General features: G+C 49.9%; 234 protein-coding genes, 1 pseudogene and 2 riboswitches (2 of these 237 cut by a window edge). Of the genes and pseudogenes, 136 read left to right on the top strand and 99 right to left on the bottom strand.

Annotation, left to right across the window (positions count from 1 at the left end; translation table 11 throughout):
- Together HA050_RS04925 and HA050_RS04920 are read right to left on the bottom strand one after the other, a co-directional pair.
- On the bottom strand, positions 1-264 hold the 5' portion of the coding sequence (locus HA050_RS04925) for a glycosyltransferase family 2 protein (RefSeq protein WP_166822818.1). Its footprint begins 717 nt before the window's first position; only the first 264 of its 981 coding nucleotides appear in the window; its start codon is at positions 262-264; the stop codon falls past the left edge of the window.
- Entirely contained in the window at positions 261-737 is a 477-nt protein-coding gene (locus HA050_RS04920; protein ID WP_205836296.1) for a MarR family winged helix-turn-helix transcriptional regulator, read from the bottom strand. The genes HA050_RS04925 and HA050_RS04920 overlap by 4 nt, the downstream gene beginning before the upstream one ends.
- Before the next feature lie 79 nt (positions 738-816).
- On the opposite strand from HA050_RS04920, the gene HA050_RS04915 reads away from it, so the two are divergent.
- The 9 genes and pseudogenes from HA050_RS04915 (at position 817) to HA050_RS22065 (ending at position 10615) form a co-directional block, all read left to right on the top strand.
- Entirely contained in the window at positions 817-1950 is a 1134-nt protein-coding gene (locus tag HA050_RS04915; protein ID WP_166822815.1) for an aminotransferase-like domain-containing protein, read from the top strand.
- Positions 1951-2090: 140 nt separating this feature from the next.
- A complete protein-coding gene (locus HA050_RS04910; protein WP_166822812.1) occupies positions 2091-2579 on the top strand; it encodes a putative pterin-binding protein in 489 nt (162 codons plus the stop codon).
- 9 nt (positions 2580-2588) lie between these two features.
- Positions 2589-5774, top strand: a complete 3186-nt coding sequence (locus HA050_RS04905) for a response regulator (RefSeq protein ID WP_166822809.1) — start codon at positions 2589-2591, stop codon at positions 5772-5774.
- A gap of 79 nt (positions 5775-5853) precedes the next feature.
- Positions 5854-5949, top strand: a riboswitch (TPP riboswitch).
- 26 nt (positions 5950-5975) lie between these two features.
- Positions 5976-6797: a hydroxyethylthiazole kinase gene (thiM, locus tag HA050_RS04900; protein WP_166822806.1), complete on the top strand. Its 822-nt coding sequence runs from the start codon at positions 5976-5978 to the stop codon at positions 6795-6797.
- On the top strand, positions 6794-7429 hold the full coding sequence (thiE, locus tag HA050_RS04895) for a thiamine phosphate synthase (protein ID WP_166822803.1): 636 nt from the start codon (positions 6794-6796) through the stop codon (positions 7427-7429). Before thiM ends, thiE begins: the two co-directional genes overlap by 4 nt.
- A gap of 358 nt (positions 7430-7787) precedes the next feature.
- The gene (gene thiD, locus HA050_RS04890) at positions 7788-8585 is read left to right on the top strand and encodes a bifunctional hydroxymethylpyrimidine kinase/phosphomethylpyrimidine kinase (protein WP_166822800.1); all 798 of its coding nucleotides are present in this window, start codon (positions 7788-7790) and stop codon (positions 8583-8585) included.
- Between the two features lie 283 nt (positions 8586-8868).
- Positions 8869-9849: an ABC transporter substrate-binding protein gene (locus HA050_RS04885; RefSeq protein ID WP_166822797.1), complete on the top strand. Its 981-nt coding sequence runs from the start codon at positions 8869-8871 to the stop codon at positions 9847-9849.
- 172 nt (positions 9850-10021) lie between these two features.
- Positions 10022-10132 (top strand): annotated as a pseudogene (locus tag HA050_RS22575) (thioredoxin domain-containing protein); the annotation flags it as partial.
- Positions 10133-10255: 123 nt separating this feature from the next.
- Complete coding sequence (locus HA050_RS22065) at positions 10256-10615, top strand: glutathione binding-like protein (protein WP_240928981.1); 360 nt, start codon at positions 10256-10258, stop codon at positions 10613-10615.
- Here the strand turns inward: HA050_RS22065 and HA050_RS04875 are convergent.
- From HA050_RS04875 to HA050_RS04855, 5 genes are all read right to left on the bottom strand, one after another.
- Positions 10595-11095: a DUF2938 domain-containing protein gene (locus HA050_RS04875; protein ID WP_166822794.1), complete on the bottom strand. Its 501-nt coding sequence runs from the start codon at positions 11093-11095 to the stop codon at positions 10595-10597. The genes HA050_RS22065 and HA050_RS04875 overlap by 21 nt on opposite strands.
- Positions 11096-11420: 325 nt before the next feature.
- A complete protein-coding gene (locus tag HA050_RS04870) occupies positions 11421-12680 on the bottom strand; it encodes an ABC transporter permease (protein WP_166822791.1) in 1260 nt (419 codons plus the stop codon).
- A complete protein-coding gene (locus HA050_RS04865) occupies positions 12673-13353 on the bottom strand; it encodes an ABC transporter ATP-binding protein (RefSeq protein WP_166822788.1) in 681 nt (226 codons plus the stop codon). Before HA050_RS04865 ends, HA050_RS04870 begins: the two co-directional genes overlap by 8 nt.
- A gap of 134 nt (positions 13354-13487) precedes the next feature.
- Positions 13488-13976 carry a DUF2796 domain-containing protein gene (locus HA050_RS04860; protein ID WP_166822785.1) on the bottom strand — a complete coding sequence of 163 codons (489 nt, stop codon included), beginning with the start codon at positions 13974-13976 and terminating at the stop codon, positions 13488-13490.
- Between the two features lie 16 nt (positions 13977-13992).
- Positions 13993-14646, bottom strand: a complete 654-nt coding sequence (locus tag HA050_RS04855; protein WP_166822782.1) for a DUF3299 domain-containing protein — start codon at positions 14644-14646, stop codon at positions 13993-13995.
- Positions 14647-14789: 143 nt separating this feature from the next.
- Here HA050_RS04855 and HA050_RS04850 point away from each other — a divergent pair, with 143 nt between their 5' ends.
- The 11 genes from HA050_RS04850 to HA050_RS04800 all read left to right on the top strand — a co-directional run bounded on the left by HA050_RS04850 (position 14790) and on the right by HA050_RS04800 (position 24761).
- Complete coding sequence (locus HA050_RS04850; RefSeq protein ID WP_240928980.1) at positions 14790-15269, top strand: low molecular weight protein-tyrosine-phosphatase; 480 nt, start codon at positions 14790-14792, stop codon at positions 15267-15269.
- Positions 15270-15355: 86 nt separating this feature from the next.
- Positions 15356-15485: riboswitch (yybP-ykoY riboswitch) on the top strand.
- 85 nt (positions 15486-15570) lie between these two features.
- Positions 15571-16140 (top strand): TMEM165/GDT1 family protein, encoded by a 570-nt coding sequence (locus HA050_RS04845; protein ID WP_205836294.1) that lies wholly within the window; start codon positions 15571-15573, stop codon positions 16138-16140.
- Positions 16141-16233: 93 nt separating this feature from the next.
- A complete protein-coding gene (locus HA050_RS04840; RefSeq protein WP_166822779.1) occupies positions 16234-17526 on the top strand; it encodes an NCS2 family permease in 1293 nt (430 codons plus the stop codon).
- Positions 17527-17538: 12 nt separating this feature from the next.
- On the top strand, positions 17539-18099 hold the full coding sequence (locus tag HA050_RS04835; RefSeq protein WP_046353009.1) for an adenine phosphoribosyltransferase: 561 nt from the start codon (positions 17539-17541) through the stop codon (positions 18097-18099).
- Positions 18100-18178: 79 nt separating this feature from the next.
- Positions 18179-18733: a hypoxanthine-guanine phosphoribosyltransferase gene (locus HA050_RS04830; RefSeq protein ID WP_099396194.1), complete on the top strand. Its 555-nt coding sequence runs from the start codon at positions 18179-18181 to the stop codon at positions 18731-18733.
- A gap of 138 nt (positions 18734-18871) precedes the next feature.
- On the top strand, positions 18872-20551 hold the full coding sequence (locus HA050_RS04825) for a hypothetical protein (protein ID WP_166822776.1): 1680 nt from the start codon (positions 18872-18874) through the stop codon (positions 20549-20551).
- A gap of 106 nt (positions 20552-20657) precedes the next feature.
- Positions 20658-21905, top strand: coding sequence for a serine hydroxymethyltransferase (gene glyA / locus HA050_RS04820; RefSeq protein WP_166822773.1), 1248 nt, complete (start codon positions 20658-20660; stop codon positions 21903-21905).
- 178 nt (positions 21906-22083) lie between these two features.
- A complete protein-coding gene (nrdR, locus tag HA050_RS04815) occupies positions 22084-22536 on the top strand; it encodes a transcriptional regulator NrdR (RefSeq protein ID WP_099396191.1) in 453 nt (150 codons plus the stop codon).
- A 220-nt stretch (positions 22537-22756) separates the two neighbouring features.
- Positions 22757-23884, top strand: coding sequence for a bifunctional diaminohydroxyphosphoribosylaminopyrimidine deaminase/5-amino-6-(5-phosphoribosylamino)uracil reductase RibD (gene ribD, locus HA050_RS04810; protein WP_166822770.1), 1128 nt, complete (start codon positions 22757-22759; stop codon positions 23882-23884).
- Complete coding sequence (locus tag HA050_RS04805; RefSeq protein WP_205836292.1) at positions 23874-24053, top strand: YfgJ family double zinc ribbon protein; 180 nt, start codon at positions 23874-23876, stop codon at positions 24051-24053. Before ribD ends, HA050_RS04805 begins: the two co-directional genes overlap by 11 nt.
- On the top strand, positions 24054-24761 hold the full coding sequence (locus tag HA050_RS04800) for a riboflavin synthase subunit alpha (RefSeq protein WP_166822764.1): 708 nt from the start codon (positions 24054-24056) through the stop codon (positions 24759-24761).
- A gap of 107 nt (positions 24762-24868) precedes the next feature.
- Here HA050_RS04800 and HA050_RS04795 read toward each other — a convergent pair whose 3' ends face one another.
- The 20 genes from HA050_RS04795 to HA050_RS04700 all read right to left on the bottom strand — a co-directional run bounded on the left by HA050_RS04795 (position 24869) and on the right by HA050_RS04700 (position 42414).
- On the bottom strand, positions 24869-25303 hold the full coding sequence (locus tag HA050_RS04795) for an excinuclease ATPase subunit (protein WP_166822761.1): 435 nt from the start codon (positions 25301-25303) through the stop codon (positions 24869-24871).
- Positions 25304-25465: 162 nt separating this feature from the next.
- Positions 25466-26692 carry a beta-ketoacyl-ACP synthase gene (locus HA050_RS04790; RefSeq protein WP_166822758.1) on the bottom strand — a complete coding sequence of 409 codons (1227 nt, stop codon included), beginning with the start codon at positions 26690-26692 and terminating at the stop codon, positions 25466-25468.
- Complete coding sequence (gene fabG / locus HA050_RS04785; RefSeq protein WP_166822755.1) at positions 26689-27420, bottom strand: 3-oxoacyl-ACP reductase FabG; 732 nt, start codon at positions 27418-27420, stop codon at positions 26689-26691. The genes HA050_RS04790 and fabG overlap by 4 nt, the downstream gene beginning before the upstream one ends.
- A gap of 209 nt (positions 27421-27629) precedes the next feature.
- Positions 27630-28109, bottom strand: coding sequence for a hotdog family protein (locus tag HA050_RS04780; protein WP_166822752.1), 480 nt, complete (start codon positions 28107-28109; stop codon positions 27630-27632).
- The gene (locus HA050_RS04775) at positions 28096-29280 is read right to left on the bottom strand and encodes a beta-ketoacyl-ACP synthase (RefSeq protein ID WP_166822750.1); all 1185 of its coding nucleotides are present in this window, start codon (positions 29278-29280) and stop codon (positions 28096-28098) included. The genes HA050_RS04780 and HA050_RS04775 overlap by 14 nt, the downstream gene beginning before the upstream one ends.
- A gap of 162 nt (positions 29281-29442) precedes the next feature.
- On the bottom strand, positions 29443-30009 hold the full coding sequence (locus HA050_RS04770) for a DUF3261 domain-containing protein (protein ID WP_166822747.1): 567 nt from the start codon (positions 30007-30009) through the stop codon (positions 29443-29445).
- Entirely contained in the window at positions 29997-31220 is a 1224-nt protein-coding gene (locus HA050_RS04765; RefSeq protein ID WP_166822744.1) for an NAD(P)/FAD-dependent oxidoreductase, read from the bottom strand. Before HA050_RS04765 ends, HA050_RS04770 begins: the two co-directional genes overlap by 13 nt.
- Positions 31221-31286: 66 nt before the next feature.
- Positions 31287-31556, bottom strand: coding sequence for a CBU_0592 family membrane protein (locus HA050_RS04760; protein WP_205836291.1), 270 nt, complete (start codon positions 31554-31556; stop codon positions 31287-31289).
- A 2-nt stretch (positions 31557-31558) separates the two neighbouring features.
- Positions 31559-33895: an MMPL family transporter gene (locus HA050_RS04755; RefSeq protein WP_166822741.1), complete on the bottom strand. Its 2337-nt coding sequence runs from the start codon at positions 33893-33895 to the stop codon at positions 31559-31561.
- A complete protein-coding gene (locus tag HA050_RS04750) occupies positions 33888-34505 on the bottom strand; it encodes an outer membrane lipoprotein carrier protein LolA (protein ID WP_166822738.1) in 618 nt (205 codons plus the stop codon). The genes HA050_RS04755 and HA050_RS04750 overlap by 8 nt, the downstream gene beginning before the upstream one ends.
- Positions 34502-34948 (bottom strand): acyl-CoA thioesterase, encoded by a 447-nt coding sequence (locus tag HA050_RS04745; protein ID WP_166822735.1) that lies wholly within the window; start codon positions 34946-34948, stop codon positions 34502-34504. Before HA050_RS04745 ends, HA050_RS04750 begins: the two co-directional genes overlap by 4 nt.
- Positions 34938-36482, bottom strand: a complete 1545-nt coding sequence (locus HA050_RS04740; protein WP_166822732.1) for an HAL/PAL/TAL family ammonia-lyase — start codon at positions 36480-36482, stop codon at positions 34938-34940. Before HA050_RS04740 ends, HA050_RS04745 begins: the two co-directional genes overlap by 11 nt.
- Positions 36469-37428, bottom strand: coding sequence for a lysophospholipid acyltransferase family protein (locus HA050_RS04735; protein ID WP_166822729.1), 960 nt, complete (start codon positions 37426-37428; stop codon positions 36469-36471). Before HA050_RS04735 ends, HA050_RS04740 begins: the two co-directional genes overlap by 14 nt.
- Positions 37425-38162 (bottom strand): glycosyltransferase family 2 protein, encoded by a 738-nt coding sequence (locus HA050_RS04730; RefSeq protein WP_166822726.1) that lies wholly within the window; start codon positions 38160-38162, stop codon positions 37425-37427. Before HA050_RS04730 ends, HA050_RS04735 begins: the two co-directional genes overlap by 4 nt.
- Positions 38159-39856, bottom strand: a complete 1698-nt coding sequence (locus tag HA050_RS04725; RefSeq protein ID WP_166822723.1) for an ApeI family dehydratase — start codon at positions 39854-39856, stop codon at positions 38159-38161. The genes HA050_RS04730 and HA050_RS04725 overlap by 4 nt, the downstream gene beginning before the upstream one ends.
- Entirely contained in the window at positions 39849-40382 is a 534-nt protein-coding gene (locus tag HA050_RS04720; RefSeq protein WP_166822720.1) for a COG4648 family protein, read from the bottom strand. Before HA050_RS04720 ends, HA050_RS04725 begins: the two co-directional genes overlap by 8 nt.
- Position 40383: 1 nt before the next feature.
- A complete protein-coding gene (locus HA050_RS04715; protein ID WP_099396174.1) occupies positions 40384-40641 on the bottom strand; it encodes an acyl carrier protein in 258 nt (85 codons plus the stop codon).
- A 31-nt stretch (positions 40642-40672) separates the two neighbouring features.
- A complete protein-coding gene (locus tag HA050_RS04710; RefSeq protein WP_166822717.1) occupies positions 40673-40933 on the bottom strand; it encodes a phosphopantetheine-binding protein in 261 nt (86 codons plus the stop codon).
- Positions 40920-41702 (bottom strand): lysophospholipid acyltransferase family protein, encoded by a 783-nt coding sequence (locus HA050_RS04705; protein ID WP_166822714.1) that lies wholly within the window; start codon positions 41700-41702, stop codon positions 40920-40922. The genes HA050_RS04710 and HA050_RS04705 overlap by 14 nt, the downstream gene beginning before the upstream one ends.
- Positions 41695-42414 carry a beta-ketoacyl synthase chain length factor gene (locus HA050_RS04700; RefSeq protein WP_166822711.1) on the bottom strand — a complete coding sequence of 240 codons (720 nt, stop codon included), beginning with the start codon at positions 42412-42414 and terminating at the stop codon, positions 41695-41697. The genes HA050_RS04705 and HA050_RS04700 overlap by 8 nt, the downstream gene beginning before the upstream one ends.
- 356 nt (positions 42415-42770) lie before the next feature.
- On the opposite strand from HA050_RS04700, the gene ribBA reads away from it, so the two are divergent.
- The 5 genes from ribBA to HA050_RS04675 all read left to right on the top strand — a co-directional run bounded on the left by ribBA (position 42771) and on the right by HA050_RS04675 (position 46380).
- Positions 42771-43877: a bifunctional 3,4-dihydroxy-2-butanone-4-phosphate synthase/GTP cyclohydrolase II gene (gene ribBA / locus HA050_RS04695; protein ID WP_166822708.1), complete on the top strand. Its 1107-nt coding sequence runs from the start codon at positions 42771-42773 to the stop codon at positions 43875-43877.
- Positions 43877-44350, top strand: a complete 474-nt coding sequence (ribH, locus tag HA050_RS04690) for a 6,7-dimethyl-8-ribityllumazine synthase (RefSeq protein WP_166822705.1) — start codon at positions 43877-43879, stop codon at positions 44348-44350. Before ribBA ends, ribH begins: the two co-directional genes overlap by 1 nt.
- Entirely contained in the window at positions 44347-44814 is a 468-nt protein-coding gene (nusB, locus tag HA050_RS04685) for a transcription antitermination factor NusB (protein WP_099396169.1), read from the top strand. The genes ribH and nusB overlap by 4 nt, the downstream gene beginning before the upstream one ends.
- 107 nt (positions 44815-44921) lie before the next feature.
- Positions 44922-45881: a thiamine-phosphate kinase gene (gene thiL / locus HA050_RS04680; RefSeq protein ID WP_166822702.1), complete on the top strand. Its 960-nt coding sequence runs from the start codon at positions 44922-44924 to the stop codon at positions 45879-45881.
- Positions 45871-46380: a phosphatidylglycerophosphatase A family protein gene (locus HA050_RS04675; protein WP_166822699.1), complete on the top strand. Its 510-nt coding sequence runs from the start codon at positions 45871-45873 to the stop codon at positions 46378-46380. The genes thiL and HA050_RS04675 overlap by 11 nt, the downstream gene beginning before the upstream one ends.
- A gap of 50 nt (positions 46381-46430) precedes the next feature.
- On the opposite strand, the gene HA050_RS04670 is transcribed toward HA050_RS04675, so the two are convergent.
- The 6 genes from HA050_RS04670 to yjgA all read right to left on the bottom strand — a co-directional run bounded on the left by HA050_RS04670 (position 46431) and on the right by yjgA (position 50650).
- Positions 46431-46775, bottom strand: a complete 345-nt coding sequence (locus tag HA050_RS04670; protein WP_166822696.1) for a hypothetical protein — start codon at positions 46773-46775, stop codon at positions 46431-46433.
- A 387-nt stretch (positions 46776-47162) separates the two neighbouring features.
- The gene (locus tag HA050_RS04665) at positions 47163-47915 is read right to left on the bottom strand and encodes a 5'-methylthioadenosine/adenosylhomocysteine nucleosidase (protein ID WP_099396166.1); all 753 of its coding nucleotides are present in this window, start codon (positions 47913-47915) and stop codon (positions 47163-47165) included.
- A 184-nt stretch (positions 47916-48099) separates the two neighbouring features.
- Complete coding sequence (locus tag HA050_RS04660) at positions 48100-48771, bottom strand: alpha/beta hydrolase (RefSeq protein ID WP_166822694.1); 672 nt, start codon at positions 48769-48771, stop codon at positions 48100-48102.
- An 80-nt stretch (positions 48772-48851) separates the two neighbouring features.
- Positions 48852-49433: a molybdopterin adenylyltransferase gene (gene mog / locus HA050_RS04655; protein WP_166822691.1), complete on the bottom strand. Its 582-nt coding sequence runs from the start codon at positions 49431-49433 to the stop codon at positions 48852-48854.
- A complete protein-coding gene (locus tag HA050_RS04650) occupies positions 49430-50086 on the bottom strand; it encodes an HAD-IA family hydrolase (RefSeq protein WP_166822688.1) in 657 nt (218 codons plus the stop codon). Before HA050_RS04650 ends, mog begins: the two co-directional genes overlap by 4 nt.
- A complete protein-coding gene (yjgA, locus tag HA050_RS04645; RefSeq protein WP_166822685.1) occupies positions 50087-50650 on the bottom strand; it encodes a ribosome biogenesis factor YjgA in 564 nt (187 codons plus the stop codon).
- Positions 50651-50848: 198 nt separating this feature from the next.
- Between yjgA and pmbA the strand changes: the two genes are divergently transcribed.
- Together pmbA and HA050_RS04635 are read left to right on the top strand one after the other, a co-directional pair.
- A complete protein-coding gene (gene pmbA, locus HA050_RS04640) occupies positions 50849-52180 on the top strand; it encodes a metalloprotease PmbA (protein ID WP_166822682.1) in 1332 nt (443 codons plus the stop codon).
- Positions 52181-52291: 111 nt separating this feature from the next.
- Entirely contained in the window at positions 52292-52924 is a 633-nt protein-coding gene (locus HA050_RS04635; protein ID WP_166822679.1) for a DNA-3-methyladenine glycosylase family protein, read from the top strand.
- Positions 52925-53120: 196 nt separating this feature from the next.
- Here the strand turns inward: HA050_RS04635 and HA050_RS04630 are convergent, their stop codons facing one another.
- Positions 53121-53906, bottom strand: coding sequence for a ParA family protein (locus HA050_RS04630; protein ID WP_166822676.1), 786 nt, complete (start codon positions 53904-53906; stop codon positions 53121-53123).
- A gap of 445 nt (positions 53907-54351) precedes the next feature.
- On the opposite strand from HA050_RS04630, the gene pta reads away from it, so the two are divergent.
- Together pta and HA050_RS04620 are read left to right on the top strand one after the other, a co-directional pair.
- Entirely contained in the window at positions 54352-56397 is a 2046-nt protein-coding gene (gene pta / locus HA050_RS04625; RefSeq protein ID WP_099396159.1) for a phosphate acetyltransferase, read from the top strand.
- Between the two features lie 327 nt (positions 56398-56724).
- The gene (locus HA050_RS04620; protein WP_240928979.1) at positions 56725-58230 is read left to right on the top strand and encodes an AMP nucleosidase; all 1506 of its coding nucleotides are present in this window, start codon (positions 56725-56727) and stop codon (positions 58228-58230) included.
- A gap of 589 nt (positions 58231-58819) precedes the next feature.
- Here HA050_RS04620 and HA050_RS04615 read toward each other — a convergent pair.
- The 3 genes from HA050_RS04615 to HA050_RS04605 form a co-directional block, all read right to left on the bottom strand.
- The gene (locus tag HA050_RS04615) at positions 58820-59200 is read right to left on the bottom strand and encodes a hypothetical protein (protein ID WP_166822673.1); all 381 of its coding nucleotides are present in this window, start codon (positions 59198-59200) and stop codon (positions 58820-58822) included.
- 235 nt (positions 59201-59435) lie between these two features.
- Complete coding sequence (locus HA050_RS04610) at positions 59436-60845, bottom strand: PhoH family protein (protein ID WP_099396156.1); 1410 nt, start codon at positions 60843-60845, stop codon at positions 59436-59438.
- Between the two features lie 83 nt (positions 60846-60928).
- Positions 60929-61384, bottom strand: a complete 456-nt coding sequence (locus tag HA050_RS04605; protein ID WP_180273476.1) for a peroxiredoxin — start codon at positions 61382-61384, stop codon at positions 60929-60931.
- A 93-nt stretch (positions 61385-61477) separates the two neighbouring features.
- Here HA050_RS04605 and dcd point away from each other — a divergent pair, with 93 nt between their 5' ends.
- The 4 genes from dcd (at position 61478) to HA050_RS04585 (ending at position 64221) form a co-directional block, all read left to right on the top strand.
- Positions 61478-62053 (top strand): dCTP deaminase, encoded by a 576-nt coding sequence (gene dcd / locus HA050_RS04600; RefSeq protein ID WP_099396154.1) that lies wholly within the window; start codon positions 61478-61480, stop codon positions 62051-62053.
- A gap of 72 nt (positions 62054-62125) precedes the next feature.
- Complete coding sequence (locus tag HA050_RS04595; RefSeq protein ID WP_166822670.1) at positions 62126-62956, top strand: sulfurtransferase; 831 nt, start codon at positions 62126-62128, stop codon at positions 62954-62956.
- Positions 62957-63077: 121 nt separating this feature from the next.
- Positions 63078-63440, top strand: a complete 363-nt coding sequence (locus HA050_RS04590) for a carboxymuconolactone decarboxylase family protein (RefSeq protein WP_166822668.1) — start codon at positions 63078-63080, stop codon at positions 63438-63440.
- Between the two features lie 58 nt (positions 63441-63498).
- Positions 63499-64221 (top strand): hypothetical protein, encoded by a 723-nt coding sequence (locus HA050_RS04585; protein ID WP_166822665.1) that lies wholly within the window; start codon positions 63499-63501, stop codon positions 64219-64221.
- 89 nt (positions 64222-64310) lie between these two features.
- Here the strand turns inward: HA050_RS04585 and HA050_RS04580 are convergent, their stop codons facing one another.
- Complete coding sequence (locus HA050_RS04580; protein WP_166822662.1) at positions 64311-65081, bottom strand: RNA methyltransferase; 771 nt, start codon at positions 65079-65081, stop codon at positions 64311-64313.
- 189 nt (positions 65082-65270) lie between these two features.
- Between HA050_RS04580 and HA050_RS04575 the strand changes: the two genes are divergently transcribed.
- The 8 genes from HA050_RS04575 (at position 65271) to HA050_RS04540 (ending at position 75155) form a co-directional block, all read left to right on the top strand.
- The gene (locus HA050_RS04575; protein ID WP_046350063.1) at positions 65271-66053 is read left to right on the top strand and encodes an inositol monophosphatase family protein; all 783 of its coding nucleotides are present in this window, start codon (positions 65271-65273) and stop codon (positions 66051-66053) included.
- 178 nt (positions 66054-66231) lie between these two features.
- Complete coding sequence (gene mutS / locus HA050_RS04570; RefSeq protein ID WP_166822659.1) at positions 66232-68796, top strand: DNA mismatch repair protein MutS; 2565 nt, start codon at positions 66232-66234, stop codon at positions 68794-68796.
- A 336-nt stretch (positions 68797-69132) separates the two neighbouring features.
- The gene (locus HA050_RS04565; protein ID WP_166822657.1) at positions 69133-69525 is read left to right on the top strand and encodes a hypothetical protein; all 393 of its coding nucleotides are present in this window, start codon (positions 69133-69135) and stop codon (positions 69523-69525) included.
- A 215-nt stretch (positions 69526-69740) separates the two neighbouring features.
- Entirely contained in the window at positions 69741-71096 is a 1356-nt protein-coding gene (gene rluB / locus HA050_RS04560; RefSeq protein ID WP_166822654.1) for a 23S rRNA pseudouridine(2605) synthase RluB, read from the top strand.
- 10 nt (positions 71097-71106) lie between these two features.
- The gene (gene greB / locus HA050_RS04555) at positions 71107-71679 is read left to right on the top strand and encodes a transcription elongation factor GreB (RefSeq protein ID WP_115227520.1); all 573 of its coding nucleotides are present in this window, start codon (positions 71107-71109) and stop codon (positions 71677-71679) included.
- Between the two features lie 56 nt (positions 71680-71735).
- Positions 71736-73790, top strand: coding sequence for an ATP-binding response regulator (locus HA050_RS04550; RefSeq protein ID WP_166822652.1), 2055 nt, complete (start codon positions 71736-71738; stop codon positions 73788-73790).
- A gap of 46 nt (positions 73791-73836) precedes the next feature.
- Positions 73837-74658: a thymidylate synthase gene (locus HA050_RS04545; RefSeq protein WP_166822649.1), complete on the top strand. Its 822-nt coding sequence runs from the start codon at positions 73837-73839 to the stop codon at positions 74656-74658.
- Between the two features lie 11 nt (positions 74659-74669).
- On the top strand, positions 74670-75155 hold the full coding sequence (locus tag HA050_RS04540) for a dihydrofolate reductase (RefSeq protein ID WP_166822646.1): 486 nt from the start codon (positions 74670-74672) through the stop codon (positions 75153-75155).
- Between the two features lie 65 nt (positions 75156-75220).
- On the opposite strand, the gene HA050_RS04535 is transcribed toward HA050_RS04540, so the two are convergent.
- Genes HA050_RS04535 through rpe form a run of 3 tightly spaced genes read right to left on the bottom strand, consistent with a single transcriptional unit; the run spans position 75221 to position 76916 of the window.
- Positions 75221-75889, bottom strand: coding sequence for a phosphoglycolate phosphatase (locus tag HA050_RS04535; protein ID WP_166822643.1), 669 nt, complete (start codon positions 75887-75889; stop codon positions 75221-75223).
- Positions 75886-76236, bottom strand: a complete 351-nt coding sequence (arsC, locus tag HA050_RS04530) for an arsenate reductase (glutaredoxin) (protein ID WP_166822641.1) — start codon at positions 76234-76236, stop codon at positions 75886-75888. The genes HA050_RS04535 and arsC overlap by 4 nt, the downstream gene beginning before the upstream one ends.
- Positions 76233-76916: a ribulose-phosphate 3-epimerase gene (gene rpe, locus HA050_RS04525; RefSeq protein WP_166822638.1), complete on the bottom strand. Its 684-nt coding sequence runs from the start codon at positions 76914-76916 to the stop codon at positions 76233-76235. The genes arsC and rpe overlap by 4 nt, the downstream gene beginning before the upstream one ends.
- A gap of 108 nt (positions 76917-77024) precedes the next feature.
- On the opposite strand from rpe, the gene apaG reads away from it, so the two are divergent.
- Both apaG and HA050_RS04515 read left to right on the top strand, forming a co-directional pair.
- Entirely contained in the window at positions 77025-77408 is a 384-nt protein-coding gene (gene apaG / locus HA050_RS04520) for a Co2+/Mg2+ efflux facilitator ApaG/CorD (RefSeq protein ID WP_099396142.1), read from the top strand.
- 76 nt (positions 77409-77484) lie between these two features.
- A complete protein-coding gene (locus tag HA050_RS04515) occupies positions 77485-79248 on the top strand; it encodes an ABCB family ABC transporter ATP-binding protein/permease (protein ID WP_166822635.1) in 1764 nt (587 codons plus the stop codon).
- A 16-nt stretch (positions 79249-79264) separates the two neighbouring features.
- Here HA050_RS04515 and HA050_RS04510 read toward each other — a convergent pair whose 3' ends face one another.
- On the bottom strand, positions 79265-79609 hold the full coding sequence (locus HA050_RS04510; RefSeq protein ID WP_166822632.1) for a hypothetical protein: 345 nt from the start codon (positions 79607-79609) through the stop codon (positions 79265-79267).
- 666 nt (positions 79610-80275) lie between these two features.
- Positions 80276-80845 (bottom strand): phasin family protein, encoded by a 570-nt coding sequence (locus tag HA050_RS04505; RefSeq protein WP_115227511.1) that lies wholly within the window; start codon positions 80843-80845, stop codon positions 80276-80278.
- A 212-nt stretch (positions 80846-81057) separates the two neighbouring features.
- Between HA050_RS04505 and phaR the strand changes: the two genes are divergently transcribed.
- The 3 genes from phaR (at position 81058) to HA050_RS04490 (ending at position 83537) form a co-directional block, all read left to right on the top strand.
- Positions 81058-81726, top strand: coding sequence for a polyhydroxyalkanoate synthesis repressor PhaR (gene phaR, locus HA050_RS04500; protein WP_166822629.1), 669 nt, complete (start codon positions 81058-81060; stop codon positions 81724-81726).
- A gap of 115 nt (positions 81727-81841) precedes the next feature.
- Positions 81842-82651, top strand: a complete 810-nt coding sequence (gene tcdA / locus HA050_RS04495) for a tRNA cyclic N6-threonylcarbamoyladenosine(37) synthase TcdA (RefSeq protein ID WP_099396138.1) — start codon at positions 81842-81844, stop codon at positions 82649-82651.
- Between the two features lie 34 nt (positions 82652-82685).
- A complete protein-coding gene (locus HA050_RS04490; RefSeq protein ID WP_166822626.1) occupies positions 82686-83537 on the top strand; it encodes a carcinine hydrolase/isopenicillin-N N-acyltransferase family protein in 852 nt (283 codons plus the stop codon).
- On the opposite strand, the gene HA050_RS04485 is transcribed toward HA050_RS04490, so the two are convergent.
- The 15 genes from HA050_RS04485 to HA050_RS04415 all read right to left on the bottom strand — a co-directional run bounded on the left by HA050_RS04485 (position 83529) and on the right by HA050_RS04415 (position 98899).
- Complete coding sequence (locus tag HA050_RS04485) at positions 83529-83978, bottom strand: GNAT family N-acetyltransferase (protein WP_205836290.1); 450 nt, start codon at positions 83976-83978, stop codon at positions 83529-83531. The two genes, HA050_RS04490 and HA050_RS04485, sit on opposite strands and share 9 nt — an antisense overlap.
- A gap of 33 nt (positions 83979-84011) precedes the next feature.
- Positions 84012-84419, bottom strand: coding sequence for an alternative ribosome rescue aminoacyl-tRNA hydrolase ArfB (gene arfB / locus HA050_RS04480; RefSeq protein WP_166822623.1), 408 nt, complete (start codon positions 84417-84419; stop codon positions 84012-84014).
- A gap of 25 nt (positions 84420-84444) precedes the next feature.
- On the bottom strand, positions 84445-87321 hold the full coding sequence (locus HA050_RS22325; RefSeq protein WP_205836289.1) for a DNA translocase FtsK: 2877 nt from the start codon (positions 87319-87321) through the stop codon (positions 84445-84447).
- Positions 87322-87523: 202 nt separating this feature from the next.
- A complete protein-coding gene (locus HA050_RS04470; RefSeq protein WP_166822617.1) occupies positions 87524-88798 on the bottom strand; it encodes an MFS transporter in 1275 nt (424 codons plus the stop codon).
- A 78-nt stretch (positions 88799-88876) separates the two neighbouring features.
- Complete coding sequence (locus HA050_RS04465; protein ID WP_166822614.1) at positions 88877-90151, bottom strand: MFS transporter; 1275 nt, start codon at positions 90149-90151, stop codon at positions 88877-88879.
- Positions 90152-90346: 195 nt separating this feature from the next.
- Positions 90347-91390 (bottom strand): bifunctional UDP-4-keto-pentose/UDP-xylose synthase, encoded by a 1044-nt coding sequence (locus tag HA050_RS04460; RefSeq protein WP_166822611.1) that lies wholly within the window; start codon positions 91388-91390, stop codon positions 90347-90349.
- A gap of 22 nt (positions 91391-91412) precedes the next feature.
- On the bottom strand, positions 91413-92345 hold the full coding sequence (locus tag HA050_RS04455) for a formyltransferase (RefSeq protein ID WP_166822608.1): 933 nt from the start codon (positions 92343-92345) through the stop codon (positions 91413-91415).
- Positions 92342-93301 (bottom strand): glycosyltransferase, encoded by a 960-nt coding sequence (locus tag HA050_RS04450; protein WP_166822605.1) that lies wholly within the window; start codon positions 93299-93301, stop codon positions 92342-92344. The genes HA050_RS04455 and HA050_RS04450 overlap by 4 nt, the downstream gene beginning before the upstream one ends.
- 61 nt (positions 93302-93362) lie before the next feature.
- Entirely contained in the window at positions 93363-94490 is a 1128-nt protein-coding gene (locus tag HA050_RS04445) for a DegT/DnrJ/EryC1/StrS family aminotransferase (RefSeq protein ID WP_166822602.1), read from the bottom strand.
- Positions 94487-94849 carry a VanZ family protein gene (locus HA050_RS04440; RefSeq protein ID WP_166822599.1) on the bottom strand — a complete coding sequence of 121 codons (363 nt, stop codon included), beginning with the start codon at positions 94847-94849 and terminating at the stop codon, positions 94487-94489. The genes HA050_RS04445 and HA050_RS04440 overlap by 4 nt, the downstream gene beginning before the upstream one ends.
- A complete protein-coding gene (locus HA050_RS04435) occupies positions 94849-95220 on the bottom strand; it encodes an SMR family transporter (RefSeq protein WP_099396126.1) in 372 nt (123 codons plus the stop codon). The genes HA050_RS04440 and HA050_RS04435 overlap by 1 nt, the downstream gene beginning before the upstream one ends.
- Positions 95217-96854: a phospholipid carrier-dependent glycosyltransferase gene (locus tag HA050_RS04430; protein WP_166822596.1), complete on the bottom strand. Its 1638-nt coding sequence runs from the start codon at positions 96852-96854 to the stop codon at positions 95217-95219. Before HA050_RS04430 ends, HA050_RS04435 begins: the two co-directional genes overlap by 4 nt.
- A 90-nt stretch (positions 96855-96944) precedes the next feature.
- Positions 96945-97556: a Smr/MutS family protein gene (locus HA050_RS04425; RefSeq protein ID WP_166822593.1), complete on the bottom strand. Its 612-nt coding sequence runs from the start codon at positions 97554-97556 to the stop codon at positions 96945-96947.
- A gap of 56 nt (positions 97557-97612) precedes the next feature.
- The gene (trxB, locus tag HA050_RS04420) at positions 97613-98566 is read right to left on the bottom strand and encodes a thioredoxin-disulfide reductase (RefSeq protein WP_099396122.1); all 954 of its coding nucleotides are present in this window, start codon (positions 98564-98566) and stop codon (positions 97613-97615) included.
- 135 nt (positions 98567-98701) lie between these two features.
- On the bottom strand, positions 98702-98899 hold the full coding sequence (locus HA050_RS04415; protein ID WP_166822590.1) for a hypothetical protein: 198 nt from the start codon (positions 98897-98899) through the stop codon (positions 98702-98704).
- 189 nt (positions 98900-99088) lie between these two features.
- Between HA050_RS04415 and rpsB the strand changes: the two genes are divergently transcribed.
- From rpsB to HA050_RS04315, 20 genes are all read left to right on the top strand, one after another.
- Positions 99089-99811 (top strand): 30S ribosomal protein S2, encoded by a 723-nt coding sequence (gene rpsB, locus HA050_RS04410; protein WP_115227493.1) that lies wholly within the window; start codon positions 99089-99091, stop codon positions 99809-99811.
- 147 nt (positions 99812-99958) lie between these two features.
- Complete coding sequence (gene tsf / locus HA050_RS04405; RefSeq protein WP_166822587.1) at positions 99959-100834, top strand: translation elongation factor Ts; 876 nt, start codon at positions 99959-99961, stop codon at positions 100832-100834.
- A 133-nt stretch (positions 100835-100967) separates the two neighbouring features.
- Positions 100968-101687, top strand: coding sequence for a UMP kinase (gene pyrH / locus HA050_RS04400; protein WP_099396119.1), 720 nt, complete (start codon positions 100968-100970; stop codon positions 101685-101687).
- A gap of 104 nt (positions 101688-101791) precedes the next feature.
- Entirely contained in the window at positions 101792-102349 is a 558-nt protein-coding gene (frr, locus tag HA050_RS04395) for a ribosome recycling factor (protein WP_099396118.1), read from the top strand.
- 127 nt (positions 102350-102476) lie between these two features.
- Positions 102477-103160 carry a polyprenyl diphosphate synthase gene (gene uppS / locus HA050_RS04390; RefSeq protein WP_205836316.1) on the top strand — a complete coding sequence of 228 codons (684 nt, stop codon included), beginning with the start codon at positions 102477-102479 and terminating at the stop codon, positions 103158-103160.
- The gene (locus HA050_RS04385) at positions 103154-103981 is read left to right on the top strand and encodes a phosphatidate cytidylyltransferase (RefSeq protein WP_166822581.1); all 828 of its coding nucleotides are present in this window, start codon (positions 103154-103156) and stop codon (positions 103979-103981) included. The genes uppS and HA050_RS04385 overlap by 7 nt, the downstream gene beginning before the upstream one ends.
- 178 nt (positions 103982-104159) lie before the next feature.
- On the top strand, positions 104160-105374 hold the full coding sequence (ispC, locus tag HA050_RS04380; protein ID WP_166822578.1) for a 1-deoxy-D-xylulose-5-phosphate reductoisomerase: 1215 nt from the start codon (positions 104160-104162) through the stop codon (positions 105372-105374).
- Positions 105368-106717, top strand: coding sequence for an RIP metalloprotease RseP (gene rseP / locus HA050_RS04375; protein WP_166822575.1), 1350 nt, complete (start codon positions 105368-105370; stop codon positions 106715-106717). The genes ispC and rseP overlap by 7 nt, the downstream gene beginning before the upstream one ends.
- A gap of 149 nt (positions 106718-106866) precedes the next feature.
- Positions 106867-109134, top strand: a complete 2268-nt coding sequence (gene bamA / locus HA050_RS04370; RefSeq protein WP_240928978.1) for an outer membrane protein assembly factor BamA — start codon at positions 106867-106869, stop codon at positions 109132-109134.
- Between the two features lie 19 nt (positions 109135-109153).
- A complete protein-coding gene (locus HA050_RS04365; RefSeq protein ID WP_099396114.1) occupies positions 109154-109648 on the top strand; it encodes an OmpH/Skp family outer membrane protein in 495 nt (164 codons plus the stop codon).
- A 4-nt stretch (positions 109649-109652) separates the two neighbouring features.
- A complete protein-coding gene (gene lpxD, locus HA050_RS04360) occupies positions 109653-110690 on the top strand; it encodes a UDP-3-O-(3-hydroxymyristoyl)glucosamine N-acyltransferase (RefSeq protein WP_166822569.1) in 1038 nt (345 codons plus the stop codon).
- A gap of 80 nt (positions 110691-110770) precedes the next feature.
- Complete coding sequence (fabZ, locus tag HA050_RS04355) at positions 110771-111223, top strand: 3-hydroxyacyl-ACP dehydratase FabZ (RefSeq protein WP_205836288.1); 453 nt, start codon at positions 110771-110773, stop codon at positions 111221-111223.
- 17 nt (positions 111224-111240) lie between these two features.
- Positions 111241-112017 carry an acyl-ACP--UDP-N-acetylglucosamine O-acyltransferase gene (gene lpxA / locus HA050_RS04350; RefSeq protein ID WP_166822566.1) on the top strand — a complete coding sequence of 259 codons (777 nt, stop codon included), beginning with the start codon at positions 111241-111243 and terminating at the stop codon, positions 112015-112017.
- A gap of 1 nt (position 112018) precedes the next feature.
- Entirely contained in the window at positions 112019-113191 is a 1173-nt protein-coding gene (gene lpxB, locus HA050_RS04345) for a lipid-A-disaccharide synthase (protein WP_166822563.1), read from the top strand.
- Positions 113188-113769 carry a ribonuclease HII gene (gene rnhB / locus HA050_RS04340; RefSeq protein WP_166822560.1) on the top strand — a complete coding sequence of 194 codons (582 nt, stop codon included), beginning with the start codon at positions 113188-113190 and terminating at the stop codon, positions 113767-113769. Before lpxB ends, rnhB begins: the two co-directional genes overlap by 4 nt.
- Before the next feature lie 123 nt (positions 113770-113892).
- Positions 113893-114753 (top strand): flagellar motor stator protein MotA, encoded by an 861-nt coding sequence (motA, locus tag HA050_RS04335; protein WP_115227483.1) that lies wholly within the window; start codon positions 113893-113895, stop codon positions 114751-114753.
- A 28-nt stretch (positions 114754-114781) separates the two neighbouring features.
- A complete protein-coding gene (gene motB, locus HA050_RS04330) occupies positions 114782-115675 on the top strand; it encodes a flagellar motor protein MotB (RefSeq protein WP_166822557.1) in 894 nt (297 codons plus the stop codon).
- Positions 115672-116391, top strand: coding sequence for a class I SAM-dependent methyltransferase (locus HA050_RS04325; RefSeq protein WP_166822554.1), 720 nt, complete (start codon positions 115672-115674; stop codon positions 116389-116391). The genes motB and HA050_RS04325 overlap by 4 nt, the downstream gene beginning before the upstream one ends.
- The gene (locus HA050_RS04320) at positions 116379-117803 is read left to right on the top strand and encodes an HDOD domain-containing protein (protein WP_166822551.1); all 1425 of its coding nucleotides are present in this window, start codon (positions 116379-116381) and stop codon (positions 117801-117803) included. Before HA050_RS04325 ends, HA050_RS04320 begins: the two co-directional genes overlap by 13 nt.
- Before the next feature lie 16 nt (positions 117804-117819).
- The gene (locus HA050_RS04315) at positions 117820-118599 is read left to right on the top strand and encodes a TrmH family RNA methyltransferase (protein ID WP_166822548.1); all 780 of its coding nucleotides are present in this window, start codon (positions 117820-117822) and stop codon (positions 118597-118599) included.
- Between the two features lie 14 nt (positions 118600-118613).
- On the opposite strand, the gene HA050_RS04310 is transcribed toward HA050_RS04315, so the two are convergent.
- The gene (locus tag HA050_RS04310) at positions 118614-119612 is read right to left on the bottom strand and encodes a carbonic anhydrase (protein WP_166822545.1); all 999 of its coding nucleotides are present in this window, start codon (positions 119610-119612) and stop codon (positions 118614-118616) included.
- A 113-nt stretch (positions 119613-119725) separates the two neighbouring features.
- Between HA050_RS04310 and HA050_RS04305 the strand changes: the two genes are divergently transcribed.
- The 6 genes from HA050_RS04305 to HA050_RS04280 all read left to right on the top strand — a co-directional run bounded on the left by HA050_RS04305 (position 119726) and on the right by HA050_RS04280 (position 124955).
- Positions 119726-120232, top strand: coding sequence for a PilZ domain-containing protein (locus HA050_RS04305; RefSeq protein WP_166822542.1), 507 nt, complete (start codon positions 119726-119728; stop codon positions 120230-120232).
- Positions 120229-120903: a uracil-DNA glycosylase gene (gene ung / locus HA050_RS04300; protein ID WP_166822539.1), complete on the top strand. Its 675-nt coding sequence runs from the start codon at positions 120229-120231 to the stop codon at positions 120901-120903. Before HA050_RS04305 ends, ung begins: the two co-directional genes overlap by 4 nt.
- Before the next feature lie 78 nt (positions 120904-120981).
- Positions 120982-121866 carry an ROK family protein gene (locus HA050_RS04295; protein ID WP_166822536.1) on the top strand — a complete coding sequence of 295 codons (885 nt, stop codon included), beginning with the start codon at positions 120982-120984 and terminating at the stop codon, positions 121864-121866.
- Complete coding sequence (locus HA050_RS04290; RefSeq protein ID WP_166822534.1) at positions 121867-123561, top strand: glycoside hydrolase family 9 protein; 1695 nt, start codon at positions 121867-121869, stop codon at positions 123559-123561.
- A gap of 60 nt (positions 123562-123621) precedes the next feature.
- On the top strand, positions 123622-124617 hold the full coding sequence (gene rfaD / locus HA050_RS04285) for an ADP-glyceromanno-heptose 6-epimerase (protein ID WP_166822531.1): 996 nt from the start codon (positions 123622-123624) through the stop codon (positions 124615-124617).
- Between the two features lie 176 nt (positions 124618-124793).
- The gene (locus HA050_RS04280) at positions 124794-124955 is read left to right on the top strand and encodes a hypothetical protein (RefSeq protein WP_166822528.1); all 162 of its coding nucleotides are present in this window, start codon (positions 124794-124796) and stop codon (positions 124953-124955) included.
- 97 nt (positions 124956-125052) lie between these two features.
- Here the strand turns inward: HA050_RS04280 and HA050_RS22320 are convergent, their stop codons facing one another.
- Positions 125053-125175, bottom strand: a complete 123-nt coding sequence (locus HA050_RS22320) for a hypothetical protein (RefSeq protein WP_277344361.1) — start codon at positions 125173-125175, stop codon at positions 125053-125055.
- Between the two features lie 26 nt (positions 125176-125201).
- Here HA050_RS22320 and uvrC point away from each other — a divergent pair, with 26 nt between their 5' ends.
- From uvrC to rfaE1, 13 genes are all read left to right on the top strand, one after another.
- On the top strand, positions 125202-127064 hold the full coding sequence (gene uvrC / locus HA050_RS04275) for an excinuclease ABC subunit UvrC (protein WP_166822525.1): 1863 nt from the start codon (positions 125202-125204) through the stop codon (positions 127062-127064).
- Positions 127065-127216: 152 nt separating this feature from the next.
- Positions 127217-127786 (top strand): CDP-diacylglycerol--glycerol-3-phosphate 3-phosphatidyltransferase, encoded by a 570-nt coding sequence (gene pgsA / locus HA050_RS04270; RefSeq protein ID WP_166823453.1) that lies wholly within the window; start codon positions 127217-127219, stop codon positions 127784-127786.
- An 89-nt stretch (positions 127787-127875) separates the two neighbouring features.
- Positions 127876-128886, top strand: coding sequence for a 3-deoxy-7-phosphoheptulonate synthase (locus HA050_RS04265; protein ID WP_166822522.1), 1011 nt, complete (start codon positions 127876-127878; stop codon positions 128884-128886).
- A 24-nt stretch (positions 128887-128910) separates the two neighbouring features.
- Positions 128911-129561 carry an META and DUF4377 domain-containing protein gene (locus HA050_RS04260; protein WP_166822519.1) on the top strand — a complete coding sequence of 217 codons (651 nt, stop codon included), beginning with the start codon at positions 128911-128913 and terminating at the stop codon, positions 129559-129561.
- On the top strand, positions 129561-130436 hold the full coding sequence (locus HA050_RS04255; RefSeq protein ID WP_166822516.1) for a prephenate dehydrogenase: 876 nt from the start codon (positions 129561-129563) through the stop codon (positions 130434-130436). Before HA050_RS04260 ends, HA050_RS04255 begins: the two co-directional genes overlap by 1 nt.
- 70 nt (positions 130437-130506) lie before the next feature.
- On the top strand, positions 130507-131493 hold the full coding sequence (locus HA050_RS04250) for an aldo/keto reductase (protein ID WP_166822513.1): 987 nt from the start codon (positions 130507-130509) through the stop codon (positions 131491-131493).
- Between the two features lie 30 nt (positions 131494-131523).
- On the top strand, positions 131524-132189 hold the full coding sequence (gene cmk / locus HA050_RS04245; protein ID WP_166822510.1) for a (d)CMP kinase: 666 nt from the start codon (positions 131524-131526) through the stop codon (positions 132187-132189).
- Positions 132190-132437: 248 nt separating this feature from the next.
- Positions 132438-134114 carry a 30S ribosomal protein S1 gene (gene rpsA / locus HA050_RS04240; RefSeq protein ID WP_082752899.1) on the top strand — a complete coding sequence of 559 codons (1677 nt, stop codon included), beginning with the start codon at positions 132438-132440 and terminating at the stop codon, positions 134112-134114.
- Between the two features lie 16 nt (positions 134115-134130).
- Complete coding sequence (locus HA050_RS04235; RefSeq protein ID WP_046350225.1) at positions 134131-134415, top strand: integration host factor subunit beta; 285 nt, start codon at positions 134131-134133, stop codon at positions 134413-134415.
- A 212-nt stretch (positions 134416-134627) separates the two neighbouring features.
- The gene (locus tag HA050_RS04230; RefSeq protein WP_240928977.1) at positions 134628-134870 is read left to right on the top strand and encodes a lipopolysaccharide assembly protein LapA domain-containing protein; all 243 of its coding nucleotides are present in this window, start codon (positions 134628-134630) and stop codon (positions 134868-134870) included.
- Positions 134871-134878: 8 nt separating this feature from the next.
- On the top strand, positions 134879-136048 hold the full coding sequence (gene lapB, locus HA050_RS04225) for a lipopolysaccharide assembly protein LapB (RefSeq protein WP_166822507.1): 1170 nt from the start codon (positions 134879-134881) through the stop codon (positions 136046-136048).
- A gap of 66 nt (positions 136049-136114) precedes the next feature.
- The gene (pyrF, locus tag HA050_RS04220; protein WP_166822504.1) at positions 136115-136810 is read left to right on the top strand and encodes an orotidine-5'-phosphate decarboxylase; all 696 of its coding nucleotides are present in this window, start codon (positions 136115-136117) and stop codon (positions 136808-136810) included.
- A 26-nt stretch (positions 136811-136836) separates the two neighbouring features.
- Positions 136837-137760, top strand: a complete 924-nt coding sequence (rfaE1, locus tag HA050_RS04215; protein ID WP_240928976.1) for a D-glycero-beta-D-manno-heptose-7-phosphate kinase — start codon at positions 136837-136839, stop codon at positions 137758-137760.
- Positions 137761-137809: 49 nt separating this feature from the next.
- On the opposite strand, the gene HA050_RS04210 is transcribed toward rfaE1, so the two are convergent.
- The 4 genes from HA050_RS04210 to HA050_RS04195 all read right to left on the bottom strand — a co-directional run bounded on the left by HA050_RS04210 (position 137810) and on the right by HA050_RS04195 (position 143102).
- Positions 137810-139621 carry a sensor domain-containing diguanylate cyclase gene (locus HA050_RS04210; protein WP_166822498.1) on the bottom strand — a complete coding sequence of 604 codons (1812 nt, stop codon included), beginning with the start codon at positions 139619-139621 and terminating at the stop codon, positions 137810-137812.
- A 101-nt stretch (positions 139622-139722) separates the two neighbouring features.
- Positions 139723-140898: a DUF2863 family protein gene (locus HA050_RS04205; protein ID WP_166822495.1), complete on the bottom strand. Its 1176-nt coding sequence runs from the start codon at positions 140896-140898 to the stop codon at positions 139723-139725.
- A gap of 53 nt (positions 140899-140951) precedes the next feature.
- Entirely contained in the window at positions 140952-141407 is a 456-nt protein-coding gene (locus HA050_RS04200) for a GNAT family N-acetyltransferase (RefSeq protein WP_166822492.1), read from the bottom strand.
- Positions 141408-141581: 174 nt separating this feature from the next.
- Positions 141582-143102 (bottom strand): DEAD/DEAH box helicase, encoded by a 1521-nt coding sequence (locus HA050_RS04195; RefSeq protein ID WP_166822489.1) that lies wholly within the window; start codon positions 143100-143102, stop codon positions 141582-141584.
- Positions 143103-143490: 388 nt separating this feature from the next.
- Between HA050_RS04195 and acnB the strand changes: the two genes are divergently transcribed.
- The 3 genes from acnB to HA050_RS04180 all read left to right on the top strand — a co-directional run bounded on the left by acnB (position 143491) and on the right by HA050_RS04180 (position 148062).
- On the top strand, positions 143491-146064 hold the full coding sequence (acnB, locus tag HA050_RS04190) for a bifunctional aconitate hydratase 2/2-methylisocitrate dehydratase (protein ID WP_166822486.1): 2574 nt from the start codon (positions 143491-143493) through the stop codon (positions 146062-146064).
- A 233-nt stretch (positions 146065-146297) separates the two neighbouring features.
- Complete coding sequence (locus HA050_RS04185) at positions 146298-147407, top strand: aromatic ring-hydroxylating oxygenase subunit alpha (RefSeq protein WP_166822483.1); 1110 nt, start codon at positions 146298-146300, stop codon at positions 147405-147407.
- Between the two features lie 142 nt (positions 147408-147549).
- Complete coding sequence (locus tag HA050_RS04180; RefSeq protein WP_166822480.1) at positions 147550-148062, top strand: porin family protein; 513 nt, start codon at positions 147550-147552, stop codon at positions 148060-148062.
- Positions 148063-148176: 114 nt separating this feature from the next.
- Here the strand turns inward: HA050_RS04180 and mltA are convergent, their stop codons facing one another.
- The 4 genes from mltA to dnaE all read right to left on the bottom strand — a co-directional run bounded on the left by mltA (position 148177) and on the right by dnaE (position 155478).
- Entirely contained in the window at positions 148177-149340 is a 1164-nt protein-coding gene (gene mltA, locus HA050_RS04175) for a murein transglycosylase A (RefSeq protein ID WP_166822477.1), read from the bottom strand.
- Positions 149337-149582 (bottom strand): PhaM family polyhydroxyalkanoate granule multifunctional regulatory protein, encoded by a 246-nt coding sequence (locus HA050_RS04170; protein WP_115227456.1) that lies wholly within the window; start codon positions 149580-149582, stop codon positions 149337-149339. Before HA050_RS04170 ends, mltA begins: the two co-directional genes overlap by 4 nt.
- Positions 149583-149671: 89 nt before the next feature.
- Positions 149672-151942 carry an NADP-dependent malic enzyme gene (locus tag HA050_RS04165; RefSeq protein WP_099396080.1) on the bottom strand — a complete coding sequence of 757 codons (2271 nt, stop codon included), beginning with the start codon at positions 151940-151942 and terminating at the stop codon, positions 149672-149674.
- Between the two features lie 98 nt (positions 151943-152040).
- Positions 152041-155478, bottom strand: a complete 3438-nt coding sequence (dnaE, locus tag HA050_RS04160) for a DNA polymerase III subunit alpha (protein WP_166822474.1) — start codon at positions 155476-155478, stop codon at positions 152041-152043.
- A gap of 123 nt (positions 155479-155601) precedes the next feature.
- Here dnaE and HA050_RS04155 point away from each other — a divergent pair, with 123 nt between their 5' ends.
- Together HA050_RS04155 and HA050_RS04150 are read left to right on the top strand one after the other, a co-directional pair.
- Positions 155602-155775: a putative motility protein gene (locus HA050_RS04155; RefSeq protein ID WP_166822471.1), complete on the top strand. Its 174-nt coding sequence runs from the start codon at positions 155602-155604 to the stop codon at positions 155773-155775.
- Positions 155776-155894: 119 nt separating this feature from the next.
- On the top strand, positions 155895-156461 hold the full coding sequence (locus HA050_RS04150; RefSeq protein WP_166822468.1) for a phasin family protein: 567 nt from the start codon (positions 155895-155897) through the stop codon (positions 156459-156461).
- A gap of 62 nt (positions 156462-156523) precedes the next feature.
- Here the strand turns inward: HA050_RS04150 and HA050_RS04145 are convergent, their stop codons facing one another.
- Positions 156524-156808 carry a RepB family protein gene (locus tag HA050_RS04145; RefSeq protein ID WP_046350134.1) on the bottom strand — a complete coding sequence of 95 codons (285 nt, stop codon included), beginning with the start codon at positions 156806-156808 and terminating at the stop codon, positions 156524-156526.
- A gap of 424 nt (positions 156809-157232) precedes the next feature.
- On the bottom strand, positions 157233-157637 hold the full coding sequence (locus tag HA050_RS04140; protein WP_166822465.1) for a hypothetical protein: 405 nt from the start codon (positions 157635-157637) through the stop codon (positions 157233-157235).
- Between the two features lie 160 nt (positions 157638-157797).
- Between HA050_RS04140 and HA050_RS04135 the strand changes: the two genes are divergently transcribed.
- From HA050_RS04135 to HA050_RS04105, 8 genes are all read left to right on the top strand, one after another.
- Positions 157798-158100, top strand: a complete 303-nt coding sequence (locus HA050_RS04135) for a CTX-RstB family phage integration protein (RefSeq protein ID WP_166822463.1) — start codon at positions 157798-157800, stop codon at positions 158098-158100.
- Between the two features lie 95 nt (positions 158101-158195).
- A complete protein-coding gene (locus HA050_RS04130; protein ID WP_166822460.1) occupies positions 158196-159401 on the top strand; it encodes a phage/plasmid replication domain-containing protein in 1206 nt (401 codons plus the stop codon).
- Positions 159402-159404: 3 nt separating this feature from the next.
- Positions 159405-159554 carry a hypothetical protein gene (locus HA050_RS04125; RefSeq protein ID WP_166822457.1) on the top strand — a complete coding sequence of 50 codons (150 nt, stop codon included), beginning with the start codon at positions 159405-159407 and terminating at the stop codon, positions 159552-159554.
- Between the two features lie 95 nt (positions 159555-159649).
- A complete protein-coding gene (locus HA050_RS22315) occupies positions 159650-159772 on the top strand; it encodes a hypothetical protein (RefSeq protein WP_277344360.1) in 123 nt (40 codons plus the stop codon).
- Positions 159765-159971: a major capsid protein gene (locus HA050_RS04120; protein WP_166822455.1), complete on the top strand. Its 207-nt coding sequence runs from the start codon at positions 159765-159767 to the stop codon at positions 159969-159971. The genes HA050_RS22315 and HA050_RS04120 overlap by 8 nt, the downstream gene beginning before the upstream one ends.
- Before the next feature lie 115 nt (positions 159972-160086).
- Positions 160087-161484, top strand: a complete 1398-nt coding sequence (locus HA050_RS04115; RefSeq protein WP_166822452.1) for a hypothetical protein — start codon at positions 160087-160089, stop codon at positions 161482-161484.
- A 14-nt stretch (positions 161485-161498) separates the two neighbouring features.
- Positions 161499-161804, top strand: coding sequence for a DUF2523 family protein (locus HA050_RS04110; protein ID WP_166822449.1), 306 nt, complete (start codon positions 161499-161501; stop codon positions 161802-161804).
- The gene (locus HA050_RS04105) at positions 161801-162784 is read left to right on the top strand and encodes a zonular occludens toxin domain-containing protein (protein WP_166822447.1); all 984 of its coding nucleotides are present in this window, start codon (positions 161801-161803) and stop codon (positions 162782-162784) included. Before HA050_RS04110 ends, HA050_RS04105 begins: the two co-directional genes overlap by 4 nt.
- A gap of 281 nt (positions 162785-163065) precedes the next feature.
- On the opposite strand, the gene HA050_RS04100 is transcribed toward HA050_RS04105, so the two are convergent.
- Positions 163066-163509: a hypothetical protein gene (locus HA050_RS04100; RefSeq protein WP_166822445.1), complete on the bottom strand. Its 444-nt coding sequence runs from the start codon at positions 163507-163509 to the stop codon at positions 163066-163068.
- Between the two features lie 288 nt (positions 163510-163797).
- Here HA050_RS04100 and adhE point away from each other — a divergent pair, with 288 nt between their 5' ends.
- Positions 163798-166425, top strand: a complete 2628-nt coding sequence (gene adhE / locus HA050_RS04095) for a bifunctional acetaldehyde-CoA/alcohol dehydrogenase (protein ID WP_166822443.1) — start codon at positions 163798-163800, stop codon at positions 166423-166425.
- 51 nt (positions 166426-166476) lie between these two features.
- Here the strand turns inward: adhE and HA050_RS04090 are convergent, their stop codons facing one another.
- The 18 genes from HA050_RS04090 to HA050_RS04005 form a co-directional block, all read right to left on the bottom strand.
- The gene (locus tag HA050_RS04090; protein WP_166822442.1) at positions 166477-167193 is read right to left on the bottom strand and encodes an MgtC/SapB family protein; all 717 of its coding nucleotides are present in this window, start codon (positions 167191-167193) and stop codon (positions 166477-166479) included.
- Between the two features lie 64 nt (positions 167194-167257).
- A complete protein-coding gene (mgtA, locus tag HA050_RS04085) occupies positions 167258-170017 on the bottom strand; it encodes a magnesium-translocating P-type ATPase (protein WP_240928975.1) in 2760 nt (919 codons plus the stop codon).
- 532 nt (positions 170018-170549) lie between these two features.
- A complete protein-coding gene (locus tag HA050_RS04080; RefSeq protein WP_166822438.1) occupies positions 170550-170915 on the bottom strand; it encodes a response regulator in 366 nt (121 codons plus the stop codon).
- A gap of 57 nt (positions 170916-170972) precedes the next feature.
- Positions 170973-174173 (bottom strand): response regulator, encoded by a 3201-nt coding sequence (locus tag HA050_RS04075; RefSeq protein WP_166822436.1) that lies wholly within the window; start codon positions 174171-174173, stop codon positions 170973-170975.
- On the bottom strand, positions 174157-174999 hold the full coding sequence (locus HA050_RS22310) for a response regulator (protein ID WP_277344371.1): 843 nt from the start codon (positions 174997-174999) through the stop codon (positions 174157-174159). The genes HA050_RS04075 and HA050_RS22310 overlap by 17 nt, the downstream gene beginning before the upstream one ends.
- Before the next feature lie 2 nt (positions 175000-175001).
- Positions 175002-176441: a bifunctional diguanylate cyclase/phosphodiesterase gene (locus tag HA050_RS04065; RefSeq protein ID WP_166822432.1), complete on the bottom strand. Its 1440-nt coding sequence runs from the start codon at positions 176439-176441 to the stop codon at positions 175002-175004.
- Positions 176431-176838, bottom strand: coding sequence for a response regulator (locus HA050_RS04060; RefSeq protein WP_166822430.1), 408 nt, complete (start codon positions 176836-176838; stop codon positions 176431-176433). The genes HA050_RS04065 and HA050_RS04060 overlap by 11 nt, the downstream gene beginning before the upstream one ends.
- A gap of 523 nt (positions 176839-177361) precedes the next feature.
- A complete protein-coding gene (locus tag HA050_RS04055; RefSeq protein ID WP_166822428.1) occupies positions 177362-177745 on the bottom strand; it encodes a hypothetical protein in 384 nt (127 codons plus the stop codon).
- Between the two features lie 213 nt (positions 177746-177958).
- The gene (locus tag HA050_RS04050; RefSeq protein ID WP_166822425.1) at positions 177959-179854 is read right to left on the bottom strand and encodes an ATP-binding cassette domain-containing protein; all 1896 of its coding nucleotides are present in this window, start codon (positions 179852-179854) and stop codon (positions 177959-177961) included.
- 130 nt (positions 179855-179984) lie between these two features.
- Positions 179985-180542 (bottom strand): gamma subclass chorismate mutase AroQ, encoded by a 558-nt coding sequence (gene aroQ, locus HA050_RS04045; protein ID WP_166822422.1) that lies wholly within the window; start codon positions 180540-180542, stop codon positions 179985-179987.
- Positions 180543-180622: 80 nt separating this feature from the next.
- A complete protein-coding gene (locus HA050_RS04040; RefSeq protein ID WP_166822419.1) occupies positions 180623-181087 on the bottom strand; it encodes a GyrI-like domain-containing protein in 465 nt (154 codons plus the stop codon).
- Between the two features lie 20 nt (positions 181088-181107).
- Positions 181108-181575, bottom strand: a complete 468-nt coding sequence (locus HA050_RS04035) for an EVE domain-containing protein (protein ID WP_166822416.1) — start codon at positions 181573-181575, stop codon at positions 181108-181110.
- Between the two features lie 9 nt (positions 181576-181584).
- Positions 181585-181950 carry a VOC family protein gene (locus HA050_RS04030; protein WP_166822413.1) on the bottom strand — a complete coding sequence of 122 codons (366 nt, stop codon included), beginning with the start codon at positions 181948-181950 and terminating at the stop codon, positions 181585-181587.
- Positions 181951-182001: 51 nt separating this feature from the next.
- Positions 182002-182223 carry a hypothetical protein gene (locus tag HA050_RS04025; protein ID WP_166822410.1) on the bottom strand — a complete coding sequence of 74 codons (222 nt, stop codon included), beginning with the start codon at positions 182221-182223 and terminating at the stop codon, positions 182002-182004.
- A 5-nt stretch (positions 182224-182228) separates the two neighbouring features.
- Positions 182229-183455 carry an aminotransferase class I/II-fold pyridoxal phosphate-dependent enzyme gene (locus HA050_RS04020; protein WP_205836285.1) on the bottom strand — a complete coding sequence of 409 codons (1227 nt, stop codon included), beginning with the start codon at positions 183453-183455 and terminating at the stop codon, positions 182229-182231.
- A gap of 15 nt (positions 183456-183470) precedes the next feature.
- A complete protein-coding gene (locus HA050_RS04015) occupies positions 183471-184676 on the bottom strand; it encodes an MFS transporter (protein WP_166822404.1) in 1206 nt (401 codons plus the stop codon).
- A gap of 12 nt (positions 184677-184688) precedes the next feature.
- Positions 184689-185417, bottom strand: a complete 729-nt coding sequence (locus tag HA050_RS04010) for an iron-containing redox enzyme family protein (RefSeq protein WP_166822401.1) — start codon at positions 185415-185417, stop codon at positions 184689-184691.
- Complete coding sequence (locus HA050_RS04005; RefSeq protein WP_166822398.1) at positions 185411-185974, bottom strand: GNAT family N-acetyltransferase; 564 nt, start codon at positions 185972-185974, stop codon at positions 185411-185413. The genes HA050_RS04010 and HA050_RS04005 overlap by 7 nt, the downstream gene beginning before the upstream one ends.
- 182 nt (positions 185975-186156) lie before the next feature.
- Between HA050_RS04005 and HA050_RS04000 the strand changes: the two genes are divergently transcribed.
- On the top strand, positions 186157-187032 hold the full coding sequence (locus HA050_RS04000; protein WP_166822395.1) for a dienelactone hydrolase family protein: 876 nt from the start codon (positions 186157-186159) through the stop codon (positions 187030-187032).
- On the top strand, positions 187029-188015 hold the full coding sequence (locus HA050_RS03995) for a GlxA family transcriptional regulator (protein WP_166822392.1): 987 nt from the start codon (positions 187029-187031) through the stop codon (positions 188013-188015). Before HA050_RS04000 ends, HA050_RS03995 begins: the two co-directional genes overlap by 4 nt.
- Here HA050_RS03995 and HA050_RS03990 read toward each other — a convergent pair.
- Positions 188012-188785 (bottom strand): helix-turn-helix transcriptional regulator, encoded by a 774-nt coding sequence (locus HA050_RS03990; protein ID WP_240928974.1) that lies wholly within the window; start codon positions 188783-188785, stop codon positions 188012-188014. The genes HA050_RS03995 and HA050_RS03990 overlap by 4 nt on opposite strands.
- 484 nt (positions 188786-189269) lie before the next feature.
- Between HA050_RS03990 and HA050_RS03985 the strand changes: the two genes are divergently transcribed.
- The 4 genes from HA050_RS03985 (at position 189270) to HA050_RS03970 (ending at position 196216) form a co-directional block, all read left to right on the top strand.
- Positions 189270-194021, top strand: coding sequence for an NAD-glutamate dehydrogenase (locus HA050_RS03985; protein WP_166822389.1), 4752 nt, complete (start codon positions 189270-189272; stop codon positions 194019-194021).
- A gap of 562 nt (positions 194022-194583) precedes the next feature.
- Positions 194584-194778, top strand: a complete 195-nt coding sequence (locus tag HA050_RS03980; protein ID WP_166822386.1) for a hypothetical protein — start codon at positions 194584-194586, stop codon at positions 194776-194778.
- Positions 194779-194820: 42 nt separating this feature from the next.
- Positions 194821-195999: a reverse transcriptase family protein gene (locus HA050_RS03975; protein ID WP_166822383.1), complete on the top strand. Its 1179-nt coding sequence runs from the start codon at positions 194821-194823 to the stop codon at positions 195997-195999.
- Positions 195992-196216, top strand: a complete 225-nt coding sequence (locus HA050_RS03970; protein ID WP_166822380.1) for a cold shock domain-containing protein — start codon at positions 195992-195994, stop codon at positions 196214-196216. Before HA050_RS03975 ends, HA050_RS03970 begins: the two co-directional genes overlap by 8 nt.
- 170 nt (positions 196217-196386) lie before the next feature.
- On the opposite strand, the gene HA050_RS03965 is transcribed toward HA050_RS03970, so the two are convergent.
- Entirely contained in the window at positions 196387-198024 is a 1638-nt protein-coding gene (locus HA050_RS03965) for a methyl-accepting chemotaxis protein (RefSeq protein WP_166822377.1), read from the bottom strand.
- A gap of 260 nt (positions 198025-198284) precedes the next feature.
- Here HA050_RS03965 and HA050_RS03960 point away from each other — a divergent pair, with 260 nt between their 5' ends.
- The 4 genes from HA050_RS03960 to lysS all read left to right on the top strand — a co-directional run bounded on the left by HA050_RS03960 (position 198285) and on the right by lysS (position 202278).
- Entirely contained in the window at positions 198285-199091 is an 807-nt protein-coding gene (locus HA050_RS03960; protein ID WP_166822374.1) for a hypothetical protein, read from the top strand.
- A gap of 172 nt (positions 199092-199263) precedes the next feature.
- Positions 199264-200367, top strand: a complete 1104-nt coding sequence (gene prfB / locus HA050_RS03955) for a peptide chain release factor 2 (RefSeq protein ID WP_166822371.1) — start codon at positions 199264-199266, stop codon at positions 200365-200367.
- A gap of 227 nt (positions 200368-200594) precedes the next feature.
- Entirely contained in the window at positions 200595-200717 is a 123-nt protein-coding gene (locus HA050_RS22570; protein ID WP_369698413.1) for a GxxExxY protein, read from the top strand.
- Between the two features lie 61 nt (positions 200718-200778).
- Complete coding sequence (gene lysS / locus HA050_RS03945; protein ID WP_166822368.1) at positions 200779-202278, top strand: lysine--tRNA ligase; 1500 nt, start codon at positions 200779-200781, stop codon at positions 202276-202278.
- Positions 202279-202722: 444 nt separating this feature from the next.
- On the opposite strand, the gene HA050_RS03940 is transcribed toward lysS, so the two are convergent.
- Complete coding sequence (locus HA050_RS03940) at positions 202723-203142, bottom strand: VOC family protein (protein WP_166822365.1); 420 nt, start codon at positions 203140-203142, stop codon at positions 202723-202725.
- A gap of 214 nt (positions 203143-203356) precedes the next feature.
- Between HA050_RS03940 and HA050_RS03935 the strand changes: the two genes are divergently transcribed.
- From HA050_RS03935 to HA050_RS03870, 14 genes are all read left to right on the top strand, one after another.
- The gene (locus HA050_RS03935) at positions 203357-203761 is read left to right on the top strand and encodes a DUF6869 domain-containing protein (RefSeq protein WP_166822362.1); all 405 of its coding nucleotides are present in this window, start codon (positions 203357-203359) and stop codon (positions 203759-203761) included.
- A gap of 54 nt (positions 203762-203815) precedes the next feature.
- On the top strand, positions 203816-204010 hold the full coding sequence (locus tag HA050_RS03930; protein ID WP_166822359.1) for a hypothetical protein: 195 nt from the start codon (positions 203816-203818) through the stop codon (positions 204008-204010).
- Between the two features lie 15 nt (positions 204011-204025).
- Positions 204026-204394, top strand: coding sequence for a GNAT family N-acetyltransferase (locus HA050_RS03925; protein ID WP_166822356.1), 369 nt, complete (start codon positions 204026-204028; stop codon positions 204392-204394).
- A 42-nt stretch (positions 204395-204436) separates the two neighbouring features.
- Positions 204437-204985 carry a GNAT family N-acetyltransferase gene (locus tag HA050_RS03920; protein WP_166822353.1) on the top strand — a complete coding sequence of 183 codons (549 nt, stop codon included), beginning with the start codon at positions 204437-204439 and terminating at the stop codon, positions 204983-204985.
- A gap of 109 nt (positions 204986-205094) precedes the next feature.
- Positions 205095-205460 carry a hypothetical protein gene (locus HA050_RS03915; protein ID WP_205836284.1) on the top strand — a complete coding sequence of 122 codons (366 nt, stop codon included), beginning with the start codon at positions 205095-205097 and terminating at the stop codon, positions 205458-205460.
- Between the two features lie 56 nt (positions 205461-205516).
- On the top strand, positions 205517-205993 hold the full coding sequence (locus HA050_RS03910; RefSeq protein WP_166822347.1) for a hypothetical protein: 477 nt from the start codon (positions 205517-205519) through the stop codon (positions 205991-205993).
- A gap of 47 nt (positions 205994-206040) precedes the next feature.
- The gene (locus HA050_RS03905) at positions 206041-206502 is read left to right on the top strand and encodes a hypothetical protein (protein WP_166822344.1); all 462 of its coding nucleotides are present in this window, start codon (positions 206041-206043) and stop codon (positions 206500-206502) included.
- Positions 206503-206609: 107 nt separating this feature from the next.
- Positions 206610-207038: an EamA family transporter gene (locus HA050_RS03900; RefSeq protein ID WP_166822341.1), complete on the top strand. Its 429-nt coding sequence runs from the start codon at positions 206610-206612 to the stop codon at positions 207036-207038.
- Positions 207039-207128: 90 nt separating this feature from the next.
- A complete protein-coding gene (locus HA050_RS03895; protein WP_166822338.1) occupies positions 207129-207701 on the top strand; it encodes a GNAT family N-acetyltransferase in 573 nt (190 codons plus the stop codon).
- Positions 207698-208537, top strand: a complete 840-nt coding sequence (locus HA050_RS03890; RefSeq protein WP_166822335.1) for an alpha/beta fold hydrolase — start codon at positions 207698-207700, stop codon at positions 208535-208537. Before HA050_RS03895 ends, HA050_RS03890 begins: the two co-directional genes overlap by 4 nt.
- A gap of 118 nt (positions 208538-208655) precedes the next feature.
- On the top strand, positions 208656-209396 hold the full coding sequence (gene modA, locus HA050_RS03885) for a molybdate ABC transporter substrate-binding protein (RefSeq protein WP_166822332.1): 741 nt from the start codon (positions 208656-208658) through the stop codon (positions 209394-209396).
- A gap of 71 nt (positions 209397-209467) precedes the next feature.
- Positions 209468-210145 carry a molybdate ABC transporter permease subunit gene (modB, locus tag HA050_RS03880; RefSeq protein WP_099398371.1) on the top strand — a complete coding sequence of 226 codons (678 nt, stop codon included), beginning with the start codon at positions 209468-209470 and terminating at the stop codon, positions 210143-210145.
- The gene (gene modC / locus HA050_RS03875) at positions 210142-211209 is read left to right on the top strand and encodes a molybdenum ABC transporter ATP-binding protein (protein WP_166822329.1); all 1068 of its coding nucleotides are present in this window, start codon (positions 210142-210144) and stop codon (positions 211207-211209) included. Before modB ends, modC begins: the two co-directional genes overlap by 4 nt.
- Before the next feature lie 124 nt (positions 211210-211333).
- Entirely contained in the window at positions 211334-211681 is a 348-nt protein-coding gene (locus tag HA050_RS03870) for a GFA family protein (RefSeq protein ID WP_166822326.1), read from the top strand.
- Between the two features lie 30 nt (positions 211682-211711).
- Here HA050_RS03870 and HA050_RS03865 read toward each other — a convergent pair whose 3' ends face one another.
- Positions 211712-212053, bottom strand: coding sequence for an FKBP-type peptidyl-prolyl cis-trans isomerase (locus HA050_RS03865; RefSeq protein ID WP_099398368.1), 342 nt, complete (start codon positions 212051-212053; stop codon positions 211712-211714).
- 214 nt (positions 212054-212267) lie between these two features.
- On the opposite strand from HA050_RS03865, the gene HA050_RS03860 reads away from it, so the two are divergent.
- The 13 genes from HA050_RS03860 (at position 212268) to HA050_RS03800 (ending at position 221370) form a co-directional block, all read left to right on the top strand.
- Entirely contained in the window at positions 212268-212621 is a 354-nt protein-coding gene (locus HA050_RS03860) for a DUF1801 domain-containing protein (RefSeq protein WP_166822323.1), read from the top strand.
- Positions 212622-212680: 59 nt separating this feature from the next.
- Positions 212681-213070 (top strand): membrane protein insertion efficiency factor YidD, encoded by a 390-nt coding sequence (gene yidD, locus HA050_RS22530; protein ID WP_166822320.1) that lies wholly within the window; start codon positions 212681-212683, stop codon positions 213068-213070.
- A 30-nt stretch (positions 213071-213100) separates the two neighbouring features.
- Positions 213101-214333 carry a patatin-like phospholipase family protein gene (locus HA050_RS03850; RefSeq protein WP_166822317.1) on the top strand — a complete coding sequence of 411 codons (1233 nt, stop codon included), beginning with the start codon at positions 213101-213103 and terminating at the stop codon, positions 214331-214333.
- Positions 214308-214637 (top strand): YkvA family protein, encoded by a 330-nt coding sequence (locus HA050_RS03845; protein WP_166822314.1) that lies wholly within the window; start codon positions 214308-214310, stop codon positions 214635-214637. The genes HA050_RS03850 and HA050_RS03845 overlap by 26 nt, the downstream gene beginning before the upstream one ends.
- A 46-nt stretch (positions 214638-214683) precedes the next feature.
- The gene (locus HA050_RS03840) at positions 214684-215157 is read left to right on the top strand and encodes a GyrI-like domain-containing protein (protein ID WP_205836283.1); all 474 of its coding nucleotides are present in this window, start codon (positions 214684-214686) and stop codon (positions 215155-215157) included.
- Between the two features lie 76 nt (positions 215158-215233).
- Positions 215234-215524, top strand: coding sequence for a hypothetical protein (locus tag HA050_RS03835; protein WP_166822311.1), 291 nt, complete (start codon positions 215234-215236; stop codon positions 215522-215524).
- Positions 215525-215689: 165 nt separating this feature from the next.
- Entirely contained in the window at positions 215690-216085 is a 396-nt protein-coding gene (locus tag HA050_RS03830; protein WP_166822308.1) for a VOC family protein, read from the top strand.
- A gap of 18 nt (positions 216086-216103) precedes the next feature.
- The gene (locus HA050_RS03825) at positions 216104-216760 is read left to right on the top strand and encodes an HAD-IA family hydrolase (RefSeq protein WP_166822306.1); all 657 of its coding nucleotides are present in this window, start codon (positions 216104-216106) and stop codon (positions 216758-216760) included.
- Positions 216761-216804: 44 nt separating this feature from the next.
- Complete coding sequence (locus tag HA050_RS03820) at positions 216805-217563, top strand: pyridoxine 5'-phosphate synthase (protein ID WP_166822304.1); 759 nt, start codon at positions 216805-216807, stop codon at positions 217561-217563.
- 161 nt (positions 217564-217724) lie between these two features.
- The gene (locus HA050_RS03815) at positions 217725-217898 is read left to right on the top strand and encodes a hypothetical protein (protein ID WP_166822301.1); all 174 of its coding nucleotides are present in this window, start codon (positions 217725-217727) and stop codon (positions 217896-217898) included.
- 78 nt (positions 217899-217976) lie between these two features.
- Complete coding sequence (locus HA050_RS03810) at positions 217977-219212, top strand: MFS transporter (RefSeq protein WP_166822298.1); 1236 nt, start codon at positions 217977-217979, stop codon at positions 219210-219212.
- Positions 219212-220924 (top strand): FAD-dependent 5-carboxymethylaminomethyl-2-thiouridine(34) oxidoreductase MnmC1, encoded by a 1713-nt coding sequence (gene mnmC1, locus HA050_RS03805; protein ID WP_166822295.1) that lies wholly within the window; start codon positions 219212-219214, stop codon positions 220922-220924. Before HA050_RS03810 ends, mnmC1 begins: the two co-directional genes overlap by 1 nt.
- A 158-nt stretch (positions 220925-221082) precedes the next feature.
- Positions 221083-221370, top strand: a complete 288-nt coding sequence (locus tag HA050_RS03800) for a hypothetical protein (protein ID WP_166822292.1) — start codon at positions 221083-221085, stop codon at positions 221368-221370.
- Here HA050_RS03800 and HA050_RS03795 read toward each other — a convergent pair.
- The 6 genes from HA050_RS03795 to HA050_RS03770 form a co-directional block, all read right to left on the bottom strand.
- Entirely contained in the window at positions 221362-222819 is a 1458-nt protein-coding gene (locus HA050_RS03795; RefSeq protein WP_166822289.1) for an aminotransferase-like domain-containing protein, read from the bottom strand. The genes HA050_RS03800 and HA050_RS03795 overlap by 9 nt on opposite strands.
- A gap of 87 nt (positions 222820-222906) precedes the next feature.
- Positions 222907-223224 (bottom strand): cell division protein FtsB, encoded by a 318-nt coding sequence (gene ftsB / locus HA050_RS03790; RefSeq protein ID WP_166822286.1) that lies wholly within the window; start codon positions 223222-223224, stop codon positions 222907-222909.
- Positions 223225-223294: 70 nt separating this feature from the next.
- On the bottom strand, positions 223295-224590 hold the full coding sequence (gene eno / locus HA050_RS03785) for a phosphopyruvate hydratase (protein WP_166822282.1): 1296 nt from the start codon (positions 224588-224590) through the stop codon (positions 223295-223297).
- Between the two features lie 356 nt (positions 224591-224946).
- Positions 224947-225786, bottom strand: coding sequence for a 3-deoxy-8-phosphooctulonate synthase (gene kdsA, locus HA050_RS03780; protein ID WP_166822277.1), 840 nt, complete (start codon positions 225784-225786; stop codon positions 224947-224949).
- Positions 225787-225868: 82 nt separating this feature from the next.
- Positions 225869-227521 (bottom strand): CTP synthase, encoded by a 1653-nt coding sequence (pyrG, locus tag HA050_RS03775; RefSeq protein ID WP_166822274.1) that lies wholly within the window; start codon positions 227519-227521, stop codon positions 225869-225871.
- 221 nt (positions 227522-227742) lie between these two features.
- Positions 227743-228466, bottom strand: the 3' portion of a protein-coding gene (locus HA050_RS03770) for an SDR family NAD(P)-dependent oxidoreductase (protein ID WP_205836282.1). It continues 149 nt past the right edge of the window; the window shows 724 of its 873 coding nt (coding positions 150-873); its start codon lies off the right edge, out of view; it ends in the stop codon at positions 227743-227745.

Below are 228466 nucleotides of genomic sequence, written 5' to 3'. Positions count from 1 at the left end.
CCCCCGCGCTGCGGCCATGCCCAGATTGCGGGCACAGGATACGCCGTGATTAAGCGCTAATGTGATGATGTGAATGCGTAACCATGGGGCTGCCTTGGCAAACAGGCTGATTTCTTCCTGATAATCATGCTGGCTGCCATCGTTAATTAAGATCACTTCACTATCAGCAAAGCATGAAAAATCAGCCGCCACAATCCCATTCAGCATGTCAGAAAAATGCTGTGTATTTGGATTCATAAACGGGATAACAATGCTCAGTTTCATGCCGGGGGCCTGAATGCGCGCTGATTGCTGGCAAGGATAGACATGATTTTTCTCCAGCCCGCTTCAGATTCCGGGCTTTGGGCGAAGGCCTGCTGCAATAAGTCGCGCTGGCTGCTGGAAAGCTGCTCTTCTAATACCTGGCCCGACTCACTCAGGGCAAGGCTCTTTACCCGGGCGTCATGGCGGGCCGTACTGGCAATGACCAGACCTTTGGTTTGCAATTCTCTGAGTGGCCGGTTCAGTGCCTGCTTGGAAATGCCCAGCCGTGCCAGCAGTGTATTCACCGACAGCCCCTGATCTCTGGCCACAAAATATAAAATTCGGTGGTGCACTCTTGCCAGCTGCAAAGGGGCGAGCATTTCGTCCGGCAGGGATGTAAAGGTGCGGTAGCCGTAAAACAGGCTTTCCAAATCAGCATTGAGTGTGTCGGCTTGGTCCATGATGGTGTGTCGTAAAAAAGAGTTTGTTGTCATTTGCACCACTTTTTATTGACAGGGTGGCGGTGCATGCGGCATAAATAGGTCATGTCTATTGACCTGTTTGGTGAGTTATATGTTTGCTGCGCGTATTGACCGTCTTACTTCTTCTCTGGTCAGAGACATTTTAGCTGCCGCATCACGGCCAGGTGTGATTTCTTTTGCGGGGGGCTTACCTGCCAGCGAAGTTTTATTCAGGGCTTCACCTCAGGTGCTGGGGCAATTGCCTGACGATATCTGGCAGTACGGGCAAACAGAGGGCGAGCCTGCACTTCGGGAGCAAGTGGCGATCCGGGCCAGAGCGTTGGGCATAGACTGTAAGGCCGGGCAGGTTTTGATTGTCAATGGCTCGCAACAGGGTATCGATTTAGTCAGTAAATTAATGGTGGAGGAAGGCACTCGCGTGCTGACCGAATCGCCGACTTATCTGGCAGCGCTGCAGGTTTTCCGGCTGATGGGCGCTCATTTTGTGACCGCAGCGCAAGACGAAGAAGGGCTGCTGCCGCAGTCTGTGGCCGAGGCGGATGCACGTCTGGCATACCTTGTGCCTACTTTTCAGAACCCAACCGGCTTGTGTTATTCGCAGGCAAGGCGCAAGGCGCTGGCTGGGGCCTTTGATGCGCAATCTATGGTGGTCTTTGAAGATGATCCTTACCGTGATCTTTCTTTTGATGGCCCTGCACCTTCACCTATTATTTCTCATTTAAAACAGGCACGCTGGATTTATCAGGGGTCTTTTTCTAAGACGCTGGCACCAGGTTTACGCCTTGGGTATCTGATTGTGCATCCTGATTTGATTCAGGCGATGACCCGTTTAAAACAAGCGGCAGATTTACACAGTAATCGTTTAAGCCAGGCGATTGTGACGCAGCTGCTGCAGGATGGTTCGCTGGATCAGCATGTGGCAAATATTCTGCCGCTCTACCGCGAAAAAAGAGATGTGATGCAGGCCGCGCTGCTGCAGCATTTGAGCGATAAAGCCAGCTGGGGGCTGCCATCAGGCGGGTTGTTTTTTTGGCTGACGCTCAAAAACGAGCAGGATGTAATGCAACTGATGCAAGAGGCTCTGACTGCTGGCCTTGCCATTATGCCTGGCTCAGCTTTTGATCCTGTTCCCCATCCATCAAGCACAATCAGGCTGAACTTCAGCCATTCAAGCTTTGAGCAGATTCAGCAAGGTATTGCATTGCTTGGTTCGTTGATTAAGTAGGTTTCCAGTAAGCAGGCTAAGTGCTTTTTAGTGAGGTGGTCGGCAGGATTGTGCTGCACAGGAAGCAAGAAACGGCATTCAATACTAGTGTGTAATGGGATGAATGTTTTTTTGCATAAACGTCTGTGGAGTAAATCAGCATGAAACTGGCTTTCTTTCTGGTTCTTAGCTTGTTTTCTTTGTCCTGCTTTGCTCTGGATGCACCGAAGGGCAAGGTTGTGCTTGCTGTTTCTGGCGCATTGAGTCAGCAAAATAGTGGTAAAAATGCAGAATTTAGTATGGATATGCTGACAAAGCTTCCACAGCATAGTTTTGTCAGCAAAACACCATGGTATGAAAAGCCGGTTAAATTTACCGGGCCACTTTTAAGGGATGTACTGGCGGCGGCCGGAGCCAAAGGGGTGCAGATTTCAGCGCTTGCCCTTGATGATTACCGCGTTGAAATTCCTTTTGAGGATGCCATTAAATATCCCATTATTATTGCCCGGCTTTTAGATGATAAACCGATGGCGGTGCGGGATAAGGGGCCATTGTTTATTGTTTATCCTTTTGATCAGTATAAAGAATTGCATCAGGATGTTTATTACACCCGGTCGGTTTGGCAGCTTTCTAAAATCATCGTCCAGTAAGGGGCCGGCATGAAGCGGAGCAAACGGCTGCTTTTTTTTATTGTAAGCAGCTTGATTGCGGTTTATGCGGCGATTGCTGCTGTTCAGTTTGCGCAGTTTCAAAGTTTAAATAATTCAATTGGCCGGGCAAATGACAACGCAATGTGGGCGTTGATTCAATTAAATGTGGATTATCAGCGCCTTTATTCTGCATTTGATATTCATCTGATGAACGAAGAGAAAGTCAGTATTGATGATCTGGCATTTCGCTATGAATTATTTGTAAGCCGTATTATCAGCTGCCAGGCGGGCCAGTCCAAAGTATTGATGAATAAACAGCCTGTTTATATCAATACGATGAAGGCTTTAAATGCATTTACCGCAGAGGCGGATCATTACCTCGGCGCTGCGCCGGATCGTGTTTTAGATGCGGGTAGTAAGCAGATTCTGTATAAAAAGTTATTTGCTCTGGAGTGGCAGATCAGAGAGCTGGGTGTTAAGGCCTCTATTGCCGCAGCAGAGCTGGCCGATGCGCGCCGCTCTGAAGTCACACATCAGGTGCTGGTAGCCAGTGCGCTGACTGGGTTTCAGTGCTTGTTGACGCTGCTTCTGGCTTTGGCCATGCTCAGGCAGGACAAACAGCGTGCTGCGGCGCAGGCAGAAGCTTTAAGCAGCCAGAAAGAGCTGGTTGAGGTGTTAAAGCGAAATGAAGAAGTCTTAGAGGGCCGTGTATCAGAGCGCACTCAGGCGCTGGCGCTGCTGAATCATTCTTTGCAGGTGCAAAAAATAGAGCTGGAAAAAGCGCGGATTCAATCGGATCAGGCTTCCCGGATGAAATCAGATTTTTTAGCCAATATGAGCCATGAAATCCGCACGCCAATGAATGCCGTGATTGGTATGTCTTATCTGGTGCTTAAATCAAATCTGACTTTTAAGCAAAGAGATTATATTGAAAAAATCCAAAAATCAGGCCAGCATCTTTTAGGGATTATCAATGACATTCTGGATTTTTCTAAAATTGAATCAGGGCATTTAAAAATTGAAATGCTTGATTTTAATATCGATAAATTGCTTGAAGATCTGGCGGATTTATTACTTGAAAAGGTAAATGCAAAGGGGCTGGAGCTGGTGTTTGATATTTCCAGCGATGTACCGCGCACCCTCTGTGGCGATGCATTAAGACTGGAGCAAATATTAATTAATTATGCCAATAACGCCATTAAATTCACCGACGAAGGTGTGATTAAATTAGTTTGCAGGGTACAAGAGCAGGATGAAGCCGGAGTACTGTTGTATTGGGAAGTGAGCGATACAGGGATTGGCATCTCTGCAGAGCAGCTGGCGCGTTTATTTCAATCATTTCAGCAGGCCGATACCTCCACAACCCGGCGTTACGGCGGCACGGGCCTTGGCTTGGCCATTTCTAAACAGCTGGCTCAGCTGATGGGGGGTGAAGTGGGGGTGCAGAGCGTTGTAGGGCAGGGCAGTACGTTCTGGTTTACTTCCAGGGTGGCCATCAGCCAGCAGGCTCAGAGAGAGCTGCTGCCCAGCCTTGATCTGCGCCATCAGGCGGTGCTGGTGGTGGATGATAATTCTGATTCGGCCCGGGTGCTGGCGGATCTGCTGGTCTCGATGACTTTTCGCCCCGTGGTGACCTTATCAGGCATGGCGGCGATTGCGGCTCTGGCGCAGGCATCGGCTGCAGGCGATCCCTTTAAAGTGGTTTTCCTGGATTGGCGCATGCCGCAGATGGGGGGTAAGGAAACGGCGCTGGCGATTCAGGAAATGGCCTTGCCTGTGATGCCGCGGCTGATTGTGGTGACAGCGTATGGGCGGGAAGAAGTTTTAAGTGAAGTCAACCCTGCGGCTGTAGATGAGATTCTGATCAAGCCCGTGAATGCCTCGCAATTATTTGATACCACCATGCGTGTTTTGGATGCAAAAGAGGTGCATGAATTAGTACGCGAATACCATGAGGTGGATTTGTCGGGTATTTTGGGGGCCAGGATTTTATTGGTTGAAGATAATGATTTAAACCAGCAGGTTGGGATGGATTTATTGCAGGATGCAGGTTTTATTGTTGATCTGGCTGAAAACGGCCAGCAGGCACTTAATAAGGTGCAACAGGTTTCTTATGATCTGGTGCTGATGGATATGCAAATGCCTGTGATGGATGGCATCGCTGCAACGCAAAAAATCAGGGAATGGCCGGATTTTGCGTCTCTGCCCATTGTGGCGATGACAGCCAATGCCATGCAGGCCGATCAGGAGCGATGTGCGGCAGCAGGGATGAACGGGCATGTAGCTAAACCCATAGAGCCGCATGATTTATGGATGGCGCTGCTGCGCTGGATTCCGCCCCGGCCCTTTAATCTTCAGGGCGGTGTTTTGCCTTTGCCGGGTAAAAGCAGTGATCTGGTATTGAAAAGTAAACTGGAGGCCTTGGATGTTGCGGGGCTGGATGTGGCTGCTGGCTTACGGCGGGTGCTGGGTAAAGAAGCGCTTTATTTGGAAATGCTCAGAAAATTTATTCACGGGCAATCCGCTGTCATTACAGAAATTAATGTGGCGCTGGAAGAAAAAGATGTGCTGACTGCAGAGCGTTTGCTGCACAGCAGTAAATCGGTTGCGGCAAGTATTGGTGCGGTTGATCTGGCTGATTTGGCGGCTGAGCTTGAGTCATTGGTTAGACATCATCCTGGCGATGCAATGTTAAAACCGATGCTGGAGGCTTTCTCAAGTAATTTGCTGGGGTTTTTAGTTGATTTGATTGTGGCGCTTGATGGGATGAACCATGTGGCGGATGCCAGCGAGCCCGCAGTGCCGGCCCAAGCGCCGGATATAACCATTCTGGCTGTGGATGATACACCCATGAATTTATTGTTGATTGAGCGAATGCTGGGTAAGGAGTTCAATATCCGCGTTGCGCATCATGGTGCACAAGCGCTGGAGATGCTGGTGCAAGATCCTTTGCCCCGTTTGATTTTGCTGGATATTCTGATGCCGGAAATGGATGGCTATGAAGTATGCCGCCGATTAAAAGCTGATGAGCGAATGGCGAATATCCCCGTGATTTTTATGTCGGCCAGGTCTGATGCGGATGATGAAATGCGCGGAATGGAGCTGGGAGCCGCCGACTATATGGCAAAGCCGCTTTGTCTGCCTTTATTGCTCAGCCGGGTAAAGGCACAGCTGGCTTTGCATGCGCCAGGGTGAAATTCATGTTTTTTGCGTTTTTTATGCGCAAAATTTGATCTTTTACGCTTGTCTGCCCGGCTGATTGTCCGCAAAATGTCTGCCTGACTCGGGGTGCCGCTGATAACCAGCGGCTGAGATATACCCGTGACCTGATCTGGATCATGCCAGCGTAGGGAAGTCGGCGCTCCTTGGCGCAGGCTTTCTGCTCAAGGAACTCAAATGTCTGATTTACACACCATTGCGCTTATTCCTCAGTTTCCTTTGCATCGCGCGGGCGAAGAATTAGCCCGCCTGCGTGCTGCTGCGCCTCTTGTTCATTGCCTGAGTAATGAAGTTGTGCAGTCGGTGACTGCCAACGTATTGCTGGCGCTGGGTGCATCCCCCGCCATGATTGTGGCCGAAGAAGAAGTCGCCGAGTTTGCCGCCATGGCCGATGCACTGCTGATTAATGTAGGTACGCTCTATCCGGCCCGCCTTGCCGCGATGAAAAAAGCAGTTGCCGCGGCCAATGCTGCGGGCACGCCATGGGCGCTTGATCCTGTGGCGGCGGGGGTATTGTCTTACCGCACTGATGCTTTACATGATTTGCTTAAGCAAAGGCCAGCCGTGATTCGTGGCAATGCTTCAGAAATCATGTGCCTGGCCGGAGAAGATGCAAGTGGCAAGGGGGTAGACAGCACGGCGCATTCTGCATTGGCCATTGCCGCTGCCCAGCGGCTTGCCCGGCAAACCGGAGCCATTGTGGCGGTAACGGGCGAGGTAGATTATGTCAGCGATGGTGAGGTGACATGGGCTGTGCCATGGGGCCATGCACTCATGACACGCGTTGTTGGTACGGGTTGTGCCTTGTCGGCGGTAACGGCTGCATTTGTAGCAGGGGCTACAGATCGCCTGGCGGCAGTGGCAGCGGCATGTGCGGTGATGTCCATTGCCGGTGAGCGCGCCGAATCTGCCTGCGACGGCCCTGGTACTTTTTTGCCTGCCTTTTTAGACGCACTTTATATTATGCAGCCTGCCATGCTTAAGGCGGTGGATGAATGAAACCGTCTTTTAATCTTTCACTTTATTTAGTGCTTGACCCTGATCTCTGTGGCGGTGAAGAGGGTATTGTGGCCACTGCCCTGGCTGCGGTGGCTGGGGGCGTAACCATTGTGCAATTACGCGCGCCAAAATGGAAAAAACGCCAGTGGGTTTCTGCTGCTTTTGCCCTGAAAGCCGCGCTAGATCCGCTCAATATTCCCTTAATCATTAATGATCATATCGATGTGGCGCTGCTGGCGGATGCGGCGGGCGTGCATGTGGGCCAGCAGGATATTGCCCCGGAAATGGCCCGCCAGCTGATTGGCCCGAATAAAATTTTAGGTTTATCAACATCCAATGCCGGGCAAATGGCCGCCGTGCCGCTGGATATTGTCGATTACATCGGCGTGGGGCCGGTCTTTGCGACAGGCACCAAGCTGGATGCTTCCCCTGTGATTGGCTTAGAAGAATTTGCGAACTTGATGCAGGCTAAGACGATTCCTGCCGTAGCGATTGGCGGAATTGGCCTTGGCCGCGTGGCCGCCTTACGCGCGGCAGGGGCCGACGGCGTGGCGGTAGTCTCCGCTGTTTGCGGGCAGGCTGATCCGCAGCAAGCGGCGCAGGCATTAAGGTTAGAAGTCGCTGATGTTTAACCTTAGAGCGCGTAAAACTCCATGCGTGTACAGCACATCTTTTCTTATGAGCAAACAGCGAAAAGCTTAACAACCACGCTCTTTGCATGAGGCTTTTAAAAATACCCTTTAAACACGCCGGAGCGAGGAATCGCTTGGGTGCGATGAACGAGCCCATCCCGCCCGCCGCCGACTGTCCGCAGCGGAGGGGCCTTCGTGTTTCGTGCGGCGGCCTTCTTTGGCGTTGTTTCTTGGCCGTTCAAGAAAGGAAGGCCCCTGCGGTGGCAACCGCTCCAAAATCAATGTGCCGAAGGCACTATCTTTTTGACTTTGCTTAACGCGTATGTGATGAAACCCCTCCGCGTACTTCTATGGATTCATGATGATTAATGCACTCACAATCGCAGGCTCGGATTCTGGCGGTGGCGCTGGTATTCAGGCTGATTTAAAAACTTTTTCGGCGCTGGGTGCTTATGGCATGAGCGTGATTACCGCGCTTACCGCCCAAAATACACAGGGGGTTCATGCTGTTCACCCTGTGCCGCCTGATTTTGTACTGGCACAGCTGAACGCTGTGCTGGCTGATATTCGTGTTGATAGCGTCAAAATCGGCATGCTGGCCAATGCCGGAATCATCAGCGCCGTGGCTCAGGGCTTACGCCAGCACCAACCTGCTTGTGTGGTGCTGGATACCGTGATGATTGCCAAAGGCGGCCATCCGCTGCTGTTGCCCGAAGCGATTGCAGGAATTCGCGATCAGCTTCTGCCGCTGGCCGATTTAATTACTCCAAACCTGCCCGAAGCTGCTGCTTTGCTGGGTGTGGCAGAAGCGCGCAATGAAGAGGAAATGCAAGCGCAGGGGCATGCGCTGTTGGAAATGGGGGCTAAGGCGGTGCTGATGAAAGGCGGGCATTTGGGAGGGGAAGAAAGCCCGGACTGGCTGATTACGCCAGCCTGCGCCACCCGCTTTGCTGCTGCACGAATCGCTACAAAGCACACCCACGGCACAGGTTGTACCTTGTCATCTGCATTGGCCGCTTTACGTCCCCGGCACTCCGATTGGGTGAGTACGGTACAGGCGGCAAAGCATTATTTGCTGGCTGCAATTGCGGCAGCTGATCAATTGGAAGTCGGCCATGGGATAGGGCCCGTTCATCATTTCCAGGCATGGTGGTAGCTCTGGATTGTAGGTAATGTTTTGTGCCCGGCTTGTATTTCATTTTGCTGATCGTTTTTTATAATATGGGCTGAATGTATTGAATAGGTCTTTGATATGAATAAGCAGGCTGGGCCAGTCAATAAGTAAGGTCTTTCATGGTTGAAATTCGCAGTTATTTTGTAAGTTGATTCAACTCCCTGCTGAATATCTGATAAAAATGATTTCCAATGCTTCTGCTATGATGAAACAGACGCTGTTTATGCCCGTCAGCTGAAAGTTTCTGTGAGCAAGGAGCTTTGCTTTGAAAGTTTTCTTTATTTTTATACTGCTGTCTTTTTCTAACGTGTTTGCGGCCGGCAAGCAAATTGTTGTCGTAGAAAGCTATCACAAAGAATATAAATGGGATGCAGAATACAGAAAAAAAATTATTGATAAATTGGGGCAAAAATATCAATTAACATTTTTTGAGATGAATACAAAAAGGCTGCAGCCGGAAAATGTGGCAGGGATGGCTGAAAAAGCACTGAAGCTGATTGATGAAGTTAAACCTGCTTTAGTCATCCTGGGGGATGATGCTGCGCTGGAGTTTTTGGGAGAGAAAATAGAAGAAAGGGCCATCCCTGCTGTATATTTAGGGATCAATAAAAATCCCCGCTCTTATTTTAAAAAAGACCCCAAGTATGTTAGCGGGATACTGGAACGCCCTCTGTTTCAGCGTTCTTCCTATTTTATTAAAGCGCTTCTGCCAAAGGCAAAAAAGGTACTGATTCTTTTTGATGGCGACCGGACATCAAATATTGTTTTTAATGATTCATTTATGGGGCGTCCTTCGCTGGTCCTAAATAATGTTATATTTGATGTGAAACTTTGCAAAACACTGGAAGAATGGAAGACGGAAATTGAAGGGGCTGAAAGTAATCATTATGATGCAGTAGTGATTGGTCTTTATCAAAGTCTGAAAAATGAAAAAGGGCTGAATGCCGATGCGGAAGAAGTGCTTGCATGGACTAATAGTCATGCGGATAAGCCCTTGTTTGCATTCTGGGATTTTGCTGTAGGCAAAGGTAAGTCAGTAGGGGGCTTTGTGCTGCAGGGGGCGACACAGGGTAAAGCCGCTGCAGATATGGCTGAAAAAATATTACAAAACCCGGATCGTTTACCTGGTTCATACTGGCCTGTGTTTTTGCAGGAAGGCGCTTTTGTTTTTAGCCGCCATGAGCTGGCGCGCTGGAAAATTCAGCTGCCTGCAGATATGCGTCAAAATGCTGTTTTTGTTGAATAACCTGCCGCGCTTATATGGCTTGGAAATGTGCTGAATTAATCGGCGTATTTATATTTATTTACAGATTATGCGTGAAATAAAAAATTTACAGAAACGGGGATTTTCAGGGGTGTATAAACTTTATTATTATCCTCGGAATGCCAGCTGAGTTCCCCATCTTCTTCTTGAAGAAATGGGTATGGATTACGAGCTGGTGCTGGTTGATCGAAAATCTGAGGCGCAAAAATCAGCGGAATATATGCGCTTAAATCCTGCCGGGCGTATTCCGGTTTTAGTGCATAAAGACGTTGTGGTTTTTGAAAGCGCGGCCATTTGCCTTTATTTATGCGAGCAAAACCCGCAGGCTGGTTTAATTCCTGCTGTGACAGACCCGCAGCGAGCCAGGTTTTATCAGTGGCTTTTTTATTTGAATGCAAGCCTGCAGCCAGAGTTAATGCTTTATTTTTACCCAGCCCAACACACAACGGCGCAGAACAGCACTGCAGCTATTGCTGAGGCTCAGGAAAACCGTATTACTGAAATGTTTAGTCTTTTAAATACGGAATTAGAGGGCAAGACGTTTTTAGTGGGTGAGCATATTACGGTGTGTGATTATTATTTATTTATGTTGTCGCACTGGGCGGGTGATTTTAAAAAACCGCCCTTAACATTTTCAAACTTAGGTCCTTACCTTTGCCAATTAGCTAAGCGCCAGTCACTGATTAATGTGTGCAAAGCAGAAGGTACGAGTTTGGAGATGTATCAGTCAGGCCCGCAAAAAACTTAAACCCAAGGCCGCTCCATACAAGCCCACGCCAAAAACGGTATGGGTTATCAGGCTGCGCAGTCGGGCTTGCTTAGGGTTTGGGGTTTTAGAGGCCGCCAGCCCTGCACCCATACCGGGTTGCATCATAAAAAATGGAAATACCACGGTTGCTATGCCGAATAGAATAGTAGTCAGCGCTACAGGCTGAGTCAGCCATTCTGGCCCGGCGATGGTAGTGAGCAAAGCCGCAAAGAAAACACCGGTTGCGTAGTGGGCCAGCCAGCCAATCTGTAATTCCCACTTAATGGGCGAAGCCTTGGCAATGCTGTCATGTCTAAAGTGCCCGCTCCGCATATGGCCGATCCAGCGGCCCGCCATTGCCCAATCCAGCGATTGAATATTTAAAAAACGCTTTAATAGCAAGGCCCACAGGTCCATGAGCAAGGTGGCACCAAGGCCGGTAAGGATGATTTTTAGGATAATCGCTGATTCGGTACTCATGACATGTTCCATTGGTGGTTGTTTATGATGGGGGCATCTGTTTTGGTATGGCGACGGAATCATTGCCCGTGTTTGAATCAGCTTAGGGCGGACAAAACCCGCCGAGCTTTGCTGAAACATAAAAAACGGCCGGGTTTACCCAATCCTGTTCAATTAAACAAGCAGCGGGAAATAATGTTTTTTCAGGTTGGGTTAGCAGGTTTATTGGCGGATAAAGCGGCTTACCCAACTTACGAATTCACCTTATGCCGATAGGATTGGGCTTTACCCGCCCTGCGAAAGAAAGGCGGCATACCGATGCATGCCGCCTTTAGCCCCGTGGCAGTTAGCTTTGCTGGCTTAATCCATCACTTAAAGACATTCTGTAAGCCCGCCATGCAGGAATGGCGCCAATCAGCGCGCCTGCCGCTAAGGTGGCCCCCAGCATTAAAAACTCAGTTTGTGTGGGGGGATTGATGGCAAGGCTCAGGCCATAAAATTCGCGCAGCAGCGGGCGGCAGGCGATGATGATCAGGTAGAGTAAGCCAACGCCTGCGGCCGTGCCGGTGCTCACCAGCAGCAGCGTTTCGCCCATCACCAGCACAAAAATCTGCCATGCTCTTGCACCTACCGAGCGCAGAATCGCCATTTCGCGGCGGCGCTCGTTCAGCCCGGTCAGTAAGGCGGTGAGCATGCCTAGTAAGCCAATCACCATCACAAAGCCTGATACCACCAATAAGGCCTGTTCGGCGATTTTCATCAGCTGCCAAAGCTCGGAAAGTGCCACACCTGGCATAATCGCCATCAGTGTTTCATCAGAAAACTGATTAACGGCGCGCTGATAGCTAAACAGCGAGGTGCGTGATTTTAGCCCGACATAAAAAGCGGTAATCGTAACCGGCGGTGCAATGCTGCGGTTTTCATTTGCGGCAAGTACGCCCATTGAAGACAGCAGCGAGGCACTGCCCGATTCCCAGCCTTCGTGAATGGCGGTTAAGCCATCCAGCGAAACATGAACGGTGTCGTCAACCGGGGTGCCAGTGGGGGCCAGAATGCCGGTGATGTTAAAGGGCTGATCGCTGTGCTCTGACATCGCGCCTTCACCGCTGCCATGGGTCAGAACGATTTTCCCGCCCGGCTGATAGCCGAGCTTTTTGGCAACATTGGCGCCAAGCACCGCATCATGTGTGTGGGAAAATATCTTGCCCTGGGTCAGTTGCAGGTGCTGATTGTCGCCAAATTGCAGGTATTTAAAGTAGTCACGGCTGGTGCCTAATACTGAAAAGCCTTTGTGGCTGTCACCCAGCGACACGGGAATGGTCCATGCCACACGCTCGTCTTTGGCGAGCTTTTGATAGCTGTCCCAGCCAATATTATTGGTGGCATTGCCAACGCGAAAAACGCTGTACAGCAAAAGCTGCACAGATCCTGTTCGCGCGCCCACAATCAGATCGGTGCCGCTTACAGTGCTGGAAAAACTATTTCTGGCCTCTGTGCGCAGCCTTTCTACACCGATCAGCAGTAATACGGATAAAGCCACGGTGAGTACAGAAAGGGCGACGGTGAGCCTGCGGCTGAGTAAGCTTTTAAATGCAATTTTAAACATCGGTGGTCTCCACCCTATTGATGGCGGGCAGGCTGACACTGCGGTCAAAATGCATGGCAAGCTGTGGGTCGTGGCTGACCAGCAGGATGGCGGTCTGATGCACTTTGGCGCATTCAAATAAAAGCTCGATAAATGCGCCGCGCCGTTCGGCATCCAGAGCTGAAGTCGGCTCGTCTGCAATCAGAATTTCGGGCGCGCCTATCAGTGCACGGGCCAGGGCCACGCGTTGCTGCTGGCCAACCGACAACGCACTGACTGACTGGTGTAAATGTGTATGTAAATCAAGTCGCTCAAGCAAATGCAGAGCCTGTGCTTTGGCGTCGCCTGCACGCTGCAGGCGCAGTTTGGAAAACTGGCAGGGCAGCAGCACATTGTCGAGCACCGATAAATATGGCAGTAAGTTGAACTGCTGGAACACATAGCCCAAATGATCCGCTCTGAAGCGATCCCGCTCTGGCCCGGACAGCCTGGATAAATCTTGCCCCAGTATGTTGATCTGGCCGCTTTGTGGCAAATGAATGCCCGTGAGCAAAGAAAGCAGGGTGCTTTTGCCGCTGCCGCTGGGGCCGTGCAAAAACAGATGCTCTGCTTTAGAAAGCTTAAACTCCGGGATGCTGAGCGTCGGGCGTGCGCTGCCCGGCCAGGTGAACTGCAGGTTTTCGATCTGAATCACGGCTTACCTTTATTACGTGCATTGCCCATTGTTTTACAGGCCGCAGGGGCTTAATGATGTACCAGTCTTATTTACGGGGAGTGCTGCAGAAGCGGCTAAGGCTGCTCCTGCAAGCATCTCTTGCCGCCGCTTACTTACTTCAAATTCAGCAGCTGGCCTGATTTAAGCGTGATTTGCTTTTGCCCGTTGGCATTGGCCAGGTTGGCTGTGATTTTCTTAAAACCCGGGAAGTTTTTCCAAAGTGGGAGCGCGATGGTGCCTGGTGTGGTGGCGCATTCAAAGTGATATTCGGCTTCAATATCGCTGTGCCCGCCCTTGGCAAAGTCGGGCATTTTTACGCTGGGTGCCGCGGCTTTACACTGCGCGGATGCGTCTATTGCAAACAGACTGCCCGCATTTTGTAATTGTTCGGTTACCGCTTTAAGCTTGGCTTTTTCGGTGTCATTCTTAGGTTTGTGTTCAAAGCCAAGCAAATTGTCGGCAGGGCTTTCAAGCGTGATCACTAATTTGTTGCCTTCGATGGCCACATCCATTTCTGCAACACCATGCACATGTGCACCATGTGCAGAGGCCAGCCCACTGAAAGATAAAGTAAGTAATGCGCTGATAAGGATTTTGTTCATGATTTTGTCCTGGTGATTATTTAGGGGCTTGGTATTCACGTACTTCACTGGCGGTCATGGCATAACCCACATCCACTTTGCTGCTGCCGTCAGCAAGCGCTAAATCAGATTTGGATGATTTAATCTGCAGCTTGCCGCTTACGGTAATGGGGGCGAATAAGTTGCCAGCGGGAAAGCCTTTGGGGTACTGCACAACCACCATTTGATTTGGGGGCGGGGCAGGTACATGAATACAAGCGCCAATAACGGGAACCAGAATGAATTCGGTTACTTTTTTATTGTTCTGTTTCAGAGGGAGTAAATAACCATCGAGCTTAACCGTTTGATTGTTGAGCGCGGTTTGCATTTCGCTGGTGCGTCTTTTCTCATAAGCGCTGATTTTTTCGACTAAAGGCTCCATATCATTAAAGTCTTCATTCAGCAGCGCATTGACATCCGCGCTGAGGTCGGAAGGTTTAAATTTGCCTGCGGCCACAATGGCTTTTTGCTGGCGCTGCTGAAAAGCACGCGTAAGTCTTGTTTTTTGTTCCGGGCTTAAATTGCCCACTGCTGCACGTAAGCTGGCCGAATCGGGCTGAAGATCGCTCCATTTGATCGGGCGGGCATCGGCGGCAAAGAGTGAATGGCTGATAAGCGTAGTCAGTAAAATAGCGAGCAGGCGATGGATCACGTCAGGTCCTCGTTGGTGAAATTTTTTTCAATTGTAACTGTGTTGCATTTGAAAGTGTTGCACGTCGTAAATATTTAATAAAAACCGTGTCGCAATCGTCTATGGCCGTGTCATGGATGGCGGCCGCAAATTGATAAAGGTAAATGATGAAAAAATTCAAAGTGCTTTTTGTATGCACAGGCAATATTTGCAGAAGCCCAAGCGCTGATGGCGTGATGCGCCGGATGCTGGCTGATGAGAGACTGGAGCACGCTGTTGAGGCCGATTCGGCAGGTACGCAGAGTTATCACATTGGCGAAGCGCCGGATGGCAGGGCGCAAAAGCATGCAAAAAAGCGGGGCTATGATTTATCTTTTTTACGCGCCAGAGTGGTAAATCAAAGTGATTTTGCAGAGTTTGATTTGATTTTGGCAATGGACAAGGGGCATTTAAGGGCTTTGCAGTCGCTTTGTCCGCCTGAATTGATGTCCCGTGTAAAATTATTTTTATCTGTTTTGCCAGAAGGCGCAGAAACAGAAGTATCAGATCCTTACTATGGCGGTGCTGCTGGGTTTGAGACCGTTCTGGATCAGTGTGAGGCAGGCTGTGCAGCCCTGCTGAAACAGATCAAAACGCAGATTTAGGGTTGGTAAATAGTATCGTGCAGGTACGGTTTTTGTAATCTGGGATTGCAGCATGCATAAGGGGTGGTTAAAATCCGCGCTTTGGTCTTCGGGGGAGTAGTCGCCTGTAGTGGCTTTTTGAAGCTTTTACGGGGAATACGTCAACATACTTGAATCCACAGATTCATGGCGTATTCGGTTGGAGCGGTGTTCTGTAAGCAGAGCAGAGGCCAACTTGACAAGACCTGAGGTTCGTTCAGCATTTCCCGGGGTGGGCAATGCTGCGCGACCTCTATCCTGCCCGCCCCGGAAACACGACTCGATGATTGATACCTTTCTCATTTCTACCGGCGTTGTCGCCGTTGCCGAAATCGGCGATAAAACGCAATTACTTGCGCTAATTCTTGCCGCACGTTTTCGACGTCCTCTGCCCATTATCCTGGGCATCTTTGTTGCGACTGTACTCAATCACTTTGCCGCCGGCTGGATTGGCCAGCAGGTAGCAGGCATGATTTCCCCCCTTATTTTGCGCTGGATTATTGGCCTGGGCTTTTTGGCCATCGCAGCCTGGGCGCTGGTGCCCGATGAAATGGGCGAAGAAGAAGCACAAATCAAGCCTTACGGGGCCTTTTTAGCGACCGCCGTCGCCTTCTTTCTGGCCGAAATCGGCGATAAAACTCAGGTTGTTACCGTGGCGCTGGCGCTGAAATATCAGCCGCTGTGGGCGGTTATCGCGGGCACCACACTGGGCATGATGATTGCTGATGTGCCTGCTGTGTTTGTCGGTAAGTGGATTGCAGCCCGCATGCATATTTTGCGCTATGTTCGTTTTGTAGCTGCAGCTGTATTTGCCTTATTAGGTGTATTGGCTTTATTGGGTGTTGGTGGTTAATTTTTTTAACGTGTAAAAGTCGGCGTTTGTTGTTTTCTATCAGATGACAACAGGCTCCGGCTTATTTGTTTTTTCTAACGGGGAAATGGGCTCATGCTCGAAGCATTGTTCAAACTAAAAGAACACGGTACCAGCGTTAAAACCGAAGTGATTGCAGGTTTTACTACGTTTTTAACCATGGCCTATATTATTTTTGTCAATCCGGCCATTCTGGCGCAAACCGGCATGGACTTTAATGCCGTATTTGTGGCGACGTGTCTGGCCGCAGCATTTGGTACAGCGGTGATGGCGCTGCTGGCTAATTACCCGATTGCGCTTGCGCCAGGTATGGGTTTGAATGCCTATTTTACCTTTGCAGTCGTTAAGGGTATGGGCGTGCCATGGCAAACTGCATTGGGTGCGGTGTTTGTTTCTGGCGTGATTTTTGTGCTGGTTTCCTCGTTTAAATTGCGTGAAGTGCTGGTGAATGCGATTCCGCATTCATTAAAACTGGCTATTTCTGCTGGTGTGGGTCTGTTTCTGGCCATTATTGGTTTGAAAAGTGCTGGCCTGATTACCGCTTCGCCAGTGACCATGGTGCAATTGGGTGATATTCATGCGCCAAGCACATTATTGGCTGTATTTGGCTTCTTTTTAATTGTGGCGCTTGAATACCGCAAGGTAAAAGGTGCAATCATTATTGGCGTATTGGGTGTCACGCTGCTATCGATTTTATTCGGTTTAACCGAATTCAAAGGCGTGTTTTCACCGCCACCATCGATTGCACCAACCTTTATGCAAATGGATATTAAAGGCGCGCTGAATGCGGGCCTCTTGGGTGTCGTGTTTATTTTCTTCTTTGTGGATTTGTTTGATACCACAGGTACTTTAGTCGGCGTATCCCATCGTTCGGGTTTGCTGGATAAAGATGGCAAATTGCCACGCTTAAAGAAAGCGCTGTTCGCCGATTCTTCTGCCATTATGGTAGGGGCGGCCTTGGGTACTTCAAGTGTTACAGCCTATGTTGAATCAGCAGCGGGTGTGGCTGCAGGCGGCCGTACTGGTTTAACCAGCCTTGTGGTTGCCGCTTTGTTTCTGGCAGCGCTGTTTGTGGCACCTTTGGCAGGTACTGTGCCAGCCTATGCAACCGCGCCAGCGCTTTGCTATGTGGCCGTGCTGATGGCCCGTGGCCTGGCAGAAATCGATTGGGATGATATTACCGAAGCTGCACCTGCCGTGATTACTGCCGTTGGTATGCCATTTACCTACTCGATTGCAGATGGAATTGCCTTTGGTTTTATCAGCTATGCCGCAATTAAAGTGCTGGCCGGGCGCTATAAAGATTTAAGCCCTGCTGTATTGATTATCACCGCGCTGTGGCTGGTTAAATTTGCTGCGTTTGGTTAAGGAAGAGATTTGATGAGCTTATTGCAGGCAGAACCACCTTACGCAGATTATATCCGCGATCGCATCCGCACCGTGCCAGACTGGCCGCAGGCGGGTGTGCAGTTCCGTGATATCACGCCTTTATTGCAAGATAAAAAAACCTTCCGTGTTCTGGTTGATATTTTTGTCCATCGTTATATGGATATGGATTTAGACATGGTGGCAGGCGTGGATGCGCGTGGTTTTATTCTGGGTGCAGTGGTGGCTTATGAATTAAACCTCGGTTTTGTGCCGGTGCGTAAAAAAGGCAAATTGCCCTTTTTAACGGTGGCAGAAGAATACGAGCTGGAATACGGCTCGGCCACGGTAGAGATTCATACCGATGCCTGCAAAAAGGGCGATCGCGTATTGTTAATTGATGATCTGGTGGCAACTGGCGGCACCATGGTGGCGGCAGCTAAGCTGTTAAACCGCCTTGGCGCAACCATTGTAGAGGCTGCTGCCATTGTTGATTTACCAGAGCTGGGCGGATCAAAAATCGTGCGTGAGCAGGGTATTCCTCTGTTTACCGTGTGCGATTACGCCGGGCATTAAAGATGTGTAGTGGAGGCCGCTGCCAGCGTAGTGGCCCCCTCGTTTTTATTTGAATGACTTGAAGAAAAGGTACGCTATCGTGACCCTAGAACTCCCTGAAGCCCAAACCATTATTGATAACTCGGATTGTCTGCACAGCGAGGCAGAAGTACTGGCTGCGCTGGATCGCATGGCTGTGGCGATGACGGCTGATTTGCAATATGCCAATCCGATTGTTTACACCGTTATGAATGGTGGCTTGATTGTGTCAGGGCACTTATTGCCACGCTTACGCTTTCCGCTCGAAGTGTCCTATATGCACGCCACGCGTTATCGTAAAGAAACCAGCGGTGGTGTGCTGGATTGGAAAGTAAAGCCGCAAGAAAGCATGAAGGGCCGCGTTGTCGTTATCGTGGATGACATCCTGGATGAAGGCCATACACTGGCTGCCATCCTGGAATACTGTCGTGAGCAGGGCGCAAAAGAAGTGCGCGTTGCCGTGCTGATTGATAAAAAACATGATCGTAAGGCGGTGGGTGTCACTGCTGATTATGTTGGTCTGCAAGTAGAAGATCGCTTCCTGTTTGGCTGTGGTATGGATTACCAGGGCTACTGGCGCAATACGCTGGCGATTTACGCTGTTCATGGTATGTAGAATGTAATTCTGGTGAGATTTATACCAAAGCCCTTGCTTACTTGATGTAAACAAGGGCTTTTTTTTACTTACACTTTTGCGGCTCATTATTTTCTGGCTTTGATCTATTCTGACGTAATGAAGAATAAGGAGGTCAAGATGGCGGATGCTGCAGAAACCATGGTTCGTCATTTCAGGCAAATTCTGATCTGGCCCTTGCAGTTAATGCCATTGGAGCAGCCTGTGGGCAGTGGCGCAGTCATGGGGCGGCATTGGGAGCTGATGAAAGAGCTGGTGGCAGAAAATTCGCCATGGCAGATGCGGCCTTCTGTGTTTGATATGGATCCGCTGGCATTTCAGGAGCGCCATTACCGCGAATTTGTCACCTTTCTGCCTTATGTGCAGCGTTTCTTATATGGTGAAGGAGCGGCAGAGGCGGGGGACGGCGCAGATGGCTATGGCGGCTCACCGCTGCATGTGTTCAGGCGGCACGATATCTGCACGGTGCGTATGCATTACAAAGATGGCACACGCCAGGATTTTAAAGTAGCGCATATCGATCTGTATTTTTTTTACGATATCGATATTGTTATTCTGGCGTTTGAAATCCTTGCCGATAATGTGCCCTTGCAACGGGCTCAGGACACCTTGTTTCGTTTTGGCCGCGCTTTTCCTGCGCAATGGGACGAAGACAAAACCGCGGCCAGCTGCCTGCAGCAGGTGAAATGGCTGGATGTGAAGGGCGGTGTGATTGCGGCGTCTGATTACGACCATAAATCCAAATTTTTATCCCATGTTGGCGAGTTCAGGGCCGCACCGATGGCCAACCACTGGGATGCGCTGTTGCGCCCTTTGGTTTTGCACCATTCCACTGAATTGGGCGAGCTGCGCTACCGGCAAATTGAATATCACCGTATGCCTTTAATGGCCTATCTGGCTTTTGATGATCCGTTTGATTTAAGGGATGAAGATTTTTACCGCCTTGGCATGGTGATACGGCCTTCTCAAGGAGGCGATTTACCTTACACGCCCAAGGTGTTTCAGGAATTTGAAGCGAGCTGTTGTTATGACCGCTTCTGGGTGCCAGAGCGCCGCCACGATGCATCGTCTACCCGCATGATGTGCGATGGTCATGCTTTTGTGCTGGTGGGTAAATACGGGCATGGTTTTTTTAGTGATCCCTATACAGGCGCATTAGGGCAGTTCAGGCATCAGTATTTCTTGCTGATGATGATTGCGCATTTTCATAAAGCTGCGCTGCTGATTTTTTCTGACCGGCTGGCGGTAGCGCTGTCGCGGCTGCAAATTGGCGATGTCAGCTCGGCACGGCGGTTTAAGCGCGGGATACGCGTTTTGCAGGAGGTTTTTTTACGCTTTACCCAGCGTTACTGGTTTTGCGAGATATCTAATCAGGTAGTGGCCGATCAGATTTTTCATATGGCACGCCGCCATTTGGGTACAGATACTCTGTTTGCAGAAGTAAGGGAGTCTATCCACAGTATGAGCCAATATCTGGAAAACGACGATTTGCGCCGTCAGGCTGATACCGTGGTGCGCCTGACGGTGGTGACCATTCTGGGGCTGGTTGGCACGACCGTGACGGGGTTTTTAGGGATGAATCTGTTTGATTTATCGCACGATGCAACGTGGCTGAGGCTGCTTTATTTTTTCGCCACATTTATCCCTATTTCAGCGCTGACGATGTATTCACTGATGAAGTCAAGAATGCTTTCGGAGTTTTTAGATTTTATGTCAGATGACCGCATGGGTTTGTCTGATAAATTCAAAACGATTAAAGCGAGCTGGCGTAAAAAAAGGCAAGCCAGGAATAAGCTATGAAAGTGGATCATGATTAATCACGAATTCCTCAATTGGAAAAGGCCTCGTCCGTGGTAGAATCCTGCGCATTCCCTATTCCCAACCGACTTACGGAAGCGCCAACTCTATGTTCTCCAAGTCCGCCACTATCGCCCAATACGATCCTGATTTAGCCGCTGCCATTGCAGGTGAAGTTGTTCGCCAGCATGAGCATATCGAGCTGATCGCGTCAGAAAACTACACCAGCCCAGCGGTGATGGAAGCTCAGGGCTCGCAACTGACCAATAAATACGCCGAAGGTTATCCTGGCAAGCGTTTTTATGGCGGCTGTGAATTTGTTGATACCGTTGAACAGTTGGCGATTGATCGCGTGAAAGCACTGTTTGGCGCAGAGTATGCCAATGTGCAGCCGCATTCCGGCTCGCAAGCTAACCAGGCCGTGTATTTCTCCATCCTGAAGCCGGGCGATACCGTAATGGGTATGAATCTGGGTCACGGTGGTCACCTGACACATGGCTCGCCTGCTAATCTTTCCGGTAAGCTTTTCAATATCGTGGCTTACGGCCTGAATGAAAACGAAGAAATTGATTACGATGATATGGAACGCGTTGCGCTTGAAACCAAGCCTAAGCTTCTGATCGGTGGTGCTTCAGCCTATGCGCTGCGCTTTGACTGGGCACGTATGCGTGAAATCGCCGACAAGGTTGGCGCTTACTTTATGGTGGATATGGCGCATTACGCCGGCCTGATCGCCGCAGGTGTGTATCCAAACCCAGTGCCGCATGCTCACTTCGTAACATCCACAACGCATAAAACACTGCGCGGCCCGCGTGGTGGTCTGATTCTGGCTAAGGCCGAATTCGAAAAATCGATCAATTCGAATGTGTTCCCAACGCTGCAAGGCGGCCCTTTAATGCACGTGATTGCAGCTAAGGCTGTGGCATTTAAAGAAGCAGCAACACCAAAATTCAAAACTTACCAGGAGCAAGTGCTGAAAAACGCACAAGCCATGGCTGCTGCCCTGATCGAACGTGGTCTGCGTGTGATCTCCGGCCGTACCGAATCGCATGTATTCCTGGTGGATCTGCGCTCTAAAGGCTTAACCGGTAAGGCTGCAGATGCACTGCTTGGTCTTGCGCACATCACTGTTAACAAAAACGCCATTCCAAATGATCCGGAAAGCCCGTTTGTGACTTCCGGTATCCGTATCGGCTCCCCAGCGATCACGACCCGTGGTTTCAAAGAAGCAGAAGCGGTGCAGGTTGCTCATCTGATTGCAGATGTGCTGGATAATCCGCATGACGAAGCCAACATTGCAGCTGTTGCAGTAAAAGTAAAAGAACTGACAGCACGCTTCCCGGTTTACGGCGCTTAATAAGCCGATGAAATAAAAGCTCTGCAGGCACAGAGCACTCAGAGTAAATGAAGCACACAGAGAAATCCTTTTTTATGTTTTTCTCCGTGTGCTTTGTGTTCTTTTTACTCTTTGTGCCTGCAGATCTTTTTAAGGTTAACGTTTTTTTAGAATTCATCTTGTTCTTTGCGGGGTTGTGATGAAGTGCCCCTTCTGTGGTTCTCCTGATACGCTGGTTGCTGACTCGCGTGTATCTGATGATGGCGATCTGGTTCGCCGTCGCCGTCGTTGTCCTGTTTGTGATAAACGCTTTACCACATTTGAAACGGCCGAAGTTCGCTTGCCGCAGGTCGTGAAACAAAATGGTCAGCGTGCTGGTTTTGATCGGGAAAAAATCCGTACCAGCTTTGAGCGCGCTCTGCATAAACGTCCGGTGCCTACGCCCCTGGTGGACGACGCTATTCTTCGAATTATTCAAAAAGCCTTATCGCTGGGCGACAGAGAAATCATGAGCCGCCAGATCGGCGAAATGGTGATGTCTGAGCTCGCCAAGCTTGATAAAGTGGCCTATATCCGCTTTGCCTCCGTATACCGCTCCTTCCAGGATGTCGACGATTTTCGCGATGTGATTCGGGAAGTGAGTAAGGAGTAGCCCGATATTTTAAAAGGTCTGCTGATACAGGGACGATGAGAACACAGTGCACACAGAGAAAAGAAAACATACCTGTTCAGGTTAAATATGCTTTAGGGTAATTAGCCCCGCCTTGGCCTGAGCATCAAAACCTTCAGTTTTTCTCTGTGTTCTCTGAGTCCTTATTTAGTCTTGTGTCTGCAGATCTTTGGTTTTTCCCCGCCATATTTCAGGTAAACCCATGAACGCGATCGATCATCAATTTATGCAGCTGGCTTTGCGTCAGGCGGCTTTAGGGCAGAACAGTGCAGCGCCTAATCCTTCGGTGGGCTGTGTGTTGGTGAAAAACGGGCATGTGGTGGGAGCAGGGTTTAGCCAGCCTGCGGGCGGCGGTGTGGTAAAAGGCGCGCCTGGTGCCCATGCCGAGGTGATGGCCCTGAGTGTGGCAGGTGATCTGGCCCGCGGCGCGACCGCTTACGTGACGCTGGAGCCTTGCAGCCACCATGGCCGTACACCGCCTTGTGCCGATGCCCTGCTGAAAGCGGGTGTAGTGCGCGTTGTCGCGGCACTGACTGATCCAAATCCGCTGGTCGCGGGGCAAGGGTTGGCGCGCTTGGCTGCGGCAGGACTTGAAGTGAGTTCGGGTCTGTTGCACGCAGTAGCGCTTGAGCATCACAAAGGCTTTATCAGCCGTATGGTGCGAGCCCGCCCTTGGCTGACGGTAAAAATGGGGGCCAGTCTGGATGGCCGTACGGCGCTGGCTAACGGGCAATCGCAGTGGATTACCGGCCCTGCGGCAAGGTCTGATGTACAAAAACTACGCGCCCGATCCTGCGCCATGCTCACTGGCGTGGGCACCGTGCTGGCGGATGATCCGCAACTGACAGTACGCGAATTCGCGGTCGAGCGTCAGCCACTGCGCGTGGTGGTAGACAGCCTGCTGAGAACCCCTCCCGGTGCAAAGTTATTTAATCAGGCGGGGGTGTTGATTGTGGGCGCTCAGGAAAACGCAGCAAAGCGTCAGGCTTTAGAATCCGCAGGGGCAGAAGTGTTGATTCTGGCCGATGCGCATGGGCGGGTAGATTTAGCCGCCTTACTGAATGAATTAGGCCGCAGGGGCTGCAATCAAGTTACGGCAGAGGCGGGCGGAGTTTTGGTTGGCGCTCTGTTTGAAGCGGCTTTGGTGGATGAAATGCTGCTTTATCAGGCCCCGGTGATTATTGGCGATATGGCCAAAGGCATGGCCATGCTTGATTTAAATGACCTGAACCACAAGCTACAAGCTAAGGTAGTAGAGCGCCGCCTTGTTGGAGACGATTTGCGTCTTACACTGCGCTTTACTGATGCGGGAGAATTCTATGTCGGATGAACTGTCGGGCGAACAAAAATCGCTTCCAATTTGCCCAGATTGCAAGCGGCCGCTGGATGTGGTCGCGGCCTGTGGCTCAATTAGTTATTTTTGTGATCACTGCAATTTACTTAAGTCTTCGAAGCGCGTGCGCGAAGCAAATCCAGAACTCTTTAAGGAAGCTGAATAAATGTTTACGGGGATTGTGCAAGGCGTTGCAAAGATTGAAGCGATTGATGACAGGAAAGGCATGCGTACATTTCGCATCGCTTTTCCGGCTGGCTTTTGTAAAGATATTCAGCTGGGTGCCAGTGTGGCAATCGATGGTGTTTGCCTGACGGTGACCGAGATTTTTGCCAATGACCAAGCCAGTTTTGATGTCATGCTGCAAAGCTTGCGCATCACCTCGCTGGGGCAGCTGCAGCCGGGCAGCCAGGTGAATGCCGAGCGCGCCGCCAAAGATGGTGCCGAAATCGGCGGCCATCCGCTCTCAGGTCATGTGGATTTTACAGCAACGCTTTTAGAAATTCGTAAAGATCAGGAAAACTGCTGCTTTAGAATTGGCGTGCCTAAAGAGGGGATGAAATATATTTTTGCCAAAGGCTATATCGCCCTGGATGGTGCCAGCCTGACCGTATCCGAAACCAATAAAGCCGAATGCTGGTTTGAAGTATGGCTGATCCCTGAAACCCGCCGCATGACCATTTTCGAAGGGAAGCGTGTGGGCAGCGTATTCAATGTAGAAATCGAGCGCGCCACACAGGTGGTCGTCGATACAGTACGCGATGCCTTAGAAGAAAAACTTGGCGCACTCATGCCCGCACTGGAAGCCCTGCTGGCCCAGCAGGGTGTGGATGTTTACGCGCTGGCCGAACCTGTGGCTTTGAAAAAGCCTTAAGCAGGCAGCAGATATTTTTGAATTAAACAGAGTGGGCAAGCTCGAACGCCCACTCGTTTGCGATTGGCATGCGCGGGCACAATATAGCGGTGCCCACGCCTTGCATATTACTGAGCCACTTTGGCATAGCTGCCTTTTAAGGCCACGCCAATCACAAATCCACCTGCATGGCATTCGATGGTGGTGTCATTTTTTGTTTCATTTCTTTTGTAATAGCTCACCAAATCGACCACGGCATTTGCACCATTCTTTTTGGCGGAATTTTGAAAGGCAATTAAGGCTGATAGTGCGGCCCATTTGCAGCCAAATTCATCGCTTTTGCCCACGCCATTGGTTTTTTGATTTGAAACATCTTCAGATAATTTCTCGCTAATGGCGGGTGTTTTCTGGCCTGCTAAATAAAATTTAACCGAACCATCTAATTTACCCTGCGCTTCCGGCATGGCCAGGACATCAGCCAGTGGGATGTGCAATACGGTATCGCGGGCAAAGGCTGAAGTGGATAAAAGTCCGGCGATTAATAATGCAGCTAATTTTTTCATTTTTATTCCTTGGTATGCATTGATCATGTATTGAATTAAAGATGTTGCTGTTGGGGATGCGGTATTTGTACAGTATCCCCGATAAAAATTCTTTAAGGTTGTTTCTGTGTACTTATTGAGCTCTGTGTCTGCAGAACTTTCAAAGTTTCCGCTTTAAGTACTTTAACTCCAGCGCTTAAAAATCAGCGATGTATTAATTCCGCCAAAAGCAAAGTTATTGCTCATGACAATATCGCATTCAATGGCCCGCCCTGAGCCGGTAATGTAATCCAGGGGGGCGCAGCGTTCATCTGGCTCAGTCAGATTGATGGTAGGGGCAAACCAGCCGCTGTTCATCATTTCAATGCTGATCCACGCTTCTAATGCACCACAAGCGCCAAGGGTGTGGCCCATATAGCTTTTGAGCGAGCTAATGGGCGTGTGTGCACCAAACACCGCCAGCGTAGCGTGGGATTCGGCGATATCGCCATGGTCGGTGGCGGTGCCGTGGGCATTGATATAGCCAATATCTCCGGGCTGCAGCGCGGCGTCTTCAAGACTCAGGCGGATGGCCTGGGCCATAGTGGCCGCGTTAGGATGTGTCACATGCGTGCCATCGCTGTTGCTGCCAAAACCAATGATTTCTGCATAGATATGCGCGCCGCGCGCCAGTGCGTGTTCCAGCTCTTCCAGCACCAGCGTACCCGCGCCTTCGCCAATCACAAGGCCGTCGCGTTTGGCATCAAAAGGGCGTGGGGTGGCTTCGGGCGTAGCGTTTTGTACGCTGGTGGCAAACAGGGTGTCAAAAACAGCGGCTTCGGTGGCATCCAGCTCTTCAGCGCCACCGGCCAGCATGGCAATTTGTTTGCCAAATTTGATGGCCTCATAGGCATAACCTATACCCTGGCTGCCGGAGGTACAGGCACTGGAGGTGGTGATGATGCGGCCGCTAATGCCAAAAAATACGCCGATATTCACGGCCGCGGTGTGCGACATCATTTTGATATAGGTGGTGGCGTTAATGCCTTCAGTGGATTTTTCCGCCATCATGCGGCCAAAGTCACCAATGGCTTTGGGCGTGCCAGCGGACGAGCCATAAGAGATGCCCATCTGGCCGCTTGTGACCAGAGGATCATTCAGAAGACCTGCGTCGATCAGCGCCAATTCACTGGCACGCGTCGCCATGAGTGCGACGCGGCCCATGCTGCGGGTACTTTTCCGGTTGTAATGCGCGGGCAGATCAAAGGGCGCTGCGGGTGCACCAAGCTGGGTATTCAGCCCTTCAAAAACCTGCCACTCAGGCATGACCTGAATGGCATTTTTACCTGCCTTAAGTGCCGGTTCTACGGTTTTCCAGTCGTGGCCAAGCGGGCTGATGGCACCGATGCCGGTAATGACAACGCGTTTCATCCTACCAAGCCTCCATTCACTGAAATCACCTGACGTGTGATATAGGCGGCATCTTCTGACATTAAAAAGCTGACGGCTGCGGCGACTTCTTCAGGTTTTCCCATGCGCCTGGCCGGAATGATTTTCAGCGCTTCTTCTAATACGCGCTCATCCACCATTTCGGTGTCGATCAGGCCGGGCGCCACGCAGTTTACGGTGATGGCACGGCTGGCCAGCTCCACCGCCAGTGCTTTGCTTGCGCCAATAATGCCTGCTTTGGCCGCGCTGTAATTCACCTGGCCGCGATTGCCAATGAGGCCGGAAACGGAAGATAAAGTGACAATGCGGCCTGGCTTACGTTGTCTGACCATCGGCATGGTGAGTGGGTGCAGCACATTGTAAAAGCTGTCTAAATTGGTATGAATGACCGCATCCCAGTCTTCAGCAGGCATGGCGGGGAAGGCGTTGTCCAGCGCAATGCCCGCATTGCAGACTACGCCGTAGTAGCAGCCGTGCGCTTCGATATCGGCGAGTAAAACTTCTGCGGCCTGGGCGCGATTGGATACATCAAATTGCAAAATACGGCTGTTTTGGCCCAGAGTGGTGATTTCGGCTGCGATGGCTTCGGCGGCATCGATGCGGCTTTTGCAATGCAGCACGATATCAAAGCCATCTTTTGCCAGCCGCATGGCAATAGCGCGCCCAATACCCCGGCTGGAGCCTGTGACCAGAATTGTTTTGTTACTCATTGCTTGCGTCTCATTGTGTATTTTTAATTATTTGGGTCTGCACAAGGTGCTGAACCTTGAACCACAGAGTAAAACGGGGACACAGATAACACAGAGAAATCGGTTTATCTTTGTGATTTTCTCTGTGAAACTGCACGGTCTCTGTGCCATCTTGGGTTCAAAATTTAGCGCTCTTATACTTGCCATTTTTCTTGCTTAAAACGATTTTCTCATATTGTTGTTCCACTTTGATTTTCCGCATGCTCCGCTAAAAACGCTGCGGCATCCAGTGGCTCAAATACAGTGAGCGGGGCCTGAGCAATTTCCTGCTGCTCAATCATAATCTGGCAATCAAACTGCCCCAGGCCATTATCGGCCTGAAAGGCTCTGCTGATCCTGATGCTGAGCACCTGGCCCAGGGTAAATTCGCTCACACTGCAGCTATAGCGCCGGCTGCCCAGTAAAAAGCCGATTTTAGGCACTTGCCCTGCTAATCTTGCTTGCCAGCCAGCCCATGCAGCAACGGTTTGTGCCATGAATTCAATCCCTGTCCATGCACCCACGCCTGTGCCGGTAAAAAACAGATTGTCTGCGGCGATGGTCACTTCGCATTCAAAATGCGTTTCGTCTCCGGCGATGGCGCGATCGAGCAAAAGCATCCTGCCTGAGTGCGGCACGATCTCGCTGATGGGGTATTCAATCGGCTGCATGGTTTTTTCCAAAAATAAGGACAGCATTACTGCCGCCAAATGCAAAGGAATTACTTAATGCATATTGCAGTGGCGTGTCTGTGCATTGCCCGGGTTTAACCAGCGCCAGAGGGGTAATTGCCGGGTCGCTTGCGCCATCCCACCAGTGAGGGGGAAGTTGCCCTGTGGGATTGCCGCTGAGGGTAAGCCAGCAGATGGCCGCTTCAATGGCTCCTGCCGCGCCCAGCGTATGGCCGGTTAAAGGTTTGGTCGAGCTGCATGGCGTTTGGCTGCCAAACAGCTGGCCAACGGCGAGGCTTTCCATCGCATCATTTTGCGATGTGGCCGTGCCGTGCAGATTAATATAGCCAATGTCTGCCGGTTGCAGAGCGGCCCGCTGCAGCGCTTCCTGCATGGCGGTACTGGCCCCTTTGCCGTCTGGTGCGGGTGCTGAAATATGATGCGCGTCCGAACTTTCTCCCCAGCCTAATAATGCGACGGGGCCAGGCTCTTTACTCATTAAGAATAAGGCCGCGCCTTCGCCAATATTAATGCCGCTGCGATGAATGCTCATGGGCAGGCAGCGCTCAGCACTGACCGATTCCAGCGCCGAAAAACCAGCAACAGTGAAATCGCACAGCGAATCCACACCGCCGCAAATCACCACATCGCACATTCCTGCATTGAGCAGCTTTGCTGCACTCGCCATCGCTTTGGCGCTGGAAGAACATGCGGTGGAGATCACCATCACCGGGCCTGCAAGACCCAGAAGGGTGCTGAGTGCGGCTGCGGGGGAGCCTAACTCTTGCTGCGCCATGTGAAAGCCAGCTGCAAGCTGGCCTGTGGCCTGATACCCGGCAATGGCTGCTTGCGCTTCGCCAATGCCGGAGGTGCTGGTGCCTAAAACCAAGCCAATCCGCTCCGTACCAAAGCGGGCAATGGCCGCGTCCACCGCAGGGCGAATTTGTTCCAGCGCGGTTAGCAGCAATGCGTTATTGCGGCTGTGTAACTTAGCTGGCAATGCGTCTTGCGAGGCAAGCCCGCTGTTCACCGCGCCCAGATACAGGGTTTTACCCAGGCATGCCGCAGGCGCAACACCGCCTGGCGCATCTGCAAATAACGCCTGGCGCACGTCAGCAACGCCATTACCCAGCGCGCAAATAATGCCCAGTTGATTTAAATAAATACTCATTGTGTTTGGCTATGAAGTAAAAATGCTTATTCCTGTCAGAAACCTCAGGTCTGCAGACACAGAGAGTACAGCGTTTGAAAACAGCTCACGGAGAAAACCTTTTTTTGGGGGCTCTGTGTGCTTTGTGTTCTCACCTTTTTCTGTATCTGCAGATCATCGGGGTCATTGTGTTTCTTTTGAATCAATCACCAGCCGGTAGTGCTCAAGGGTGTTTTCTAATTCAGTTTGCCCTGCCCAGCGAGGCTCGGCGTGGTAGCGGATGGTGATGATGGTGTGTGGTCCTTGCGTCAGTGTTCTGACGCCGCTTTCTTCACTGAGCGCCCAGCCCGCAGGTAAAGCCGCCTGAATGGTGGCGAGCGGCCAGTACACCAGCTGCACATCACGCAATACGCGCTGCTCATCTACCTCTTTGGGCAGCAGGGCGTGGCGGCTGCTTGTCAGCGATTGCCCGTCCCAGCCTACCGTTAAAATACGCTGCCCCAGTGCAAAGCCTGCCAGCTGTACCTGATCAGGATTGATTTCCAGTAAGGCATCCAGGTTTTTGGCTGGCGAATTTGTTTCACCCCGGCTGGCTGGCAGGGGGGTTACCGTCAGCCTCTGGCTCAGGCTAAGCGGCATCGCTGTAGCAAAAGCAGCAGGAGCAAGGCGCAGCAGGGGCAGGCTGATTGCAGGCTCCTGGCTTGTACAGGCGCTGAGCAGTGCGAGCATCAAAACCATTAAGCCACGCACAATTGCTCCAGCGTTTTTAAGCGCTTAGGCTGCGCCACATAGGGATTGTTTAAATCCCATGCGTAGCCCGCCAGAATAGCGGAGATCATCCGGCGCACGTCCGCAGACTGATCCTTGTGGAAAATCACATCCTGAAAGCCACCTTCATACCAGCTGCTCACAAAGGCTCTGAATGCATCGACGCCAGCTTTGAGCGGATCTGCATAATCGCTCTGCCAGTTCACTGCTTCACCCGCAAACTCGCGCTCAATCGCGGCGGCGGCAAGGGCTGCAGATTTCACCGCGATGGTTACGCCACTGGAGAATACCGGGTCCAGAAACTCGCCCGCATTGCCCAGCAGGGCATAGCCTTTGCCGTGTAAGCTGCTGACATTGGCAGAATAACCAATCAGCTGGCGGGCCGGTGTATCCCAAACGGCGTTTTTAAGTACGGCTGACAGGGTAGGCACTTCGGCAATAATGGCCTGTAAACGCTCGGTTTCGCTGCCCTGATATTGTTCTAAAAATTCCGGCCTGGCGACCACACCTTGTGAGCAGCGGCCATTGGAAAAAGGAATCGTCCAGAACCATACATCGTGATGATCCGGGTGCACGCTGACCAGAATCTTATTGCGATCAAAGCCTTCTTTTGAAATGCGATCTTCAATATGGGTAAAGTAAGCGCCGCGCACAGGGAAATCAGATGGCGTTTCCAGCTTGAGTAAGCGAGGCAGAATCCGGCCAAAGCCACTGGCATCCAGTAAAAAGCGAGCGCTGATTTGATAGGTTTCTGTGGCCGACTGCACGGTAATTAAAGGCTGATCGCCATCCATGCCGATGGCGGTGACTTGCTCCTGGTAGCGAATCACCGCGCCTGCTTTTTCTGCACCCTTTGCCAGCACATGGTCAAAGTGACCGCGCTGCACTTGGTATGTCGTGCCCCAGCCGCTTGAAAATTTATCTCTGAAATCAAAAGCGGTGGTTTGCTCCCCACGCACAAATGCCGCACCGTTTTTATACTGAAAACCTGCCTCAATCACATCCTGTAAAAAACCTGCCGCTTCAATGTATTCCATACTTTGCGGCAAGAGGCTTTCGCCAATCGAAAAACGTGGGAAGACTTCTTTCTCAATAATCAGCACCTGACGCCCTTGCTTACGCAATAAGCCTGCCGCCACAGAGCCGGAAGGGCCTGCGCCGATAATCAGTATTTCTGTGTGTTCAATACGCATTTCATTTCTCTTCTGTATTTTCGGTTTTGTTGTTCTGCTCTGCGGCCCAGGGGGCGGCCGGGCTAATCAATGAATAAACTGCCCTGCTCTTAAAATGCCGATCAGGCCAACAATAATCCAAAAGCCATTCAATAGTGTGTAAGCGGAGTCGCGTTTTAACGCCGAGCACCAGGCCAGCATAATGGCGTCGATGGTGTTCAGGCTCCAGACAAACATAAACGGGCTGGCCGGGCCCAGCCAGCTGACAAGGCTGAAGCTGAAGATACGCATCAGCACCCCGATCATCTCTATGGTACGCAGGTGTTTGAAAATAAATTGATTGCTGATTGAAATCATTGTTATGACTTGGTTGGTGGCATAAATGCCGGGGTTAAGAACCAGGATAATCCGATGCCCAGCAGCATGGTCAGACCAAAAGCGTGCAGGGCGGGGGTTGCAGACAGGGCCAGCAGGCCAAAGGCCAGCAGGGTGGATGCAGCCGCCAGTGTCACTGATAAAAAAGGCCTTGTTGCATGGCGTTCGGGGTTTTCCAGCAGGAAAATCCCATAATCCACGCCCATGCCTAAAATCAGCAGCAGCGCCAGAATATTAAATAACTGCAGGGGCTGGCCCAGCAGCGCCAGAATGGCCAGGGCCAGACCACTGGCGAGCAGGGTGGGCAGCAGCGCCCGCCATGCCTGCTTGCCAAAGCGGTAGCTGAGCGCGGCAAAAACCAGCAGATAGCTGAGTGCAATCACCCAAGCCATCAGCACACGGTAGCGGCCCATAACGGCGGAGACTTCAGCTACTTTATCTACCCAGCGCACACCGGCCACGCTGGGGGCAATGGCCGCCAGCTCTGCAAGCTGCGCTGGTTTGCTTACGCCACGCAGCAGTATCACGCTGGCGTAGCCGTTTTCAAACTTCCCCAGCCACTGATGGCGCAGCGGTTCTGAAACGGGCGCTGCCAGCCAGTCTGCAATTATAAGCGGCGCGGCGGGTTTGAAAGCTGGCGTCAGCGTTTCGCCCAGCGCCAGGCTGGCTCTGGCCAGCACACCTTGCCCGCCAAATACCACGCGTTCGATCAGTGTCTGGTTTGCTGCCTGCTGTGCTAAGGAGGGAACCCAATCGCTGATGGCCTGATAGCCGCTGATACTGCCCCTGGCAATCAGAGGCGCAAGCCGGGTTTTGAGCGCTTCTTCCTGCTGCAGTACTGCCTCGGTGCTTGCACCGCGAATCAAATAAAATTGCGCCGGGCTGGGTAAATCAAGCAGCTTACTGACTTTAATTTGCTGGGTAATCAGTGCGGGAGGCGAGCTTTGCAAGAGCCGCACATCGTCATTGCCTGTGATGGATAAGCCGCCCCAAAGCAAGGTGATTGCCACGATTAAGCTAAATATCAGCGTTAAACGATTGTGCCCCAGGCCTGGCCAGAGTGCACGGCGTGAGCCTATCCAGAGTGACAATCGGGTGTGTTTCATCTCCCCTTTATCAAACAGCGGGAACCACCACAGCACAGTTACAAAAGCGGCCAAGAGGCCTGTGGCTGAGAAAACGGCAATTTGCCGCAAACCAGGAAATGGGGTGAGTGCCAGCAGTAAATAACCAATGGCGGTGGTGAGCATCGCCAGCCACATCACTGGCGACTGAGCTTTGAGCATGGCCCAGCGCTCCGCTGCGGGGCGGCCCTGGCGGCTGCTGAAATAATTGCTGCCGTAGTTTTCGGCCACACCGACTAAGCTGGCCCCAAATACCAGCGTGATTAAATGCAGGCGGCCAAAGATTAAGGTGCAGACCGAAATTGCAGCAAGCAGGCCAATGGCAATCGAGAGGGTGACCAAAATACGCGGGCGGATGGCACTGAAGGCAAACACAGTGAGCAGCACAATGCCGATCATTGATCCGATCCCTATGGTGTGGACTTCGCGCTCTGCCTGGCTGGCCGCAGCAGCTGCGTGCAAGGGCACGCCAACGCTGAATACTTCTGCTTCAGGCTGAGTTTTGAGTGCAGCTGCTTTGGCCGCATCCAGTACCGGAATCAGTGCTTGCTGCGCCCTGATTGAAAACGCTGAATCTTGTTGCTCCAGCGTCAGCAAAATATAGAAAGCCTCGCCGGATGCGGACGAAGAGATCAGCGATAAGCGCCCGTCACGGATACGGACTTTGCTTTCGGCAGCCCGCTCCCCCAGCCATTCGCCAAGTAAGTTCAGCGGGTCATCCTGCCATTCGCCAAGGCGGGGCATGCCGATGCCGGGCTGATACAGCGCGGCAATGGCGCGCCGGGCCAGCTCATCGCTGCTGCTGTTTTCCAGTTGCTGGCGTTGTGTGGCACTCAGCAGCTGATTGCGATGAGGGACGAAAAAGCTGAGCCATGCACTTTCATCGTCCATTTTGTAACGTAAATTGAGGGGCAGTCCGCTGTTTTCCAGGCTGGCAGCATAAGCGTCAGCAGCCATGCGCGTCCTTTCCCAATCCTGGCCGCCAATCAGGATAACAACCCGTTTAGCCGCCGCATCGCTGAGTTGCCGCGTGGCGTTTTGCACTGTCGGGTCGCGCTCATCCTGCGGCAGCATGGCGAGAATATCGGTATCCAGCTGCAAATGGCCGGACCACAGATAAATATTGTGGGCGGTAAAGGTGAGCACGATCAGCAGCCAGATTTTAGCCAGCAGCCGGATGGTTGCCTGATTACTCAAAACGAGTGTGCTCCTCGCTGCTGAGTTTGGCAGGCTCGGTGTTTTGTGCGCTCAGGTGTATCGCGGTTTGGTCACCATTGGCTTCATCCAGCAAAATACGGCGCACAAATTGGTCCCCGGAGAGCTCAATCTTGCGCATGATCTTGCCCAGAGCCGCTTGTCTGGGGGTCAGTGTAAGCTGCCATGCCTTGCCGTTGACGCCGCCTTCAATCTTAAACAGCTCGCCCAGACTGCTGACATCGCCATTCATTAAAGAAAACAGCAGGCCGTTAATCATCCGTACCGAGGGCTCTTTGCTGGCGCTCAGGCGAAAAGCCACGGCACCATCCTGTGTGGCAACTATTTCATCACGGCTTAGCTTAAGGGTGCTGGCAAAAGGCGTTTTGGTGCGCCAAAGCACACCCAAATCCCGCGCAACTAAAAAATCGCCACGTGATACCAGCGGTTTTTTAAAACCGCTCACCTGTTTGTTTTGCTCAAAATCGCCGCGCAGCACGCCAGGCTGAGCCAGGCGCTCTTTCACGCTGGCGGTTAAATCTGCGGCATGGCTGCTGAAGGTGAAGAGGCTGAGCAAAACGATGGCAAGTGAGTGCTTGAAATTGATTTTCACTGCGGCTCCTCCACGCCTAGCCGCTCCCAAAGAATGGCCGGGCAAACATATTGCATCTCACCCGTACTCATATCGACAGCCACCTGAATGGTATGGGCCTGATTGATTTTTTGGCCACTGACTGCATCTTTAATCAGGTAATTAATTTTTAAGCGGCTTTCCCACTCCACAATTTCGGCGCGCACGATCAGCTTTTGCTCAAAACGGGCCGGTTTAACATATTTCAGCCGCATATCCACAATCGGCCATGCATAGCCGGATGCTTTCATTTGCGGATAATCGTAATTAAACTGGCTGAGCAGGGCGCAGCGGGCAATTTCCAGGTATTTGGGATAATTGCCGTGCCAGACGATATCCATTGGATCAAGATCGTGAAAAGCCGGGCTGAGTGCAATCTCGATACTGAGGCGGGGATGGGCCGGATGGTTTTGATTAATCGGCATAGAGCATCCAGGTTTCTGCACGAATATCCAAAATCAAAGCTTGCAGTTCTTTATCTAAAGCGCGGTCTTCTACCAAGAGCGGAATGCGGTCTTCCAGATCCGCCTGCATGGCAGCAAGTGCATCCGGCAGCTGCAGTGTCGGATCAATACGGCGGCGCAGCGCAATACCCTGGCGCGCTGCGATCAGCATGGCAGCGACTACTTGCTCGGTTAGCTCCAGCACGCGTAAGGCATCGCGTGCTGCAATCGTGCCCATGCTGACTTTATCCTGATTGTGGCATTCGGTAGAGCGGCTGAAGACCGATGCCGGCATGGTTTGCTTCAGTGCTTCGGCGGTCCAGGCAGATACACTGATTTGCAGTGCTTTTAAGCCATGATTAATTGCCGCACGCGGGCCGGTGCAGCCAGACAGATTAGATGGCAGGCCGTGGTTAAAACGGGTATCAACGAGCAGCGCCAGCTGGCGGTCGAGTAAATCAGCCAGATTTGCCACGGTGTTTTTCAGGCTGTCCATGGCAAAAGCAATATGGCCGCCATAGAAGTGGCCGCCGTGTAAAACGCGCTCGTTTTCGGCATCGATAATCGGGTTATCGTTGGCGCTGTTCAGCTCGTTTTCGATCAGGGTTCTGAAAAATGGCAGTGCGTCTTCCAGCACGCCAATCACATGCGGGGCGCAGCGCAGCGAGTAGCGATCCTGCAGCCGCTCGTCATTACGGCTGGGCCGCGGGCTGGCCAGATCATTGCGGATGCGGGCCGCCACGGCTTGCTGGCCGGCGTGGGGTTTAACGGCAAACAGCGTTTCATCAAAGTGATTGGCATTGCCCGCGCTGGCCACTACATTCATGGCGGTGAGTCTGGCCGTAAGCTTGCACAGGTAATCAGCACGCTGCCAGGCAAGGCAGGCCAGTGCCGTCATCACCGCAGTGCCATTCATCATGGCAAGCCCTTCTTTGGGGCGTAGTCGCAGCGGCTGGATATTCAGCTCTGCCAGTACATCACGGGCATTGCGGCGTTCATTGCGATACATCACTTCCCGCTCGCCGCAGAGTACGGCTGCCACATAAGACAGGGGGGTTAAATCGCCACTGGCCCCGACCGAGCCTTCGGCCGGAATCAGCGGCAGGATATCGTGTTTAAGCAGGGTTTCCAGCTGATCAAGCAGGGCAATGCTGACGCCCGACATTCCTTGCGATAAAGAAGCCAGCCGCGTAGCCAGTACGGCACGGGTTTCTTCCTGCGTTAAAAAGCGCCCGGCACCGCAGCCGTGATAGGTGTAAAGATGATGCGGCAGCTCGCTGATCAGCTCGGGTGGAATCGTTACGGTGCAAGAATCGCCATAACCGGTGGTAACACCATAAATAACACCGTCTTCACGCAGCAGGCGGTCTAAAAAATCAGCGCCTTTTTGAATCCGCTGGCGAAATTCCGGCTCGCCCGACAGTGCCGCAGATGATTTTTTCAGGGAGATCGCAACAATGTCTTCGATGCTTAATCGTGTGCCATCAATAGTGATGGCAGGCTTAGTGTTTGTCATGTGTCTGATCCCAAAAGGAAAAAAAGTTAAACCAGTCGTAGGGCGAACGTTTGAGCAGCGCGGTGATGGCTTGTGCATATTGTGTGGCATAGCCCGCTATTGCTTCATTGCGCTGTCCACGTGGCAAAATCACCCGGCTTGCCAGTGTTTCAAAATGAATGCGATAGCCACGCCCTTCGTGGATGCAGCCCAGTAAATAAAGCGGGCATTTTAAGAGGCTGGCTAAGACGTAAGGGCCTGCCGGAAAAGGCGCGCTGTGGCCTAAAAAATCAGCTTGGACAGTTTGGCTGGCAAAGACGGGAATCCGGTCACCAGCAATGACAATATATTCACCGGCAGCTATTTTTTCGGCCAGCAAGACGGCGGTTGCAGGGCCGACTTCCGATACTTCGATCAGTTGCAAGTCGTTAGCAGGATTAAGCCGCTTTAAGAGCTGGTTAAATTGCTTTGCGTGATGTGTGTGTACCAGGATATTGAGGCGAATTTTGCCTGTGTCTTCGGCCATGGCGCGACAAATCTCAAGGCATCCCAGGTGGGCGGTGATAATGACGCCACCCGATCCCTGCTCTGCAGTGGCGTAAAACGCTTCACGGCCTTCTGTCCTGACATTGCTGAACTGATAGCGGCCAGAAACGGCCAGCAGCTTATCCAGCATGGTTTCAGCAAAAAGCGCGAGATGTTTCAGGCTGTCCCGCCAGTTTGCAGCATGGCCCAGCGCGTCTGTAGTGGCCTCCAGACGTTGCAAATATTGCATCGATGCGTGGCGCAGGGCCGGGCGGCTTAACCATTGCAGGGTAATGACCGGATAAAGACACAGCCGGAAAGGCCAGCGGCCCAGGAGTTTATGCACCCAAAAAAGCAGCCAGATGCCTGCGATAAAGGTGTTCTCACTGATATCTGCCCAGTGCTGCTGGGGTTTTTCCTTGTTTTGTGGGGATGAGCTCACGTGGACAGCTTTCTCCAGATGAGCAACGGAGAGCGCAGCAACATGCCTGCAAACAGCCGTGCGTGCATGCGTGAGATCAGTACATTATCCAGCAGGGCTTTAAAGTGAGATACACCGTCACTGGGGTAGGTCACTTTTGTAGGCAGGTTAATGACCGGCATGCCGCGCCAGTACAAACGCACCGCAATATCAATATCAAAATCCATGCGTTTACCGATATTGCGGCTGTTAAACAGCGCAATAGTGGGCGCAAGCGGGTAGATGCGAAAGCCGCACATTGAGTCTTTAATCGCCAGCGACAGGGTGTTAATCCACACCCAGATATGGGTGGCATAACGGCCATACAGGCGTACTTTGGGCACGCTTTCATCGTAAACCGGGCAGCCGCAAATCAGGGCACGGGTGTTTTGTTTTGCCAGAGCAATAAAAGCGGGAATATCGGCGGTATCGTGCTGGCCATCCGCATCAATTTGTAAGGCATGGCTGTAGCCCAGATCAAGCGCGCAGCGCAGGCCCGCCACCATCGCGCCGCCCTTACCCTGGTTTTTCGCCAGCCGCACGAGGGTTACATTTTGCGCCAGCTCTTTATCCAGCTGATCTAATACGGCCGCGCAACGGGCATGGCTGCCATCATCGACCAGTATGCAGTGCAGATCATGGCTGCGTACGGCATGTACAACCGCACTGATGGCTTCGCCATGGTTATAAACAGGAATCACGGCGCATATTTTCATGCTGGATTTCCTAAAACAATCCGGCCGCTGGCGTGTGTGCCTGCTGCAGAAACAAATTTAAATGTCAGCATGGTTTCAGAGTCTTTGCTGAGTGTTTTCAGCTCCAGCTGAATCTGGCTGCGGGGGCGGATTACCTGTTGAAACTTCAGTACTTCCATGCGCAAAAACGCAGCGGGCAGCTCAAACAGCTCACGTGCAAGGCAAAGCGCCCACTCTACCTGTGCCACGCCCGGCAAAATGGGGGCAGTAGTAAAGTGGCCGTCAAAAAAGGGCGAGCCGGCGTTTACATCAATCTCCAGCAATGCGGCGTCTTTGCTGCGTTCAATCAGGCGGGCTTCGGGGCGGCGCGGATCGAACAGCGCGAGCAGTGCAGCGTGGGTGGTTTTGCTCTGGGTATTGCTGGGTAAAGCCCATGTATAGCGAAAGCGGCGCGGCAGGGCACTGGCTTCGCTTGAATCTGCCAGCGCATGGCGTAAGGCCTGATTCAGCGCCTTTTTACCTTGCTTATCAATTAAGCACCAGCCCGCTTCATTGGGGCAGGCGATTAAACCCAGAGAAAGCCGCGGGCCGGGCAGGGTAATCAGGCGTACGTCGTCCAGCAGCTCTGTGGCCAGCAGAGCCTGCTCCATTGCGCTGAGCGAAATGCGTTTTTCTTCGATCTTGATAATACGGTCGCTGCGCCCAAGCAGCTCAAAGCCATTTGGGGTAAGCGTGACGCGATCATTGCTGGCTTGCCAGTCGTTATTACTCAGATGAGGCGAGCGCAAAAAGAGCGTCTCGTTTTCTACCCGAATCGCAATGCCTGGCAGCGTTCGCCATACGGTTTGATGATCCTGCTGGCGTTGCCGCCAGGCAATACCGCCGGTTTCAGAGCTGCCGTAGATTTCAAACGGGGCGCTGCCCAGTAAATTGCGGCAGGCGGGCAGGGCTTCCGCAGGCAAAGGCCCGCCGGAAGAAAATATCGCGCGTAAGGATTGGGCCAGCCAGTCCAGCTGCTCAGGCAGGCGTTTTAAATGGGCGGGGCTGGCTACCAGAATCGTTGCTTCAGGCGAGGCATTGCTGATCGCTGCGGCAATGTCTTCAGGGTAAACCAGCCGTTCCGTATCAAAAATACGCCCGGCCGACAGCGGCCACAGAATGCGGAACAATAGCCCGTAAATATGCTGATGCGAGACGGTGGCCAGCACGGTGGCCCCGGCGCTTTGCTTGCCAAAGCAGGCTTCAAGTGCAGCAACTTCACTAACTAGTTGCGAAAGCTTTTTAGGGATGGCACAGGGCTCGCCGCTGCTGCCCGATGTAAAGACCACCAGCATGACGGAGTTTAAATCCAATACTTGCCAGTTGCTTACAGATTCATTTGCCGCAGCAATGGGCGAGAGCGCTGCCGGAACATCACCGGCAAAGCCATCCGTGCTTTCCTGCAGTTTTTGCAAAGTGGCTGGCAGGGTGTCGCTGGGCAGGTACACGCATTTACCCGCGTGCCATGCGCCTAAAAGCGCGGCGGCAAAAGTTGCGCTGTCATTGAAATACAGTGCAAAGCGGTGGCCGCTGTGCAGGCTGAATGCATGGTACCAGCGGGCAACTTCTTTAATGAAGTTGTCGTAATCCATGCTTTGCCCGGCGTTTTTTGCCACGCGGAAGGTGGATTCCCTGCCCGTAAACAGCAGGCGCTCCAGTGAAATAAAGTTAGCCATAAGCAGCCCTGACTCGCCGCCTGATGATCCATTCCCCCAGAAAGAGTGCACCTATCAGAATGTAGGCAATCAATCCGTTGTATAAGGCCCAGGCAGCATCCGACCAAAACGCGGTGATCAAGGCCGCGCAGCCGTTAAAAATAAAAAAACCACACCAAACTTGCGTTACCCGGCGTGTATACCGCACGCCACTCTCTGGCAGATCGGGCTCGCTCAGCCTTGCCAGGCGCTCTATGGCGCTGGGCGGATACGCCAGCGACAGTGCAAAAGCGGCACAAAGCACCCCATTAACCAGAACGGGGTAAAGCTTGAGAGGCAAAAGCTGGTTACTTGTAAAACTCACCATGGCCAGCAAGGCCGCGCCCGCCGCAGCAATCAGCCAGATTTTTTCTTTCGTCAGCAAGGCACGTGTCAGGGCCATGGCCACCAGCAATAGTGCCAGCCACTTTGGCTCGAAATGGCCCAAACCAAGATAAATCAGTACAGGGTAAGCGAGGGTGATGATGCCTAAAACGAGGGTACGCATTTTAAGCTGCAGATTTTTCTTGCATCAGCTCATAGAGTGCATCGACAACATCTTGTAAGGTACGCACGGCTTTAAACGCATCGGGGTGCAGGCGTTTGCCCGCAATAGGTTTAAGTTTAACGATAAGATCAACCGCATCAATGCTGTCGATATCCAGATCTTCGTAAAGGCGTGCTTCAGGGGTGATTTTGCTGGCTTCAGTATCAAAAGTTTCTTGCAAAATAGCGCTGAGGCGTTCAAACATTTCTTGCTTGGTCATGGGTATTCCTTGCTACACACGGGTGTACTTGTCAGTTACTGCGTGCTGATGCAATAAAGGTTGCTAATGCTTGCACGCTGGCAAAATGCGCGCGGGTTTCTTCTGAATCTGCTGACAGGCTGACTCCATAGGATTTCTGCAGCACCAGGCCCAGTTCCAGTGCATCAATGGAATCCAGGCCTAAGCCGTCCACAAACAGCGGGGCGCTGGAGCTTATATCTTCCGGGCTCAGGTCTTCAAGGTTGAGGGACGAGATAATGAGTTGTTTGATTTCTTGTTCAAGCGCCTGCATGGGCAGTGTTCTCCGGTAAAAAATAGTCGTGAAGATATTGAGTGAGCTGACGGGCTGCAAGGGTTGTTTCGCCGCCTGCCTGTTCTAAAAAAGGGGCAACAGCAATATCGTCCCCGATGTCTAGGGTAAAAATCATACGGCTGGCGGGCACTTTCCACCATGGTAAACCCTTGGTGAGGCTGAGTGGCTGGCAGCGTATAGTGACCGGGGTGATATCGCACTGGCCGCGCAAGGCAATATTGGCTGCACCGCGCTGAAGTTTCATTGATCCGTCTGTCGCCGTGCGCGTCCCTTCTGGGAAAATAATTAAATCATTGCCTGCTTGCACAGAAGCAATACAGTCGTCGATAAGCTGTGCGCCGGAATTATTGCAAATATAAGCCGTCCCTTTTATGGGGCCACGGGTAAAAGGATTTCGGGCTAATCCTGCTTTGACGACGCAATCTGCGTTTTTAACTAAGGAAATTAAAAAGACCACATCGATCAGTGTGGGGTGATTTGCAAGAATTAATCGTCCGGGGCGGTGCAGCTTTTCAAGGCCCCGGATGCTGTAGCGCAAAATGCCCAATACACGCATTAATTCAATAAAAAGCTTAAATGCGTAGTGAATTGTTAAGCGTGCCATGCGGGTTTTGTGTGCGCTTTGGCGCACGCATAAATGCAATAGCGGAAAAAAAGCCAGCCCCAGCACCAGACCACCCAGGCCAAAGGCAGAAAAAGCGAGCGCAGTCGCAAAAATCCGCCAGCTTCTTTCCAGTGCTTTAAACATGTCTCTGCCATACCCAGGTTCGTGTGCCAACGGTATGCTGATATTCGGGCTGATCGGAAAGTAAAAAACGCAGCACAGCGATGCTGCCCGGCAGGTCGTCATTTGCCTGGTTTTGCCCGCAGGCTTTGCTGCTCAGGCTGATGCCTTGCTCTGCTTTGACCAGCTGGAAGGCAAAGGCATGTGGAAACTCAGGCGTGTCGGCAAAAATATGATGAGGTTGCGGCAGGGGCTCTTCGTAATAAACCAGCAGCACGCTGGCCGCGCCATCGGCCAGTAGTGCCAAAGCTTCTGTGAATGCGGCTTCTGTGGTTTCCTGGCCTGCGGCTATGGCGGTATAGCTGCCCGTATCTTTTCGGGCAATAGAAAATAAGGCTGAAATAGCGTTATGCACTGACATGCTGAAAGCAGTCGGGGAAACGGCGTTGCTGAGCGCTAATTGACTGAGTTGCTCTACCGATTGCACCATGTCGCCATAACGGGAAGCAAAAATGACCGGGCATTGCGCGTCTTCTTCACTGGCCCGATAAGCCACCTGCAAGGCCATTTTACCCAAGTGGCCTACGCGGCGGCGCAGCATGGGCGGCATTTCGCTTAATGCGGGGCTTTCATCTCCGGCAGGGATATGGGGCGCAGCCAAATAAGTCAACCATGACGATTGCTCACTCAAGCCCGGAGCCCAGGCTGCCCATTTTGATATTTGAAATTGAATCATTGATTATCTGGCTGATTACTTATCTGAATAGTTTTTTGAGCGAGTGTGCGATTTAATTTTTTTATCAGCGCCCGTTCATTTTGCCAGCAAATGCTTCGAAGTTCGCGAGAATAGCAGAGGCGTCAGTTGAAAGAAAGCACTTTGCCCCGATGTCATATCCGTTTTAATGGCTCTGAGGTTGTTTTTTCAGATAAGCATGCGGGAAAAGTGGCTTGCTTATGGTCTATCGCCCGCTGATCTGGGACAATAGCCGCTTATTGCCTGCTGCAATCAGGGTTAGACGTGTGAAATGATGTTGTGGCGGGTAAGGCCGAATTTATTTGCTTTAAGTGATCTTAAAAAATAAAGGTACTGCTATGAGTGTCAATATCTCCCCAGTCCAGGAAATTATCGAAGAATTGCGTGCCGGGCGTATGGTTGTACTGGTAGACGAAGAAGACAGGGAAAACGAGGGGGATCTGGTGCTGGCGGCAGATTTTGTCACGCCAGAAGCGATTAATTTTATGGCCAAACATGGCCGTGGCCTGATTTGCCTCACGCTGAATGCCGAGCGCTGTGCTCATTTGGGCCTGGCACCTATGGTGCGTGCTAATGGATCGAGTTTTGGAACTAATTTTACGGCTTCGATTGAAGCGGCTGAAGGTGTGACTACGGGTATTTCTGCACATGATCGCGCTTTAACCATTAAAAAAGCAATTGCCTTTGATGCAAAAGCCAGCGATATCGTGCAACCTGGCCATGTGTTCCCGATTATGGCGCAGCCAGGCGGGGTATTGGTCAGAGCAGGGCATACTGAAGCGGGCTGTGATCTGGCCGCATTAGCTGGCGCAACACCAGCCAGCGTAATCTGCGAGATCATGAATGACGACGGTACTATGGCCCGTTTACCTGAACTTTTAGTATTTGCTGAACAGCATCAGCTAAAAATTGGTACTATCGCCGACCTGATTCATTATCGCAGCCGTACCGAAACGCTGGTGGAGTGCGCCGGGCGCCGCATGATTACAACGTTTGCAGGTGAATTTGAGCTGGCGGTTTACCGCGATAAGCTCACTTCAGCCAGCCATCTGGCGCTGATTAAAGGTCAGCCAAGTGCAGAGACTGAAACATTGGTACGGGTGCACGAGCCTTTGTCGGTGATCGACTGGATGGATTTAGGCCAGACCGGGCATTCATGGGATGTGAAGTCTTCCTTAGAGGCCATTGCAAAAGCCGGCTGTGGCGTGATGGTGCTTTTACATCGCGCTGAAGATGGTAACGATTTATTAGCTCGCGCCTTGCCGGAATTAGGCTTAAATGAAAACAAGAAATGGGATTTGCGCACCTATGGTATTGGTGCACAAATGCTAAAAGACTTAGGTGTGGGTAAAATGCGCCTGTTGTCGCCAGAGCGCCGCATTCCGAGTATGACGGGCTTTGGTTTGGAAATTACTGGCTTTGAACTATCTCAAGGAAAAAAATAATGAGCATCGCTGCAAATATTCCTTTTATTGCACCTAATCTGGCTGGCAATGGTTTACGTATCGGTATTGTAATGAGCCGTTTTAATACGCCGGTTTGTGAGGGTTTACGCGATGCTTGCGTTGCAGAACTTAAAGCCTTGGGCGTGGCAGAGCAGGATATGCTGATTACTACCGTGCCAGGCGCTTTGGAAATCCCGCTGGTGCTGGCTGCGATGGCCGAATCAGATCGTTTTGATGCACTGATCGCTTTGGGCGCAGTCATTCGGGGCGAAACCTATCATTTTGAGCTGGTTGCCAATGAATCAGGCGCCGGTGTAAGCCGTATTGGACTCGATTACGGTATTGTCGTGGCAAACGCCATATTAACCACTGAAAACGACGAACAGGCAGAAGTGCGTGTGCTGGAAAAAGGCACAGATGCTGCGCGTGTCGCCGTAGAAACAGCGAATTTATTAAAGGCATTACAAGCATGACCGAAGAAGTAGCAAAACCAAAATCAGCCCGCCGCCGCTCACGCGAATTTGCCGTGCAGGGTATCTATCAATGGCTGCTGGCTGGCGATAACGTTGGCAATATCGAAGCCTTCTTGCGTGAGAGCAATACCAGCTTTGCCCGTGCAGACGAAAAATTATTTCGCTCCATCCTGTTTGGTGCCATCAAGGATATGAAATCCTTGCAGGACGCGATTGCGCCTCATGTTGATCGTCCTATGGATGAAGTCAGCATGGTAGAAGCCGCTGTATTGTGCGTGGCCGCGTATGAGATTATCTCCATGCCGGAAACACCGTACCCCGTCATTATCAACGAAGCTATCGAGCTGGCCAAAACATTTGGCGGTTTGGACGGGCATAAGTTTGTTAATGGTGTGCTGGATAAACTGGCGGCGGTGGTACGCAGCGAGGAAGTGAGTGCAGGACGCGCTAAACGTCATGGTTAATGAGGTTTAGTTTGATAAAAAGACGGGCATGGCCCGTCTTTTTTTGCTTACAATTTGCATAAAACACGTGTTTGTTGCCTTTTATTCTTTGTGGATTTGAAAACGCTTTGAACGAATTCGATCTGATCGCTCATTATTTCAAGCGCCCTGCCAAAAATGCAGATTTAGGGATTGGTGATGATGCGGCATTAGTGTCTGTTGCCGCCGGGCATCAGCTGGCCATCTCTGCAGATATGCTGGTTGAAGGGCGGCATTTTTTTCCGGGAGCGGATCCGGAGCGCCTGGGGCGCAAAGTGCTGGCCGTTAATTTATCTGATCTTGCTGCCATGGGCGCAAAACCAGACTGGTTTACGCTTTCTTTGGCGCTGCCCAAAATGGATGAGCCCTGGCTGGAGGCATTCAGCCGGGGCTTGTTTGCCATGGCCGGTGAGCACGATATTTCGCTGATCGGGGGCGATACCACATGCGGCCCTTTAACGATAGCTATTCAGATTGCAGGCAGCCTGCCGCGCGGTAAGGCGCTTTTGAGAAGCGGGGCCAGGCCAGGTGACGAAGTGTGGGTGTCCGGGCCGCTGGGGGCGGCTGCAGCGGCCGTTATGCACCGCACGGGGCGGGTGGAGCTGCCTTATGATGTGGCTGAGCGCTGCGATCTGCGTCTTGATATACCCGTGCCGCGTATTGAGCTGGGTTTGCGCTTGCGGGGCATCGCCAGTGCCGCTTTGGATATTTCAGATGGCTTGCTGGCCGATCTGCGGCATATTTGTGAGCAATCGGCTTGTGGTGCAGAAGTCTGGCTGGATGCCGTTCCCTTTGCGCAAGACCTGCATGCCTTACCTGAGCTTTTACGGCAGGAGGCTTTTTTGGCTGGCGGAGATGATTATGAGCTGTGTTTTACGGCAGCACCCGATCAGCATAAGGCTATTATTGCCCTGGCCGAGGAGCTTGAATTAGGGCTTACTCTTGTGGGTAAAATTACTCAGGGCGACACCGTGCATCTTCTTGATGCCTCCCGCCAGCCCCTGCCGATTATCTTTCATGGATTTGATCACTTCGCCTATGAGTCATAAACAAGCCCCTCTGGTGCGCCCGACATGGCGCTTTCTGTTTGTTCACCCAGCCCATTTTATTGCTTTTGGTTTTGGCAGTGGCCTGGCGAAAAAAGCACCCGGCACTTTCGGTACGATCGCTGCTTTGCCCTTGTTTGCTCTTTTAATGCAATGGCTTTCTCCGCAGGCGATCGCGTGGTTTTGTCTGCCGGTGTTTGTGATTGGATGCTGGGCGAGCGAGGTGACGGGTAAAACGCTGGGGGTGCATGATTATGGCGGCATTGTGATCGATGAAATTGTCGCCATGTGGCTGGTGCTGCTTTTTGTGCCGGTAACGCTGCCGGGCTGGGCGCTGGCATTTGCCTTGTTCCGGGTGTTTGATATTTTAAAACCCTGGCCTATTTGTTGGTTTGATTTGCGGGTGCCCGGTGGGATTGGGGTGATGATCGACGATATTCTTGCTGGTGCTTACGCCGTTTTGGCTTTGCTGCTGATCCAGCATTTTTATTCTTTAGCGTAAGAGAGGGGATTTCAGAGAAAGAGCTTAAGCACTGCTTAAGCTCTTTTTGCTTATCTGTTTCTATGCAGCCCCTTGCTGATTAAGGCGATCACGCCAAGGCTGATCAGTAAATATGTTTCTGGCTCTGGAATCGTTTTATGTGGTGCGGTCATCATGGCATTGGTTTGCGCGGGTGAGGTGGAATGCCTGGCCATATCGGCAATTCTTAATTGCTTCCATTCCGGAATTGCTTTGTTTATGTCATTTGTTTTTTTTGTTGGTGCTTCAATAAAGTGATTCACTTCACCCATTGTATTTAATTCGGTGTCTGGCTTTATTTCAAGCACGCTTGCGTGAGAGTGGCTGGCGATTTGCACACTGAATGCAATATATATTCCTGCCCATAAGTACTTCATTTCTCACTCCTGAAGCAGTAATGCCTGCCTGATGAGTGTGATTTTCCGCCCTGATTAAATGTGCGATCAATTCAATTTTTTTGTCTTAAATTTATTTGGTATTAAGGTGAATTGCAGCAATTATGCGCATGGGTTTTGGGTTGGGTGTGGTGGTAAAAAGTAGCTTTTTTATTGCGGCTGATACTTGTGAATTGTTATTTTGTTGCCATGAACAGGGCTGGAGAGCTGCTTTGATATTGCTTTGTCATGCTTGTGTGCGGGGGAATTGTCTGAACTGGTATTGAATGAAAATAAAAGAGGGTGAATCGATTCACTGCGGGGATATTGGAATTGAAAGGCTGGAAGGGCGTTACAGGCGCGTGGCCTGTAACGCATTCAGAGTTCTGCTTAGTGCAGAGACTGTGTATTTTGTTTTTTATGCATGGGCTGGAACGATCCGCCCATTGCATCCAGCTCTTCTAAAAGCGCAATCACCATCAGTGCGGAATGGTGGCCCGCTTTGATGATGTATTGGTCAAAATCGACAGGTGAATCGTTATTGGCGTTATCAGATAGCGATCTGATAATCACAAAAGGCACTTCGTGCTGATAGCAAACCTGAGCAATTGCGGCCGCTTCCATTTCGCATGCGGCCATGGTTGGGAAGTTTTTGAGCATTTGCGCTGTGCGGGTGCTGTCGCAAATAAAACTGTCGCCTGTACAAATCAAGCCATCAATCGCCTGTACCTGGCCAAGGCTGGCTACGGCACGGTGCGCTGCAGCAACTAAATCTGCATCCGGCGTAAAGGCGGCGGGCTGCTGAGCCATCTGGCCGATTTCATAACCAAATGCCGTAACATCCACATCGTGGTGACGTACTTCGGATGAGATGACGATATCGCCAATCGATAAATGATCCACAAAGCCACCCGCAGAGCCGGTGTTAATAATGGCTTCAGGCTGATACTTGGCGATCAACAGCGTGGTGGCGATGCTGGCGGCGACTTTGCCAATGCCAGAGCGGGTGACGATCACTTGATGATCTGCCAGCGTGCCGCTGTAAAAATCGATCCCGGCTACAGTTTCTTTGCTGCTGTTTTCAAGCGAAGCAATAAGATGGGCCACTTCGGGCTCCATTGCACCAATAATTCCAATCTTCATTTTATTTTCTGACTTACAAAAAACGCGCGCGGCAAGGTGGCGGATAATGCCTCAGACCAAGGCTTATGCCAAATGAAATAATCACTTTTCAGCTAAAAGCAGGGTTTGCTGCCGGTGGCGTGGCGATGTGCCGGGGAATGATAAAGCAGAAAACAATTTTAAAACTGTTTTCTGCTCTTACGGATCAGGTTAAACGCTGACGAATAAACTGCCCGATTGCCTGGATTTCCGGCATGCAGACTGAATGCTGCATCGGCCATGTTTGCCAACTGATGGTAAAGCCCAGCCCGCTGAGCGTGTCTTTCGCTGCCACGCCAAGAGCGAGGCCAACCACAGGGTCGGCGCTGCCGTGTGCGGCAAAGATAGGGGTGTCCTGGTTGCTCAGCCCGGCTTGGATCAGCTCAGGCGCAGGCAGGTATGTGGATAGCGCCACAATACCGGCCAGCTTTTCCGGATGTAGTGTGCCTGCCGTATAGGCAATTGCGCCGCCTTGTGAAAAACCCGCCAGAATAATGCGCTCGCTCGGCACGCCGCGCTGATTTTCACGCGCAATCAGGGCACGGATCATTTCTACCGAAGCCTTTACGCCAGCCACATCAGCCTGACGGCTGATTTGATCAAAATGCAAAATATCGTACCAGGCCCGCATCACATAGCCGTTGTTGCAGCTGATCGGCATATAGGGGGCGTGCGGAAACACAAATCGTACGGCTAAATCAGCCGGCAGCTGCAAATCAGGCACAATGCCCGCAAAATCATTACCGTCCGCGCCAAGGCCATGCAGCCAGATCACGCTGGCGGTGGGCTGGCTGGCTGTTTCAATTTCTACACAATGCAGTAATTCAGCAGTACTCATGCTTGATTCCTTTTTGTTATCCCGCAGATGATCAGCGCGCGATGGCTAGCCGGCTGCGCTTTCATAATATGAACAGCTGTTTATTGGGCTTTAATGGCGGATTTGGGTCTGAAACTGGCAACGATGGTTGCATGGGTTTCGATATAGGGGCCATCTAACAGCTGAATGCAGTAGGGAACGGCGGCAAAGATGCCGTTGACTAAGACTTTGCCATTTTCATCTTTTACGCCTTCCAGCGTTTCTTTGATCGATTTAGGCTGGCCAGGCAGATTTAAAATCAAACACTGTTTGCGAATCACGCCCACCTGGCGGCTAAGTATGGCCGTGGGCACATAATGCAGGCTGATCTGGCGCATTTGCTCGCCAAAGCCCGGCATGACGCGATCTGCAATCGCCAGCGTAGCGTCAGGCGTCACATCGCGCAGCGCAGGGCCGGTGCCGCCAGTGGTGAGTATCAGGTGGCAACCTTCTGTATCCGCCAGGTCTTTAAGCGTGGCTTCGATCAGGTCTTGTTCGTCGGCAATTAAACGGCTGATGGTGTGATGCGGGCTGCTGAGCGCGCATCCCAGCCATTCTTCTAAGGCGGGGATGCCAAGATCCTGGTACACGCCGCTTGAGGCACGATCAGAAACAGAAACAAGGCCAATTTTTAGCGTGTTCATTGCGGGTTAAATCCTGAAATTACCATTCGGTCCCCGGCAGTAAGGGTAAGCGAGTGGTAATTGGTAATGATGTGTTCGGCGTGGCTGAGTTCCTGGGCCGTGTGCGATGAGGTAAGTGCAATCACCGGGATGCCCGCCGCTTGTGCCGATTGCACGCCGCTCAGCGCGTCTTCAAAAGCCACGCATTGCTGCGGATCTAAGCCAAATAGTGCCGCGCCTTTTAAAAAGGCCTCGGGATGCGGTTTGCCATGTGTAACATCGTCTGCCGAAATCAGCCTTGCTGGTGCAGGCAGGCCCGCATGCGCTAATTTAGCTAAGGCAATGTTGCGCGGGGCGGAGGTCACAACAGCCCATTGATCCGGGCGAAGCTGTGCCAGAAAATCCGCCGCGCCATCAATGGCCACTGTGCCATCTAAGGTACGCGCTTCTTCTTGCAATAAAACAGCCACTTCGGCTGCGGCATCAAGATGCGGTGCGACAAGGGCAATGGTTTCAATGCCGCGTCGTCCATGCACATGCTGCATGACAAAATCCGGATCTAAACGCTGGCGAACAGCCCATCGCCGCCACAACCCTTCAATACAAGGAGTTGAATCGACTAAGGTGCCGTCCATGTCGAACAGCAGTGCAGCACATTCGATTTGCCAGGTCATTTATTCCTCGTCTTCTTCTTCAGGGGCAGATACTTCAAGGCCGGGTAAGGCTGGCTCCGGAATGTACTGTTTGATTAATTTAAATAATTCGCGGAACGCTTTGGCTGGTTTTTGCAGCTCGCGCTCTTTTAAAGCATTGCGAACCAGCTGACGCAGCTGCTGAATTTCTACTGTCGGGTGTTCATTGACGAAATTTTCAACCACTTTCGGGTCAGCCAGCATGCCTTCGCGCAGGCGTTCCAGCCGGTGCAGCCATGCACTGTGGCGATCAGACAAACCGGCCAGCTTATTCAGCAGCTCATTAATCGGCTCCGGATCCACATCGCGCATCAGCTTGCCAATAAACTGCTTTTGTCTTGCCGTTGCCCCGTTAGCGGTGATTTTTTTTGCCGCTAAAATGGCGTCAAACAGGCGTTCCGGCAGCTTTAGCGTAGCCAGTTGTTTTTTATCCAGCGGAATCAGTTTTTCGCCGAGTTGTTGCAGCGCAGTCATCTCGCGCTTCATTTCTGTTTTGCTGACGTACTCGATATCGTCGTCAGGAAGGTCGTGTTTTGGTGTTGCCATGATAGGGTTACTTGCTTGCAAAACCGGTATGATACCAAAGACTGCCTCTTTCTCTGGCATAGAGTGCATAGAAAAAAGAACAGAGGCTCAGGGTTTTGATTAAAAATGAGCGCTTTGACAGTTTGTTCCGGCCGTCAAAGCGCCTTATATATCGCAAAAGTGTTTAATAACAACGAACCGCTAAACAGGAAATGAACTGTGTCCGAATTTAGTTTTGATCAGCAAGAATTATGTGATTTAGCCTCCATGGTGCTTGAGCAGGCGAAAAATCAAGGCGCAACAGCCTGCGATGTGGATGTGTCTGAAGGCTATGGGCAAAATGTATCGGTGCGCCTGGGTGAAGTAGAAACCATCGAATACAACCGCGATAAAGGGGTAGGCGTCACCGTTTATCTGGGTCAGCAAAAAGGCCATGCCAGCAGCAGTGATTTCTCAGCGGATGCCATTAAAGAAACAGTCCGGGCGGCGCTGGCCATTGCCCGCTTTACCGCCGCTGATTCATTTGCCGGCCTGCCGGATGCAGACCGGCTGGCAACGTCTTTTCCGGATTTTGATTTATACCATCCATGGGATTTATCGGTAGAAGGTGCCATTGCGCTGGCAACCGAGTGTGAAGACGCGGCGCGTGGTGTGGATGCGCGCATCAGTAATTCGGAAGGTGCATCGGTTTCCACCGGGGCAAGCCGTTTTGTGTATGCCAATTCCTTAGGTTTTATGGGGACGGAGCGCAGCTCGCGCTACAGCCTTTCTGCGGCGGTGATTGCCGAAGATGAATCGGGTATGCAGCGCGATTACTGGTATAGCTCGGCCAGATCACCAGAAGACCTGGATTCGGCTGTTGCTGTAGGAAAGCGGGCAGGCGAGCGCTCTTTACGCCGCCTTGGTGCCCGCCGCGTAAAAACGGGCGAATATCCGGTGCTGTTTGAAGCGCCGGTAGCTTCCGGCTTGATTGGTACTTTTGTGCAGGCTGTCAGTGGCAGCAGCCTTTACCGCAAATCAAGCTTTTTGCCAGACAGCCTGGGGCAGACTGTTTTTGCGCCTTGTGTCAGCATTAAAGAAGACCCCTTCCTTAAAAAAGGCATGAGCAGCGGCGCATTTGATGCTGAAGGCGTGGCTACCGTGGCGCGTGAAGTGGTCAGTCAGGGCGTGTTAAATGGCTATTTCTTATCCAGTTATTCCGCACGTAAATTAGGCATGAGCACCACCGGCAATGCGGGCGGCTCGCATAATCTGATTGTTGCGCCTACGCATACCTTTGCTCAATTGCTGGCCGGGATGGGTACGGGCTTGTTTGTGACCGAGCTGCTTGGCCACGGCACCAATATGGTGACGGGCGATTATTCCCGTGGTGCCGCGGGTTTTTGGGTAGAAAACGGTGTGATTCAATACGCGGTTGAAGAAATCACTATCGCCGGTAATTTGCGTGACATCTTTAAAAATATTGTTGGGATTGGTGATGACAGCCAGCCATGGTCCAGCCGCAAGGTGGGCTCGATTTTAGTAAGTAAAATGACGGTTGCTGGCGAGTAATTTGCTGGAACAAGGCGGAAAGGGGGGGGCAAGCTTCACCCCTTGTTCCGCCATTTTTTTGCCCGTCAGACGGGTTTTAGCTTTGCAACGCCACTGCCTCAGGGGGATCAAATGAGCGCTATTTACGGCAAGCCTGCCTATTGGGATGAGGCCACTGCGGCACTGGCTGCAGTTGACCCTGTGATGGCGGAGCTGATTGCCCGCTATCCCGGTATCAGTCTGGAAGGGCGCGGCGAAGTGTTTCATACCCTGGCCCGTGCCATTGTCGGCCAGCAAATTTCTGTTAAGGCGGCGGATTCGGTCTGGGCGCGTTTTGCGGCTCATGTGCAAAAAATTGAAGCTGCGCGTGTACTGGAAAGCAGTGTGGAGGATTTACGCGCTTGTGGCTTATCCGCCCGCAAAGTGGAATATCTTTGTGATTTAGCCAGGCATCAGCAGGCGGGCCTCCTGGATGTGGCGCTTTGGCATGATCTGGATGACGAGGCTGTGATTGGCAAGCTGGTCGATATCCGCGGCATAGGCCGCTGGACCGCCGAAATGTTTTTAATCTTTTACCTGCTCCGCCCCAATGTGCTGCCATTGGACGATATCGGCCTGCTCAAGGCGATTGCGCTGCTTTACCACAACAATGAACGACTCCCGCGAAATATTATATGTGACTTGGCGCAGAAATGGCAGCCCTGGCGCACCGTTGCTACATGGTATCTTTGGCGCAGCCTTGATCCGGTGCCGGTGGAGTATTAGTGGTGGTACTGGGGAGAAAGGTTAAAAAGCAATTTAGGCGCAGGGATCGGAGAGGACACAGGACACACAGAGGAAGTGTTGAGAAATCTAAGGTAAGACGATCATTGATCTGTATTTCTCTTAAGGTCTTTACCGTGTTCTGCTTTTAAGCGCCGTGTCTGCAGATCTTTCTTTTTTGGCGCTCATCAAAAAAGCATCACTCAAACGGTAAATCCAGTGACAGCGAGATCAGGCTGGATTCGATCAGCTCGTCCAGCAAGAAAGTAAAGTCTGCTGCTGCGCCTGAGGTGGGGGCGAAGTCGAAGATGTTTGCACCGCTGCCTACCGCCGCTGATAGCGCTTCTTGCTCTCTGATGCGGGTTTTAAGCACTTCTCCGGGGAAGTGTTTGATCAGCTGGCCAGCCACGGTTTCTGATGTGATTTGCCCCGGCGTGTAGCGGTTGATCAGAAAGCGCCTTGGTTTTCTGGCCTGAAACTTCTCAAGTCCTTTCAGTGTTTGCGCCAGCTGTACCGCGCCGTTCAGGGCCAAGTATTCGGCGGCAACGGGGGCCAGAATGATGTCGGCGGCAAACATGGCCGAAAACGACAACACACCCAGTGTTGGCGTGCAGTCAATGATAATGGGCAGGCCAAAGCCCGAAAGCATTTCTGCTGTCAGTGCCAGCTTCAGTCGCCATACATGATCTTTGTGGCGGGTAAGCTGCGCGTCTACTTTTCCCAGCTCTAAATGAGATGGCACAAAGTTAATGCCGTCATCTCTTGTAATAATTAGATCAGATAGTGTGCTTGCCCCCTGAAAGAAGCGATAAATGCTTTGGCTGCTTTTAGGTTTTATGCCGTAGAGCGAGGTGAGGTGAGCTTGCGGGTCTAAATCAATCACCAGCGGCTCTACGCCATTTTTGGCGATGGCGGCGGCCAGGTTGGCGCTGACGGTGGTTTTACCTACGCCACCTTTTTGATTGAAAACGACAATAACCGTCATAAATCTCACCGCGGTGATGAATGGAGTGGTGGGCAAGCCTGTCTGTACACAGGCAGGGGCTTGCTCAGAGTTGCTGTGCGATTCTAACTCGAAACGCTGTTTTAAAGCAGGGTGACAGGACTACTTAAGCAAATACTAAGGTTTCTGGTGCTTGAAAGCCGGCGGGCAAACGGCCCTTTTTTTGCAGGCAAGGCTGCTAAACTCATTAAAACATCCGCGCCGGGTTTGAATTTAGCCGATTTAGTGTGCGATGCAGCATTTTTTTATGACATGGAACAAAGATCGTGCTCAAGGTGTGAAAGTTGCCGACCTAAATGCGGCGCTTTGTTCTACATTGACGGCCTTCGCGGGCATCCTGTTTTTTCAGATGCATGCCCGCCAGCCTTACACCCCTTATTTGATGTGTTTTTTAGTAGCAAAGTTTGTTACGTGCTGAGGATGATATATGCAAACCTTTTTTGTGGCTCCAACCCGACAAAATGTCGGCCTTACTTCGGTTTCTTTAGGTGTGGTTCGCGCTTTGCAACACCAGGGTCTGAAAGTGGGATTTGTAAAGCCGGTTTCTCAAGAGCCGCAGGGTATTGAGCGCTCTACGCATTTTGCCTCACAAATTTGCCAGATTGAATGTCCGCAGTCTTTATCGATTGCGCAGGTTATTGCCCGCGTATCTGCAGGGCAGAATGATGAGTTATTGGAAGATATTGTCAGCCTGTGTATGGGCGCGGCGCATGGCGTGGATGTATTAGTGGTTGAAGGCATGCATTTGGATCCAAGCAATGCATTTACCGCCAGATTAAATAATGAAGTGGCCCGCAGCTTGCAGGCAGAAGTGATTTTAGTGGCCAATGCGCGCGCAACAGGGGCGGTGGCAGAATCCCGCCTTGCGGCCAGTCAGCTGAAAAATGAAGGCTGCAAAGTAGCCGGTGTGATTTTCAATAAAGCCACCGCGCAGTTTGACGCAGCTTCTGTGCAATACGAGCTGGATGGTATTCCGTTGTGGGGCTTTATTAAGTTTGATCCGGCTTTGCTTGCGCCGCGCACTTTAGATATTGCCCGTCATTTGAATGCAGAAATCCTGATTGAAGGCGATATTGCAAACCGCCGCGTGCTGGAAACCGTGGTGGCAGCCCGCTCTGTTCCTGAAGTGATTGAGCGTCTGAAAGCAGGTGCTTTAGTGGTCAGCGCCGGGGACAGAGATGATGTGATGCTGGCAACCGCTCTGGCCGCCAGCCAGGGTGTGCAGCTGGCCGGGTTGCTGCTGACGCATTCCAGCCAGCCGGACAGCCGTATTCTGGAGTTATCACGCCAGGCCTTAACCAGCGGCATTCCGGTGATGCGCACAGACAGCGACAGCTTTAATACCGCGATTCGTATTACCCAATTGCCGCCGGCGGTAGCCACCGACGACAGCGAGCGCATGAATCTGGTGCTGGATGCCGTATCCGAGCAAATCGATATGGCCATGCTGATGAATGCGGTGCAAGTGCCGCCATCGTCACGCATGTCACCACCGGCTTTCCGTTATCAGCTTATCCAGAAAGCGCGCTCAGTGCGTAAAACCGTGGTCTTGCCTGAGGGCGAAGAGCCACGCACTATTCGTGCCGCCATTATTTGTGAAGAAAAAGGCATTGCCCACTGCGTCTTGCTGGGTAAACGCGCCACCATCGAAGCCATTGCCGCTGCGCAGGGTGTGATGTTGCCAGAAAGCCTTGAGATTCTGGATCCGGATGTGATCCGCGCTGAGTATGTAGATCCGATGGTTGAGCTGCGTAAGAGCAAGGGCCTTACCCCTGGTCAGGCATTGCAACAGCTTGAAGATACCGTTGTGCTGGGCACCATGATGCTGGCTGTGAACAAGGTGGATGGCCTGGTGTCCGGCGCGATCCACACCACAGCAAGTACGGTGCGCCCTGCGTTGCAGCTGATCAAAACTGCGCCTGGCTCGTCGATTGTTTCTTCGGTGTTCTTTATGCTGATGCCGGAGCAGGTGCTGGTTTATGGCGATTGCGCGATTAATCCTAACCCGAATGCAGTGCAATTGGCCGAGATTGCGAAGCAAAGTGCTGATAGTGCCCGCGCATTTGGTGTGGACCCTAAAGTAGCCATGATCAGCTACAGCACCGGCAAATCCGGTGCGGGGGCCGATGTGGATAAAGTACGCGAAGCCACTGAGCTGGCCCGCAGCAGCTACCCTGATCTGGTGCTGGATGGCCCGCTGCAATACGACGCAGCATCGGTATCTGAAGTGGCGGCGCAAAAAGCGCCAAGCAGCGCTGTGGCAGGCAAGGCAACCGTGTTTGTATTCCCTGATCTGAATACAGGTAACACCACGTATAAGGCCGTACAACGCAGCGCCCATGTGGTGAGTGTTGGTCCAATGTTGCAAGGTTTGCGTAAGCCAGTCAATGATTTGTCACGCGGCGCATTGGTCGATGATATTGTGTTTACCATTGCCCTGACTGCCATTCAGGCGCAAAACCTGGCGGCGTAATCAATTTGCCAGAGATAAAAACCGGGCCTTGTGCCCGGTTTTTTTATGCCTGAACCTGCTGTTGCCAGGTGTGATGCTGTTTTATTTGCTGAGTGAATGTTGTTTTGAGAGTGGCTGTCTGACTGGATAGTTTTAGCTATTGCCCGTGTTTATATTGTAAAAAGTTGCGCACATATTTATCCCGATTAAATTGAACCGCTTGCACTGGCTTAAGTCTGATTCGGAATTTCAATAAAATAAGATAATCGTAATCTGTTTAAAAGTAGAATGGGTCCGGTAGAAAGATTTGTTCTGTGTAATTCCAATGAAAAAAATGGAGACGCCCCAATGAGCCGTCGACGTATGCCTTATTTGCCCGAGTTTATTGCACCAACCCGCCATGCAGATCCGCTTGAGGCCCTTGCGCAGGTGCGTTTGATTTATGAAAGCAGTGTGGCGCATTTGCGCGATGCCATGCAGCGTTTTGTGGCCGGCGAAGCCTTGCCAGGCCATGTTCGGGCTTACTATCCTTTTGTAAGAATTCAAACCGATACCGTTGCAAGGCTCACCAATGAGAGTGCGCATTTAAGCTATGGCTTTGTAGCGGGGCCGGGCAGCTTTGAAACCACTTTAACCCGCCCGGATCTTTACGACAGATATTATCTGGAGCAATTTACGCTGCTCTTGCAAAGCCATCAGAATGAATTAGAAGTTGGCGTAAGCACCCAGCCCATGCCGGTGCATTTCTCTTTTGCCGAGCACGATCATATTGAAGGCACGCTCACAGCAGAGCGCCGCCAGCTGATGCGCGATATGTTTGATCTGCCAGATTTATCTGCCATGGATGATGGCATTGCCAACGGCACTTACGAGCCTAAGCCGGGCGAGCCGGAGCCGCTGTCTTTGTTTACAGCAGCGCGGGTTGATTACTCCCTGCACCGCTTGCGTCATTACACGGGCACGGTGCCCGAGCATTTTCAGAATTTTGTACTGTTTACCAATTACCAGTTTTACATTGATGAGTTCGTGCGGCTTGGGCATGAATGCATGCAAGACCCGGATAGTGAATACATTGCCTTTGTAGAGCCGGGCAATGTGATCACCCGCCGCATTGGCCTTGATGCCGAAGCCATTGATGCGCTGGGCGCAGCACCACCGCGCCTGCCGCAAATGCCTGCTTACCATTTGATCCGTGCAGATAACACTGGGATTAGTATGGTGAATATCGGCGTTGGCCCCGCCAATGCCAAAACCATTACCGACCATATCGCCGTATTGCGCCCCCATGCGTGGGTCATGCTGGGCCATTGCGCGGGCCTGCGAAATTCGCAGCAAATGGGCGATTACGTGCTGGCGCACGGCTATGTGCGTGAAGATCATGTGCTGGATGAAGATTTGCCACTTTGGGTGCCGGTGCCTGCCCTGGCTGAAATTCAGCTGGCCTTAGAAGCGGCTGTTTCACAAATCACCGAAATGAAAGGCGCCGAGCTAAAAAGCATTATGCGTACCGGCACCGTGGCCAGCACCGATAACCGCAATTGGGAATTACTCCCCGACAACCGCCCGCAGCGCCGCTTTAGCCAAAGCCGCGCCATTGCGCTGGATATGGAAAGCGCCACCATCGCCGCCAACGGCTTCAGATTCCGCGTGCCTTACGGAACGCTGCTTTGTGTGAGCGATAAACCGCTGCACGGCGAAATCAAACTACCTGGTATGGCTAATCACTTCTACCGCGAGCGGGTTGATCAGCACTTGCGAATTGGTATTCGGGCCATGGAGCTGTTGCGCGATCAGGGCGAGGGGCAGTTGCATAGCCGTAAGCTGAGAAGTTTTGCTGAGGTGGCGTTTCAGTGAGGTTTATGTTTTTGCTGGGGTGTGCTTAAAGCGCAGTTTGGTGTGCTCTTTTGCAGAAAAAATAAGCCGGTGCGGGAGCATCGGCTTGTTTTTTTCATGTTAAATTTGAAAATTTTAAGAAAATTTCGTGTAAACATGCTTACATGCTGTCAAGTAAAAGCCTAATATTGCTGTCGTTTAATTTTTTGATTTTATTTAGTGCCTGCGGCACGTGAATTTACAGTCGCAGTCCGCGACGGGGACTCACTTTCTTTGCTTCGCCAAAGAAAGTAAGCAAAGAAAGGCGACCCGAAGCGCACCCCGCTCCGCGGTTCCCTCGCGTGGCGTGAGCCAAACGATAAACCTGTTCGTCTCCCTTCGTGCTCGGTGTGCTTAAACGGGATTTAAAGCCCCAGTTCTATGAGCGTGGCAGATAGGTGCGAAGAAAGCTCGCGGGTAGGCGCACGTACTCATGTGTATTGAGTTTGGTGTCGAAGTGAATAGGATTTTGATTTGTATTTTTGAAGGTCTAAAAAAATACTTTTACGGGAAATTGAATTTACTTAACTTACGTCAAATACAGGTCCAGGTCTCATAGGTTCCCCTTTCTTTACTGGCACTGCCGGAACTGGGAAAAGTGAATGTGCCCTCCACTTGGACGAATATCTTGCATGAAATTTGACGGTCTTGCTGAAAGCTCGAGACTTATGGAGTCTTTATCTTTGCGAATAACCAACTTGCCCAAGTTGTTACATAGATACTTCGTTGGCACAACAAGATAATGCAGTTCGTTGTTTGAGAAATCATGAGCCAAAATGTGCAGGACTTCATGACTTCCAGATGTCACTTTTTTGCGGGGAATGTCATACCACCATACAGCTTTGCTTGCATTGATATTTGCAAAGTGAGTTGCATTGGAGTCGAGGTTGACATTGGGCTGTTCACGGTAAAGTCTTGCAATAGCATCGCTCTTCGATAATTTGACGGACATGACGCGAACCTCTTTCAATGATTGATGTGCTAAGTGGCTGACGTTAAATCTTGGCGTATAACCACTGCGCAAAGAATAATGCCATGTTTTCCATCACAAGCCACAAAAGTAAATAAGAGAGGAGAGGGGACGCACGCAGTCCATTTATAGACTGCACTAAAGCGCAGCGTAGTACACGGTGCAGGTGGGAATAAAAAAAGGGCCTGCCAGATGACCCTTTTTTGCCGCTTAAAACTTACAAAGCCTCTGCCGCATAATCCGCCAACCTGGAGCGCTCGCCACGAGTGAGGGTGATGTGGCCGGAGTGCTCCCATGTTTTAAAGCGATCGACTACGTAAGTCAGCCCTGAGCTGCCCTCCGTCAGGTAGGGGGTGTCGATCTGGCTGATATTACCCAGGCACACTACCTTAGTGCCGGGGCCGGCGCGGGTGATGAGGGTTTTCATTTGTTTGGGCGTTAAGTTTTGCGCCTCGTCGATAATCAGGAATTTCTTGAGGAAGGTGCGGCCGCGCATAAAGTTGAGCGATTTCACTTTAATGCGTGAGCGGATTAAATCGCGCGTGGCTGCACGCCCCCAGTCGCCGGCTTCGGCGTCAGATTGGTTGAGCACATCGAGGTTGTCTTCCAGCGCCCCCATCCACGGCATCATTTTTTCTTCTTCGGTGCCGGGTAAAAAGCCGATGTCTTCCCCAACCGGCACGGTAACGCGGGTCATGATGATTTCGCTGTAAATCTTGGATTCCAACGTTTGCGCAAGGCTGGCCGCAAGCGTGAGCAGGGTTTTGCCTGTGCCTGCCTGGCCCAGCAGGGAGACAAAATCAACATCGGGATTCATCAGCAGATTAAGTGCGAAATTTTGCTCGCGATTGCGGGCGACAATGCCCCAGATGGCATTTTTGTTATGACTGTAGTCTTTCAGACTTTCAATCAGCGCCGTTTTGCCTTCTACGTTGATAACGCGGGCAGATAAAGGCGTGTCGCCTGCCTGATAAAGCAGCTGGTTAACGTACAGCTCGGCACAGTCCGGGCCTTTTATTTTCCAGTAGCTGCGGCCGCCTTCCTGCCAGCTTTGCAGATCTTTGCCGTTGCGCTCCCAAAATTTTTGGTTAATTTCGCGCATGCCGGTGTAAAGCAGATCGGTGTCTTCTAATACCTTATCGTTAAAGTAATCTTCTGCCGCCAAACCCATCGCCCGCGCTTTGATGCGCATATTGATGTCTTTGGAAACCAGAATCACCTGGCGCTGGGTGTGCATTTGCTGCAGATGGTGTACCACGCCCAGAATCTGGTTGTCGGCTTTGCCCATAGGGAGCTGGGCGGGCAGTACGCTGGTAATGGCTTCGGTTTGCATAAACAGCCGGCCCAGCGCCTGGCCTTTGCTGGCGGTATCAAGCAGTACGCCGTTATGCAGATCGGATTCTTTGCCGGAAATCAGCTCTTCCAGAAAACGGCTGGCTTGCCGGGCATTACGGGCGACTTCGGATGTGCCTTTTTTGTTGTTGTCGAGCTCTTCTAAAGTCATCATCGGCAGAAAGAGATCGTGCTCCTCAAAGCGGAAGAGCGAGGTGGGGTCGTGCATTAAAACATTGGTATCCAGAACGAAGAGCTTGGTGACACTCGGTGCTTTGCGCTTGCGGGTTGCCATGATGAACTCCTGGAACGGAAAAAGGTGGGCTGGGGTGAGTGGACAAAACCTGAGCCTTGTGCGGCCTCACCCTGCAATGCAACTTAAAGCGTTTTTACAAACTCCAGTACTTCTGTTACATGACCCGGCACTTTCACGCCACGCCATTCTTTAGCGATTTCTCCTTCTTTGTTGATCACAAAGGTGCTGCGCTCAATTCCCCTTACATCCTTACCATACATCTTCTTTTGCTTCATGACATCAAAAGCCAGGCAAGCTGTCTCATCCGGGTCAGAAACTAGCTCGAAAGGATATTCTTGTTTGGCTTTGAAGTTTTCGTGGCTTTTAAGGCTGTCTCTGGAAATGCCAAAAACAAGGCATTGGGCAGCGAGAAATTCGGCATGATGATCGCGAAAATCACCGCCTTCGGTGGTGCAGCCCGGGGTGCTGTCCTTGGGGTAGAAATAGAGCACAAAGGCCTGGCCTTTCAGTGCGGTGGTATCGAAGTGCAGATTGGATGTGGTGGCGAGTTTTAATTCTGGACAAAGCTTGTTGGGCATCAAGAGAATCTCCTTAGTTGTGATGATTATAGATGCGTGGCAGATGCTCCGCAGCTACAATAGCCGCAAATATGTAATGGGGATGTGACAGTAATGAGTATCAAATCAGATAAGTGGATTCGTCGTATGGCCAGCGAGCACGGCATGATCGAGCCGTTTGTGCCAGGCCAGGTGAAGGAAGTAAACGGCGAACGTATTGTTTCTTATGGTACTTCCAGCTACGGCTACGATATTCGCTGTGCCGATGAGTTTAAAGTTTTTACCAATATTAACTCGACCATTGTTGATCCAAAAAACTTTGATGAAGGCAGCTTTGTGAATGTTTCTGGTAAGGGTTATTGCATTATCCCGCCAAATTCTTTCGCGCTGGCACGTACTGTGGAATATTTCCGTATTCCGCGTAATGCCCTGACGGTGTGCCTGGGTAAGTCCACTTACGCGCGTTGCGGCATTATTGTGAATGTCACTCCGTTTGAGCCGGAGTGGGAAGGTTATGTAACGCTGGAGTTCTCTAACACCACGCCGCTGCCCGCCAAGATTTACGCCAACGAAGGCGTAGCGCAGGTCTTGTTCTTTGAGGCCGATGAAGACGATGTTTGTGAAACTTCTTACCGCGATCGCGGTGGTAAGTATCAGGGCCAAAGTGGCGTAACGCTGCCTAAGACCTGAGTTTTACCCTTCTTTCCCGCAGGCCCGTATCCGTACGGGCCTGTTTTTTGATCAATACTGCAAGGATTGCCGATGACCCCGCTGATTTCCGCTTCGCAATTACAAGAGCAACTGGCCGATGTGCTGCTGATTGATTGCCGTCATGATCTGGCTAATCCGCAGGCGGGGCGATTGGCTTATGCAGAAGGCCATTTGCCGGGTGCGCATTTCCTGCATCTGGACGACGATCTTTCCGGGATTAAAACAGGGACGAATGGCCGCCATCCTTTGCCTGATCCGCAAGTTTTGGCGGATAAGCTGGCAAGCCTTGGGGTAAGCAGCAATCGCCATGTGGTGGCTTACGACGCGCAGGGTGGAATGTACGCGGCCAGATTGTGGTGGCTGCTGCGCTGGCTGGGGCACGATCAGGTGCAGGTTTTGGACGGTGGGATGCCGGCCTGGCAGGGCGGGGTGGTTAAAGACTTGCCCGTGCCAGTCGCTGCCAAATTTGTTGCGGAACTGCGTCCTGAATTAAAGGTGGAGGTAAAAGAGGTGCTGGAAAATATCCATAGTGCCGTTTTTACCGTTGTGGACGCTCGTTCTCCTTCCCGTTTTATGGGGGAGGGCGAAACACTGGATCCGGTGGGCGGGCATATCCCTAGTGCAATCAATCGTTTTTTTCAAAATAATTTGCAGGAGGATGGCCGCTTTAAACCTGCGGGTGTGCTGAAGGCCGAGTGGCAGCTGTTGCTGGCCGGTCTGGATGCCGCTCATACCGTGCAACAATGCGGCTCGGGTGTAACGGCCTGTCATAATCTGCTGGCACTGGAAGTGGCGGGCCTGAGTGGCGCAAGGCTCTATGCAGGTTCATGGAGTGAATGGTGCGCGGACGCGGCAAGGCCCGTTGTTAGATACCTTGCGTAATCTTTGACGCAAGGTAAGTTGGCAAACAGCCCGCTTGGTAGAAAAACCAGCGGGTTTTTTCTTGCTATTTTATATATAAAAATATATTATGTGTTTAAGTATTTTAATAAAGGAAGAAAAAATGAGTCACAGCTATAAAGAAGTCGTGAGTGATATCAGTGCTCAGCTTGCCCAAATGAATAAAGCGATTCCGGCAACCATGGCAGGTTTTGGTCAAATGGCCAAAGCCACTCACAGCGATGGTGCGCTGGATAAAAAAACCAAAGAATTGATCGCAATGGCCATTGGTATTGCCGCCCGTTGCCAGGGCTGTTTAGGTTTTCACGCTAAAGCGTGTGTCAGTATGGGCGTGAGCCGTGCGGAGTTTATGGAAATGCTGCAAGTCGCCATCTATATGGGCGGCGGCCCCAGTGTGATGACGGGGGCGGAGGCTTTGCAGGCTTATGAGGAGTTTGGCGGGGAAAGGGGTGTGAGTGGCTCGTAATAATTTATTCGTAAACTAGTCTTAGCTACTAAGTTATTTTTTAGGCATGGGGCAGAGCATGGGTGAATTTACAAATCAAAATATTGAAAAATATTATTTTGAGCAGTTTCGTAAGCACTGTTCTTTGCCTGATGGTGAAGTTGTTTATAGAGATAAGCCAGACGTTATTATCATTGGTAAACAAACGCTTGGAATTGAAATTACACAATTGTATTTTGATGAGGAAGATGGGCCAAGGAGCCAGCAGGCTCAATACCGGGGAATGGCAGATGTTGTTAGTCAGGCTCAGTCAATATATTTTTCAGACTCTCGGAAAAGTATAGAGCTTCATGTGTCCTTCAATTTAAATTGCCCAATTAATGATGTTAAAGCCCTTGCTGCTTCTTTGGCTGATATAGCAAAGGTGCTTGAATATCATGAAACGGGTAGCGTGCCCCCACGATTTTTTGCTCATGTTCCTGAGTTGGATTTTATTTATTGCAACTCTAATAAGTATTCCAATGTTCAATGGCAGGTTTCCCAGCGTTTTAAAGGGAGGAACCTCTCTGTCGTAAGGGTCAAGAAAGTTGTTGCGAAGAAGGAGCAGAAACTTTCTGGGTATGAACACTGTGACAGTTATTGGTTGCTTTTGGTGGTGGACTTTATGGATCCTGCACAAGATCAAGAGCTGGTTTGGCCTAGTCATGCTGCGGCGTTGGAAACGTCGTACAGTCGGGTCATCATATATAAATCTCCACTTTATCAGTGCCTTGAAATTCCAGTAATTGAGCGGCGTACATGAGGGGAGCTATGGTGATGGTTGATATGAAAAACGGCTTTAAACTTGGATAGTTCAAAGCCGTTTTTATTTAAGGTGCCTAACTGCCAAAGCTATTTGGGTAGTTTGGGCCATCTTTCAGTAGTTGTGGTAGCGCGTAGCCAGCCACGCAAAATATCGACTTCTTCCCGCTCCAGATTGGCGCGGGTAAACATGCGGCGCATTCTGGGCATCAGGCGCTTTGGGGCGTCGGGCTTAAGAAAACCAATCGTACTCAGCGTTTTTTCCAGATGGGTAAAGAAATGCTCCATTGCATCGTGCGTGGCGCTGTCACGGCTTTCGGCAAGATAGGATACGTCGTCAGCAAGGGTGGCGAAGATTTCGTAGGCGAATACTTGCACGGCTTGTGCCAGATTCAGGCTGGAGTAATCCGGATTGGTGGGGATGGTGGCCATGCGGTTGCAAAGCAGCACTTCATCAATCGTCAGGCCAGACATTTCCGTGCCAAACACCAGCGCAATATCCTGACCTGCCTGGATGGTCTGAATAATTTCTGGCGCAAGCTGTCTTGGCGTTTGCAGCGGGTGTGCGAGTTCTCTGCGGCGTGCGGTCAGGGCAATTTGCAAAGTGGTGCCTGCCAGGGCTTCTTCCATGCTGCTGACAACGACAGCGGTATTAAGCACATCATCCGCATTGCTGGCCAGAGCGGTGGCCGTGTCCGATGGAAATTCCTTGGGGTTGATCAGGTAAAGCTTGTTGATTCCCATAGTTTTCATGGCACGGGCGGTGGAGCCGATGTTGCCGGGGTGGGAGGTGTGGGAGAGCACAACCCGGATGCGGGAGAGGCATTCGGCAGAGGTATTACTGATAGTTTCTTGAGTCATTTTAAGAACACTTGTTTATTCATTGTGAGAGCACAGGTAGAATAGCGGCCAATCTTATATCGGGTAGCCCGAAATGGGTTGGAATGCGATTTTGATCCGCACGAATATATACTGTGATTCATGCTGTGTCGCGTTTTTTAAGCTGCGCTGCCCCGTTGGTCGATCTTTTACTTTTAATCAGGAATAGCCATGCATCCAATGCTCAATACCGCTGTGCGCGCTGCGCGCCGCGCTGCTTCTATCATTCAACGTGCTTCCAGTAATCTGGATCATTTAGCCGTTGAGAAAAAAGGTCATAACGACTTTGTTTCCGAAGTAGACCGTGCCGCCGAACAAGCGATTATTGATACCATCCTCGAAGCGTATCCAACGCACGCTATTATGGCCGAAGAGTCGGGTAACCGCGGTCAGTCAGAATACACATGGATTATTGATCCATTGGATGGCACCACCAATTTCTTGCATGGCGTTCCTCAGTACGCAGTATCGATTGCACTGGAACATAAAGGCGTGATTACCCAGGCCGTTGTTTATGATCCTTGCCGCAATGATTTGTTTACCGCAACGCGTGGTGTAGGCGCTTACCTGAATGATCGTCGTATCCGCGTTTCTAAAGTGCGTGAATTAACCGATGGTTTGATCGCCACTGGTTTTCCGTACACCCGCTTTGATAATCTTGAAAACTACATCAATATTTTCCGTGATATGACACAAAAGTCGGCTGGCTTGCGTCGTCCGGGCGCTGCCGCCCTGGATCTGGCCTATGTGGCTTGCGGCCGTTACGATGGTTTCTTTGAATTTGATCTTAAAACAGTCGATATCGCTGCAGGCTCCTTGCTGGTGCAAGAGGCGGGTGGTTTGGTGACTGATTTAAATGGCGAAGAAGGCTTCTTGCAATCTGGCGATATTCTGTGTGGTACACCGCGTGTATTCGGCCAGATGTTGTCGGTAATTCGTCAGCACAATAAATAATTAATGCGTATTTCTTAGCGTTTTTAAAAAAAAGCGTCATCTCAGGTGGCGCTTTTTTTATGGTTGACGGGCTTTTTGCCGCTCACCGTTCGTGGACTTGCCGCTGCCCTGATTGGATAATGGCGGCCATATCCAGAAATGTTTTTTTGAATTGATATTTCAGCAAGGGAATACAAAAATGGCGGAAAAAAAACCAAGCGCTAGCGCCAAACCAACGCACACGCCATTTATGCAGCAATACCTGCGTTTAAAAAGTGATCACCCTGATAAATTATTGTTTTATCGCATGGGGGATTTCTACGAATTGTTTTTTGACGATGCGGTACGTGCAGCCAAATTACTTGATATCACACTGACCACCCGTGGTCAGACGGCGGGTGAGCCGATTCGCATGGCGGGTGTGCCTTATCACGCCGCCGAGCAATATCTGGCACGCCTCGTCAAGATGGGTGAGTCGGTAGCGATTTGCGAGCAGGTTGGCGAAGTTACCGGCAAGGGGCCGGTAGAGCGCAAAGTGATGCGTGTGGTCACGCCGGGTACCCTGACTGATACGGCTTTACTCGATGTAAAAACCGAAAACAGATTACTGGCGCTGAGTTTCTCGCGCGGCAAGATGGGGATGGCCTGGCTGTCGCTTGCCTCGGGTGATTTTGCCCTGATGGATACGACGGCTGATAAGCTGGCTTCTGAATTAGAACGCCTGCGCCCCGCTGAAATCCTGGTGGCCGACGATGCAGGCCTGGCTTTGTTTGAGCAGGCCACCGCCGTAGTGCGTAAATTGCCGCCCTGGCAGTTTGAAGCGGCCGCCGCTGTGCGCAATTTATCCCGCCATTTTGAAACGCACGATTTAGCCGGCTTTGGCGTGAGTGAAGGCATGCTGGCACTTGGCCCGGCAGGGGCTTTGCTGGAGTACGTTCGCAGCACGCAAGGTGGTGCATTGCCGGTATTGGCCGGGCTGCGTTGTGAATCGCAAAGCCAGTATATTGAGCTGGATGCGGCCACGCGCCGTAATCTGGAAATCACCGAAACGATTCGTGGTGAAAGCTCGCCAACTTTATTCTCTCTGCTCGATCAGTGTGCTACCGGCATGGGCTCACGTTTGCTGCGTCATTGGCTGCATCACCCGCTCAGATCCAGTGCCAAAATTATGCAGCGGCAAAATGCGATTGCGGCGCTGCTGGCAACGGCCTCGTTCGCTCCAATCCATTCGGCTTTGGATTGTGTGGCGGATGTGGAGCGGATTACCGCCCGAATTGCCTTGTCCAGCGCAAGGCCGCGTGATTTATCCAGCCTGAGGGATAGCCTCGCTGCATTGCCTGCCTTGATTTCGGTATTGCCGCAGGATGATTTCTTTGTATCTCTGGGTAAAGCCTTATCGCCCGATGCGCAGATTTTGAGCTTGCTGAGTGCCGCTATTCAGTCCGAGCCATCTGTGGTGCTGCGCGAAGGTGGTGTGATTGCCGATGGCTATAGCAGCGAGCTGGATGAGCTGCGCACTATCCAGACTCATGGCGGTGAATTCTTGTTGGAGCTGGAAGCGCGCGAGCGTGAGCGCACGGGTATTCCAACGCTGCGGGTCGAGTACAACCGCGTTGCGGGTTATTTTATTGAGATTACTAATTCCTACGCAGGGGCCGTGCCGGACGATTACCGCCGCCGTCAAACCATGAAAAACGCTGAGCGTTATATTACGCCCGAGCTGAAATTGTTTGAAGACAAGGCTTTAAGCGCGAAAGAGCGGTCATTGGTCTTGGAAAAAGCGCTTTATGATGATTTGCTGCAGCGTTTGCAGCCCTATCTGGGGGCTTTACGTTTGGCGGCACAAGCACTGGCAACAGCCGATGTACTGGCCAGCCTTGCTGATCGCGCCGAGCGTGGTAATTATATTGCGCCACAATTTGTGGAAGGCCAGCTATTGCATATCGAGGCGGGCCGTCATCCGGTCGTCGAGGCGCAGATCGATGACTTTATCCCCAATAGTGTGGATTTCTCTGTGGCGCGCAAGCTGCTCTTGATTACCGGCCCCAATATGGGCGGTAAATCGACTTATATGCGGCAAGTGGCCTTGATTGTGTTGCTGGCGCATGTGGGGAGTTTTGTGCCTGCGCAGAGTGCCACCATCGGTAAGCTCGACCGCATCTTTACCCGTATCGGGGCATCGGACGATCTGGCGGGCGGGCGATCTACCTTTATGGTGGAAATGACCGAAACGGCCAATATTCTGAATAATGCTTCAGAAAATTCTTTGGTCCTGATGGACGAAGTAGGGCGCGGCACGTCTACTTTTGATGGTTTGGCGCTGGCTTGGTCGATTGCGAAAGCGTTGATTGAGAAAAACCGTGCTTATACTTTGTTTGCAACGCATTATTTTGAGCTGACTCGTCTGGCGCAGGATTATCCTGTTGTTGCCAATGTGCATCTGGATGCCGTTGAGCATAAAGACCGCATTGTGTTTTTGCATGCGGTACAGGAAGGCCCTGCTTCGCAAAGTTATGGTGTGGCAGTGGCTCAGCTGGCAGGGGTTCCAAAAGATGTTGTGCGCCAAGCCAGGAAAAAATTGCTCGAGCTGGAGTCAAATAGTGTGCAGGGGGGAATGCAGGGCGATTTATTTGCCACGGCCAGTATTATGCAAATTGAGCCTGAGCCACATCCGCTTCAGGATGCCCTGGCTGGAATTGATCCGGATGAGCTGACCGCACGCGAGGCGCATGATCTGCTCTATCGCCTGTGTGCTTTGCTTTAGAATTGCACGAGAAGGCGTTTCGTAGCATTTGATGTTGAAATGAGAACGAGATGCAAAAAAACTTTGTTTTTTGCTATGGGTTCCTATAATCAATTTACCTTATTATATGCGCTGTATTCTGGGTGTGAGCTAATGAGCTGCCGGAGATTTATTAGAGTTTTATGTTTTTAACTAAGCATGATCCAAAAACATAGTAAGAATGTAAATTTTACCGGCTAGCATGTGATGCTGTTTGCTAATATTAATTGCTAAGCATAAATGCTTTTCCAATAGGGAGTAGCTGTGAATACGGTGTCGGAGTCTGCTGCAGTGAGTAGTGATCAACAAGGCAGTACTTTGCTTGAGATTGCTTCGTTATTATCTGATGGTTCGCCAGAAGAGGGTTTTTCTTTAACAGAATTAAACGCAAAAGCGGCTTCCGAGCTTAAGCGTTTTGGTGATGATTTACAGTCTCATCTTGCACTGATTGGGGTGACGGTTCCTCCTGCCTTGCAACTGCGGGGGGATAATAAGGGCGCAGTTTATGTGATCGGAGAACATGCTTTAAAAGCGGAAATTGAAAACTTTCTGAACAATAACACGCGTCTTTTGAAGTGGTACAAAGAAGTTGAAGTGATGCATGAAATCTTGCGAAGCACAGAATTAGACCACGGGCAAACACTGGAAGGGCAGGTGTTTAATTTAGGTTTAACCAGTTTGGGGTGCGTTGCATTTTTTTCAGTGCTGTAGATTGTAATCAGGAAGCCGGGCAGATTTTTTTGAGTAAAGCATTTTAAAATCAGCTGGTTGCTTGTTGTTAAGTCTTATATTTGTTGTGCCAGAACGATGAAGTTGAGTTAGCGGCCGCCGATAATTTTATCGGCGGTTTGCTATTGTGAGGTATGAATGCAGTGTAAGGCGCGTATTCAGGTTATAATCCTCTGTTTTTTTGGAAAGAAACGCACATGAAAACCACCCGATCACGTCGCCCCCAGCCCGCTATAGCAGAACGTAAGGCGAGCGAGCGCAGCGCGCAGGCTGCTGGTGCAGGCAAACGTACGGGTGGCAAAGCCACTGGTGAAGAATTCTCTACCCGTAATCCTGCTTATGCCAAACCCGCTGCGACGGGTGCAAATTCTCGCGGTGGCAAACCTGCTGGTGAAGCGGGTCGCAATCCTGCCTATGGTAAATCTGCTGTAACAGGTGCGAAGCCCCGTGGCCGAAATGCGGCAAGTGGTTTTGCTGAAGCAATGCCAGAGCAAAGCCGGGGTGGACGCAGTGGACGAGGCGCACCAAGCCCGGCCGCTCCGGAATCACGCATGCCCCGTGCACCACGCTCCAGGCCAAATCCTCTGGGTGGTAAGGCAGAGCGCCCGACATTTGAGGCGTATAAAGCGGTTGCTGCTGCAAGTGCCGGCATGGCGCCTGAAGGTGAAGTACGTAATAAAACCAAATACAAAACCGTAAGCCGTGCGCGTCGTATGCAACTGCGCCAGGGATCGGTACGCGAATTGCAAATGCAGAAAGAATTGCGTGAGCGCCGCGTAGCAACCACGGAAATCCCGGCCGAGCGCTTGCAAAAAGCCCTTGCCTTTACAGGGTATGGCTCACGCCGGGCAATGGAAGACGCGATTGCCGCAGGTAAGGTATCGGTTAACGGTAAGATTGCGGCCTTAGGCAGCAAGGTCAGCCTGGGTGACGAAGTTCGTTTTGATGGCAAAAAAGTCGTGCTGAAATGGCCGGACCGCCTGCCGCGTATTGTGATGTATCACAAACAAGAGGGCGAGTTGGTCAGTCGTGATGATCCGGAAGGCCGTGTGACTGTATTTGATCGTTTGCCACGCCTGAAGTCCAGTAAATGGGTGGCGGTAGGACGCTTGGATTACAACACCAGTGGCTTGCTGCTGTTCACTACATCGGGCGAGCTGGCCAATCGCATGATGCACCCAAGTTTTGAAGTTGAGCGCGAATATGCGGTGCGTGTGTTCGGCGAGCTGACTCAGGAACAAATCAACGAAATGCTTAAAGGCATTGAGCTGGAAGACGGCACGGCGCACTTTGCCCGTCTTGAAAAACGCGGTGGCGAGGGTTTTAACCATTGGTACCACGTTGTGCTGAAAGAAGGCCGTAATCGTGAAGTGCGCCGGATGTTTGAGCATTTTGGCCTGATTGTCAGCCGTCTTATCCGTGTTCGTTTTGGCTCGATGACGCTGCCGGGCCGCTTGCGCCGTGGGCAGTTCCACGAGCTGACCGAGCTGGAAATCCTGGGCATTATGCGTTGGGCAGGTCTGAAAATTAATGGTCGTCAGGCAGACGAATAGGTTGTAAGTAATGAGTAAAGCGTTTGTTCGTGAATCTGAAGCCGATGATGATGAAATTCCTGCTGAGCTGCGTGTTCCGGCAGGAAGTAAAAATTATATGACTCCGGGCGGCTGGCGGAAAATGAAGGCAGAATTCGCCCAACTGGTGCAAAAAGAGCGCCCCGAACTGACGCAACTCATTAACTGGGCGGCCTCCAATGGCGATCGCTCAGAAAATGGTGATTATATTTATGGCAAAAGACGTTTGCGCGAGATCGACCGGCGCATTCGTTTTTTGACTAAACGCCTTGAATTGGCTGAAGTAATTGATCCGGAATTACGCGAAGCCACGGATCAAATTTTCTTTAGTGCAACAGTGACTTACTTACGCGAAGATGGCCGCAGCGAAACTGTTTCTATCGTCGGTGTCGATGAAACCGATATGAAACGCCATTACATCAGCTGGACATCGCCAGTGGCCCGGGCGCTGATTAAGGCCAGAGAAGGGGACGTGGTGGTCTTGCGCACTCCTGCCGGTATAGAAGAGCTTGAAATTACTGACGTTGTTTATCAGGCTTTAGAAACCGAGCAATCCAGCTTTTAAGTAAGTCGCTGAATTGGTACTTTGCACATTCATCTGCTTGCGGTATCTTGTTTACTATGGATACCTTACGTCAATCCCGTGATAGTCTTTTTCGCCGCGTTTTTCGCAATATGGTCATGCGTATTGCCGTCGCAGGCGTGCTGCTTTCTGCATTGAGTTATTACTGGAGTTACGTTAATTTCCAGGAAGAAGCCCTCTCCAATCTTTCCCAGTACATCACTGCCCGCAGCCAGCTGGAAAGCGAACTATTTATTCAGGCCGAGGCGAACACGAAAATTGTTCGGGATGAGTTTTTGCGCCGCTATGTGTTGCTGGGCAGCGAAGATCCCCGCCCGGCTTTTCATTCGCTGATTGCTCAGGATAAGGATGGAATGTGGAGGGTTAAGGTACAAAAAGACGATTTTGAGCGCAAAGCCACGATCGCTATATTGCCTGATGCCAGGCAAACCCCTGCTTTTATGCAGCAAGTTTTATTGGCTTATGATGTTTTATCACAATATGGGCCAGCATTTAGAAATCGCTATTACGATACCTTTATTGATTTAAATGTTTCTAATGGCAGTTTAATGTATCTGCCGGATTTAAATTACGCCCGTAATGGATCAGTCGCTGATTTTTCAATTGATCTTGATACGGAGCTGGGTGCTACACCCGCAATGAATCCTGAAAGAAAAACCTTCTGGACGGGTATTTATTTTGACCGGCAGGCCCTGCGCTGGATGGTGTCCGTGGTTACGCCGCTTGATTATCTGGGGCGATATATTGGCGGAATAGGCCAGGATGTTTTATTGGATCAGTTAATTGATCGTAATAATAAAATAAATATTCCGGGTACATATAATATTACGATGACCCGCCAGGGTTTATTAATTGCCCATCCTGATAAAATGGATAAAATCCATGCCAGTAAAGGTCGTTATACTGTTCAGCAGGATCCCGTATTAAAAGGTATTTTTGAGGCTACGCTCAGTGCCAGGCAGGGGGAACGTTTTGTAGAAACACCGGATGGCCTGAACTGGCTGGGAGTGGCGCCGATTGAGGGTGCAAACTGGTTGTTTGTGACTGTTTACCCTAAAAAACTATTGCAGGAAAAAGCAGCAAAAACCACGAGTGTGGTTCTTTTTCTGGGTATGCTGGCTCTTTTACTAGAGCTGGCTTTAATGGCATGGGTATTAAAGAAAGATGTTGCTCTGCCTTTAAAGCGTTTAAAAAATGCAATTCATGCCGCTGCAGCAGGAAAATCAAGCGAGGAGCTGGATTTAGAGCGTGATGATGAATTGGGTGATCTGGCCCGCAATTTTGCAGAAATGTCGCAAACTGTCAGCCTGCACAGGCAGCATTTGGAAACACTGGTTGAAGAAAGAACGGCTGAGCTTGCAACGCGGAATCAGCAATTAGAAGTGCTGAATGATTCATTAACTCATTTAAATACAGAAAAAAATGAATTACTCGCTATTGCCGCCCATGATTTAAAAAACCCTGTAGCCAGTATTCAGGGTATGGCCCAGCTGATTGCTTTACGCTTAAATGAATGGTCCAAAGAAAAAATCCTTGACAGATTATCCGGTATTGGTTTGCTGGCTGATCGCACCCAATGTATTTTAAGTAATCTGCTTGATCATGAAGCTTTGGAAAGTGGCTCGGTTCAAGTGAATATCGAGCCGCTTTGTTTACGCCAGTTATTAACCGAATTATTGTCAAGCTGGGAAGAGCGGCTGGCAATCAAACAGCAAAATTGCGTTCTGGGCTTGGGGGAATATCCTGTGCTGGCAGACCGGCAGGCATTATGGCAGGTGCTGGATAATTTGCTTTCTAATGCCTCTAAATATGCGCCTCAGGGAAGTACCATTCATTTAAGCAGCCAGCTTGATGGTCAGTTTGTTCGTGTGCTTGTGGCCGATCAGGGCCCGGGTGTTGCGCCACATGAAATTCCAAAATTGTTTTTGAAATTCAGCCGGCTTTCTGCGCTTCCAACCGGAGGGGAGCACACAACCGGCCTTGGTTTGTCGATTGTAAAGCGCCTGGTGGAAGTGATGCATGGCCGTGTTTATTGCCAAAGCCAGTTTGGCAGCGGGGCAACCTTTGTTGTGGAACTGCCTTTGGCGCGCTGATCTGATAAACTTCGCTCCCTGTTTAAAATCATTCTGGTTCCCTCTTATGCGTCAATATCTTGATCTTCTTCAGCATGTTTTAGACCACGGAGTCAGGAAAGAAGACCGTACTGGCACGGGCACGCTCAGCGTGTTCGGGCATCAGATGCGTTTTAATCTGGCCGATGGTTTTCCTTTGGTCACTACTAAGAAAACACATCTGAAATCGATTGCTTACGAGCTGCTGTGGTTTTTGCGTGGCGAAACCAATGTGAAGTGGCTGCAGGAGCGGGGGGTTAAAATCTGGAACGAGTGGGCAGCTGCTGATGGCGAGCTGGGCCCTGTCTATGGCTCGCAATGGCGCAGCTGGCCAACGAAGGATGGCCACCATATTGATCAGATCAGCCAGGTGGTTCAGCAGTTAAAAAACAACCCTGATTCCCGGCGCATTATTGTTTCGGCATGGAATGTGGGTGAAATCGAAAATATGGCTCTGCCGCCTTGCCATGCGTTCTTTCAGTTTTATGTAGCTCCGGCAGCAGCTGGCGATGCTGATCAGCGTGGCAAGCTTTCCTGCCAGCTTTATCAGCGCAGCGCGGATATCTTCCTGGGGGTGCCTTTTAATATTGCTTCTTACGCCATGCTGGTGATGATGCTGGCTCAGGTTTGCGATTTGCAATTGGGCGATTTTGTCTGGACAGGGGGTGATTGCCACATTTACAGCAATCACCTCGATCAGGTGCACGAGCAATTATCCCGCTCGCCACGTGCTCTGCCGGTGCTAAAGCTTAATCCGCTTAAAAAAGATATTTTTGATTTTGAGTATGAAGACTTTACCCTGGAAGCGTACGACCCTTATCCGGGGATTAAAGCGCCGATTGCGGTTTAACGGGATACAAAATGGATATTGCAATTATTGCGGCCGTCGGGCAAAACGGCGTGATCGGCATAGAAAACCGCTTGCCTTGGTCTTTGCCTGAAGATTTAAAAAACTTTAAAGCCCTTACCATGGGCTCGCCCATGCTGATGGGGCGCAAAACTTTTGAATCCTTACCGGGTTTATTGCCGGGCCGCCCGCATTGGGTGATTACGCGCAATGCTGACTGGCATGCAGCAGGTGCAACAGCGTTTTTAAGTGTAGAAGCGGCATTAGATGCTGCGGCTAAGGCGGGCCTTGAAAAGTTATTTATTATTGGAGGTGGCGAAATCTACACCCGGTCGCTTCCTTTAGTGAATACGCTTTATTTAACTGAGGTAGGTTTAAGCCCGGCAGGTGACGCTTATTTCCCGGCATTTGACCGCGCTGAATGGCAGGAGGCGGCAAGAGCACCTCAGCTAAGCGCCAGCGGGATTGAATTCGCTTATGTTGAATACCGGCGGATCTGATTTTCTGCCCAATAAAAAACCCGCTGCTTAAAAAGCTGCGGGTTTTTTATTGGCTGCGAACGGGTTTAATCCTGAGCTTCCAGCCAGTTCATCAGCTCCTCAAAGCGTGCCAGTGTGACATCTGCTTCGGGGGTGCTTTCTGCTGCGCCGTAGCCATAGCTTACATGGGCCACTTTACAGCCTGCTGCGCGGGCCGCAAGAATATCGTTCTTTGAATCGCCCACCATCAGCAACTCATCCGCGCTTACGGCCAGCTTTTCCATTACATAATGCAATGGCTCAGCATTGGGTTTGCGGCTTGGCAGTGTATCGCCACTGACAATCACATCAAATACATTGCCAATACCCAGTTCTTTTAACAGTGGCAGGGTAAAGCGTTCTGGCTTATTGGTGACAATAGCCAGACGATAGCCGCAATCATGCAATTCATTCAGCGTAATGGCGACGCCATGATAAAGCTTGGTTTTAAGCGTAAGGCCTTCAAGGTAATGCTGATCAAAGCGGCCAAGCGCTTCTGTCTGTGCCGCTGTGCCGGTAAAGCTGGCGGCCATATCAGCGGCCATTGCGCGGGCAACCAGGCTTTCGGTGCCATCGCCTACAAAGCTTTCAATCAGCGCTTCTTCAAGCTGGGCAAGGCCTGCATCACGGCGGGCAGCATTGGCTGCATGGGCTAAATCAGGGATTGAATCGGCAAGGGTGCCATCTAAATCAAAAGCAAAGGCTTTGATACTCATGCGGGTGTATCCAGTAAGGTGAAAATATTTTCAAGCGGCCTGCCAATGGCGGCGCGATTTTGGTAAATCAAAATCGGACGCTCAATCAGCCTGGGGTGCGCTGTTAAAGCGGCAATGATGGCATCGTCGTCTAAAGCGGCTTGGGCAAATTGCTCCTGCCATAGTGCTTCTTTAGTGCGCACGAGCGCCAGGGGCGCAATGCCCAGCTGAGCGATCAGGGTGCGAATGGCCGCTTCATTAAGTGGTTGAGTAAGGTAATTAATGATTTCTGGCGACAGGCCTCTGGTTGTAAGCGCCGCAAGGGCTTCGCGGCTTTTAGAGCAGCGTGGGTTATGCAGCAGCTTCATGCCTTAACCCTGGTCAGCTCAAGGCGCATCTGATCAATTACTGTTTTGTAGTCTGGTTTGCCAAAAATGGCTGAGCCCGCCACAAAGGTGTCTACACCGGCCGCAGCAATTTCAGCGATATTGCCCGCGTTGACGCCACCATCAATTTCCAGCCAGATTTCACGACCTGTACGTGCTGTATAAGCATCAATACGGGTACGTGCCTCTTTGGCTTTTGCTAATACGCCGGGAATAAAACTTTGCCCGCCGTAGCCCGGGTTTACCGACATCAGCAAAATCATGTCGATTTTATCCATGACATAATCTAAATAATGTAGAGGTGTGGCAGGATTAAACACGAGGCCAGCTTTACAGCCATGCTCTTTAATCAGCCCGAGGGAGCGGTCAATATGCTCAGATGCTTCAGGGTGAAAGGTAATGATGTTGGCACCGGCCTTTGCAAAATCGGGGATGATGCGATCTACCGGCTTGACCATTAAATGCACATCAATTGGTGCGGTGGTATAAGGGCGGATGGCCTCACAAAACATCGGGCCCATGGTGAGATTGGGCACATAATGGTTATCCATTACATCAAAATGAATGATGTCTGCGCCAGCGGCAATGACGTTTTTAACTTCTTCGCCCAAACGGGCAAAGTCAGCGGCAAGAATGCTTGGTGCAATACGAAAATTTGACACAACAGCCTCCGGGGTCAGGGTTTATGACTCATTTTAACGGATACCTTACCTCTATAGCCTCTGGCTTGGTAATATTGTCTCCATCAATGACCAAAAGAACCGCAAAGAATGAGTGACTCCCCTGTTTATAGCGTGCTTGTTCACGCCGAAGCCTTTTATCTGCCAGAGCAATCTGATGAAGTAGCTGATCGCTATGCGTTTGCTTACCGTATCACCATCACCAATACCGGCACGGCAGCGGCTCAGCTTTTGAGCAGGCACTGGGTGATCCGGGATATGGAAGATCGTGTGCAGGAAGTACAAGGTGATGGTGTCGTTGGCGAGCAGCCCGTGTTAGAGCCTGGTCAGCATTTTGAATATATGAGCAGCGCCAGCATTGCAACGCCTGTTGGCTCTATGCAAGGAAACTACCGGATGCAAGCTGCTGATGGCAGCCAGTTTGATGCAGAAATTCCCTCGTTTGTTTTGGCAATGCCGCGTATCTTGCACTGATAGTCTGAATTTGCTGTAAGCGTAAAGCAGGGCGTTGATTAACGCCCTTTTTTTGTTCAATTAATTTTGGATTTTTATGAGCCAAACACGCCGCAACGACTGGCAGACGTTATCGACCCTGCTGCCTTATCTCTGGCAGTATAAAAATCGCGTGATTCTGGCCTTGTCACTGCTTATTCTGGCAAAGTTTGCCAATGTATCAGTGCCTCTAGTGTTAAAGAGCATTGTTGATGGGCTGGATCCAAAGCACGGGCCTTTAGTGCTGCCGCTGAGCCTTGTACTGGGTTATGGCGCTCTGCGCCTCTGTGCCTCGGTTTTTGGTGAAATGCGCGATGCTGTTTTCGCCAAGGTTACGCAGGGGGCGATTCGTAAAGTGGCGATGCAGGTCTTTGAGCATTTGCACCGCCTGAGTTTGCGTTTCCATCTGGAGCGGCAAACCGGGGGGATGAGCCGGGATATTGACCGTGGCACAAAGGGGATTTCATTTTTACTGAATTTTACCCTGTTTAATATTTTGCCTACTCTGGTCGAGATTTTATTGGTCGCCGGTATCTTGCTGAAAAAATACGATATTTGGTTTTCGGTGATTACTTTCGGCACTATTGTTTTATATATTGTGTTTACGCTGGGCATTACCGAATGGCGAATGAGCTTTCGCCGCACCATGAATGATATGGATTCAAAAGCTAATACCCGTGCGGTGGACAGTCTTTTAAATTATGAAACGGTTAAATATTTTAATAATGAGCGCTGGGAAGCGGAGCGTTATGATACCAGCCTTAAAATATGGGAAACGGCCGCAGTTAAAAATCAGGTGTCCCTTTCATTTTTAAATGCGGGGCAGGCCATTATTATTGCTTTTGGCGTTACTTTATTGGTCGGGCTGGCTGCTGACGGTGTTGTGAAAGGCACAATGACATTGGGAGATTTGGTTTTAGTTAATGCATTCTTATTACAGCTTTATGCACCACTGAATTTTCTGGGTTTTGTTTATCGTGAAATAAAACATTCTTTAGCTGATATGGAGAAAATGTTTACTTTGATGGGGCAGAATGCGGAAGTAACAGATATTAAAAATGCACAATTGCTGGCAACCACATCTGCTGCTATTCGTTTTGATCAGGTTGATTTTTCATACGAAGCAAACCGCAAGATATTGCATGCTGTGAGTTTTGATATTCCGGCAGGAAAAACGGTTGCCGTAGTGGGTAGCTCCGGAGCAGGTAAATCGACATTATCCCGCTTGCTGTATCGTTTTTATGATGTGAGCCAGGGGAGTATCAGTATTAATGGTGTCGATTTACGTCAATTGAATCAAGTGAGTTTACGTGCACATATCGGAATTGTGCCGCAAGACACGGTATTGTTTAACGATAGCATTTATTACAATATTGCCTATGGGCAGCCTGGTGCCAGCCGTGATGAGGTGATTCAGGCTGCAAAGTCGGCGCATATTTATGATTTTATTTTATCCCTGCCTGAAGGTTTTGATACCTTGGTTGGGGAACGCGGTCTTAAATTATCGGGCGGAGAAAAGCAGCGTGTCGCTATTGCGCGCACGATTCTTAAAAATCCACCCATTTTAATTTTTGATGAAGCAACTTCAGCGCTGGATTCACGCACAGAAAAAGCAATACAGGCTGAATTAAAAGAAATATCAGCCAATCGTACAACTTTAATTGTGGCGCATCGATTATCTACTGTGGCCGATGCAGATGAAATCCTTGTGATGGAGCAAGGCGTCATCATTGAACGGGGGCGGCACCGTGATCTTTTGGATCTGGGCGCGCATTATGCACATATGTGGCAGCTGCAGCAGGGCGATGAAGAAAATAAATAATTAAATAATGTGGCGCTTAAAATGCATTCCATGGAAATTGCTTGGTTTGTGCTTTAAGTGCCGCTTGTTCTACTACCCACTCATATAAATCATCTGCATCAAGCGAGAGCTGTACGGCCCGGCTTCTGATTTTTTCCCACACTTCGCGTCTTAGCTGCTGTCGGGCCAGCTTTTTGGCCAGTGTGGTTTCATCCGTCTGGCGCATAACATGCCAGGTTTCAGGTTCAGGTCGCACTTCATCAGGGCTGTAAAAAAGTACAGATGGGTGAGGAAGAACTTTCTTTTGATTTAAGTCTTTCAAATTACATAGTGCCTTTGATAATGCCATAACGAGAAGACCGGCTTTAGAAGCTTCGGGCAAAAGATCGTATTTAAAGCAGTTTTTTGATCTTAGGGTTTCTTGTAATGGCGAATTAAAAATATTGCAGCGGGCAAATAGCGTAATGCGCGGGCTGATTACTCAGCGAGTCTCTGAGGCGCTGCGGGTGATTCATTTATATATAAGCGCTAAGTGCTCATTTTGGAATTTTTTTTAACAAGAATTGATCAAAAAGTTGATTAAGCTTTGTGTGTGAAACTTGAGCTTCATTGGGGGCTTTTGATCTGACTCAGTATGGGCATATTGTTCTGGCTTGAACAGCAGATTCTAAACCTGAGGCTGCCATGGCTGAATCAGGCGAGATTGTATAAGGCTCTTTCATTTACTGCATCAACTCTGTGGCATTCCTGGTAAAAAAACCAAAAATACATCAGTTGCAGGGCTTGACTGAAGCAAAAAACCCACTTTCTTTGTGGTAATTGTTTTGTAATCAAAATAAATAATTAGAAAGTTTTTTGTAATTTATTACTTAAGAATCAGAAATAAGGGAATACCAGCTTTGCCGGGCTGATAAGAAAGGGCAAAATGCCCTGTAATGACTTGTGCTGATGATTCATCAGGGGGTTGTATACCCTGGTGATGAACATAAAAAAGCCACGGCAGCGCCGTGGCTTTAGGTCAGCATTTAAATGCTTAACCGCTCATTAATTAAACGGCTGCAGCACTTGCACCGTTTGTTTTCTTAGCGGCTGTTTTTACTGCATCAGCAGTTGCTGTGCCAGCGGCTTTTACAGAAGCGTCTGCAAAATCAGCAACTTGCTTAGCTGCTTTTGTCAGGCTGTCTACTGCAGCTGCAGTGGCTTGCAATGTGGATTTAACCGCAGCAACAGCAACATCAGTACCTGCTGGTGCTGATTTAACGAATTGGTCTAAACCAGATACAACGTGTTTATTGAAAGCAGTCGTGCGTTCTTCAACCAATTGCGATACTTCAGCTTGTGCTTGTGAAGCGATTTCGTACAGGCTGCGTGAATAATTAGTGGCTTGTTCAATGGATGATTCAGTTAATTTTTGACGTAATGTCAGTGCTTCTTGTGCGTCTTTTACAGCAACCAGTGCATTTGCATTTTTAGCGCTGGTTTCTAAATTGTTTTTTGCAACTTCAACTTGCAGCTTGATGATCCGTTCGGCAGAATCAATGGAAATGCGTGCGAAACGCAATGCCACTTCAACTTGCTCGGTAGCGAACGCGGAGAATTGTTGTTGTGCAGTAGTCATTTTCAAGGATCCTTTCTATTTGGTCAGTGAATTAGAGTTTTGACTTGCGAGTTGTACGCCGCTTTAATCATGATGCAGTGCACAATCAGGACTTATTCTGGAAGAGGATGAAGTACTTGTCAAATAAATTGTGCGCCGCAACATGTTGCATGAAAAGATAGTCAGGACTATCCTCATCTCACAACAATATATACACACACGAGGCAGCAGCTATGAGCGTGGAAAAACGCGTGATCAAGAAGTATCCAAACCGCCGCCTGTATGACACGGCGACCAGCTGTTATATCACTCTGGTCGATGTAAAACAGTTGGTTCTGGATAATATTGATATCCAGATTGTGGATGCTAAGGGGGGGGAAGACATCACCCGCAGCGTGCTGCTACAAGTGATCATGGAAGAAGAAGCTGGCGGAATGCCTATGTTTTCTTATGATGTGCTGACGCAAATCATTCGGTTCTATGGGAATGCCATGCAAGGTGTGATGGGGAATTACCTGGAAAAAAACATGCAACTCTTTGCAGAAATGCAAGGTCGCTTACAGACACAGGCTAAATCTGTGATCACGGGTGAAAACCCGATGCTTTCAAATGCTAATCTTTGGGGCGATTTTATGAAGTTCCAGGGCCCGGGCATGCAAAGCATGATGAATAATTATCTTGAAAGCAGCACCTCAATGTTTGTGGATATGCAGCAACAGTTGCAAGATCGCGCCCGGCATTTGTTTACCGGAATGGGGATGCCAGGCTACGGAAAAGACGGGGCGATTTTGTCAGAGGATGAATTAAAACCCACCACTCCGCCAGCATCTAAAGCTGCAGCAGATGACGTGCCTGCAGAGCCTGTTAAACCAGCTCCACGTCGCCGTGCGGCTAAAAGCTAATCTTTTTTAGCGGATAAGTCAGATTATAAAGCGCCCTTTGGGGCGTTTTTGCATTGGGCTAAGGTAAAATGGCCATCGATTTGTAAAAAGCAGAATTTTTGTAAAAGGCTGAATTTTGGAAACATCTTTTGAACGTCGTTTTGGTGGTATTGCCCGTTTATATGGTATGCCTGCATTAGCGCGCTTTCGGCAGGCTCATGTTTGTGTGGTTGGCGTGGGAGGAGTGGGCTCATGGGCGGCTGAAGCACTTGCCCGCTCTGCTGTTGGCCATATTACGCTGATTGATTTGGATGATATTTGTGTCTCAAATACAAATCGCCAATTGCCTGCTTTAGAAGGAAACTACGGAAAAATGAAAGTAGTTGCTCTGGCAGAGCGTATTAAGGCGATCAATCCTGAGTGTGTGGTTGATGTTGTTGAAGATTTTGTGAGTATTGATAATTTTGAAGAAACGCTGGGGCGGGGGTACGACGCAATTATCGATGCGATTGATTCGGTAAAAACCAAGGCGGCGATGATTGCATGGTGTAAGCGCCGCAAAATTCGCCTTGTGACAACGGGTGGCGCAGGCGGGCAGACTGATCCGACGCAAATTGCTGTGGTTGATTTATCCAAAACCATTAATGATCCGCTGGCGTCTAAAGTGCGATCCATCTTGCGCCGCGAATATGGCTTTGCTCAGCAGGGCAAAAAAATGGGTGTGGAGTGTGTTTATTCCACCGAGCAGCTGGTCTATCCCCAACCTGATGGTAGCGTGTGTGGTCAAAAGCCCGATAGCGGTGAAGCAGCGCCGGGCCTGGGGTGTGAAGGAGGTTTTGGTGCTTCTGTGGCGGTAACGGGCTGCTTTGGTTTTGTGGCGGCGGCGCAGGTACTGAAGCACTTGGCCAAACCTGCTGCAGCGCCCTCTGCTTCCAGCGCGGAGTGATCGGTTTAAATCAATTATATTTTTGAGGTGGGTAATGCGCATACGCCTGATTGCTTTGTTTTCCCTGATGCTGAGCGTGCCTGCCGGAGCCTGCACACTATGGGGAGCAGCAGGCATGGCTGCTGGCGGAGGCACGTTGCTGGCTAAAAACCGCGACTGGCGGCCAGATCATGTGCAATCAATCCGTCTGATTCACCCCAAGCGTGGCGCATCTTATGTAGGGCTCTTCGCAGATAACGGCATTGCTCCCGGCTTAAAGGCTGGGGTGAATGAATATGGCTTATCGGTGGTGAGTGCATCGGCAAGTAGTTTGGCAAGGCAGTATTGGGATTCGCCCGACGTACATGGAGCAATGTTGCTCATTCTGCGCGAGGATCACAGCATTGACGATGTTGTGGTTAAAGCCACGCAACGCTTTAGCCACAGCTCACCCATGTTTTTGCTCATTAGTGATCATCAGAAGCTTTTAGAGGTGGAAGTTGGCAAGGATGGCCGCTATACGCTGCAAAAGCAAAAAGAGGGTGTGCTGGCGCATACCAATCACTATCTGAGTGATGAATTAGCCGCTTGCAATCAAAAAATTGGGAAAAGTAGCAGGGTAAGGCTGGAAAGAATTCGAACCATGCTGGCGGGTGGTCCATACAGCCTGAGTGATTTTGCCGCATATAGTCAGGATCAACAGGCAGGGCCGGATCTCAGTTTGTGGCGCAGCGGCAAAGTACATACATTGTCCAGCTGGCAAATAGCCACGCCAGTGGCTGGTCCGGCACAATTGTCTGTTCGCATGGCGAACCCAGAGCAGGCAATTGTGCAGAAGCAATGGCTGCTGGATGACTCTTTTTGGCAAGGCCCTGCCCGGGTTTTGTTGCCGGAGTCTTCAGAGTAAAAATTGCATTGCACTGAATCCCTGGGGCAGTGCTTGCTTGCTGCTGCTGCGGCTGATGCAGCCCATAGCCTGATAAAAGGGAATTGCATTCGGGGCCGCATTAAGCCAGATCGCCTGCTTTTCACTTTTACCTTTGCATTGATCGATAGCAGCCAGCATTAAAGCCCGGCCCAAGCCCTGGCCCTGGTACCCGGGGGCGACAAACAGGCTGCATAGATTCCAGAATTTTTTGACCAGAATGACGCCAACAATGCGGCCATCAAGGGTGCACTTTAAGTGGCAGCCCTGATCAGGGTTGGTGTACCACCAGTGCAAATTGTCTGTCGTATTTTCAATGAGCTCTTGCTGCATCTCAGGCGAGAAATCCAATGCCCCGATGGTTGAAGTCATCAAAAATAAAAGGGGCTTGCTGTCATCGGCGTGGATGGTTTCAATTTTCACAGGGTTTTCCAGGCTGTTTTTTTTCAATTAAGTTTAATCGCTTACCTTGCCCCGCAAGGCCTTAATACTCCCGCGCTTATTTTTACTATCCAGCCGCCTCGTTTGTGATCCCTTCGTAGGACGGGTGGCTTTGCGCGGCGTGGCAACGGTGGCGACGCTTTCTACCAGTTCAAATAAACGTAAAATACCATCGGCGCGGTTTTGTTCCTGGCTGCGATACTGCTGCGCCTTTATCACCACCACGCCTTCTTTGTTAATTCGCTGATCGCCAAGCGCCAATAGCCGCTCTTTGAGTGGCAGAGGTAGGGAAGAGGCGGCAATATCAAAACGTAAATGCACCGCACTGGATACCTTGTTGACATTCTGTCCGCCCGCGCCCTGGGCTCGAATGGCGGAGAATTCCATTTCAGTTTCGGGGATATTAAAACGGATGGTCAGCATATGTGGCTGCTCGTAAGATGGTGCATCATGATTCCATCGCTGGCGGGGCTAATACGGTGCGGTTGCCATTACTTTCCATCTGGCTGACGATGCCAGCGTTTTCCATCTGATCGATTAACCGGGCTGCGCGGTTATAGCCGATTCTTAGTTGGCGTTGCACCGCCGAAATTGAGGCGCGGCGGCTTTTCAGCACCAAGGCCACGGCTTCGTCGTAGAGTGGATCGCTCTCGCTGCCTTCATTATTGTTATTGATATTGGAGGCACTGGCCTCGGCATCAAAGCCACCATTTAACACGCCATCAATATAGCGTGGCTCGCCAAATTGCTTGAGGTGCTCCACCACCCGGTGCACTTCATTATCGTCAACAAACGCACCATGAATACGCTGCGGATAGCCGGTACCTGGCGGCAGGAACAGCATATCGCCTTGCCCAAGCAGGGCTTCTGCTCCCATCTGGTCTAAAATAGTACGGCTGTCGATCTTGCTGGAAACCTGGAAGGCAAGGCGCGTTGGGATATTGGCTTTAATCAGGCCGGTAATCACATCCACTGATGGGCGCTGTGTGGCCAGAATCAGGTGAATCCCCGCCGCGCGGGCTTTTTGAGCCAGGCGGGCGATCAGCTCCTCAATTTTTTTGCCTGCCACCATCATCAGGTCGGCAAATTCATCGACCACCACCACAATAAAGGGCAGATGTTCCAGCGCTTCCGGATCATCCGGTGTGAGTGTGAACGGGTTGGTCAGCCGCTCGCCGCGCTGTTCGGCTTCACGTACTTTCTGGTTAAACCCGGCTAAATTACGCACGCCAAAGGTGCTCATCAGGCGGTAGCGTTTTTCCATCTCCGCCACGCACCAGTTCAAGGCATTGGCGGCCAGTTTCATATCGGTCACAACTGGTGCCAGCAGGTGCGGGATGCCGTCATAGACGGATAATTCCAGCATCTTCGGGTCCACCATAATAAAGCGCACTTCTTCAGGCGTGGCTTTATACAGCAGCGATAAAATCATCGCGTTCACACCGACTGATTTACCCGAGCCGGTGGTGCCGGCTACCAGCATATGCGGCGCTTTAGCCAGATCGGTCACGATGGGCGAGCCGGTAATATCTTTGCCCAGCGCAATGGTCAGCTTGCTCTGGTTTTGCTGGTAAACATCTGAGGACAAAATCTCAGAGAGGCGAATCATTTGTCGGGAGGGATTGGGTAATTCCAGCCCCATGCAGGTTTTGCCCGGAATGGTTTCTACGACTCGAATTGATACCAGGCCCAGAGCACGGGCCAAATCTTTCATCAGATTTACAATTTGCGCACCGCGCACGCCGATTGCGGGTTCGATTTCATAGCGGGTAATCACGGGGCCGGCGCAGGCATCCAGTACGGATGCTTTTACCCTAAACTCGGCCAGTTTTTCTTCAATTAAAATGCCGCGGTCTAATAAATCATCCTGGCTGATTGTTTCGATTTCCGGGTCTGGCGGGTGCAGCAGGCCGAGTGATGGCATAAAGTCGGCGCTATAGTGCACAGGCTCAGCATGCGGCAGTGGCGCAGGTACTGGCGGTTTAGACCAGGTCAGCACCGGCGCTTCTGGGGCGGGTTCTTCCCGATACGCTGGCGCAGCCGGGATGACGGGCGCAGATTGAGCAGGCACAGCGGGGCTGATAAAGGCAGCAGGTGGCGGCTCGCTCAGATAAGAGGCAATGGTGGCAGGAGGAAGCTCAATACGGGGATCGGGCAAGCGCGGCAAAGGCTCTGCTGCAGTCTCCGGGGTGTCTTTTTCAATGACCGCTTCCAGGGTAATGGTCTCGCAGGGCACCCAGTCAGGAATCACAATGTCTGCTGCACTTACAGCAGGTGGAATTTCTGCCGGGGGTGTACTGATGATGGGGAGATCCGCTGCGCTTAAAGTCGGCTCGATACGCGGCGCAGGATGAGGTTTGGGCTCCAGCTGAAATAAGCGGGGGCTGGCTTTAATCGGCGCGCTGGGGGTGCCCGGTGCCTTAGGGCTGCGGGCAGGAATGGGCGCAGGTTCTGGTGCTTTGCCATGAATCCGTGACAAGCGCTGATGAATTTCTTCGCTGGCAATCAGTGGCAATTCAGCGGGGGCCGCCGGGCGCGGGCGCTCAGCATGGCGCTTTACCCTGTGATCATTTTGTAAGTGCTGCCTGATCTGAGAAAGATCAATCAGCGGCAAAGTGCTGGCCGAAGGCGCAGGTGCTGCACTTTGTTGTTTTAGCTGCTGGAATAACTCATCTCTCTGAATGGCTTTGGCAGGCTCTGGCTTATCCGCAGCCTTTACCAGACTGACTGAAGGGCGGGCCGCTTCAGAATGGGGAGCCGCCGGTGCGCCGGATGCAGGGACAGGGGGCTGATAGATGCGCTGGCGTGGTGTGGCTGCGGCAGTGGCTGCCGCTATCGGAGCAGGCTCGCTCTCTTCTATGATTTCTTCTTCATGCTCTTCTTCGGCCTCTTCGGCCTCTTCGGCTTCGTCGCTATCGCTGGGATCAAATTGCGCTTTAATGCTGTCGCTGATGGCTGCGATACCAGTTTCTATGGCGATGCCTGTTTCTTCCAGGATCAGGCTCCATGGTTTGTTGCGCCAGAGCGGAACGCCAATGCCCAGCCCGACAGAGAATAACAGGGCAGATAAAATGACCGAATAGCTTAGTAAACTTTGCCCTGCAGCCAGTGTGCAAAGCGAAATAACAAATCCCAGATATTCCAGAGCGGAAAGTTTCTGCTGCTTCCATACCCGCTCTAATGCAAAAAAAGCACAAAGCCAGGCAGCCAGAGCCACATGCCGGTTAAAACCTAACAGCACGATCAAAATAAATGCAGGACAAAGCCAGGCTAAACGGGCCGTTTGCAATAAGTGATTGATTCGGGAAATGAATCGAATTGACATGTTTTTACAAATCCAGGACAGCAGAAATAGGCAGACCCGCATTATCCGCTTCCTTAGGAAGAACGCCAATCAGCAAAAAGGCTGGTGCATGTTCAATATGTACAGAGATGCGTGGCAAACCGCATCTTGTACGCTGTGCAGGCAGGCATTGGCCTCTGTAATTGCGGCCTTTTCTTACTTGTTAAGCGGAAAGCGGCTTACATTACTGACTGAATAATTCCGGATGCTGCTTGCCATACCAGCCTTTTACTTCAGTGTGATCCAGCGCCAGAAAATGCTGAATGCCAGGAACAAGAGGAAAAAGCATGGTGATCAGCAGCAGACAAAGGCCAAAGCAGGCATACACGGCACTGATATCCAGAAATCCAAGGGTCAGTCCTGCTACGGCGGGTCCTAATATGCCGGAAACCTGCATCACCATCATATTGACTGAGGAAAAACGGCCGCGAAAGTGATCGGGAACCGCCAGCTGGCGGTGTGTCTGGCCGACCAGCTGGCTGACTGACATCGAAAACCCGGCTATGGCAAACCCCAGCACCAGCAGCCAGCCTTGCGCACTTAGTGCGACACCAATAATCGTCACAGCCGAAACCATCAATGCACCCGTACAGGCTTTAAAACGCCCAAAAGCATGAATCACTTTTTTTGCGCCCCAAAGCGCGCCAATCAGCATCCCCATGCCTAAGGCGGCTTCGGTTGCACCCAGCCAGCTGGCATTCAGCCTGAGCGAATGAATTTTTAAAGGCAGCAACATCCCTACAGCGGGTGAGAAAAACATCATGCAAAAAAAGGCGTACACCGTCCAGCTGCGATCAATCGGGATATGCCACTTAGCGCGTAAGCCCGCCCGTACTTCAGTAAGCCACCCATCCTGTGCCCGGCAGGCAGGTTTGACGGGGGGAATGGCAAATGCGGACAGGGCGGCAATCATCAGCACGGCAGTGTAAATCCAGAGTGCGATGGGAATACTGCTCAAGGCAACGATGGCTCCGCCAGCGACCGGCCCGGCTAACTGGCCCACAGACTGAGCGCTTTTTTGTAAGCTCAGCGCATCTGCAAGACGCTCTGGCGGTACTAAATCGGCGGCAATGCTGGAGGCGGCAGGGCGTACGATTGCAAAAGCAATGACTTCAACAATATAGATAAGCACGATGAGCAAAATATTGTAGATGCCAAGGCTGGCCATGGTTGCCAGGCCCAGCGCTGTTGCTACTGCCGCAAGCAGGCCCCATGCCATTAAACGGGATTTGGGGTGGCGATCGCCCAGCGCAGAAAGTAAAGGCAGGGCAATCAGCATGGTTGCGGCTGACGAAATCCCAAAAATGGATAAATCGGCCGCGCCCCCATGCGTGGCTATCCACCAGCTGATGGCAACGCTGCCAGCGCTGAGCGACAGCACGGCCAGTACATCGTGTAAAAGTAAGAAAGGAAATGCAGAACCCAAACCCTGCCATTTATGAGTAAAAGGTGTGGACATTGTGATCTCGTGTAAGCGGTGTATGGGCGGTAAGGTGCATTTACCAGCTGATGCCGGTGCGCCTTGGCGTATGTCATTTTATAAAAAGAGCCTGGGGCTTTGTATGGCATACCAGTTTTTTACTTCATGATGATCTAAGGCTAAAAAAGTACGAATGTCCGGAATGCGGGAAAAGGTCATCGCCACTAGAAAAAGGCCTGAGCCAAATGCCGCATATACCGTATTAATATCAAGTATTCCAAGGGCTATGCCTGCCAGGGCGGGGCCTAAAATGCCGGATAAAGTCATGACCATAAAATTGACCGAAGAAAACCGGGCACGAAAATGGTCGGGTACAGCCAGCTGGCGGTGGGTCTGGCCAATCAGCTGGCTGACTGACAGGGCGAATCCAATCAGGGCAAAGCTAATCACCAGCATCCAGCCCTTATCGCTAAAAGCCGTAGCACAGATGCCCAGCGCCAGGGTGAGCGTTGCGTTGCGGGCTGCATTAAATCGCCCCTGCCACAGAATGACTTTGCCCGCTCCCCATAAAGCGCCGGTTAACATGCCCATACCCACAGCGGCTTCGGTGGCTCCCAGCCACTGTGCGCCCAGGTTTAAAAAGTGGATTTTAAGCGGCAGTAACATGCCAATCGCCGGGGAGAAAAATAGCATGATAAAAAAACTGAACAGGGTCCAGTTGCGATCGATGGGGATATTCCACTTTGCGTACAGACCTGCACGCACTTCGGCGCGCCAGTGGCTTTTATTTAATGCCGGGGCGGGGCGGATAACGGGGATGGCAAAGGCAGAGAGCGCGGCAATCAGCAGAATCACGGTGTACACCCATAAAGCGGCAGAAATACTGCTTAATGCAATTATTGCCCCGCCGGCAACCGGCCCGGCAAGCCTTCCAAGAGATTGCGCACTTTTTTGCAGGCTCAGTGCATCGGCAAGGTGATTTGGGCTGACCAGATCTGCCGCAATGCTGGATACAGCGGGCAAGACCATAGAAAAAGCAATCACATCGAAGGCGTAGATCAGAATAATCAGCCCGATATGATAAAAGCCCAAACTGGCCATCAGGGCCAGCCCCAGCGCGGTAATTACCGCGGTAAGCAACCCCCATGCCATGACTCTGGATTTAGCGAGCCGATCGCCCTGCGCGGAAAGCAGCGGCAAAGCAATCAGCATTGTCAGTGCTGCCGTGATGCCAAATATAGATAAATCGGCTGCACCGCCATGGGTAACAATCCACCAGCTAATTGCCACACTGCCGGTTGTTAGTGAGAGTACAGCCAGAAAATCGCATAAAAGCAGAAAAGGAAAAGCGTGGCCTAAGCCTTGCCATTTGTTGCGAATAGAAGAGGGCATGGCAGTGGCTGATCAGGGGGCGGGGAACGATATTATCAGCTTACTCGTTTATGACACAGGGATTGCCTAGCCAGTTTAAACTATTTATTTTGACTGACAGCCACATGCGGGTTTGCCGCGGATAATGACCTTACCCTGATGCAAAAAAACCACGCATGGCGTGGTTTTTTTGTGAAGCTTTGCGGCCTGGTTTAATTAATCAACCAGTTCGCGCGCTGCAGCAACCTGATCTTTATAAGCATCAAAGATGCCGCGCAGTGAGTCTTCCATAGTGGTGCTTGGTGCCCAGTTCAGATCGGCCTTGGTGTTGTCGATTTTTGGCACGCGGTTTTGCACGTCCTGGTAGCCCTTGCCATAGTACTCGCCGGAAGTGGTTTCCAGAACGGTTACTTTGGCAGCCATTTCTGCGTATTCAGGATAGGTTTTAGCCAGATCCAGCATCATGGTGGAAAGCTCACGCACCGAGTAGTTGTTCACTGGATTACCAATGTTATAAATCTGGCGTGTGGCTTTGCCGTCTTTATTGTCGATAATCTTAACCAGTGCTTCGATACCGTCGGTGATGTAAGTGAATGCACGTTTTTGCGCGCCGCCATCAACCAGCTTGATTGGCTCGCCACGAACGATATGGCCCAGGAACTGGGTAATCACACGGCTGGAGCCTTCTTTAGGTGTGTGGATATTATCCAGGCCCGCACCAATCCAGTTAAACGGACGGAACAGGGTGTAATCCAGGCCTTCTTGCTGGCCGTAAGCCGCAATCACGCGATCCATCAGTTGCTTGGAGCAGGCGTAGATCCAGCGTGGTTTGCTGATCGGGCCGTAAACCATATTGGAGTTTTCAGGATCAAAGGCTTCGTCTTCACACATGCCATAAACTTCGGATGTAGAAGGGAAAATCACGCGTTTTTTGTATTTAACACACCATTTGATAATGGGCAGATTCGCTTCAAAATCAAGTTCGAATACGCGCAGCGGTGCCTGTACATAAGTGGCCGGTGTTGCGATAGCAACTAATGGCAATACCACATCGCATTTCTTAACGTGATATTCAATCCATTCCTGGTTAATGGTGATATCGCCTTCAAAGAAGTGAAAGCGTTTGTTATCCATAAATTCAGAAACTTTATCGGTAAACATATCCATACCGAAAATTTCCCAGTCGGTATTTTCGAGGATGTATTTAGACAGGTGATGGCCAATAAAACCATTAACGCCAAGGATAAGGACTTTTTTCATTGTGTTTTCCCGAAGGTACTAATTAATGTAAATCTATTGAGGATGCGCCAAAATGGCGAATAAAATCACTGCCATTCAGTGTTTCCCCATCGAATTCTGCATGCAGTACTAAAAGTGCTGCACCATCACTGCAAAGTAAGATAATTCTATTGCCGTCAGCATACATCAGCGGGGTAATGGGTTCGATGGCTGTTGTATCTGCTGTGAATATTTGCCGTGTGCGCCAGATAATCAGGCGCTTGCCATTGATGTCACTAAATGCGCCAGGATAAGGCACGGTTACAGCGCGTACCAAATTATGGATGTCTTTAGCGCTTTTTTGCCAGTTTATCTGCCCATCTTTGGCTGTACGGCCGCCATAATAAGCGCCCTGGCTTAAGTCTTGCTGCGTAAAATCAGTTTTTCCTGCAATTAATCGCGGTAATGCCGCACTTAAGCAAAGCTCCGCTGCTACGGTGACTTTTTCAAATACTTCCTGAGCGGTGTCGTCAGGAAAAACAGGCACGGCTTGCTGAGCCACAATCGGGCCATTATCCGGCTTGATATTCATGACATGCAAGGTGGCGCCGGTTTCGGTTTCACCATTAATAATGGCCCAGTTAATCGGCACGCGGCCACGGTATTGCGGCAGCAGGGAGCCATGCATATTAAACGCTCCCTGCTTTGGCGCACTTAATAAAGGCGCTTTCAGCATATTGCGATAATAAAACGAGAATAAAAAATCCACATTCAGCGCAGCAATCTGCGCTTCAATTTCTGGTGTATTTGGGTTTTCTGGCGTAATAAACGGGATTTCGTAATCAGCAGCCAATTGAGCAACCGAGCCAAACCAGATGTTCTCATTTGGATTGTCTTCGTGCGTCACAATCAGCCTGATCTCAATGCCAGCGGCCAGCAGCGCTTTAATACATCGCACGCCTACATTATGGTAGGCAAAAACAACGGCTGATTTCACGCGCCATCCTTTTTATGTTGATCCGGGTCGGCCTGTAAAATACTGGCAATTAAATAACGCGGGCGCTGGCGTACTTCATGATAAATACGGCCGATATATTCGCCTAAGAGGCCAATACCAAATAGTGCAATGCCAATCAGGAAGAAGACGATTGCAAATAAGGTAAACAGCCCGCCGACTTCCGGCCCCATAAAGATACGGCGCAGAACCAGCAATAAGAATAAAGCGCCAGAGCCTAACGAGACAAAAATCCCCAGCATAGAAAATAATTGCAAAGGCAGAATTGAAAAACCGGTCATTAAATCAAAATTAAGACGGATCAGGCTATAGAGCGAATACTTGGATTCGCCTGCAAAACGCTCTTCATGGCCAACCACCACTTCGGTTGGATTTTGTGAAAAAGAATACGCCAGTGCCGGAATAAAGGTGTGCATTTCCTGACACTGATTAATGGTGTCGATAATGCGGCGGCTGTAGGCGCGCAGCATGCAGCCCTGATCGGTCATTTTGATTTTGGTGAGTTTTTCGCGCAGATTATTCATGCTGCGGCTGGCCACATGCCGCCACCAGCTGTCATTGCGCTGTCGGCGAATCGAGCCCACATAATCGTGACCCTTATCCATTTCAGCCAGCAATGTGCCAATGTCTTCCGGCGGGTTTTGTAAATCGGCATCAAGCGTCACAATGCGCGAGCCTTTGGAGTGCTCAAATCCTGCCAGAATGGCCCGGTGCTGGCCAAAGTTGCCGTTGAATAAAATCACCCGGGTGACATCCGGGCGCTTTTCGTACTGGGCGCTTAACAAGCCTGCCGAGCGGTCATGGCTGCCGTCATTGATAAATAAAATTTCATACGGCGTATTCAGGGCGTCAAGCGCAGGATAAAGACGGTCAAACAGGGCCTGCAGGCCGTCTTCTTCGTTATAAACCGGTACGACAACAGAAACGATGGGCTTCATTAATATCTCTTTTTAAAACCTGATACATAAGTGCTGCAAGAAGGGGGCCAGCCCCTTCTCATTATTTAAGGCTGGCGGACAGCACTTCACTTAAAGCGGTGCAAACACGCTGCACATCTGCCACTTCCATGGCAGGGAACAGCGGCAGAGTAATGGTGCTTGCGCCAATATGCTCTGCGTGCGGGTACATGCCTTCGGTGTAGCCCAGATTGCGGTAGTAGCTAAATAAATGCAGCGCGGGGTAGTGAACACCAACACCAATGCCTTTTTCTTTCATTTGCGCAATAAACTCGCCGCGGCTGATTTTCATTTTTGCCAGCGGTAAGAGCGGCTGAAACATATGCCAGTTGCTGTTTGTAAAATCAGCGGGCGGCAATTCTAAGCCTAAATCGGCATCCAGCAAATCAAAATAAGCTTGGGCAAGCGCTTTTCGCTTGCTGTTAAAGCCATCGAGCTGCTTAAGCTGCCCAAGTCCAATAGCCGCAGCCACATCGGTCATATTGAATTTACCGCCGGGTAAATCCACATCCATGCTGCCATCAGGGAAGCGGGTGACGCCTTGCAGGCGCCATTTTTCAAACAGGGCCGCTTCGGCTTCATTATTCATCACCAGGGCGCCGCCTTCGGTGGTGGTCATGTTTTTATTGGCGTGAAATGAAATCGAGCACAAATCGCCAAAACTGCCGACTTTTTTGCCGTTCCATGTTGCGCCCTGTGCCTGTGCTGCGTCTTCAATCACGCGCAGGCCGTGTTTATTGGCTATGGCATAGAGGCGATCACGATCTACCGGCAAACCCGCCAGATCAATCGGGATAATCGCTTTGGTGCGCGGCGTAATTGCAGCCTCGACTAAATCTAGATCAATATTACGGGTGACAGGATCAACATCCACCAGCACCAGCTTGCCGCCGGTATTTAAAATTACATTGGTGGTCGATACCCAGGTCATCGGCGTGGTGATGACTTCATCGCCGGGCTGCAGATCAATTAATCGCAGCGCAATTTCCTGCCCGCCGGTTGCTGAATTGACTACGCGCACAGGGCGGCCGCCAAAATAGGCAGACAGTGCGGCTTCAAAGGCTTTTACTTTAGGGCCGCTGGTAATCCAGCCCGAGCGCAATACACTGGCCACATCATTAATGGTTTCTTCGTCAATGCTTGGGCGGGTAAAGGGGAGAAAATCGCTCATGAATGATCCGTTTGTATTTTTAAAGGATGTGGCAAAAATTGAAGCAAGATTGCGGCGATGCCGGTGCCGGTCAGTGCACCAGCAGCATTTGCCAGCATGTCGTGCGTGTCAAAACTGCGGTAAGGCGTAAGTGCCTGTGCAAACTCAATTGCAACGCCCATTAAGCTGGCCAGCAGCCAGATAAGGGGCAGCTTTCTCTGGCGGGCAAGGCCAAACCAAAGTGCAAGCAAGCCATAGGCCAGAAAATGACCCATTTTATCGCTGTTTGGTATGGCTGGCATGGTGAGCGGAATCAAAGACATTACCCATATAAAAGCCACATAGACCCATGCCAGCCTTTCAAAGGCAATCCTTGCCATCAGCTCTTTGCCACCAGTAAGACGCCCAGCATAATGATGGCGATCCCCACGAGACGCATCGGTGTAACTGCTTCACCAAATAACCACCAGGCTAAGCCCGCATTCACTACATAGCCTATTGATAACATGGGGTAGGCAATGCTGACTTCTACGCGTGACAACGCCAGAATCCACACCACCACGCTGATGACATAGCAAGATAGCCCGCCAATAATATGGGGATTGCTGGCGACTTTCAGCCCGATTGGCCAGGCGTTAGCCATGGAGAAATCGAATTGCCCAATGGTGCGGGTGCCCGCTTTTAATAAAAGCTGAGCACCAGCATTGAGTAATACGCCAAATAAAATCAATCCAAATTCAAGTGCTTTCATGGTTTGGCAATCACTAATCTGCGCGCATCTTTGGCGATGGTTTTCATTTTCAGGCCGCGTGTTTGTAATTCATTGAACGTATCTGTTTGCAAAATAGCGACAGGCTGAGTATCGCTATTCCAGCGGGCAATAAAATCATCCAGTGAAATTCGTTTATCAGGTTCTGATTTCTGACCCATTTCAAATTCATCAATATATTCAACAAATTGCAGGGTTCGTTTTAAATAAAAGGGCAGAGACTGGTCGTAATAACGTACCGCATAGAGTGTGCTTTGTGGCGTGAGCTGAGGCTTGATGGCTTCAACCAAATGGTAGCTGGAGTTCGTATAAGCGTAAGACTCGTGCCCAACCATGGGCAATTGCCCGCCCACCAATCCTGCCAGCGCCATGGTGGCGATCGCCGCTTCTTTTTTGCCTTTGCCAGCCAGGATAAAGCTGGCGATGGCTCCGCCTGCTAACACCAGGCCAGCTGCCACCAGCCAGGCTGCATAGGCTGCGTTATAAATTTGTGGCGTGTGCTCGCTTGTCATGTTGCTGACATAGGGGTAAGCGCCAACCAGCACAAGGCCAGGTATGGCAATCCACGCAAAATGCCAGCGCAGGGCTTTACCACTGATATCCATCAGCGTTTGAGCCATCAGCATGGCCAGCGCAGGGAAAATCGGCAAAATATAAGAAGGTAGCTTGGAGCCTGATTTAGAAAAGAAAGCAAAAATAAACACTGACCAGATCAATAGAAAACGGTTGGTTTTAAATTGCTCATTGCTCTGCCAGTTTTTCTTTAATGCCTGCGGCAACAGGCTGGTCCAAGGCAATAAGCCTACGGCAAGAATCGGGAAGAAATACCAGAGCGGGCCTTCACGGCGATGCTCGGTGCTCAGAAAACGCTCAAAGTGCTCGTGAATAAAGAAAAACTGCGCGAATTCAGGATTGGCTTTCGATACGGTTAAAAACCAAGGCACGGTAATCAGTAAGGCCAGCGCCAGGCCTTTGAATAAATGCAGCCTGGTCCAAAGCTTAAGATCCCGGCAAATAATCGAATAGGCGACAATTGCAATGCCCGGCAGCACCAGACCGATCAGGCCTTTAGATAAAACGGCCAGGCCAATTGCACCCCAGGCCACAAGCATGCCATTGCGGTTTTCTTTGGTGCTGGCGCCGTCTCTTTGTGCCAGCAAGAAGCCACACAGACTAAAGGTGAGGAAGGCGCTTACACCCATATCCAGTGTAAGAAAGTGGCCATTGCCTATCCACCAGGCGCTGCTGGCTAAAATGCCGCTGGCAAGCCAGGCGGTGGCTTCGCCCCAGAGTTTGCGGCTGGTAAAAAATACCGCCAGCAATCCTAAAAAGCCAGTCAGCGCAGGCCATAGCCTTGCTGCAAAATCTGATTCGCCCAGTACCTCAAAGCTGGCCGCAGTGGCCCAGTATTGCAATGCAGGTTTTTCAAAGTATTTAATGCCATTCAGGCGCGGTGTATTCCAATCGCCACTGACGACCATTTCACGGGCTATTTCTGCATAGCGGCCTTCATCAGGTGTAATCAGCTTGCGATAACCCAGTGTGCCAAACCAGAGGACGGCCAAAAGGAGAAGCACCAGCCACTTGGCGGCGGGGCGGTTAATCAGACTATTCATGGATTTTCATTGGGATTGAGCAGTGTGGCATTGTACCTTAAGCCACATGAATGCGTGAAACGCTGCGGTGTATAGAATTTGTAAGCGGCCTTAATCTCTGCGGGTACGAATTAAAACCAAAACGGCACCGCCGCCACCCTCGTGTTGCGGGGCCTGGCAAAAGGCGAGCACTTCATCTCTTTGTGCCAGCCAGTTTTTAAGCTTTTGTTTAAGAATGGGCTCGCCGTTTTTAGAACCCATGCCTTTGCCATGTACAATGCGTACACAGCGCAGGCCTGCTGCATTGGCGCTTTGTAAAAAACGCGTCACGCTGATTCTGGCTTCATCACTACTTAAACCGTGCAAATCCAGATGCCCGCTGGTTGGCCACTGACCCTTCCTCAGACGCTTCAGCGTGTCGAGCTTCTGGCCTGGCTTGCTGTAGAGCAGCTCTTCGCCCGGTGCCAGCTCATCCCATGGCCAAAAATCGGTCATATCATCCAGCGGGCTGAGGTGCTCGGCGTGTTGTTTGCGCGGCCAGGGGCTGACTTCTGGCTTTGGGTGCTGATATTGGGTGTTTTTAAGCGGCTTAACGCCCTGCACCGAGCGCATAAACAGGGTGTGATCATCCAGTGTTTCTACGGGTTTACTTTTGGGTTTTGCAGCAATCTGCGGCTTGGCGCGTAAAGCTTTTCTAAGCTGGCGCAGCTTGGGGTTATCCATGTCAATCCAATGCAAAAGGGGCGCTGAGCGCCCCTTGGGTCATCTTAAATTATGAATTAACGTAGTGAATCCAAATATTTATCTGCATCCAGCGCGGCCTGGCAACCCGATGCAGCGGAAGTCACTGCCTGGCGGTAGATATGATCCTGCACATCGCCTGCGGCAAATACGCCTGGAATACTGGTGCCCGTTGCGCCACCATCACGGCCGCCCTTGGTTACGATATAGCCGGTTGCATCCATTTCCAGCTGGCCTTTAAAGATATCTGTGTTTGGCTTGTGGCCAATGGCAATAAATACCCCGGTTAACTCAAGATCACGTGTGCTGCCATCTACGGTTGATTTAAGACGGGCCCCCGTTACGCCAGTGGCATCGCCCAGAACTTCATCCAGTGTGCTGTTGATGGCCAGGGTGATTTTGCCTGCTTCTACTTTCTCCATTAAATGGTTGATCAGGATTTTTTCTGAACGGAAAGTATCGCGGCGGTGAATCAAAGTGACATGCGCAGCAATATTAGACAGATATAGCGCCTCTTCAACGGCTGTATTGCCGCCGCCCACTACGGCAACCTGCTGATTGCGGTAGAAAAAACCATCGCAGGTCGCACAAGCAGATACGCCGCGGCCGGCAAAGGTTTCTTCGCTTGGCAGGCCGATATACTGGGCCGATGCGCCCGTTGCAATAATCAGGGCATCGCAAGTGTATTCGCCGGAGTCGCCCACCAGACGGATTGGTTTTTCATTTAAATGCGTGGTGTGAATATGATCAAAGATCATTTCTGTGCCAAAACGCTCGGCATGCTTTTGAAAGCGGGCCATCAGCTCCGGGCCTTGTACGCCATCCGCATCGGCTGGCCAGTTGTCTACATCTGTTGTTGTCATCAGCTGCCCGCCCTGAGCAAGGCCCGTTACCATTACCGGATTAAGGTTGGCACGGGCAGCATAAACGGCAGCAGTGTAGCCAGCAGGGCCTGAGCCTAAAATAAGTAAACGAGCGTGTTGCGTAGCCATAAATCAGCTTCCTTTTCTGAGAGAGGGGAAAGTGTGCCGGAGCCTTATTGAAAGGCATATTGATTATTTGCTCACAGTTTACGTCTTTCAAGCCTGGCTTTCTAATCGAAAATGCCTATGGGGCTCATTAATTACCTAATTTTGAATGGTCAGCATTGCAGGTGCGGCATATTTTTTCTGACTGGTCATGCCGATGAAAATAGGTGTATCGGGCTGTGATGAGTGGGGTTTGCCATGGGCCTGTGTCAGGAATAGCGTATCAGCGGCGGGCGCGTTACGGCGGGCAATAAGCGGGTAAATATGGGAAGGTTGATGGATGTTTTCGTGTTTCATGATAATAGATGCAGTTCATGAATGCCTGATTAAGCTGGACTGGCCTTGGCGTAAAGGTCTATAATCCTGTGCTCTGTGGGCATGGTGCCTGCAGATAATTTTGGTGCTCACCCCGTTAAGGGTGCTCAAAGTCTGTGATTTTGGGTGTCGTGTGAGTGCTGGATGTAACCCTTAGCTTGGAGTTTTACTATGTCCGTTAGCATGCGCGATATGCTTGAAGCCGGTGTCCACTTCGGTCACCAAACTCGTTACTGGCACCCAAAAATGGGTCAATATATTTTTGGCGCACGTAACAAGATTCATATTATCAACCTCGAAAAAACTTTGCCATTGTTTGAAGAAGCGGTTAAATACGCTCGTCGTATTGCTGCAAACAAAGGTACTGTTCTGTTCGTAGGTACTAAGCGCCAGGCTCGTGAAATCGTTGCTGAAGAAGCAGCGCGTTGCGGCATGCCTTTCGTTGATCACCGCTGGTTAGGCGGTATGCTGACTAACTACAAAACAGTTAAGCAGTCGATCAAACGTCTGGAAGAGTTACAAGTTATCGTTGCTAATGAAAACAGCGGCTACGGTAAGAAAGAATTGCTGGACATGAATCGTGAAGTTGAAAAACTCAATCGTAGCCTGGGCGGTATCAAGGATATGAAGGGTCTGCCAGACGCGATTTTCGTGATCGACACTGGTTACCAAAAGGGTACTTTGGTTGAAGCTAAGAAACTGGGCATCCCGGTTATCGGCGTAGTTGATACCAACAACAACCCGGAAGGTATTGATTTCGTTATCCCTGGTAACGATGATTCAAGCCGCGCAATTCGTTTGTACGCTCAAGGTATGGCTGACGCCGTGCTTGAAGGTAAAAACCAATCAGCACAAGAACTTGTCGAAGCAGCTGCTGTAGCCGCTGCACAGTAATATCGTAAAGTTAATATGCGAAAAAGGGGCGTTTCGCCCCTTTTTTGTAAATAACAGATAAGTAGCTCTGCATCTGTCCGGTTTTTATTATTAAATAATCCGGATAAGCGATGCTCTACTCCTTACCCAGTTTCAGGAGAAATAATCATGGCGGAAATTACCGCGAAAATGGTTGCCCAGCTGCGCGAGCTGACTGGCCTTGGCATGATGGAATGTAAAAAAGCTTTGGTTGAAGCCGATGGCGATATCAAAAAAGCTGAAGAAGTAATGCGAATCAAATCAGGCAACAAAGCGTCCAAGCTGGCTGGCCGTACTGCTGCTGAAGGGATTATCGCTGCATTTATCTCTGAAGATAAAAAAATTGGCGCTGTACTGGAAGTGAACTGTGAAACAGACTTCTTAGCAAAAGACGAAGGCTTTATCGCGTTTGCCAAGCTGGCAGCTCAGGCTGTTGCTGATGCAAACCCGGCTGATGTTGAAGCGCTGGCGCAAGTTGTTGTTGATGGCAAAACAGTTGAAGAAATTCGTAAAGAAGCTGTTGCCAAATTAGGCGAAAACGTGACTCTGCGCCGCTTTGCGCGCTTTGAAACAACTGGCCAGGTTGCAGCTTACCTGCACGGCAACAAGCTGGGCGTTCTGCTGGATATCGTGGGTGGTGATGAGCAACTGGCTAAGCAAATTGCAATGCACATTGCGGCAACTAAGCCTAAGTCTCTCGATGCAAGTGGTGTACCTGCTGACCTGATCGAAACAGAGCGTCGTGTTGCTACTGAGCGTGCTAAAGAAGCAGGCAAGCCAGAAGCAATGCTGGAAAAAATCGTTGAAGGTACAGTACAAAAGTACCTGAAAGATGTTGTATTGCTGAGCCAGCCATTTGTAATGGATGACAAAGTAACAATTGAGCAATTGCTGAAAACCAACTCTGCAACTGTTAATGCATTCAACCTGTTTGTTGTAGGTGAAGGCATTGAAAAAGCAGTGGTTGATTACGCTGCTGAAGTGGCTGCTGCTGCAAAGATTTAATTGTTTGTATTAAACTTAGCCCGCCGGAAGAGCAATCTTCAGGCAGGCTGAGCACTGGATATTTGCTTTATGCGCCGCACGGTAACGTGCGGCGTTTCCACAATTTGCCCCTCCATGGATAAGGAAGCTTCAAATGAGCCAAGCACCCAAATATAAACGCATTTTGCTGAAACTCTCCGGCGAAGCCCTCATGGGTGAGGATAGCTATGGCATCAATCGTGTCACAATTGACCGTATTGTTGGTGAAATCAAGGCTGTATTAGATCTTGGCGTACAAGTTGGTGTTGTGATCGGTGGTGGTAATATTTTTCGGGGTGTAGCGCCTGCCGCTGCGGGAATGGATCGCGCAACAGCAGATTATATGGGTATGCTGGCAACGGTAATGAATGCGCTGGCCTTGCAGGATGCGATGAAACGCGCGGGTATTGTAAGCCGTGTTCAATCTGCGCTGACGATTCAGCAAGTGGCTGAGCCCTATGTGCGCGGCAAAGCAATCCGTTACCTTGAAGAAAATAAAGTGGTGATTTTTGGTGCAGGAACGGGTAACCCTTTCTTTACAACAGATACCGCTGCTGCTTTGCGCGGCATGGAAATGGGCGCCGACATTGTTCTTAAAGCCACCAAAGTTGATGGTGTTTACACCGATGATCCAAAGAACAATCCAGATGCTGTACGTTATCAAACCCTGACTTTCGATGAGGCCATTGGCCGTAATCTGAAAGTGATGGATGCCACTGCATTCGCGCTCTGTCGTGATCAAAATATGAATTTAAGTGTCTTTAGTATCTTCAAAGCAGGCGCATTAAAGCGCGTAGTTCTTGGGGAAGATGAAGGGACGCTGGTACACTGCTAAACTTTCTGAACAGAGGCACGGATTATTTACTCTGTGCACTGTTAGTGGGCCATAGTACAAATGAACGATTACTCATTAGAAACGAGTAAATAAGGGAATGCATTATGATTGCAGAAATTAAAAGCAATACCGTTACAAAAATGCAAAAATCAGTTGAAGCTTTGCGCGTTAATTTAGCCAAAGTACGTACTGGTCGCGCGCACGTTGGTTTGTTGGATCATATCAATGTGGATTATTACGGTGCACCAACAGCAATTAATCAGGTTGCGAATGTAACTTTGATTGATTCACGCACAATTGGTGTTCAGGCTTGGGAAAAAACAATGATTTCCAAGATTGAAAAAGCAATTCGTGATGGCGATCTGGGCTTGAATCCATCAACTAATGGTGATGTGATTCGTGTGCCAATGCCGGCACTGACCGAAGAGCGCCGTAAAGATTTAACAAAGGTTGTTCGCAACGAGGCAGATGATGCTAAGGTAGCCGTGCGTAATATTCGCCGTGATGCCAATGAGCAATTAAAACGCTTAGTTAAAGATAAAGATATTTCTGAAGATGATGAGCGTCGTGCAGCAGATGATGTTCAGAAGCTGACAGATAAATATGTAATTGAAATTGATAAGTTGTTGGCAGAAAAAGAAAAAGAATTAATGACAATGTAATTATTTACTGGCCGGTGCAATTGTACCGGCCAGTAAACGTAAGGGGTTTGGTGTGGCCATATTCAGTAGCTCAACTAAAGAAATACCGCAGGACATTGCAGCTGTTCCCCGTCACATTGCCGTGATTATGGATGGCAATGGCCGTTGGGCAAAAAAACGCATGATGCCACGTATATTTGGCCATAAGCGTGGTGTAGAGGCTTTACGTGATACGGTGCGCGCTTGTGATGCACTTGGCGTGGGTTATTTAACTGTTTTTGCTTTTAGTAATGAAAACTGGCGTCGCCCGCAAGATGAAGTCTCATTTTTAATGGGCCTCTTTCTGAAAGTGCTGAGTGGTGAAATTAACCGCATGCACGAAAAAAATATTCGTTTAAAAATTGTTGGCAATCGCGAGCATTTTGGCCCGGAGCTGGTAGAGCTGATTGATGCTGCTGAAGAAAAAACGGCAAACAATACAGGTTTAACACTTTCTATTGCTGCAGATTATGGCGGCCGTTGGGATGTCATTAATGCCACACATAAAATGCTGGCAGATCACCCGGAATTAAGCACTGCTTTCACAGAAGATGATTTATCTCCCTACCTTGCGATGGCCTATGCGCCAGAGCCTGATTTATTTATCAGGACAGGAGGGGAGCAGCGCATCAGTAATTTCCTGCTATGGCAACTTGCCTATACCGAGCTTTATTTCAGCGATATGCTTTGGCCTGATTTTGACCGTCAGGCACTGGAAACTGCGATTGACTGGTATCACAGCCGGGAACGACGTTTTGGCCGTATTAGTGAGCAACTTCAGACCCCATGCTAAAAACTCGTGTTCTAACGGCCCTCTTCTTACTGCCGCTGCTGCTTGCGGCAATCTTTTATTTACCTCAATTAGGGACAACCGGCTCCCTTGCATGGATTTCATTTTGTGGATTGATTATGGTTGCCGCGTCCTGGGAGTGGCAGCGTTTATCCGGCATGCAAGGCTTTATTGCTAAAGTTTATCCTTTATTAACCGCAGTTGTATTTGCTTTACTCAGTCAGCTTATTTATACGCCTTCAATGCTATTGGGGCTGATGTTTGGGGCGAGCGTGTTTTGGTTATTTGTTACGCCATGCTGGCTTTCTAAAAAATGGAAGCTGGCAAATGCCGCAAATTTAAATATTTTATTAGGCTGGGCCTTGCTGCTGCCTGCAGGGCTTGCATTAATTGTGCTGCGCACAGCGGGGCCATGGGCGTTACTTGCTGTATTGGCGATTGCATGGGTTGCCGATTCAGCGGCTTATTTCTTTGGTAAAGCTTTTGGTAAGCACAAGCTTGCACCATTGATTAGCCCCGGCAAAAGCTGGGAAGGTGCTGCTGGCGGTTTGCTGGGCGTATTGATTTACACGTTCTTTTTGCCTAAACACTTGTTTTTTCATGGCGAACTATTGTCGCTTGCGGCATGGCTGGCTATTGCGGTGATCTTAACGGCGGTTAGTGTAATGGGGGACTTATTAGAATCCCTGTTTAAGCGTCAGATCGGAATGAAAGACAGCAGCAATTTATTACCGGGGCACGGCGGAGTGCTCGACAGGGTTGATAGCTTATTAGCCATCCTGCCGGTAGCCTGTGCAATTTACCTCAGCTTCTTATTATTCTAAATTCAAACTGCGTAAATCATGTGCTTGTCACAAGATCTTATTGCTGAAATTAAAACACTGGCAATAAAACCAATACAGCAGATGTTTTTTCCAAAGAAAAAACGTATTGGTTTTATTGCTGTTTTAATATATGGCACAGGTCTTTTTCGGGCAGATTAAAGCGCAAGGCCATATCATCATGTCCTCTATGCAAAAAATCACCATTTTGGGTTCAACTGGCAGTATTGGCGTCAATACACTTGATGTGATTGCCCGATATCCAGAGCGCTATCAAGTGTTTGCACTCACAGGGGCCAGTCAGCTGGAAAAACTGGCTCAGCAATGCGTGCAGTTTAAGCCTCGTTTTGCTGTTGTTTTGGATGCTGTTTCGGCTCAGACATTAGCCGCGCTATTAAAAGAGCAAGGCTCTGCTACTGAAGTGCTGTGGGGCGTGTCTGCATTGAGCGATGTTGCAACGGCAGCAGACGTCGATGCCGTGATGGCGGCGATTGTAGGGGCCGCAGGAATGCAGCCCACGCTGGATGCCGCGCGTGCGGGCAAACGCATTTTGCTGGCAAATAAAGAAACGCTGGTGCTGGCCGGTTCTTTATTTATGGATGCGGTGCGCGAATCCGGTGCTGCGCTGTTGCCGATTGATAGCGAACATAACGCTATTTTTCAGGTACTGCCTGGCGCTTATCGTGAAAATCCTTATGCGGCTTGCTTGCAGGATGCAGGGGTAAAGCGCATTTTGCTGACGGCATCGGGCGGACCATTTCGCACCATGGCGCATGAAGCATTGCATCATGTTTCGCCAGAGCAGGCCTGTAAGCATCCTAACTGGTCTATGGGCCGCAAGATTTCAGTGGATTCGGCCTCATTAATGAATAAGGGGCTGGAAGTCATTGAGGCGCGCTGGTTATTCAATGCGCCGGAAAAAAACGATATTTCGGTGGTCGTGCATCCGCAAAGCGTTGTGCATTCAATGGTGGAGTATATGGATGGCTCAGTGCTGGCTCAGCTGGGCAATCCTGATATGCGCACCCCCATTGCCTACGGCATGGCTTACCCGGAGCGAATTGATGCGGGCGTGAAGTCGCTCGATTTCTTTAGCGTGGGCCGTCTGGATTTTGAAGCGCCGGATTTACAGCGCTTTCCTTGCTTGCAACTGGCTTTTGATGCCCTTGCTGCTGGCAGCGCCGCCCCCGCCATTTTAAATGCGGCCAATGAAGTGGCCGTTGAAGGCTTTTTAAATAAGGCTTTACGCTTTACAGACATTCCCCGGCTTATCGAAGCGGTGTTGGGGCAGTGTACGCATCGGGCATCGGCTGAATCATTAGAAGCCTTGCTTAGTGCGGATGAGATGGCGCGTACTGTTGCGCGTCAGTGGTTGCAGAGTCACCCCTTATGCTGACGTCACTGCTGGCGTTTATTGTTGCCATCGGCCTGCTTGTTTCGATCCACGAGTACGGGCATTACTACGTGGCAAAGCGCTGCGGGGTAAAGGTGCTGGTTTTCTCCATTGGTTTTGGTAAACCGCTCTGGCAGTGGCGCAAGGGGGAAACCCTCTGGCAAATTGGTGCGATTCCGCTTGGCGGTTATGTCAGCATGCTTGATGAACGGGAAGGTGAGCCAATTGCTGCTGCTGATTTGCCGCGTGCTTTTAATCGTCGTCCCCCTCTGGCCAAAATGGCCATTGTTGCAGCGGGGCCGCTGGCTAATTTTTTACTCGCAATTTTGCTGTACTGGGGCTTGTCACTTGCTGGGGTTGAGTCGCTGAGGCCGGTTGTTTCATTTATCAGCGCAGGTTCTGCGGCAGAAAAAGCGGGGCTTCTTCAGGGCGATGAAGTGCTTTCTGTGTCAGGCATGCCGGTTTCCAGCTGGGATGAGCTGCAGTTTGGCCTGCTGGAGCAGAGTGGTGGCGCGGTAACAGTACCCTTGCAGCTTCGGTCAAATGCTGGTTCAGAGCGCTCTGTGATGCTGGATCTCAGTCATCTCACCCGGGATGAAATCGATCAGCAGCTTCTTTCCCGTCTTGGGATGTCTCCTGTGCCCCTCAGCTTACGTATTGCTCAGCTTGCACCCCAAAGTGCTGCGGCAAAGGCTGGTATCAAAGCGGGCGATCAGCTGGTGACGATCAATGGCTCCCCATTGCATGGCTGGCGTGACGTGCAGGCTGCTGTAGCGTCTTCTGCAGCTCAGCCACTCCTTATAAGCTGGAAGCACAATGGGCAAGTCATTGAACGCACAGTTATTCCTGACGCCGTTGTAGAAAACGGGCAGAAAACAGGCAAGTTAGGTCTTGCTCCTGAAGTGGATGCAACTACCTGGCAGCAGCAGCGGTTTACCCGGGATTTTGGCCCGGTTGAGGGCTTGCAATATGCACTGAATAAAACCTGGCAGGGCAGCCGGCTGACTCTGGTGATGTTTTGGAAAATGCTCACAGGGCAGGTGTCCGTGAAGCAGGTTAGCGGCCCGATTACGATTGCAACATTCGCAGGGGAAAGTGCCCGCATGGGCTTAAATGCTTTTCTTGAGTATCTTTGTGTAATTAGTATTAGTTTGGGGGTTTTAAACCTGCTACCCTTGCCGGTGCTGGATGGCGGGCATTTGATGTATCATACGGTAGAATTTTTGACTGGGCGGCGTCTGCCGCTTGAGGCTGAAGCATTTGGTCAGCGCATTGGTATTGTGTTGTTGTTGGGCTTGATGTCTCTTGCGCTTTACAACGACATCCATCGGCTTTTTCCTGGTTAAACCACTTTGCTTGTTTAGCCGCATATTTCAAGGCCAGGGTTTACAGCAGTAATTAAGGGTTTTCGGCCGTTTTTTAACGCAGTGTGGGCAGTTTATGCCTGCTAACTCATTAGTGACTCTTCATAATAATGAAATTAAAATCGATAAACTTGTTGTTAGCAGCTGCCCTGAGCAGTGTTGCTTTTCCTACTTGGGCGGTTGAGCCATTTGTGATCCGCGATATTCGTGTTGAGGGGCTGCAACGAACTGACGCTGGAACGATTTTTAATTATTTGCCAGTAAAAGTGGGTGATCGCTTTGATGATGATCGCGCACAAGAGGCGATCAAAGCCTTGTTTGCAACTGGGTTTTTCAATGATGTGCGGGTTGAATCCAATGGGCAGGTCCTGATTGTTACGGTGGATGAGCGTCCTACCATTGCGCAAATCAATGTTAATGGCTCTAAAATGCTGGAAAAGGATCAAATTAAAAGCGCCCTGAAAAGTCAGAGCTTTGCTGAAGGGCGTATTTTTGATCAAAGCGTGCTGGATGCTGCCGTTCAGGAAATCAAACAGCAATATTATTCACGCGGCCGTTATTCCGTTGTGGTGAAATCAGAAGTCACTAAATTAGAGCGCAACCGTGTTGGCGTTCAGTTGGATATTTCTGAAGGTGAAGTGGCACGTATTCAGCAGATTAATATCATTGGAAACAAAGCGTTTTCAGAAGATGATTTGCTTGATATGCTGAGTCAAACTACGGGTGGCTGGCTCACCTGGTACACCAAAGCCGACCAATATTCCAAGCAAAAACTATCTGCCGATCTGGAAAAACTACGCTCCTGGTATATGGATCGTGGTTATATCGAATTTAATGTTGAGTCTACTCAGGTTGCTATTTCTGAAGATCGTGAAGGTATTTTCCTGACCTTGAATATCTCAGAAGGTAAGCAGTTTGAAGTGAGCGACGTCAAATTGCTGGGCGACACAATTATCGACCCTGCTATTTTAAAGAAACTGATTACTTTAAATACGGGCGAAGTGTTTTCGCGTGAAAGCCTGAACCGGTCAACAGCCGCAATTACTGAAGCTTTGGGCGAAGTGGGTTATGCTTTTGCCAATGTAAATGCTGTGCCGGAAATTGATCAGAAAAATAATAAAGTGGCATTTACTCTTTATGTTGATCCGGGCAAAAAAACCTATGTAAGACGGATTAATGTAAGCGGCAATTCCCAAACCCGTGATGTGGTTATTCGCCGTGAATTACGTCAGTTAGAATCAGCGGCCTATGATGGCGCTAAAATTAAACGCTCCAAGCAGCGCCTGGAGCAGCTCGATTACTTCGGTGAAATTGTTGTTGATACGCCTCTGGTACCTGATACAGCCGATCAGGTGGATATGAATGTCACCGTGACTGAAAAGAAATCAGGCAACTTTAATATTGGTGCCGGTTATGGGCAAAGTGAAGGCGTTGTTTTGGTCTTATCTCTTTCTCAGAATAACTTTTTGGGTAGTGGTAAGCAATTTGCGGTTGAAGTGAATTCAAGTTCATCCAACAAAGTATATTCCCTTGGTGTAACCAATCCGTATGCAACACCAGATGGTGTTTCAGTGGGTTGGAATATCTATCGCCGTGATACAGATCCTTCACGCGTAGATTTGGGTCAGTATACGACTTCATCTTATGGCTTTAACTCGAATTTCAGCCTGCCTTTAACAGAAACAAATCGGGTTGGTTTTGGTTTGGGCTATGAAAGTCTGGCTATTCAGGCCGATGCTTCTGCGCCTCAGCACGTATTAGATTTTGTAAGCACCCAAGGCTCCAGAAATAAAACATTCCCTGTTTCTGTAAATTGGGGACGTGATACGCGTAATAGTGGCTCTTACCCTACATCAGGCTGGTTACTTAGCCTGAATGGTGAGGTGACTGCCCCGTTCTCAGACATTGATTATTACAAGCTATCAACCCGCAGCCAGTACTTTATTCCATTTGGTAAAGAAATGAGCCTGATGTGGAATGTGGAAGGGGGGTATGGCCATGCTTATGGCGATAATATTTATCCTTTCTATAAAAACTTCTATGCCGGTGGTGTAGGCTCAATCCGTGGTTTCAGATCCGGATCGGTGGGGCCTGTTGACAGCCGTGGCGATGGTATGGGGGGGGATAAACGACTGATTAATAACTTTGAATTCTTCTTCCCGATTCCAGGTTTGAAAAATGACCGCTCTACACGTTTAAGTGTGTTCGCGGATTCCGGTGCGGTTTGGGGGGCAGGCGATAAGCCAAGCTTTAGCGAACTTCGTTATTCAGCGGGTGTGGCATTTACCTGGGTTTCGCCAGTAGGGCCAATTAAATTAAGCTGGGCAGCGCCATATAATGCTCAGCCAAATGACCGTGTTGAACGCGGACTCCAGTTCCAGTTGGGTCAAGTATTCTGATTTTAAGGAGCCACTATCTATGTTGAAATGGCCACGTGCTGTATTACTGGCAATGGGTGTTGTATTGACTTCCAGTGCATTTGCGGCAGATATGCGGATTGGTTTTGTGGATACCGAGCGAATCTTGCGTGAGGCATCCCCGGCAGTGAGGGCGGCCAAAAAGATAGAGCGTGAATTTGATGCCCGTAAAGCTGATTTGCAAAAGATTTCGGCTCAGGGTAAGGCTTTGCAGCAGTTGCTGGACAGAGGAACACTTGCAGAAACGGATCGCAGAATTAAAGAGCGTGAGCTCGTTAAAATGAATCAGGATTTTCAGCGTATGCAGCGTGAATTCAATGAAGATATGAATGTGCGCCGCAATGAGGAATTATCCGGTTTGCAGGAGCGGGTAAATACCGCTATTGCGCAAATAGCGACCAGCGAAAAATACGATTTAATTTTGCAGGAAGTTGCATGGCGCAGCCCTCGTATTGATATTACAGACAAAGTATTAAAGCTTTTAATGGACAAATAAACGCATGTTGCTTTCTTTCAGATTATCGGGACTTGTTGAATTACTCGGTGGCGAGCGTCATGGCGATGATGTGCTGATTACCGGGGTGTCTTCTTTAGAAAAAGCAGGGGAGGGTGAGCTGGCTTTTTTGGCAAACCCCCGCCTGCGCGCGCAATTGCAAACCAGCCGTGCTGCGGCCTTTATTGTCCGCCCCGCTGAAAGTGCCAGCTTAAAACATCCGCATATCGTAACGCGTGACCCGCAACTGTATTTTGCGCAAGTGGCGCAGCTGCTGCATCCGCGTCCGCTGGCTGTGGCGGGAATTCATCCCCGTGCAGTTGTTGACCCGCTTGCTAAAGTAGCGGCCAGTGCTCAAATTGGTCCTGGCGTTGTGATTGAAGCCGGTGCGGTAGTGGGTGAGCGCACAATCGTGAAAGCCAATGCATATCTTGGTGAGCGTGTTGAAGTGGGTGATGATTGCCTTATTCACCCCAATACCAGCGTACACAGCGGTGCATTTATCGGTGACCGGGTGATTTTACACAGCAATGCGGTGATTGCAGGTGATGGTTTTGGCAATGCATGGGCCACAGATCATTGGGAGAAAATCCCTCAGCTTGGCCGGGTTCTTATTGGCAATGATGTTGAAATTGGTTCTTGCACCACGGTAGACCGGGGCGCTTTAAACGATACCATTATTGGTAACGGCGCGAGGATTGATAACCTGATTCAGGTCGCCCATAACGTGGAAATCGGTGAACATACGGCCATGGCTGCCTGTGTGGGAATAGCCGGCTCTACAAAAATTGGCGCGCGCTGCCAGATTGGTGGCGCGGTGATGATTTCAGGTCACCTGGAAATCTGTGACGGTGTGACAGTCATGGGCGGTACTTTGGTGGCGAAAACGATTCGTGAAGCAGGCGTGTATTCAGGCTCTTATCCAATGCAAACCTATGATGACTGGCGGCATAATGCCGCTCATTTACGTCATCTGGATGAATTGGCAAAACGCATCAGGCAGCTTGAAAAAGAAATTGCTGTATTGACATTGCCTGCAGAATAGAAGGCAACGAAATTCATTTTAATTAACAGGCTTTAAGCAAGAGATCACGGCAGTCAGTCGCCGGTTGGAGAATAAGTGTAATGAGTCAGACCATGGATGTTTTAGAAATTACAAAATGCTTGCCACATCGCTATCCTTTTTTATTAATTGATCGCGTTTTAGAAATTGAGCCTGGCGTTTCAATTAAAGCAATTAAAAATGTCACCATTAATGAGCCTTTCTTCCAGGGCCATTTTCCAACCTATCCGGTCATGCCGGGTGTGTTGATTATGGAAGCGCTTGCCCAGGCTGCCGGCGTATTGTCGTACAAAAGCCTTGAAGTTGCGCCTTCGGAAGATTCTTTATATTTCTTTGCAGGTATTGATAATGCCCGGTTTAAACGCCAGGTTGTGCCGGGTGATCAGCTGACTTTATGCGTGCAGATCACTGCTAATAAGCGTGGCATCTGGAAATACAAAGCACAGGCTTTTGTCGGTACAGAATTAGCTGCCGAAGCTGATTTAATGTGCGCGCAACGCGAAGTTCAACGCTAATTCAGTCAGAGTAAAATATGTCGAAAATTCACGCTTCAGCCATTATTCATGACGGAGCCGAGCTTGCCTCTGACGTAGAGATCGGCCCTTTTTGTGTGATTGGTGAGCATGTCAGTATCGGCGCTGGTACTCGTCTTGAGGCCCATGTGGTCGTAGACGGGCATACGCAAATTGGCAAAAACAACCGTATTTATTCTTTCTCCAGCATAGGCTGTGCGCCTCAGGATAAAAAATATGCGGGGGAACCAACACGCCTTGTGATTGGCGATGGCAATACGATTTTCCAGAATGTTACGATTTCTACCGGCACGGCGCAGGACGATGGCGTCACTATGATAGGGGACGACAACTGGATTATGGCCTATGTGCATATTGCCCATGATTGCAAAATTGGCAGCCATACTATTTTTGCCAATAACACCACCCTCGCGGGCCATGTGCATATTGGTGACTGGGTGATTTTGGGTGGCTTTACCACCGTGCACCAGTTCTGCAAAATTGCCCCGCATGCCATGACCGCGTTTACTGCAGCGGTAGCTCAGGATGTGCCGCCTTTTGTTATGGCCGCGGGTAATCGGGCTGTGCCAAACGGAATTAACAGCGAAGGCTTAAAGCGCCGGGGTTTCAGCAGCGAGCAAATTACCCATATTAAGCGCGCATATAAAATGCTTTACCGTCAGGGCTTACCTTTTGCAGAGGCTAAAGCGGCTATAGAAACACAAGTCACTGATCAGCCGGAACTTCAGGCCTTCCTTGATTTCTTTGCACAATCCACTCGTGGGATTATCCGCTGATATGCAGCGCATATTAAATACTCAAGGCCGCCTGCGTATAGCAGTGGTGGCCGGTGAATCTTCGGGCGATTTATTAGGGAGCCAGCTTATTCTGGCTCTGAAGAAACGCCTGCCACATGCTGATTTTTTCGGTATTGCAGGCCCTAAAATGCAGGCCGCAGGCTGCACCTCTGTTGTGCCTATGGAAAAACTGGCTGTGCGTGGTTATCTGGAAGTGATTCGTCATTTGCCCGAATTACTGCGTATCCGCCGCCAGTTAAAACGGCAATTGCTGGCAGATAAGCCGGATTTATTTATTGGTATTGATGCCCCTGATTTTAATTTCGGATTAGAAAAAACACTTAAACAGGCGGGTGTGCCAACCATTCATTATGTTGGTCCTTCTGTTTGGGCGTGGCGCTCGGAGCGGCTTAAAAAAATTGGCCAGTGCGTGTCGCATATGCTGTTGCTGTTTCCTTTCGAAGAAAAAATATATCGGGATGCAAATATTCCTGCCAGTTATGTTGGCCACCCTTTAGCTGAGATTTTTCCTGAAGTGCCAGATCAGCTGGCTGTGCGTGAAGTGCTGGAAATCCCGCCGCAAAAAGCTGTGTTTACCTTACTGCCTGGCAGCCGCCAAAGCGAAGTTGAAATGCTGGCGGCTTTGTTTGTTGAAACCGCCAGAAAGCTGCTGGACCGATATCCCAATGCCTTATTTCTGGTGCCGTTTGTGACGCGTGAAACGCGCTTGTTGTTTGAGCAGGAAATCTGGAAGCAGGGCGCTCAGGAGCTGCCGTTTCGTCTGATGTTTGGTCATGCACACGAAGCGATGCAGGCTGCTGATGTGATTCTGCTGGCGTCAGGTACGGCAACCTTAGAAGCAATGATGTCGCGCCAGCCCATGGTGGTGACTTACCGCTTGTCTTCGCTGACTTACCGTATGGTTAAAAGAAAGCTCAGGCTGCCTTATGTCAGCCTGCCCAATGTGCTGGCGGGCAAGTTTGTAGTGCCTGAGCTTTTGCAGGACGATGCAACATCGGATAATTTGCTTCAGGCCATCAGTAATTTATACGATGACAAACGTCTTGCCACGGCTCTGAGTCACCGCTTTGCAGATCTGCACCTTAGCCTGCGCTGCGGTGCAGCAGAGCGCGCAGCAGATGCGGTTTGCTCGGTGCTAGGGGTAAAGGCGTGAGTTTAATTTGTGGTGTTGACGAGGCGGGCAGAGGCCCATTGGCCGGAGCAGTGTTTGCCGCTGCGGTTATTTTGCCTGCCCGCTATGATTTACCTGGCTTAAATGATTCAAAAAAATTAACGGCCCGCCGCCGTGATGTTTTATTTGATTTAATTAAATCCTGCGCAGTGTCCTGGTCGGTGGCCTCGGCTTCAATTGAGGAAATTGACGAGCTGAATATCCTGCATGCCACGATGCTGGCCATGCAGCGTGCTGTTGCCGGCCTTGATGTGCAGCCCGCCGAAGCATTAATTGATGGTAACCGGATTCCAAAAGGTTTAATCGTTCCTGCCAGGGCGATTGTGGGTGGTGATGCGCTTGAAAGCTGCATTTCTGCGGCCTCCATTCTGGCCAAGGTCAGCCGTGATCGTGAAGTTGACGGTTTTGATGCGCTTTATCCCGGCTATGGTTTTACGCAGCATAAGGGCTATCCGACAGCGCAGCATTTAGAAGCATTAAAGCGGCTTGGCCCTTGCCCTGTACACAGAAAAAGTTTTGGCCCTGTCATAAGAGTAAATGCGCAGGCGTCTCTCTGGTAATACATCTCAAAGCGCAATTCATTTCGCTTTAATTCTCCTTGATTGGTTGTCGTGCTGTATTCAATCTTCTAATATGCAGCCTAAGTAAGTTATTTTATTAAGTCATTACAGGGAAGCTGACGCATGTTCGTCATTATTGGCTATGTTTTTATGTGCGTTTGTATTCTGGGCGCTTACGCTGTACACGGCGGGCATTTAGGCACGTTCTGGCAGCCATCCGAACTCGTTATTATTTTCGGTGGTGCAATTGGCGGGATGATCGCTGCCCAAGGCGCGAAAGGGATGAAGCAAACGGTCGCGGCTCTTCCTCTTATGTTTAAAAGCACCCCCTATAACAAACCTTTTTTCATGGATTTATTTGCCATGATGTTTGAAATTCTTTCCAAAGTACGGAAAGAAGGTTTGATGTCGATTGAAACAGATATTGAAGACCCGCATTCCAGCCCTATTATTTCCAAATATGCCTCCGTTGCTCATGATCATCATTTAACTGAATTCCTTTGTGATTATCTGCGCCTCATGGTCGGGGGTAATTTAAATTCAATGGAAATTGAAAATCTGATGGATGTGGAATTAGAAGCGCACCATGCAGATGCCCACGTTGCGGTCGATGCAATTACCAAGCTGGCCGATGGCCTGCCTGCTTTTGGTATTGTGGCGGCGGTAATGGGCGTGGTTCACGTTATGGGTTCTTTGCATCTGCCGCCACCTGCACTGGGCGAGCTGATTGGTGCGGCGCTGGTAGGTACTTTTATGGGGATTTGGCTGGCTTATGGTTTTGTGGGGCCATTGGCAACGGTGCTGGAGAAACAGGGCGCAGCAACCAGTATTGCGTTTCAGGCTGTGAAAGTCACTTTGCTGGCCAGCCTGAATGGCTATGCGCCGCAAGTTGCTGTTGAATTTGGCCGCAAAGCATTGAGCGGCAGTGATCGCCCAAGCTTTAAAGAATTAGAAGATCATGTGAAGAGTGCTAAGGGTAAGTAAAACCACATAGTTTTTAAGGTAGCGCAAAATGAGCGATGATTCACAACGCCCCATAGTTGTAAAACGGATTAAGAAAGGCGGCCACGGGCATCACGGAGGGGCATGGAAAATTGCCTATGCCGACTTCGTTACCGCGATGATGGCTTTCTTCTTGCTGATGTGGTTGCTGGGGTCGGTATCAAAAGGGACCATGAAAGGGATTACCAGCTATTTTGCTAATCCGCTTAAAGTATCTATGTCCGGCGGGGATGGCGCAGGGGATGCCACATCCTTAATTAAGGGCGGCGGGAATGATTTAACCAAGCAGGCGGGCCAGGTTAAAAATGGCGATGTTGTTTCGGTTGCTGCCAAAGATAAAAAACGTCTTTCGGAGCTGAAGCAAAAATTTGAAGCTTTGATGGATAATAAAATCAAAGAAAATTCCAAATTAGCGCAATTTAAAAACCAGCTTAAATTAGATATGGTGGCAGAAGGCTTAAGAATTCAGATTGTGGATGAGCAAAATCGCCCCATGTTTAAATCGGGCAGCTCAGATCTTGAATCTTTCAGCCGGGATATGCTGCGTGAAATCGCTGAATTTTTAAATGAAGTCCCTAATGCGGTTTCTTTATCCGGCCATACCGATTCATCCCGTTTTGCGGGTGGCGATGAGGGCTACAGCAATTGGGAGCTGTCGGCTGATCGTGCTAATGCATCCCGCCGCGAACTGGTTGCGGGTGGCTTATCCGATAAAAAAATATTACGTGTTAACGGCTTTGGTGATGTTATTCCCCTGGATACAGGCAATATTTATAACCCGGTAAACCGCCGGATCAGCATCGTGGTATTGAATCATGAGGCCGAAGACAATATTCGCCAGCAGGCGGGGAAAAGCCAGGATGAAGCGCCGCCCCCAGCGGCTGTAAAAAAGACGGATAAATGACGCAAGCCCTGCGCTTTGTGCTTATTCAGTTTTGTGCCATGGCTGTTGCGGCGCTTGTTGCGGGCCTGATGGCATGGCCGGCAATCATCTGGGCCTTGCTTACAGCAGGCCTTTCTTTTTCAGCTGCTTTACGCTGGCATGATGGCACGTGGTGGCGATACATCCACTTGGTTTTTCCATTTGCTGTTTCGCTGGCGCTCCTGATTCCTGTTGATCCCCGCTGGTATCTGGTGGCGCTGCTGGTTAGCTGGATGGTGTTTGGTGGCGTCTTACGCAACAGAGTGCCTTTGTATTTAAGTAACACTCAGGCTTTGGAACAGCTGGCAAAGCAAGTGCCTGCAGGGGCGCGTTTACTGGATTTGGGTGCAGGCACTGGCACGGTACTGGCTTGGTTTGTCCGCCACCGGCCGGATGTGCAAGCTGATGGTATCGAGTTTTCCTGGCTTCCCTGGTTGTTTGGCCGCTTACGCTTAGCCCGGAGCAATGCAGGCTGGCATCACGGTGATGCATTCGCCGCTGATCTGACTGATTATGATGTGGTTTACGCTTATTTATCACCCGAGCCAATGAGCTTGCTCTGGGAAAAAGCGCAAAAAGAAATGCGCCCCGGCAGCTTATTAATTAGTAATAGCTTTGATATTCCCAATGCGCCTCCTGCCCGCATCTGTGATATTGGAGACTGGAAAGGCAGCAGACTTTTAGTATGGACAATCTAGCTCACCCCGCCGCCACGAGTAATGTTGCCTGGCTTGCCTACTGGGCACGCCGTGGCCTGCCTGTTTTACAATCCAGTCGTGAGCAGTTGCTTTTGGCTTTGCGCCGTGCTGATCGCGTCAGCCCCTCTGATTTAGCCGATATTGTTTTAAAAGACCCGCTGCTGACGGCTCAGGCGCTGCGTTATATTAATCAGCGGCAAAAAAGCAGTCTGGCTGCCGATATTACAACCATCAATGGCATTGTGATGCTGATGGGGGTTGCTCCTTTTATTGAGCATTTTACCCGTCTGCCTGTTTTGGAAGACGTTTTGCAAGGGCACCCCAGAACGATTGCCCGTATTCATAAATGTATTGCCGATACGCGCTTTACCGCCAAGATGGCAAGGGAGTTTGCGGGGGAGCGCTATGATGCGCATCTGGACGAGATTTTTATTTCTGCCTTACTCAGCCGGATGCCCGAGGTGCTGGAGCTGCTGGCGCATGAAAGTGACCCCACCGCGCCTCATGGCAGAGATCATGCTCATGCCTTACTGGCAGCTTGGTCTTTGCCGCAGTCATTAAGCGCATTATTGTCTCAGGAAACAGAAAATATGCTGCCAAGGCAATCCTTGCAGCACGCCACCTTACAGCTGGCTCATTTGCTGGATCGTGGCTGGTGGCAGCCTGGTGTGGCTGAGGCATTGCACGCCATGGCTGAAATCTTAAATACCTCCGTGGATGATGTCTGGCAGCGAACCAACCGTTTAATGCTGCAATACGCACGTAACGAGCCTCAGAAGCAAGGCTGGCCTGCCGCACGCTGGTTGCCTATGTTGCCGGGTGAATGGCCCGTGCCACCTGCTCCTGCTCCTGCTCCTGCTCCTGCACAGGCCGCCCCTGTGCCTGCTCCTGCTCTGATCACAAAAGACATTCTGGCTGAAAGAATGCAGGCGCTGCATCTGGCCGGCACACAGGGTGCGCCGGCTAATCAGATTATGACTCTGGCGGTACGCGCACTGGCAGAAGGGCTGGGTATGCGGCGTATTCTTTTTGCCCTGCTGGTTGCGGGTGAAAATGCGGTTAAAGCGCGCTTTGCCCATGGAATAGAGCCGTCTGATCCGGCCCGTCAACTGCATATTAAGCTGGATGAGCCCCACTTGCTGACGCGGCTGATGCTCAAGCAGCAAAGCATTTGGTTAAATTCAGGCAATGCCGAAAGCCTGGAGCCCATGCTGCCTGCGGGATTTCGTGATCAGGTGGGTAAAGAAGAATTTTGTGCCATGTCTATTTTTGTTGGGGACAAGGCTGTCGGTATTATCTATGCCGACCGGCAGGGGGGGGATCTCCTTGCCGATACGCATTATCAGCACTTTAAGCAGATAGGCTTACTGACCAGCCGTGCTTTATCTCATCATCCCGCTCAGCATCGCTGATTGTTTTAGGTTCTTTATGCTTGTTATTTCTTCCCGTCAGAATCCGTTTTTTAAATCCTTATTAAAGCTTTCAGGCAGCCGCCGTGAACGGCGCAAAGCCGGACAAACCCTGCTCGATGGCACGCATCTGCTGCTGGCGCTGGCGGATGCCGGTGGTGCTCCGGAGAAAATTGTTTTAACACCGGCTGCGCTTGAAAACACGGAAGTGCTGGCCCTTTTACAGCGTTTTACTGCAGCTCAAATCATCCTGGACGAAGCTTTGTTTGCCGAGCTCAGCGATTTACCCAGCACCACGGGCATTATGGGGCTCTACACCATTCCGACTGCCGCGCCAGCGCGTGAGCGTGGTTTTTGCCTGTTGCTGGATGGCGTGCAGGACCCCGGTAATGTGGGCACGATTTTGCGCTCAGCCGCGGCGTTTGGTGTGGATCAGGTATTGCTCGCAGATGAGTGTGCGGATGTCTGGTCGCCCAAGGTATTGCGGGCAGGGATGGGAGCTCATTTTGTCCTGGATATGCTGGAGCATATCAATTTGCCTGCCTTTGCCAGCCAGTTCTCCGGTGCAGTCGCTGTTACGGTACTTGAGCAGGCGGTGCCGCCCTATGCGGCCAATTTAGCGCACGATCTGGCTTTAGTACTGGGTTCTGAAGGATCAGGCGTTTCGCAGGCGATGCAGGATTTAGCCAGCTTGCGGCTGACTATTCCTATGCAAGGGCAGGTTGAGTCTTTAAACGTGGCCGCTGCTGCCGCGATTCTTTGTTACGAGCGGCAAAGGCAAGTCAGCGCCCTTAGTTAGCAGATATGATTTTGCTACATTCCTTCCATTACATTTCTTGCATTGATTGATTGGACAGGCCGGGCATTCATGGGGAATATCTTACGAAAACGTGCAATTTGCCGGGCTGAAATACTTAGGGGGTTTTTCATTACCAGCCAGCGCACACCTTCAGAACAAGGGGGGGTGGTGAGTGACCCCATAAATGTATAAAAAGACTGGTCCAGCGGAAGCAAGGCCGCGGGGCTGTAGGTCAGCTTATCAAAGGTTCTCGATTCATTGTGTTCGTCAGGCATTTTGTCCCAGAGCGCTTCTATCAGCGGATTATCCTGCGCGCCTTGCTGAATCAGCGCGGCCACTACCGCAAGTTTACCTTCTTCACTTTTATGGACTAAATGCGCCACCATCGGGTAGCGAATGCCGCCGATGGCTTCTTCGCTTGGGGTATGAAAGTGAAACTGCAAAAGCTGGTACTTGCTGCCTAAGGCCTCAATATAGCTGCCAGGGTCGATATTAAGCTGAATAGTGTGCCCGTTATTGACCACAATAATTCGGGTCATGCCGTAACTGAATTTGATTTTCTCCATTTCCTGCGCATAACTGGTTGTGATATTGATGGGAGATTGTTCTTTTCCTTCAGCGCAAAGCGCAAATGAGGGGCTCATGCTGCCCCAGCGGTTGGGGCCGGTACTTCCTTCTTCGTAGCCCCAGTGTCCTCCTGCGTGAGGTGCGCCATGCCCGTCGCCGTGTGCTGCAGCCGGAGCGTGAGCGGAGGGTGCTTTGTGTTTTTTTGCTGCAGCATGAGAATTATTGCTGCGGTGGCCCGGCCCTGGGCTTGGGATGCCGTATTTGCCAACCGGGGCGGAATGAGGTACTGGGATTGTTTCAGGAGGCGCATCATGACTGGCTGGTGCAGTTTCTGCGGCAGGTTTTTCGGTTTTATGGGCAGGCTCCGGGGCGGCTGCTTTATGGCCGGGTTCGGCTGCAAAAGTAAAAGCAACAGTCAGGCACATCATCAGTGCGGAGTAGCGCATAGTATGTATTCCGTTTAGGTAAGTTCTGTGTGTCTTTTTGAAAGCTTAGCTGTGATCAGCAAAAAGACAACGTTGCCGCGTTATAATTTGTAAAACAACCAAGGTTCAAACCGATGAATACACTTCCAGTTCCTGATGGCGTGCATTTCTCTGCCCATTTGCCACTTGCATGGCATGGCGTGCTGCAGCAAAGCACTTTTGAAGCGACGCGATACCTTGCCGTACTGGCAGAGTTTGAATCGATCAGTGATGAGCGCAGCCATGCGCAGGATGCTTTGCACGCCAAGCTGGATTTAATGCTGTTATGGACAGCAAAAAATGCCAGCCATACCTTGCCTGCAGCTAAAGAAGTTATGATTGGTTTGGAAACCATTGTCTGGCGTGATTCCGCGGCATTGCCCTTAGGGGCGCATGGTGCGCTGGCGCTTAGCCTTTCACACATACTCCCTTTTTCCTTGCAATTGCCTGCCGAAATTATTTCATGCGTCGTGTCGGAGCAAGGGTATGTGCTCACTGCACGCTTATTATTGCAGGAAGAAGCCTTGCGTGACTGGTTTGAACGCACAGTTTTCAGAAATCACCGCCGCCTTGTGCATGCCGGGCGCGGGGCGCAAGCATGATGACACTGCCTGCTGCATGGCAGCCTTTAGTGAGCGATGTTTTACAAAGTGCAAAATGGCAGCAACTTAACGCATTTTTAGAGGCTGAGCTTGCTGCGGGAAAACCCGTCTTTCCCCAGCCATCACAATGGTTTGCAGCGCTTGAATATATGAAACCTGAGCAGGTCAAAGTGGTGGTGCTTGGCCAGGATCCCTATCATGGCGCGGGGCAGGCGCATGGACTCAGTTTTTCTGTGCCTTTTGGTGTTAAACCACCACCTTCCTTAGTGAATATCTTTAAAGAAGTTGCGCGGGATCTGGGTCATACCCCGCCACAACATGGCAATCTTCAATCCTGGGCCGAACAGGGTGTTCTGCTTCTTAATTGTGTTTTAACGGTTGAAGCCGATAAGGCCGCATCGCACGCGAGGCAAGGTTGGGAAGTGCTGACCGATGCGTTGATTAAATCGCTGGCAGAGCAGCAAAGCCATATTGTATTTATGCTTTGGGGCGTTTATGCGCAAAAGAAGCAAGCTTTGATTGATGCCGGCCGGCATTGTATTTTGTGCTCGGCTCATCCTTCGCCACTTTCGGTTTATCGCGGTTTTATTGGTAATGGGCATTTTTCTGCAGCAAACCGTTATTTGCTTGGCCAGGGTAAAGAGGCCATTCGTTGGGAAATCAGCGAGTGAGCGCTCTTTTAGTCATTGTTTATTGCGGAGTCTGCGTGTGATTACGCTCTTTGCATTTATTAATCGTGGAGTCCGTGCGTGAGTAAGCTCTTAGCTTTTGATGTTGGTGGTACGCAAATTAAATATGGCATCGTCAGTGATACGGGTGAGGTGCTCCACGCTGAAGTTCAAAATACCTGTGCGGCAGACGGCGGGCCCGCTTTATTGAATAAATTACTGGTTTTAGCTCACCCCTTCATTACCCAATATCAGCCTGCAGGCATTGCGATTAGCAGCCTGGGCCTGATCGAACCTGTTCGCGGCACAGTGCTTGGCGCTGCCGAAGCCGTACCTGATTACCCCGGTATCGCGCTGATCCCCGCCTTTGAAAATGAATTTGACTTGCCTGTCACGGCAGAAAATGACGTGAACTGCGTGGCGTTGGCCGAAGGATGGACCGGTGCCGCCAAAGGTGTGGCCGATTATCTGGCCATTGCAATTGGCACGGGCATTGGAGGCGGCATTGTTTTGGGCGGGCGCTTACATCGTGGGCATCGCGCAGCAGCGGGTGAATGGGGCTATATGAATATTGGCGGGCAGATATGGGAGTCGCAAGCTTCGATGTCGGGCTTGGTACGCAGGGCCGAGGCAGCAACAGGAGAGGCCGGATTAAATGGCAAAGTGATTTTTGCCCGCGTTGATGCAGGTGACGCCCAAATGCAAAAAGTGGTCGCGGAGTGGCTGGATTTGCTTGCCACAGGCATCGTAAATTTAATTTACGCCTTTAATCCCGAAAAAATCGTACTGGGCGGCGGTATTGCCGGGCGGGGCGAGGTCTTTTTAAATGCCATTCGACAAACCGTCGCACAACAACTTTTACCTGATTTTAAAAAAATGACCGAACTGGCCCTCGCAACCGCAGGCAATCATGCCGGCATGCTGGGGGCTGTACGTAACTGGCTGATCACACACAGGGGCGCATAAATGAAAATATTACTGAATCACCTTGGTTTCGAACTGGCAGGACAAAAAACTGCAATTATCGATGCACCTGCTGATTTTGCAGCGCGTCGTTTTAGTGTGTATCACGCAGAGAGCCGCGAGCTGGCCTTTGCTGGTGAGATCAAACAAAGCGGTGGTGTAGATCATTGGGGCGCTGGTCAGTGGCATTACTGGACGGCTGATTTCTCTGCGCTGGATGCTGAGGGTGAGTATTTTCTGGTCGTGGATGGCATCAATCCCCCTCTGGCCTCGCATACTTTCAATATTGCGAAAAAACTATTTTCTGAGCAAATCCTGTCAGATATCGTGCACTACATTAAAGGCCAGCGTTGTACCGGCCTGTACGACCAGGCAGATCGCAGCCGCCCTAAATGGGGTAGTGAAGAGCGCCGCGATGTGCATGGTGGTTGGTACGATGCTTCGGGGGATTGCTCTAAGTATCTGAGTCATTTATCGTTTGCCAACTTTATGAACCCGCAGCAAACACCGCAAGTGGTGTGGAATTTGCTCGACGGCCTGGCGCAATTGCCAGCGCAATCCAAGTGGTTTAATGAAAGAATCGTCGACGAAGCCTTACACGGTGCAGATTATCTGTTGCGTATGCAGGATCCGGCAGGCTACTTCTATATCACGGTATTTGATCAATGGTCTAAAGATGAAAACCGCCGTGATATCTGCGCTTATGAAACGCAAAAAGGCGAGAAATTTGCCACATATCAGGCTGGCTACCGCCAGGGTGGGGGTATAGCAATAGCCGCTTTAGCGCGTGCATCGGCATTGCAGCGTGATGGCGAATTTAGCCGGGTTCAATATTTGCAAGCCGCACAGCGTGGCTTTGCTCACCTTGAGCAACATAATCTGGAATACCTGGATAATGGCGTTGAAAACATTATCGATGATTACTGCGCCTTGCTGGCGGCTTGCGAATTACTGGCAGTCTGCGGCGAGGGAATTTACGCTGATGCTGCTGCACGGCGTGTTTTAAATTTATTGGAGCGACAAACGGCAGATGGCTGGTTTAAGGCTGATGCTGTGGGCGAGCGTAGTTTTTTCCATGCAAGCGACGCAGGTTTGCCTTATATCGCACTGATGCGCTTTATCGAAGTTGTGCCCGGCTCACCTTTGGTTGGGCGGATTCGTGAAGTGCTGCGCTGTGCTTTTGAATACGAATTCAAAATTACTTTTGCCAGCGTAAATAACCCTTTTGGCTATCCGCGTCAGTTTGTAAAACAAGCAGGCGAAGCCGGGCGTGAGCAATTCTTTATTCCTCACGACAATGGTACGGGCTACTGGTGGCAGGGCGAAAATGCACGTTTAGGCTCGATTGCCGCAGCCAGCTCACGCGCTCAGGTGCTGTTCGCTGATGAATTGTCTCTAGTCACACAATTGGCAAGGTACGAGCAGGCCGCGCTGAACTGGCTGCTGGGCGCAAATCCATTTGACGCCTGCATGCTGCAAGGCTGGGGGCGCAACAACCCACGCTATGAGGTTGGTTTTTATAATGCACCAGGCGGGGTGTGCAATGGTATTACCAGCGGCTTAAATGACGAGAACGATATCGATTTTAAAAAGTCTGAAATAGCCACAATGGCCAATAGCTGGCGCTGGACAGAGCAATGGATGCCGCATGGCGCTTGGCTCTTCCTGGCGCTGAGCACCAGAATTGGTAAAAATTAATATAGGGTGGGCAGAGCGCCTGCCCGCACGTAAATAGCAAGAATTTTAAAGGAATACAAAATGGCAATAGTAGTGACCGGAGCAGCCGGCTTTATTGGCTCAAATATTATAAAGGGCCTGAATGCTCGCGGCGAAACCGATATTATTGCGGTGGATGATTTGGCCCTGCCAGATCAGTTTAAAAATTTAGTCGATTGCCAGATTAGCCATTACGCAGATAAAGAAGACTTTATTGCCGATTTAAGTGCAGGGCATTATGACGGTGAAATTACCGCCATTTTTCACGAAGGCGCGTGTTCCGATACGATGGAGCATAACGGTAAATATATGATGGATAACAACTATCAATATACGCTGGCGCTGTTTGATTGGTGCCAGGCTGAAGAAGTGCAGTTTTTATATGCATCCAGCGCGGCAACCTATGGCAATGGCGATAATGGCTTTATTGAAAGCCCGGATTGCGAAGCGCCATTAAATGTATATGGCTACTCCAAGCTTTTATTTGATCAGGTGCTGCGCCAGCGCATGAATGAAATTACCGCGCAGGTTGTGGGTTTCCGGTACTTCAATGTTTATGGCCCGCGTGAGCAGCATAAAGGCCGCATGGCTTCGGTGGCGTTCCATCATTTCAATCAATACCGGGAACACGGCAAAGTAAAATTATTTGGCGAATATGGCGGCTACGCTAATGGCGGCCATACGCGCGATTTTATTTCTGTAGAAGACGTAGTCAAAGCCAATTTATGGTTTCTGGATAATCCCGATGTATGTGGGATTTATAATCTGGGTACAGGAAAATCACAGCCATTTAATGATGTTGCGCTGGCTGTGGTAAATACCTGCCGTGAGCACGAAGGCAAAGCTGCACTGACTTTGGATGAGATGATTGCTCAGGGTGTTTTGGAATACATTGATTTCCCTGATTCGCTTAAAGGAAAATATCAAAGTTTTACCGAGGCCGATACCACTTTGCTGCGTGAATCAGGGTATGACGAAGATTTCCTGACTGTCGAAGAGGGCGTTCGCCGTTATATTCAGGCATTGCTAAGCAAGTAAAAAATAAAAGCCGGGTACGAAGCCCGGCTTTTTGACGCATCCCTTTCTTTATAGCAGGTCAGCCGGCATTTTTTGCAGCCCATGCATCACTTTTAGCAGTCTATCGCTTACACCTGTCTGCCAGACATTCGACCCATTACAGTGAACTTATCAATCGCACTGAATGGAGCTCTATCATGAAAACCACTTCTCACTTACTGGTTCTTTTCTTTGTGGCTTTTGTGCATATCACGTTGTATCTCATTATTGTGAATGCCCACGAGGAAAGCATCAAAGATGCACAGGTCTCTCTGATCGTGCCTGCAGAATCATCCCAAAACAATGGGAGATTGGCTTAAACCTGGAGTGGGGTAAATAAACCATCATTAATAGCGTCCATAAAAAATATATTTGTTGAATGTGATTGTCAGCCTGTCTCAATGCCGCTTTTTTTGCTCAAATGACTATGGCATGCGTTAAGGCAGGTTTAACTGTGCTGGCAAGCAGGAAATAAATCAGTTGATGTTGGTTGGCGTTATATTTGCCGTAATCCGGCATGGCTTCGGGGTAGAATTGCATTCTCTTTGCTGACCTTTATCTGAGCCATGCCTGAACAATCTTTGCCCGCAACACCTGTTGCATCAGCCCCGCTGAATCCGCAGGAAGCCTTATTGGCACACGTTAAGAGCTTGCCAAATCAGCCAGGGGTCTATCGTTTTATCGCGGCAGATGGCACGGTGCTGTATGTGGGCAAGGCCATTAGCCTTAAGAAACGTGTTGGTTCTTATTTTCAGAAAAATGATCACAGCCCGCGCATTCGCCTAATGCTGGCGCAAGTGCTCAGTTTAGAAACAACCGTGGTTCGCTCTGAAGGCGAGGCGCTGGTATTAGAAAATAATCTGATTAAGGCATTAAGCCCGCGCTATAACATTTTATTTCGTGATGATAAAAGCTATCCCTATGTGGTGATTACCGGCCATGCCTCCCCCAGGCTGGCTTATTACCGTGGTGCTTTAGATAAGCGCCATCAGTATTTCGGCCCTTTCCCAAATGGCTATGTGGTTAAAGAAAGTATTCAGCTTCTGCAAAAGGTATTCAAATTACGTACCTGCGAAGATACCGTATTTTCTAATCGTTCCCGCCCCTGTTTATTGCACCAAATCAAGCGCTGCTCTGCCCCTTGTGTGGATTTAATTAGCGCTGATGATTATCGCAGCGACGTGAATAATGCAGTGCGCTTTTTAAATGGCAAAGCCAGCGAAGTATTAGGCGAGCTTGAGATTCGTATGCAAACTGCATCCGATGCCTGGCTGTTTGAAGAGGCTGCAGCGCTTCGCGATCAGATCAGTGCTTTATCACGAATCCAGGATAAGCAATTTGTATCAAGCAACAGCAGCGAGGTGGATGCCGATATTGTGGTTTGTGTGATTAGCAGCGGCATGATTTGCGTAAATCTGGCCATGGTGCGTGGTGGCCGGCATGTGGGGGATAAGAATTTATTTCCATCGCATGCTGATGGCTATGATGCGCCTGCCGCCCTTGAGGCGTTTCTGGCTCAGCATTATTTAGACCGCAATGCGCCATCAGTTATTTTTTGCCAGCCAGAGCCGGAAAATGCGGCAGTACTGGCCGATTTGCTGAGTCAGCAGGCTGAACATAAGGTGGTCCTGAATAGCAATCCCAATGGCGAACGGCGGGTTTGGCTGGAGATGGCGATTAAAAATGCCGAATTGGCGATTTTGCAACGCAGCAGCCAAACCGCCACGCAACATGCTCGTCTGGGCTCTTTGACAGAAGCCATGAATTGGCCCGATACCGTTGCGCGTATCGAGTGTTTTGATATCTCGCACACCATGGGCGAGGCAACTGTTGCCTCATGTGTGGTGTATGACCGCTATGATATGCAGCCTAAAGAGTACCGCCGTTACAATATTGAAGGCATTACGCCAGGTGACGATTATGCGGCGATGCGCCAGGCTTTGATTCGCCGCTACGGTAAAATTGCTGCAGGCGAGGGCGTTGTGCCTGATGTGGTTTTAATTGACGGAGGCAAGGGGCAACTCTCGATGGCAACCGAAGCGATGGCAGAAGTTGGGATGAGCAGTCCTATATTGCTGGGCGTTGCCAAAGGCGAAACACGCAAAGCAGGCTTGGAACAATTGATTTTAAATGACAGGCCTGCCCCCATTCTGCTTAAGCGCGATCATCCCGCCTTGCATCTGATCCAGCAAATTCGTGATGAAGCGCATCGCTTTGCCATTACCGGTCACCGCGCACGGCGGGCAAAGGCTAGGGTGACTTCTTCATTGGAAGATGTGGAAGGAATCGGGCCTAAGCGCCGTCAGAAATTATTGGCCAGTTTTGGTGGTTTGCAGGGTGTAAAAGCGGCGACATTGGATGAGTTAAAGCAAGTTGAAGGAATTAATTCTGCCTTGGCAGAAAAAATCTATGCGGTTTTACATGCGTGATCCTGGCGCGCCCTGTTTTTTGCGGTTTTTTAATCCCTGTTGCAGATTCTTTACGAATGCGCGCAATAAAATACCATTGACAGCTAATATGCTGGCGCATGCTGGTAGAATGCGGTTTTCTTGCAATATTTGCCATTGGGTTCCGTATTCGCATGCCTTTTAATTTGCCGATTTTTCTGACTTGGTTGCGCGTGGCGCTGATCCCTATTTTTGTGGGTGTTTTTTACCTGCCAGCCACCGTGATGCCGGTGACAATGCAAAATATGGTAGGGGGCTCTTTATTTTTTCTGGCAGCCATTACCGATTGGTTTGATGGCTATTTAGCCCGCCGCTGGAATCAGACTTCCAGTTTTGGTGCGTTTTTAGATCCTGTTGCCGATAAATTGATGGTTGCTGCGGCGCTTATTTTATTGGTCGAGCTGGCACGCGCACCAGCATGGCTGGCGGTGATTATTATTGGCCGGGAAATTACCATTTCTGCACTGCGCGAATGGATGGCTCAGCTGGGTAAATCCAAAAACACGGCAGTGGCTTATATTGGTAAATTAAAAACCGGCGCACAAATGGTCGCTATTTTATTATTGTTGTGGTCTGGCCCTTTAATACCCGGTGTTTCTACTCAGTTTGTAGGTGAGCTGGCGTTGTATGTTGCGGGTATCTTAACGATTATTTCCATGTTTTATTATTTGAAGCTGGCTGCAAAGCAATTTAAAGAAGCATGATGGAATTGGTGCTGTGATCTTTCCATAAAAAACCTGCAGCAATCAAAACCTGCAGGTTTTTTATGGGCCTGTATATAAAAGGCAACTGTATGATTATTGTGATGAAATATGGCGCTGATGAGGCGCAGGTCGAAGCGGTCGTGCATAAAATTCATCAGTCCGGGCTAAAAGAGCATTTATCCCGCGGCGCAGAGCTCACAATCATTGGGGTCATTGGCGATGAAGAGCGGCTGGATCCTTCCCGTTTTGCGATTTTACCAGGGGTTGACCGGGTAAATCGCGTTGCCAAACAATATAAAATTGTTTCCCGCAGTACACACCCTCAGGGCACAACGATTAAAGTACGCGGCATTGAATTTGGCGGGACACAAATTCAAATCATCGCCGGGCCTTATGCCGCTGAATCCGCGCAACAAATGAATTTAACGGCCGACGCGCTGGCCGCAGCATCCTGTCGCCTGATGCGTTGTGGGGCTTTTCATGCTCAGCCCTATACCGCACCACGAAAAGAGCGCGAGGCGCTGGCCTGGCTGAAAGACGCCGCCGCCCGGCATCAATTACCTGTGATGGCCGAATTGCCCGATGTGCGTATGCTCGATGCCTTTATGGAATACGATATTGAAATGATTCAGATTGGTGAGCGCAATATGCAAAATCTGGATTTACTCAGGGAAGTGGGGCGGATTAACAAGCCGATTATTCTAAAGCGCGGCGTATCCGCAACGATAGTTGAATGGCTGATGGCGGCAGAATCGATTGCCGCTGGCGGTAACCATAATATTATTTTTTGCGAACACGGTATTCGTACTTTTGAAAATGCTTACCGCAATGTGCTGGATGTCAGTGCAATTGCAGTATTAAAGCAAGAAACCCATTTGCCGGTGATGGTTGATCCAAGTGATGCCTGCGGTAAATCATGGATGGTGCCCGCTTTAACAAAAGCTGCGATTGCTGCCGGTGCGGACGGGGTGTTGCTGGATGTGCACCCCAATCCGGCCGAAGCCCTTTACGCCGCCGATCAGGCGCTGGCTCCGCTGGATCTGGCGCAATTAATTGCGGGGCTTCAACCGCTTGCTGCAGCGCTTGGGCGTTCTTTGTAATGAGCTTGTACAGAGGTAATGAATATGCTGAAAAAAATGACACTACTGGCCGCTTTGCTTTCTTTATCTGTGTTTGCAGAGGCGCAGTCTTTGCTGGACGGAGATTATGTTCTGAATGAATGGCGACACGCAGGGGCGTCATTTCGCCCGGGTGAGAAAGCGCCAACCCTGACGATTCAGGGTGATCGTATAAGCGGATTTGCCGGGTGTAATCGTTACTCTGGTTCAATCAATACGCTGCCTAAACTTAAAGTGGGGCCGCTTGCCACAACCCGCATGGCATGCCTGGGGGATGAAGCACAGCGCAACGAATCAGCCGTGCTGGCTGTGTTCGGGGGCGCAAAGCGCTTTAAATTTAAACGGCCTGATCGTCTGGAATTCAGCGGCGCTAAGGGTGAGCGTTTAACTTTTGTCCGCCAGCCTGATGCCATTGAGCAGGTGCTCTATATTGCGCCGGAAACAAAGTCCTGCTCTGCAGGCGTGGCCCAAATGGATTGCCTGCAAACGCGTGAAACACCTTCTGCCGAATGGTCGCTTTTTTATAATCACATTGAGGGCTTTGATTTTGTGGCGGGCAAAAGCTACAAGATTAAAGTTCGTCGTGAAAAAGTGGCTAATCCGCCTGCGGATGCTTCCGCGTTTAAATATGTATTACTCGAAGTTTTGGGTGACTAATGCGCAAGCTTAAAAAGCTGGTTTTGCTGGGAACGGGCCTGATTGGAGGCTCGTTTTCTTTGGCGCTCAAGCGGGCCAGGTGTGTTGAACATGTGGTGGGCGTGGGTCGCAACCCGGATAATCTTTCACGCGCGCTTGAGCTGAAGGTCATTGATGAGGCCAGTCAGGATGCGGCTTCGGCGGTAACAGATGCTGATTTAGTCTTGCTGAGCGCACCCGTTGGTCAGATGGCTGTGCTTTTGCAGCAAATTGCACCGCAACTGCCTGCGCATTGTATTGTGAGCGATGCGGGCTCTACAAAGCAGGATGTGTGCACACTCTATCAAAAATACCTGCCGCATCATTTAAGCCGTTGCGTGCCTGGGCATCCTATTGCGGGTTCTGAATTGTCGGGTGCCGCCGCTGCACAATATGGTTTGTATGAGGGGAGACGGGTGGTGTTGACGCCACTGGCCGAAAGTGCAGCGGAATCAGTCGAATTCTTGCGAGCCTTATGGCAAGCCTGCGGCGCACAGGTCTTTGAAATGAGCGCGGCAGAGCACGATGGTGTTTTTTCGGCGGTGAGCCATGTGCCGCATTTGCTGGCGTTCAGCTATATGAATGCAGTGCTTGATCGCCATAATGCTGGGCTTTGCTTTGATTTTGCGGCCACGGGGTTTCGGGATTTTACCCGCATTGCCGCGTCTCACCCTGAAATGTGGCGGGATATTACGCTGGCCAATAAAGACGCCATTTTACTGGATTTAAAAGCCAATGCCGCACAATTGCTGGCATTGATAGACTGCATTGAAAACCACGATGCTTCTGGCTTGAATGAGCGGATTGTTCGTGCCAGTACGGCACGCAGTCAATGGGGACGTCAGTCCCGGTCGTGATCGGGTCAGTTGACTTATTTGAGTGAGTTCTCTTCTGCATATTTATTGCCTCAGCACTAAAGGGATAGAGATGAATTATTTAGCCAGTGAAACGCGTTATCAGAATATGCCTTACCGCCGTGTGGGGCGCAGTGGTTTAAAGTTGCCCGCTATTTCCTTGGGTTTGTGGCATAACTTTGGTGAAAACCGCGCTTATGATGTCAGCCGCAGCATGGTTCTCTCTGCCTTTGATGCGGGCATCACTCATTTTGATTTAGCCAATAATTATGGCCCGCCGCCGGGCGCGGCTGAATCAACTTTTGGCCGTGTTCTGGCTAAAGATCTCAAGTCTTATCGTGATGAAATGATTATCTCCAGTAAGGCAGGCTGGGAAATGTGGCCCGGCCCTTATGGCGAATGGGGTGGTCGTAAATATTTAATGGCGAGTCTTGATCAAAGTTTGCAGCGTATGGGCTTGGATTATGTAGATATTTTCTACTCGCACCGTCCTGATCCGGATACTCCGCTTGAAGAAACCATGTCGGCGCTGGATGCGATGGTGCGCCAGGGGAAGGCCCTGTATGTGGGGATTTCATCTTATTCTGCAGAGCAGACAAAGGAAGCGAGCCGTATCCTGAAAGAGCTGGGTACTCCTTGTCTGATTCACCAGCCATCCTTTTCGATGTTTGATCGCTGGATTGAGGATGGCTTGTGTGATGTATTGGCCGAAGAGGGGATTGGCTCGATTGCTTTTTGCCCTTTGGCTCAGGGCCTGCTTACATCGCGTTACTTAAATGGTATTCCGGCTGGCTCGCGTGCTGCAGCAACGGACAATCCTTTTTTGACGGCAGATAAGGTGGAATTACGTATTGCTCAGATTAAGGCGTTAAATAATATTGCACAATCCCGCGGGCAAGCCTTGGCACAAATGGCTTTGGCATGGGCGCTGCTCAGGGTGACATCGGTGATTATTGGTGCCAGCCAGGTTGCTCAAATTCAGGAAAATATTTTGGCTGTGCAAAATTTGGCCTTCGATGCGGCTGAATTGCATGCGATTGAATTAATTTTAAAAAGGTAGCGGTGCGTGTTAGCCGCCAGAAAGGAAAATATGTCGGGTATTGCTATTTTGGCCATTGATGGGCCATCTGCTTCAGGTAAAGGTTCAGTGGCGCAGCGGGTTGCAGAAGCGCTGGGCTTTGCGTATTTAGATTCAGGCGCCTTATACCGCCTGACCGCATTGGCGGCTCAGCAGACAGGTGTTGATTGGAGTGATGAGGATGGCGTGGCGAAAGTCGCGCTGTCTTTGGATGTGCGTTTTGAAAAAGGCCTCACTTTTTTGGCGGGGCAGGATGTGAGTACCTTGATCCGCAGTGAAAACATTGGGGTGGGTGCTTCGCAAGTGGCAGCGTTTGCTGACGTCAGACAAGCATTGTTGGCAAGGCAGAGAGATTTTGCGGTTGTGCCTGGTCTGGTTGCGGATGGGCGGGATATGGGGTCGGTGGTTTTTCCTGATGCGCAGTTGAAAATTTTCCTTACTGCAACGGCAGAAGTGCGGGCAGAGCGCCGTTTTCAGCAATTAATTGCGCGCGGGGAGTCCGCTGATCTGGCCGCCATTACACGCGATTTGCAGTCGAGAGATGAGCGTGATGCCGCTAGAAAAGAAGCGCCACTTCGGCAGTGGGGCGATGCTTTATTGCTTGAAACGTCGCAATTAAGCCTGGATCAGGTGGTTGAATGTGTTTTATCCTGGTGGAAAACACGCACAGAAACGTAGTAAATGTGGTTTTTCTTGTTATAAATCACACCTTTTGTCTCCAAGTGCTTGAACTATAACAGAGAAATCTTTACAATCGCCCCACTAAGCCGTGGCCATTGGTCATGGCTTTTGCCCTTCTGGGGCGTTTGTCGTGTTGGCGGGGCGCAAAGCTCTGTCACATTTGTTTAACTAACTTATTTTTGGCATTCCGCCAGAAATGCTTGGAAATTTCCATTTATATGACTACTGCTACTCTGTCCGGCTCCATGGAAAGCTTTGCCGCTCTGTTCGAAGAAAGCCTAACGCGTCAGGAAATGCGCGCTGGTGAAGTGATCACTGCTGAAGTGGTTGCTATCGACCATAACTTCGTGACTGTGAACGCCGGCCTGAAGTCCGAGTCGCTCATCCCGCTCGAAGAATTCAAAAACGACAACGGTGACCTTGATGTTAAGGTTGGCGATTTCGTTCCTGTTGCGATTGACAGCCTTGAAAACGGCTACGGCGAAACTAAACTCTCCCGCGAAAAAGCTAAACGTCTGGCTGCGTGGATTGAGCTTGAAGACTGCCTCGAAAAAGCCATGGTAATGACCGGTGTTATTTCCGGTAAGGTTAAGGGTGGTCTGACTGTTATGGTTAACGGTCTGCGCGCATTCCTGCCAGGTTCTTTGGTTGATATTCGTCCGGTTAAAGACACCACTCCATTCGAAGGCAAGCAAATCGAATTCAAGGTGATCAAGCTTGACCGTAAGCGTAACAACGTTGTTGTTTCACGCCGTGCCGTGCTTGAAGAATCCCTGGGCGAAGAGCGTCAAAAACTCCTTGAAACACTCAAGGAAGGCGCAATCATCAAGGGTATTGTTAAAAACATTACAGACTACGGCGCGTTCGTTGATCTGGGTGGTATTGACGGTCTGTTGCACATCACTGACCTGGCTTGGCGTCGTGTGAAACACCCATCCGAAGTTCTGGCTGTTGGCGATGAAGTTGAAGCTAAGGTTCTGAAGTTCGATCAAGAGAAGAACCGTGTATCTCTGGGTCTGAAGCAATTGGGCGAAGATCCTTGGGTTGGTTTGTCACGTCGTTACCCATCGGGTACACGTATGTTCGGTAAGGTTACTAACCTTACAGACTACGGCGCATTCGTTGAAATCGAACAAGGCATCGAAGGTCTGGTTCACGTTTCAGAAATGGATTGGACTAACAAGAACGTTCATCCATCCAAGGTTGTTCAGCTTGGCGATGAAGTAGAAGTAATGATTCTGGATATCGACGAAGAAAAACGTCGTATCTCACTGGGCATGAAACAGTGCATGGCTAACCCATGGGATGATTTCGCAGAAAACTTCAAGAAGGGTGACAAGATCAAGGGTGCCATCAAGTCTATTACTGACTTCGGTGTGTTCGTTGGTCTGGCTGGCGGTATCGACGGTCTGGTTCACTTGTCTGATCTTTCATGGAATGTGGCTGGCGAAGAAGCTGTTCGCAACTACAAGAAAGGCGACGAAGTTGAAGCGATGGTTCTGTCTATCGACACAGAAAAAGAACGCATCAGCCTTGGTATCAAGCAAATGGAAGGCGATCCTTTCAACAACTACGTTTCTACATTCGATAAAGGTTCCCTTGTTAAGGGTACTGTAAAATCTCTGGACGCTAAGGGCGCAATCATTGCTCTGTCTGAAGAAATCGAAGGCTATCTGCGCTCTACAGAAGTTTCACGCGATCGCGTTGAAGACATCCGTACTGTGCTGAAAGAAGGCGACGAAGTTGAAGCCATGATCATCAACGTTGATCGTAAGAACCGTTCGATCAATCTGTCGATCAAAGCGAAAGATTCCGCTGATGAAACAGAAGTAATGAGCAAACTGTCTACCGAAAGCACAGGTACTGCGGGTACAACTAGCCTTGGCGCACTGCTGAAAGCTAAGATGTCCGGCGCTGAGTAATATGGATCAAGGTGGGATGACCAAGTCCGAGCTTATTGCAAAGCTCGCCCAGCGTTATCCGCAGCTGGTTGCGAAGGATGCAGAGCTGGCTGTGAAAACCATCTTAGATGCAATGGCCAAGAGCTTGTCTCAGGGCCAGCGTATCGAGATTCGTGGATTTGGCAGTTTTGATCTGAATTATCGTCCGCCACGAGTGGGGCGTAATCCGAAATCTGGTACAAAAGTATCGGTTCCGGAAAAATTTGTTCCCCACTTTAAAGCGGGTAAAGAGCTAAGAGAAAGGGTTGATGCCCTGATTTGATGTTCTGCTTTCAGGCGACACCTTCGGGTGTCGCCTTTTTGCATAAAAATGGCCTATTCTTGATTCTTACTTAATACCAGATGATTCCTGATCGTGTAGATTGGGTTTAATCGGTTACAATGTGAGCTAGCTTATTTCTATGGTTTAGATCAATGCGCTATTTGTTCTGGCTTATCAAATTTTTTCTATTTGTCATTTTGTTTGGCTTTGCCATGCATAATGCCGAACCTGTGGTGCTTAAATTCTTTTTAGGCTATTTCTGGCAGGCTCCTCTGGCCTTATTATTATTAGTATTTTTTGTAGTTGGCGCTGTTTTTGGCTTGCTGGCTGCATTTTCTAAGATTATTCGTTTGCGTCGTGAAGTGGTCGGGCTGAAAAAAGAATTGCGTGCCCGGCAAACCGTAGCAGACTTCCCACCTGATCTTCTTGTTGAACAACCTCGTGATGCGTTGTAAATCCCTTTATGCTTGAAATTGAATATTGGTGGCTCATTGCCCTGCCGGTTTTTTTTGCGCTGGGCTGGCTGGCTGCGCGTGTAGATATTAAACATGTCTTATCTGAAACCCGCTCTTTACCTGTGGCGTATTTTAAAGGCCTGAATTACCTCTTAAACGGTGAGACTAATCGTGCAGTTGATGTTTATGTTGATATTGCACGCCACCATGCTGAAACGATTGAATTGCAATTTACGCTTGGCCATTTGTTTCGCCGCAGAGGTGAATTAGAGCGGGCTATTCGTATGCATCAAAAGCTTTTGGTACGCCGTGAATTAACAATTGCGCAAAAACAAACGGCGCAATTTGAGCTTGCGCTTGATTTTATGCAGGCCGGTTTATTTGATCGTGCAGAAAGCCTGTTAACAGAGCTGGCCGATACAGATTATGCACGCCAGGCCCGAATTGAATTGCTGGGTGTTTATCAGCAGGAGAAAGCATGGGCCAAAGCAATTGAAACCGCGCAGCAATTGCGGGATGAGCGCCATACTTATCAGCATGAAATTGCTCAGTTTTATTGTGAACTGGCATCTCAGGGTGCCTTGCGCTCCGAGCCTGCGGCAGCAAGGGTTTATTTGCAAAAAGCGCTGGCTGAACATCGCAAATGTGCACGCGCAAATATCATTCTGGCCGAGCTGGAAATGACTGCCGGCAATATTGATGCAGCCATTGAGGCGTGGCTCAGAATTGAATCGCAGGAACCGCTCTATATTGCGCTGGCCGCAAGGGGTTTGCTGGCGGCTTATGATGCTCAGGGGCGTACAGAGGAGGGTACAAAGTTGCTGCTTGGCTTGTTGCGTCAGTATCCGGAATTAGATGTACTGGATCTGGCTTATGAGCGCTTATTAACCGAGCAGGGATTGCTGGCAACACATGAGTTTGTTCGTGAGCGGCTTAAAGCTCATCCAACCATGCCAAGTTTGCGCAAGGTACTGGAAGCGCATCTATTAGTTGCCCCTGATGATCAGAAGGTAGAGCTTGAAGTCATTGTGAAACTTATCCACGACGCAACGCGTGAGCAAACAATGTACCGCTGTACTCATTGTGGCTTTAAAGCAAAGCAATATTTCTGGCACTGCCCTGCATGTACTGAATGGGAAACGTTTCCTCCAGTGCGTGGGGCGCAAAAAAACACTTAATCTGTGCGCCTTTGCCTTGCTCATAAAACATAAAAATAACTTAAAAATATAGATACAGGATCTTGTATGTCTTCTTCATCCAAAGTGATCGTTGCCCTTGACTATACCAATGCGGCCGAGGCTCTGGCGTTTGCCAGCCGGGTTAATCCGGCGCTCTGCCGTCTGAAAGTTGGAAAAGAATTATTCACCCGCTGTGGCCCTCCGTTAGTGGAGCAGCTCGTTGCACGGGGTTTTGATGTTTTCCTGGATCTGAAGTTTCACGATATCCCTAATACGGTCGCGCAAGCTTGTAAAGCTGCAGCAGAGCTGGGTGTCTGGATGGTTAATGTCCATGCAAGCGGGGGGCGCCGTATGATGGAAACCACTCGCAATGCTTTAGAGGCACTGCCGCAGCGTCCTTTGCTGATTGCTGTTACGGTGTTGACCAGTATGAATGCAGAAGATCTGGCTGAGCTGAGTTTGCCTGAGCCTGCTAAGCAGGTTGAGATGCTGGCTCGTTTAACTTATAGCAGTGGCCTTGATGGTGTGGTTTGCTCTGCGCATGAGGCGGGTTTGGTACGTGCTTTAAGCAGCCCTGAGTTTAAGCTGGTTACACCAGGTATTCGCCCTGCCAATAGTGCTGCAAATGATCAGTCTCGTATTATGACGCCGGTAGCGGCCATTGATGCGGGTGCTGATTACCTGGTCATCGGGCGGCCAATTACTCAAAGCGATGATCCTGCGGCCACGCTGGCTGAAATTAACGCCAGTTTAGCGGGGTAGTTATGTTGTCTCCTGAAGGTAAAAAAATGCTGCAACGCGCCGTTGCTAAAGCACGGGTTATGGTTGTGGGCGATGTGATGCTGGATCGTTATTGGTTTGGTGATGTGGAGCGCATTTCTCCTGAAGCGCCCGTGCCAGTGGCGCGAATTCGCCGTACCGAAGAGCGTGCAGGTGGCGCGGCCAATGTGGCCAGAAATATTGCAGCCCTGGGTGGGCAGGCATATTTACTGGCGGTTGTTGGTGACGACGAGGCAGGGCGCAGTTTAGAAAACTTGCTGCTGGCGGATAAGGTAAATATTTATTTTCATCGTGATTCAAATATTGATACAACGGTAAAGCTGCGTGTTTTAGCCAGACAGCAGCAATTGCTGCGTATTGATTTTGAAAGTGAGCCAAGCCATGAAGTGCTGGCCGCTAAGCTGGATGACTTCAGGGCACTTTTGCCCAATGTAGATGTCGTCATCTTGTCTGATTATGGTAAAGGTGGCTTGCGCCATGTACAGATGATGATTGAAATCGCCCGTGAAGCAGGCAAAACGGTACTGGTTGATCCTAAGGGTGACGAGTACGAACGTTATCGTGGTGCTACATTGCTTACTCCAAATCGCAGCGAGTTTAAGCAGGTTGCAGGGAAATGGATAAACGACAGCGAGCTTGCACAGAAAGCAGAGTCTTTGCGTGCATCGCTGGATTTGGATGCGCTCCTCGTGACGCGCAGCGAAGAAGGGATGACCTTGTTTCGTAAGCAGGGTGTTGTTCATAAGCCAACCCACGCTCATGAGGTTTTTGATGTTTCTGGTGCGGGTGACACCGTTATTGCCACTTTGGGCCTTATGCTGGCTGCCGGGCTGGAAATGCCTGAAGCGATGGATTGGTCTAATCGTGCCGCGGGAGTTGTGGTTGCAAAACTAGGGACTGCCGTTGTCCATCCGGATGAGCTATTCGCCTGAATATTCCTGACTCCAAAAAAACGCCGCTAAATTACAGCGGCGTTTTTTATTATCTCAAAGCAACTCCCGTTGGGGTTTCAGCGATTTCTACGCGATTTTTCCCTAGTTTTTTTGCCTGATACATCGCCTGATCGGCCCGTTCAATCACTTGGTCCCTGGCTTCGCCAGGCAGGACAAGTGCAACGCCTGCACTGAAGGTGATCAGCAGTTTTTCGTTGTTATTTAAAAAGAACCGCTTGGTCAGCTCTCTTTGTAAGCGCTGCACAACGCTTACCGCCTCATTAATATCAGTTTCAGGTAAAACGAGCACAAACTCTTCACCGCCGTAACGTGCAACAGAATCACTTGGGCGTAATAAATCTTTTACCACCGAGACCAGATGCACCAGCGCTGCATCACCTGCAGCATGGCCCTGGCTGTCGTTTAATTTTTTAAAATTATCAATATCCAGCAGGCCAACACTCAGAGGGCTTTCACTTCGCAACGCTCTGGCAAGCTCAACATCAAAGATTTCTTCCAGCCCTCTGCGGTTAAGTGCTCCGGTAAGCTGATCGGTGCGAACTTTCTGGCTGACATGGGTCAGCTCTTTTTCCAGCTCGATAATGCGGCGCTGAGCATCATCGGCTTGCGCCCGTGCTTCGATTAAATCATCACGTGAACGGCGTACATCCAATTGCATGCTGCGGGTATCGCCAAGCAAGGACTCTAAAACGTCTTTAATGCTGTTTAAATCATTGGCCTGCTGAATTTGCTCGGTGTAATCGCTGATTTTGCTGTGGTATTGATCTGTGCTGTCTGACATGACGCTCAGGCGATCAATAAAGGTGGCAATCATGTTCTTAAGAACAGTCTGGGTTTCTACAAGGCTATGTTTGATCTGGCCTTGCTTAAACAGGACTTCCTTGAGTCCGGCTTCTGCGTCATAGATCACCCTCATGTCCAGGGGCTGTGCCATGATGGCCTGCACCACAGCCACCTGGCCTCTGACCCATTCATCTTCAATAACGACTTCCGCCATATTATCGGTGAGCAGGCGCAGCAGGCCCATTAAGCCATCACAGAGCCGGATTTCCTGATCGTTTTGCAATTCTAAACGCAGCCAGAATTTTCTCAGCCTTGGCATTAGCTTTTGCGTGCCCGCATTATTACTTACTGAGGCCACTTCAACGGCGAGGCTGGCTGCTTCAGCCTGCAGATCTGTATTGTGCGAAAGCCTCCCTTCAATCCCCACACTCAGTGCGGATATCAGAGCGTCACGCCAATCACGCCAGTCGCCATTATCCTGGTCTGATGTGCTGTTCGTTGCGCCATTGCCCGGGCTGTTGAAATCAGTGGGGTCGGATAACACTTCCGGGCTTTCGCCACTTTCTACACTGGCCCCGGCCCATGCTTTGATCAAAGCGCCTAGTTTTTCATTGAGTGAATTGGCGTCGCTGCCAAAATTAATCAGTACTTTTTCAAGTGACTCTTGTTTGCGGCTGGGGGTGTAAACGGGGTTGCGTAATTCCCACTGACGGATTAAATCACGAATTAAATCAGCCCAGCTTCGGCTAAGCTCAGTTTGCCCGCCCTGAGTCTCTATGCTGCGGATAATGAGTGCAGGCATATTGGCCCAGTTGGACTGGCCAGCCTGCTTATAAAGCTGCTCAATATTGCGCTGTAGTTCCGGGGTTTGTCTTGGGAAACTTCCCATGCTGACAATCAAATCTTTGATCACAGGGTGAAGTTTGTCGTTGTCTGCTGTGCCCGCAATTTCATGATAAATTGACTCGTAATGATCAGGCGTCGGGGGGACCCTGCGCATAGTCAGCTGCTTAAGTGTTTCACGAGCAATATCGGTGGGATTACTGAGCTTTCGCATGGCAGGTCATTTCAGTTGGAGGCGTGGTGATTATAGTCGATTGAAATCAGTCATGTGGCTTGCGTTGCAGTGGCGGCCAGGGAGCCGCCACTGCCATGGGTTTAATGCAAGTGCGGTGATGGCGTGTCGCTGCTTTCAGGTGTTTCTATATGCAACAAATCGCCATCTAAATCAGGGAATAGCGGATTTCCGCAGTCATCGCACTGATCCATTGGAAAGGTGTGCTCATGAATCACAATATCATTGATGCCAGCCTCACGCAGAATGGATTCTATATCAGCAATGCAGTCTGTGTGTTCATCTTCGCCATCCAGTAGTGGCCAGACTACGCCATGCAGCATTGGTTCTTCATTGCGGCGGATAAAGCCAATTCTGTATTCTTCCAGACGGCGTCCGTGGCATGCCGCAATCACGCAGGTGAGCTGGCGTGCTTCAATATTGAGCAGCAGCTGCAAAAATGAAATGGTCGCCTTTAATGAGTAGCCTCTTGATGCGCGGTCTGATTCGCGCCAGGCTGCAAAATAAGAAAGCGGTGTGAGTGATTCCATAGCGCAGCCGGCAAATAAAGATTGCAGGGATTGAACACCTTGCTTTTGCCATTGGCAGAGGATGTCTTTGCGCACGCCATCTTCTTCCTGCCAGCGAAATAAAGCATGGCCAACCGGGGCGGTTACCGCGCCCAGCAGGTAGCGGGTATCGGTTAAAAAAGTGGCTGGTTCAGCGCTGCTTGCCTGCTCGCAGACCAGGGTGCCGTTTTCTGTGCTGAGCGTTGCCAGCATTTTGCTTAGTTTTGCCGTATTGCAATAACCCTGGGGCAGTTGATCCGGGCTGAATAAAAAATCTGCCAGGGAAAAAAGCGTGCCCCTGGCAAACACCTGCTCTGCTAAATGCTTGCGCAAACTTTCTATTCTTTCTGCGCCAAGTGGCCCCGAAGGGATGTTGAAACGAGACCACGCCAAAAGGGGGATGGCAAACATGACGCTCTGGCCATCTTGCTGGTCAATCATCACATGATGTGTTTCTGTGCACGCCTCAACAATATCTGCCAGCTCATTCCAGGCCTGCGGATCTGTTTTTGAAAGTGTATCAAGGGCACTGTTTAATGTGTCCTCGTCTTCATCGATCAGGATTTCTTCAACCAGCTGCGTCAGTTTGTCTTGCCAGAAACGATCTTCCGCTAAGGTGCAAGATATCGAAAGACTGCTTGCGATATGGATTAATTCATCTGCTTCAGCAGCACCACGGCTGCGGCGAACGGTGCGGGGGCGTTTAATCATTGTCTCGTCTTATTTTATGAGTTGATCATTTTATTATGCAGGGCGCAGATCAGTCAGATCATCACTTCAAGATAGTGCGTGTCTGGCCCGTAATCGGAAAGCTTATTCAGTATTTGCTCGTTAAGCGGAAAAACAGGCCTAAATCCTTGCTTTAGCCAGAATGGCGCAGCACCCGCGATGGCAATCAGTCTGATTTGTGTAAAAGCATATTGTTTTGCCCAGGAGAAAGCTGTGTCTATCAGCTGCTGAGCCAGTCCCAGTCCCCGTGCTTGCGGATGTACAGCAAGATCATGAAGGAAATAGATGGGTTGGTGGGTATTTGCGGGTGGCAGTGCGGAATTTAAATCGGGCGGGGTATCGCCACACCAAGGGTGGCTGAATAAATAAGCGACCACTTGATGCTCTTTTGTGGCAACCCAGCAGCTGGAAGGGGATTGTTGTTGTTTGCAAACTAAATGTGCAGCATCTTCCAGGAGTGCGCTTGGATAGCAGGCACTTTGAATGCTCATTATCGCCTGGATATCTGAAGGACTAAGAGGGCGGATTTGTACGCTTTGCTTAATTTTCAAGGCGGGCTCAAAAGTAAAAACAGCCCATCTGTAAGGAATGGGCTGTTGATTTAATCTAAAAGCACTGGCTTAGATGCCTCTGTAAACGGGCCAGAAGATAATCAGATTACTCAATTACCAGCTGGCGCGGCGTTGGCGTGTTTCGCCATTGCCGGCCGGACGTTCAGCGCGCGGAGCGCCGCCATCACGGCTGCCGCTGCGGAAGCTGCCCGGATTGCTGTTCGGGTTGTGCGCGCCGCCGCCGAAGCTGCCGCGGGATTCACGGGATTCACTGCCTGCACCACGTGTATCTCCACGGGAGTCGTTGCGACGTTTGTCGCCGTAGCCGCCGCCATTGCCTGCGTAGCCACCAGTGCTGGCACCAGCGTAACCACCACCGCCATGAGGGCGCTTGCCTTTATAGCCGCCGGATGGTTTACGATCGCCGTAACCACCGCCATTACCTCCCTGACCTGGCTTGAAGCGAGCTTCAAGACCTGGTAAAGAAACAGTGCCGAAATCGATGTTGTAACGACGACGAATGCGTGTCAGCAACATGAAATCGTTTTTAGTCACTAGGGAGATGGCTTTACCAGTACGACCGGCACGACCAGTACGACCTACACGGTGAATGTAATCTTCAGCAAAACGTGGCAGGTCGAAATTCAGAACCAGGCCAATACCGGCAACGTCAATACCACGTGCGGCAACATCAGTTGCTACCAGAATGTCGATCTCTGCGCGGCGTAAACGATCTAAAGTACGGCGACGATCGCGCTGAGCCAGGTCACCGTGCATTGCTGCAGCACGGAAGCCTTCCAGCTTCAGCCATTCGGCAAGGCCGTCTGCATCTGCTTTTGTTGCGGTAAATACGATCGATTGTGTTTCGCTCGCATCTTTCAGCAGGGCAGCAACCAATTTTTGTTTGTGCTCGTAACCGTCGGCGTAATGAACGGCTTGCTCGATTTGTGGCTGAGCATTAATGGTGACTTCCATTTCAACCAGACGCGGGTCACGCAACATTGGGCCGGCAAAGCGCTGAACAGTTTCTGATAATGTGGCTGAGAACAGGGCAGTCTGGCGATCTTTAGGCATTGCAGAAACAATGGCTTCAACTTCGTCAATAAAGCCCATGTCCAGCATGCGGTCAGCTTCGTCCAGCACCAGCATGTCCAGACGGCCGAAATCAATACGGCCACCGCGCATCAGGTCTGATAAACGGCCTGGTGTTGCAACCAACACTTCGTAAGGTTGTGCCAACATACGGTTCTGAACTGGGTAAGGAACGCCACCCACTACGCAAGCAACCTTGCAACGTGGGATCAGTTTGCAGTAATCTGTCGCAACTTTAGCAACTTGCTCAGCAAGTTCACGAGTTGGAGTAAGTACAAGAACGCGTGGGCCGCGTGCATTGTGCTTAGCTGGTTTAAATAATTTATGCAGCGCTGGCAGCAAGAATGCTGCAGTCTTACCTGTACCCGTTTGTGCAGAAGCCATCACATCATGGCCAGCCATCAATTGTGGAATAGCAGCGGCTTGCACTGGGGTTGGGGCAGTGATACCGAGTTTAGCTAATTCTTGCACCAGTTCGGTGGCAAGGCCCATTTCGGCAAAAGCGTTAACAGCGGTTTCAGAATGAGTATCGCGATGTGGCATGAATATTCCTTTGAATATATCCCGGCGAGCGGGAAGACGGGCGCATTCCGGAATTAAATACGGAAATCGGCCGTCAGCGTTACATCGACGCTAACCGGTCAATCCGCATCTCATACAGCACAGGCGGGGGAAGGTCAGGGTACGATGGGGATTTGTGCTAAAGCACAAAGAAGGTTGCGGATCATACCGATAGACAAACAAAATTGCAAGCTAAATCGAAGCAGCCTGCAGCATGACCCGTCAGATGGCGGCGCTCCGCCGCTCCTTATTCATTGTAGTGTGGTAAAAGTAGTTACACTTTGATTCACATCTAAAAGCCAGACAGGTAAAATGTCACTAGTCTGAGTTTTAACAGACATTCTCCCATCATCACTTGAAAGGTCCAACCGTGCTAGAAGTCTATCGTCAGCATGTTGCAGAGCGCGCAGCACAGGGTATCCCAGCGCTTCCACTGAATGTGTCGCAAACAACCGATCTCATCGAGTTGTTGAAAAACCCACCCAAAGGGGAAGAGGCCTTTCTTGTCGACCTGATTACTTACCGCGTTCCTGCCGGAGTGGATAACGCAGCAAAAGTGAAAGCATCCTATTTGGCTGCGGTTGCACACGGCACGGAAGTCTGCAGTTTAATCAGCCGTGCTCAGGCGACTGAACTGCTGGGCACGATGTTAGGCGGCTTTAATATTGCTCCGCTGGTTGATTTATTGGATGACGAAGCCGTTGCTGCGATTGCCGCTGCTGCTTTATCTAAAACATTATTGATGTTTGATGCATTCCATGATGTTAAAACCAAAGCGGATGCAGGCAACGCCTTTGCTAAGCAAGTTTTACAATCATGGGCCGATGCGGAATGGTTTACAAGCCGCCCGGCTGTGCCAGAAAAAGTAACACTGACTGTATTTAAAGTGTCTGGCGAAACCAATACCGATGATTTGTCGCCAGCACCGGATGCCTGGTCACGCCCGGATATCCCATTGCACGCGCTTGCCATGCTCAAAAACCCACGCCCGGGTATTGAAGCTGATCAGCCAGGCAGCGTTGGCCCGATCAAACAACTGGATGCGCTCAAAGCCAAAGGCCACAAAATTGCTTACGTTGGCGATGTGGTTGGAACAGGTTCTTCACGTAAATCGGCAACCAACTCAGTACTGTGGTTTACCGGCGACGACATTCCTTATGTGCCAAACAAGCGCTTTGGTGGTTTCTGCTTAGGTACAAAGATTGCCCCTATCTTCTTTAATACCATGGAAGACGCAGGTGCTTTGCCGATTGAAGTGGACGTTTCTACGCTTGAAACGGGTGATGTGATCGATGTTTACCCACTGGAAGGCAAAATCGAGAAAAACGGCGCGGTTGTTTCAACCTTCAGCCTGAAAACCGATGTACTGCTGGATGAAGTACGCGCTGGTGGCCGTATTCCATTGATTATTGGTCGTGGCTTAACGGATAAAGCACGTGAAGCCCTGGGTCTGGTGCCATCTGCTGTATTCAAACGCCCGGTTGCACCTGCAGATTCTGGTAAAGGCTTTAGCCTGGCGCAGAAGATGGTCGGCAAAGCCTGTGGCGTGACCGGCGTTCGTCCGGGCACGTATTGCGAGCCACGTATGACTTCGGTGGGCTCGCAAGACACCACTGGCCCGATGACCCGTGATGAGCTGAAAGACCTGGCTTGCCTTGGCTTCTCTGCTGATCTGGTGATGCAATCGTTCTGCCATACCGCAGCTTATCCAAAGCCTGTTGACGTTAAAATGCACCACGAATTACCAGAATTCATTTCGACCCGTGGTGGTGTATCGCTGCGTCCGGGTGATGGCGTGATTCACTCATGGCTGAACCGCCTGCTGTTACCTGATACCGTCGGCACTGGTGGCGACAGCCACACCCGCTTCCCGATTGGTATTTCCTTCCCTGCGGGATCTGGTCTTGTGGCTTTTGCTGCAGCAACAGGTGTGATGCCACTGGATATGCCTGAATCGGTGCTGGTGCGCTTTAAAGGTGAAATGCAGCCCGGCATTACCCTGCGTGACTTAGTCAATGCCATTCCGCTGTACGCTATCAAGCAAGGCATGCTCACGGTAGAGAAAAAAGGTAAGAAAAATATTTTCTCCGGCCGCATTCTGGAAATCGAAGGCCTGCCTAAGCTGAAAGTTGAGCAAGCCTTTGAATTGTCTGATGCTTCCGCTGAGCGTTCTGCGGCAGGGTGTTCGGTACAACTGGACAAAGAGCCGATCGCTGAATACCTCACCTCCAACATCACACTGATGAAGTGGATGATTGCTGAAGGCTATGCAGATGCCCGCACTCTGGCACGCCGTATTGCCGCGATGGAAGAATGGCTGGCAAATCCGGTATTGATGCAACCCGATGCAGATGCGGAATACGCGACGATTATCGAAATTGATCTGGCGGATATCAAAGAGCCTATCGTGGCTTGCCCGAACGACCCGGATGACGTGAAGTTCTTGTCTGAAGTAGCTGGCGACACCATTGATGAAGTGTTTATTGGCTCTTGCATGACCAATATCGGTCACTTCCGTGCTGCTTCCAAGCTGCTTGAAGGTAAAAGCGATATTCCGGTTCGTTTATGGATTGCCCCACCGACCAAGATGGATGCACAACAGCTGACCGAAGAAGGCCATTACGGTGTATTGGGCCGCACGGGCGCGCGCATGGAAATGCCGGGTTGTTCATTGTGCATGGGTAATCAGGCGCAAGTGCGTAAGGGCTCGACTGCGTTCTCCACCTCAACACGTAACTTCCCGAACCGCCTGGGGATTGATACCCGTGTTTATCTGGGTTCAGCTGAGCTGGCTTCGGTTTGCGCAATGCTGGGCAAGATTCCAACGCATGCAGAATACCTGGCAAACATCGGTATTCTTGAGAAAAAATCGTCTGAAGTGTACCGCTACTTAAATTTTGATCAAATCAAGAGTTATAGCGATATTGCAGCAGAAGTGAAGTAATTGTAGTGATGTAATATAAATGAAGCCGCCACTTACCATATGAAGTGGTGGCTTTTAAGATGATTTCGCAAGATAACTTGCCTAAAGTGGCTTGTTTCGGCGAAAATCACGATCCTTTGCGAGTCGGGCGCCATGCCCGGCTTTTTTATTGATGGCTTGCCCACCCATCTGATGTTCGCTGTGGATACAGCGGCAGTGGCAAGACCAACCTTCTCTTTTCGGGGGTGTGGGATATGTCTAATCTGGCAAACATTGCCGTTGTGCAAGACACAATCGATTCACAATTACCAGTAAGCGCTTATTTTGATGAGCAGCTTTATCAAGTAGAACAAGCCCTTTTATTTGCGAAAGGTCCGCGCTATATCGGCCATGAGCTGATGGTGCCCGAAGTGGGTGATTATCATGTTTTAGAAGCAGATCATGCCGCACGATATTTAAAGCGCAATCAGGATGGCGTAAGCCTTCTTTCTAATATTTGCCGCCACCGCCAGGCGCTGATGCTTGAAGGGCGTGGCAATCAGACGCATACCGTTTGCCCGATCCATCGCTGGACATACGACGCTAAGGGCGAGCTGCTTGGCGCGCCTCATTTTAAAAAAAATCCTTGCCTGCATTTGCCCAATACACCATTGCAAGCATGGAATGGCTTATTGTTTGAATCCGGCCGCGATATTGAAGGCGATTTAAAAAACTTGGGCGTTGCAAAAGATTTAGATTTTTCTAAATACGTTTTTCATAGCGTAGTGGTAGATGAATATGAAGGTAATTGGAAAACCTTTATTGAAGTTTATTTAGAAGATTATCATGTAGATCCATACCATCCGGGCTTAGGCCGCTTTGTAGAGTGCGCTGATCTGGCATGGGAATTTGGCGATTGGTATTCGGTGCAGACGGTTGGCGTTCATAATGCTTTAGCGAAACCCGGCTCTGAAGTCTATGCAGACTGGCATGCCGAGCTCATGCGCTATGGCCAGGGCAAAGCACCAAAGCACGGGGCAATTTGGCTGACTTATTATCCCAATATTATGGTGGAGTGGTATCCCCATACTTTAGTCATTTCAACAATTATCCCAACAGGGACACGCAGCTATAAAAATGTGGTGGAATTTTATTACCCTGAAGATATTGCGTGGTTTGAGCCGGAATTATTAGCGGCCGAGCAGGCGGCATATGCGGAAACGGCTGTAGAAGATCAGGACATTATTCGCAGAATGGAAGCCGGGCGAAGTGCGCTGTATGCTGCAGGGCGCAATGAAGTTGGCCCGTACCAAAGCCCGATGGAAGATGGCATGCGTCATTTTCATGCATTTTTAAGGCGGGAATTAGGGTCTGCTTTGCGCTGAAATAAATCCCCCAATAAAGTCAATTACTGCCTTTGTTGGGGTTTGAAATATTATTGAAAGCATTGCTGTTTTTTGTAATAGTTAAATGGCATAATCACCTCTCCTTCAAAAAACAATAGAAATAAAGTTATCAGGGGTGTTTATGCGTTTACTTGTTGCGCTTGGATTTATATTAATGGCCTCTTCTGCCAATGCAAAAATTAGACCGGGCTTTATGACTGATTTCTCTGTTGGCAGATCTCAATATACCGGTGAGTCTGAACTTGACGTTGCATTTTCTGCTCAGCTGGCTTATCAGATTAATGCTAATTTAGCGATTGAAGGGCAGTTTGTCGGTTTAGGTTTGGTAACGCCAATATTCGCTGGCTGGTTTGAGGAAAAAGTCAAATATACCCCTGAGAGTTATTACGGTATTTCTCTTGTTGGCAATTTGCCTTTGAATGAGCGCTTTGATTTATATGCAAAGCTGGGTGTGGGGCGGACCCTGTTTTCCAGCAGCCAAAAAAAATATGCCGATTACTCTGAGACAGATACTAATTTTGGCGCAGGCACCCGAATGAGGCTGGGGAAAAATTGGTCTATGAAGTTTGAAGGTCAGTATTTTAATAAAGCGAAAGTAACAACATGGCTGTTAGGTGTTGGTTATCACTTTTAAAGTCAGCCTGATTAATTGGATGTTTTTTATAGCGCTTGTTTTTATATTGAATTGTTCTAAACAGCAGAAATCATTTTTATTGGCTACTGCGTAACGCAGTAGCCAATTTAATTTTTAATCAGGCAATGCCAGATTTTTAGGCCAAATCAGCCACAGCTGGCCGCTTTGCTTCATTTTCCCAGCCAGCTCACCTGCCGCATCGCCCGTTCCCCAAAAGAAATCAGCCCGTATTGTGCCGCGTATGGCGCCGCCGGTATCTTGTGCGGCCACCAGCCTGTGAATACCTCCGCCATTATCCGGGCGATCCGTCGCAATAAAACTCATACTTCCCAATGGAATCACGTTTTTATCCACGGCAATGCTGAAGCCAGCAGTCAGGGGGATATTTTGTGCGCCAACGGGCCCATCATTAGAAGGGGGCAGGGTGCGAAAAAAGACATAGCTTGGGTTGCTGTCCAGCAAGTTTTCAATGCGATCGGGATGTGCATCTGCCCAGCTTCTGATGGACTGCATCGAAACATCTGCTGCTTTCAGCTCGCCTTGCTCCACCAGCCAGCGTCCCACTGGTTTATAGGGGTGACCATTTTGGTCGGCGTATCCCAGACGAAGCTCGTTACCCTCATGCAGACGAACACGCCCGGATCCTTGAATTTGCAAAAACTGTACATCCATTGGGCTTTCCAGCCATGCCAGCACAGGCGCATCAATGTTTTTCTTAACAATATCGCTGCGGCTGAAGTAGGGCAGTAATTTATTACCAGCCAGACGCCCGCGCACGCGCTTTCCTTTTAGCTCAGGATAAAGCTCTGCCAGCTCTACGGTAATCATATCTTTAGGCGGCGCATAGACAGGATAAATTGCGCGATTGGTTTTTTGAGTGCTTCCCGGATACACAGGCTCGTAGTAACCGGTGATGAGTCCGGTCTGGCTGCCATCAGGATTGGTCAGCTGATAGGGGGTAAAGTTAGATTCAATAAACTGACGCGCATCTTGCACGCCAATGTTGCTGGCTTTTCTGCATAGCGCCAGCCAAGGCTCCTGGCGCAGTTTGGCGCAGGATTTTTTCCATGTGGCAAAGCTTGAGGCCAGATCATCTCCGGGCCAGTTGGGCAGATTTTGCCAGCTACTCTGCTGATAAGGTAAAGCCGTTTGGGGGTCTGTGACCGGTGGTGTGGATGGCTTGGGTGGCAAAGGGACTGGTGCAGTAGCACAGGCAGTAAAAAGCCCCGCAGCGATGGCGGCGAGGCTGAGGGTACGGGCTGAGCGAATATAAATCATGGTTCCTTTGGATCAAGTCCTTGCTTAAAGGCAGCAATCCCTGCTTTTTGCATTTCAAGGGTTTTAATGGTCATTTGCAGCATACCAACCTGCATAGAAAGCCACTGTTCAACAGTGCGGCATTCTGCAATTTTTCGGTCTATTTCTTCAATCGTCATGGGCGGCGTAAAGGGATTGCCCGCTGCTGGCTTGAAAAATTGGGAAAATAAGCCGAATGGATCATTAGGATTGTATTCACTCATATTGTTCCCCTTGTTGAAAAATAAAAAAAGCCCAAGCCCCTGATTCAGTCAAATAATCATGAATCAGGGGGCCGGGCTTATATCGCTGCTTAGTCGCGTGCTGCTGCTTCAACAGCAGCTAATGCCGCCATATTTACAATACGGCGTACTGATGCTGTAGGCGTCAGAATATGCACAGGTGCTGCTAAACCCATTAACATCGGGCCAATGGTTACGCCGTCACCGCAAGTCATTTTCAATAAATTGAAAGAAATATTTGCGGAATCCAGGTTTGGCATAATCAACAGATTGGCTTCACCTTTCAGTGTGGATGTTGGGAATACCTGCTGACGCACGGCTGCAGATAAAGCCGCATCGCCATGCATTTCACCATCGACTTCAAGATCAGGCGCCCGCTCACGCAAAATGGCCAAGGTAGCGCGCATTTTTCGTGCAGAAGGCGTATCCATGCTGCCAAAATTAGAATGGCTGAGCAGGGCCACTTTAGGCTGAATACCAAACTTGCGTACGGTATCTGCCGCCATAATGGTGATTTCAGCCAGCTCTTCCGGGTTTGGATCCTGGTTAACGTAAGTATCAGTGATAAATACATTACCTGTAGGCAAGAGCAGTGCATTCATCGCCGCCGTTACTTTGGCATCTTTGCGTAAGCCTAATACATTGCTGACATACCAGTGATGGCGCTGGTACTGGCCGTAAGTACCACAAATCATGGCATCGGCTTCGCCACGCTTCAGCATCAAAGCACCGATCAGAGTGGTTTTGCGGCGAACTTCTGCTTTAGCCAGCTCTTCTGCCACACCACGACGCTTCATAATATCGTGGTATTCCATCCAGTATTCGCGATAGCGCGGATCGTCTTCCTGGTTGCATAACTGAAAATCAACGCCCGCTTTGATGCGTAAGCCCAGCTTTTCGATGCGTTTTTCGATAATAGCAGGGCGGCCAATGATAATAGGCTGGCAAACCCCCATATCCACGACTTCCTGCACAGCATGCAGGACGCGCTCATCTTCACCTTCGCAGAAAATAACCCGTTTATTGGCTTTTTTCGCAGCGGTAAATACCGGGCGCATAAATAAATTGGATTTGTAAACGAATTGCGTCAGCTCTTCGATATACACGCCCCAATCTTCAATCGGGCGGGTTGCTACGCCGGATTCCATTGCTGCGCGTGCAACTGCAGGTGCAATTTTAATGATCAGACGCGGATCAAATGGTTTTGGAATCAGGTAATCAGGGCCAAAGCTTAAGTTCTGGCCGCTGTAGGCATCAGCCACCACATCAGATTGCTCGGCATGTGCCAGCTCTGCAATGGCGTTAACTGCCGCATGCTTCATGGCTTCATTAATCGTGGTTGCGCCAACATCCAGCGCTCCGCGGAAAATAAAGGGGAAGCAAAGAACGTTGTTTACCTGATTTGGATAATCTGAACGGCCAGTGCAAACAATGGCATCGCTGCGTGCAGCACGCGCATCCGGCGGCGTGATTTCCGGATCCGGATTAGCCAGCGCCAGAATCAGCGGGGTAGCCGACATCAGCTGAATCATGTCGCCCGTTACCAATCCTGCGCCAGATAAGCCCAGGAAAATATCTGCCCCCACAAGCGCATCTTTCAGCGTACGGGATTCAGTATTTTGTGCGTAGCGTTGCTTGGTTTCATCCAGCGGGCCACGGCCTGTATAAATAACGCCTTTGGAGTCGCAAACGGTCACGTTTTCACGTTTTACGCCCAAAGAAACAAGCAAATCAAGGCATGCAATAGCAGCCGCACCGGCTCCGGATGCAACCAGCTTTACTTCATTAATTTTTTTGCCGATCAGGCGCAAGCCATTGATTACCGCCGCACCAACAATAATCGCCGTGCCGTGCTGGTCATCATGGAAAACCGGGATTTTCATCCGCTCACGCAGCATCTTTTCAACATAGAAACATTCTGGCGCTTTGATGTCTTCTAAGTTGATACCGCCGAAAGTAGGCTCCAGCGAAGCAATAATTTCAACGAGTTTTTCCGGGTCTTTTTCTTCGATTTCAATATCGAATACATCAATGCCGGCAAACTTTTTAAAGAGTACGCCTTTCCCTTCCATAACAGGCTTGCTCGCCAATGGGCCAATATCGCCCAAACCGAGTACTGCAGTGCCATTGGTGATGACCGCGACTAAATTGCCACGCGCTGTAAGATTACGCGCTTCGTTAGGATCTTCAACGATGGCATCGCATGCAGCCGCAACACCAGGAGAGTAGGCCAGTGCTAAATCGCGCTGGCTGGATAAAGCCTTTGTAGGCGAGACCTGAATCTTACCCGGCTTTGGAAAGCGGTGATATTCGAGGGCTTTCTTGCGAATTTCTTCGTCCATATTTGTATCCCTTGTCAAAAGCTTATGAGCTTATATAGATGCTGTGCTTTCTTTAAAGCGCTTGTAATCAGGTGTTTCAGTAGTTGTTGAAAATTTTACTAATACTTCACTGAAACACTTTCACTTCCTAACCAACTTTTTAACTCTGCCAGCAACTCGTCATGCAATGTAATTCTCCAGCTTTCGCCAAGAGAAAGGGTGCATGCGGCTTCGGTATTTTGATAATCCACCTCAACAGGGCACTCGCCGCCGCGATGGAGTGAAAGCAAGCTTTTTAGCCTTTGAGCATCCATCCCCTGGCGCATGCCCAAAGTCATACTGCGCGCAAAACGGCTGCGTGCCTCTGCAATATCATAAATAGTATCAGCAATAATACGTAAGCCCCCTGAAAACCTATCCTCAGAAACCTTACCCTCTATCACTAAGAGCGTGTCTTCTTTGATTTTGTTCCGGTTGGCTTCAAATACTTCTGAATAAACGGTGACATCCCGGCGAGATTTGCCATCATCCAGCGTGACAAAAGCCATCCGGCCACGGTCCCCGTTTTTAATGCGTAAGCCGCTCACAATACCGGTAATCATTTGCGGTGTGCGGCTTGGCTCCAGCCGTTCAAGAGAGGATTTAATAAACTGACGAATCCCTTTTGCATGGGCATCAAAAGGGTGGCCGGAGATATAAAACCCAACGGCATTTTTCTCTTCGGCCAGCTTAATGCGCTCATCCCACTCCGGCACTTCAATCATGGCAACTTGGGGCACATCAACAGCCTCAAGCATATCAAACAGGCTGGATTGATTTTTATTGGCCGCTTCGCTCTCAGCCAGCGCCATCGCCTGCTCTACATTGGCCAGAAGCCGCGCACGGTGCGGGTCCAGCTGATCAAATGCACCCGCACGAATTAAAGCTTCGAGGGTGCGCTTATTCACCTCGCGCTTTTCGGTGCGGCGGCAAAAATCGTATAAATCAGTAAAGGGGCCGTTGGCTTCCCGTTCACGAACAATCATTTGTACGGCAGATTCGCCCACACCTTTAATGGCACCCAATGCATAGCGGATTTCCTTGCGGGAAACCGGCACAAACTTGTGAAAGCTTTGATTGACATCGGGCGGCAGTAAAATAAGTTTGTTCGTTTCAACACTGTCGTCGTAGAACACTTTCAGCTGATCGGTGTTATCCAGCTCCGAGCTCATCGTGGCGGCCATAAAAGCGGCACAGTGGTGCGCTTTCAGCCATGCCGTATGATAGGAAACCACGGCATAGGCGGCCGTATGTGATTTATTAAAACCGTATTCGGCAAACTTCGCCATTAAGTCAAACAGCTGCTCGGCAAGCTTCGGGTCGTATCCTTTGAGCGCAGCACCCTGGGCAATTTTTTCCCGGTGCTCGGCCATTTCTTCCGGTTTTTTCTTACCCATAGCCCGGCGCAGCATATCCGCGCCACCCAGAGTATAGCCACCGATAATCTGGGAGATCTGCATCACCTGCTCTTGATACACGATCACGCCATAGGTAGGGTCGAGACAAGCCGTCAGGTCTGGGTGGAAGTAATCCACTTCTTCCAGTTTATTTTTACGATTAATAAAGGTGTCTACCATCCCGGAGCCCAATGGGCCAGGGCGGTAAAGCGCCAATACCGCAATAATATCTTCAAAGCGGTCTGGCTTCAGCTTGGCCAGCAAGCGCTTCATCCCGTCCGATTCCACCTGAAACACGGCCGTGGTATTGGCGTCGCGGAAAATCTTATACGCGGCCTGGTCTTCAAAGCCCAGCAGCATTAAATCAGGTGCACTGCCTTCCATATCGCGGATATAGCTGAGTGCCAGCTCGATAATGGTTAAGTTGCGTAAACCCAAAAAGTCGAACTTCACCAGACCGATTTTTTCAACGTCGTCTTTATCCAGCATGGAAACAGGCGAAGAATCCGCGCCAGAGGCCAGATAAATAGGGCAGAAGTCAGTAATTTTGCCCGGCGCAATCAAAACGCCCCCGGCATGCATACCAATATTACGTGTCAGACCTTCCAGCTTTTTGGCCAGCACCCAAAGCTCTTTAACTTCGTCTTCTGTTTCAACCCGCTGCTTTAAAATGGGCTCCATTTCCAGCGCATCATCGAGGCTGTACTGCTTGCCCGGCGCAGCAGGAATCAGCTTGGATAAGCCATCACAAAACATATAAGGCAAATCAAGCACGCGGCCCACATCCCGCACTACGGCTTTGGCGGCCATGGTACCGAAGGTAGCAATCTGGCTGACCGCTTCTACGCCATATTTTTCACGCACATACTCGATCACGCGCCAGCGGTTTTCCTGACAAAAGTCGATATCGAAGTCGGGCATGGAGACGCGTTCCGGGTTCAGAAAGCGCTCGAAGAGCAGGGCGTAAGCAGTAGGGTCAATATCGGTAATGCCAAGGCTGTACGCCACCAAAGATCCCGCACCCGAACCACGGCCTGGCCCCACAGGGCAGCCATTGTGTTTGGCCCAGATAATAAAATCGGCAACGATCAGGAAGTAGCCGGGGAAGCCCATTTGCACAATGGTATCGGTTTCAAATTTCAGCCGGTCTAAATAACGCGGGCGCTCGGCATCCCGTTTGGCTTCATCCGGATAAAGCAGCTGCAGACGGGTTTCCAGGCCCCGTTTTGCTTCAAATACCAGAAAATCATCCAGCGTCATGCCATCCGGAGTCGGAAAATCTGGCAAATAGTTTTTGCCAAGCGTCACTGATAAATTACAGCGCTCGGCAATGGCAATGCTGTTGGCAAGTGCTTCAGGCACGTCTGCAAATAATTCGGCCATTTCGCTGGCCGATTTGAAATATTGCTCTTCAGTAAACAGACGGGGGCGGCGCTTATCCGACACCATATTGCCTTCTGCAATACAGACACGGGCTTCGTGCGCCTTAAAGTCATCCCTGTCCATAAATTGCACGGGATGAGTGGCGACCACGGGCAAATCGAGATCAGAGGCCAAATCCAGATGGCCTTGCACGCTGGGCTCGCAGCCAGGAAAACCCCTGCGTTGCAACTCCAGGTAAAAGCGATCAGGAAAAGTGTCCGCCCACCAGCGGGTGGCTGCGAGGGCTGCATCGTACTGCCCGCCAATCAGAAGCTGGCCAATTTCCCCCAGACTTGCGCCTGAGAGGCAAATCAGCTCGCTATTATCCCCTTCGGCGAGCCACTCTTTTTTAATCTCGGCCCGGCCACGATACTGGTTGTTCCGAAATGCATTCGATAATAAGTCGCAAAGCCGCCCGTATCCTGCGCGACTTTTGCAAATAAGCAGAATGCGGAAGGGGACGTCCCGGTCTTCCGGGTTTTCAACCCATGCATCAATCCCAACAATGGGTTTAATCCCCGCTTCACGGCAGGCTTTGTAATGCTTCACCATTCCAAAGAGATTCATTAAATCAGAAACACCAAGCGCGGGCATACCGCCGGATTTTGCGGCTTTAACCGCATCATCCAGACGCACGATGCCGTCGGTGACTGAAAACTCGGAATGGAGGCGTAAATGGATAAAGGAGGGCGAATTCATCGCGGCATTTTATCACTCATCGCGCTTTGAGCCACGGGAAACATCGCACAGATCATTTCACACAGCATATCGCCCCTCTGAGTGCTAGAATAAGGCCACTAAATCCTTGCTGTGAGGTGTTTTATGGAAGTTTCTGCAAGCAGCGCCACAGTGCAAAATACAGCGGCACTGATGATGGCTAAAAAATCGATGGATATACAGGCGCAATCTGCCTTAAGTTTACTCAGCGCTGTACCTGAAGCGCCAAAATACAACAATCCTTCCGGGCTTGGAAGCCTTTTAGATACAAAGGCTTAGTGTATTTTTTGCAGGGCATTCCGTATATTTTGCTGCACTGCACAAAATGGTTTGACTCCGGGCGGGTAATGCCTCCATAATGAATTGCATTGTTGCACTGCACAACCGGAGAAACCACCATGTTCAAAGACCTGTTTAAAGCCCCACAATTCAACCCTAAGCAATTTGCTGATTTTGGCCAGGCTAATCTGGAAAAATCCCTGCGCCTTACAAATATCGCACTGAGCAGTGTAGAACGTTTAGTTAACCTGCAAATTGGCATTACCCGCGATTTAATCGCTGAAAATGCAGAAACCACTAAAACATTGTCTGCTGTAAAAGATGTTCAAGGTTTGGTCGCTTTCCAGCGCCAGCTTGCACAGCCTTCTGTTGAAAAAAGCCTGGCAGTTGCACGCAATGTATTTGACGCTGCAAGCGCTACACAGCAAGAATTAAACAGCCTGATCGAAGAACAAGTTTTAGAATTCAACAAAAACTTGCTGGCTACTTTAGATAAAGCTACTGAAAACGCACCAGCAGGCTCAGGTGTGGCAGTTAATGCACTGCGTAATGTTGTTGAAACAGCCAGCAATACCTATGACGCCGTTTCTAAAACAAGCCAAAAAATTGCATCCGAATTAGTCAGCGCAACTGTAAATGCAGCTGAAGCGGGCGCAAAAGTTGTTGCTACAAAAGCATCCGCATAACCAATCCGTTTTAAATAAAAAAAGACACCGCAAGGTGTCTTTTTTTATGGCTAAAAGATTGATCAGAGTTGTTCAATCAGACGATCCAGCAATTGCCCCATCGTTAAACCCTGTTCTGCAGCAACACGCTTTAGCTTTTCACGCGTTGCAATATCCACCATTGCATTAAATTGCACGGGCGTTGTTAAACTCATATTTTTTAAACCCGCCTGAAAACGGGCTTTTCTGCTTGCTCTCTGGCGCTCAGCAGCTGTCATGGCGCGCTCCCCAAGAGGAGGGCGTCCACGTCTCTTGGCCGTCGGCATGCCGGGTAACTCAGCAGTTTTAGTATCTTCGATCTGACGCATATTACTTTGTGATCATTTAAGGCGGACGCCATTTTAGTGACTGAATGTGTCAGTTGTCACGTTTTGAATGTGTGGCTTTTACCCTGGGTCATGCATTGACAACTACAAACCCCAATAGAACAAAGGCATGGCGGGGCATTTAAGTCTGAGTAATTTTTACAGCGCACTGAAAAAGGCTCAATAAAACATAAAAAACAAACGCCTGACACCCCTTATTTATAGAAAAATTCAGCATAAAAACACAGGCGAGCGAATTTAAACTAACAGCGCTTATCGATTAAAAGAGAAACAGATTGAGCTCAATATGCAGGGTTTACGCAACTGTAGTGAAAAGATTGACTTGCGCAACCATCAAAGTCTCGCCATTTAAGCCTTGTGTCTAAAGAGTTGAGGCATGGATTGACATGGAGAGTGCTGCTTGTAGTTAGGACGTATTTAACTTTACATAATATACACTATTGTGTTCAGTTTGATGTAAGTTATGCCTAGTTTTAGCTTGCACTCCTTCAGGGGAGAGCGTTGCAATCATCCCCACTATCAGGGCCGTTCCTAGTACCTTTCCAGTACGGCCCGAATTGAAATTTTCCCAAAACGCCTTGCGATCAACTGACTTTTCACGCTGAAAATTGGCGGCACTGATCACAATTAGCGGATCAATTCCAAGTATTTGTCCAATTCGGATGCAATAGTAATCATCCGGCACTTTCCCTTCTGTTCTCCACTGTGTAACCAAGCCACGACTGCCGCCTAGGTGTTTGCTTAGGTCTGAATCTGTCGTCATTCCTAGCTTTTCTTTCGCGTCATCCGCGTAGTCAATTACAAGCTTCATCATTTTTCCTATTGACAATGTTCTTTACTGAGAACAACAATTCGTTCCGTCTGTTCTCGGTTGAGAACAGGTGATTGGATGAATTCTATTTTACTGGGTATTCCACGAAATCCCGAATTGATTCCTACCACTTTCGACCAAAACCAACAGGAAATAAACCATGAAAGCATTCGTCGTCGGCATTTCTGAAATGAAAGGCATTGCAAAGAAAACGGGCAAACCATACGCGATGTGCAATATCAACACGCTTGTGCCGGTTGAAAACGTATCAAGTGACGCATTTTCCAAGCGCGGTTTTGGTTTTGAGATTGTTCAGATTGGTGCGACTGCGGATTGCATTTCTCAGTTTGCAAATATTCGGTTTCCGGCACATGTGGAACTAGTCACAGATATGACCCAGTTTGCTGGCCGGTTGGTCCCGATTGTTGTGGGTGTGTCTGAGCCGGTTTTGAAGAGCGCTTAGCGCGTCGGGTTGAGAGACGGGTTGCTAGTAATACCCGTCTTTTGTCTCAAGTTGAGACTTTTTTGCAATTTTCAGTGCTGGTTTTGAGGTGACAAATGTCTGGTGTTTTTATCGATTGGATCACACTTTCACAGTCAGATTTCTCTAAAAATGTAGAGTTTTTAGGGCCTTTTTCTGTATTGCGTGACAACGAAAATTTACCGGCCAATAGTGATTTTTCACTGCCTTATGTTGATTCTGGCTTTGTTGTGAAGTACGGCCGCGACCTTGCAACAATGAAAATTGATGATGAAGAGGAGTGGTATTCGCACTCTCGTGTTCATCATGAGGGCTCGTTCTCATCCGGCTTGATGTTGCGTTGTGATGGTAGTCGTGTTGAGTTTTCAGGCAATGTTGGCCGTTTTGATCGTCCTGACAATTTATTTAATTACAATTTTGAAGAAACAATTCGTAAGGCGAATGAGTTTTTAGCTTTATACGGTTTGCCAGCATTTCATGCTGGGGATTACGCAGTAAATCCAAACCCGTCGCAATACGATATTGATAATGGCCTATTGGATCAGTGGAGCGGTGCAACGGTTTCAATGTTGCATTTAACGAAAAATTACAATACTGGCTCGGCAGCAAATGCACAGGCGGCAATTGACTGGCTTGCAACACAATCAAAATCTCACGTGAAGCGCTCGCGCTCTGGTGAATCAACTATGTCATGGGGCAGAAAGGGCGGCCGTGTCTATTTAAAGGCATACATTAAAGCTCAAGAAATGCTTGATCACGCTCGAACTCATGGCCGCACACGCGAAGAAGTAATAAATGATCCTGTTTATCAGTATTGCTTAAAAAATGGTGTGATCCGTTTTGAGCTTGAGGCAGGGCGTTTATTACTTCGGGACTCACAACTCCGCTTTATGGGTGATATCACGATGCAAAAATTAAATGATTTATTTGATGAGCATGTAATGCCAATTCTTGGGCGTGTCCGTGACGACATTACACGAATTGATTTCGATACATTAGATATTGCATCAGGGCCAAAAATGGCGGCTCTCGCGTATTTGCGCGGTGAAGATGTCCGTACACATTTATCCAGAGCTACTTTTTTTAGATATGCCAAAGTTTTGCGCGAGTATGGAATTGATATATCTGAGCCTTTAAAAGGTTCTGAAACGTTTACTGCTGTAATTAAAGTAATTGATATACAGGCAATTAATGAGCCTCCAGCATGGTATTGGGATCATCAAACCCGCATGACTCAATTTGCGGCTAATGATGTGAAGGTTCTCAAATTGGTTAATGGGTGACATATGGCTATTGCAGATTATCGTGAACGTTTTTCGCGTTATGTCGATAGAACTGATGAAGATGGCATTGCTTTATCCGCTGGTTTTAAGCGTGAGATTGAGGATATGGAAAATGCTATTTCTGAGCTTTCTAAAGCGTTGCATTTAAAATGATTCAACAATGCGTTTCAATTCGCACCGATGGATTGTTGCAAATTGCGTCTAATGTGGCGACCAGTTGCCAATATGTAATTACGTCTGGTTCAGTAATGGATTGGACTATTGAGGATGCAAAGCCGGTTGTTGCGGCTGTTGCGCTATTGTGGGCAATTGCCTACTTTTTTCGTGTCTTGATTAAGACAGTTAACCAAAGTGGAGATTTAAATGAATAACTTTTTCAAACGTGCTTCCCGTGTTGTTTTAGTTGTTGCTGGTACTGTAGTAACAGCGCCTGCATTTGCGGCTGTTGATATTACTGCTGCCATTGCTGAATTGGGCGAAGCTCAAAAGGCCGTTGGTTTAATTGGTATTGCCGCTCTTTCTATTGCAGTGGGTATTAAAGTGTTTAAGTGGGCACAAAAAGCCTTGTAATTTTTTTGCATTAATGGGCGGCTTTTTGCCGCTCTTTTTTCGCCTAAATTTTGTATGAGCGACTGGGCGACGCTTGCGGCGCACGGGCGCTCAGACAAAATGATCAGGGGTTGATATGAATGGAAGGATTACTTTTTTTAGTCGTTTGTTTATTGGCCTTTTGGCTTATTTTCTCTGCGGATTAGCTTTTGCTGATTATCCTGCTAAAAATACTGAGCGTGCTGGACCGTTGTCATACGAAGAAATTGTACCTTTTTGCACGGCTCAAAAGCCAGGTTATAAAACTCGTTTTATTTTTGCAAGTTCAACGCCTGATATGGAATATTACGCGTGTGACTACTATCATCCTGATTATAAAGAATGGGTTTTAGTTAGGAATTATTCATTTCATTGCAATTATGCTGGAGCACCGCCTGGGCTTATTCGAAAAGAAGGACTTGTTTGTAAAACTAAATCTACTTGTGATGATAAAAGAAATCAAAGCGCGGGTATTTATAACATCCCAATTCCAGGCGTTAAAATGCCGTCAACAGGTGGGGCGGCTGTTTTATTTGATTCAGGTTCGTTTAATTCATTTTCTAAATCAGGGTTTCCGACATGTATTGAGAGTTGCGAAACTGTAGCAAATGGTCCGCCTATTAAAAATTCCGCGGGGGGTAATGTTGTTGGGGATACAGCTGGCAATGCTTATATGCGGATGCAGATGAAGTTTTCAGGCTCAGAGTGTACAGCGAAGGAGGGGGCACCCAAACCGAATGGCGCACCGTTTCCGACGGACGCACCCAAACCAAAGGAGCCTAACGGCCCTCAAGACTGTCCAGAAGGCACTTCTTTTGGAACGATATCTTGGGGTGATGGCGGCGGCGAGGTTAAACGCTGTTTAAAAACTGGAGCACCGTCCCCGCCTAATCCTGATGGATCGCCCAAGCCTGATGCGTGCATCGGCAACTGTGACAAGTGGGACCCTAAGCCAGAAGATCCTAAGGACCCTAAGCCTACTGATCCTAAAGATCCTTCTGGCCCGTCTGGAACAGGCACTGGAACTGGCACGGGCACCCGTTTGCCTGCTAGTGGTACGTCTGCATCATCAGCAAGTAGTGCCGCAAGTTTAAGTGCGTCTTGTGAGGCTTTTAAATGTGTAAATTCCGATCCTGCTACATGCGAGATTGCGCGGCTGGCGTGGCATGAGAAATGCTTGGAAGAAAAAGATCGTAAAGAATTGCTTGATAGCGCTCTCTATAAGTCGGGCGTTGCTGCAATGGATGCGTCAGGTACTGCATCTATCAGGGAGGCATTGGGCTTTTCGGGTAAGCCGGTTGATTTAGAAGATGTCATTAAAAAAACTCGGTTTTTAACGTCAGGCGGTTTGATAGATTTTAATGTTGTATTAATGGGGCATACCGTTTCTATTCCGATATCCAGATTAAACAAAATACTGGAGGCAATGGGAAATATAGCGGTTGCTTTTACGATGCTAGCTGCCGCCAGAATTATTTCTACTTCATTAGCGTAAGGGGTTAATTAATTATGTTTGCTGCTCCATGGATAGCTGCATTAATCGGTGGATTAGTTTCTGCTGCTGCTACGTTTTTTGGCCGTGCGTTAATTGCGTTTGGTGTTGGCGTTGTTTCGTATTCTGGAATTAGTAAGCTTTTAGATAATATTAAGCTTGATATTATTCAGAATCTTAAAGATATTCCGATTGAAATCGTTCAGGTAATGGGTCTGCTGAAAATTGATGTTTGTATTTCTATTTTGCTTTCTGCTTTCACTGCAAAATTAGTTATTTCTGGTTTAACCGCGTCAGGAATGAGAAAGTGGGTGGCTAAATGACAATTCATTTAATTACTGGCATGCCAGGCGCGGGGAAAACATTACGCACTTTGCAGGATGTAAAATTATTGTCTGAAAAGGACGATAGGCAAGTTTTTTATTCCGGTATTACTGATTTAAAGCTACCATGGGTTGAAATTGAGCCTGAGAAATGGCCGGAATGCCCGAAGGGTGCAATTATTGTGATTGATGAATGTCAGCGTGTATTTAGAACGCGGGCGAGTGGCTCAGCGGTGCCGAAGCATGTATCAGAGCTGGAAACGCATAGGCATAAAGGGCATGACATTTTTTTAATTACCCAGCACCCGATGCTGATTGATGGCAATGTACGGCGTTTAGTAGGGAAGCATTTCCATGTAATGCGCCCATTCGGTTTAAAAAAGGCGACTGTACATGAATTTCAGGGTGTGCGTGAAAATTGTGATAAGTCACGAAAAGACTCTATCAAGCATATGTGGGCGTATCCTAAAGAGATTTACGATTATTACAAAAGCGCAGAATTGCACACGGTTAAAAGAAGCATTCCGGCAAAGATTTTGTTTATCCCCGTTTTAATAGGTCTTCTTATTTTTTGTATTTATTATTCGTACAATATTATTGCTGGGAAAAAGAAAATCGAGGCTGCTAATGCGGCAGCTTCTGCGCCGGTTGAATATCGTTCGACTAATTCACCAGGTTTGCCAAGTACCTCTAAAGACCATTTAACGCGTGAGCAGTGGATTGAACAACAAACCCCGCGAATTCCTACATTAGCGTATACCGCGCCGGTATATGACAAATTAACCGAACCTGTTTCTGTCCCAGCTCCGCAAGTGTGTATGCAAACTGCGTCAAAAGGGTGCAAGTGTTATACCAACCAGGCTACGCCGTTGGATGTACCGCAAAGCATGTGTGAAAATATTGTAAAAAATGGCGTATTTATTCCATTTTTGCAAAATGGCAATCAGTCAAATGAAAACAGCTTAAGAAATGAAACTTAAATTTTTGTATATGTTGCTGATATTATTTCTTTCGGGGTGCGCGAATACGCCAGACCGGCGAGCGCACTTTATTGACTTTTGGAATTCAGATCGCTGGGGTCAGCGTCAAGTCACTAATTAAGGATTACTGCACATCAAATCAAGCTGCAAAATTGTTGCCACGAAGTGCTATTTGTCGTGCTGAGCGCGGCCCCGCGTGAGGCTCCCCGGGGATGCGTAAAAAGGGCCAACGAATCACCCCCTAAAGCCGGCTTTTACACCGGCAGCACGCAGCAGGGCGCTTAAGGAATGATTTGGTTGAGCATCATTCCGTATTTTGCTTCTTTCAGGCATTGGCGTTTATAAAAGTCGCGCTCAACCATCAGTTTTTCAATTGTTCTTGTGTAGCCGCTGGCTAGCGCAAGGGTTTGGCGCATATGCCAAAGATTTTTAAGCTCTTCGTACCTAATTCCTTCTTTTTTGTCATACCCCGGTAGAACGAGCCATTCACCGTCAATACGCATCCCTGAGAATTTCCCCCAGCCTTTTCCAAGTTCTTGGCCAGCGATAACCTGGGCGAATAGAAATACGATTTTAGGCACGGGGATTTGTCCGCTTAAATAGCCTAGGTGCGTTTTTAGCGATATTCCGAGCGCATCGCACATATCTGAAGCAGGGAGCGCGAGAAGGGCCGTTAAAAGAGTCTCTGTGGCCGGCTGGGGTTGAAAACCGGCGCGGGGATACATTCGCATATCAAAATCACATAAAAAAACACCAGTTTGTCAGGCTGATGTTTTTTGTTGTTTTGGCGCGACTTCTTTGACTTCGTTTTCTGTTTCGTAACTTTACATAATATACATTATGTGAACAAAAATAAAATGATCAAATGCAGTTTGATATTTATCAAGTAGTCTTGGGCTGCCCGGTATATTCTGTAGATGTTCGCTTTACCCATGTGAACCAGCAGCAAGTTCGCAGGTCCCAATTGATTAGTGATTTTAAAGCCGTTTATAAAGTTTCTCTGGAGATGAAAAATGACTGTTTCTAACATTCAAGAACTCGATGCACTGATGGCGCGGGTTAAAAAAGCGCAGCAGCTTTTTGCTACATACTCACAAGAACAAGTTGACAAGATTTTCCGTGCCGCTGCACTGGCTGCCGCAGATGCGCGTTTGCCTCTGGCCAAGCTTGCCGTTGCAGAAACTGGCATGGGCGTGCTTGAAGATAAAGTAATTAAAAATCACTTTGCTTCTGAATATATTTATAACGCGTACAAAGATGAAAAAACCTGCGGCATTTTGTCTCAGGATGACGCGTACGGCATTATCACTATCGCAGAGCCTATCGGGATCATTTGCGGGATCGTGCCAACAACCAACCCTACTTCTACCGCCATTTTTAAAGCGCTGATTGCACTTAAAACCCGTAATGGTATTGTTTTCAGCCCACACCCGCGTGCAAAAGGCTCAACCTGTGAAGCTGCACGAATTGTGCTTGATGCTGCCGTAGCAGCTGGTGCGCCACGCGATATTATCGGCTGGATTGACCAGCCAACTGTTGAGCTGTCTAACCAGCTGATGAAACACAAAGACATCAACCTTATTCTGGCCACAGGTGGCCCGGGCATGGTTCGTGCGGCCTACTCATCCGGCAAACCAGCCATTGGTGTGGGTGCTGGCAATACACCGGTTGTGATTGATGAAACTGCAGATATCAAACGTGCCGTTGCTTCTATCCTGATGTCCAAGACCTTTGATAACGGCGTTGTGTGTGCATCTGAGCAATCTGTCATTGTGGTTGACAGTGTTTATGAAGCAATGAAGGCCCGTTTTGCGCAAAGCGGCGGCCATATCTTAAGCAAGAAAGAAGCTGAAGCCGTTCGTAAAGTCATTTTGATTGATGGCAACCTGAATGCAGGTGTTGTGGGTCAGGCTGCAGTTAAGATTGCAGAAATGGCAGGCATTAAAGTGCCTAGTTACACAAAGATTCTGATTGCTGAAGTAACATCAACCGGCGAAGAAGAAGCTTTCGCGCACGAAAAACTATCACCAACTTTAGCGATGTACCGCGCTAAAGACTTTTACGAAGCCGTATCCAAGGCTGAAGCATTGGTTGCTTTGGGCGGGATTGGCCATACCTCCGCGCTTTATACCGATCAGGATCAGCAGCACGAACGCATCGCTTATTTTGGCGACAAAATGAAAACGGCCCGTATTCTGATCAACTCCCCTGCTTCGCAAGGCGGGATTGGCGACTTGTACAACTTTAAGCTGGCTCCGTCGTTAACGCTGGGTTGTGGTTCATGGGGTGGTAATTCGATCTCTGAAAACGTGGGTCCAAAACACCTGATCAACACCAAAACTGTCGCTAAACGGGCCGAAAATATGTTGTGGCACAAACTTCCTAAAAACATCTACTTCCGTCGTGGTTGTCTGCCATTTGCCCTTGCCGATCTGACTGGCAAGAAACGTGCAACTGTTGTGACCGGCCCTTACCTGTTTGCCAATGGCTACTGCGATGAAACCATCAAAGTGCTGAAGCAAATGGGCATGGAAGTTGAGGTTTTCCACGAAGTTGAAGCCGATCCGACATTAGAAGTGGTTCGTAAAGGCGTGCATTCGTTGAACATGTTTAAACCTGACGTAATTATTGCGCTGGGTGGCGGCTCGCCAATGGATGCGGCAAAAATTATGTGGGTGATGTACGAGCATCCTGAAGTTCACTTTGAAGACCTTGCCCTGCGCTTTATGGATATCACTAAGCGTATTTATAAGTTCCCTAAAATGGGCATCAAAGCTGAATTGGTTGCGATTCCAACCACCTCAGGTACTGGCTCAGAAGTGACCCCGTTTGCTGTGGTTACAGATGAAAAAACCGGCATGAAATACCCGATTGCCGATTATGAGCTTACACCGAACATGGCGATTATCGATGCCGATTTAGTGATGAATATGCCAAAAAGCCTGACCGCCTTTGGTGGGATTGATGCGGTAACACACGCTTTAGAAGCTTATGTATCCGTATTGGCCAATGAATATTCTGATCCGCAGGCACTGCAATCACTGAAACTGCTGAAAGAAAACTTACCATCGTCTTATATTAACGGCGCAAAAGATCCTAAAGCACGCGAGCTGGTGCACAATGCTTCAACAATCGCCGGTATTGCGTTTGCCAATGCGTTCCTGGGGGTTTGTCACTCCATGGCGCATAAGCTGGGTGCTGAGTTCCATCTGGCACACGGCCTGGCCAATGCCCTGCTGATTTCTAACGTGATTCGTTTCAATTCGGCAGATATTCCAACCAAGCAAACGGCATTCAGCCAGTATGATCGTCCGCAAGCGCGTTGCCGTTATGCTGATATTGCTGAACACCTTGGCCTTGGCGGCAAGAATGATGAGCAAAAAGTAGCGAACCTGATTGCTTGGGTGGAAGAGCTGAAAGCAACAATTCAAATTCCTGCTTCGATTAAAGAAGCAGGCGTACCTGAAGCGCTGTTCCTTTCTAAAGTGGATCAATTGGCTGAAGAAGCGTTTGACGATCAATGTACCGGTGCTAACCCACGTTACCCATTGATTTCAGAGCTGAAACAACTCTTGCTGGACAGCTATTATGGTAACGCTTTTGTAGAAAACCATCTGCGTGAAGAGCAAGCTGCTAAATAATAAGCACTGCGCTGATAAAAAACCCCGCTATTGCGGGGTTTTTTTTGCGCTTTATTCTGCCGCAGACAAATTCCAGAAGACTTGCTTGATATACGGGCGTTTGGTCATTTGTGCGATCAGGGTATCCAGCTTGCCCGAATCCACCGAAGTGGAAAGCAACGTTGCCGTGATTTCGACATCATCATCGCCAAATGGCTCCACATCCAGATCCCCCAGGGGGTACTGAGCCTGTTCCAGCAGAGACTCCAGCGCACTTAAAGCATGTTTTTGCCTGTCGCCATCCACAATCATACAAATCTGGTAACTCACCTCACCAGTCTGATCGTTAACCGGCGTGCGGTTAATGGCATTCACTACGGGGCGTAATAAAGTATTGGCTGCCAGCACAAATACTGCAGCCATCAGCGCGTCTGCAATCATGCCAGCCCCTGCGCAGGCGCCAACGGCTGCAGAGCCCCACAAGGTGGCGGCGGTATTCAGCCCGCGCACATTCAGCCCCTCTTTCATAATGGTACCCGCCCCCAGAAAACCAACTCCAGAAACCACGTAGGCGGCAACATGTGAGGCGCTGCCTGGCCCGTTTAAACGGTAAGCCAGCCCCACGAACACGGCAGCAGCCAGCGACACCAGAGTATTGGTGCGCAAACCGGCAGTGCGCTGCCGGTACTGCCGCTCATAGCCGATAATTGAACCCAGAATAAACGCGACACTCAGATTTAAAAAAGAATTAAACAACAGGTTGAGATCAAAACTCTGCGAAAAATGCATGCGCAGCTCCTTTTAGCGAATCAATAAGGGCAAGAATGAATCTTGCCCTTATTTCATTTAAGAATTACTGCCAGCCATAACGCCTTGCGTAAATACCCTTCATGACTTGCATGAGCGTGATATAGCCCAGCAAAATAGTAATCAAACAAGGAAAATAGGCCAAAGGTAATGCCTGCAGCCTGAAGTAATGCGCCCAAGGGCCCATAGGCAGCAAAATACCAATTGCCATAATTAGTGCAGTCATGACCAGTAAAGGCCAGGCGGCACTGCTTTGAATAAATGGCAATTTACGTGTGCGTAATAAGTGCACCACTAATGTTTGAGACAATAAGCCTTCAATAAACCAGCCCGACTGAAATAAAGACTGAGCTGATTCGGTATTGGTCTTAAAAACATACCACAGCACAGCAAAAGTCGTGATATCAAAGATCGAGCTGATGGGGCCAAAGAAAATCATAAAGCGGCCTAATTCATCCGGATTCCATTTTTGGGGCTGGATCAGCGATTCTTTATCCACATAATCAAAAGGAATAGTGGTTTGCGAGATATCGTAAAGCAAGTTTTGAATCAACAAATGCAGTGGCAGCATCGGCATAAACGGAATAAATGCCGAGGCGATCAATACCGAAAATACATTGCCAAAATTAGAGCTGGCCGTCATTTTGATATATTTCAGCATATTGGCAAAAGTTTTACGGCCTTCAATTACGCCTTCTTCCAATACCATTAAGCTTTTTTCCAGCAAAATAATATCGGCTGCTTCTTTTGCAATATCAACGGCCGAATCAACCGATATACCGATATCAGCTGCCCGCAAAGCCGGTGCATCATTGATGCCATCCCCCATAAACCCAACTACATGGCCATTGCTGCGAAGCAAACGCACAATGCGTTCTTTATGCAGTGGGGTGAGCTTTGCAAATACCGTGGTTGTTTCAGCTTTTTCGGCGAGTTGCTGATCGCTCATGGCCTCAATGTGCGAGCCAAGCAGTACGCCATCCACCTGCAGATCCACTTCTTTACAGATTTTCAGCGTCACCAGATCGTTATCGCCCGTCAGCACTTTTACAGAAACGCCATTGGCCCTGAGGGCTTTGAGTGCCGGTGCAGTGCTTTCTTTGGGCGGATCTAGAAACGCGATATAGCCCACCAGTACCAGATCGCACTCGTCGCTGACCCCATAAGCTTCGCGATCAGCCGGCATTTCTTTGCTGGCAACCGCCACCACGCGCAAACCATCCTGATTCAGTGTGGCAGTGATATTGCGAATATCCTGCAGCAGCCTGGCGCTTAATGGCTCGATCTGTGTGCCGTGGCGAACGTGGCTGCAAGCCGCCAGCACCTCTTCTAAAGCGCCTTTGCAAATCAGCTCGTGATGGTCTTCCTGCTCACTCACCACAACCGACATCCGGCGGCGGTTAAAATCAAAGGGAATTTCATCCACTTTGCGGTAGTTTTGCGTCACGCCCAGCTCGGTATTTAAATGGGCGTGTTCCAGTACGGCCACATCGAGCAGGTTTTTAAGGCCGGTTTGATAGTAGCTGTTTAAATATGCCATCGCTAAAACTTCATCGCTGCCGCAGCCAAATACATCGGTGTGGCGCTCCAGCGTGATTTTATCCTGCGTCAGCGTGCCGGTTTTATCTGTGCACAGAATATCCATCGCACCAAAGTTCTGAATGGCATCGAGGCGTTTGACCACCACTTTTTTGCGACTCAGAATCACTGCGCCTTTGGCCAGCGCGGCAGTCACAATCATAGGCAGCATTTCTGGCGTAAGGCCAACTGCAATGGATAATGCAAACAGCGCTGCTTCCGGCCAGTCTCCCTTGGTAAAGCCATTAATAAACAATACAAGGGGCGCCATCACAAACATAAAGCGGATCAACAGCCAGCTGATTTTATTTACGCCCAGCTGAAATTGCGTCAGCGTTTTGTCGCTGGCACTTACGCGCTCAGCCAAAGAGCCAAAATATGTTTGATTGCCGGTGCCAATTACCACTGCAGTTGCAGCACCACTCACCACATTTGTGCCCATAAAGCACAAATTATCACGCTCTAATGGATTGCTGACAGATGCATCTTTATGCACGGCAAATTTCTCTGCGGGCATGGATTCGCCAGTCAGTGCAGCTTGGCTGATAAATAAATCTTTAGCGGTAAAAAGCCGTAAGTCAGCCGGAATCATGTCGCCAGCGGAAAGCACCACAATATCGCCCGGCACCAGCTCCCTGATCGGCAGCTCCATTTGCTTTGCAGGCTTGGGGTGAAGCTGAACACCAAAGTATTTTTCAGCTTCAGCGGCTGCAACTTTGGCCGGATCCCGCCGTAAAACGGTTGCTGTATTACTGACCATTGCTTTGAGCCGGTCTGCTGCCGTATTCGAGCGTTTCTCTTGCACAAAGCGCAAAAAAGCAGAGATCACCACCATGGCGGAAATAATGGCTGCGGCAGTTGCATCCTCGGTAACAAAGGAAATCACCGCCAGCAGTGTGAGCAAAATATTGAAAGGATTGCGGTAACAAAGCCAAAGATGCTCTGCCCATGATATTGGTTTTTCGTGCCCGATTTCATTGGGGCCGGTCTGCAGGCGTTTGTTATCCGCCTCAGAATGGCTTAAGCCTTCTGCACAAGAACCCAGCCGGTGCAAAGCCGTGCTGATTTCCAGCCTGGACATGCTGAGTAAACGCCGGGCAAGAGATTGACTCATCTCCCGGCCATTTCTCATACCGCGAAGCTGCTCCAGGCTGGCAATACGGCGGAATTGACGGGCAGAAAGCCCTTTTTGAATGAAATTCAATAAGCGATTTTTAAACAGGCGCATATGCATTCCTTCGTCGCGAAAAAATAGCGACGTTCAGGACAAATCCATTACGCAAGCAGCAATGACGCACTGTTGATGTTGGTTTCACACCATCAAAAATCGACGTTCAGCCCGCTCCTCGCGGAGCTGGCCTGTGAGACGAGCATCAGCAGTGCATAGCATCACAGACACCCGGTGGGCGTCGTGCTAAGCGCAAAAAAATGGGAATGGCGTACGCAAGCAATCCGGATTTGGATGCATGACAGACACCGTTACCCGCCAGAGCGGCAAGGTAACGGCAGAAGAAAAGACCCCTGCAACCTTGCCGCTAGCGATCGATATAAGATCGACTACCAGAACTGTCCACGAGGGACCTCCGTAAAATATTGACGGGTGAACCATACGCCTTCGGCGCTAAAACGTCTACCCGGTGCGGGTGATGTGTAAATTTTACTAATTTCAGCGTAAGCATCTGCCCACTAAAAAACTCGTTGTTGCCGGGCGCGGCATCCTAAAACCAGGCCCTTTATCGATCCGGGCTTGCCTGTTTGTTTTACTTTTTTAGCGCATTTTCAACCGCAACTAACAGCTCTTTATAGCGGATTGGCTTGGCCAGGTAGCTGTCACAGCCTGCGTTGATGAAATACTCTTTATCACCACTCATAGCAAAAGCGGTGATTGCAATGACCGGAATACCCTGAGTAACCGGATCAGCCTTAAGCAAGCGGGTTGCCTCCAGCCCGTTCATGCCTGGTAACTGCACATCCATCAGGATGAGGTCGGGCTGTTCCTGCTGAGCAATCAGCATCCCTTCGCTTGCTGCCGGGGCCAGCAACAAGCCGTGACCTGCTTTTTCCAGTATCGCGACCAGCAGGCGCATATTAGCAGGGGTGTCTTCTACGATCAGTATCCTGGCCATTTTTGTCCCAAATAGCACCACTGCTTTTGCGTGGCCGACATCCAGTTAATGGCAATATTAGCCACCGCGTTTGCCCAGTGCGCGTTCCACCTCAAGCAACAGCTGGCTGGCATCGAATGAACTTTTTTCCATGATATCGATAACAAAGCCATTCAGCCGTTGCCGGTCCTCTGCACTGACATGCTTGGCTGTCAGGATCAGGATGGGAAGTTGTGCGGTTTGTGCTTGTGATTTTAATGCCTCAACGACAGCAAAGCCGTCGACTTCCGGCATCATCAGATCAAGAATCAATAAATCAGGCGGGCAAAGCCGCACCTTCTCAATGGCTTCCCGGCCGCCATAAGCATGTTCCAGCTGGAAATTACTGTCTTTAAAGTGTGCGCTCAGCAGTTTTACAGCCTTGGGGTCATCATCGACCAGCAAGATAGTGCATGGCTGCCCCTTATCTCCCAAGCCCAACCCATTCAAAACAGCTAACAGCTCGCCCTGCTGAATTGGCTTTTGCAATACCTGGTATGCGCCCAGTGCATAGCCTCGCTGCCGGTCGGTCACGATGGATACAATTACCACGGGAATCCCTGCCAGCTGCGGATTGGCCTTCAGCTGCTCAAGCGCATCCCAGCCACTTAAGCCCGGCAGTAATAGATCCAGTGTAATGAGTGCAGGTTGCAGCTGTGCCGCCATCACCAGCCCGCTTTCGGCATTGGACGCACGCTCAACCCTGAAACCAGCACGCTCAAGCTGCAGGCGCAGCAACATGGCGGCCTGCTCGTCGTCTTCAATGATGAGTATTGTGTGGCCGCCTGCGCGATGCGGAAGAGGCGCAGTGACAGGCACAACGGTTTGAGATGAAACAGTTTGCGCCTCAAGCCATGGCAGCCAGAAAACAAATCGCGAGCCTTGTTCCGGTGCACTGACTACGCCTGCTGTGCCACCATGCAGCGTAACCATATTACGCACAAGAGCCAGCCCAAGGCCGGTTCCTTCAAAAGTACGCGCCAGTGATGTATCCAGTTGCTGAAAAGGCTGGAATAAGCGACCCAGATCTGCTTCGGCAATACCAATGCCCGCATCGCTCACACTGACCTCAAGAAAATCATCACAATCGCCGGAGGGTAAAGGCAGTAAACGCATAATTTGCGGGCCTGTATTCTCCAGACGCACTTCATGGCGCTTCACCCGGCGGGCGGCCAGCCGCACCTCACCGCCGTCCGGGCTGAATTTAACCGCATTGGATAACAAGTTATAAATGATCTGCTTTAGTTTTCGCAGATCAGCAAGTAACTCCCCCTCAACGCCATCCATTTGCAAACTGAGGCGGATCTCGTGTCTGGCCGCACTCTCCTTAACAATGGTCAGGCAGTTGCGGAGCAAGGTACTTATATCCAGCATCTCGGGCTCGAATGTTGCCTGACCCGCCTCAATTTTTGATAAATCAAGAATATCGTTAATCAAGGACAGCAGGTGCTGCCCACTGTCGAAGATATCCATGGTGTAAGCTAATTGTTCTGCATTCAAATCCCCGGCAATGCCGTCTTTCAATACCTCAGAAAACCCAATAATGGCGTTTAAGGGCGTACGCAGCTCATGCGACATGTTCGCAAGAAACTCGGATTTTAGTTTTGAGGCGGTTTCCAGTTGTGCATTTTTACGGGCAATATCATCCAGACTGACATGCAGCTTGGCTGCCAGCGCCTTCACGTCATCAAATTGCTTCAGGTTGTGCAGTGCCACAGCCAACTGCGCACTCAGCCTGTCAATAAAGGCTTTTTCTCCCTCACTCAGCGCCCGGTCGCTGGCCAGTACCAAGACACCATGGCGGTGTTCCTGGTAGCTGACCGGGCTTAGTAACAGCTCGAAAGGGGCAAATTGCAACAACCCGGCATCAATCTGCATGCCCGGCAGTTCCGGCGGGCAGTGCTGCGATAGTCTTTCGCCGGTTTGTGCCACCAGCCCGGCCAAACCTTCCCCGGGGCTGAAGCGCTGGCTGATGCCGGCAGAGCAGCCTCTGCTGGCAAGGAGTACGAATTGCCCGCTCTGCTCATCGTGATGGTAAAAAGCGGCCAGTGGAAAGGGGTGGTTATCTGCCAGCAGCTTTAACAATCCATCCAGCAGCGGCTGGCGCGCCAATGTCGCATTAAACAAGGTGAGCGCTGCACCATGGCTGAAATCAAAGCGGGCCGTTTCTTTGAGTGCCTGTTCAACACGCTTAAGCCCGGTAATATCCTGGTTAACAGAAACCGCGCCGGTCAGCGTGCCTGTTGTATCGTTCAGCGGCGTGGCAGAGTTAAGGATGATCTTACGGCTGCCGTCGAAACACTCAATTTCGACTTCTTCCCCTACTGAGGTTTCTCTCTGGCGTATCGCCCGCGCCATTCCCCATTCTTCTGCTTTCAGCGGCTGACCATTATGCAGCCACCAGCCCTTGTACTGGTTATATTGCTCAATACCTGTCATATGAGCGCCAGCCCAGATGAGCTGACCTGCATGGTTGTGATAGCGCAGCTGTCCACTGGCATCGGCCAGCCATACGCCAACAGGCAGCACATCGAGGATCTGTTGCAGTGAAGCTTCACTTTGCTTAAGAGCCTGTTCACTCTGCAGCCGCTCCCTCATTTCGCAGCGGATACGCCAAAACAAACCGGCAAGAAAGCCCGTCAGTAAGATCAGAACAGCTGCAAAGATAAACTGACTACGGCCCCATTTGCTGTTTTCTTCCTGGAGACGCACAGCCAGCAGCCGGTTTTCTTCTTGCGCCATACTGGCCACAATATGGCGAATATCCTCTGTCAGCTGCGGCCCTTTGGGCCCGGCCGTGCTGATATATTGCTGCCGTATGCCATCATGCCCGTGGCTCAGATAGAGCCTGGTTGAAGCGTCAAATGCAGCAAGGCGCTGAGCCATACGCTGTTGCAACATGTTGGCGCGCGTTTGCTGAACTGTATTATCGGCCGTCAGCTCCCTCAGGCGTGCAATAGCCGCACCGGCTTTTTCCAGCCCTGCACGACGCTGATCCAGCATCTCAGGCTGGCCAGAAATAAAATATCCGCGCTGGCCGCTTTCGGCCTGAAACAGCCCGCCCTCAAAAGACTCCAGCGCAGTCAGCACTTTATAGGTATGCGTAACCCAGTCTGCCGTGCCCAGCGCCATGCGAGCGGTCTGGTAACTTAAACCGCCCAGCAACAACAGTACGGCCATCGTGGCAATAAAGCCCGCTAATGCCTTACGCTCAACGTGGGAGCTAATTTTGTCTGGCATTGGTGTTGCCAGGCATGCGATGGTTCAGGCTTTGCAGCAAACGCCGGTTTTCCTGCACTGTTTCATAGTGCTGCAACGCTTCGCGTACGTTTTCCCTCAGCACATCATCCTCCCATGGTTTGGTAAGTAATTTGTACAGGGCTCCGCGGTTAACGGCATCGATTACCGCAGCCAGCTCGGTATACCCTGTCAGCAGAATGCGGATGCTGTCTGGATAAAGCCCCTTTACCTGATCGAGAAAAACGGCTCCGCTCAGGCCGGGCATGCGCTGGTCCGCCAGAATAACGCCCACTTCGGTCGTCGCTAAGTGGGCAAAACCTTCTGCGGCATTGCTTGCGGTCAGCACGGTGATTCCATCCTGGCGCAGCAGGCGTTTAATAGCAGTTAAGATATTCAGCTCATCATCAACCACGAGTACGGTTGCGCTGGCAGCTGTACAACCACCGGCAGGAGGCAGACGGCGCTCTTCAAGCAGAAATAAGGCCAGCTCCTGCGCCGTCACAGCATGGCTGAACAGAAATCCCTGCATTTCATGACAGCCTTGTTTGCGCAGATAACCCAGCTGACTGGCGTCTTCCACACCTTCAGCAATGGTATCGAGGCCCAGATTATGGCCCATTCCCAAAATGGCACGAGCCAGCGCGCCCGCACTGGCCTGGGTTGCAATATCACGAACGAAGCTCTGATCAATCTTGATGCTGTCTACTGGAAAACGTCGTAAATAACTAAGGGAAGAATAACCCGTGCCAAAGTCATCCAGCGACAGCCGTACGCCCAGTTTTTTCAGGTCGTGCATTGTTTGAATAGTACGTTCGGCGTCTTCCAGAATCAGGCTTCAGTAAGCTCAAGCTCAAGCCAGCCCGGATCCATGCCGCTATCACACAGCACTTCGCGTACCAACTCCACGAGGCCCGGCTGACGAAACTGCTGGGCAGACAGATTTACAGCCATGCGCAGCGGGGGCAAACCACAATTTAACCATTCCCGTTGCTGAGCGCAGGCCTGTCGTAATACCCATTCCCCTATCAGCTCCATCAGGCCGCAATTTTCTAAAACAGGGATAAACAAGGCAGGGCCAATCAGCCCCTTGGCGGGATGTTGCCAGCGTATCAGCGCTTCCACACCGATCATCAGCCCCGTTTTCATATTCAGCTGTGGCTGGTAGTGCAGCTCAAATTCGCCACGCTCCAGCGCCCGGTGTAATTCACCCTCTAAGGCAAGCCGTCCCGCAGAGTCACGGTCTTGTCCGTCCTGATAAAAGCACACTTCATTATTGAGTACTGCGCCGATGGCCGCCAGCCGGGCCCGGGGCACCAGCTGAAGGATCTGCGTTTCAACACTTGGATAAATGGCCACACCAATGCCAGCGCCTACGAAGACTTCACCGCTGCCAGCGGGCAGGGCTTGTCTTATGGATGCAAGCACATTTTGTGCGAAGGCCTCTATGGCCGCGTGCTCATCAAGCCCAGGCAAAACCAGGGCAAACTCATCCGGAGCCAGCTGTGCCAGTACACCGCCAGTGATGCGGCCTTCTAATCGTTGCGCAAGGGTGCGTAATAAGACATCCACCACCTGGTCACCAAATACGCGGGCAATAGGCTCCAGTCTTTGCAGCTTTATATCCAGCAGCGCCAGCGGCTCGCCTGAATCGGCCAGTTGCAATAAGCGTTGCTCCAGCAAGGCGCGGTTGGGTAAGCCCGTTTGCGGATCATAGTAGGCCAGATAACGCAGCCGGGTTTCGGCCACCAGCCGCTGCTGCTCTTGTAATAAGTGCTCCAGGGCAAAGGAAATATCGTCAGCTACTTCTGTAATAAGCCCGACCACATCTTCATCAAACTGGTCAGGCCGGTCTGCGTACCACGCTAACAGCCCGATAACCTCGCCAGCTTCATGCAGAGGGATGCAGGCAAGTGAGTGCAAACCTGCTGCAAGCTCGCCTGCGTATTTTTGGGGCTGATCAGCCAGGTTGTTGCACACCACAAGATGACTTTCGTGCAGCACACCCCATGCAGGCGATGCCCGGTTGTGGCAAGTCTGCTCAATTAAGCCGCTTACTTGTCCGCAATGAGCCAGCGGGCGAAGGCGGGCGTGCACATGATCCAGCTGGCCAATCCAGACCATGGAAAACAAGCCCGATTCCACAGCAATACGGCAACTTTCCTGGTATAAGCTATCCGGGCTCTCCGCGCGTACGATGGCCTGATTGATCCGGCTCAGCACCCGGTACATATGATTAAGCCGCCGCAGCCGGCCGAGTTCAGTTGTCATGCGCACCCCCGGCCTCACCTTTGTGCAGCAAACGTTGCAGCCGTAGTGACAGCTCCCAGCGATCAACTGGTTTACCCAGAAAATCGTCGGCACCAGAGGCAAGCACACGCTGGCGAGCGGCAAGATCATCCAGTGCACTGACAATCATGACCGGGATGGCTTGAGTTGCAGGGTTATCTTTTAATTTTTGCAGAACCTGGAAGCCATCCATATCAGGCATCATCAAATCCAGCAGCAGCGCACCGGGTTGCTTTTCGATGGCCAGCGCCAACGCTTCCTGTCCATTGCTGGCATGGATTGCGACATAGCCTTCCGCAGACAGAAAAGCATCCAGCAAGCGGCGATTGCGTGGCTCATCATCCACGATCAGTATCGCCTGCAGGGATTTCTCCACCATGGTCGCAGCCTTTATGCTTTTACAAAAGTTAAAAACTTAATGATATTTTGTCAGCTTTTTGCTTACGGTTCATAGGGGCTATCCATAGAAACACCCCCTCCTCTCTATAGTTCATTTCATAGGGGGAACGATAACCTCCTGTCGGTTATATGCCCTATTTATTAGCATTAAATCGGCTTGCATGACATATTTCTTAATCGCCCGTTTATTTTTCAATCGCAAGCAGGCTGAATTCGTAAGAAAAAAACAGTAAGAAATTGAAAACAATCTTTCATGGTTAAATAAAATAATTACACACTGTAATGTACATTACAGCGTGTAATTTATCATATTCGTATATTGTATATTATGTAAAGCTAATGCATAAAACAGGAGAAAACTTACAAACTGTTTGTTGATTGATTGAGGAAACGAAAAGAGGAAGGCTGAGTGTTTTTGAGCAGGCAGCCGGCATGGGCTGTTTTAAGCACCCGTTTGTGGTCATGCCGGGCCTTTTTTGCGCCGATATATAGCACCGATCACATCAGACGCCCTGGCAATCAATCGCCTGCATTCTTTTACGATTTACCGCATAACGCTCATGCAGCCATGCGGTTGAGTTTTGCCGCTGCATCGATAAGATATGCCGTTTCTCTGACAGCAAGGCAGCGCATTCATCAGCCGTATCCTGCCTCTGACTTGTCCAAGAGCGGGTATATTCTGCTTTGCGGCGCTCATCATTGCCTTGCTCTGATAAATCAGCCAAAGCTGCTCTTTCTTTGGCTTCCCGCTTGTAGCCAGAGAAATCAGCGCTGCCAATCAGGGCATCTTTATCCGTAATCATTTTTGCTGTTTTTAAACCCGCTTCTTCGCAAGGCTTATTTTGATAGGTGTATTTGGGGCGAACGCCGTCAAAACATTTGAACATTTCAGCGGATGCTGAAAAAGAAACGAAGATGAGGCAGATAAAAATATAGGGCATTGTTTACATTCTCCTTGCGGCGAACTATACGCAAAGAGAATAAATAGTCAATATTGCAGAGATATCACCGGCAATTTACAAAGAAAAACGCATGGCAATCAGAAGGCTTGTGAAAGCCCCCCGATTGTCCATGCGTTTGTGACGGCTTATCAGCTGTGTTTAGCGCATAGCTTCCAGCTCGTCCGAGATTTCTAACCAGAGCGCTTCAAGTGGATCGATCTTATTTTTAAGCTCGGTTTCTTTTTCGCGCGCTGTTTTTAATTCTGCGGCTCTTGCAGGCAAATACAGGCTTTCTTCGGCCAGCAAAGCCACCACTTTCTGCATTTCTGCCGTTAGCACAGCCATGTCTTTTTCAACCTTGGCGAGCTTTTTCTCTACAGGCTTACGCAGTACAGCATTACGCTGGCGAGCGTCGGCTTCCAGTTTTTTCTGTGCTTTGCGATCAATGGCGCTGCTTGAATTGCGCAGCGCGCTGTTTTCTTCGCTGCGTTTCTGCTGGCTGTATTTGGTGTATTCATCCAGATCACCATCAAATGGCCGTACTGTGCCATCTTCAATCAGCCAGAAATCATCCACCGTAGCGCGCAGCAAGTGCCTGTCGTGCGAGACCACAATAATGGCCCCTTCGAAATCTTGCAGCGCCATCGTCAGCGCCTGGCGCATTTCGATATCTAAGTGATTGGTTGGCTCATCCAGCAGCAATAAATTAGGTTTTTGCCAAATCAACAGAGCCAAAGCCAGACGCGCTTTTTCGCCGCCAGAGAATGGCTCAATCTTGCTGGTAGCCATGGTGCCGTTAAAATCAAAGCCACCTAAGAAATTGCGATGCTCTTGCTCGCGTGTTTGCGGATCAATCTTTTGCATATGCCAGAGTGGCGATTCATCAAGGCGCAAATGCTCGAGCTGATGCTGGGCAAAGTAACCAATCTTCAAGCCCTTGCCTTCTTCGCGCTCACCCAATAACAATGGATTTTCGCCAGCTAAAGCCTTGATGAAAGTTGATTTACCCGCGCCATTCACACCTAACAAACCAAGACGCGCTTCGTTTTCCAGGCTCAGCGTCAGGTTTTTTAAGATGGGGCGATTAATATCGTAGCCAGCCTGGCCGTTTTCCAGTTTAACCAATGGATTAGGGCTGTTTTCAGGCTCGCGAAATGCAAAAGTAAATGGCGAATCCACGTGCGCTGCAGAAATGCGCTCCATTTTTTCCAGTGCTTTAACCCGGCTTTGCGCCTGGCGCGCCTTACTTGCTTTAGCTTTAAAGCGGTTAATAAAGGATTCTAAGTGATTGATTGTGCGCTGTTGCTTATCAAAAGCCAGCTGCTGCAGCGATAAACGCTCGGCGCGCTGGTTTTCAAAGTCTTCATAGGTACCGGTGTAAAGCGTCAGTGCGCCGCCTTCCACATGCAGAATTTGCTTGATGGTGTTGTCAAGGAAATCCCGGTCATGCGAAATCACCAGCAACATGCCCTGGTAAGTTTTGAGCCATTGCTCAAGCCAAACCACTGTTTCCAGATCCAAGTGATTGGTTGGCTCATCCAGCAGCAGCAAATCTGAGCGGCACATCAGCGCCTGGGCCAGATTCAGGCGCATACGCCAGCCGCCAGAAAAACTGGATACAGGATTAGAAAGCTCTTCGGTAGAGAACCCCAGGCCCGCCAGCAGTTTTGCCCCGCGTGATGCTGCGGTATAGCCATCAATGGCGTCAAACTCGCCCAGCAGCTCGCCATGGCGGATGCCATCATCGTGCGAAACGTTTTCTAATTCGTGTTCTAAACGGCGTAATTCGCGATCGCCATCCAGTACATAATCAAGCGCCGAGCAATCAAGTGCCGGCGTTTCCTGAGCCACATGGCTGATAGTAATACGGGGCGGCATTTCAATATCGCCGCCATCCGGGTGTAATTCGCCGCGCATCAGCGCAAAGAAGCTGGATTTACCTGCACCATTGGCCCCTACTACGCCGGTTTTGCTGCCGGGCTGTAAGAGAAGGTCTGCAGAATTAAGCAGCACCTTGGTGCCGCGTCTTAGGGTGAGGGATTTAAGTCGTATCATGGGGCAGGATTCTAACAGAGTGACTCACTTTCTTCGCCGCTGTTTGCTAAGTAATAAGCCCCCTGCCCCCTTGTTTTATCAAATCTGCGCTTTTTTAAACGCGTTTTTCAGCGGCGGCTGCGGCCAGGCTTCAGGGGCATTGCAATGTGCTGACGGCCATTTTGCTAACTTCGTCATCCGTCTGGCCAAAAGTTGCGGTTTGTAATGATTGCTTCACCCCGGTATTACATAAATCAGGCTGTATCGTTTTTAGCACCATTAGCAATTGGGGGGTAAGCTGGTCCAGCACAGGACGCACCTCTTTTGCCAGATCTGGCGCTGGGGAAAACGGTGCTTGTTTTTGCTTTTGCCATTTTTGATGAAGCTGGCTTTGGATCAGCTTACCTGCATCAAACTGAGCCTGAAAAAACGCCGCAGCAAAGCGGGGATCAAGATCAATTGTCCGTGCTTGTTTTTCCACATCAGCCAGAATCGCCTGCTCGCGGGCCGGATCATTAATCGCAGCGCCGCTATTCCATTTGCTTTGTGCCACCAAAGGCGCAACTTCGAGGCGCTGTGTCATTAAGCTGATTAAGGATTTAATTGGTGGCGTTTGCTCAGACTGTATCGCTGCCGGAACGGGCACCTGGGCGCACGCGGCAAGCATCTGGCATAAAGAAATAAAAAGAAGAACGAGCACTCTGCGCATAAGTTTTCCTGTTGGGATAAGTATCTCTGGTGTGGCCGCAATGATTATGCAGCCCCGCCAGACTTTACAGGAACAGCACTTTATTCAGCGGCTACACCGATGTAAATATGCACTTCGGCCGGGCCAATATAGGATTCAAAATCACTCTGATAGCTGCGTTTAATGTGCGGATTTTGTTCAAAATAAGCCCAGACTTGGCCCCATGCCTGTATCACAGCGCCTGGCATGGGGCCCACGCCTTCAAATACTAAATAATGCCCAGGCTCAATGGCGATATGCGTGAATTGCTCACTGCCCTGATGAACAGAGACCCCTGCCGTTAAATCATAAAAACCACTTGCATCGCTTTCAAACCCTGAGTACACGCCGTAAACAGGTGAATTTTCAAGGCGGTCCGGGATTTTATCGATTAAGTTTTCGGTAAAAAACTGCCTCCAGAGCCCGGCAATTCTGGCCGTTGCGGGGTTGAATTCATCACTGTTTTGAGTTCTGACTGAGATACCTGCAACTGTAAAGCCACTGATTTCAAGATGCTTTGGGTTCATTTTTTATGCTTTATGTGAATTTAAAATGGAAACTCAGTCTGACTGGGGCTGCGGGCCGGTTCCGGACCACCCGGGGTGGCTCCCATTGCCCGTGCAATCATCTGCATATCATGCGCACTGATTGTAAACAGGCCAAAGCGGAATGGCGCGCCCCACTGACGCACCCCTTTAGAAAACTCCAGTAGTTCTAATAAAGGCTGTATGGCAGCTTGCTGTGCGGGCCACCAATCTACATCTTTACGGTAAGGAATGAAACCGCCTCCCATATTAAAGGGGTATGGCTCCCCTGCCCTGACCACACCCATGGCGGTAAAAGACTGCAATTTATCTTTGCCGCCCATTTCCGTTGCCGGGGAGTAATACACCACCCTGTCGCCAGCCTGAATACGTTTCAGCGGGTCTGCCTTTCCATGGCAAACCTGCATAAAACCGCCCTCCAGGCCTCGCGCCACATGAGTGGCGCAGGCCACCGCAATCCAATTGTTCATACGTTTTTGCTATCCGGCATTGAGTGCGTACACCCGTAAACGATGCTGATCAGGGTCTGTGGCCACAAAGGTATAGCCAAAATCCATCTGCACAGGCTTTTGTATGATGGTCAGCACAGACCACCGGGCATAAAGATCGTCAACGGCTGCCACGTCATTTAAAGCAAAAGCCAGCTCAGCGCCGCCACCGCAGGCCAGCGCGGCAGGCTCTACCGTGTTTTTTGCCCACAGGCCAAGCTTTAAGCCAGACTCCGATTTAAAAAGTGCAAATGTGGCAGAAAGCTCAACAGGGGCAATGCCAAGGATTTTCTGATAAAACACCGCACTGGCTTCAGGGCTGTTCACATAAAGCAATACAAAGTCAGGATTAAACACGTTAAACCTCAGATGTGGTTGAAAGTGTTTTCATCCTAAGGGGATGCTGTGTCAGTTTTTGTCAGTAGTGTTTACGGAGGATTTAAACGGGATTGTGCTGCTGCACATTGCACCAAATAGTTTGGCATCCACTCTGGCAAAGCCTGCCCGGCCGGCATCGAGGCTAAGCGCCAGAATGCCAGCCAGCAAGACGCCTGGCCAGGCCCGCCGCAAAGAGGGGGACAAGGCCAGCGCCTGTAATACAAAAGCAATCAACAACAGCGCACTTAACATAGCCGCTAGACCAAAGCGCCGGATTGTTGCAAAGTGAAGGATCGCGGTAAACGCGCGCTGCGCATCTGCATTAAAGCCTGAGCAAGATCCCGGATCAGATCTTCACTTGTTTCCAGACCAATGGACAGCCGGACCAGATTTTCACTAATGCCCGATTGCTGACGCTCTTCTGCTGAAAGGCGGCCATGCGTGGTTGAAGCAGGATGCGTCACCATGCTGCGTGTATCGCCAATATTGGTGGCAATAGAAATCAGCCGCAAGGCATTAATAAAGACCCAGGCGTCGTGGCGGTCAGTGCCCGCTTTAAAGCTGAACACACCACCAAAACCGGCCTGCTGCTGGCAAGCAAGCGTATGGCAGGGGTGGCTCTCAAGGCCGGAATAATAAACAGCCTGTACATCTTGCTGATGCTCCAGCCAGGAGGCCAGTTGCAAAGCACTTTGATTAATCTGCACCATACGCAGCGATAACATTTCCAGGCTTTTTAACAACAGCCATGCATTCATCGGGCTCAAAGAAAACCCCAAGGTGCGCAGCACGCCGCGCAATGGTGTGATCAGTGGCAAAGGGCCGCAAACAACACCCGCAACGCAGCGCCCCTGTCCATCCATATATTTACCGGCTGAATGCAAAACCAGATCAGCGCCCAGTAATAAAGGCTGCTGCATAATGGGCGTGAGTAAGGTGTTATCCACGACCAGCAAGGCATTCATTGCATGGGCCATCCGTGCCAGCACAGCAATATTGACTATATCCTGCATGGGGTTGGAGGGCGTTTCAACAAAGACCAGGCGGGTTTGCTGATCAATCGCTTGCTCCCATGCCGCATAATCCATCAGGCCCACCACCCGCACTTCAACTCCAAACCGGGCAAAGTAGCTGCGTAAAGCCACCAGCGTAGTGCCAAACACATCCCGTGAGCAGACAATATTGCTGCCACTTTCGGCAAACGCCATCATCACTGCTGTCAGCGCGGCCATGCCTGATGCAAAGGCCACCGCGCCTTCTGCGGCTTCCAGTAAGGCCACGCGCTCTTCAAACACGTGTACGCTCGGATTAGTAAACCGGCTGTAAACATGGCCCGGCTCTGCGCCGCTGAAGCGGGCTGCCGCCTGCTCTGCAGATTGAAAGCGGTAGGCCGATGTCATGGCAATCGGCTCGCAAAAACTATCTGAATAATCGGCAAACTGCCCCTGGCGCAAGACTTGGCTGTCGGATTGAATATCAAACATCATGGCCTCAATTATTTACGCCGGCTCTGCTGCAGGCTGGTGTTTTGATTCGGTAAAAAAGAGAAAACATGCCAGCCCGGCTATGGCCGTGATCAGGGTCAGCACAATAATAGTTGGGCGGTAGCTATGGTAAAGATCGTAGCCATAAGCCCCCAGCTGGGCCGATGCAAAGCCCCCTGCCTGATGCAGTAAAAATAAGACCCCAAATACCTGCCCTTTTACCTGATTGCCATAGCGCTCCAGGCATATTGCCGAAGTGAGCACAACCGTCCCCAGGTAGCTGGCCCCAAAAATGGCCGCAAAAAGATAGGTCGTAACAAGGCTGTTTTGCACAAGCAGCAGCGCCATGGCGAGGCAGCGCATTAAATAAAACAAACCAAGCAGATTTTGCTGTGCATAGCGCGTAGCCAGCCAGCCAGCAGCCAGACCACTGATTAATTCAAGAATACCCAGCAAACTTAAGCTGAACCCCATGCCGGCGCGGCTGGCTCCGCCATCCTGCCAAAGCGGCACCAGGTGAATATCAATAAAGGCCATCGTGGCACCGCAGCCAATAAACCCGAGCGCTAACACATAAAAGCCCTGATCGCTCAGTACGCTGCGCCAGTTACCCTCTTGCTTATGTTCTGCAACTGGTTTTTCAGGCATGGGAATACGGCTTGCCCACCACAGCAGCAATGTGACTGGTCCAGCGAATAATGCGCCGATCACCATAAAAATCTGTTGCCAGCTAAATTGCGGCTGCAGCCATAGCCATAAAGGCGACAGCACAATAAACCCCACCGACGTGCCATTGCTGATCACGGCGTAGGCAAAGCTCTTCTTTTTTTGCTCAAACAGACGATCAACCAGCACCCCCATTGGCACATAGCTCATGGCGGCCAGTGCAAATGCAGCAACCAGGCCATACAAAGCTACAAACAACCAGTACTGACCAGAAAACCAGGCCAGCAGCACAAATGCAATTCCGCCTGTTAAGCTGCCCAGCATCACCGTTTTGATGGGCCCGGCACGGTCAGACAAAGCGCCCACCAGCGGTGAAGCCAGCCCGGACACCAGCAAAAATAAGCCCCCTGCAAAGCCAAAATCTGCGCGGCCACGCCCAAAAGACTGGGCCAGATCACTGAAGTACACTTGAAAAACCCCTTTAAGTGCACTGGATAAAAACATTGTAAAAAACCCCAGCCCAACCAGGGTCCAGGTGATTCTGGCTTTACTCATCAGGGGCTCCCGTCAGTTACTCAGGCAAGGCTCACTTTGCTGGCAATATTCTTGGTAAAGGTTCTCGTACATGCCCCAAAACAGCTCGCAGGTATGCTCTACGGCAAACAGGGCTTCCTGCTGTTTTTGCCGGGTATCACATAGTGTGCTCACCAGATTCAAGCCCTGTTGCACATGGCCAACGTCTTCTTTTTGATGCACAGAAAAAAACAGCAGATCGTGCTCGTTCAGACCATAAACCCCGCCCAGCAGCGTATGCCTGGCTTCACCCGCCTTGGTTTCCAGGTTTTGCCCTTCACTGGCAATCATGACTGCCGCTGCGCCAATATGGTATTGATCAGGATTACGTACCGCATTCAGCCGGTAATCAATCAGGCGCTGGGTGGCGGGCAGCGCCAAAGCAGCATCACGTTCCTGATCGCTGATGCCCAATGCCCGGATAAAGTTTTGCATCAGCACAACATGGTTATCGGTACGGGATAACTGGCCTGTTTCTTCCTCGTACACATTAATCAACAGCGCTTTTTTAAACTTGGGATGCGGGCAATAAAAAAAGAGATGCTCCACATAATCCAGAAAATGCTTAGTGAGCTGATAGCCCTGCAATACAACTTGTTTAAGCAATTCTTTATTGGGATTTTTCTCATCCAGTAAGTGCAAAAAAATCGGATGAGAAAGCGTTAAATGCTTATGTAAGGTTTTTTCCAGGGTGGTTTTAAATTCTGATTTTGTCATTAACATGCTGATTCCTCCTCTTTGTAAGCAATTCGTTCCGCCAGCGATTCAACCGATTGCACCATATAGTGCCCGGCATGCTTTTGGCCGTTCATTCTGGCGTAGTCTTCTAATACGCCCCATGTTTTAAAGCCAAAGTATTGCCACACCTGATGCGCCCGTGAATTGGCCCGTACATCCAGCACAAACTGCTCAATCTGCAAAGCGCGCGCCTTGCTGATCAGAGCCTTAAAAGCCGCCTGCACCAGCCCCTGCCCCCTGAAGCGCGGAGAAACCACGCCTTTCGCCAGCTCAGCGCTATGGCGGCAATTAGGCATGCCACTGAGATTCATTAAAACAAAAAAAACCGGCTCGCCATTTTCAGAGCCGTAAAGCGCGTGCGTCTCCCCCTTGGCTATTTTTTGAATCAGCGCGCTTAAAAATTGCCGGGCTTTATCTGCATCCAGCGGCTCAATAAAACCGAGCGTACCGCCATCAGCCACCGTAGCATTTATCAAATCAACAATATTTCTGCCATATTCTGCAGAAAAATCAGGATTCCAGTGCAATTCAAGTTTTGACACGCCACGCCCCTTATATGCTTATTAATTCAGGTGTTTTATCGATCTTACCTGGTTAATTCCAAATGGATAAGCGAAAAACAGGACAAATAAAGCAAAAATAAGGACATCAAATTTTTAATGCAATTTTCATGAAATTGCATTTAGAATGGGCGCAATTGCAAATTCACAGGCCGCGCACGCTCATGAAAAATTTTGCTGTTAAATGCCTCACCACCCTGCTTTGCTGCGGGCTTTTGTCTGCCGTGGTTGCCAGCGAGCCTGAAGCCACCGCGCTGAATTCCCGGCTGGTTCACTTTCCTGCTTTTGGCGGTAAAACGCCGCTGGATGTCATGGGCGTGTTTCGCACGCCACAGGGCACAGGGAAATTTCCTGTCGTGATTATTTTGCATGGCTCCGCAGGTATCGATTCTCGTGGCGCCATGCATGCTCAGAACCTGGCTAAAGCAGGCATCGCCAGCCTGGAGCTGGATATGTGGGGGGCGCGTGGCCTGAGTGGCGGCGCAAAAGGCCGCCCGGACAAAGTACACGACACCCTGCCCGATTTATGGGGCGCGGAAGTATGGCTGGCGAATCAGGAAAAAATAGACGCAAAACGCATCGGTGTGATGGGGTTTTCATGGGGAGGTGTGATGGCGATGTTGTCGGCCACCGCAGAAAACGGCCCGCCGGCGGGCGTTCCGCCTTTACAAGGAAATATTGCGCTCTACCCTGTGTGCTGGGCTTATAACAAAGTGCCCGGCTATCGCTTCCAGGCACTGAGAGCCACCAAAGTCTTGATTCTGGCAGGGGCAAAAGATCGGTACGACGATAATGAGCAAGCCTGCCCTGAGCTGGTTCAGTCGCTGGAGCCTGAATATCGCAATCAGCTAAGCGTGCAGGTCTACCCCAATGCAGAGCATGGCTTCGATATGCTGGAAAAAGAAAATCACTATCAGGACCCTTACTCGCATCGCGGCAAGGGAGGAGAAAGCATTTCAGCCCCCAATCCTGAAGCGCGTGAGGATGCACGCCGCCGGGTTGTAAGTTTTTTTAACGAACGCTTTGCCATTACGCCATGAAACGTATTTTCTTTGTACTGCTGCCCAATGTACATATCCTTGACTTGGGCGGGCCGATGCAAATTCTGGCCACGCTGCCTGAGCTGGGCCTTGCAGAACTCAGTATTCACTGTGTTGGCCCCCATGCCGAGCTCAACAGCTTTCAGGGGGTCAGCCTGATGGATATTGCACCGCTGCCCACAAAATTAACCAAGGGTGATGTGGTGGTGATGGTGGGCAGCAAAATTCAAACCGATCAGCCATACACGCCTCATCAGTTAAAAGTGGTGGACTGGCTCAGCGCCTTAAGCAAAAACATACCGGAGGGCGTCATCATTGCCAGCGTCTGCACCGGCGCGCTTTTTCTGGCCGAAGCAGGCTTACTGGACGGACGATATTGCACTACGCATCACGATTATCTGGAGCGCTTACAAAAAGCAGCTCCAGCCTCCCGCGTGCTGAGCAAACGACTGATGGTGCAGGACGGCCCCATTTATACCTCAGCGGGTGTTTCAGCCGGTATCGATCTTGCCTTGCACCTGGTGGGGCAATACTTTGGCAGTGCCATTGCGCTGCGAGTAGCGAGGGAAAACCTGGTGCAGTTCCGGCGTCTGGAGCACGACCCGGAACTGAGTGCGCCGCTTTGCTACCGCAATCATAATGACCCTGTCATCCACCTGGTACAGGACTATATGACACATCACCCTTGCGATTCAGGTACGTACGACGAGCTGGCTGAGCAGTTTTCGCTCAGCTACCGGCATCTGGCCCGCTTATTTCAACAGGCCTGCGGCATTACGCTGAAGCAATACCAGCAAAAACTGAAGCTGGATCTGGCCCGCCGCATGCTTAAAGACAGCCACCGCTCTATTGAAGGCATTATCGAGCACTGCGGATTTGCCAGCCCTCAGGCATTCAGAGCCGCATGGCGGCAGGCTGAAACGCTTTCTCCCTCAGTATGGCGCAAAGTTCAGAAACTCGACCGCGCCCATGAAGCAGCCTAAGCACCCCGGCCCCCTGCAGGAATACCCTCAGCCTCCCGCCAGGCTTTAAGCAAAGCCTGGCGCCGCTTTGGATAGCGTTCTTCCAGACTGATCACTGACTGAATACGATCCACCCGAAAATGGCGGAAAGCCTGCCTTGCTTCACACCAGGCCACAACAACCCGCACCTGATCAAAAAAAGCCAGCGCACAGGGCCAGATCAGACGGTGGGATGCCTGTTGTTTTGCATCGATGTAAAGCAAATCCAGCTTCATCTCATGGCGGATAGCGGCTCTGATCAGATAAAGCGTTTCATCCGAATCACCCGGGTGCATGCTGGGGCCAATTAATAAGGCAGCGCTGTCAAGCTCAAAGCGCAGCTCTGCAGGCAACACGGCCGCAATTTTGCTTAAAGCGTGGGTTGCGGCGTCCCCCAGCCCTGAATCTGCGCGATTAGCCACCCATTTTGCCCCCAGTGCCAGCGCTTCGATTTCTTCCACCGTAAACATCAAAGGGGGCAGCGTAAAGCCCGGCCGCAATACAAACCCCAGCCCGGCTTCTCCTTCAATTTTTGCACCCTGCGCCTGTAAGCTTGCAATATCGCGGTAAAGCGTACGCAGACTGACGCCCAGCGTTTCTGCCAGCACGGCACCGCTTACAGGATAGTGATTCAGGCGTAATTGCTGCATTAAACTCAGTAATCTTTCTGCTCTGGACAAGTGAGAAACCTCTATGGCCAAGGTGGATGCTGCAGGCTGGAAAAAGAACGAAAACTTACAAGTGTTTTCCATTTCTGCTCAAATTGGATTTTCTTGTTTATTTATCAGCCAATCAATATCAGCACTGCATGTATTGCGTAATTGTTTATTTTTCTGCAGGGCATTAGCAAACGACACCCGGCCGATTATTTTAAAACAGTCGTTTACTATTTATAAATATAAACGGTCATAAAGCGCCTATAGCATGGGCATTGCAAGCGGCTTTATTCTTAGCAAAAACCAAGAACGTAGGTGATTTCACCTACCAATATGTTCTTGATTAAATTTTAAAACAGCAGATTACTAATGTGGTGACAAATTAAAAATTCTTGAAATTTGCAATTTACCCTATTGTTAAAAATAACATGCTGTCAGGCTTATTCATTAACAACAACAACTTGGCGGCAATATCCTTACTATTGTATTCCTGCTATTAGTGAAAATCATGATGCGCCAAAGCTGGCAATGCCTGAAAGGTGGGTATAGAGTCAGGGCACACTGAACCGGAGCTTCTGTTATGACCGTTTTGTCCACACTCAAAGCACTTGGCGAACTTGCTGCAGCGAGTGACCAGCCAATCACCCAAGATTTTCTCTCTGCTTACTTCGCCCACATTTCTGAAGACGATTTAATAGAAAAAACGCCGGAAGATTGGTTTGGAGCGGTGCTTGCGCATTGGCGTATGGCTCGCACCCGGGTGGCGAATACGCGCAAAATCCGTATTTATAATCCAAGCGTGCCTGATCATGGCTGGCAAAGCAGCCACACCGTCATTGAGATTGTTCAATCGGATCGTCCTTTCCTTGTTGATACCATCGGCATGTCCGTTGCACGGCTGGGCTACGGCGTACACCAGGTTGTTCACCCCGTACTGCAAGTAAGCCGTCAGGAAAACGGCGACTGGCAAGGTATGGGCGAACAAGGCACGGCCGAATCATGGATGCATATTGAAATTGATCGCATCACAGCCAGTGAAGCCATTACCCAGCTGGAAAACGACCTGAACAACGCGCTGGACATGCTGGACGCATGCGTAACTGACTGGCCATCCATGGCAGACCGTGTAACGGCAGCACTGGAAGGCCTGCGTCATCGCCCGCCTCCGCTGGATATGGTGCTGGTACGTGAAACCAGTGCATTTTTAGAATGGATGCTGGCCGGCCACTTTATTTTCCTTGGCGTGCGTGATTATCGCTTTGCGGAAGACGGCAACCTGCATTTTGTAGGTGGCTCTGGTCATGGCCTGCTGCGCGACTCCGGCGATTCCGGCCTGTCGCACACATGGGCTGCCTTACCTGTTGATTTAAGAGAGCGCGCCTATTCAGCTGATCCGCTGATCCTAATGACTAAGGCCGATACCCGCTCCCTGATCCATCGCCCGGTTTACCTCGATATGGTCAGCCTGCGCGAAGTGGATGCCAATGGCAAAGTCATTGGTGAGCTACGTATTCTTGGTCTTTACACCGCCAGCGCGTACACCACACCGCCACGCAATATCCCACTGCTGCGTAAAAAAATTAATGCGGTCCTGCTGGCGAGCAATGCCGATGTAGGCGGCTATCGCGGCAAAGCTTTACTGAATGTGATCGACACTTATCCGCGCGATGAGCTGCTGGAAATCGGCATTGACGATTTGGCCCGTATCGCTCAGGGCGTCGTCAGTTTGCACGAGCGCAGCCGTGTGCGCACTTTCTTCCGTGAAGACCTCTACCGCCGCTACGTATCCGTGATGCTGTTTGTACCACGAGATAACTACACCACTGAAGTACGCGTGAAGGTTGAGAAAATCCTGATGGAACGCCTGGGTGGCTACGAAGCAGAATTTAATGTTCTGCTGGCCGACAGCCCATTAGCCCGCATCCACTTCCTGATTCATCTGCCGGTGGGCGAACGTATTATTTACAACGTTAAAGAAATTGAAGACGAAATCGCCCGGGCCGCCCAGCGCTGGCAGGATGATTTACGCAACCAGCTGACTCATGTGCGTGGCGAAGAAGCGGGTGCGGCGCTGTATCAGCGCTATCAGCGTGCTTTCTCCCCGGCTTATTGCTCAGATTTCTCCGGTCGTGTCGCGGTTTACGATATTGAAGCACTGGAAACCAGCTTAAAGAATGACAAAATCGCCATCACCCTTTCACCGGGCAGCGTGGTTGATCCAACGCTGTGGCGTCTGAAGCTTTACCGTGGCAAACCGATTGAATTGTCCGATTGCCTGCCGCTTCTGGAAAACCTGGGCGTGCGGGTGCTGGACGAGCGCCCTTATGCGCTGACTTTCGATCAAACCGAGCATGCATGGATTATTGATATCGGTTTGCGTCTGCCTGCCTGCACGTCGCTGGAAAACAGCATTGACCGCGAGCGCCTGATTGCCGCCTTTACCGCTATTTTTGAAGGCGCGTGCGAGAACGACAGCTTTAACCGCCTGATTCTGGGCGCTGGCCTCGCATGGCGTGAAGTACTGATTCTGCGTGCTTATTCATGCTATATGCGTCAGGTTAATCTGAAATACGGCATTGAAATCATTGCCGATTGCCTGCTGCGCCACGGCAAGCTGAGTGGCCAATTGGCAGCGCTGTTTGTAATGTCGCATGATCCGGCTACCAGTGCACCTGGCGTGGCGGATATTCTGACCGAAGAAATTCGCCTGGCTTGCGCCAATCAATCCAGCGTGGATGAAGAGCGCATCCTCTCCAGCCTGCTGGCCGCTATTCTGGCTACTGTACGTACCAACTTCTTCCAGCTGGATGCTGAGGGCAAGAGCAAATCTTATACCTCATTCAAGATTGAATCGGCGCGCATTCCGAACATGCCGCAGCCAGTGCCACTGTTTGAGATCTTTGTTTACTCTCCAGAAATGGAAGGCGTGCATTTACGCGGCGGCAAGGTTGCCCGTGGTGGCTTGCGCTGGTCTGATCGCCGCGAAGACTTCCGTACCGAAGTGCTGGGCCTTGTAAAAGCACAGATGGTGAAAAACACCGTCATTGTGCCGGTGGGCTCCAAAGGTGGCTTTGTGGTGAAAAACCCGCCAAGCGATCGCGAAACGCTGATGACCCGCGGCATTGAATGCTATAAAAACTTTATCCGTGGTCTGCTGGATTTAACCGACAACTTAGTCGCCGGTCAGGTGGTTCATCCACCGCAAGTACGCCGCCTGGATGAGGATGATCCTTACCTGGTGGTGGCTGCAGATAAGGGCACGGCTACATTCTCTGATATCGCTAACGGTATTTCACGCGATTATGGCTTCTGGCTGGATGATGCGTTTGCTTCGGGCGGCTCGGTAGGCTATGACCACAAGAAAATGGGCATTACCGCCAAGGGTGCATGGGTTTCGGTAGAGCGCCAGTTCCGTGAGTTGGGCATTAACACCCGTACTGATGAATTTACCGTCATCGGCGTGGGCGATATGTCCGGCGACGTATTTGGTAACGGCCTGCTGCGCAGCGAACACACCAAGCTTCTGGGGGCGTTCGATCACCGCCATATTTTCCTGGATCCAAATCCGGATCCTGCCGTGTCGTTTAAAGAACGCGAACGCTTGTTTAATTTGCCCCGCTCTTCATGGGCGGATTACAACGCAGAGCTGATTTCTGCAGGTGGCGGTGTCTGGCCGCGCAATGCCAAAACCATTCCGCTGTCGGCCGAAGTTAAAGCCATTCTGGATATCGAAGCTGACGAGCTGGAGCCAAGCGAGCTGATCCGCGCCATGCTGAAAGCGCCGGTTGATTTGTTCTACAACGGCGGGATTGGTACATATGGCAAGGCATCGACTCAAACACCAGCTGAAGCCAACGATCGCGGCACCGATGCGGTGCGTATCGACGGTAAAGAATTCCGCTGCAAAGTGATCGCCGAAGGCGGTAACTTAGGCTTCACCCAGCTGGGCCGCGTGGAATACGCTGCTCACGGTGGCCGCGTGCATACCGATGCAATTGATAACTCGGCCGGTGTGGATTGCTCCGATCACGAAGTGAATATCAAGATTCTGCTGGGCCGCATTATGGCCGGTGGCGATCTGACCATGAAGCAACGTAACGATCTGCTGGCCTCGATGACCGATGAAGTGGGCGAGCTGGTTCTGCGTGATAACTATCTGCAAACCGAAGCCATCAGCCTGGAATACCAGCAAACAGCATCCCTATTGCCTGTGCATCAGCGCTTTATGCAGGCACTGGAGAAAAACGGCCGCCTGTCCCGCCGCATTGAATTCTTGCCAACCGACACACAAATCGCCGTGCGTCAGCAGGAAGGCAAGGGCTTAGAGCGTCCGGAACTGGCCGTATTGCTGGCCTACGCAAAAATGGCATTGTTCCAGGACTTGCTGGCAAGTGATTTGCCAGACAGCCCGGATTGGGACAATCTGCTGGCGGCTTACTTCCCTAAACCGCTGGTGGATCGCTTTGGTGATCGCCTGGGCGAGCACCCATTGCGCCGTGAAATTGTGGCCAATGAGCTGACCAACCGCACCATCAACCGCATGGGCATCAGCTTTGTCTTCCGTCTTTCTGAGGAAACCGAGCTTTCCCCGGCCACGATTGTGCGTGCATGGTACGACGCCACCGAGCTGCTGGACAGCGAAGCCCGCTTTGTTGCCATCGAATCGCTGGACAACAGCATTCCGGCATCCATGCAATACGCTATGCTGCTGCGCGAGCGCCGTCAGCTGGAGCATGCAACACGCTGGCTGGTGCAAAATCAGGACACCCTGCCGGATTACGCAGAGCTGATCCGCGAGCTGAAAGGCACCATTCCGGCGCTGTTGCCGCAATTGCCTGAGTGGTATGCGGGCTCGGCCAAGCAAGTGGAAATCACCCAAAGCTGGCTGGCTGCAGGCGTACCTGCTGCACTGGCCAAACAAAGCGCTTGCCTTGATGGTGCAACGCAGCTGCTTAATATCGCGCTGCTCACCAAAAAACAAGCCGCTGATGTGGATGCCGTAGCCACCATTCACTTTGCCTTGGGTGACGCGCTGGAGCTGGACTGGCTGCACAGCCTGATTGAGCAATTGCCACGCACCAACCACTGGCAAACACTGGCCCGCCTGGCTTGCCGCGATGATCTGCAACGCGCCCATATCGCGCTGACCAGCGCCGCGCTGGAGCTCAGCCCTGGTGCTGCGCCTGCTGTGCGGGTTGAATCATGGTTGCAAAGCCAGGAAACAGCCATCGCCCACTGCCGCAGAATGTTTGAAGAAATGAAAACACTCGCGCCAGATCTCGCCATGATGTCTGCAGCATTACGCGAAATCCGTCATCGCCTGGCGGTATAAAGAAAGCAGAGCTCAGGCTCTCTGTGTAAAAAATGCGGCCCTGTGAGGGGCCGCATTTTTATTGCTCAAAACTCATATTGAAACTTTAAAAATTGTAGGGCACCATCAAACCTTACGCTTTCCCGCGTTTTTATTAGAGAAATATTTACGACACAAACAAATAAAAACTTAAAATTCAATACAAAAACGTAGCATTCCCGTAAGTGAAAGACTACAATCCATGAAGATCAGACGGATGTCTGAGGGTGTTCTTAGTGCATTTGCATCTTGTACTCGAAGGATCCAAGTCAATTTATCAGTTTGTGCATTGATACTTGACGATCTTAATCTCTGTTCATAGATTAGATCTTGACCGGGATCTGGGCGTATCGCTCCTAGAGTGATATGGACCAAATCTATCTGCCCTACCAGGTGTACCCTAGTTAGGCGTAAAGATGTGGAAGGGTGTTGCTAGCGCAGGTTTTTGCCTTCGATTGCTTTTTATTTAAAGTTAGGCGAGTACCATTTTGGTGCTTAGTGTCAGAGAAAACTGATGCTCAAACTACGATAAGAGGTATATCAAATGAATGAAAATTCAAAACCTGATGCAAATGTTGTTGTGAACTTGGTTGTATTTAACGTGGATGTTAAATGCAATGACAAACCCGCCAGCGCTGGCACCCCTAAAGACTGGATTTTAAGAATATTAACATCTGGTTTTTTTGCGTTAGTAGTTAAGTACGGACTTGCTTTGTTTTTTCCGGATTTAATTATCTAACGACCTTCCACTGATTTTCCATGCGCAACTGGAAATCTCCAAATGGCAAGTAAGCATAAGATTTATTATGATGGCCTACCTATCGGGTCAATTAAAACGTTAGCAAAAACCTTAAGCTGCACAGAAGCTAGACTAATTAAGATTAGCACTGATCCTAGTTTTTTTTATACAACCTTCCTGAAAACAGTAAAGAATAAAAATCGAGAACTATCCGAACCAAATCCTGAGTTGAAATTAATTCAAAAACGAATTGTTTCTAGGATTTTTAATCACATAAAATTCCCCCATTATCTTCACGGAGGGATAAAAGCACTTGATCCTCGTGATTTTCACTCCAACGCGAAGGCTCACTCAGGAGCAGAAACCGCCATAACACTAGATATCAAAAATTTTTTTCCATCAATTAAAGCGGATCAGGTGGAGAATTTATTTTTACATCTTTTTAAATTCCCCCCTAACGTTTCAAGCGTAATGTCAAAATTAACCACCCTTAATAACTGTATTCCTCAAGGCGCACCCACAAGCTCTTATATTTCAAATCTGATACTAACCGAAAAAGAATACAGAATAGCTGCCAAATTAGAGAGCCAAGGATTTATTTATACAAGACTAATTGATGACATTACCATTAGCTCAAAAAAAGAACTACCAGAGAAGAAGATAACTCAAATAATTACCAATATTGCAGGCATGCTTACACATTACAATTTTGAATTACACCCAGAAAAGGTTCACATTTACTCACGCAGCAATCCTGAAAAATTAATGGTAATCACTGGCCTTTGGTTAAATCGCGGCATGCCACGTATTGAAAAATCACGCAGACTTCAAATATCAAATGACGTTATAGCTATCGCCAAGTTAGCAACCTCGAGCACAGGGACAAGTGATGCCTCGTACCATGAGAAATTCAACGCCGCATCTGGAAAGGTTGCATTACTTCAAAGATTCAAGCACACAGAAGCAAGACGTCTTCGCGCTATTTTAAACGAAATACAACCAACCTATAACGACTATGATAAATGCAAAATAAATAAGCTAGCATTTCGCTTTCTTAACAAGAAAACATCAAAAGAAACAATTGGCTATTTAAAAAAATTTTATCAATTTCAATATCGAGCATCGATAATCAAACGAACCGATCCTGCACTAGCAAAAAGAATACAAGAAAAATTAAATTTAAATCGCCCCACCTCCACAAAAAAGGCATTTTATGAGTGAAAAAAAATACACTGGTACATTGAAGGTTTATGATGCAATAAAGGGCTTTGGCTTCATAAGCAGAGAGCAAGGACGAGATGTTTTTGTATATTACGAAGACTTTACTGATAAAAACACAGATGCCTCAGCCATGATTGGATGCATTGTCTCTTTTGAGCTTTACGACCCAATAAGCCCCAAAGGACCAAAAGCAAAAAATGTTTCTATAATTTCCTAAGAACAACCAACTCCTTTATTTTTTTATGGGTCATCCCCTTTTTTATTAAAAATAGCTTGAAAAACCTACCTCACACGCAACTAAGTAACAATGAAAGCCCAATCCCACTAATCACTCCCTGTAAAACTCCACGCCTTCCACATTTCAACATCAAGGCCCCCCCCTACAAACTAACCCAACTTAAAACTCACCAGAGATTGGTTTAACAGCCGCGAAGTGTTTTCCAGGCTGACCGCTTCGGCAGAAAGTCGGTCGGCTTCTTCGGTGTTTTGGCGCACATTGATTTCCAGCTCTTTCAGATCGGTATGCATATCGCCCACCGAATCGCTGATGGATTCACTCTGGCTGACGCTTTGGGCAAAAGCATGGCGCAACTGGCTGAGCAGGCCACGGGTTTTTTCCAGCGCGCTTTCTACCAGATCCGATGCGCCGGAAAGCCGGTCGGCCTCATCGGCATGCTGCGTAATGATGCTGGCTGTTTCATGAATGGAATGGGTGAGCGTGCCCACAAAAAGATCAGTTTCTGAAAGCGTTGCCTGCGTTTGCCCCGCCAGTTTTCTGACTTCATCCGCCACCACGGCAAAGCCGCGCCCTGCCTCACCGGCTCTGGCCGCTTCAATTGCGGCGTTAAGTGCCAGTAAATTGGTTTGCTCAGAAATACCTGAAATGCGCTGCAAAATCACGGTAATGCTTTGCACGTCGGTAGAAAGCGCTTTAAAACGCTGCGCCAGCTGACGGTTGGCGGCCACATGATCGGCCATGCCCGATGTCATTTCTTTAACCGCAGTGCCAGAGCCTGCCAGCTCCTGATCTACACCGCTTAATTGCAGCTGTACCTGGCCCAGCATTTCCCGGCTGCCCGCAGACAATTGCCCGATATGGCCGGAGCGGTGTGCGATATCGGCCAGATAGTGCTGGCCCTTACTGGCTGCATCCCGCACAAACAAAGCACTTTGCCGCACGCTTTCTGCACTTTTAACAGTATCAAGCGCATTATCAGCGACTTCTCTTAAAGTGCTGCTGAATGCCGAGCAAAGATGATTAAAGCTGCGGGCAATGGTGGCCACTTCATCCTGCCCGCGTGGCTTCAGTTCAGTAGCCAGATTATGGTCCTGAGCCTGACGGGAAATATGATTGGCAATCCCTAAAATAGAGCGCCCCAGCAAATTAGCTAAAAACCAGGAAATAATCGCGCCAACAAGCAAGGACGCCACGCCAATCAGCAGCGTTTCTTTTAGTGCATCATTACGGCTTTGCATAGCGGCCTGCAACGGCACATCCGCAGCCAGCAAAATATGCTGCCCTTTATGCTCCAGCGGGATAAACACCGAGCGAAAGGTGCCGTATTTATCAGTGTATTCGTCGTATTCAACGCTGTTGCGGCTGAACGCCCGTAAAACACCCTCGCTGGGATTGTATTTTTCCAGGTGCTGGCTGAATTTACCCGCCGCCACCTCCTGCTCCCCTGCGCCATCAGCCAGATAATAAACGCCATCATTCTTCTGCCATAAAAGGTAGAGGTATTTCACCCCCAGTGGCTTGGCGTAATGATCCAGCTTAAGCGCATTTGCGGCCATTTGCGCTTTGCTTACACTGCCCTCGGTAAACATTGAGGAAAAAAAGGCTTCGCCCAGTAAGGCTGGCACAGCGCGCGCAGCGGCATTCAGCCGACTGTCAATCAATGCCACAGCTTGTTCAGAGCTTTGAAGGTAGGTATGAATGGAAAACGACAGTACCGTGAGCAAGTTTAAGCATAAAAACAGGCACACCAATTTGGTACGCACACTAAGGCGGTGAAGAAATAACATGAGCAAGTTCCTCTGGGTAGCAGAGCACTTACTTATTATTGTTTCTCAACGAAAGATTTTCATGATTTTGTTTGTTTTTTTACTGACAAAAAATATCAAAAATATTTACAACAAATACAATTGTGGCAAGCTTGCTCCAAGCCAGCTCTATTTGCATCGCAAGCCATCAGGCATTCTTTACAAATTACATTAAAGATTGACGGTTTTTATTCGATATATAGGCACAAGACTGACTACTTGCTTTCACATCAGGGTTTTATATGAAAATTGCTGCCGACTCCATCCAAACACTCCTCCAGCCCTTAAATGCGCGTCCGCGCAGCGAAAAAAACGAAGGCAGCCAGGCGCAAGAAAGCAGCTTCTCTTTTAAAATCCCAAAATGGGATCCGGTTTCAAGCAGAAAAAGTGCAGCCAAAGCACGGCTGGATATGCTCAAACGCCAGCTGGATGGCATGTTGAAATTTGCAGGGGTGGGCAAAAGCAATGTCGCGGCAGCAGCCAGGCTGGCCAAGCAAATTGCGGCCGCTGTTGCAGAATATGCAGGCGTAAGTGGCGGCAGCGCTGTGCAAACGCCGCTCATTTCAGGAGGCAGCCCGGCTGCAGCGGCCCCGCAAACAGCACCTGCAGCTGGCAGCACAGAAAATGCCGGGGCAGCAGCGGGGCAAGCCGCAGAGCAAGCATTGCAAATTGCAGAGAAGGCAGAAAAAGCCGAAGCGACTGAAAAAACTGAAAAAGAAGAGAAAGCTGAAAAATCAAATAATGAAATGGCGTCGCCATCCAATAAGGGCATGAGTGCTGAGGATAAAGCTTTTCTGGAAGACGCAAAAAAAATCATGCAAAAAGCCAAGCTGCTTCTGGCTTTGGAAATCCAGAAAAGCAAAAGAGAATCCAAAACGGATAAATCGCTTTATCAGGATGCGATTAAAACCATGGATACCTCGCTGCAAAAAGCCACCGCCGCTTTAGAACAAGCAGCCAAAGCGGCAAACGCGCCAATGATTTACTCTGCCAGTGGCAACACCACCGCCATTCAAGTAAGCATGCCGCAATTTTCTGCGCAGGCTTAGCCCCAAAACAACGCGCTGCAGCCGGGCCGGGAAATGTACTTTTAGCAATTTTCAATCTGATACTCCCACTGATAGCCACTCTCACGGTATAATTTCGCGCTTTAGTGCTTGCAGCCTGTCTGGCATAAGACCGACAGGCTGCAAGCCGTCTTAATGGGACAAAGCCACAGGCATGGAAGCAGAACAGCTTAATCAGATCGAGAACCGGGTTGCAGACCTGGTTTCTCGCAGCGAAGAACTACGCAAATACTTAGATTATCCCGGCAAAAGCGATCGGCTTGAAGAAGTTGTGCGCCTGATGGAAGACCCGGATATCTGGAACGATCAGAAAAAAGCGCAGGAATTAGGCCGCGAACGAAAAGCGCTTGAAGGCGTGGTTGTGGTGCTGGATGAAGTTCTGGCAGGCCTTGGCGACGCCAAAGATTTATTCGACATGGGCAAGGAAGAAGGCGACTTCGACACTCTGCAAGCCGTATCGGACGATGTGGATGCCATTTCTGCCCGTGTTGAAGAGCTTGAATTCCGCCGGATGTTTAATCACCCGATGGACCCTATGCCCTGCTTTATTGATATTCAATCGGGCGCAGGCGGCACAGAGGCGCAAGACTGGGCAGGCATGTTGCTGCGTATGTACGTGCGCTACGGTGAGCGTAAAGGCTTTACCGTTGAAGTCATGGAGCAATCAGACGGCGATATCGTGGGTATCAGTCAGGCAACGATCAAACTGACCGGCGACTACGCTTACGGCTTTTTGCGCACTGAAACCGGCGTGCATCGCCTGGTTCGCTGCTCGCCATACGACTCCAACAATCGCCGCCATACCTCGTTTGCTTCAGTCTTTGTTTACCCGGAAGTGGATGATAGTTTCGAAATTGAAATTAATCCGGCTGATGTGCGTACCGATACTTACCGTGCTTCTGGCGCGGGTGGTCAGCACATTAATAAAACCGACTCTGCGGTTCGCCTGACACACATCCCGACCAATACCGTGGTGCAATGCCAGAACGATCGCTCCCAGCACAAAAACCGTGATGAAGCATGGAAAATGCTGCGCGCCAAATTGTATGAGCTGGAATTGCGTAAACGCATGGAAGCACAGCAGTCTTTAGAAGCTACCAAATCCGATATCGGCTGGGGTCATCAGATTCGCTCTTATGTGTTCGACCAAAGCCGCATCAAAGACCTGCGTACCAGCTATGAAGTTGGCAATATCAAGGGCGTAATGGACGGCGACCTGGAAGGCTTCATTGCCGCCAGCCTGAAGCACGGGGTTTGAGGGGTTCAGTCCGTACAGAGAGCTTATTTTGCTGCGGACTGAAAATTCCTGAACCACAGAGAACACTGAGGGCACTGCGCATGGGCAATGCTTGCTGCATAAATTGTCACTACGCAACTACAGGTTTATATGCCCATTTACTATAAAGGCCTGGCCGCTGAGCACGCCTTTTAGTCGATTTACTGATCGAAAACAGGTTCATTATTGAATTAAAAAGCTGTGAAAAATTGTTGCCTGTTCACCCGTCGCAGCTACTTACCTATTTAAAACTAACCGGCCTTAAAACCGGTTTATTGATTAACTTTAATACTGCATTGCTCAAGAACGGTATTCGTAGATTGGTTAGTTAAACCTCTGTGAAACTCTGTGTTCTCTGTGTTCTCTGTGGTTCAAGATTTAGGGCGCTAAAAAATGGCTGAAGAACAAATTATCCCGCAAGATGAAAACCAGATTATCGCAGAACGCCGCGCTAAGCTGACTGCCCTGCGCGCTGCCGGCGTGGCTTACCCGAATGATTTTAAACGGGAAAACATGGCTGGCGATTTGCAAGCCAAGTATGGCGAGTTTGAAAAAGCCGATATGGAAGCCGCGCAGGTCAGCGTAGCCGTTGCTGGCCGCATGATGCTTAAACGTGTAATGGGCAAGGCCAGCTTTGCCACTGTGCAAGACTCCTCCGGCCGTATTCAGTTTTTCATCAGCAAAGACAAAGTGGGCGAAGACGTTTACGACAGCTTCAAGTCATGGGATATGGGCGATATCATTGCTGCCCGTGGCCTGCTGATGAAAACCAATACTGGCGAACTTTCGATCCAAGTCACAGAATTGCGTTTACTGACTAAATCCCTGCGCCCTCTTCCGGATAAACACCATGGCCTTGCAGATCAGGAACAAATTTACCGTCAGCGCCATCTGGACTTAATCACCAATGATTTAAGCCGCGCCACGTTTGTTAAGCGCTCTAAAATCGTACAGTGCATCCGCGATTACATGGTTGGCGAAAACTACCTGGAAGTTGAAACCCCAATGATGCACGGCATCCCTGGCGGCGCAACAGCCAAACCATTTGTAACGCACCACAATGCGCTGGATATGCCACTTTACCTGCGCATCGCGCCTGAGCTTTACCTCAAACGCCTGATCGTTGGCGGCCTTGAGCGCGTATTTGAAATTAACCGCTCCTTCCGCAACGAAGGCATGAGCACACGCCACAATCCAGAATTCACCATGATCGAATTCTACGAAGCGTATGCCGATTACCAGCGCATGATGGAAATGTCCGAAGGCATTATCCGCGCTTGTGCCCTGCTGGCTACGGGCAGCACCGTTATTACCTATCAAGGCAAAGAAGTCGATTTGTCCAAGCCTTTTGCCCGTTACACCATCGCAGGCTCGATCAAAGCTTACAACCCGGAATACACCGACGAGCAACTGAACGATCAAGCCTTCCTGGCTGCAGAAGTGGTGCGTTTAGGCGGCAAACCAATGCCAAACGCAGGCGTTGGCGCATTACAACTGGCGCTGTTTGAAGAAAACACCGAAGCCAAGTTGTGGGAGCCGACCTTCATCATCGACTACCCGGCCGAAGTCTCTCCGCTGGCCCGCGCCAACGACAGCAAGCCAGGTATTACCGAACGCTTCGAGCTGTTTATGGTTGGCCGTGAACACGCCAATGGTTACTCCGAGCTGAACGACCCTGAAGATCAGGCCGAACGCTTTATGGCGCAGGTAGAGCAAAAAGACGCAGGTGACGATGAAGCCATGCATTTCGATGCAGACTACATCCGCACACTGGAATCCGGCATGCCACCAACCGGCGGCTGCGGTATTGGTATCGATCGCTTAGTAATGCTGCTGACAGACTCACCAAGTATTCGCGACGTTATCCTCTTCCCGCAAATGCGCCCTGAGTAAGCTTTAGTCATTTGCCCGAACAAACAAAACCCCGCATAAGTTAATAGCTTATGCGGGGTTTTGTTTTAGATATACACTAAACAATTGATGCAGCAAGCATTTACAATCACAGAGAATTAAATGGAAATTATTATTGCTTGGTTTATTCCTATAATTGGAATCCCCCTTAGCTGGTACTCCTTACGCAATAAGGATTTTCAATCATTTTTTGTTCTCCTGCTGGCCGCTGCTGTTATCGCATTCGGCTTAACGCTTGGGCTTATTCTTTTAGCCATGATCACTCATGCTTATTGCCTTGAATTACAGTTATGCACCCAATCCACCTTTTCAAGCACGATGAATTGCATGTACTTGTTCCCTTTATATTGCTCTTGTTGTTGGCGGCGAAGGGAGAGGCTAAATAATTACAGAAACAAATCTTATTTCAAAGATCAATACTTTTTATCAAACGACCAAGTCATCAAACTCATCAAAAACCCAGCCGTCTTCATAAATCACTTCAAACAAATGACCATCCGAATCACGGAAATAGCCTGCGATGCCCCATGCGTTTTTTGTGGCGGTTTTTGTGATTGTTGCACCCAAGCTGGCCGCTTTATCTAAAATTCTCGGCACTTCTTCCGGGCTGCGGGCGATATAGGCTAATGCTATACCTGAAAAACCACTCCCTTCTGCCGCAGCAAAGTTGGCATCTTTGGCAAATGCCTCACGGGATTGAATCGCCATCACAATGCCGCCCAAATCAAATTTCACAAATCCGGCATGGCTCGATGCTGCTTTAGGCCAGCCCAGTGCTTCGTAAAAAGCCGTGGCTTTTTCAATATCGTTTACCCCAAGCAAAATCAGGTTAAGGCGTTGGCGCATGAATAGTCCTTAAATAAATCAGAATACAACTTTTTAAAAAGTTTACATATACTTTATCAGCAACACTCATGCCAGTCTTTAGCATAAAGAATCATTAATTGCCCTCGGTTGCATTACAATGTTTTACATTATTTGCGGCAATAGCAAATCTATCAGACTACAAGCAAATCGCACTATTGCTTTATGATGAGCACCCCTTTTAAAAGTTGGCACTATGAATCAGTCCCCTGTGATTTCACCCGAATTAATTTCTGCCTGGATAAAAATACAGCATGCGGGTGCAGAATCAGAGATTGCAGATCAGTTATGGTGGGCATGGGAAGAGGTGTTTTTCTTTTCCCAGAAAAATCCAGAACACACTTTTGCTTTTATTCTCGCCACTTTAAGGGAAGACAGCAGCAATAAGATTATGGCGAATTTATCTGCGGGCCCGCTTGAGGATTTAATCGAAAATTTTGGCGAATCGATGATTGAAAAAATAGAGCAGGAAGCAAAAACAAATCCTCTATTTGCCAGTTTATTAGGAGGCGTCTGGCAAGGATCAACCCCTGATGAAATATGGTCCAGAGTCACTGCCGCGTGGGATCGCAGAGGATGGGATGGCCTTCCGGATGAATAAATAAACTATACACCACCCCGAATAGCAAGTTTATCACCAAGGCCAGATTAATATATGCCCATCACACTCACCTTACCCAACCTGGCTCTTTTGCCCGGCTATATCGCAGCGCTGGAACGAAGCTGGACCAGAGACAGCGATCAAGATCCCGAAGGTGCGTCAGCCCAACTGGCCCGCATTGCGCAAAATGCTGACAAGTTTCTGGCTTCTTTAACAGATTTGGAGGGGAGCGGCCCGCCGGTGGTTTAAAATGACGGCAGCACAGTGCCGCGGCTGCCCAGAGCCAGGTATTGGATTTCCGATGGCGAGTTTGCAGGCGATATAAGCCTGCGTTGGCAAAAAGGGACTTCAGAATTGCCTGCTTATTGCTTGGGGCACCTTGGCTATGCGGTGGTTCCGTGGAAGCGCGGAAAAAACTACGCTGCGCAAGCCATTATGCAACTTTGCCCTTTGGCACAAAACCACGGTTTGAGCTGGATAGATATCGCCATGGGTATTGATCATATCGCTTCGCGCCGCTCTGCAGAAAAAGCGGGGGCTATTCTTTTGCGGCAATTTAATGCGGGCCCGGAAGCGGGTAATCAGGAGGCATTGCTATTCAGGCTGAGCCTTTATACTGAAACATTGCTTTAAAATTCGGCTTATTACGTATTTTTTTACGAATGGAATTAAGTCATGCAGCCCATTTCAACCCCAATGCTATTACTGAGAGATTTCACGCCCGCAGACTTAAATGAATATAAAAAACTGCGTAATGATGAAAAATTTCAGCGTTTTTATAGCGAGGAAGATTCCTCAGCTGAAAAGTCCGAATTTTTGCTGGATTTATTTATTCAGCAATCAAAAGAGCAGCCAAGGCGAAAGTTTCAACTGGCTGTTGTTTCCCTCGCTGGCGAATTAATGGGCTCTTGTGGTATTCGTCTTGAAGATACCGCCAATGCCTCTGTTGGCTGCGAATTAGGAAGGCGCTGGCACGGCACAGGTGCAGCCAGACAGGCAGCGCAGGCGATCATTGAATTTGGATTCAGCGTATTAAAAGTTCAGCGTATTTATGCCGAAACAATCGCAGGCAATAAAGCCGCAGTCAATCTTTGTAAGTCACTGGGAATGCATATTGAAGCCGAGCGCATCAATGATCAGTTTTTCAAAGGAGCCTCATGGAATACTATTGTACTGGCCATAAATAAAAATGACTGGCGGAATAAAGAGCTTGCCCATGCCTGAATACTCTACAGCGGCAATGGCTGGCAAAGTAAAATATTTGAGAATATGCTTCATCGCCACCATTTTTTACTGCGTTTCTTTTTCTGCATTTGCAAACCCTTGCGAAAAAATGATACGGCCTGTTTCAGAAAAACAGAAAACCCTATTTGCCAAAGCCATTAATGTGCACCTCAACAAGCAATTGGGGCCATCACTTAATCAGACCTTAATTACAGATAGCACTGATATTTTTGAAGTGATTCATTATAAGCAATGGTACATTATTTATATCAGCACCCGCATCACCGATGAGCTCTATTTGGTTTATAACGCTGCACCTGATAAAAGCAGCGGGTACCTGACTGATTGGGCCGGATCGGCCGCCGATGGCGAAGGACCTGCCGTTGAAAAATGGCTGAAAGAAGATGCGCCGGGTATACCCCAAAAATTAGCGCGCTGCTTTGCATGGCATATTACTGATGGACGAGGGAAATAGTACGGATCTGTTCGCCATTCATAAGCCCTGTAATATTTAAAATAAAGGAAACTGCCTTGAAGATTTTGATCTGTCTTATAGCGTTTATGTTTTCATGCTCAATTTATGCTGAAACAACAAATAAAGCGCTTTTAGCTTATTCTTACACATCCCCATCGGCACAAAAACTGTTAAAAAAACACGAAATAACTGAAAAAGTACTGGAAGAATACTCAAACAGCGCGCTGAAGAAATATACCATTCAGGCAATCAACCCTGGCGCTGTGTATGAAGGCTCAGAAGATGCACTGAGAATCGATATAAGAAGTAAAAAAAGCAATGTATTGAGCATTGAGCTATCCGTAAGGCAAGGTGCATCCATCAATAATATGCTTGAGCGCTGGAGTAAAAAAACTATATTGACCATAAAAGAAGCCCAAACGCCCGCAGCCATAAAAATGGGGCTTTTTAACTCAATCGATTTTCTTCTGAATGATTTGAAAATAAACTATAACTCCACCGGGTATGCAAAAGGCAAGTTGATGATGGATTAAGCAGCGGATACTTTTACCATGGCTATTCAAGGCAGACTCAGATCATCATGGCGGTAATGCGCTGGACATATGTGACATCCTCTGCTTCAAAGCAATCTGCCGAAGGCAAATCATTTAAATGCAAAATAAACGAATCAAACCCTTTTGAGTACGCCACTCTGTTTGTTTGCCTGTACCCTATATATGCTCCGCAGTTCGTTTATAAATTACAACATCATTGTTCATTTTATAAAGGCCATGATATGCGAAAAAATATCTGTAAGATCAGTACAATTATTTTGCTTGCAACAACGGCTGGCACTGCAGTAAACAGCGCTGCCGCTCTGCCACCGAAGTATCTTGAAATTAAAGACTTTAAAAAATGCTTAAAAGATAAGGCAGTCGAAAGCTATTACATTTTGTGCATGCCCGATAAAAAACCAGCAGCTTGCCCAAGAGCCAGCTGGAAGCAGCTGAATGCTTTAACAGCCAATGATAAGATACCTGCCTGCGCGCAAAAGGCAGAATAAATTTTTAGTCCAAAAGGCATTCCCACCATAAAATTGGAATAAGCTTTCATTCATGCAGGCATGCCTTTAAATCTGTTTGTATCACCTGTTTTAAGGTGTAATCGCCAATGAGTAATCCGTGGTTTTTTTGGGCAATACTGTCGGCTATTTTTGCGGCACTGACGGCCATCTTTGCAAAAATAGGTATTAAAGGTGTCGATTCTGATTTTGCCACCCTGTTGCGAACGGTGATTATTGTCTTTGTACTCACGGGATTTATTGGATTTACAGGAAAATGGAGCAATCCATTAGCTCTGACGGCTAAAACCTGGTTATTTCTAACACTCTCTGCATTGGCCACAGGTATATCCTGGCTTTGCTATTTCAGGGCTTTACAAATTGGCGACGCATCAAAAGTGGCTCCTGTTGATAAATTCAGCCTTGTTTTAGTTGCCGTTTTTGCATTTGCATTTTTAGGCGAGCGCCCTTCCCCAAGAGAGTGGCTGGGCATCACTTTGGTTGCTGCTGGTGTGTTAGTGCTGGCAATTAAACGCTGAATTTCTGCAGCGCAGTTTATGTCCATCATTGCAAGTTGTTGGGGATATTTCGCATCTGTCAGACCTTTACCCTTTTTAAAGATTGCACAAATGACCACGTTTGAAAAAGTTAAATTGCAGACCAGCCGCTTAATATTGCGGCCACTGCAAGAAACGGATGCGGCTGCATTGCTGGCTATTTTTTCTGATGAAAAAGTAATGCAATACTGGAGCACACCCCCATGGGATTCTATTGAAATTGCAGAAGCGCTGATTGCCCGCGATTTAAAAGCCATGGCCGCGGGAGACTATATTCGTCTGGGAATTGAGCGCAAAGAAGACCGTGTTTTAATGGGTAACTGCACGCTGTTTGATCTGGATAAGCAATGCCGCCGTGCAGAAATTGGCTATGGCATGGCCCATTCAGCATGGGGTAAGGGCTATATGCATGAAGCGCTGAGTGCATTGCTTGATTTTGGCTTTACTCAGTTAAATTTAAACCGCGCAGAAGCAGATATCGACCCCAGGAATATTGCTTCAGCAAAATGCCTGGAGCGCCTTGGCTTTAGCCGCGAAGGCTATTTGCGTGAACGCTGGATTGTAGATGGCGTGGTATCCGATACGGCCTTGTATGGTCTTTTAGTCAGCGATTGGCATAACCGCCTTAAATTAGGCCCCCAATGAAAATAGCCCTCAGCCACGATGTGCAATTATTTGTAGATACCGAGGGCTTAAGCCTGGTTGCTGATGGCATGCAAATGTGCGAAAAACCAACGCTGATCCTGCTGCATGGCGGCCCCGGCTATGATCACACCGGCTTTAAGCCAGCATTCAGCCAGCTTAGCGATATTGCACAGATTATTTATTACGACCACCGCGGCCATGGACGCAGCAATCCGCGCCCGGTGGCAGAGCTGACGCTGGATCACTTTGCAGATGATTTGGTCGCGCTCTGCGCCGCACTGGGCATTAGCAAACCCATCGTGCTTGGGCAATCTTTTGGTGGCTTTGTGGCTCAGCATTATTTAGCGAGATACCCGGAGCACCCCGGTAAAGTGATTTTATCCAGCACCTCGGCCGCGCTTAATCTGGAGCGTAAACTTGCCATGTTTGCCCAATTAGGTGGCCCGGCGGCAAGAGAGGCCGCTTTGCAATTTTGGAGCAACCCTTGCAAAGCGACACTGCGGCCCTACCAGCAAATCTGCAAACCACTGTATTCCACAAAAAAAGCAACTTCAGGCCGCAGGCTTCCCAATCACGAGATTTTACTTACCTGGGCAGGCACGGAGCAGCAAACCATGAACTTATTACCAGGTCTTGCAAAAGCACAATGCCCGGTACTCGTCCTGGCCGGAGAGCTGGATCCTGTCTGCCCTCTGGAAGACGCGAAAGATATTGCCCGGGCACTGCCTGAGAAGTGGATGCAATTTACGCAATTTGCAGGCTGTGGCCACGGCGTATGGCGGGATAATCCGGAGGCAGCGTTTGCAAGAATAAGAGATTTTATTACAGAAGAGTAAGCCTTTACGCGGCCTACCCCTTTCGCACCAACACTCCCGCCGCGAAAAGCTTTAAGCTATCCGTCAGCAAGCTCAGCTTACCCCTCCGAATTGGTCAACTTATTTAATTGGAGCATCAATGACTGCCAAACACTTTATTGCAGCCGCCATGATCTGCATTTCTATCCCGGCTTGTGCCGATGAAGTTCAAGTAGCGGTTGCGGCTAATTTTGCAGGGCCAATGCAAAAAATTGCCGCGCTGTTTGAGCAAAGCAGCGGCCACAAACTGCTGCTTTCCAGCGGGGCAACGGGCAAATTTTATGCGCAGATCAAAAATGGTGCGCCTTTTGAGATTCTGCTGGCTGCTGATGATGAAACCCCAGCCAGACTGGAAAAAGAAGGCTTAGCCACGAGCCGTTTCACCTACGCCATCGGCAAATTAGTGCTGTGGAGCGAAAAAGCCAATTATGTTGACGATAAGGGCGAGGTTCTGAAAAAAGGCAGTTTTGCTCACCTCGCCATTGCCAACCCCAAGCTTGCCCCCTATGGATTAGCCGCGAGCGAAACCTTAAAAGCGCTCGGTCTGTTAGAACTTTTAACACCTAAATTGGTAACGGGCGAAAACATTGCTCAAACCCATCAGTTTATTGCTACTGGCAATGCAGAGCTGGGCTTTATTGCAATGTCACAAGCGTTTGAAGCAGGCAAGCTTAAAAGTGGATCGGCATGGATCGTGCCACCATCTTTATACTCAGAAATTCGGCAAGATGCGGTCTTACTAAACAAGGGAAAAGGCAAGCCTGCGGCTGATGCACTGCTTAAATTTTTACAATCCGCCCCGGCAAAAGCAATCATTAATGCTTCTGGATATACGATTTGATATTCAGCCTTATTCCGCCCGGCATCACCTGCCCTGCGACAACCATCCCTAAGCAGATTGAGAAAAGATGAATGCTTTTAGCTGAGAATGATTTGCAAGCCATCTGGCTGACGCTGAAGCTGGCAAGCATCGTGACCCTCATTCTGCTGATTGTTGGCACGCCCATCGCATGGTGGCTGGCGCGCAGCAAGAAATGGTGGAAAGGGCCGGTGGCTGCCGTGGTGGCGCTGCCGCTGGTTTTGCCGCCATCGGTGCTGGGCTTTTATTTGCTGCTGGCGATGGGGCCACAGGGGCCTGTCGGGCAGCTGACTCAGGCGCTGGGGCTTGGGCTGCTGCCTTTCACCTTCTGGGGGCTGGTCATTGCTTCGGTGTTTTACTCACTGCCATTTATGGTGCAGCCGCTGCAAACCGCTTTTGAAGCAGTGGGAGAGCGCCCGATGGAAGTCGCAGCGACTTTACGCGCTTCTCCGCTGGATGCTTTCTTTACCGTTGCCGTGCCCTTATCCCTGCCCGGCTTTATTACGGCATCGATCCTGACTTTTGCCCATACAGTGGGTGAGTTTGGTGTTGTACTGATGATAGGGGGCAATATCCCTGGCGTCAGCCGCGTGGTTTCGGTGCAGATTTATGATCATGTAGAAGCGATGGACTATCTGCAGGCGCACCGCCTTTCTGCCGTGATGCTGGCGTTCTCCTTTATTGTGCTGCTGGCCATGTATCTGTGGCGGCCCGGCAGGAGCACAAAATGACAGGCATTCAGGCACGCTTTCAACTGGACTGGCCCGGCTTTCAGCTTGATGTGGATTTAAACTTGCCCAGCCATGGCATCACCGCCCTGTTCGGGTCTTCCGGCTCTGGCAAAACCACACTGCTGCGCTGTATTGCAGGGCTGGAGCGCGCCAAGGGCCGGTTGATCGTAAAGGGTGAAGTCTGGCAGGATGAACACCATTTTTTAGCCACACACAAACGCGCGCTGGGTTATGTGTTTCAGGAAGCCAGCTTATTTGCGCACCTCAGCGTATCAGGCAATTTGCGCTATGGGCTAAAGCGTGCCCCTGCCAGGCAGCAGGTCAGCTTAGAGCAAGCCATTGAGCTGCTGGGTATTGCTCATCTGCTGGAGCGCAAACCCGAGCGGCTGTCTGGCGGCGAGCGCAGCCGGGTTGGCATAGCGCGCGCCCTGGCACTCAGCCCTGATATTTTGCTGATGGACGAGCCACTGGCCGCGCTTGATATAAAACGCAAGCAAGAAATCCTGCCCTATCTGGAGCGTCTGCACGAAGAATTGCGCATCCCCGTGCTGTATATCAGCCACGCCCCTGATGAGGTTGCCAGGCTTGCCGATTATTTAGTGCTGATGGAAAACGGCAGCGTACTGACAACCGGCCCGCTGGCCGATACGCTGACCCGGCTCGATCTGCCGGTTCGCCAGGGTGAAGAGGCCGGTGCCATTCTGGATGTCTGCGTGGCAGAGCTGGATGCCGAATGGCACTTAGCCAGAGTTACTTTTTCAGGCGGCAGTCTGTGGACCAGAGATCAGGGCCTGCCAATGGGCCGCAAACTGCGGGTGCGGGTACTCGCCAGAGATGTCAGCCTGGCCATTGAACCGCCGGGAAAAAGCAGTATCCAGAATGTTTTACCTGGCTGTGTTGATGCCCTTGCCGGCGACGAGCACCCCGGCCTTGTGCTGGTCAGGGTAAAAGTGGGTGATGCCATGATTCTGGCAAGACTGACCAAAAAATCAGCCGCCATGCTCAACATCTGCCCCGGCCTGCAGGTATGGGCGCAGATAAAATCCGTCGCGCTGATGGAGTAGATTTAGGCGCTTTAATAGAATTATCAGGCAGGCAATATTGCACAGATCGGCAATCTATAAAACACATGCTATTTTGAATTCATTTTCCCCAGCGTTATACCCAAAGACCTAAAGGAGAAATTTCATGGTTTATAAAGGCAGTTGTCACTGTGGCAAGATTGCGTTCAGTGCGGAAGGTGAAATTGGCAGCGCTCTTGCTTGCAATTGCTCGATCTGCTCACGCAAAGGCTCTTTATTATGGTTTGTGCCAGGCGATCAGTTCACCCTCCATACGCCCAAAGAAGCGGTCAGCACTTACACATTCAACAAGCATTTGATCAATCACCATTTTTGCCCTAACTGCGGCATCCACCCCTATGGGGAAGGCAAAGACCCGCAAGGCAATACAGTGGTGGCGGTGAATTTGCGCTGCCTGGAAGACATCGACCTTGCCGCCATTCCTGTACATCACTACGACGGCAAATCCTTATAAAACCAGCCCCGCCGCATGCGGGGCTTTGTGCTATTCATCACGCGTCAGCACTTCCAGTAATTCCAATTCAAAAATCAAATTAGAATTAGGCTTGATATGCCCGCCGATTTGCCGCTCGCCATAGGCCAGATGCGCGGGCACCCAAAGCTTACGCTTGCCGCCTACCTTCATGCCCATCAAGCCCTGATCCCAGCCCTTAATCACGCGCCCCGTGCCAATCACGCATTTAAACGGCACACCACGGTCATAAGAAGAATCAAACTGCGTGCCGTCTTCTAAAAAACCACGATATTGAGTGGTAATCAAAGCGCCTCTTACGGCTTCTTTGCCATCACCCAGCTGAATATCTTCAACGATTAGTTCATTGCTCATCATTACGCTCTTATTGGTCAGCCATCCCGGAATTATAAACGCAATCTGTCGCATCATAACAAACAGGGCCAGAAACAGCCCGATATGCTCACTTAAAAATTAATCTTGATGAAAGCAAGTTGACATGGCAACATCAGGCAGATGGCGTGGTTTTTTGTATTAAATAAAGCAAGCCACTCTGTTTATTCATTATTTTCACCTGAGGCACACCCGCATGAGCGATGAAAAAACAGAGCAATTACTGCGTGATATTTGCTTAAATAATCCGGAATTACATGCAATAGTGCAATCCATTAGGGCGCTGATTTATTCGCTGATTCCCCACGCCAGCGAGCGCGTGATGTATGGCGGATTAATTTTTGCAGACACCACTCCGTTTTGCGGCATATTTGCATATACCAGCCATATCAGCCTTGAATTTAGCCGGGGCTGTGATCTGCAAGACCCCCATCAGGTACTGGAAGGCAAAGGAAAAATCCGCCGCCATATCAAAATACAAGAAGCGGGCGATATCGAAGCAAAACATTTAAAGGCGTATCTGTCAGAGGCTTATCAAAACAGTATTTAAGAATAAACGCATTCAGGCCTTCTTAACTCATTTGTTACGCAATTAAAGGTTAATTTGCCTTGCGCAATATACTGCTGCTATTCATCCGGTTTTATAAAAAATACATTTCGCCCTACAAAGGTTTTTGCTGCGCCTATCATTTTCACACCGGCAGAGCCAGTTGCTCCACGCTGGGTTTTCGCGCCATTCGCAGGCATGGTGCATGGGCAGGAATCGTTATTCTCAGGCAGCGCATGATTCGATGCGGGCAGATTTATCACCTGCACACCCCTTTGCAGCGCCGCCCGGCCATCGCTCAAAGAGGAGATTGTGATTGCGATCTCCCAGGTGATATCAGCTTTGATGATGTGTGTGATTGCCTGAACTGCTGCAATGGCTGTGACTGGCCGAGGCGTAAACAAAAATCAGCGAATACCCTGCAAAAAAAGTCCCGCTGGCGGCGGCAATAAAAACGATAGCCATCTGGAATGGTGCGCACCATGAAATATCATATTTTATCTTTAGATGGCGGGGGCGCATGGGCGCTCATTCAGGTTAAAACACTCATCAGGCTTTATGGCGCTAATGCCCGTGGGCACGACGTTTTGAAACATTTTGATTTAGTCGCCGCCAATTCAGGCGGCAGTATTGTAGTGGCAGCACTGATTGAAAATTTCACACTGGCAGAGATTCTCGCCTTTTTTACGAGCGAGTCACAGCGGCGGGCCATATTTAGCGAATTACCCTGGTATAATAAATTCAACCCTTTGAATTTATTCTTGCCTTTGCCACGATTTTCTACAGAAAAGAAACTCCAGGCATTAATTGCTGTATTTAAACAATATGGCCCTGAATGGATGCGGGATATTCAAATCATGGGCAAAAACAATCAGCCCATTTTGTTTATGTTTGTAAGCTACGACTATGACAGGGATCGCGCAAAATTTTTTCGCTCCTGGCCAAGCCTTGCCGGTGCAGTGACCTCGCCCTATGCCGATATATCGCTGATCGATGCTGTACATGCATCCAGCAATGCGCCCATTCAGTTTTTTGATCAGCCTGCTCAAATAGCTGGCGGGCAATACTGGGATGGTGGCTTAACAGGTTATAACAACCCCGTATTAGCTGCTGCAACAGAAGCCATTGCCGCAAGCTGGAAAAAAGAGCAAATTGCCATTTTAAGCATCGGCACTGGCAGTACCATGTTACCGCTTTTAAATAACCGGACACATAATGAGCCTGGTTTTTTATTTAAAAACCAGCAAATATCCTCCATTCAGAATGATATAAAAAAAGTAGCTGCCACTATTTTGGCCGATCCGCCTGATTCACACACTTTTCTGGCGCATTTATTAATAGGCGGGCGTTTACCTTTAGCGATGGATGAATGCCCTGTTATCGACTCTGGCCTCATTCGATTAAATCCTTTAATTCAAGCCAATGGCAATAGTGAGGATGGTTGGACGCTTCCAGATGGCTTTGACGAGGAGCAATTTAAGCGCCTTATCAATCTGGATATGGCGGTTATTGTACAGGCCGACATTGATTTAATTGTGCATTTTTGCGAATTATGGATGCTGGATAAGGTCCATAATCAAGCCATACGTGCTGGCAAAGATTTTATTTGCGAAATTGGCTTTGCCCGTTTTTCAGACGCCATTGAAAAATGGCAAAGCTACACTCTTACACCACTTACAGGCCAATATCATGACCTCAGCAGGCAACTATTCTGATGACGGCTTCTGGCAAAAGCTCAAATCATTCGCCCTTAAGGCTGGCAAAGAAGTCATCGAAAAAGCACTCTGGCTTTATTACGCAGCGCAGCGTCCTGAAACCCCCGCATGGGCCAAGACCATTATTTTTGGCGCACTCGCCTATTTTATTTTGCCTCTGGACGCTATTCCTGATGTGATTCCCGTTGCGGGCTACAGCGATGATTTGGGCGCACTCGCCGCTGCAATTGGCATGGTATCGATGTATATCAGTGCCGAGGTTAAAGAGCAGGCGGCACAAAAATTACATCAGTGGTTTACATAGGCCATCGATTTACCTGCCCTGCTTATCATTTTTTCAGGATCACAAATTGAGCTCATTGCACCCCTTACGGTTTGAACAAGGCCGCCCCATGTTGCTGGGTGGCTTAAGACAGCAACATGGATTTACAGAATCCATCCAAAGCCAGCCTGCGCAGTGGCGGCAATTTCATTTGCTTCTGCCACTGCCGGGCCAGCAAGGGTCAAGTGTTTACGGCGTGATGTGTGGGCATGATCCGGCACATGGCTTTGAATATATGTGTGGAGTTGAAGTCGCATCGTTACAGGACTTACCCGCTGACATGGGCAGGATGCGGATTGCCAGCCAGCAATATGCCGTCTTTAAACACAGCGGCCCCCTTGCTCAGTTGGGCGCATTATGGGGGGCCATTTGTAATGAATGGCTGCCGCACTCTGCTTATCAATCCGCGCATAAGCCAGATTTTGAAATTTATGATGCCACGTTTGACTGGAATGCAGGTTCGGGCGAGGTTGAAATCTGGATTTCAGTTACAAACAAATAACAATCCGCAATTATTGCAACGGCATATTTCTTTTAGGTGGCGTAAGATAGCTGTATTACTATTCCCGCGAATATCCATGCCGAATCAATTTCTGTGCAGTCTGTTTTTGATTGCCCCGCTTTGTGGCTGCACGCTATTGGGTGCGGTTGCGGGCAAGCAACTGGATGACCATCGCAATACGCCGCTCTACCAAGAGCCGCTGATGCAGGCAGGGGCCGCAGTAGATGAGGAAATCATTAAAGGCTTGCTCAGCAGTAAGACTAAAAAGCCAGAAACCTGGATAGAAAGCCCGCTGCCTTGCGCAAATGAGATTCGTGTTTGTTCTGCCAAAAGTGGCGATTGCTGGTGCGAGCCACTTAAAAAATAGGCAAGCGCCCAGTTCGCTTACTTATTCTTACCTTAAAATTAACAAACAAACACGGATCAGTAGCGATTTAGCACGGCGCTCACTACACTGGATTGGGCGCTTTGGCGTCTTAATCAACAGCGCAAGGAATCTGCCACGCTGAAATCCTATTCTGAGGGTGTTGCTATGAGCCGTAAGATTTTTGTTAATTTACCAGTAAAAAACCTCGAAGCATCTTTGGGCTTTTTTCAGTCGCTGGGCTTTAGTTTTAACCCTCAGTATTCTGACAGCAGTGCCAGCTGTATGATTGTTTCAGATGATATTTTTGTCATGCTGTTAAACGAAACCAGATTTCAAACCTTTACGCCCAAGCCCCTTTGTAATGCGCACACCCACACCGAGATGCTGCTTTGCCTGTCGTGCGACAGCCACAATGAAGTCGATGACATAGTAGCCAAAGCAGTCGCAGCAGGGGGCCACACTTATAACGATCCGCAAGATCATGGATTTATGTACGCACATGGCTTTCAGGATTTAGACGGGCATATTTGGGAGCTGGTCTTTATGGCTCCCCCCCTTTAAATAACATCATGGATACGCATGGCTCAGCTTTTATTTGATTTAGACGGCACAATCAGTGATCCATTTACCGGGATTTCCCGCTCGATTAATTACGCCCTTGAATCACGAGGCTATCCACGGCAAGCCGAGCCATCGCTGGCGCAGTATATTGGCCCGCCTCTGGATGCCTCCTTTAAGCTCATTACGGGTGTAAATGATGATGCAGAGATTGCTGCACTGGTCGCCAAATACCGCGAACGCTATGCTGAGGTGGGGTATTCTGAAAACACACTCTACCCCGGCATCCCGGAAGCACTACAAACGCTGGCAACACAGAATATCCGCATGGGTATTTGCACCTCTAAACGCGCCGATTTTGCCGATAAAATTTTAAAACTATTTGGCATCAGCGATTACTTTGATTTTATCAGCGGCGGTGATATTGGCATTCATAAATGGCAGCAGATTGAATCTTTGCTCGCCAGCCAGGCGATCAGCCTGCAAAGCCTGATGATTGGCGATCGTGCTGTTGATTTGCAAGCCGCGCATATCAATGGTTTAAATGCCTGTGGTGTACTCTGGGGCTATGGCTCTTTAAGCGAGCTTGAGGCAGAATCCCCCTCTTGCATCCTTACAAAAACGAAAGAGCTTGGGCTTTTGATCCGCCATGACATGATTGTTCAGCCCTCTTTCTAACGCCATGCACCACTTGCTGTCTTATTAAAAGAAAACACACCACCATGACAACGCCAACTCACCCATGCGCCCTCTCCGTAAACGTTAATAAAGTAGCGCTGTTGCGTAATACCCGCCATTTGGGTATCCCCAGTGTCGTAAAAGCTGCGCAGATTTGTCTTGCTGCCGGTGCACAGGGCATTACCGTCCACCCCCGCCCCGATGCGCGTCATATCCGCAGCAATGATGTCAGTGATCTGGCCGCCTTACTTAAAATCTGGCCGCAGGCCGAATACAATATTGAAGGCAACCCCACCCAGAACCTGATGGATTTTATCCGTGAGTACCGCCCCCATCAGGCCACCTTTGTGCCCGACAGCGAAGAGCAATTCACCTCAAATGTGGGCTGGAATTTGCCCGCCGATATGGATCGTTTACGCCCGCTGATCGCAGAATGTAAAGCGCTGGGCGTGCGCGTCAGCCTCTTTATGGACCCAAACCCTGCAGCGATGCCCTTTGTGGCCGGGCTGGGTGCTGATCGTATCGAGCTTTATACCGAAACCTACGCCAATGCTTACGGCACAGACAAAGAAGAGCAGGTTTTGGCAGGTTTTACGGCCACTGCAAAGGCCGCACTGGGCTTAGGGCTGGGCATCAACGCCGGCCACGATTTAAATCGTGACAATTTAACCCGCTTTTTACGTGCCGTACCCGGCGTGCAGGAAGTCTCTATCGGCCACGCCTTTATTGCCGATGCGCTGGAGCTGGGATATACACAAACGGTAAGCGAATACCTGCAGTGCATTCAGAAGGCTTACGATTAACAACTGATATTACGCAAGGCAAACTCAAACCTAAAACCCCGGAGAACACGAAAGCACGCGGGGGAAGCACAGCAAAATAAGGCTTTCTCCGTAAAACTCCGTGTTCTCTTCGGCACGGGATTTGGGCTTACTTCGAAATTCCCTTACAACACAGGCCTGACATGAAATCACTTTTCATCATCCCTTTTTTCATTGCCCTGAGCGCCTGCGGGCCCAGCCCTGCGCCGCAAAAAATTGCTGAGCCGCAGCGTGAAGCCTTAGAAAAAGCCAGACAAGTTGAAGGCGTCGTACTGAAACAAGCGGCAGAACAAGCCTCAGCAGCAGAAAATAATTAAGCGGGTGGCAATCCTTCTCTATCTAAATTATGCCAAACACGACAAAATGCCTGGTTAATCATCGCCCTGCTTACATTCATGCCCGCTTCCCCAGCCCTCATTACGCAACTCACCTGGCGTACCCTGCTTTTGCCGCTGGCATTAGTATTATTTGAATTCTCTACCTATATCGCTAACGATATGATTTTGCCGGGCATGCTCGCGGTCACGCACGAATTTAACGCGGGGCCTCAGTGGATACCCACCTCAATGACCGCTTATCTGGTGGGCGGAGCCTCATTGCAATGGCTGCTGGGCCCGCTGTCCGACCGGATAGGCCGCAGGCCGGTGATGCTGACAGGGGTGATGTTTTTTATTTGTATGTGCTTACTCACCCTGCTGACCAGTACGATTGAGCAATTTATTGTATTGCGGGTTTTTCAGGGTGTAGGCATGTGTTTTATTGGTGCAGTGGGCTATGCACTGGTGCAGGAATCCTTCGACGAAAAAACCGCCATTAAAGTAACAGCGCTGATGGCCAATGTAGCAATGATCGCCCCTTTGCTTGGCCCTCTTGCGGGCGCAATCATGATTGAATTTGCGCCTTGGCGAATGATTTTTGTTTTAATTGCGGCAGTGTCTTTTGTTGCTTTTGTTGGCCTCTGGCACGCCATGCCAACGGTGACACCTGCCAAGGCCAATACACCGTTCACTTTGAATGCAGTCTGGCAGGATTACAGAAAAGTTTTTGGCAATACGCATTTTTTAACCGGCGCATTCGCGATGGGCCTATGCAGCGTTCCCCTGCTGACCTGGATTGGTATTTCGCCCGTTATCCTGATTAAAGACGCGGGCCTTTCCCCTATTGAATTTGGCTACTGGCAAATGCCTGTGTTTGGTGCGCTGATTATTGGTAATTTCACGCTGGCTAAATTAAGCAATTATTTACCCGTGCGTCGCATGATTGGCCTGGGTTTGATTCCACAGCTTTTTGGGCTGGGATTTTGCTTTGTCAGTATGATTATCGCCCCTGGTCACTATACTTCACTGGTGATTGGCATCAGCTTCTATGCTTTTGGCTGCGGGCTTGTGAACGCCGGCTTATTCAGGCTGGTGCTTTTTTCCAGTAGTGTCAGCAAGGGTACGGTCGCCGCAGCATTTGGCATGATCACCATGGGCGTTTACTCGCTGGGCATTGAAGGCATCAAGGCAGGACATTTACTGGCAGGTAACCGCTTTTTTGCCACCGCCCTGCTGATGGTAGGTGCGGTGTTTGTGGTCGCACTCAAACGTTTTATGGACAAACATCAGCGCATTGAGGCGTGTAAAGCCTGATGCATGTACCCACCCCTTTTTTAGCCCGTCATCAATTACCAGTCCGCTGGCAGAATAAAGACCGCTTTATCATGCTGCAATTTGATTTTGCAGATGGTGCTGGCTTTTTGCAGGCATGGCAGGCGTGGCGGCAAGATCCGGAGCGCAGCCAGCGCTTTTATTACTTTGCCATGATAAATGCAGCCAGCATGGCGACTTGCCCGCTGCCGGAGCTGGCGGCTTTACATGATGAATTAGCCAGTAAATGGCCCGCATTACCGCGTGGCTTTCAGCGCATTCATTTAGAAGACGGCGCGCTGATTCTTACGCTGATGTGGGGCGAGCCACTGGCCCAGCTTCGCAGCCTGAATGCCACCCTGGATGCGGCCGACATCAACACGCCTGATCTGAGTGCCGCACACTACAAAGCCCTTTGGCGCTTGTCTGGCGCGGATACACGCGTGGTCACGCATGAAAAATCCGGAGAGGCACATTTAAAAAGCGCAGGCTATCTGCTGCAGGATTGGGGCGATTTTCAAACGGGGCTGTGCACGCGCCCGCCCTTTGATAAATCACCGACGCCCCCTCATCACGCCATGATTATTGGCGCAGGTCTTGCCGGAACCAGCATTGCTGCGCGGCTGGCGGTTCGTGGCTGGAAAATCGACATCCTGGAAGCACAAGGCGAAATCGCCACACAATCATCGGGCAACCACGCGGGTTTATTTCATCCCAGTGCCAGCCGGGATGACAATATCCCCGCACGCTTAAGCCGTGCAGGCTGTGCAGAAACCCAAGAACATCTCACGCAATTAAAAAACGCAGGGCTGGATATTTTCTTTGGCATCGATGGTATTTTGCAAATTGCCAAAGACGATACGCAAGCCTTGCTGATGCAGGAAATAGCCAGTGGCTTACCTGCAGAAGTATTAAGCTGGATAACACAAGACGACGCAGCCGCCCTGCTGGGCGAGTGCCCAAATCACGGTGGCTGGTGGTTCCCCAAGGGTGGCTGGGCCAATCCTGCCAGCGTATGCCGCGCCAATCTGGCACAGTGGCCAGCGCAGATACAGCTGCGCTGCAACAGCCATGTGGAACAGCTGATACACACAACCGAAGGGTGGCAGGCTTTGGATCAGCATGGCGGCGTTCTGGCAGCGGCTCCGGTTTTGATTATCGCCAACGCCACCGAAGCCCTTAAGCTGCTTCCGGAGCTTGAATTACCGCTGAGTAAAACATTGCGCAGCACGACGCTGATTCCCGCATCTGCAACGCCCCGGCACAGTCTGACTGGCTCAGGCTACATTACTCCCGCTTTTCAGGGCTATCGCTGCATTGGCGCCGCAGAAGTTAAAAACGATGATTTAGCCACTGCAGAGCTATGCAATCTGTCTGAGCTGCAATCCTTGCTGCCTGCCTTTACATCCGGCCAGAGTGCGGGCAGCCGCGCCTGCTACCGCCCAAACAGCCTGGATCGCCTGCCGCTTGCCGGTGCCCTGCCAGATCCGCAGAGTATTCGCGGGGCCATACACCAGCTTCATCAAATCCCCAGATTAAATAGCGCATATTGCTTGTTAGGCCTCGGCTCAAGGGGGCTGAGCTGGGCGCTGATTGCGGCAGAAACACTAGCTTGTCAGCTTCATCATGACCCGGCCCCCATCGAGACAGACTTACAACAAGCCATTGATCCGGCGCGGTTTATATTACGAAAATACCGCCAGAGCAAGCAATAACAAACAAGTTGTCTGACGAAAGAAGACAAAAACACTCAAATTTTTGCCGATTGTTATCAAACATTACCGAATGTATCCGTTCGGCGGATTTAGGCCCATTCAGCCCTTACACGTCAGCTTTGCGCTCTATTCTGCAAATACAGAGTAGGAGTTTGATCATGCGCAAACATTTTTATTCAGCACTGCTTGGCTTAAGCCTTATCCACCCTTTTGCACTTGCCGATATCAACGATATTCTTGGCTTGCAACAGGCCATCAACGCTTTTTGCGGCGCAAAAATGAATGTGATTTTAGTCGATGAATCACATAGCAATCCGCCTTGCATCTTAAGCTATTCTGAGGGCTGCGAAGAAACACAGCCTGATTCCCCCCAAAGCTGCCAGGTTGTGCTCAGAGATCAGGAAGACAAAGCCACAGATGGGAAGGTGGTGAGCGTCTCATGGTAGGGCCCTGCCAATTTGCTGCTGTATCAGCTCACCCAGCCGCTCAATTGCCCGCTCATGCCGGTCACTCCAGGTTTCGTTGCAGCAAATCCTTAAGCAATGCCCGTAACTGTGGCTTGGGGAAAACAAAGAACCTGGAGTAAAGCTAATCCCCTCTTTCAGTGCCTGCTGTAAAAGCAGCAGCGTATTCACCGCAGCATTTAGCTCCACCCAAAACACATAGCCGCCTTGTGGCACGTAGAGCCGTGTATCTGCAGGAAATGAACGTTCAATGGCCGTAACCGCATGCCCCACCTGCTCATGACATGCCCTGCGCAAGCGGCGTAAATGATGATCGTAACCCCCGCTTTCTAAAAACCGGGCTATCGTTCTTTGCAGTGGCATGGCATTGGAAAAAGTATTGATAAACTTCAGCTGCTCTATTTTCTGATGGTGTTTTCCAGCCACCACCCAGCCAATTCTGAATCCTGGCGCAACTGTTTTAGTAAAAGACGAAATCAGCATGACATTGCCTTCTTTATCAAAGGCTTTTGCTGGCCGCGGGCGCTCACCTTTGTAATAGAATTCGCCGTATAAATCATCTTCAATAAGTGGGATATGCCGCTCTGCCAGCAATTCAACCAGCCGTTTTTTATTTTCATCCGGCATTAAGCTGCCTAATGGATTAGAAAAATTAGGCAGTAATACGCAAGCTTTTACTTCGCCATTGCGCGTGGCAAATTCCAGCGCTTCAATTGATATACCCGTTTGCGGATGAGTGGGTATTTCCAGCGCTTTAAGCTGAAAACTTTCTAATATTTGCAATAAACCGAAATAAGCAGGTGATTCAATGGCGACTACATCGCCTGGCTGGGTCACGGCTCTTAAACATAAATTAAGCGCTTCAATTGCGCCTTGAGTAATCAGTATTTCATCCGCCTCAAATTGCCCACCCCAATTTAAAGAGCGGCGCGCAATCTGGCGGCGCAATTCCACATCGCCTGCCGGGCGGCCGTAATCCGCAATTAAATCAGGATCTTGCCGGGTGACTTGCGCCAGCAAGCGCTGCAATTGCTGATTAGGAAATAATGCAGGGGCTAAAATGGCGAAACCAAAATCAATTTTAATATCGTGCAGGCGCGCTAAAGTGGCCGGCAGCCACATAGGATCAATCACCACATCACTTGGGGACTGAGGAGGCTGAGTCAGCTCAGGGGAAAACAAAGCGGTGGGTTTACTGCGAACGTAAAAGCCGGATTGAGGCCGCACCTCAATCAGAGCGCGATCTTCCAGCTCCCGATAGGCTTCCATCACGGTGGACAGGCTAACCTGTCTTTGCGATGACAATTTGCGGATAGAAGGGAGCTTCTCCCCGGCCTGCAAAACACCTGTAGCAATTGCATGGGCAATTTCGCCCGCCAATTGAAAATACAATGTGTCTGCCTTGCGCCTTGCAACGGGAACCTCTGTCATATACACCCCCTTTTTGCTTCACTATACCTGAGTGAGGCCATTACAGTTAAAAATTTAACCATAAAAAAAGAAAGTGTAACGGAGGGATTACTGAGTGACGGGAGGGGGAGTTGTTGCCGTTAAGGCGGGGTGATCTTTATCTAATACCTGAAAAAACACTTCGTCCTGCCGAATCATGCCCAGCTCATTGCGGCCCCGCTCTTCAATCGCATCTGATCCGGTTTTTAAATCGCGCACATCCGCATCCAGGGCATCATTGCGCTCTTTTAATTTTTCATTATGAAGTTTTTTTTCTACCAACTGATGATCCAGTTGCCATACGCGCAACCAGCTGCCCTTGCCGACCCAAAGAGGCCATTGCAAGGCTGCAATCATAATAGAAAAGATAATAGCAAGAAGGCGCATAGTTCATTCTGTATAGAAGAAAACCGGAGCCTTATGGCTCCGGTTCGGTATATTACTCTATCTTTTGCAATTACTTATTGATTTGGTAAAAAGCATCTTTACCTGGGTAAACTGCAGCTTCACCCAATTCTTCTTCAATACGAATCAGCTGATTGTATTTAGCAATACGATCAGAACGGCTTAATGAGCCCGTTTTGATTTGCATGCAGTTCGTTGCAACAGCCAGATCGGCAATCGTTGCATCTTCGGTTTCACCTGAACGATGGCTCATTACAGATGTGTAGCCATTGCGTTTAGCCAGATCAACTGCAGCCAGTGTTTCAGACAGCGAGCCAATTTGGTTTACCTTGATCAGGATGGAGTTACAAACGCCTAAGCGAATCCCTTCAGCCAGAATCTTAGTGTTGGTAACAAACAAATCATCACCCACGATCTGCACGCGCTTACCAAGGCGATCAGTCAGCACTTTCCAGCCCGCCCAGTCACGCTCGCCCATACCATCTTCAATCGAGATAATCGGGAATTTATTGACCAGGCTTTCAAGGTAATCTACTTGCTCTTCTGAAGTCAGCTCGCGCTTATCGCTCTTCTTGTAAACATACTTACCAGTTTCTTTATCAAAGAACTCAGAAGCTGCGCAATCCAGAGCGATGCAGAAATCTGTACCGGCTTTGTAGCCTGCTTTTTCAATAGCAGACATGATCATTTCCAGTGCTTCTTCTGCATTGGCTACGTCCGGAGCAAAACCACCCTCATCGCCAACCTGGGTAGGCATACCCTTGTCGTGCAGGATTTTTTTCAGGTTGTGGAATACTTCTGCACCGTAACGCAGTGCTTCACGGAAAGTTGGCGCGCCAACCGGAACAATCATCAATTCCTGGAAATCCAGGCTGTTAGATGCGTGCTCACCACCGTTTACCACATTCATCATGGGTACTGGCAAGCTCATCGGGCCTGAACCACCGATGTAACGGTAAAGTGGCAGGCCTGCTTCTTCAGCAGCAGCTTTAGCAACAGCCATCGATACAGCCAGAATTGCATTTGCACCCAAGTTACGTTTGTCGTCAGTACCATCTAAATCGATCATGGTTTTGTCGATAAACGCCTGATCTGCTGCATCCAGACCAATAATGGCTTCACAGATTTCGGTGTTGATATTTTCAACAGCCTTCAGTACACCCTTACCCAGGTAACGGGCTTTATCGCCATCACGCAGCTCAAGCGCTTCGCGCTCACCTGTGGATGCGCCAGACGGCACTGCAGCACGGCCCATCACGCCGGATTCCAGCAATACATCGGCTTCTACAGTTGGATTACCGCGTGAATCAAGAATTTCGCGGGCGATTACTTCTACAATTGCGCTCATATTTCAAACACCTATATGGAGGGTTGGTCTGAAGACTAGCTTGCCGGAATAGTCCGGCACTAAAAATACACACTATTTATGACAGCGAGTGTTCAATAAATAAGTGTGCCTTAACAGCACAGTCAGTGTCTTTGAGTACGATCAGCAAATCTGTGATTCTCATCGCTAACACGCCATCAATACCTAAGATGGCAGGCCATATCTGATCACAAAATGTACTTTTACTACATAAACAGCAATTTCAACAAGGACGACACGCGTTTTTGCGTGCCAATAAGCCACAAATCCTACAAATACCATGAAATATTCTTTCATAGATGCAAATGGCCAGACTATCTGGCCACTTGCAAACTATTTTACAAACTGTGTTCAATAAAAGAATGACCCTTTACTGCGCGATCAATATCTTTTAACACCATCAGCAATTCTTTCATTCGGGCCAAAGGCCAGGCGTTAGGGCCGTCTGACAATGCTTTTGACGGATCCGGATGGGTTTCCATAAATAACCCGGAAATCCCCGCAGCAACCGCAGCACGCGCCAATACCGGCACGAATTCACGCTGGCCACCAGAGCGATCGCCCTGCCCGCCCGGTTGTTGTACCGAGTGCGTTGCATCAAAAACAATCGGGCAGCCGGTTTCACGCATAATAGCTAAGCCACGCATATCACTGACCAGCGTGTTATAGCCAAAAGATGCTCCACGCTCGCATACCATCAGATTATCCAGCCCGCCGTTTGCATCGCGCGCCTTATTAATCACATTTACCATATCACCGGGGGCCATAAACTGGCCTTTTTTGATATTAACCGGCTTGCCAGTAGCGCACACTGCGTGAATAAAATCAGTCTGACGCGCTAAAAAGGCAGGGGTTTGCAATACATCAACTACGCTGGCCACAATGGGTGCTTCGGCTTCAGTATGCACATCGGTAATCACCGGAACGCCAATCTGTTTTTTAACTTCAGACAAAATACGCAGGCCTTCATCGATTCCCAAACCACGGAATGATTTGCCAGAGCTGCGATTTGCTTTATCAAAACTCGATTTATAGATAAAAGGAATGCCCAGCGCATCGGTCATTTCTTTTAATTGACCTGCTGTATCCAGCGCCATTTGCTCGCTTTCAATCACACAGGTGCCGGCGATCAAAAAGAAAGGTTGATCGATACCGACTTCAAAGCCACATAATTTCATTTTTCGCTCCGTGAGGAGTGAGGAGTAAGGTGTAAGGTGAGAGGGAGTTCCTCCTGGCCCCTCACACCTACCCCTCACGGTTTTAGCAGCTCAGACCTTCACGCCCCTGCTCTTTGGCGTACGATAATGCCGCTTCGATATAGGAAGTAAACAGCGGATGACCATCACGCGGTGTTGACGTGAATTCAGGGTGGAACTGACAAGCAAAGAACCAGCGATGACCATTTAATTCAATGGTTTCAACCAATTGCTCTGTGCCTGTTGATTTGCCACTGATAGTCAGACCAGCCGCTTCTAAGCGTGGCAGGTAATAGTTGTTTACTTCATAACGGTGACGATGGCGCTCGGTAATCGTTGATGCACCATATACACGTGCAGCCAATGAATCTTCACCCAGACGGCACTCTTGTGCACCCAGACGCATCGTGCCGCCCAGATTAGAGTTCGCATCGCGCGTTTCAATCTTGCCGTCGTGGTTTACCCACTCATTAATCAGCGCAACAACAGGGAATTCAGTATCTAAATCGAATTCAGTTGAGTTAGCGCCTTTCATACCGGCTACATCACGTGCGTATTCGATCAGCGCAATTTGCATACCCAGGCAAATACCGAGGTAAGGCACATTGTTTTCACGTGCATATTTCACAGCCAGAATCTTGCCTTCCACACCGCGCTTACCAAAGCCGCCCGGCACCAGAATGGCATCCATATCTTTCAGGCTGTCTGTACCATTTTTTTCAAGCTCTTCAGAATCCATATAATGGATCTGAACTTTACTTGTGGTGTGCACACCGGCATGAATCAGCGCTTCAGACAAGGATTTGTAAGATTCTGTCAGATCAACATACTTACCTACCATCGCAATATTAACAGTGCGTGTAGGGTTGTTTAAGCCGTAAACAATCTTATCCCAGGCCGACAAATCAGCCTTAGGCGCATCAATTTGCAGCAATTCGCACGCAATATCATCAATGCCCTGGGCATGCAGCATGCCCGGCACCTGATAAATGCTGCCTGCGTCGTAGCAGGCAATCACGGCGTTTTCTTCAACATTACAGAACAGCGCCAGCTTACGGCGCTCATCATCTGGCAGCTCTCTGTCCATACGGCACAGCAAGATATCAGGCTGAATACCGATCTGACGCAATTCTCTTACGCTGTGCTGAGTTGGCTTAGTCTTGATTTCGCCAGCAGTGGCCAGGTAAGGCACATACGACAAATGAACGTAGAGTGTGTTTTTGCGGCCAAGGTTAGAGCGCATCTGACGAATCGCTTCAAGAAACGGCAGTGATTCGATATCACCAACAGTACCGCCGATTTCTACAATCGCTACATCAACTTCGCCCGCACCTTCTTTCACCTTCATTTTAATTTCATCGGTGATATGCGGAATTACTTGCACCGTGCCACCCAGGTAATCGCCACGGCGCTCCTTTGTGATCACGGATTCATAGATTTGTCCGGTCGTGAAATTATTAGATTTACGCATCTTAGAGCGAATAAAACGCTCATAGTGGCCGAGATCCAGATCGGTTTCAGCGCCGTCTTCGGTTACGAAAACTTCGCCGTGCTGAAATGGGCTCATTGTGCCCGGATCAACGTTGATATACGGATCGAGCTTCATCATCGTGACTTTAAGGCCACGTGATTCAAGAATAGCAGCCAGCGACGCAGCGGCGATGCCCTTGCCCAGTGAGGAAACAACACCACCGGTTACGAAAATAAACTTGGTCATGGCATGAATAGCAGGTTGGAATTCGCTATTTTACCCGATAGGGAGAAGCGGCTCAATTCTCGACAAGAGCCTGACTTTGTGCGTCCACCAAAAAAAAGACCCATTATTTTCTCCAAACAGGGTTGACTCGTCGTTAAACCAAGCAAAAACGCCGCTTCTGCGCTCAAAACAAGCTTTTTGGCGCTAAAAATTAAAAATCAAGTGCAGAAATCACACGGCATTTAAGAGCGGCCATAACTGCATCCTGGCTCGTCACCCGATGCTTTTAATAAAATATAATCCAGTAAACGCCCCGGTAAGATTTTTTTAAGCAGCCAGAACACTTTTGTTGGCGTAGTTATTTGATAGCGGGCAGACGGGCGGCGGGCACTCAGTGCCTTTAACACAACAGCCAGCACCGCTTCGGCTGGCAAAGTAAACGGAGCGGCAGGCCCCACTTTCGCCAGCCGCGCCTGCATGGCCAGATATGAAGGCTTATGAAAGCTTTTATCCGCACTAATCCAGCGCATAAATTGCTGCTGCGCATTGGCCCTGAAGCGGCTGGTAATCGGCCCGGGCTGCAAAAGTACAGTATGGATATGACTGCCCATCATTTCTTGCCGCAGCGTATCTGCAAACCCTTCTAATGCAAATTTGCTCGCGTTATAAGCACCACGGTAAGGCATGGCAGCAAAACCGAGCACTGATCCATTAAAAATAATGCGCCCGTGCCCCTGCTGGCGCATCACCGGCAAAACGGCATTTGTCAGCTCTATTGCACCAAATACATTGGTTTCAAACTGATGACGCATCGCCTCCCGGCTAAGGTCTTCCACCGCACCCGGCACACCAAAACCCGCATTATTAAATAATGCATCAATACGCCCGCCAGTTTTTTTAAGCAGTGCCGCCACAGCATTTTGTATTGAAGCCGAATCGGCAACATCAAGTTGCAAAGCCTCAAAG

Origin of the sequence: Iodobacter violaceini, from assembly GCF_011601265.1 — a bacterium.
Lineage (GTDB): Bacteria > Pseudomonadota > Gammaproteobacteria > Burkholderiales > Chitinibacteraceae > Iodobacter > Iodobacter violaceini.
Note: the sequence above shows the minus strand (reverse complement) of the source record. Positions and strands in the feature narration are given on the sequence as shown.

Coding starts and splice junctions, on each gene's coding strand:
- HA050_RS04920 (WP_205836296.1), bottom strand. CDS start 737: ATGACAACAAACTCTTTTTTACGACACACCATCATGGACCAAGCCGAC.
- HA050_RS04915 (WP_166822815.1), top strand. CDS start 817: ATGTTTGCTGCGCGTATTGACCGTCTTACTTCTTCTCTGGTCAGAGAC.
- HA050_RS04910 (WP_166822812.1), top strand. CDS start 2,091: ATGAAACTGGCTTTCTTTCTGGTTCTTAGCTTGTTTTCTTTGTCCTGC.
- HA050_RS04905 (WP_166822809.1), top strand. CDS start 2,589: ATGAAGCGGAGCAAACGGCTGCTTTTTTTTATTGTAAGCAGCTTGATT.
- thiM (WP_166822806.1), top strand. CDS start 5,976: ATGTCTGATTTACACACCATTGCGCTTATTCCTCAGTTTCCTTTGCAT.
- thiE (WP_166822803.1), top strand. CDS start 6,794: ATGAAACCGTCTTTTAATCTTTCACTTTATTTAGTGCTTGACCCTGAT.
- thiD (WP_166822800.1), top strand. CDS start 7,788: ATGATGATTAATGCACTCACAATCGCAGGCTCGGATTCTGGCGGTGGC.
- HA050_RS04875 (WP_166822794.1), bottom strand. CDS start 11,095: ATGAGTACCGAATCAGCGATTATCCTAAAAATCATCCTTACCGGCCTT.
- HA050_RS04870 (WP_166822791.1), bottom strand. CDS start 12,680: ATGTTTAAAATTGCATTTAAAAGCTTACTCAGCCGCAGGCTCACCGTC.
- HA050_RS04860 (WP_166822785.1), bottom strand. CDS start 13,976: ATGAACAAAATCCTTATCAGCGCATTACTTACTTTATCTTTCAGTGGG.
- HA050_RS04850 (WP_240928980.1), top strand. CDS start 14,790: ATGATGAAAAAATTCAAAGTGCTTTTTGTATGCACAGGCAATATTTGC.
- HA050_RS04845 (WP_205836294.1), top strand. CDS start 15,571: ATGATTGATACCTTTCTCATTTCTACCGGCGTTGTCGCCGTTGCCGAA.
- HA050_RS04840 (WP_166822779.1), top strand. CDS start 16,234: ATGCTCGAAGCATTGTTCAAACTAAAAGAACACGGTACCAGCGTTAAA.
- HA050_RS04835 (WP_046353009.1), top strand. CDS start 17,539: ATGAGCTTATTGCAGGCAGAACCACCTTACGCAGATTATATCCGCGAT.
- HA050_RS04825 (WP_166822776.1), top strand. CDS start 18,872: ATGGCGGATGCTGCAGAAACCATGGTTCGTCATTTCAGGCAAATTCTG.
- glyA (WP_166822773.1), top strand. CDS start 20,658: ATGTTCTCCAAGTCCGCCACTATCGCCCAATACGATCCTGATTTAGCC.
- nrdR (WP_099396191.1), top strand. CDS start 22,084: ATGAAGTGCCCCTTCTGTGGTTCTCCTGATACGCTGGTTGCTGACTCG.
- ribD (WP_166822770.1), top strand. CDS start 22,757: ATGAACGCGATCGATCATCAATTTATGCAGCTGGCTTTGCGTCAGGCG.
- HA050_RS04805 (WP_205836292.1), top strand. CDS start 23,874: ATGTCGGATGAACTGTCGGGCGAACAAAAATCGCTTCCAATTTGCCCA.
- HA050_RS04800 (WP_166822764.1), top strand. CDS start 24,054: ATGTTTACGGGGATTGTGCAAGGCGTTGCAAAGATTGAAGCGATTGAT.
- HA050_RS04795 (WP_166822761.1), bottom strand. CDS start 25,303: ATGAAAAAATTAGCTGCATTATTAATCGCCGGACTTTTATCCACTTCA.
- HA050_RS04790 (WP_166822758.1), bottom strand. CDS start 26,692: ATGAAACGCGTTGTCATTACCGGCATCGGTGCCATCAGCCCGCTTGGC.
- fabG (WP_166822755.1), bottom strand. CDS start 27,420: ATGAGTAACAAAACAATTCTGGTCACAGGCTCCAGCCGGGGTATTGGG.
- HA050_RS04780 (WP_166822752.1), bottom strand. CDS start 28,109: ATGCAGCCGATTGAATACCCCATCAGCGAGATCGTGCCGCACTCAGGC.
- HA050_RS04775 (WP_166822750.1), bottom strand. CDS start 29,280: ATGAGTATTTATTTAAATCAACTGGGCATTATTTGCGCGCTGGGTAAT.
- HA050_RS04765 (WP_166822744.1), bottom strand. CDS start 31,220: ATGCGTATTGAACACACAGAAATACTGATTATCGGCGCAGGCCCTTCC.
- HA050_RS04760 (WP_205836291.1), bottom strand. CDS start 31,556: ATGATTTCAATCAGCAATCAATTTATTTTCAAACACCTGCGTACCATA.
- HA050_RS04745 (WP_166822735.1), bottom strand. CDS start 34,948: ATGCCGATTAATCAAAACCATCCGGCCCATCCCCGCCTCAGTATCGAG.
- HA050_RS04740 (WP_166822732.1), bottom strand. CDS start 36,482: ATGACAAACACTAAGCCTGCCATCACTATTGATGGCACACGATTAAGC.
- HA050_RS04730 (WP_166822726.1), bottom strand. CDS start 38,162: ATGAAAATATGCGCCGTGATTCCTGTTTATAACCATGGCGAAGCCATC.
- HA050_RS04725 (WP_166822723.1), bottom strand. CDS start 39,856: ATGGCTAACTTTATTTCACTGGAGCGCCTGCTGTTTACGGGCAGGGAA.
- HA050_RS04720 (WP_166822720.1), bottom strand. CDS start 40,382: ATGCGTACCCTCGTTTTAGGCATCATCACCCTCGCTTACCCTGTACTG.
- HA050_RS04715 (WP_099396174.1), bottom strand. CDS start 40,641: ATGACCAAGCAAGAAATGTTTGAACGCCTCAGCGCTATTTTGCAAGAA.
- HA050_RS04710 (WP_166822717.1), bottom strand. CDS start 40,933: ATGCAGGCGCTTGAACAAGAAATCAAACAACTCATTATCTCGTCCCTC.
- HA050_RS04705 (WP_166822714.1), bottom strand. CDS start 41,702: ATGTTTAAAGCACTGGAAAGAAGCTGGCGGATTTTTGCGACTGCGCTC.
- HA050_RS04700 (WP_166822711.1), bottom strand. CDS start 42,414: ATGATTCAATTTCAAATATCAAAATGGGCAGCCTGGGCTCCGGGCTTG.
- ribBA (WP_166822708.1), top strand. CDS start 42,771: ATGAGTGTCAATATCTCCCCAGTCCAGGAAATTATCGAAGAATTGCGT.
- ribH (WP_166822705.1), top strand. CDS start 43,877: ATGAGCATCGCTGCAAATATTCCTTTTATTGCACCTAATCTGGCTGGC.
- nusB (WP_099396169.1), top strand. CDS start 44,347: ATGACCGAAGAAGTAGCAAAACCAAAATCAGCCCGCCGCCGCTCACGC.
- HA050_RS04675 (WP_166822699.1), top strand. CDS start 45,871: ATGAGTCATAAACAAGCCCCTCTGGTGCGCCCGACATGGCGCTTTCTG.
- HA050_RS04670 (WP_166822696.1), bottom strand. CDS start 46,775: ATGAAGTACTTATGGGCAGGAATATATATTGCATTCAGTGTGCAAATC.
- HA050_RS04665 (WP_099396166.1), bottom strand. CDS start 47,915: ATGAAGATTGGAATTATTGGTGCAATGGAGCCCGAAGTGGCCCATCTT.
- HA050_RS04660 (WP_166822694.1), bottom strand. CDS start 48,771: ATGAGTACTGCTGAATTACTGCATTGTGTAGAAATTGAAACAGCCAGC.
- mog (WP_166822691.1), bottom strand. CDS start 49,433: ATGAACACGCTAAAAATTGGCCTTGTTTCTGTTTCTGATCGTGCCTCA.
- HA050_RS04650 (WP_166822688.1), bottom strand. CDS start 50,086: ATGACCTGGCAAATCGAATGTGCTGCACTGCTGTTCGACATGGACGGC.
- yjgA (WP_166822685.1), bottom strand. CDS start 50,650: ATGGCAACACCAAAACACGACCTTCCTGACGACGATATCGAGTACGTC.
- HA050_RS04635 (WP_166822679.1), top strand. CDS start 52,292: ATGAGCGCTATTTACGGCAAGCCTGCCTATTGGGATGAGGCCACTGCG.
- HA050_RS04630 (WP_166822676.1), bottom strand. CDS start 53,906: ATGACGGTTATTGTCGTTTTCAATCAAAAAGGTGGCGTAGGTAAAACC.
- pta (WP_099396159.1), top strand. CDS start 54,352: ATGCAAACCTTTTTTGTGGCTCCAACCCGACAAAATGTCGGCCTTACT.
- HA050_RS04620 (WP_240928979.1), top strand. CDS start 56,725: ATGAGCCGTCGACGTATGCCTTATTTGCCCGAGTTTATTGCACCAACC.
- HA050_RS04615 (WP_166822673.1), bottom strand. CDS start 59,200: ATGTCCGTCAAATTATCGAAGAGCGATGCTATTGCAAGACTTTACCGT.
- HA050_RS04610 (WP_099396156.1), bottom strand. CDS start 60,845: ATGGCAACCCGCAAGCGCAAAGCACCGAGTGTCACCAAGCTCTTCGTT.
- HA050_RS04605 (WP_180273476.1), bottom strand. CDS start 61,384: ATGCCCAACAAGCTTTGTCCAGAATTAAAACTCGCCACCACATCCAAT.
- dcd (WP_099396154.1), top strand. CDS start 61,478: ATGAGTATCAAATCAGATAAGTGGATTCGTCGTATGGCCAGCGAGCAC.
- HA050_RS04595 (WP_166822670.1), top strand. CDS start 62,126: ATGACCCCGCTGATTTCCGCTTCGCAATTACAAGAGCAACTGGCCGAT.
- HA050_RS04590 (WP_166822668.1), top strand. CDS start 63,078: ATGAGTCACAGCTATAAAGAAGTCGTGAGTGATATCAGTGCTCAGCTT.
- HA050_RS04585 (WP_166822665.1), top strand. CDS start 63,499: ATGGGTGAATTTACAAATCAAAATATTGAAAAATATTATTTTGAGCAG.
- HA050_RS04580 (WP_166822662.1), bottom strand. CDS start 65,081: ATGACTCAAGAAACTATCAGTAATACCTCTGCCGAATGCCTCTCCCGC.
- HA050_RS04575 (WP_046350063.1), top strand. CDS start 65,271: ATGCATCCAATGCTCAATACCGCTGTGCGCGCTGCGCGCCGCGCTGCT.
- mutS (WP_166822659.1), top strand. CDS start 66,232: ATGGCGGAAAAAAAACCAAGCGCTAGCGCCAAACCAACGCACACGCCA.
- rluB (WP_166822654.1), top strand. CDS start 69,741: ATGAAAACCACCCGATCACGTCGCCCCCAGCCCGCTATAGCAGAACGT.
- greB (WP_115227520.1), top strand. CDS start 71,107: ATGAGTAAAGCGTTTGTTCGTGAATCTGAAGCCGATGATGATGAAATT.
- HA050_RS04550 (WP_166822652.1), top strand. CDS start 71,736: ATGGATACCTTACGTCAATCCCGTGATAGTCTTTTTCGCCGCGTTTTT.
- HA050_RS04545 (WP_166822649.1), top strand. CDS start 73,837: ATGCGTCAATATCTTGATCTTCTTCAGCATGTTTTAGACCACGGAGTC.
- HA050_RS04540 (WP_166822646.1), top strand. CDS start 74,670: ATGGATATTGCAATTATTGCGGCCGTCGGGCAAAACGGCGTGATCGGC.
- HA050_RS04535 (WP_166822643.1), bottom strand. CDS start 75,889: ATGAGTATCAAAGCCTTTGCTTTTGATTTAGATGGCACCCTTGCCGAT.
- arsC (WP_166822641.1), bottom strand. CDS start 76,236: ATGAAGCTGCTGCATAACCCACGCTGCTCTAAAAGCCGCGAAGCCCTT.
- apaG (WP_099396142.1), top strand. CDS start 77,025: ATGAGTGACTCCCCTGTTTATAGCGTGCTTGTTCACGCCGAAGCCTTT.
- HA050_RS04515 (WP_166822635.1), top strand. CDS start 77,485: ATGAGCCAAACACGCCGCAACGACTGGCAGACGTTATCGACCCTGCTG.
- HA050_RS04505 (WP_115227511.1), bottom strand. CDS start 80,845: ATGACTACTGCACAACAACAATTCTCCGCGTTCGCTACCGAGCAAGTT.
- phaR (WP_166822629.1), top strand. CDS start 81,058: ATGAGCGTGGAAAAACGCGTGATCAAGAAGTATCCAAACCGCCGCCTG.
- HA050_RS04490 (WP_166822626.1), top strand. CDS start 82,686: ATGCGCATACGCCTGATTGCTTTGTTTTCCCTGATGCTGAGCGTGCCT.
- arfB (WP_166822623.1), bottom strand. CDS start 84,419: ATGCTGACCATCCGTTTTAATATCCCCGAAACTGAAATGGAATTCTCC.
- HA050_RS22325 (WP_205836289.1), bottom strand. CDS start 87,321: ATGTCAATTCGATTCATTTCCCGAATCAATCACTTATTGCAAACGGCC.
- HA050_RS04470 (WP_166822617.1), bottom strand. CDS start 88,798: ATGTCCACACCTTTTACTCATAAATGGCAGGGTTTGGGTTCTGCATTT.
- HA050_RS04465 (WP_166822614.1), bottom strand. CDS start 90,151: ATGCCCTCTTCTATTCGCAACAAATGGCAAGGCTTAGGCCACGCTTTT.
- HA050_RS04460 (WP_166822611.1), bottom strand. CDS start 91,390: ATGAAAAAAGTCCTTATCCTTGGCGTTAATGGTTTTATTGGCCATCAC.
- HA050_RS04450 (WP_166822605.1), bottom strand. CDS start 93,301: ATGAAGCCCATCGTTTCTGTTGTCGTACCGGTTTATAACGAAGAAGAC.
- HA050_RS04445 (WP_166822602.1), bottom strand. CDS start 94,490: ATGAGCGATTTTCTCCCCTTTACCCGCCCAAGCATTGACGAAGAAACC.
- HA050_RS04440 (WP_166822599.1), bottom strand. CDS start 94,849: ATGGCAAGGATTGCCTTTGAAAGGCTGGCATGGGTCTATGTGGCTTTT.
- HA050_RS04435 (WP_099396126.1), bottom strand. CDS start 95,220: ATGAAAGCACTTGAATTTGGATTGATTTTATTTGGCGTATTACTCAAT.
- HA050_RS04430 (WP_166822596.1), bottom strand. CDS start 96,854: ATGAATAGTCTGATTAACCGCCCCGCCGCCAAGTGGCTGGTGCTTCTC.
- HA050_RS04425 (WP_166822593.1), bottom strand. CDS start 97,556: ATGGATAACCCCAAGCTGCGCCAGCTTAGAAAAGCTTTACGCGCCAAG.
- trxB (WP_099396122.1), bottom strand. CDS start 98,566: ATGGCTACGCAACACGCTCGTTTACTTATTTTAGGCTCAGGCCCTGCT.
- HA050_RS04415 (WP_166822590.1), bottom strand. CDS start 98,899: ATGAAACACGAAAACATCCATCAACCTTCCCATATTTACCCGCTTATT.
- rpsB (WP_115227493.1), top strand. CDS start 99,089: ATGTCCGTTAGCATGCGCGATATGCTTGAAGCCGGTGTCCACTTCGGT.
- tsf (WP_166822587.1), top strand. CDS start 99,959: ATGGCGGAAATTACCGCGAAAATGGTTGCCCAGCTGCGCGAGCTGACT.
- pyrH (WP_099396119.1), top strand. CDS start 100,968: ATGAGCCAAGCACCCAAATATAAACGCATTTTGCTGAAACTCTCCGGC.
- frr (WP_099396118.1), top strand. CDS start 101,792: ATGATTGCAGAAATTAAAAGCAATACCGTTACAAAAATGCAAAAATCA.
- uppS (WP_205836316.1), top strand. CDS start 102,477: ATGGATGGCAATGGCCGTTGGGCAAAAAAACGCATGATGCCACGTATA.
- HA050_RS04385 (WP_166822581.1), top strand. CDS start 103,154: ATGCTAAAAACTCGTGTTCTAACGGCCCTCTTCTTACTGCCGCTGCTG.
- ispC (WP_166822578.1), top strand. CDS start 104,160: ATGTCCTCTATGCAAAAAATCACCATTTTGGGTTCAACTGGCAGTATT.
- rseP (WP_166822575.1), top strand. CDS start 105,368: ATGCTGACGTCACTGCTGGCGTTTATTGTTGCCATCGGCCTGCTTGTT.
- HA050_RS04365 (WP_099396114.1), top strand. CDS start 109,154: ATGTTGAAATGGCCACGTGCTGTATTACTGGCAATGGGTGTTGTATTG.
- lpxD (WP_166822569.1), top strand. CDS start 109,653: ATGTTGCTTTCTTTCAGATTATCGGGACTTGTTGAATTACTCGGTGGC.
- fabZ (WP_205836288.1), top strand. CDS start 110,771: ATGAGTCAGACCATGGATGTTTTAGAAATTACAAAATGCTTGCCACAT.
- lpxA (WP_166822566.1), top strand. CDS start 111,241: ATGTCGAAAATTCACGCTTCAGCCATTATTCATGACGGAGCCGAGCTT.
- lpxB (WP_166822563.1), top strand. CDS start 112,019: ATGCAGCGCATATTAAATACTCAAGGCCGCCTGCGTATAGCAGTGGTG.
- motA (WP_115227483.1), top strand. CDS start 113,893: ATGTTCGTCATTATTGGCTATGTTTTTATGTGCGTTTGTATTCTGGGC.
- motB (WP_166822557.1), top strand. CDS start 114,782: ATGAGCGATGATTCACAACGCCCCATAGTTGTAAAACGGATTAAGAAA.
- HA050_RS04325 (WP_166822554.1), top strand. CDS start 115,672: ATGACGCAAGCCCTGCGCTTTGTGCTTATTCAGTTTTGTGCCATGGCT.
- HA050_RS04320 (WP_166822551.1), top strand. CDS start 116,379: ATGGACAATCTAGCTCACCCCGCCGCCACGAGTAATGTTGCCTGGCTT.
- HA050_RS04315 (WP_166822548.1), top strand. CDS start 117,820: ATGCTTGTTATTTCTTCCCGTCAGAATCCGTTTTTTAAATCCTTATTA.
- HA050_RS04310 (WP_166822545.1), bottom strand. CDS start 119,612: ATGCGCTACTCCGCACTGATGATGTGCCTGACTGTTGCTTTTACTTTT.
- HA050_RS04305 (WP_166822542.1), top strand. CDS start 119,726: ATGAATACACTTCCAGTTCCTGATGGCGTGCATTTCTCTGCCCATTTG.
- ung (WP_166822539.1), top strand. CDS start 120,229: ATGATGACACTGCCTGCTGCATGGCAGCCTTTAGTGAGCGATGTTTTA.
- HA050_RS04290 (WP_166822534.1), top strand. CDS start 121,867: ATGAAAATATTACTGAATCACCTTGGTTTCGAACTGGCAGGACAAAAA.
- rfaD (WP_166822531.1), top strand. CDS start 123,622: ATGGCAATAGTAGTGACCGGAGCAGCCGGCTTTATTGGCTCAAATATT.
- HA050_RS04280 (WP_166822528.1), top strand. CDS start 124,794: ATGAAAACCACTTCTCACTTACTGGTTCTTTTCTTTGTGGCTTTTGTG.
- HA050_RS22320 (WP_277344361.1), bottom strand. CDS start 125,175: ATGCAATTCTACCCCGAAGCCATGCCGGATTACGGCAAATATAACGCC.
- uvrC (WP_166822525.1), top strand. CDS start 125,202: ATGCCTGAACAATCTTTGCCCGCAACACCTGTTGCATCAGCCCCGCTG.
- pgsA (WP_166823453.1), top strand. CDS start 127,217: ATGCCTTTTAATTTGCCGATTTTTCTGACTTGGTTGCGCGTGGCGCTG.
- HA050_RS04265 (WP_166822522.1), top strand. CDS start 127,876: ATGATTATTGTGATGAAATATGGCGCTGATGAGGCGCAGGTCGAAGCG.
- HA050_RS04260 (WP_166822519.1), top strand. CDS start 128,911: ATGCTGAAAAAAATGACACTACTGGCCGCTTTGCTTTCTTTATCTGTG.
- HA050_RS04255 (WP_166822516.1), top strand. CDS start 129,561: ATGCGCAAGCTTAAAAAGCTGGTTTTGCTGGGAACGGGCCTGATTGGA.
- HA050_RS04250 (WP_166822513.1), top strand. CDS start 130,507: ATGAATTATTTAGCCAGTGAAACGCGTTATCAGAATATGCCTTACCGC.
- cmk (WP_166822510.1), top strand. CDS start 131,524: ATGTCGGGTATTGCTATTTTGGCCATTGATGGGCCATCTGCTTCAGGT.
- rpsA (WP_082752899.1), top strand. CDS start 132,438: ATGGAAAGCTTTGCCGCTCTGTTCGAAGAAAGCCTAACGCGTCAGGAA.
- HA050_RS04235 (WP_046350225.1), top strand. CDS start 134,131: ATGACCAAGTCCGAGCTTATTGCAAAGCTCGCCCAGCGTTATCCGCAG.
- HA050_RS04230 (WP_240928977.1), top strand. CDS start 134,628: ATGCATAATGCCGAACCTGTGGTGCTTAAATTCTTTTTAGGCTATTTC.
- lapB (WP_166822507.1), top strand. CDS start 134,879: ATGCTTGAAATTGAATATTGGTGGCTCATTGCCCTGCCGGTTTTTTTT.
- pyrF (WP_166822504.1), top strand. CDS start 136,115: ATGTCTTCTTCATCCAAAGTGATCGTTGCCCTTGACTATACCAATGCG.
- rfaE1 (WP_240928976.1), top strand. CDS start 136,837: ATGCTGCAACGCGCCGTTGCTAAAGCACGGGTTATGGTTGTGGGCGAT.
- HA050_RS04210 (WP_166822498.1), bottom strand. CDS start 139,621: ATGCGAAAGCTCAGTAATCCCACCGATATTGCTCGTGAAACACTTAAG.
- HA050_RS04205 (WP_166822495.1), bottom strand. CDS start 140,898: ATGATTAAACGCCCCCGCACCGTTCGCCGCAGCCGTGGTGCTGCTGAA.
- HA050_RS04200 (WP_166822492.1), bottom strand. CDS start 141,407: ATGAGCATTCAAAGTGCCTGCTATCCAAGCGCACTCCTGGAAGATGCT.
- HA050_RS04195 (WP_166822489.1), bottom strand. CDS start 143,102: ATGCCACATCGCGATACTCATTCTGAAACCGCTGTTAACGCTTTTGCC.
- HA050_RS04185 (WP_166822483.1), top strand. CDS start 146,298: ATGTCTAATCTGGCAAACATTGCCGTTGTGCAAGACACAATCGATTCA.
- HA050_RS04180 (WP_166822480.1), top strand. CDS start 147,550: ATGCGTTTACTTGTTGCGCTTGGATTTATATTAATGGCCTCTTCTGCC.
- mltA (WP_166822477.1), bottom strand. CDS start 149,340: ATGATTTATATTCGCTCAGCCCGTACCCTCAGCCTCGCCGCCATCGCT.
- HA050_RS04170 (WP_115227456.1), bottom strand. CDS start 149,582: ATGAGTGAATACAATCCTAATGATCCATTCGGCTTATTTTCCCAATTT.
- HA050_RS04165 (WP_099396080.1), bottom strand. CDS start 151,942: ATGGACGAAGAAATTCGCAAGAAAGCCCTCGAATATCACCGCTTTCCA.
- dnaE (WP_166822474.1), bottom strand. CDS start 155,478: ATGAATTCGCCCTCCTTTATCCATTTACGCCTCCATTCCGAGTTTTCA.
- HA050_RS04155 (WP_166822471.1), top strand. CDS start 155,602: ATGGAAGTTTCTGCAAGCAGCGCCACAGTGCAAAATACAGCGGCACTG.
- HA050_RS04150 (WP_166822468.1), top strand. CDS start 155,895: ATGTTCAAAGACCTGTTTAAAGCCCCACAATTCAACCCTAAGCAATTT.
- HA050_RS04145 (WP_046350134.1), bottom strand. CDS start 156,808: ATGCGTCAGATCGAAGATACTAAAACTGCTGAGTTACCCGGCATGCCG.
- HA050_RS04140 (WP_166822465.1), bottom strand. CDS start 157,637: ATGAAGCTTGTAATTGACTACGCGGATGACGCGAAAGAAAAGCTAGGA.
- HA050_RS04135 (WP_166822463.1), top strand. CDS start 157,798: ATGAAAGCATTCGTCGTCGGCATTTCTGAAATGAAAGGCATTGCAAAG.
- HA050_RS04130 (WP_166822460.1), top strand. CDS start 158,196: ATGTCTGGTGTTTTTATCGATTGGATCACACTTTCACAGTCAGATTTC.
- HA050_RS04125 (WP_166822457.1), top strand. CDS start 159,405: ATGGCTATTGCAGATTATCGTGAACGTTTTTCGCGTTATGTCGATAGA.
- HA050_RS22315 (WP_277344360.1), top strand. CDS start 159,650: ATGGATTGGACTATTGAGGATGCAAAGCCGGTTGTTGCGGCTGTTGCG.
- HA050_RS04120 (WP_166822455.1), top strand. CDS start 159,765: ATGAATAACTTTTTCAAACGTGCTTCCCGTGTTGTTTTAGTTGTTGCT.
- HA050_RS04115 (WP_166822452.1), top strand. CDS start 160,087: ATGAATGGAAGGATTACTTTTTTTAGTCGTTTGTTTATTGGCCTTTTG.
- HA050_RS04110 (WP_166822449.1), top strand. CDS start 161,499: ATGTTTGCTGCTCCATGGATAGCTGCATTAATCGGTGGATTAGTTTCT.
- HA050_RS04105 (WP_166822447.1), top strand. CDS start 161,801: ATGACAATTCATTTAATTACTGGCATGCCAGGCGCGGGGAAAACATTA.
- HA050_RS04100 (WP_166822445.1), bottom strand. CDS start 163,509: ATGTATCCCCGCGCCGGTTTTCAACCCCAGCCGGCCACAGAGACTCTT.
- adhE (WP_166822443.1), top strand. CDS start 163,798: ATGACTGTTTCTAACATTCAAGAACTCGATGCACTGATGGCGCGGGTT.
- HA050_RS04090 (WP_166822442.1), bottom strand. CDS start 167,193: ATGCATTTTTCGCAGAGTTTTGATCTCAACCTGTTGTTTAATTCTTTT.
- mgtA (WP_240928975.1), bottom strand. CDS start 170,017: ATGCGCCTGTTTAAAAATCGCTTATTGAATTTCATTCAAAAAGGGCTT.
- HA050_RS04080 (WP_166822438.1), bottom strand. CDS start 170,915: ATGGCCAGGATACTGATCGTAGAAGACACCCCTGCTAATATGCGCCTG.
- HA050_RS04075 (WP_166822436.1), bottom strand. CDS start 174,173: ATGCCAGACAAAATTAGCTCCCACGTTGAGCGTAAGGCATTAGCGGGC.
- HA050_RS04065 (WP_166822432.1), bottom strand. CDS start 176,441: ATGACAACTGAACTCGGCCGGCTGCGGCGGCTTAATCATATGTACCGG.
- HA050_RS04060 (WP_166822430.1), bottom strand. CDS start 176,838: ATGGTGGAGAAATCCCTGCAGGCGATACTGATCGTGGATGATGAGCCA.
- HA050_RS04055 (WP_166822428.1), bottom strand. CDS start 177,745: ATGTTCAAATGTTTTGACGGCGTTCGCCCCAAATACACCTATCAAAAT.
- HA050_RS04050 (WP_166822425.1), bottom strand. CDS start 179,854: ATGATACGACTTAAATCCCTCACCCTAAGACGCGGCACCAAGGTGCTG.
- aroQ (WP_166822422.1), bottom strand. CDS start 180,542: ATGCGCAGAGTGCTCGTTCTTCTTTTTATTTCTTTATGCCAGATGCTT.
- HA050_RS04040 (WP_166822419.1), bottom strand. CDS start 181,087: ATGAACCCAAAGCATCTTGAAATCAGTGGCTTTACAGTTGCAGGTATC.
- HA050_RS04035 (WP_166822416.1), bottom strand. CDS start 181,575: ATGAACAATTGGATTGCGGTGGCCTGCGCCACTCATGTGGCGCGAGGC.
- HA050_RS04025 (WP_166822410.1), bottom strand. CDS start 182,223: ATGTTAAGTGCGCTGTTGTTGATTGCTTTTGTATTACAGGCGCTGGCC.
- HA050_RS04020 (WP_205836285.1), bottom strand. CDS start 183,455: ATGTTTGATATTCAATCCGACAGCCAAGTCTTGCGCCAGGGGCAGTTT.
- HA050_RS04015 (WP_166822404.1), bottom strand. CDS start 184,676: ATGAGTAAAGCCAGAATCACCTGGACCCTGGTTGGGCTGGGGTTTTTT.
- HA050_RS04010 (WP_166822401.1), bottom strand. CDS start 185,417: ATGTTAATGACAAAATCAGAATTTAAAACCACCCTGGAAAAAACCTTA.
- HA050_RS04000 (WP_166822395.1), top strand. CDS start 186,157: ATGAAAAATTTTGCTGTTAAATGCCTCACCACCCTGCTTTGCTGCGGG.
- HA050_RS03995 (WP_166822392.1), top strand. CDS start 187,029: ATGAAACGTATTTTCTTTGTACTGCTGCCCAATGTACATATCCTTGAC.
- HA050_RS03990 (WP_240928974.1), bottom strand. CDS start 188,785: ATGGAAAACACTTGTAAGTTTTCGTTCTTTTTCCAGCCTGCAGCATCC.
- HA050_RS03985 (WP_166822389.1), top strand. CDS start 189,270: ATGACCGTTTTGTCCACACTCAAAGCACTTGGCGAACTTGCTGCAGCG.
- HA050_RS03980 (WP_166822386.1), top strand. CDS start 194,584: ATGAATGAAAATTCAAAACCTGATGCAAATGTTGTTGTGAACTTGGTT.
- HA050_RS03975 (WP_166822383.1), top strand. CDS start 194,821: ATGGCAAGTAAGCATAAGATTTATTATGATGGCCTACCTATCGGGTCA.
- HA050_RS03970 (WP_166822380.1), top strand. CDS start 195,992: ATGAGTGAAAAAAAATACACTGGTACATTGAAGGTTTATGATGCAATA.
- HA050_RS03965 (WP_166822377.1), bottom strand. CDS start 198,024: ATGTTATTTCTTCACCGCCTTAGTGTGCGTACCAAATTGGTGTGCCTG.
- HA050_RS03960 (WP_166822374.1), top strand. CDS start 198,285: ATGAAAATTGCTGCCGACTCCATCCAAACACTCCTCCAGCCCTTAAAT.
- prfB (WP_166822371.1), top strand. CDS start 199,264: ATGGAAGCAGAACAGCTTAATCAGATCGAGAACCGGGTTGCAGACCTG.
- lysS (WP_166822368.1), top strand. CDS start 200,779: ATGGCTGAAGAACAAATTATCCCGCAAGATGAAAACCAGATTATCGCA.
- HA050_RS03940 (WP_166822365.1), bottom strand. CDS start 203,142: ATGCGCCAACGCCTTAACCTGATTTTGCTTGGGGTAAACGATATTGAA.
- HA050_RS03935 (WP_166822362.1), top strand. CDS start 203,357: ATGAATCAGTCCCCTGTGATTTCACCCGAATTAATTTCTGCCTGGATA.
- HA050_RS03930 (WP_166822359.1), top strand. CDS start 203,816: ATGCCCATCACACTCACCTTACCCAACCTGGCTCTTTTGCCCGGCTAT.
- HA050_RS03920 (WP_166822353.1), top strand. CDS start 204,437: ATGCAGCCCATTTCAACCCCAATGCTATTACTGAGAGATTTCACGCCC.
- HA050_RS03915 (WP_205836284.1), top strand. CDS start 205,095: ATGATACGGCCTGTTTCAGAAAAACAGAAAACCCTATTTGCCAAAGCC.
- HA050_RS03905 (WP_166822344.1), top strand. CDS start 206,041: ATGGCGGTAATGCGCTGGACATATGTGACATCCTCTGCTTCAAAGCAA.
- HA050_RS03900 (WP_166822341.1), top strand. CDS start 206,610: ATGAGTAATCCGTGGTTTTTTTGGGCAATACTGTCGGCTATTTTTGCG.
- HA050_RS03895 (WP_166822338.1), top strand. CDS start 207,129: ATGACCACGTTTGAAAAAGTTAAATTGCAGACCAGCCGCTTAATATTG.
- HA050_RS03890 (WP_166822335.1), top strand. CDS start 207,698: ATGAAAATAGCCCTCAGCCACGATGTGCAATTATTTGTAGATACCGAG.
- modA (WP_166822332.1), top strand. CDS start 208,656: ATGACTGCCAAACACTTTATTGCAGCCGCCATGATCTGCATTTCTATC.
- modB (WP_099398371.1), top strand. CDS start 209,468: ATGCTTTTAGCTGAGAATGATTTGCAAGCCATCTGGCTGACGCTGAAG.
- modC (WP_166822329.1), top strand. CDS start 210,142: ATGACAGGCATTCAGGCACGCTTTCAACTGGACTGGCCCGGCTTTCAG.
- HA050_RS03870 (WP_166822326.1), top strand. CDS start 211,334: ATGGTTTATAAAGGCAGTTGTCACTGTGGCAAGATTGCGTTCAGTGCG.
- HA050_RS03865 (WP_099398368.1), bottom strand. CDS start 212,053: ATGAGCAATGAACTAATCGTTGAAGATATTCAGCTGGGTGATGGCAAA.
- HA050_RS03860 (WP_166822323.1), top strand. CDS start 212,268: ATGAGCGATGAAAAAACAGAGCAATTACTGCGTGATATTTGCTTAAAT.
- HA050_RS03850 (WP_166822317.1), top strand. CDS start 213,101: ATGAAATATCATATTTTATCTTTAGATGGCGGGGGCGCATGGGCGCTC.
- HA050_RS03845 (WP_166822314.1), top strand. CDS start 214,308: ATGACCTCAGCAGGCAACTATTCTGATGACGGCTTCTGGCAAAAGCTC.
- HA050_RS03835 (WP_166822311.1), top strand. CDS start 215,234: ATGCCGAATCAATTTCTGTGCAGTCTGTTTTTGATTGCCCCGCTTTGT.
- HA050_RS03830 (WP_166822308.1), top strand. CDS start 215,690: ATGAGCCGTAAGATTTTTGTTAATTTACCAGTAAAAAACCTCGAAGCA.
- HA050_RS03825 (WP_166822306.1), top strand. CDS start 216,104: ATGGCTCAGCTTTTATTTGATTTAGACGGCACAATCAGTGATCCATTT.
- HA050_RS03820 (WP_166822304.1), top strand. CDS start 216,805: ATGACAACGCCAACTCACCCATGCGCCCTCTCCGTAAACGTTAATAAA.
- HA050_RS03815 (WP_166822301.1), top strand. CDS start 217,725: ATGAAATCACTTTTCATCATCCCTTTTTTCATTGCCCTGAGCGCCTGC.
- HA050_RS03810 (WP_166822298.1), top strand. CDS start 217,977: ATGCCCGCTTCCCCAGCCCTCATTACGCAACTCACCTGGCGTACCCTG.
- mnmC1 (WP_166822295.1), top strand. CDS start 219,212: ATGCATGTACCCACCCCTTTTTTAGCCCGTCATCAATTACCAGTCCGC.
- HA050_RS03800 (WP_166822292.1), top strand. CDS start 221,083: ATGCGCAAACATTTTTATTCAGCACTGCTTGGCTTAAGCCTTATCCAC.
- HA050_RS03795 (WP_166822289.1), bottom strand. CDS start 222,819: ATGACAGAGGTTCCCGTTGCAAGGCGCAAGGCAGACACATTGTATTTT.
- ftsB (WP_166822286.1), bottom strand. CDS start 223,224: ATGCGCCTTCTTGCTATTATCTTTTCTATTATGATTGCAGCCTTGCAA.
- eno (WP_166822282.1), bottom strand. CDS start 224,590: ATGAGCGCAATTGTAGAAGTAATCGCCCGCGAAATTCTTGATTCACGC.
- kdsA (WP_166822277.1), bottom strand. CDS start 225,786: ATGAAATTATGTGGCTTTGAAGTCGGTATCGATCAACCTTTCTTTTTG.
- pyrG (WP_166822274.1), bottom strand. CDS start 227,521: ATGACCAAGTTTATTTTCGTAACCGGTGGTGTTGTTTCCTCACTGGGC.